Genomic DNA, 230,686 nt, shown 5'->3' with positions numbered 1-230,686 from the left:
TGTTTATGGGGGCGTTCGGCTCCAAAGCGTATTTCGACTTGCTCGTGTACCCGAGGAAACTCGGCAGGAAATCAGTGATTTCGTTCTGGAACGCGAGATCGTTATAGCTTTGCGCATCGTATGTCGCGCTCACAGGAATGGTGACCATGCCGTTGTAGCGATCCATGTGCGAGGAATCACTTCCCAACCCGAGCCGGGTGAGCATGTCAGACTGAAAGTCGCTGGGTTGCATATTGAAGCTCAAGGCCCAGTTTGCAGTCGTGAGACCCGTCTTTGCCGCGAGTGCGCTGAACACAGTCTGTTCAGTTTTGATCACAGCTTGTACATCGCTGGGAAGGGAGCTTGTGTCGGTAGACGGATCCCACACTTTGTAGGGGAGAGAGAGGTATGGCACCAGTGAGGGAGCCCAGTACTGCGCTACATAGAATCTCATCTGACTCACGTAGTCGGGGAGTGTCGAACTGGCCGCAAGAGGATCTGTTGCCACTTTCTTCGAGTACGCAACCGCGCCGTAGGTCGGCACATACCCTTCGCATGACACGTCCCCGGACATATCGCAATTCGTCTTGTAGCTCAGGATCGGCGAATTCAATATGACGCCGGTCAAAGCCGGCCCGCCTTGCCCTGGACTTCCCGCCTGCTCGAGCAGATCCGCGACGATCGGCGTACGGATACCGCCGTACGATTCGCCGTACAGATACTTGGGCGACGTCTGCCGTTTGTTGACCGCGATGTAGCGCGCAATGAAATCGCGGAACGCTTTGGTGTCCTGGTCCACGCCCCAGAAGTCCTTGTTCTTGTGCGGCGCGATGGCTTCCGAAAAACCGGTGCCGGGCGCGTCGACAAAAACCAGATCGGTGTCGTCGAGCATGCTCACGTCGTTGTCGACCAGCGGGAAGCTCGTGGGCTGTGTCTGCAACTGATCCGGCGTAAAGCTGGCCTCGTCCACCTGGAACGTCTTCGGCCCCCACGAGCCCAGATGAAGCCAGATGGTTGACGACCCCGGGCCGCCATTCCAGAAGAACGTCACCGGACGCGTGCCGAGCGGCTGGTTGTCGCGCGTATAGGCCACGTAGAAAAACGAGACCTCGTTGTCGGCTGGCTTGGACTTATCGGCATTGGGCGCGACGGCAGTCAGATGCCCGGCCGTTGCCGTGTAGTTCATCGCCTTGCCGTTGAGCGTGATCGTGTGATGCGTGACGGCGGCCTGATCGAATGCGCTGTTCGATGGAAGCGAGTCATTCGGATTGCTGCTGTACGTATTGGGATCGGCATAGCGCTGATCGGATAGCGCCGCGGGGCTGGAAGCCGGCGATGCAGGCGATGCGCTTTTTTCGGTGGGACTCGAGATCTTGTCGTCACCACCGCATCCGCTCAGCAACGCTACAGCCACGCTGAATATGCATCCGTACCGCGCGCCATAGATAAATCTGTCGACCATTGCAGAACCTCGTATTGATGTTAATTGTTTGTGAACGGCGTTTCCAGCAGCCGTGAGGTAACCCGACATCCGGCTACGACTCATGCCTCGGTTTGCGCAGTCATGGCGTCGTGCTCTAAAGACGAGTGCCGCGAGAGAACGGACCCGTCGCTCCGAAAAAATATTTTCTTCACGCGATGCGTGCGAGTGAACACGTGCGTGTATCGCTGATTTAGCGGCCGCCAAAGAAATATTTCGCCGCTGTCCTGGTCCTTTGTCGATCGCCATACGTCTAACACCATTGCAGGTCTGCTGACGATCCAGCGTGCATTGCGCATACGCCGTCGCTTTGCAGCCGCTACGACAACAAAACCAGAAGCTATCGCAGGAGGACACATGAAGCATCGAGAATGGCTACCGCCGTATCTGACTCGAAAGAGCCTCGCATCGATCTTCGCCGCACTGTTGACGCTCACCGCGTGCGGCGGTGGACACGATCAGCCCGGTGCGGCGAACAATGCATCGAGTAGCAGCGCTGTCACAGCGACACCTCAAACGGTGACGACGACACCCGACCCCGCACCGTTCAAACCGCCTGTGCCGACGCCCGGAGTCGGCGCGCAGTTTGCGAGCTCACCGACGGGCATCGCTTACCCTGCGCTCAGCACGCTGTACCCGGGGCACAACGGCCCTACGGTGGACGACGGCATGGTGCTCCCATGGCTCTCGATGCGCGCGCCGAAGAAATTCAGCGCGACGGTGCAGACGTCGTTCGATACCGACCACGACGGCAAGAAAGATCGCATCGCGCTGCGCATCGTGCAGCCCGCTGAAGTCGACGAGGGGTTGAAGACGCCGGTCATCGTCAGGCCTTCTGTCTATTACGCGGACCCTGACTACGCGACGAAAGAGCGGGAGCCGTTTCTCGGCGAGGAGGAATATGTGCGGATGGGCTTTACCGTCATCTATGCGGATTCGCTCGGTACGAATCTGTCGGATGGCTGCTGGTCGGTAATGGACTCGACCGAGAGTGAGGCAATGGCTGCGGTCGTTCGCTGGCTGACCGGCGACAAGTCGGCACCGGGGTTCGACGATAAAGGTAATCCGTTAAGCGCGAGCTGGTCCACCGACCACGTCGCAATGGAAGGGATCTCATACGGCGGCACGCTGCCTTCGATGGTTGCCGCCACCGGCGTGCCCGGTCTGGAAGCGATTGTTCCCGTCGAGGGGATCAGCAACGGCTACGACTATTTCCGCTACAACGGCGTGACCTCCGATGTGATCGGAACGATTGGTCTGACCGACTATCTTTCCGCGGAAAGCTCGACGCGCACTGCTAAAGCATGTGCACCATTCTATAAAGAACTGTCCACACAATCCGACGACACGACGCTCGCCTACAACGATTTCTGGAAGGCACGCAATACGGTATCGCATGCCGATCGGATCAAGGCCGCTACGCTGGTCACGCAAGGGCAGGACGACAACAACGTCAAGACGAAGAACGGCGTGCAGCTCTATCACGCTTTGTACAATCTGAAGAAGCCTGTGCAGCTATGGCTGCATAGCCGTAACCACGACGATCCGGTCTGGCAGAAGGAATGGGCGAAAGAGGTGCTGCTCTGGTATTCGCGCTATCTGTTCGGCGTGAATAACGGTGTGGAGACGCAGCCCAGCTACGCGCGCGAAACGCCCGCAGGCGACAAACCGACCGGCGGCAGCGATACGAGCAACAATCCGGACAACAGCAACGATACGCTCACCGGCCATTGCAAAGACGGTCATAACCCGAGGGACTGCATTCCGACGGGCGAGCTCATCGTGAAGGAGCAGGCATGGCCCGCAACACAGGCTGTTCCGTACTATCTTCGCGGCGACGGCACGAAGGGAGGGTTGTTCACGCCGGGCACGACGGATGGAGTCGATGGTAAGGCGATCAGCTTTGACAGCACGCATCCCATTTCGTATGAGAGTGCGCCGCTTGCCAATGCAACACGCTATGCCGGCACGATCATGATTACGATGAACGGGAAGTTCTCGCCGGCGGTGACCAATATCAAGGCAACGCTATCGGTCGACGGTACGCCTGTCACGTACGGTTGGGCGAATCCGCGCTTCTACAAAGGCCTCGATCAGATCGCAACGATTACGCCGGGCTCGACCTACAGCTTCTCTCTGGAAATGATGCCGCGCGACTTTACAGTGTTGCCGGGCAGCAAGATCGAACTGAAGCTCGAGGGTTTTCAGGGGACCGCGCAGGTCACGCTCGATCTTGACCGGACAGCGGTGAGCATGCCGGTGGTGCCGGTGGCAAAGGTGATCGAGGTGATGAAGCTGAACTAACGTGAAAGCGGGCCGCGCGAGCGGCCCGCAATGCGACGATCAAGCAACGGCTCGCAACGGCAGCAGGCTACTTCCTCTTCCGAAGCTGCTGCCCCTTCTCGGTAATGATCGAATCGAAATCGTCGATCTGCGAAAACCGCACCGCCTTCAATACGCCGAACTTGCTCGTATCGACGACGAGGTGTCGCTCCACCGCGCTCGCCATCGCCGCCTGCTTCAACGCAACTTCGTGGAAATTCCAGCACGTCACGCCGCGTTCCGTGTCCACGCCGCCCGCCGAGATGAACGCCTTGTTGATCCCCATCCGTCGCAGCGTCTCCAGACTTTCATCGCCCGCGAACGAGTCCGACGACGGCACGTACACGCCGCCGAGCAGGATCATCCGCACATTGGGCTTGCGCCGCAAAATCTCCGCGACGTTCAGCGAATAGCAGACCACCGTCACGTGCCGCTCGGCGGGAATCAGCCGCGCGAGCGTAGCGAGCGTCGTGCCGCAATCGATGAACAGCGTCTCATTGTCGCCGATCAGTTGCGCGGCGAACGCGGACGCGTCGGCCTTCGCCTGCGCGAAGTGGTCCTTTTCCTGCTCGAGTGAATAACCGGCGGTGTTCGGCACATCCGTCGCGCTGACGATGTAGCCGCCGAGATAGGTGAAATGCCCCGGACTCGCGGCAATGTCGCGGCGCACCGTCATTTCCGACACGCCGAGCAGCGTCGCGGCATCGCGCAGACGCATCACGTTCTGTCGGGCGAGAGCATCGGCGAGCGCACGCAGGCGTTCGGATTTCAGCATGGAGGTTCCGTGGAGAATGCGCCGTTACGCGTTAGTTTTCGTTCGGGTTCGTGAAAAGATTATAACAAGCGATTCACACGCGGAACATACGGTTTTCACGGGTTTTCGTGCGGCACGATCCGTGCCGCAGTGCTTCACAGCACGCGGTTTCGCTTGGAAAAGGCACGCAACGCACATATGCTGACGTGAGCGCCCGGGAACTGTGGCCGCGCAGCCCGGTCTTCTGCTTAATTCATTACAGGAGCCCTTTATGACGCGTCCCGTCGATTCCGGCGTGATTCTTATCGCACGCATCGCCCTCGCTGTACTGTTCCTGTGGAGCGGGGTGATGAAAGTCCTCGGTTACGCGGGCTTCGTTGGGTACCTGCAATCGAAGGGCGTGCCCTTCGTGCAGATCGCCGCGCCGATCGCCACGGCGGTCGAAGTGCTCGGCGGCCTGTTTCTCATCCTCGGCTTCAAGATCCGTCCGCTCGGTCTCGTGATGGCGGTCTACACGATCGCGACGGCGGTGCTCGGCCACGACTTCTGGAACATCACGGACCCGGCGCTGCAGCACGACATGCTCATCCATTTCTGGAAGAACGTCGGGATTGCCGGCGGCTTTCTGCTGCTGTGCGTGACGGGCGCGGGACGCATCAGCATCGACGGTGCACGGGCGCCACGCAGCGGGCTTGGGCTGTGATGAATGCGGCGCTGCGGCATCCGCACATAGGGAGGACACGATGATTCAAAACTTCGAACAGACGATCGACGGCCAGGAAGTCACCTTCTGTGCGAGCCTCGGCGAGGGGCCGACGCCGCATCGCGTGATCATCAGCGAGGCCGAATCGGCGAAGACGCTGGTCGTGCTGGATGCGTCCGGTTTTCTCAGTGCGCTGAAGGCGGAGATCGAGGAACCGGAGAAGCTGATCGCCGGTGCGATCGAGAAGGTGCGCAGCGAAGGATTGATCGAAGCGGCGTTGAGGTCCGGCACGATTCAGCAGGCGGCGTTGTAACGCGTTAACGCGCGCGGTACATGCAGGGCAGTAAATAACAGCCACGATGCGAATGCATCGTGGCTGTTCGCGTTTACGGCTTACGGCGGTGGCTCACTCCTGGGCGGCCGCCGCACGCGCTCCCTCTTGCACGCCGTTGCGCGTATGCGGGTGCGGATGCACGAGACTGCCGAGCACCACGCCGACGAGCAGCAATCCAACCGAAATCGCCGTCGCCGATTGCACACCGGACACGATGTGCGCAGCACCCCCGCCGCTCGCGAGCGCGCCGAATGCCGCGACGCCGACCGCACCGCCCGCCTGACGCGCGGTGTTCAGGATCGCCGATGCGGTGCCCGCGCGCTGCGGTTCGACGCTAGCGAGGATGGCTGTCGTCATCGCGGGCACGGCGAGGCCCATGCCCGACGGGATCAGCAGGAACGGTACTAGCAGTCCAATCAGCGGGGTCTGCGCGTCGGCGAAATGCAGCAGTCCGTAGCCGAGCATGCCGGTCAGCGCACCGATGATCATCGGTACGCGCGAACCGTAGCGCGCGACGACCCAGCCACTCGCGACGTTCGACACGAGAAAGCCGCCCGTCAGCGGCAGGAACGCGAGGCCGGCCTGCAACGGCGTGTCGCCGCGCACCTGCTGCAGATAAAGACTCAGTACGAACACGACGCCGTAATACGTGAGATTCACGCAGATACCGAACAGCACGGCCGCGCTGAACGTGCGGTTGCCGAACAGCGGCAGCGGGATCATCGGTGCGCGTACGCGGCGTTCCACTGCGATGAACGCGCAACCGGCAACGAGCGCAAGCAGCAGTCCGCCCGCGACGAGCGGATGGCCGAGACCGAGCGGACGCCATTCGATCACGGCGGCCGTGAACGCGGTCAGTGTGACGATCGCGAGGCCCTGGCCCGGCAGATCGAGGCCCCGGCTCGTGAGTGCAGGGCCGCGTGTTGCGTCGGTGGATGGGTCGGATGCAGGCAGCCACAGGAGGGTCGCGCCGAGGCCGATCGCACACAGCGGCAGGTTGACGAGAAAGATACTGCGCCAGCCGAACGCGGCGATCAGCAGTCCGCCGATTACCGGCCCTGCGGCGATCGCAATCGCGCCGGCCGCGGTCCACAGTCCCACGGCGCGGGCACGCAGCTTCGGGTCGTGTCCGCACGCGCGATTGAGGAGCGCGAGCGAGTTCGGCAGCATCGCGGCGGCACCGACGCCTTGCAGGGCGCGCGCGGCAACGAGCGTCGTCGCATTGGTCGCGAGTCCGCATGCCAGCGACGCGAACGCGAACAGCACAATGCCGGCCGCGAACATCCTGCGCGCGCCGAGCCGGTCGCCGAGCACGCCGGCCGACAGCATCAGCACCGCGAACGACAACGTGTACGCATCGACGATCCATTGCAGGCCCGCGACGTTCGCGTGCAGGTCCGTACCGATACGCGCGAGCGCGATGTTGACGATGGTCACGTCGAGCTGTGTGACGACGAAGCCCACGCTGACCGTCGCGACGATGCGTGCAAGCGCCGGCGTAAGCGAAGCGTGGGAGGACGGGGGAGAGGAGGTCGGGTTCATGGATACAGAGTAGACCCGAACGGGCAGCCGATGTTTCGGTGTCGGTTGAACTATGGCGGCGTGTCTTAGTGGATTGCTTCGCACCATTCTCCACCAGATCGACCGCTGCCGCAGTGTGGCTAACTTTGATAAGAGATTGGCGGCATTCGCAAATGACACTACAAAAGTCGCCATGATAATTTTCTGACTGAACTCGCGTTCTGACGAAAACAAAAAAAGGAATCCTCTTCATTGCGATCGGTAAGCATCGCGATCCCGCGATGCATCCCTGCATGGACACAAGAAGATTCTGCCGACCCGGACATCGTGCGTCGACGATGGACCGCAACCATTCCAATATCAGGAGACAACCCGTGGTCCAGATTTTGCGCGCCGCTACGGCGCTTATTGCTGTTTTGCTCGCGCTGCCTCTGGCTGCGTGTGGCGGCGGTGTCGACGATCATCCTGATCCTCCTCCTGTTACGCAACGCGTCACGAGCTTCGGTGCCGTCAACGGGCTGGACCGTAGTGCAACCACAGGGGTATATGCATGGCTCGGTGTTCCTTATGCGCAGCCGCCGGTAGGCTCTCTACGATGGATGCCGCCTGTCGATCCCGCACCGTGGACAGGCGTGCGCACCGCGCAGCAGTTCGGGCACGCATGCGCGCAAGGCGGCCGATACTTTAGCCCGGCTCCGAACGATGCACCGTATGGCCTAGCAGTACGCGATGGCTTCGGCAAGCCGGTGGGCGATGAAGATTGTCTGACGCTGAATATCTGGAGCCCCTCGACGAAGCAGGGACCGCTACCGGTCATCTTCTTCATTTATGGTGGCAGCAACATCTCCGGTTACTCCGCCGATCCGGTTTACGACGGGCAGGCGCTTGCGAAGAAAGCGAATGCAGTCGTCGTCACGATCAACTACCGCCTGGGCATTCTCGGCTGGCTCGACTTGCCGCAGCTCAAAACCGGTAATGCGCTAGCCGATTCCGGCGATTTCGCGCTGCTTGATCAGTTGCAGGCACTGAAGTTCGTCAAGGCCAACATCGCCGCGTTCGGCGGCGATCCGGCGAACGTCACCGTGATGGGCCAGTCTGCGGGCGCGGTCAATGTGTGGGGGCTGCTGGTTTCGCCGCTGTCGGCGGGACTGTTTCAGAAGGCCGTGCCACTGAGCGGCGGGATCGCGAATGCGTCGAGGACGACGGCGCAAAGCTACTCGAAGGCGTTGCTCGACGCGATCGTCGTCGCCGACGGCAAGGCGACCGACACCACCTCAGCCGAGACCTGGCTCGCCACGCAATCAACTGCGCAGGTGGCAACCTATCTGCGCAGTCTGCCGGCCTCACAACTGCTGACCGTGATGCTTGCGAATCCGCAGCTCGGCAACGCACCTGCTCCGATCGAGGACGGCAACGTGCTGCCGGTCAATTCGATCGCGGCGCTTGCGGCAGGGCAATATCAGAAGGTGCCGGTGCTCGCCGGCAACACGAGAGACGAAGGCACGCTCTTCGCCAGCCTGTTCGGCACGATTACCGGTACTGGTATTTCAGGCTTCAAGCCAAGCGACTATGACCGCTTCAGCCTGCAGTTCAACTTCGATCCGAATGCGCCCACCACGCTTACGCAAGGCGATCTGATCAATGCGGCCTACCTGCCGGTGACGGCGTTGCCCTTCGGCTGGAATGCAATGACGGCGGCTACGACGAACCTGGTTTTCCTTGGGCCGGTGCTACCGCAACTCACGTCGCTGGCCGCGCAGCAGCCGGGCAAGGTCTGGTACTACCGCTTCGACTGGGACGAGGAGCCCGCACCGTTCAACACCGTCTACGGTGCGACGCATGCGATGGACTTGCCCTTCATGTTCGATAACTTCGGCAGCAACGTGTTCTCGTTCGCGTATAGCAACGCGAACAGGCCGGGGCGCGAGGCGTTATCGGATGCGATGATCGCGAGCCTCGCGGCCTTCGCGAAGACCGGCAATCCGAACACGCCGTCGCTGGGCGTCAACTGGGCGAACTTCCCGGCGAAGGTGGTGATGGACGCGTCACCGACGCAGTTGCAGATCACTGCGCAGTAACGGGAAGCGGGTCTGCGAAGCACGGCTTGCGCAGCGCGGACCCGCATGGCGATGTGGATCGCGCACGCGACAAACCGTCGTCCGATGGTCGCCATGTACTCGATGGGCGAACAGTCCTGGTACATAAAAATTCCTCAATCCTGGTCCTTTCTTAAGATTCCGCAGGAAGCGTTCGCCTCCGTGTAGCCGGCATCGCGTACGGCTTTCACATCGGCGTCGCTGACCTGACCGCGTGTCTCGATGACTGGTCATCCGGTCGCGTCGATCTTCTCTGACGGTGAGCGGTTTCATCTGACGAGGGCTTAACATGGAGGCCCGGACGCGCTCCGGATTATCGGGAACGCGTCTGGATTTCCATGCGTCGACCCATCCGGGAGAAGAACATTGATACTCAATCACTCGATTTTTACACGCTGGCCGGCGAAGCACCCGGATCGGCTCCAGCTATTTTCTCTGCCGACGCCTAACGGCGTGAAGGTAGGGATCATGCTCGAGGAGACGGGCCTCGCCTATGAGCCGCATCGGATCGACATCATGGCGAACGAGAACCAGGATCCGGCTTTTCTCGCGCTCAACCCGAACGGCAAGATCCCAGCGATCTACGATCCGGATGGGCCGGGCGGCGTGCCACTGGCGCTATTCGAATCGGGAGCGATTCTGATCTATCTCGCCGACAAGACGGGGCAGTTTCTCTCCGTCGATCCCAACACGCGGTACGAAACGATCCAATGGTTGATGTGGCAGATGGGAGCGGTAGGGCCGATGTTCGGGCAGGTCGGCTTCTTCAATAAGTTCGCTGGCAAAGCGTATGAGGACAAGCGTCCGCTGGAACGCTATGCGACCGAATCGGCGCGGCTGCTCGGTGTTCTCGACAAACGTCTCGAGGGCCGCGACTGGGTGATGGGATCGGACTACAGCATCGCCGATATTTCGTTGCTCGGCTGGGTGCGCAATCTGATCGGTTTTTATGAAGCGCGCGAGCTTGTGGGCTTCGACCGCTTCGTTCATGTGGGGACGTGGCTAAGCCGTGGCCTCGCGCGTCCAGCCGTGGAGCGCGGGCTGCAGGTCACTGCGGCCTGAAACGGAGTCGGGGAGAAAGCAATGGATGTGGTCGTGGATGGCACGTCCAATCGAGAGGCGCGGTTATCGATTCACGGGGCGCGCGTAACGTAAAAAAGCCGGCAGCGCATCGCACCGCCGGCTCGCAGGCCAGTTCAAAAACCCTTAGCCTTTAGCTCTTGCCGCCGATCGTATCGATCGGCGAAAACGCCCCTTGCTGCACCTTGTAGATCGTGACCGGCGCATCCTTAAGATCGCCCTTCGCGTCGTAAGCGATATCGCTCGACGTCACACCCTGAAGCTCTGTCTTGTGCAGGAACGGCGTATAGACCTTCGGATCGGTGGAGTTCGCGTTCTTCATCGCGGTGAGCAGCGCGATCGTGCCGTCGTATGAGTACGGCGAATACGTGACCGGCTGTTCATGGAAACGCGCCTGATAGCGCGCTTCGAAGCCCTTGAAGCCCGGCATCTTCTGGTTAGGCAGGCCGCCCATGTAAACGATCGCGCCTTCCGCTGCCGTGCCGCCCACTTTGAGGAAGGTCGGCGACTTCGACATCTCGCCGGTGATGAACGCCGACTGCATGCCGAGCTGCCGCATCTTGCGGATCATCGGCGACGACTGTGCATCGCCGCCGCCGTAGAACACCGCATCGGGATTCATGCCCTTCAGGTTCGTGAGGATCGCCGCGAAATCAAGTGCCTTGTCGTTCGTGAAGTCGCGCTTGATCACGGTGCCGCCCGCGGTCTTCACCGCCGTCGCGAATTCATCGGCGATGCCCTGGCCGTATGCGGTGCGGTCGTCGATGATCGCAATGCGTTTGTACTTCAGCGTCTTCACGACGTACGTACCCATGATGCTGCCTGCCTGCGAATCGCTGGTGAGCAACCGGAACGTGGTCTTGTAGCCGCGCGCGGTGTATTGCGCGGACGTCGCCATCGAAATCTGCGGCAGGCCCGCGCGGTCGTACAAGTCAGACGCCGGAATGCTGGTGCCCGAATTGAAGTGGCCGATGATGCCGCGCACGTTGTCGTCGATCAGCCGTTGCGCGACCGTCGTGCCGGTGCGCGGATCGGCCTGGTCGTCTTCGGGTTCGAGCACGAAGTGCACCGGCTTGCCGCCGATCGACGGATGCGTTGCGTTGAAATCGTCGATCGCGAGCTGCACGCCTTTCTGCATGTCGACGCCGTAGTTCGATTGCGGCCCGGTGAGCGGCGCGGCAAAGCCGATCTTCACGACGTCCTCCGTTGCCGCTTGCGCGCCGCCCGCTAGCGTGGCCGCTACGGCGGCCGCACAGATCGATGCAAACGCGAATTGCCCTGCACTGAGCTTCACTGGCTTCATTGCGATGTCTCCCGTCTTTGTGGATGCGCGAGCGTGTGCCGACGCTGTGTGCGCCATGTCGTTCGCTTGATGTCGACCTGGGTGGCCTGGACTGCTTGCCGCGTTTCGCCTTTTGCGCGCGGCGTGAACTGCGGCGGCGTGCGCGTGTGGGAGCACACGCCGCCGGGTTCAGATTCAGAGCGTCGATAACGTCGGGAGGGCCGGACGCGTTTCGATCGAATGGCGGATCAGCGCTTCAACCGCCTTGCGTTCATCGCCGACGAGCGGCAGACGCGGCGGACGGACCGGCTCGGTACCGAGACCGACAATCGTTTCCGCGAGCTTGATGTTCTGCACGAGCTTCGACGACACGTCGAGCGCGAGCAGCGGCGCGAACCAGCGATAGATCGCGCGTGCTTCTTCGAGGCGTCCTGCCTTGAGCAGCTTGTAGATAGCAACTGTCTCGCGCGGGAACGCGCAGACGAGACCCGCGACCCAGCCGTGCGCGCCCATCAGGATCGCTTCCATCGCGAGGTTATCGACGCCGCACAGGATCGCGAAGCGGTCGCCGACCACGTTGATCAGATCGGTCACACGCCGCACGTCGCCGCACGATTCCTTGATCGCGACGACGTTCTTCTGGTCGGCGATTTCCGCGAACATGTCGGGCGTCATGTCGACGCCGTACGCGAGCGGGTTGTTGTAGATCATCAGCGGCAGTGTGGTCGCACCGGCGACGCTGCGAAAGTGCTGCAACGTCTCGCGACGGTCCGACAGATAGCGCAGACCCGGCAGCACCATGTAGCCGCTTGCGCCGCGTTTTGCGCCGGATTCAGCCTGGCGGCACGCGTCGAGTGTGCTGTTTTCCGCGATCGTCAGAAGAACCGGCACGCGTCCGCGTGCTGCTTCGACGGCGATGTCGAGTACTTCGAGCTTGTCGTCGAGCGACAGCGTCGACGCTTCGCCCAGCGACCCGCACACGATGATCCCGTCGACGCCCGCGTCGATCTGCGCATCGATGTTCTTCGCGGTCCATTGGCGGTCTATGCTGAAATCCGCGTTGAACTTGGTGGTGACCGCAGGCAATACGCCTTCCCAGATATGCGCCACGACTGCTCTCCCGATGGTGTTGAGTGTGATGCAGTGTAAGTATCGAAAAAGTGCGCGTCTTGCGTGATTCGCGCGTGCCGGATGACGATTTCGGCACAGCCGCCGCGCGTGGACCGCCGCGCGGCGCGGCGCATGGGAAGTGCTTCGATGCGGTATCGCGCGTTGTGCCGAAATCGTCACGATCGACGCGCAACGGCGACAAGACTCGCCAGCCCGCGCTTCCTACCATGGCGGCATGAAAACCCTAGACTTCATCGACTCCCATACGGGCGGCGAACCGACACGCGTTGTCGTGTCGGGCGGCCCGGATCTTGGCAACGGCACACTCGCCGAACGGCTCGAACGTTTTCGCACGCAGTTCGACGCATGGCGCGCGGGCATCGCGATGGAGCCGCGCGGCTCGGACGTGATGGTCGGCGCGCTGCTGTGCGAACCCGACGACCCCGAATGCGCGGCCGGCGTGATCTTCTTCAATAACGTCGGCTATCTGGGCATGTGCGGACACGGCACGATCGGACTCGTCGCGTCGCTTGCGCATCTCGGCCGCATCGGACCGGGGCGCCACAAGATCGATACGCCGGTCGGTGTCGTCGAGGCGACGCTCAACGACGACGGCAGCGTCGCGGTGCGCAACGTGCCCGCGTATCGGCTGCGCAAAGACGTGACCGTCGACGTGCCCGGCTACGGGCCGTTGACTGGCGATATCGGCTGGGGTGGCAACTGGTTCTTCCTCGTCGCCGATCACGGACGCACGCTTGTTCCGTCGAACATTCCTGAGCTGACGACGTTTTGCGACGCGATCCGCGATGCACTCGACGCGCAGCACATCACCGGCGACGACGGCGCGATGATCGATCACATCGAACTGTTCGGTCCGGGCTCGGCGGCGGGTATCGATAGTCGCAGCTTCGTGCTGTGCCCGGGCAGCGCATACGATCGCTCGCCGTGCGGCACGGGCACGAGTGCAAAAGTTGCGTGTCTCGCGGCCGACGGCAAGCTCGTCGAGGGTGCGGTGTGGCGGCAGGAAAGCATCATCGGTAGCGTGTTCGATGCGAGCTATCGTTATTCGAGTGACCAGAGTGACGGCCGCACGGTGATTCCCACGATCACCGGTCACGCGTACATCATGGCCGAAGGGCGTCAATGTTTCGACGAGCGCGACCCGTTTGCGTGGGGCGTGCGTAGCGCATGATCGCGGATGCGGTGGTCGTGGGCGCCGGGATCGTCGGCGCGGCGTGCGCGGCACAGCTTGCCGCGCAGGGGCTGACGGTCGACGTGATCGACGCGCGGCATATCGGTGGCGGCGCGACGGCCGCGGGGATGGGTCATCTGGTCGTGATGAACGATTCGCCGGCCGAACTTGCGTTGACGCGCTATGCGCGTGCGCTGTGGCTCGAGCTTGCGCCTCAGTTGCGTCCACGCGATGCGTTCGCGCGCTGCGGCACGTTGTGGATCGCCGCCGACGAAGAAGAGTGGACCGCCGCGCAGGCGATGCACGCGGCGTTCGCCGCACAGCAAGTGACCGGCGAACTGCTCGACGAACATGCGCTACGTGCATGCGAGCCCGCGCTCGCGCACGGCATGGCAGGTGGCCTGCGCATCGCGGACGACAGCATCGTCTACGCGCCGACCGTCGCACAGTGGCTGCTCGAAGCATCGCCGGGTGTGGCGAAGATTCGCATGCGCTGCAATAGCGAAGCAGTTGCCGTCGATGCACATGGCGTCATGCTCGCAAACGGCGAGCGCGTGCCCGCGAAGCAGGTCGTCGTCGCAAACGGGATGGGCGCGCAGCGATTGATTCCTGCGTTGCCGTTGCAGCCGAAGAAAGGTCATCTGCTGATCACCGATCGTTATCCCGGCTTCATTCGCCATCAGTTACTCGAACTCGGCTATATCAAGAGCGCGCATCACGCGGCGGGGACATCGGTTGCGTTCAATGCGCAGCCACGGCCCACAGGTCAGTTGCTGCTCGGTTCGTCGCGGCAATTCGATACGACCGATCCTGCCGTCGAACTGCCCGTGCTCGCACAGATGCTGAAGCGCGCGGCGCGCTATCTGCCGTCGCTGCCGTCGTTGAACGGCATTCGCGCGTGGACCGGTTTTCGTGCGGCATCGCCCGATGGTCTGCCGCTGATCGGGCCGGCCGGCGACGTCGCACCGGGCGTGTGGCTCGCGGTCGGACACGAAGGGCTCGGCGTGACGACGTCGCTCGCGACCGCGCAACTGCTCGCCGCGCAGATGCTGCACTCCGCCGCGCCGATTCCGTACGAACCTTATCTGCCGCAGCGGTTCGCCGCGTTGGGCGATGCAGCGGAACGCGTGCTATGAACGTATCGAAGGAAAGCAACGTGCCGCTCGTGCAGGTGACGATCGACGGCTACGCGGTTCGCGTACCGGCCGGCACGAGCGTCGCCGCTGTGCTCGCGATGCCGCGCTTGCGCGGAACGCGTACGTCGGTGAGCGGGCAGCCGCGCACGGCCGTGTGCGGGATGGGGATCTGCCAGGAGTGCCGCGTGACGGTCGATGGCCGCGCGCATGTGCTCGCGTGTCAGACCGTTTGCCGCGATGGGCTCGCGATCGAAACCTCGGTTACTTCGGGGCTGCGATGATTCACGACTACGACGTGGTGATAATCGGCGCAGGGCCCGCTGGACTCAGCGCGGCACGTGCGGCTGCGTGTGACGGCGCACGCGTGGCGCTCGTCGACGACAATCCGAGTGCCGGCGGTCAGGTGTGGCGCCAGGGGCCGGCTCATCCGCCGCAGGCACCGTTACGCGAACGGCTCACAGCGCTCGACGGTATGGCGAACGTCGACGTGTGGCCGTCCGCGCGGATCGTCGCACCGCTCGACCCGCATACGCTGCTGATGGAAACCGCCACGCAAGACGGCGTGCAACTGCGCTACGGCCAGCTGATTCTCGCGACCGGCGCACGCGAGCGGCTGCTGCCGTTTGCCGGCTGGACGCTGCCCGGGGTGACCGGAGCGGGCGGTCTGCAGGCGTTGATCAAGGGCGGCACGCCGGTGCGCGGCGAGCGCATCGTGATCGCGGGCAGCGGACCGTTGCTGCTCGCATCGCTTGCTACCGCGCGTGCGGCCGGCGCGCACGTGCTCGCCGTTGTCGAGCAGGCGCCGTGGACCGCGCTCGCGCGCTTCGGCGTATCGCTCGCGGCGACGCCGTCGAAACTATGGCAGGCGGTGCAATTGACGCGCGGCTTCGTGGGTGTGCGCTACTGGTCCGGCAGCACGGTGCGCGAAGCACGCGGAACCGAACGCGTCGAACAGGTCACGATCCGGCGTGCGAACGGTGCAGAGACAACGCTCGAATGCGACCGCATCGCGTGCGGTTATGGGCTCGTGCCGAACGTCGAACTGGCGCAGGCGCTCGGCTGCGCGCTTTCACCGGATGGCACGATTGTCGTCGACGATGCGCAGCGCACGTCGATCGATCACGTGTATGCGGCCGGCGAATGCACGGGCATCGGCGGGATGGAACTGGCTTGCGTCGAAGGGGAGATCGCCGGAAGCATGGCGAGCGCAGGGGTGCCGTCGTTGTCGTTGCGTGCAGAACGCGCACACTGGCAGCGTTTCGCCGAACGGCTCGACACCGCGTTCGCATTGAGCGACGCCGCCCGTGCATTGCCGCCCGACGACACGCTGCTGTGCCGCTGCGAAGACGTTGCGTGCGGCGACGTGCGCGCGCAACCCGACTGGCGTGCGGCACGCTTGCATACGCGCTGCGGAATGGGCGCATGCCAGGGGCGCGTGTGCGGCACGGCCGCTCAAACGCTGTTCGGCTGGGCGATCACGCGGGGCGTGCAGGGCATGCAGACCGCGCAGCAACGCCCTCCATTCGGCACCGCGCGGATCGGCACACTGATGGCCGCCGCCACCGACGATCCATCGACTTCCGACCGCATCGCCACCGCCCCGGCACAGCCCTGATTTTTTCGCGTGCGGCGCGGCCCTATAATCGACCGCATATTCATTTCACATGCCCTCATGCGCAACCCATGCGCCACGCGATGAACATGCTGGATCGCCCGCCCGAAGCGCCGTCGTCGTTTGAACCGTTGCTGTCGTCGCCTCCGACCGACACGACGCTCGCCGGCATGCTCGCGCACTTCACGCTGCTCGCGCCGATCTTCGACGCGATGCCCGACGTCGTGTTCTTCGTGAAGGACGCGCACGCGCGCTACGCGCTGGTGAACCGGACGCTCGCGTCGCGCTGCGGTCACAAGGACAAGAGCGCGCTGCTCGGCAAGACCGCCGAGGACGTGTTCCCGCGCCGCTTCGGCCGCATCTACACCGCGCAGGACAAGGCGGTGATCGAAGCCGGTAATCAACTGGTCGATCAGCTGGAACTGCATCTGTATGCGGGACGTCAGCCGGGCTGGTGCCTCACATGCAAGGAGCCGCTGCGCGATGCGGCGGGGCAGGTCGTCGGACTGGTCGGCATTTCGCGCGATCTGAAAGCGGACGAGGGCGGTCACCCCGCGTACAGCCGGCTTGCAACGGTCGTGCAGTACATCCAGGACAACTACGTGCAGCCGCTGAACCTGAAGCAGCTGGCGGCGATGGCGGACATGTCGGTGGCGCAGCTCGAACGTTATTTTCACAAGGTGTTCCACCTGACGCCGCGACAGGTGCTGCTGAAAACACGGCTCGACGCCGCCACCGCGCTGCTCGTCTCGCACGACAAGGTCACCGACGTCGCCGCGCTGTGCGGCTACACCGATCACAGCGCATTCACGCGGCAGTTCAAGGCGACGGTCGGCGTGACGCCGAGCGAATATCGTGCGCTGCTGCAGGGTCACGCGCGCGGCTGAGCGCGACGTTCATGGCCACTCGCCGCGCGCCGCGTCTGCGTTATTACGTCTATGTGGTGCTGCTCGACGATACGGTCTGGAACGAGGGGCGCTTTCGTCGCGCGAATCCGTCGTACCGGTTCGATAAACCGTGTGTCTACGTGGGGATGACCGGACTCGATCCGGATCTGCGATTCGATCGGCACAAGGCCGGCATCCAGTCGAACCGCTATGTGCAGGAGTATGGGCTGCGGCTGCTGCCCGAACTGTATGAAGTGTTCAATCCGCTGCCGTATGACGGCGCGCGCGACATGGAAGTCGAACTGGGCATCGGACTGCGTGAAACGGGCTACGCGGTGTGGCAGGCGTGAGCCTGGCCGGCTTGCTTGATGCTACTTGATGCCGAGACCACGGAGGATCGCGTTGCCTTCAGGGGTGAGACGCATGTGCGGCGTGCCCGCTTCCGAAGCGACGGCTTCGACGAGGCCGGCTTCCTGCAGCATCGGGATTTCCGGCTTCGCGAACGCGTCGACCGGTGCGTGCAGCAACAGCAGCAGCGTGGCCAGCTCGTGGTGGCTCAGCAGGCGGCGGAGCATCGTGGGCCGCTTCGGGGCGGCGCGTGTGTCGTCGGCGGGGCGGTCAGGGCTGTTCATCGGTACACCTCGTGCAAGTCTGTCGGCCGATGATGCTGATCCAGACTTAAGCCATTCTTAAAACCGCGCCGGCCGCCGGCCCGCCGCGCTTACGGTAGTGACGAAGACGTAACCGGACGTTACGGCCGTGTCTTTCCCGTGTCACGCGGCACTCGATATCACGGCGCGCAGGTCTTGCCCGCGCTTTCCAGCCACAGGTTCGACATGTGACGTTTGCCCGCATAGAAGCGGTACGTCGTGCCGCCGTTGTCGGTGCGGATCTTGATCACGTTCGAATCGCCGAAGTCGAGCATCTTGCCCTGCGGAATATCGCTGGCCTTGAAACTCGCGTCGTGTTTTTGCGCCTGCGCCGTTACGCACTGAATGACTTCGTCGACGGGGCGCTGGGTGAGGGTATCGGTGACGGGATCGCCTGCGTCGGGGTTCTGGAACTGCGCGCATGCACCGAGCCACAGCGGAAAGGCTGCAATCGTCGCGATTGCGGTGAAGGTCTTCAGCGACTTCGTCATGTGTCTCCTCGGTCGTGTCGGTCGAAACAACGATTATATCGGGGTCGGGAAACGTGGCCTGCCGGTGGCGATGCGTCAGGCTGACGCTTCGAGCCCGAGTCCGGTCAGAAACGCGGCGATCTGCTGCTCGAAACCGGGCCGGTCGTAATCAACCAGCGCGACACGCCAGAGCCCTTGCAGGTACGTCACCACCACCGACGCAATCACGCGCGGCTCCAGCGACGCCGGCAGCAAGCCTTTGTCCCGATCCTCGGTCAGCCGCTGCTGCATCAGTGCCCGCACCTTCTCCAGGCCCAGTTCGGCACGTTGCCGTAGATCGGGTTCGGAGAGCACGTCCTCACTGGCCATCGCCGCAATCATGCACAGGCGCGACGGCGTGGCCGGGTGATCGAGACAATCGAGCACGATGCCGAAGAACGCGCGAATTCCTTCGGCTGCCGTCGGCGCTGACGCCAGCGCCTGCATGCGCGCGTGGACCTCTTTGTCCTCGTAGCGCTGCACGCAGGTCAGATAGAGATCCTTCTTGCTCTTGAGCGTGTTGTAGAACGAGCCTTCACCGATCTCCATGACCTTCAGCAGATCGCGCAGCGCTGTTTCGCCGTAGCCGTTCTTCCAGAACAGCGACGTCGCCTTGTCCAGCGCCTGCTCGTAGTCGAATGCAATTTTTCGTCCCATGGCGGCACTTTATCTTATTTGTAGCAGTCGTTAAAGAAAATTATTGACGGTGTGGGGAGAGGTAAGGCAAATTCTGTATCAATCGCTACAACTGTGCTGTCGCCACCGCCGAACCCCTTGTTGCCGGGGCGTTTCCGCCTCCGGCATGTGCCTCCTGGAGATATCCATGTCCGTTTCTTCTTCCCCGCTCGACGGAGGCGACCCCAACGCTCGCCTGGTGCTTGCGTTGCCGCCGCCGGTGGCGCTGGCGATGTGGATGTACGAAAAATTCTGGGAGTGGACCGACAATCGCGGCCAGCCGGAAGATGCGCTCACGCGCGACCAGATGCTCGACGATATTTCGCTGTACTGGTTCACGGGGACCGGGACGTCGAGCGCGCGGCTGTATTGGGAAGGTGTCGGGAGCACGATTCGCGATGCCGGCTTTTTCTCGAATGCGCGTGCGTCATCCGAACGCATCGAGGTTCCGATGGGCGCGAGCCTGTTTCCTCGGGAAACTTTTCGCGCGCCGCGTGCGTGGGCCGAGGCGGCGTGGCCGAACCTGTTCTACTGGAACGAGGTCGACAAGGGCGGGCACTTTGCCGCGTTCGAGCAGCCTGCCATTCTCGCGACGGAAATCTGGCGAGCGTTCAGAACGTTTCGCGAACGACACGCGCCGGAGTGACGTTGCTGTCCTGCCGGCACTGCGAACTTCGACACGCTATCCATGCTTCCGAAGCCGCGCCTGCGCAGCCAGTCGCACAGCAGCATTCGCTGCGCCATAACCGTCATACCCGCCACGCCGCTCGACGATCTCGATGAAAAACCGCTGATCGATCTGCTCGGTGTACACGTGAAAAAACTCGCCGCCGCGTTCGTCGCGGTCGTACAGGATGTGGTGCGCGCGCAGTGCGTCGATGATGTCGTCGGAGAGACCGTGACGCGCGGCGAGGTCGTCGTAGTAGTTGCGCGGGACGGGCAGCAGCGGGAGGCCGTCGGCGGCGAATGCGGCGACGGCCTGGAAGATGTCGTCGGTGCGGAACGCGACGTGATTCAGGCCCGAGCCACGGTATGCGTGCAGCGCTTCGGTGACGGCGGTATGCGGATCGACCGACGCGTTCAACGCAATCCGCACCGACCCGTCGCGGCTGCGCAGCGCGCGACTGCGCACGAGCCCGTACGGATCGGGCACGACGACAGCCGGCTCGGCATCGAAGCCGAACGCGGTCTTCAGGAACAGTACCCATGCGTCCAGCGAATGCGCGGGCAGCGACAGGCACACATGATCGATGCCCGTCAGCGGACCGACTTCATTCGGACCGTCGATGTCGGTGAGTGCGAAGTCGGCTTCGAATAGCGTCGGCTGATCGGGCGTTTCATCGACGAAGTAGTTGAGGCTGCCGTCCGGCGCACGCACGGCCGGAATCACGCGCTCGTTCGGACCGACGTGCCCGGAGAACGGCGCATAGCCGAAGCCCGCCGCACGCTCGAACGCGAGCGCCGCATCGTCGACGCGAAACGCCGACGCGCACAACGACAACCCATGCTGCTGAAAAAATGCATTCGCGAACGAATCGGCTTCGGCGTTCAGCACGATCGATGCTGCGCCATGCCGGTACAGCGTCACGTCCTTCGAGCGATGACGCCCGGCCGCACGAAAACGCAGTTTGCCGAGCCAGTCCGCGAGCTGCGTTTGCGCGGCAGCATCGACGGCGAATTCGAGGAACTGGAAGCCGATGTGTTGGGGCGCATCGGGCGGCGCGTACAGCGGCACGTTGGTGGTTTCCTGCGCAGCGGGTAGCGAATCGCGCGTACACGTCTCGAGATACAGCAGCGAGCGATACCCGTCCGCTGCGGTCGCCTGCGGCGGTGCTGCGCGAAAGCCGTCGTTGAAGATCTCGAGCGACAGCGGTCCGCGATAGCCGGTCTCGACGACGCGCGCAGTGAAGTCCGCCAGATCGAAATCGCCCTGACCAGGAAAGCAGCGGTAATGGCGACTCCATTCGAGCACGTCCATTGCGAGTTTCGGTGCATCGGCGATCTGCACGAACGCGATGCGGTCGCCGGGGATCGACGCGAGGCCGTCGAGCCTGTCGCCGATCGACAGCGTATGAAAACTGTCGAGCACGAGTCCGAGATGCGGATCGCCGACTGCATCGACGAGCTGCCATGCATGGCGATACGAACGCACATGACGTCCCCACGCGAGCGCTTCATAGCCGACCGTCACCCCAGCCTGTCCAGCCGCGCGAGCGAGCGCACCCAGCTGATCGACGATCAGCGCATCGTCGCCGGACGCATCGGGCGCGACGCTGCTGCACGCGAGCATGCGATCGGTGCCCAACGCATGCATCACATCGAACTTGCGTTTCGCGCGATCGAGATTGCGCGCGAGACGTTCCGTGCTGACTCCCTCGAAGTCGCGAAACGGCTGGAACAGCATGATTTCCAGCCCGAGATCGGCGGCGATTTTCCGCACGTCGTCCGGCGAACCGTCGAAATACAACAGATCGTTCTCGAAGATCTCGACACCGTCGAAGCCCGCGGCCTTGATCGCCGTGAGCTTTTCGACGAGCGTGCCGCTCAGGGAAACCGTGGCGATCGAACGCTGCATGGCAAGGTGGGAATGAACCAGTTGGTGACTTCATGGAGGTAGTGCATAGGGACGAAATCCCACGCATACCCGAATACGATGCGATTCTATACAAACTAACTAGATCGTACAAATTATAGAAAACCCCGAAAGACGAACCCGGGTCCGTCGGGCACACTGCATCGCATCGAGTTGCTGGAGGCGTGAAGATGGGCGTTGCATCGGTACTGGTCCTGAATGGACCGAATCTCAATCTGCTTGGCAGACGCGAGCCGGCAATCTACGGGTCGGAGACGCTCGACGACGTCGCGCGGCTGTGTCGCAATGCGGCACAGCGGCTCGATCTGCAGGTGGACTTTCGCCAGTCGAACGCGGAACATCAACTGATCGACTGGCTGCATGAAACGCGCACGACAGTGCAGGGCATCGTGATCAATCCGGCTGCGTACACGCATACGTCGGTTGCGATTGCGGATGCGCTGTCGGCGGTGGCGCTGCCGGTCATCGAGGTACATCTGTCGAACGTGCATCGGCGCGAAGCGTTTCGCCATCACTCGTACGTGTCTGCGGTGGCCGAAGCGGTGATCTGCGGATGCGGCACGCAAGGCTATGTGTTCGCGCTCGAACGGATGGCCACGATCCTGCAACGGAGTCTCTGATCGTGACGCAATCGTTTCTCGTAGGATTGATCGGTAAAGGCATCGGTGGTTCGCTGAGCCCGGCGATGCACGAGCAGGAAGCGCGGCAACTCGGCCTGCAGTACGTGTACCGGCGCATCGATCTCGACACGCTGAAGCTCGATGCCGACGCATTGCCCGATCTGCTCGCGGCCGCAGAGCGCATGGGTTTCGACGGCCTGAACATCACGTATCCCTGCAAGCAGCAGATCCTGCCGCTACTGGATGCTTTATCAGACGACGCGCGCGCACTCGGCGCGGTCAACACCGTATTGCTGAAAGACGGCAAACGCATCGGCCACAACACCGACTGGTCGGGTTTCGCGCATGCGTTCCGTCGCGGCCTGCCCGATGCGTCGCTCGACAACGTCGTGCAACTGGGCGCGGGCGGCGCGGGCGCGGCAGTCGCGCATGCAGTGCTGACGCTCGGCGCTCGCGCGCTGACGCTGTTCGACGTCGATGCCGCGCGTGCTCGCTCGCTCGCGGACGAACTGCAAGCGCGTTTCCCCAAAGCGATCGTCGAGGCAGGCGATTCGCTCGAGCACGCAATGTCGCGTGCACACGGCCTCGTCCACGCAACACCGACCGGCATGGCCAAGCTGCCGGGGTTGCCGTTGCCGGCCGAACTGCTGCATCGCGAGCTATGGGTCGCCGACATCGTCTACTTTCCGCTGCGCACCGCGCTACTACAGGCCGCCGAAGCCGCGGGCTGCCGCACGCTACCAGGCAGCGGAATGGCTGTCTATCAGGCGGTCGATGCGCTGCGCCTCTTCACGGACCACGAACCCGACGCAGAGCGGATGTTCGCGCATCTGCAGACACTGCTGGCTCAGCACACCGGCTGAATAGCTGGTCAAAAAAGCAAAGACAAACTGGAGACAACCCATCATGCCGAATTCGACTTCCGCCGCACGAACGCCAGCGTCAGACACACCCGCTGCATTGACGCAGTCCACCGCAAAGCGCTCGAATGCCCGCTACCGGATTCTCGCGTTGCTGGCCGTCGGCACGATGATCAACTATCTCGACCGCACGGTGCTTGGCATCGCCGCACCAAAGTTGACGAAAGAACTCGGCATCGACGCTGCGTTGATGGGCGTGATCTTCTCCGCGTTCTCGTGGAGCTATGTCGTCGCGCAGATTCCGGGCGGGTTGTTTCTCGACCGTTTCGGCAGCCGCGTCACGTACTTTCTGTCGATGACGCTGTGGTCGCTGTTCACGCTCGCGCAGGGATGCGTGTCGAGTGTCGGCGCGTTGTTCGCTTGCCGCCTCGGGCTCGGCGTCACCGAGGCGCCGTGTTTTCCGACGAATAGCCGCGTCGTCGCGACATGGTTTCCGCAAAGCGAGCGCGCGATGGCGACGGGCACCTACACGGTCGGCGAGTACATCGGCCTCGCGTTCTTCAGTCCGTTTCTGTTCGCGTTGATGGGCGCGTTCGGCTGGCGTGCGTTGTTCTATGTGGTCGGCGGTGTAGGTGTTGTGTTCGGTGTGGTGTGGTGGTTGTGCTATCGCGAGCCGCATGATCATCCGGCCGCGAATGCGGCTGAACTCGATTACATCGAGGCGGGCGGCGGTCTCACGCAGTTGTCCGCGCCCGTCGAAGATGCCGCGAAAAAACGCGGCTTCGAATGGCGCACCATCGGGCAGCTGCTGCGGCACCGTCAGTTGACCGGCATCTGTCTTGGCCAGTTCGCGGGCAACTCGACGCTCGTCTTCTTCCTCACGTGGTTCCCGACCTACCTCGCGACCGAGCGCCACATGGGCTGGCTGAAAATCGGCTTCTTCGCGATCATGCCGTTCATCGCGGCATCGATCGGCGTGATGTTCGGCGGCACGTTCTCGGACTGGCTGCTACGACGCGGCACGTCGGTCAACGTTGCGCGCAAGCTGCCGATCATCGCCGGACTGCTGCTCGCATCGACGATCGTGCTCGCGAACTATGTGCAGAGCAACGTCGCGGTGATTGCGATTCTGTCGGTAGCGTTTTTCGCGCAGGGGATGGCGGCGCTCGGCTGGACGCTGGTGTCGGACATCGCGCCGGAGGGGCTGCTTGGTGTGACCGGAGGCATCTTCAATTTTGCGGCCAATCTGGCCGGGATCGTGACGCCGCTCGTCGTGGGGTTCATCGTTGCCGCGACGGGGTCGTTCGTCGGCGCGCTCGTGTTTATCGGCGCGATTGCGCTAGTGGGGGCGGCGTCGTATGTGTTCGTGGTCGGCGATATTCGCCGGATCGTGTTGTAGGCGTTCAGCGCTTCACGAAGCGCAGCGTCGCATCGACGATCATCTCGCGATGCCGCGCGCGCAGCCGCGGATGCGACGGGTCGCGCCCGAACGCGGCGCCGAACGTATGGCGGCTGCCCACACGATGAAAACACAGCGAGCTGATCAGCAGATGCAGATCGATCGCGTCGATGTCGGCGCGGAACTGGCCGGCTGCAACGCCGCGCGCGAGCAGGTCTTCGATCGTGTCGATCACGCTCGCGTTGCGCGACTTGAACGACTTCAGCTGCTCGATGTATTTCGCGCCGTGGATGTTTTCGATCGTCACGAGGCGCACGAAGTCGCGATGCCGGTCGTGATAGTCGAACGTGAATTCGACTAGCGTACGGAGCCCTTCGGTGGGATCGAGTTCGCTGACGTGCAGATCCTGCTCCAGCGCGCGGATATCGCCGTACACCTTGTCGAGCACGGCCTCGTACAACCCTTCCTTGCTGCCGAAGTAGTAGTACAGCATGCGTTTCGTGGTGTTGGTGCGTTCGGCGATCGCATCGACGCGGGCGCCGGCGAGACCCATCGCGGAGAATTCCTGCGTGGCGACGTCGAGGATATTGCGCTTCGTCTGCTCGGGATCGTACTTGCGCCGACCTTCGGATGGACGGCTGTCCTGATCGGGTGAGGCGGCCTTGTTTCCCTGTTTCATTGAGCATTTTCAGCGGCGATGACCGCGCATTCTAGCATGGCGTTCGCGCGGGTTTTTGTGCCATGACGCGTGCTTTGACGGCTGCTAAAGACACGCTTGAGGAATGCTTACGACCTGCGCTTATGGCCCACGCTCATGGTCCACGCTTGCGACGGGCCGCGAGCGCATCGCGCGTCTGCATCGTGGTGTACGTGAGCTGCGCGGCCGCGAGTCCCACCGCGCCGAACGTGCGCGTCAGACCGAACGTCGCGAACGCGTCGGGCACCGGCCGCTCACCGGAAATCGCAGCAGCCAGCAGTTCGCCGCACACGGTGGTCGGCGCCATCCCGTGACCGCCGAAGCCCACGCCATACCACACACCGTCGCTGTCGCGGCCGATCTGCGGCATCTTGTGTCGCGCGTAGCTCATCAGGCCGCCCCACGCATGGTCGATTCGCACATCGCGAAGTTGCGGATAGACTTTCAGCAGATCGTTCCGCAATAGCCGCGCGATGCTGTCCGGCGACCGTTCGAGTATCGACACGCGACCGCCCCACAGAATGCGCGTGTCGGGCAGCGGCCGGTAGTAGTCGAATGCGAAGCGCGTGTCGTACACGGCCGACGCGCAGTCGATCGCATCTTTCAGGCGTGCGCCGAGCGGTTCGGTTGCCATAACGTAGGTGGCGATCGGCAGCACCGCGCGTTCGACGCGCCGGTAGACGTCGCGCATATAACCGCCGCCGGCCATCACGACGTGCCGTGCTTCGACGCTGCCGCCTGCGGTCTGCACGACAAAACCGCCATTGCGTTGCGGACGTACGCTCATAACCGGCGAATGTTCGTAGATTTTCACGCTCCTCGCGGCAGCCGCAGCAGCAACACCGAGCACGTATTTCAGCGGATGAAAGTGGAAAGCATTGCGCTCGAGAAGACCGCCGTAATAGCGCGTCGTTTTGAGTTGAGTGGCGAGTGCGTCGCGGCTCACCGGTTCCCAGTCGACGTCGAACGCGTCCTTCATCAAGCGGCGTTGCGTGTCGAGACGCGCGGGCTCGTCGAACCAGTTCGCGAGAATCACGCCGGCATTCGTCGCATCGCAGTCGATGCCGTAGCGGGCGATGCGCGCGCGCATCAGATCGACGGCGTCGGTGGTCAGCGTGTAGAGCGCTTTCGCGTGGACGGGGCCGAGCGTGCGCAGCAGGTCCGCGCAATCGAGACTGTAGCCGCCGAACACGAAGCCGCCGTTGCGTCCCGATGCACCGAAGCCGACGCGTTCCGCTTCGAGCACGACGACATCGCGCACGCCGCGTTCAGCGAGTCCGAGTGCAGTCGACAACCCCGCGAGCCCGCCGCCGACGATACATACCTCGGCGCTGTGCACGCCATTCGCGGTGGGGCGCTCGGGTCGTACGACCGTTGCTTCGTAGAAGCTGTGCATGGGAAAAACCGTGATCGATGAGCCGGCAGGCTATCAGGAAATGTCCGCTGCGTAACCAGAACTCATGAGCCGAAGCAAGGCAGGCGGGGTTCGCCGCACAACCCGCCGATTTAACTATTTCGATTTTACTTTTTCTTATATGCGCGACGAATTCCATTTAATTTACGAAATACTTTCTTGTCATTACATTGAATCTTGGTCAATATTCAACAAATCCAAACTCTCATCAAAAAAAGTTTGACAGAGGGTTTTGAGACTTATACCTTTTGACCACCCGAATTCCATCTGCGATCACATTCCTGCCGGTCCGATGCTTGTTCTGCAAGGCATACAGACGACCGATCCATTGGATACCATTACCGGACCAGTTGCGTCCGGAGGGATTTTATCGTCCGCAGGATTAATAAAGTGATATCTGATTAATTTTGATATTGATTATCAGGATATCGGGGTTGTCGAATAAATAATCATATTTATTGCCGTCGTGCCGTTATTCAATTTTCTTATTTCTTTTTCAGGAGCGTGGAAAATGAAGAAGGTCGTACAAGTCAAACGCGTATCCCCGGCCAGGTTTGCGAAAGCGCTATTGCCGATGGCCGTGGCAGCGACGCTGCTGCCGCTGTCCGCACATGCGGCGGACAGCTGGGTCGCGACGAAGACCGCTGCATTCCTGCAGCCCGCGCAGGCGGCTACTGCCGCAGCGCAATCGGAAGCACGCGGCGCGGTGACCGGAACCGCCAGCTATACGCTCGGCACGCACGCGGTTTCCGAACTAGACAATGCACTCGTAACGCCTCTCGAAGTCAGCCAGCCTCTTCACGTGACGGTCGTACTCAAAGGACGCAACCAGGACGAGCTCGCGACGTTCCTGCGCGAAGTCGCGCAGCCGGGCAGCCGGAGTTATCACCAGTATCTGACGCCCGAGCAGTTCAAGGCGCGCTTCGCACCGACCGATGCGCAGGTGCAGGCGGTGGTCGCGCATCTGAAGGCAAGCGGCTTCAGCAACATCGAAGTATCGGAGAACAACAAGCTGATCACGGCGCAAGGCAATGCGAACAACGCGCAGACCGGTTTTCACGCGAGCCTGAAGCGCTTCAACTATCGCGGCAAGCAGGTGTTCGCGAATGATTCGGCGGCGCTCGTGCCGTCGTCGCTTAGCGCAACCGTCGATTCCGTGCTCGGTCTGCAGAACGCGATTGTTCCGCATCGTCTGTCGCACCGTGTCGTCGAGACCAATGTCACGGCCGATGCAGGCAAGAACGCAGCGGCGTCGCAGGTCGGCCATCAACCGACCGACTTCGCGAAGATCTACGGCGCGAGCAGCCTGCCGGCCGCGACGAACACGACCGTCGGCATCATCACGTGGGGCGATCTGACGCAGACCATTGCGGATCTGAAGACCTTCACGAAAAACGCGGGTCTGCCGACGGTCAACACGAAGGTGGTCGCGGGCAGCTCCGGCACGCTCGCCGACGACGGCGATCCGAGCGAATGGGATCTCGACAGCCAGGACATCGTCGGCACGTCCGGCGGCGTGAAGCAACTGATCTTCTACTCGGCAGTCAACGGCGACAGCCAGGATAGCGGCCTGACCGACGGCACGCTGACCTCGGCGTACAACAAGGCCGTGACCGACAACGCGGCGAAGATCATCAACGTGTCGCTCGGTCTCGACGAAGCATCCGCGAACTCGGACGGCTCGCTGTCCGACGACGACGCGATCTTCCAGCAGGCCGCCGCGCAGGGGCAGATTTTCTCGGTGTCGTCGGGTGACGCGGGCGTGTATCAGTGGTCGCCGTCGCCGCAGGGTGCGCCGGGCTATATCGGCACGAACAACGGCAGCGGCGTCAAGACGACGATCAACCTGTCGCACTACAGCGTATCGTCGCCGGCCAGTTCGCCGAACGTCGTCGCGGTGGGCGGCACGACGTTGTCGACGACGGGCACCACCACGTGGGCGGGCGAAACGGTCTGGAACGAAGGGACCGCGTTTGCCGATCTCGACCAGTTCGGCGACCAGCTCGACAACTCGGTCCGGATCTGGGCGACCGGCGGCGGCGTCAGCTCGTACGAAGCCGCGCCGAGCTGGCAGACCGCGGCGCTCGGCAGCTCCGTCACGAAGCGGCAGGTGCCTGACGTCGGGTTCGATGCGGCCGGGACGACGGGCGCGAAGGTCATCGTCAACGGACAGTCGGAACAGTTCGGCGGCACGAGCCTCGCGTCGCCGATCTTCGTCGGCGGTTTTGCACGGATTGAATCCGCGCACAACAACAGCGTTGGCCTGCCGACATCCGGCTTCTACCAGACGTTCCCGACCAACACGTCGTACCTCCACGACGTGACGTCGGGCAACAACGGCTATAGCGGCCACGGCTATTCCGCGAAGGCCGGCTACGACAACGACACTGGTTTCGGCAGCCTCGACTTCGGCAAGCTGAGCGCGCTTTATACGCAGTGATCGCGTAGCAACGCGTTAGTACCAGGCGGCCCGTGCGTTTGACGACGCACGGGCCGTTTGTCTATGGGATGCCCCGGCATCGACGTTTTAGTGTGGTAAGGCCAATGCAAAATAATCAGAAAATTGGCTTGACCAGTTGTGTCGGTTGCCGATAAATTCACGATGTCCTGTCCATCCCCGCAGGACCTCCTGGAATTCCTATGCTGACTGTCATCTGCGAAACCCCCGGCACGCTCGTCGCCACCGAACGAAGCCGTCCCGTGCGCGGCGCGAACGAAGTGCTGCTGCGCGTGAAGCGCGTCGGCGTCTGCGGCACCGATCTGCACATCTTCACCGGCAATCAACCGTACCTCGCCTATCCGCGCGTGATGGGTCACGAGCTGTCCGGCATCGTCGAGGAAGCTGACCCCGCAAGCGGACTCGCCGCCGGCGATCCGGTCTACGTGATGCCGTATCTGTCGTGCGGCACCTGTGTCGCGTGCCGTCAGGGCAAGACCAATTGCTGCGTGAACATCCAGGTGCTCGGCGTGCATCGCGACGGTGCGTTCACCGAATACCTGAGCCTGCCCGCGCAGTTCGTCCACAAGGCCGACGGCATCTCGCTCGACGAAGCGGCGATGATCGAGTTTCTCGCGATCGGCGCGCATGCGGTTAGGCGCGGTGTAGTGCGCGAAGGCGAGCGCGTGCTGGTGGTCGGCGCGGGACCGATCGGCATGGCGGCGGCGATTTTCTCGAAGCTGCGCGGCGCGGTCGTCACGACACTCGACACGCGCGCGGACCGCCTCGCGTTCTGCCAGCGCGAGTTGCAGGTGGATGCGACCGTGCAGATCGGCGAGCACGATCGCGACGAACTGGTGAAGCTGACAAACGGCGAATTCTTCGACGTGGTGTTCGACGCGACCGGGAACGTTCGCGCGATGGAGCGCGGCCTGGAGTTCGTCGCGCATGGCGGACGCTACGTGCTGGTGTCGATCGTGCGCGACACGATCGCGTTTTCGGACCCGGAATTCCACAAGCGCGAAACGACGCTGCTCGCGAGTCGCAACGCGACGGCGGAAGATTTTTCGACGGTGCTGGACGCGATGCGCGCGGGGAAGGTGCCGACCGCCGCGCTGAATACGCATCGGCTGAAACTCGCCGACGTGCCGGCTCAGTTTCCCGCGTTGCTCGATGCATCGGCGGGCGTCGTGAAGGCGATCGTGGAGTGTTGACGAAGGGGAGGGGAAGGGCACTGCGAACTTCACAGTGTAGCCGCGTTTTGCGCGTCTGCAAACGCTCCGAACGAATGTACTGACGGCGCAACGCAACACCCGCGCGGTTTGCGAATCGGCGCTAGACTAGCTGCTGACACGACGTTTTTGTGGCTTGTTACTGCGCAGGAGACGCAGCCATGAATCGGCCGCTGGTTCGCATTCCGCATCGCGCGATCGGCACTACGTCCTTCTGGACGTGGTTCAAGTGGCTTCTTTTCGTCGCGTTTCTGCTGGCCGTCGCGATTACGTACCGCGTGGTGCGCACCGAGATCGAAACCTCGCGGCTGCAGGCTCACTATCTGTCTGAACTGACGCGCGACGTCGGCTTCACGGTGGGCGAGGGCCGCAGCGACAGCATCCGTTTTCCCGCCAAAGGCCCTTACGATACCCGGCTCGGCTACGCGCAGTTGCCGGCGTTCGAAGCACGTCTCGCGTCGCGCGGCTACGTCGTGACCGCACAGGCGCGCGATTCGGTCCGGATGACCGATCTCGCTGACGACGGCCTCTTCCTCCCCTACGAAGAAAAAGACCAGGCCGGGCTGCAACTGTTCGACGCGGCGGGCACACCGCTCTTCGACGCGCGCTATCCGGCGCGCGTGTACGGCAGCTACGACGACGTGCCGCCACTCGTCACGAATTCGCTGCTGTTTATCGAAGACCGCTATCTGCTCGACGCTTCGCAACCGAACCGCAATCCCGCGATCGACTGGGGGCGCTTCAGCCGCGCGCTCGTCGATCAGGGCGCACGGTTTTTCAATGCACATCAGCAGACGCCGGGCGGCAGCACGCTCGCGACGCAGATCGAGAAATTCCGCCATTCCGCGGGCGGCCGCACCGCGACGCCGCCGGAGAAGCTGCGGCAGATCGCGTCCGCGTCGGTGCGCGCGTATCTGAACGGACCGCAGACGATGCCCGCGCGCCGACAGATTGTTGTGCGCTATCTGAACTCGGTGCCGCTTGCCGCGCAGGCGGGCATCGGCGAAATCAACGGGATCGGCGACGGGCTCGCTGCGTGGTACGGTCGCGACTTCGCGGACGTGAATCGCATTCTCAAAGCACCGCTTTCCACCGATCCGGATCAACTCGCCGCGCAAGGTCTCGCGTTCCGGCAGGTGCTGTCGCTGATGATCGCGCAACGCGCGCCGTCGTTCTTTCTGCAACGCGGCTATCCGGAACTCGAGAAGCTAACCGACAGCTATCTGCGACTGCTCGCGGCGAACGGTGTCGTACCGATGCCGCTGCGCGATGCCGCGCTGAATGCGCAGTTGGTGTTGCATCGACAATCGAAGGCGCCGCCCGTGACGTCGTTCGTCACGCGCAAGGCCGTGACGTCGCTGCGTTCGCAGTTGCTCGGCGCGCTGGGTGTCGCGAATCTCTACGATCTCGACCGGCTCGATCTGCGTGCGACCGCGACGCTCGATAACACCGTGCAGCAGGCGGTCAGCGAACGGCTCGCGAGCGCGGCGACGAAAGACGGTGCGCGTGCAGCCGGATTGATCGGCTTCGAGATGCTGCGCGCGCAGGACGATCCGTCGAAGATCGCGTACAGCTTCACGCTGTTCGAGCGACGCGGCGGTGCTAACCTGGTACGCGTGCAGACCGACAGCGTCGACCAGCCGTTCGACATCAACCAGGGCGCGCGACTGAATCTCGGATCGACTGCGAAACTGCGTACCATCGTCACGTATCTGCAGATCGTGTCGGACCTGCACACGCGTTACGGCGGCATGAGCGTCGCGCAATTGCAGGCGGTGCAGCCGGACCGTCAGGACGTGCTGACCCGCTGGGCACTCGACTACCTCGCGAAAACGCCGGACCGTTCGCTGCGCCCGATGCTCGATGCGGCCGTCGAGCGTAAATACTCGGCGAGCGCGGGCGAAACGTTCTACACGGGTGGCGGCGCGCAGACATTCACCAATTTCGAATCGAGCGACAACGATCGCATTCTCACGGTGCATCGCGCGTTCCAGCACTCGGTGAATCTCGTGTTCGTGCGGTTGATGCGCGACATCGTGCGCTATGAAATGATCCAGACGTCGGGGCCATCGTCGCAATGGCTTGACGATCCGGCGACGCGGCAGAAGTATCTGCAAGGCTTCGTCGATCAGGAAAGCCGCGTGTACGTGAACCGCTTCTACACGAAGTATCACGGCAAGAGTGCCGACGATGCACTCGCGACGATGCTGCATTCGGTACGCAAATCGCCGCAGCGTGTCGCGACCGTGCTGCGCAGCGTTGCGCCGAACGAACCGACTGCATGGTTCGACACGCAGATGCGCGCGGCGCTGAAGGGCACGCCGGCCGCGTCGCTGTCCGACGACGACCTCGCCACGCTGTACGCGAAGTACAGCATGGACCGCTTCAATCTGAACGATCGCGGCTACATCGCGAAGGTGCATCCGCTCGAATTGTGGACGGCAGCGTATCTGCGTGCGCATCCGGATGCAAGCGTGAACGACGTGCAGAATGCGAGCCGCGACGCGCGCTTCTCGTCGTACACGTGGCTCTTCAAAACGCGCTATCACGCGACTCAGGATCGCCGTATCCGGCACATGGTCGAGCTGCGCGCATACGATGCAATCGGCAAATCCTGGCAGGCGCTCGGCTATCCGTTCGCGAATCTGACGCCTTCATATGCGGCAGCGATCGGTGCATCCGGCGACCGGCCGGTCGCGCTCGCGCAGCTGATCGGCATCGTCGCCGACGACGGCAACCGCGTCCCGACGCAAAGCGTGACGTCGCTCGATTTCGCGTCGGGCACGCCGTACGAAACGCGCTTCGCACACGTCGCCGCGCCGGCACAACCGTTGATCTCGCCGGAAATCGCGGCGGTCACGCGCGTGCTGCTGCGTGACGTCGTGAACGGCGGCACCGCGAAGCGGCTCGCGCAAGGTATTTCGTTGCCCGATGGCCGCACGCTCGATGTGTACGGCAAAACCGGCACTGGCGATCAGCGGTTCAACGTGTTCGCGCCTGGCGCGCGCTTGATCGAGTCGCGCAAGGTGAATCGCAGCGCGACGTTCGTGTTCGTGATCGGCGATCGTTTCTTCGGCACGTTGACCGCTTATGTCCACGAGCCGTATGCGGCGCGATATGACTTCACGAGCGCGCTGTCGGTGCAGTTGCTGAAGTCATTGACGCCGGTGTTGCAGCCGTTGCTCGATGACGATCGCCGCAACGAGGGCACTACACCACGCGTCGCTGCATCAAGCTGAAGCGTGGGCTCAAAACGGCGCGTCCACCGCTGGCTTCAAAAACAACTCATGCACCGGCGCAAAATGCGCATATAGCGGCAGAATCGCACCGCCCATCGCGCGCGCGTCCGCACCGATCGTCCCTTCGAGCAACTGCGGCCGCACCATCCCTTCCCATTCGAAACGATCGAGCACGCGCTCGGTGCGTCGAATGATTTCGCGGACCAGTTGCCGGTCCAGTTCACCGTCGATCACCACCGCTTCGAGATCGAGCAACGCAGCGGCGTTAGTCAACGCACCGGCGATCGCCGGGCATGCAGCATCGAGCCATTGCTCGGTGTGACGCCATAACTCCGCCGACAACGCGCGGTGATCGTGCGCGGCTGCGGGCGGCGCACCGGATGCGCCGATCGCCTGTTCGAGCACGAAGCCCGACGCGGTGTGCAATAACTGTCGAGCGGGCGTCTTCGAACGCGACGAACCCGCGAGCGGAATCGAACCGACTGCGCCAGCGTTGTCGTGTGGCCCGCTATGCAGCCGCCCATCGATCACCAGACCACCACCGATAAACGTCCCGACGAACAGATACAGAAAGTTGTGAATGCCGCGCCCCTGGCCCATCACGAGTTCAGCGGCGCATGCAGCGGTCGTGTCCTTCGCGAATTCGACGGGCAGGCCGGTCATTGCCTCGATGCGCGCGCGGATGTCGATGTCGTGCCACGCGTCGAGCGCTTCCTGCGGTGCGCCCAGAAAATCCCGCCAGCCGCCGAGCCACAGCGGCGCCGCTACGCCGACACCGACCACCTTGCGCGCACGTGCGCCGAGCGCCGCGTTCACGCGCGCGAGTTTCGTTTCGAGCGCGGGAAACAGCTGACGCGGATCGGGGTACGCATAGTCGACCACCTCGCGACAGTGGACATTGCCGGTGAAGTCCATCGCGAGCACGTCGAGGCTGCGGCGCCCGACCTTGATGCCGATCGTGAATGCGCCATCGGGCCGCAACGCGATCGGCACCGAAGGCTGACCGATGCGCCCGCGCACACGCGGCTGCTTGACGAGCAACCCGTCGTCGATCAGCCGCTCGACGATCATCGATACCGTCTGCATCGACAGCCGCGTCAGACGCCCGACGTCGGCCTTCGGCAACGGACCGTGCAGACGGATCGTCTGCAGCACGATCCGTTCGTTGAACTGCCGCATGCCGACCTGATTCGAGCCGACCGTGCGCTGTTTCGGCGAGCGAGTCCCGGTGTCCATGGTGCGTGCCGGTCAGTCGCGAACGAAGATCATGCGATCGCCTTGACGTCCGCTTCTTTCGCACCGGTCATGATCGCGACCGCTTCGGACATGTGGATGTCCTTCGCGTTGACGAGCGCCGCGCGCCGGCCGAGCCGTTGAATATGGATGCGGTCTGCGACCTCGAACACATGCGGCATGTTGTGGCTGATCAGGATCACGGGCAGACCGCGATCGCGCACGCGACGGATCAGCTCGAGCACCATGTTGCCTTCCTTGACGCCAAGCGCGGCCGTCGGCTCGTCGAGAATCACGACGTGCCGTGCGAACGCCGCGCTGCGTGCAACCGCGACGCCCTGACGCTGACCACCCGATAACGTTTCGACAGCCTGACGCATCGACCGGATGCCGATCTGCAGACCCTTCATATGCGCGGTCGCTTCATCGAGCATGCGGCGTTTGTCGATCATCTTCAGCAACGAGCCGCGCCAGCCAGGCTTCACGAGTTCACGGGCGAGAAACAGGTTTTCTGCGATGCTCATCGCGGGCGCGACCGCGAGTTCCTGGTAGACGGTTTCGATACCCTGTTCGCGCGCGTCGAGTGGGCTACGAAATTTCACCGGCTTGCCGTCGAGCAGGATCTCGCCTTCGTCGGGCACGGTTGCGCCGGACAGCGCCTTGATCAACGACGACTTGCCCGCGCCGTTGTCGCCGATCACGGCGAGAATTTCGCCGGGCAGTACTTCGAAATCGCAGCCGTCGAGCGCGGTGACCTGGCCGTAGCGCTTCACGAGGCCACGTGCCTGCAGCACCGGGGTCGGGGCGGATTGAGGGGTCGACATGACAGTCTCCTGGAATTCCGGGGGCAGGGGCGCGTGCGAACTCACGCGCGGCGATGCGAAAGCCGGTCGGCGGCGACGGCGAGAATCACCAGGATCCCCGTAATCAGCACCTGGTACACCGACGACACACCGATCAGCGTCAACCCGTTGCGAAACACACCGACGATCAACGCGCCGAGCAGCGTGCCGACCACCGAGCCGCGTCCGCCGAACAGACTCGTGCCGCCGAGCACGACCGCCGTGATGCTGTCGAGATTTTCGGTCTGGCCGGCCTGCGGATCGCCGACACCGGTGCGCGACACCGACAGCAGCGCAGCGATGCCGTAGATCGCGCCGGCCAGCGTATAGACGGTGAGCAGAATGCGTTGCGACGACAGCCCCATCAAACGTGCGGCCTCGGGGTTATTGCCGAGCGCGTACAGATGACGTCCCGGCACCGTGTCGCGCAGCACGAACCACGCGACGAGGTACATCAGCAGCGTGAGCACCGTGCCGTACGTGATCTCGGCAGCGCCGAGGTGGAACGTGTTGCCGAGAAACATGATCGCGTCGGGCAGATTCGATACGCTTTCCGCGTTCGAATAGATCTGCGTCAACGCGAACGCGATGTTCAGCGTGCCGAGCGTGACGATGAACGGCGGCAGCTTGATGCGCGTGATCAGCACGCCGTTCAGTGCACCGAACAGCGCACTCGCCGCGATGCCGCAGAAAATCGCGACGATCGGCGGCATGCCGAGCACGACCGCGAACTTGGTCATCACGATCGAGCCGAACGCCATCACCATCCCGCACGACAGATCGATGCCGGCGGTCAGCACGATCAATGTCTGACCGATCGCGATCACGGCGACGACCATCGTCTGCTGCAGGATCAGCGACAGGTTCTGGACCGACAGGAAACGGTTGCTCTGCGAGATGAAAAACGCGCAGGCGAGCAGCAGTGCAATCAGCGGACCGATTTCCGCCAGCGACGGCAGACGATCGGCGAAACGGCGCGACGAAGACGCCGGCGCGGAGGGAGTCGACATGATGGATTCCTCGATGCAGGGGCGCGGTGGGCCCCGTGACTCACGTTGCGGATCGCGCGGCATGCATGCCGTGCGATCCGCACAGCGGCGTTACTTGTTGCCCCAGCAGTTGTCGAGGCCGAACTTCGTGTCCTTGCTGTCGACGCCGGACATCGGCTTGTCGGTAATCAGCGTGACGCCGGTGTCGTGATAGCCGCTGACCTTCTTGCCGGTCTTCGCGTACTCGACGCCTGCTTCGACGCCCAGTGCGGCCATTTTCAGCGGGTACTGCTGCGACGTCGCGGCGATCGCGCCGGCCTTCACGTTGCGCACGCCTTCGCAGCCGCCGTCGATCGACACGATCATCACGCTCTTGTCCTTGCCCGCCGCTTTCAGCGCGCGATACGCGCCCGCTGCGGCCGGTTCGTTGATCGTGTAGACGACGTTGATGTCCGGCGACTTCTGCAGACAGTTTTCCATCGCCGTTTGTCCCTTCGCCTGATCGCCGCGCGTGTCCTGGCTGCAGACGATCGACGGATCGCCTTCCTTCACGCCGAAGCCCTGCAGAAAGCCGTTATGACGCAGCACGCCGACCGAGATGCCGGGCGCGAGATCGAGCGTCGCGATCTTGGCCGGCTTGTTGCCGAGTGCAGCTTTCGCGTATTCGCCGATCAATACGCCGGCCTTGAAGTTGTCGGTGGCGAAGAGCGCATCGGTGGCGTCCTGCGGCTCTGTCGGCGTGTCGAGCGCGATGACCATCGTGCCCGCTGCGCGCGCTTTCTTGATGCTCGGCACGATTGCCTTCGTGTCGCTCGGCGTGATCAGGATTGCTTTCGCGCCAGCGGTCAGCATGTTTTCGATGGCCGTGACCTGACTCGCGTTGTCGCCGTCGAACTTGCCCGCGGCCGTGAGAAGCTTCGCGCCGCTTTTCTGCGCCGCGCCTTCGGCACCCTCTTTCATCTTCACGAAGAACGGGTTCGTGTCGGTCTTCGTGATGAGGCCGACGATCGGTTGATCGGCGGCCTGCGACGCGCTCGCGCACCAGAGCGCGGAAGCAGCGATGCAGAGTGCGGCAACGCGCCGCGCGACAGGGTAGCTACGGGAATGCTGGGTCAGGGCCATGGGTTGCTCCTCCGGGTTGTTGACGACGTCTCGGGACGGGTGATGGGCGATGGGTACGCCTCTCTTTGTGGTGTCCGTGCTGCCTGGGGCTGGTCGCTGGTTTGTCCGCGGCCTGGCAGTTTGGACTAAATCACTTTGGTTTATTTAGTACAGCAGGGTGGAGGAAGGGTGTCAAGGAAGGCCGGGTAGTGCGGCGCAGTAACGGAACGTGGCGACATCGTGGGTGACGCATTGTGCTGCCTGCGAGAGCGCGTGATTTTGCGGTGCAGCGATTGTGCTGGTTGATTCGGGTAAATCGGGAGGTGGGTGACTGCCTGCTGTGACGCGCTGGTAATGCATGAGAATGGCTGCTTTTCGATCGGATGACTGGTAGTCTGCCGACTGATTGAGACGTTCGACATGGGTGCCTGGATCGTTCACCCCATGAAGCTCATGCGGCAGCGACAAGATGGTGGCGAGCGGGGGATATGAGCTCACCGTTTTTCGAATGCGCGCTTGCCGGTGTTGCATGTGTTAGGTCAATAGGTCGCATATCTCTGACAGACCTTACCCTCGACTAGATCATGAATCTTAAACGGCCGCTTTCCGTCACCATAATCTCCTGGATCGCTGTTGGCTTCGGCATAGTGACGCTACTGATGGCCGCGGAAAAACCGCAATTGCTTGCGGCAGATGACAGTGGGGTACTGGCGGCTGTGATCAACATCCTTTCTATCGGTGCAGATATTTTATGCGGACTGTGGATGCTTAAAGGCTCTCGCCTGGCACGCATTCTCTTCGTTGCTAACAGGGCGGTGACGCTCATGATCTCCGGTATCAAGCTCTCAACTCTTGGTTTGCCATCTCTGATTCTTCCAGTATTGGTTATTGACGGAATCATGTTTTATTTTTTGTATGCGCCTGCCGCCGCGCAGTTTTTCGCTGGCTCGGCACGTAAAACATGAGTGAGGCTATTGGGTTTGCGATGCAGTGTCGGGCGCAGCGCGAGATCGAGACATGACTGCAGAGCCGAACGATCGACAATATGATCGGAAGTTCGAAAATAAAATGAAGCGGCTGTCTCCCTCTGAGTTATCCGATCTGCTAGCCGAAAACGGGCAAGAGCCTGATGAGCACTAGGGCAATCAAGGCCAGGTCCGCCTCACGTGAAACCTCCAGCCGGCCCGCTCGCGGTGGGAATCGCAAGCGAGCAGATCGCGATCAATGCCCATGCGTTAGATAAGCCTGTCACACGCGTTGCCCTGCGATTACCAGGCGTCCTGATTGTTGCCGTGCGGACAACACGGTGAGCGCCTTCAGGACGCTACTGGCGTTCGCTTCCGCCGACTAGAATCCGTCGCACGGTCGATCGAAACGCAAGCAAAGCGAAGCGCGCGAAATTCGCGGTCACGATAGTGAACCGCGCCACCCCGCGTCGCTCCCCCAATCAATTGACAGGACCATATTGAAGATGAGCGCAACAACCCGCAATGTGAAGCCGGTCGTCTCTAACCTTGGAAAGGAAGGTTCGGGCGAACTGGTGTCATCCCGCTACGCCGTGCGCGTCGGTGACGTCGACGTCGTGCTGATCAGCGATGGCGTGTTGCCGTTGCCGACCTCCACCATGTCCACCAACGTGAGCGAAGTGGACCGCAACGAATGGTTCGACGGTCGCTTCCTGCAACGCGACACGTTCGACTGGGCGCTGAATATCGCGCTGATGCGCAGCGGCGACCGTGTGATCCTGGTCGACTCGGGCGTGGGCGAAGGCTTCGAGTACTTTACGCGCGCCGGTCGATCGGTGATGCGTCTGGAAACAGCCGGCATCGACCTGGCCGCGATCACCGACATCGTGATTACGCACATGCATATGGACCACGTCGGCGGGTTGAACGTCGATGGCGTGAAGGCCAGGCTGCGCCCGGACGTGCGCGTTCACGTGTCGGCCGCCGAGGTGGAATTCTGGAAAAATCCGGACTTCAGCAAGACGGTGATGCCGGAAGCGGTTCCCCCCGCGCTCCGCAAGGCCGCCGAAAAATTCGTGACGCTCTACAGCGAAAACATCGTGCAGTTCGATCAGACCGTTGAAGTCGCGGCGGGCGTATCGGCACGCGTGACGGGTGGGCACACGCCGGGGCACTGCGTCGTGGACGTCGCCTCGAAAGGCGAGAAACTGACCTTCGTCGGCGACGCGATTTTCGAAGTCAACTTCGATCATCCCGATTGGCAAAACGGCTTCGAGCACGATCCCGAAGCGGCGGTGGATGTGCGTATCGCGCTGTTCAACGAAGCCGCTGAAACGGGCGCTATGCTGGCCGCAGCGCACGTCGCGTTTCCGTCGATTGGTCACATTGCGAAGAATGGAAAGGGCTTCCGCTTCGTGCCGGTGCAGTGGGACTACTGATGTAGATTGCACGGAAGGCTGTTGGAAAAGCGCCGCGGGCTCACAAGGTTTGCGGCGTTTTCTTTGCAGGCGCTCGCTTGCCCAGCGACTAACAGAACTTATCCCCGCCGAACCCGCTGCGCCAGCCACGCCGCCAACCCAGGCCGTGCCGTCTCGATCGGCCCAAGCTGCCCAAACAACCCATCCGCGACGCCCATAAAAATACTTCGCAGCTTCGTGACCTTATCCGCTTCGAACAGCAAAACCTGCAACGCTTGCCATATTGTCCACAGATTCGGACTGAACGCGACCGGAAACCGCATCCCATACTTCATCGCGATGTACATCGCGTTGCGCGCGGTGTAGTACCTGCGTGCAGGCGCATGATTCTCCGACGTCAGCATGAACGGCCCCAACTGATGCCGTCGCTTGTTGCCGATTCTATGCGGCAGCACGAGCTGCGGGATCACATACAGCGGCACGTCATGCGCCAATGCGCGAAAACAGTATTCGGTATCGACGTGATCGATAAAAAGCGATTCGACAAAGGTGCCCAGCGTCTCGAATGCACGCCGCGACACCACACATCCCGACGAAATCAGAAACGAGCAACGCTGTGCGCGAGCACCGGGCTCCAGTCGCAGACGACGTACTAGCAGCCCATCGATAACGATCTCCGGCAGAAAGCGCTTTTCGTTATCGTCGTAGATGCGCGGCCCGAGCATGAACGGTTTGGCACCGAGTTCGTCGCACATGTCGCGCATCACGTCGAAGTATTCGGGCGGCGGGGACGAGTCCTGATCGAACAGCGCGACCGCATCGGCGCCCGCTGCGAAAAGCTGTGCAAGCCCGCGATTCAGCGCACCGGCGATGCCGTTGCGGTTGCCGTCGTGCAGAAGCGGCATGTCGGCTGCGCCGAGTATCGCTGCCGCTTGCGCGTCGGGTTGCGGCGAGTTGTCGATTGCAATCACCGGGCTGCAATGTTTGCGTAGCGACACCGCATGCGCAAGCTCTTCCGCGCTCGGATGAAACAGTACGATCAGTGCGCCCAGTGTCGTCATCGCGTTCTGCTCCCCAGCTGGGGAACCGTCATGCTTCGAAAGAGTTTCATTGTTGCGCACCGTCGATCACCGCACTGACGATCCCGTCTGCCTGCTGCATCGTGTCGTCGTCGGCGACAGGCGTTCTCTTCATGCGCGGCGAAGGCTCCGATGTCGTGATCGTGCCGCTGCGATCATGCGTATCGACCGACACATCCATCGATACACCCAACGGCAGCGGATGCGTCGCAATTTCAGCGGGCACGAGCGAGATCGTCACCGGCAGACGCTGCACGACTTTGATCCAGTTGCCCGCCGCGTTCTGCGGCGGCAGCATCGAGAACACGCTACCCGTACCGGGCGCTAGACCCTCGACACGGCCATGAAACACCACGCCCGAGCCGTACAGGTCCGACACGATCTTCACCGGTTGTCCGATACGTACGTGACGAATCTGCGCTTCCTTGAAATTCGCCTCGATCCACAACTGCGACAGCGGCACGACCGCCATCAACTGCGCGCCCGCAGCAACGGGCTGGCCGATCTGCACCGAGCGCTGCGTGACGCAACCGGCGACCGGCGCGGCGATCGTCGTGTGCGCGAGATTCACGTACGCAAGCCGCACTTGCTGCGCAGCGTCTGCCACCGCAGGACTGTCCTTCGCGTCGGCGGGACCGGTTGCCGCGCGGCCCGCTGCCAGCTGGTTGCGAGCAGCCGCGAGATTCGCACGCGCAAGCGTGACCGACGACTGCGCACGCGCATACTCTTCGCCGGAGACGACTTCCGACGGCGCATTCGAACGCGCTTTCAGCGCCTGTTCCGCGAGCGCGAGATCGGCAGTGCGCGCACGGACCGCATCTTCGTACATCGAATTCGTAAAGCCGGTTTGCCGCGTTTGCCGCACGGATTGAACGAGGCCGGCCTTCGCGCGTTCGAGCGCGATCTGCGCATCGGTCTGATCGAGTCGCACGAGCGGCTGGCCCGCCTTCACGCATTCGGTATCGACGACCGCGACATCGCGTACGACACCCGGCGCGCGCGCGGCGATGCGCACGATGTTGCCCGTCACGTAGGCGTTGTCGGTGCTTTCCGTGTAGCGGCCCCACACGAGCCATTCAATCGCGGCCCCGAGCGCCGCAAGCAGTACGAGCGCGGCCAGTACCGCGAACATCGCGTTGCGCCGACGTACCTTGCGCGGGTCGCGCTGATCCGGTGCGTCCTGCACGTCGATGATCGCTGGCGCCATGTCGGCTTCGGACAGATTGTCTCTATGCATGCCCGTGGTTCTCTTTGATGTCGTAATCGAAGCCGCCGCCGAGCGCGCGGATCAGCGCGATTTTCGCGTCGCGCCGCTGCGCGCGCAGTGTCACGAGGCGAAGCTGTTCGTCGGCGAGCGCAAGACGCGCGGACAGCACCTGTTCCTCCGGCAGCAGGCCGCGCTTATGCCGTTCGTCTGCTATCCACGCAACACGCGAGCGCGCCGCGACGGTCTGTTCCTGCAACGCGATCTGCGCGTCGGCGCTGCGCACGCTCGTGATCGAGCGCGCTACTTCGCCGAGCGCCGTATCGAGCGTCTTGTTGTAGAGGCCGATCATCGCGTCTGCGTTCGCCTGTTCGCCGTGCAGTTGCGCGCGCAGTTGCGGCCGTTCGAAGATCGGTAGCGACAGGGCAGGACCGATCGCGAACAGCGCAGACGAACTGGACAGCAGCGAGCCGACATTCAGCGACGAAAAACCCGCTGCGCCGATCAGATCGATGTTCGGATAGAAGCGTGCGCGTGCTGCGTCGATCCGTCCTTCGGCGGCTGCGACGCGCAGGCGAGCGGCGACGATGTCGGGTCGACGGCCAAGCAGATCGAGCGGCAGGTTCGCAGGCAACGCCAATGCGGTGGCGCTCGATGCGGCGAGCGTGGGGCGTGCGAGCTTCAGACCGCGCTCGGGTCCGTTGCCGGTCAGCACGCCGATCTGCAGACGGATCTGCGTGATTGCGTCGTCGGCCTGTTGCAGTTGCAGCGCGAGATCGGTCTGACGTGCGCGCGCGGTCTGCACGTCGTAACCGGTATCGAGACCGCGTTTCATGCGGTTTTGCAGGATCGCATCGCGACGCTGTTCGTCCTGCTGCTTCTGCACGACCAGATCGCGCGCGGCGTAGTCCGCGTCGAACTGACCGTACAACTTGACGAGCGTCGTCACGAGCGACAGGCGCGCCTGCTGCGCGTCGACACGCGTCGCATCGCGCTCGGCGACCAGCGAACGCGTGATCGCGCGATTGCGGCCCCACAGGTCGAGGTCGTAGTGCGCGGCGCCGATGATGCTCGAAGGCGACGTCCACGGGTCGCTGAACAGATCGATCGGGATGGTGGTGCCCGCGTAGTTCACGTTCGCGGCACCGTCGACCCTCGGCATCCTCGCCTTCAGCGCGTTCGCGGTCACGGTACCGCCGAGTCCGGTCGTCGTGCCGAACGTGTCGAGCTGCGCCTGTGCGGAAGCGATCCGAGCGTTCGCGATGTCGATGTCGGGGCTGTTCGCACAGGTCTCGTCGACGAGCGCGACGAGCTGCGGATCGCCGAACGAGGCGACCCAGTTTGTTGCTGGCCAGTCGGTCGTGTTCGGCGCTGTACTGCTGCGCGTGGTGTTCGCGAGCGCGTCGGCCTTCGGTACGTGCAACGCTAAGGCATGACGTGCGGTGCCGTCGTCGATGCATGCGGTGAGCGTCGACACGAGCAGCATCGAGACGGCGAGCGTGCGAAGGCGGATCATAGACGTATGGTTTAAACAGCGCGTCATGGTCATCAATGCCCCGCACCTGCTGCGGACAAACGGCGCGCGGGCCGCGTCATCCACATCGTTGCCGCGAGCACCAGACACACGATGCAGGCCATATAGAAGAGATCGTTGGTCGCCATCATGTACGACTGCTGCTGCACGACCTCGCGAATCACCGGCAACGGTCCTGCGCCCGCGAGCCCCGCATCGTGCAGCGACTGCGCGAACATACTGGTGCCGTCGGACGCGGCCGTCACTGACTGACGCAGCGTGCCATAGTGAAACGCTGCACGGTTGTCCCACCACGTGACGCTGAGCGCGGTGCCGAACGCGGCCGACAGCGTGCGCAGAAAATTCGACAGCCCCGATGCGGCGGCGAGCTTGTGATCCGGCACGCGCGACACGATCGCGGCTGTCAACGGAATGAAGAAGCAGGGCAGCCCGATGCCCTGGATCAGCATCGGCGTGACGATCTGCTGGAAGGTCATCGTCAGTGTGAAGTGCGCGGTGTCCCACGCGAGCACACCGAAAAACACGAGAAAGCCGAACGACGTGACGACGCGCGCGTCGATCTTCTCGAGATAGATACCGATCAGCAGCGAGAAGACGAGCGCGAGGATACCGAGCGGTGCGGTTGCCATGCCTGCCTGGAATGCGCTGTAGCCCATCACGGTCTGCATCCACAGTGGAAAGATCACGCCGATCACCGAGAACGCGACCATGCCGAACGAAATGATCGCGACGCCGAACGAGAACGTGCGGTCGCGGAACAGCGACAGGTCGATCACCGGATGCGTTTCCGCCGATTCCCAGATCAGCAGCGATGACAGCGCGAGCGCGGCGACGACCGCGAGCGTGACGATCATCGGCGAATCGAACCAGCCGTTTTCGCGGCCGAGATCGAGTACCGCCTGCAGCGAACCGACACCGACCACCAGTAGCACGATGCCGGGGATGTCGATGCGCGCGCGCTTCTCAGGCGCGGGATCGCGACGAAGCAGCAACGTGCACGCCACGAATGCGAACACGCCGATCGGCAGGTTGATGAAGAAGATCCACGGCCACGAGAAACGATCGATGATCCAGCCGCCGAACACCGGTCCGAAGATCGGTGCGAGCAGTACGGTCATCGCCCACAGCGCGAGCGCGAGCACGCGCTGCTGCGGCGGAAACGCGCGCAGCAGGATGGTCTGCGACAACGGCACCATCGGGCCCGAGCTAAGCCCCTGCAGCGATCGAAAAACCACCAGCATTTCGAGGTTCGGCGCGGTTGCGCACATCAACGACGTCAGCGTGAACAGCAGCACGGCGATCACGAAGAGCCGTGCTTCGCCGACACGGTTCGATAGCCACCCGGTCAACGGCACGGCGATGGCCGCCGACACCGAGTACGAACTGATGACCCAGCTCGCCTGCGAGTTCGATACGCCGAGACTGCCGGCGATCGACGGCACTGCGACGTTGGTGACGGTCGAATCGAGGACTTCGATGAAGGTGGCCAGCGATAGCGCGAACGTCAGCAGAGCGAGCTTCGCGCCGTGCAGAAGCGGTGCGGACTGAGGGTGCGGAGGTGCGCCCGTCATGCGCGCGCATCCAGTGCTTCGAGTGCGGGCACCGACGGTGCGAAGCGCTCGATGTACTGTGACGCGGCGACGGTTGCATCGGGGGCTTCGGCGATATGACGGCGCATCTGCGCGCACTGCGCGGCGACGGCGGGATCGCGCGTCAAACGTGTCAGTGCGGCTGCAATTGCGCGTCCGCTAGCCGGTCCGTCGATGCGCAGACCGCAGCCGGTTTTCTCGATGCGCGCGGCGTTGTCGAACTGATCGTGCGCGAACGGCGTGACGACCTGTGGGATGCCGCTTGCGAATGCGGGCGCAGCCGTGCCGATACCGCCGTGATGGACGATCGCCGCACAGCGCGGCAGCAGCGTTTGCATCGGGACGAACGGCCGCAGTTTGACGTGCGGATGCGCGGCGAGCGCAGCAGGCGTGCTGCGCGTGAGCACAATCGCGCGCACGCCGGTCAGGCGGATCGCTTCCTCCACTGCACCGAAGAACGCGCGCTCGTCGATCAGCGTCGAGCCCGCGGTGATGGCGATGGGCGGTGCGCCGGCAGACAGGAAATCGGCGAGGTCGTCGTCGAGCGGTGCGAGACCGGTTTCGCGGGCCATCGGAAAGCCGCACAGAAAGCGATTGGACGGCCAGTCGGGTTGAGGCTTCGCGAACCATTCGGGGAACAGGCACAGCACGCCGTCCGGCGAATGCAGCCATTTGCCGAGGATGCGTCGTGCGGGCGCGAGGCCGATTTCATTACGCACGCCGTTCAATGCGGGGCCGAGCGCCGGGTCGAGTACGGCTTTTTCGATCAGACGCATCGATGCGATGCGAATCTGCAGCGGCAGCCACATCGGCACGGTGAAGCGCTTGTGCGTCGGCGGTGCGTGACTGGACAGGAGCGTCGACGGCGAGACCTGCACCGAGATATACGGCGTGCCCTGAATCTCCTGCACGATGCGCGCGGAGAAGGCCCATAGCGAGCCGACCATGATCGTGTCGTCGGTGACGAGCGCGGTCAGTGCATCGACGTGCGGACGGATGGTCGGCGCGATCACTTTCCACAGCGTGCGAAACGACGTGCGCGGATGCCACAGCGCTGGATTCGCGAGCGCCTCTTCGTATTCCTGCGCGGTGCCGATCGGCACGAAGCGAAAGCCCTGCTGCTCGACGAGCGGTGCAAACGGCGGATGCGTGCAGAAGACGATGTTGTGCCCACGGTCCGCGAGCGTGCGGCCGATCGCGAGAAACGGATGCACGTCGCCGGTCGAACCGATCGCCGTGATGATGATCTGTGCCATACGTGTTGTGCCCCGGGGTGCCTGACGTGCGCGACGGATCAGTACAGTCCCGGTACCAGCGCACGAACTTCACGCTGGTACACGCGGTAGCCTTCGCCGAAACGTTCGGACAACCAGCTCTCCTCGATGCGGACCTTGTACGCGAGCGACGCGAAGATCATCGCGAAACCGATTACGCCCAGCCACTCGCCGCGGATCATCGCCGAGCCGATCACGCCGAGCAGACAGCCCGTATAGATCGGATGCCGCACGAGTCCGTACGGTCCGCTGCGGATCAGTTCGTGCGCATCCTTCAGCGTGACCGATACGCTCCAGTTCGTGCCGAGATGCAGGCGTGCCCATACCGTGAACGCTAGCCCCGCTATCAGTGCAACGAGCCCCGCGGCTTGCAGCGTGCCGAAGTTGTCAGCGCCAGCGGGCAGGCCGAACGCAGCCGGCGGCAGCACGACCAACGCACCGCCGAGAATCAGCAGCAGTGCCTGCGGTGTGCGCGACAACCGGCCTTCGAGACGCACGGTCTGCTTGGTGCCCGACGACGCACGAACCCAGTACGCGAGCCATATCAGCCACGGCACCACGATGACGGCGGAACGCAGGTAGGCCATGCTCAGGCTCCGAATGACGTGTTGAGCCCGATATGGGCAAACGTTTGCTCTTGAGGCGAGGGAATCAGCGACGGCGACGTCGTGTGCGCGGGCGTTGTGGGCGCGCCGTAGAAGCCGAGAATTTCCTCGCGCACTGCAGCCGCCTGCGCACGGCCTTCGAGATCGAGGAAGTGGCCGGCGTCGGGGATCGATGCGAACTGCGCGCCTTTCACGTAAGGCAGGATCTGCCGGATGTCGTGCGCGGTGGTGTGTTCGTCGAGTGCGCCGTTGATGAACTTCACCTGGCAGCGGATATCCGCGAGCCTGGGCAGGTAGGCATCCGGTTCCAGCGCGAGAATCTGGTCGACGTGGAACGCGACCTGATCGACTTCATCCTTTGGCAGCGCAGTCAGGTAGCGGTAGTTCAGCAGCTTCACGATGCGCGGCAGATGCTGCCCGACCGTATCGTTGAGCAGTTGTGCGGCGAGCCGGTTTTCGCTGCGTGAAAGCAGGTCCCGCGCGGAGGTGACGTAGCGGACCATCGCGTCGTTCAGGAACGGCGAGAACGAGCAGATCGTCGCGCGGCGAATGCTGCTCGCGCCGCGCGAGAGCGCAAGCAGCGCGGCCAGTCCACCCCACGACACCGAGCATAGAAAAGCGGGTTTGAAGCGATGGATCAGCTCGAGCAGGATGTCGACCTCGTCGTCCTTGGTCAGCACGGACGAGCTCTTGTTGTGCTGGCGAGACTGCCCCGCATACGGTAGATCGAAGCACACGACGTTGTACCGTTCGCCCATGTACTTGATCGTCTGTCCGAACGACGCGGTCGTCGCCAATGCGCCGTTGATCAGGATGACGCTGTCCGCGTGCGGATGGAACACATGCCGTTCGACATGCACGTTGAACGAATTCGCGAGGCGAACGACTACTTTCTCGACAGGCATGTCATCTCCGCGTTTCGAAAGACAAAACGACCCACCATCGCGCCATGAAGGGCGATCACGGTGAACTACTTCAGCCGAATTCGATGCGAGCCGTGACGGCGGGCCGTCACGGCAAGCCGCACTAAAAAGTACTACTAAGCTCATTACGCGGAACGAATTGTGCGGCGCAATGTCGTGACCGGAATATAGTCCGACGATACGGGTAAACGCAAGAGAAAAAGTTTGAGTAATTAGAATTTCCTTATGTTGCTTTATAAAAATAAACATGCTGCATAAATTTAATCAAAACGACTTGCGTTCGATGCATGAGCACATGCACCGGAACGGCCATGTCACGGTGCGTGAGGCGACCATGTTTAGCTAAGCAGTCCTGGACACGCGGACGACACATCAGCTGTATACGAGGTGGCGCGTTGCCGGATCGATGCGGAAAAAATACAGGCTGAACATAGGTAGGGTGGTTCGAAAGCCGCATGAATCCTCGTTCTTGCTCAAACTGCCAAAATACGTAGGAGAACCGTAAGATCGGGCGAGCCGGTTCGCCATTCGGTACATCTCATGCGATCAGCTACGTTCCGCCTTTCGCGTCGACCGGTTGTTTACCTCGTTCGTCCGTGTCACGCCAGGCGTTGACACTGCTACAAAAAAATCGGACGACAGCGTTTTAATTGATCGAATGAATGGAGGGTGCGTTCTATTGAAAAATGAATAAATATGAACTGAGTAAATAATAAGGATTTGATTAAAGTTCATATCGAAATCTATTCCGGCTAACGAAATTGCAGGCGAAATTCGATCCCCGATGCATCGCGCAGGGGCACGTCGTCGGGCATTTGCACCGGAACCGGGCGCCGTCGTTACCTGCCTGCAAGCGTGACTTTCGCCCTGTGGCTTTGGTGCAAACGAATGCCACATTTCCGTCGCGTCGGCCGGTTTTTACACTGGCTTCCGTACCTCGACCTTACGCGGCGTCGACAGCAACAGCGAAAGGTCACCACGATAACGAAGGCGTACGCACGGCCGGCCGATGATGCGCATGGCCGCGCGCAATGCCGACCACGGTAGCCGTCGATCGTCCAGATGCCGCGGGTAACGGGGAATCCGAACGGGAATTCGACATGTGGCGAACCATGCAGAAACTTCGGCGTCCGCACGTATTGCTGAGTGCGCTGGTGCTCGGTGGCGTCGTGTACGCGACCGTGCACGTGCTGCCGTCGCGGCACATCCGCATCGCGGCCGGACCGGTCGGCGGCAGCTTTTATGAAACCGCGGTGGAGTATCGGAAGATCATCGAGCAGAAGGGCTATCGCGTCGAGATCGTGCCGTTTCAGAACACCGACGAGATCGGCGCAGAGGTTGCTGACGATCGCCGTCATCTCGACATCGGCTTTGTTGCCGGCGATCTTGGCGCCGGGACCCGTGACAAGCTGATGTCGCTCGGCGACATCCAGTTGCAGCCGATCTTCATTTTCGAAAACGGACACACCGCTGCAACACGGCAAGTCCACGCATTCTCCGACCTGCGCGGCATGAGCCTTGTGCTGCCGCCCGAGCGCAGCCTGACGAGCCGCACGCTGCTCGGCATCTTCGCGCTGAACGGGATCGACCCAACCAACACGCACATCGAATTCCTGCCGCTCGATCAGGGCATCGATCGCCTGAAGCGGGGCGAGTTCGATGCGGGGCTGTTCATTCTCGCTGCCGACAGCGACCTGATGGCCGACCTCGCGAAAGATCCCAACCTGACGATGGTGCAGATCGCGCAGCAAACCGCGATCACGAAGAAGCTGACCTATCTGAAGGAAATCACCTTGCCTGCCGGGGTTTTCGATCTCGCGAAGAACCGCCCCGCGCAGAACGTCGGGATGCTCGCTGCGACGATTTCGGTGGCTGCGCGGCGTGACCTGCCGCCGGCGACGACCTATGCGGTGCTTGAAGCGATGCGCGAGGTGCATCGCCGAAGCAGCTACGTCAACCGCTCCGATGAGTTTCCGCGCTATTCGGGCAACGTCGATCTCGCGGAAAGCCGCGTCGACGATTTCTATCGCAACGGCACGCCGTGGACGTATGCGCATTTTCCGGCAGCGCTGGCGAGCGTGATCGACAGCTATCTCGCACCACTGCTCGCGCTGTGGGTAGCGGCCGGTGTCGTGAATGTGATCGCGGAGCTGGAGCGTGTGCGCCTTTTCTTCATGATGCTGTTTGCGCGCGGGGCAGTGTGGTGGATGCGCCGACGCGCGCGAAGAGGCGTTGCGCCATCGCGTACGACGCTCGCAGTGATCCGCAAGATCGAGGCCGGTCTCGCGAAAGAGGATCACGGCGCGCACGACTTGCTGGCGCAGTTGCGCGAAGCGGCACATGGCGAAACTGCTGCAACGCGGAGCGCGTCATGACCCCGGACCGCTTCGTCGACCCCGTCGCCGCAGAAATGCAGCACACGTACGACCGGTATTTCTCGAGCGACGGCTACCGGCAGCGCTATCCGCAGCCCAATGCAACCACGCTTGCGTTCCTGCTCGACAATGGCGCGCGTAGTGCCGCGCGGATTCTCGATTTCGGCTGCGGCAACGGTCGCTATGCACTCGCGCTGCTCGCGGAATCGAACGCCCATGTGACTGCATTCGATATTTCAGCTGCATCGTTGACGGAGTTCGCCGATGCGCTGAAGCGTACGCCTTACGGCGATCGCGTCGCATTCATTCATGACGACCTGAGCGCACTCGGAAAGCCCGCTTCGTATGACCTGATTCTGATGCTCTTCGGCGTGCTGTCGCATCTCGGTGACCGCGCTGCGCGGGTCCGCACGTTGTCGGCGCTGCATCGTCTGTTGCGTAACGACGGTCGATTGATCCTGTCGGTGCCGTCGATTTACCGGCGCCGTCCGTGGGAACTACTGAAGGCGGCACTCGCGCGTCGCCTGGGCCGCGCGCAGCCACCGCAGGACGAAGGCGGCAACATCCATTTCACGCGACAGGTGAACGGCGATTCACTGACGTTCTTCTATCACCTGTACACGCTGCGCGATCTGCGCGCGGACCTCGCGGCTGCGGGCTTCGCTATCGAGCGCTGCGAAGCGGAGAGCGTGCTGCCCGAATGGTGGGTGACGCGATCGGGTGTGCTGCGCGGTCTCGATCGCATCGTGTCGCGTGGCATTACGCCTGCGCTCGGCTACGGCATCCGCGTGCTGGCGTGGCCAGCATGATGCGGCGTGCGCGTTCGCACAGAACACGTTCGCTGTGCGCGGTCGTTATCGCCATAGCTATCGCGGCGACAGCCACCACCGCACACGCGACCAGTCTGCTCGACACGATCCGTCAGCGCGGCGTACTGGTCGTCGCGGTAAAAACCGATTACCCGCCATTCGGCATGCTGTCGCGCGAAGCAGTGCAGGAGGGCTTCGAACACGATCTCGCCGCCGATCTTGCCATGCGTCTCGGCGTGCAACTGCATACCGTCGGCGTGACCGGAACGAACCGGCTACAGGTGCTTGATGAGGGCCGCGCCGACGTGACCATCGCCACGCTCGGCGATACGTCGGAACGTCGGCAGATCGCGACGCTGATCGAACCGGACTACTACTCGTCCGGCGTGACGCTGATGACGCGTCCCGACAGCACGCTGAAAACATGGGCTGCGATTCGCGGCGAAACCGTCTGCGCAACACAGGGCAGCTATTTCAACCGCACGGTGGCGACGCGTTATCTGGCGACTCTGCAGATCTACGCGAACGGCCGCGATGCGAAACTCGGCGTGCGCGACAAACGCTGCGTCGGCTGGCTGTTCGACAACACCGCGATAGCAGGCGATCTGCTGACTCCGGAATGGCGCGGCTATCGCATCGGCTTGCCGCCCGAGCTGATGACGCCGTGGGCGATCGCGATCGCTCGCACCGCGAAGGACGATCCGCTCGGAACCTTCATCGGCGATACGGTCGCGGACTGGCATCGAAGCGGCCTGCTGATCGCGCTCGAACGGAAATGGGGTCTGCCGCCGTCGGCGTTTCTCGCCGACATGCACACGTTGTGGACGCGTCGCGAGCCGAACGGCGCATGGCTGTGCCGTCGTCAAGCAGACGGACAGTGGCCGCCCACATGTCGCAATCCGATCTTCGTCACGTCGACCGACGTGACGGGGCTGCGCAGTTGGGGGCTGCGTGTGTTCGAGAAGACCGGTATCAATCTGACATACATCTACGACGATTACGAGCGAGCCGAATTTCTGCACGGCCTGTGGCTGACGCTTGCGCTGACCGTGTGCTGCGTGTCGGGTAGCCTTATGTGCGGCGTGGTGCTCGCGTTGCTTGCTGCGCGCGAATGGCCGGTCGTCAGCCGGGCGCTGCGCGGCTTCGCGCTGGTCGCGAGAATGACGCCGCCGCTGCTACAGATCTACGTGTTGGTGTTCGGCATCGGCAGTCTGGTCGCGGCACGCTGGGGTCTTCAGTGCAACGCGTTTGTCGCTGTCGTCGCGTCGTTGAGTCTGTACACCGGCGCGGGCGTAATGCAGGCACTCGAAGATGCGGCGCGCCACGAACGCCGCCTGACGCCCGGCTTCTCGCTACGCATCGCGACCATCGGCCCGTTGATCCATCAAGCGTCCGCATCGGTTACCGCGCTGCTCGTCAACGTGACGAAAGCGACGATGATGGCGAGCGCCGTCGCCGTGCCCGAACTGTTGTCGGTGTCGACATCGATTGTCGCGGAACACGGCAACGTCGCAACGATGATGAACACGCTGATGCTGATGTTCCTGCTGCCGGTGTTCGGCGTGCTGGGCCTGCTGCGCTGGATGGAAAAGCGGGGCACACATGGGCGGCATTGACGATCCCGATAGCATGGGCCATATCGTGAGCATGCTGCTCGCGTGGACGCCGTTTCTCGCGGGCGGCTTCGTTTGGAACATCGCGATCTCGGCGATTGCGATGATCGTCGGCAGCGTGTGCGGCTATTTTCTGATGCGGTTGCGCGTGTCGCCGCGCCGAACGTTCGCGAACACGGGCATGACGGTCACCGGGCTCACGCACAACATACCAACGTTCGTGTTTCAGTTCTATCTGGTCTTCATGTTGCCGAATACGTTGCCGCTGCCGTTTATCGCGGCACGCATGCCATTCCCGTCGTGGCTAAAGGCAGCCCTCGCACTGGCGCTCGCGGTGGCGGGCTTCGTGTCGGATCATCTACTGCGCGCGGTGCGTGCATGGCGCGCAGGCAATCGACGCGACGCACATCTATTTATATCAAGCTGGGGCAATTACTTCGTGATCGTCGTGATGGCGTCGTCGACGGCGTCGGTGATCGGCGTGCCGGAGATCGTCAGCCGCTGCAATACCGTGGTCAATGCAGCGGGCAGGACGGACATGATGCTGTGGGTGTATCTGTATGCAATGGTGTGGTTCTTCGTGTTCTGCTGCTCGGCGACGCTACTGATCCGCAAGCTATCGCATCGTCTCGACCGTCGGCTTGCGGAAGACACGTAGCCGCGATCATCCTCTGGTTGGGCGAACTGAAAGCCGCGTGCAGCTAGAATGCAGGCCAGACCCGCATCCGGCCACGCGCGCCGACGGCTAATAGACTAAAGAGAGTCGAAAGAGGAGACGACATGGCATCATCCGACCGACCCGCGAGCGCAGCACACAATATCGACGCCGGCACGATCTCGGCGCGGCTCGACCGGTTACCGGCGACGCGCTCGATCTGGACGCTCGTCGTGCTGCTGAGTCTCGGCTTCTTCTTCGAGCTGTACGACCTGCTATATACGGGCTACGTCGCGCCTGGCCTTGTCAAAAGCGGCCTGCTGACGTCGACCACGCAAGGTCTGTTCGGCACGACCGGTGTCGCGAGTTTTATCGCCGCGCTGTTCGCGGGCCTCTTCATCGGCACGATCGCGTGCGGCTTTCTCGCGGACCGCTTCGGCCGTCGAGCGATCTTCACGTACTCGCTGCTGTGGTACACCGTCGCGAACGTCGTGATGGCGTTCCAGGAGACTGCGACAGGCCTCAACTTCTGGCGCTTCGTCGCGGGGATCGGCATCGGCGTCGAACTCGTGACGATCGGCACGTACATTTCCGAGCTGGTGCCGAAGCACATTCGCGGCCGCGCGTTCGCGTGCGAGCAGGCGGTCGGCTTCACCGCGGTACCGGTGGTCGCATTCCTCGCTTACCTGCTGGTGCCGCGCACGCTGTTCGGGCTCGATGGGTGGCGCTGGGTCGTGCTGATTGGTGCTCATGGGGCGCTGTTCGTCTGGTGGATTCGCCGGCAGTTGCCGGAAAGCCCACGCTGGCTCGCGCAGCAGGGGCGCCTCGACGAAGCGGATCGCGTGATGCGGATGCTCGAAGCGAAAGCGGAGGCCGAGTCGGGCAGGCCGCTACCGCCGCCCGCAGCGGCAACGCCGGTTGTCGCGCAAGGCCGTTTCTCCGACATGTGGGTGCCGCCGTATCGCAGCCGCACGCTGATGCTGGTGATCTTCAACGTGTTCCAGACGGTCGGCTTCTACGGCTTCGCGAACTGGGTGCCGACGCTGCTGATCAAGCAGGGCATCACGGTGACGACGAGCCTGATGTATTCGACGCTGATTGCGCTCGCCGCGCCGGTCGGTCCGTTGATCGGCCTCTGGATTGCCGACCGCCTCGAGCGCAGGACGGTGATCGTCGCGATGGCCGCGGCGAACATCGTCTGCGGGTTGTGGTTCAGCCAGGTCGCGGACGCGGTGCTGCTCGTGACGCTCGGCATCGGCCTGACGCTCGCGAACAACATCATGTCGTACAGCTTCCACGCGTATCAGTCGGAGCTTTTTCCGACCAGCATCCGTGCGCGTGCGGTGGGCTTCGTTTATTCGTGGAGCCGGTTTTCTGCGATCTTTACCGCGTTTCTGATTGCGTGGGTGTTGCGGCTGTTCGGTGCTGTCGGCGTGTTTGTGTTTATCGCGGGGGCGATGGCGGTTGTGATGCTGGCGATTGGGCTGCTTGGTCCTCGAACGCGGGGTATTGCGCTCGAAGACATCTCACACTGACGCAACCGACGACGCTCGCCTAAGCCTCAAGCGCAAGCGTCGCAAACGTAGCAAGCCAATGCTCGCCCATGTAGTCACCCGCAACGTGTGCGAGCGCGCTATCCAGATGACGCTGCGCCGCGTCTTCGAGCCGCGCACGTCGAGCATCGCCAACGGGTAGCGCACGCGCAAGCGAACGCTGGCACCACGCGCGGCTCAGATTCAGCCCGTCCAGATGCGCGATCTTGCCGTCGCTGCGATCGCTGACCGTAACCGGTGCGAACAGCGTCGCGGGCTGGCTCTGCGCGAGATCGGGCAGGAAACGCGCGAACCATTCGGCGAACTCCGACGCAGGCAGCACGCGACGCATCAACTCCGCTTCCATCAACGACGGCGACAGAAACTCATCGCCCGCAGGCTCCCACGCCTGGCATCCAACGTCGTTCAGATACCAGCGCTTTGCTGTCTCGACGATCAACGCAGCGAGCCCATCACGTGACGTCGCACGCGCGAAATCGAGCGTCAACGCAAGCGCGAACGCCATGTTGAAATGCGTGCCGACACGCAGCGGATAAGTCGCCTTCGGCAGAAACTCCTCGAAGCGCTCGACGAATGCATCGGTGAGCGGCGCGAACGTCGCGGCCCAGCGCGCGGCATTGGGATGCTTCAGCGCATCGAGTTGTGCCGACAGCGCAAGCAGCCAAGCCCAGCCATACGGCCGCTCGAAACCGCGATTGCCCGGCAGATCGAGGTATGCGCGTTCGCCGGCCACGTTCGCATCGGTGAAGTGTTCGTCGACCGTTGCGACGATACGCGCGGCCTCGGGCAGATCGGGATAGCGTTCGAGCAGATGCAGCACGAGCCAGTACCCATGCACGCATGAGTGCCAGTCATAGCTGCCGTAGAAGATCGGATGCAGCGCACGCGGCCCCTGCACGTCCTGCGGACCGGCGAGCGAGTGCGTGAGCTTGTTCGGGTATTCGCGCGTCAGGTGATCGAGCGCGAGCGTAGCGAATTTCGATGCAATAGCAGCGGTGAGTTGGGTCATCGATGTCTCTTCGGAAGGGCCGGGACGCGTCCGGCACGGATGCCGGACATTACACGTCGATTTTAAGGCGGTTTTGCGTCGACCATGCGACGGCCTTCGTCGCGAGAGACACCGAATGAACACCGAACCCGCTAGAACAGTTCGAGTATCCGGTGATACAGCATGCCGATTTCGAGCGCCGGCCCGCGCAGCGCAGGGCCGCCCGGAAAGCGCGCATGCTTCAGCTTCGCGAACAGATCGAATGCCGCGCCATCACCTGCAATCGCCTGCGCGACGACACGGCCCGCGATGCCGGTCAGCGCCACGCCATGACCGGAAAACCCCTGCACGTAGAAGTAATTCGGATCGATCCGGCCGAAGTCCGGCGCACGGTTGCGCGTGACGTCGACGAAACCGCCCCATGCGTAGGCTGTTTTCACGTCGGCGAGTTGCGGGAACACGCCGAGCATCCGCTGACGGATCGCGTCTGAGAGCTGCGCAGGCGATGCACCCGACGAACTCGCGCGACCGCCGAACAGCACACGATGATCGGCCGACAGACGAAAGTAGTCGAGCACGAAGTTGTTGTCGCAGATCGCTTCGCGGCCCGCAATCAGCGCGTTCGCACGCGCCTCGCCGAGCGGTTCGGTCGCGACGATGTACGACGCGATCGGCGCGATGCGCGCAGCGATGCCGGCGGGCAGCACGTTACCGATCGTCGCGTTGCCGCAGGCCGCGACGAAACGGCAGCGCACTTCGCCCGCAGCGGTACGTACGACTGGACGTTCGCCGCGCACGACGTCGATCACCGGCGAATGCGCGAACAGTTGCGCACCTTCGCGCCGTGCGGCATCGGCGAGTCCGAGGCAATACTTGAGCGGATGCAGGTGTCCGGACAACGGATCGTAGACGCCCGCCAGATAGCGCGTCGATTGGACGCGCGCGCGTATTGCATCGGTGTCGAGCCACGACAGCTGCGCATAGCCCCAGCGCTGCGTGGCTGCTTCCATCCATGCACGCAGGTCCGGTACGCGCTTCGGCTTGGTCGCGACGGTCAGATAGCCGTGCGTCAGATCGCAGTCGATGCCATAGCGCTCGACCCGTTCGCGCACCAGCTTTACGCCTTCGACGGACAGCGCCCACGCGGCGCGCGCCCCGTCGAGTCCGAGCTGCTGTTCGATCACCGGATCCTTGGCGAAGCCGACGATCATCTGCCCGCCGTTACGGCCCGATGCACCCCAGCCCGGCCGATGCGCATCGACGACGATCACCGACAGCCCGCGCGCACGGCATTCGAGCGCAACCGACAACCCCGCGAAGCCCGCGCCGATCACGCACACGTCGGCTTCGTGTGTGCCTTGCAGCTGCGGGTCGTCATTCGGCGGGCGCGACACGCTCGCTTCGTACCAGGAATCGCGGATCAGGTCATCCGCACGTCGATCGAGACTGTCGGTCATCAAAGCAGATCCTTCAGGCGATACCACGCCATCGCCAGTACGAGTGCAGGGGTGCGCAGTGTAGCGCCACCGGGGAAATCGCGGTGTTCGATCTTGCCGAACAGATCGAAACGCGACGCCTGACCGCTGATCGCCTCGGCGATCAGTTTGCCTGCGAGTCCGGTCGTGTTGACGCCGTGCCCCGAGAACCCCTGCGCGAAATAAACCGTCGGTTCGAGGCGGCCGAAGTGCGGCGCGCGGTTCATCGTGATGTCGACGAAACCGCCCCACGCATAATCGACCGCGACGTCCGCGAGTTGCGGGAACGTCTTCAGCATATCCTCGCGCATCGCCTGCGCGAGATTGCGCGGCGCGAGCGTCGAGTAGCTGACCTTGCCGCCCCACAGCAATCGACTGTCGGGGGAAGGGCGGAAATAGTCGAGCACGAAGCGGCTGTCGCACACGGCGGCCTGTGCGGGCATCAGCGCATGCGCACGCGCTTCGCCGAGGGGCTCGGTCGCAATCACGTACGTACCGACCGGCATGATCTTGCGCGCAACCGACGGCGCGAGCGCGCCGAGGTACGTGTTGCACGCGAGCACGACGAATTGCGCACGCACAGTGCCGCGTTCGGTCTTGACGACGTGCCTCCCGCCTTCGTGACTCAGTGCGGTGACGCAGCTGTCCTCGAAAATTCTCGCGCCTGCGGCGACGGCCGCACGCGCGAGACCGAGCGTGTAGTTGAGCGGATGAAGATGGCCGCTGTCCGGATCGAACAGTCCGCCGACATAGCGCGACGACTGCACGTACTGGCCGAGCGATTCGCGCTCGACGTAGCGCAGCCGGTCGTAACCGAAACGCGTCGCGGCATCGTCGCGCCAGCGGCGTAAGTCGTCGACGTGACTAGATTTGTTTGCAGCGGTCAGATAGCCAGAAGTCAGATCGCAGTCGATCTGATGTTTGTCGACGCGCATCCGCACGATGTCGAGCGTTTCCTGGCCCATCGCCCAGATACGCTTGACGTCGTCGTCGGGCAGATACTTCGCGAACGTATCGATGTCGCACGCGAAGCCGCCGATCAGCTGGCCGCCGTTGCGTCCGCTCGCGGCCCAGCCGACTTTCGATGCTTCGAGCACCGCGACCGAATGGCCGTGCTCCGCGAGATTCAATGCGGTAGAGATGCCGGTGAGGCCGGCGCCGATCACGCACACGTCGACGGCAATATCGGTGTCGAGCGGCGGATGAACGGTCGTGTCGTTGACGGTGGCCGCGTAGTACGACGCGACGTGTGACTGCTGCGAGAAAAGACCTTGCATATAGGCAGAAAAGCAATCAAGTGGCCGGCGCTTTGAAGTACATGCGCCGGCCGGTCCCGTTAGAACGAGTAGATGAACTGCGTCGCGAGCAGGTCGTTGGACTTGCTGTACGAGCCGTCGTTACGCAGGAACACCTGCTTGTTCGACCAGTCGTGACGGTATTCCACCTTCACGGTGATCTGCTGCGTCGGATAGAACAGCAGGTCGAGTGCGACGTCCTGACGCGTCGAGCCCTTGCATTCGAAACCGAGGCCGCCGTTTGCCTGCGAATTCGCGAGGCAGTCCGCGCCGATGCCGAAGCCGTTCGCCGTGTCCATACCATTCGAATTCAGCGCAATGCCGCCACCACCGCCGCCGTTCTTGCTGTCGACGAGCACATCGTAGCGCAGCGTCGCACCCATCCGTCCGACCACCGGCATGTTGAACTTGCGGTGCGCGAGCAGTGACAGGCCGTACCACTGCGCCTGGCCGCCGTTGAACGCCGCATGCTGCTGCTGGCCGTAGTCGACTTCGGCGTTGTACTGCACGTCCGCGAGCGTGTACGTGAGGTCGGCCTCGCCGAAGAGGAACGTGCCGTACGCGTTCGGCGCCTGTCCACCGACGCCATACGCCGCGGTGCCGCTGGTGGCGTTGAACGCGCTCGGCAGCGTTTGCCGGCCGATGTTGAACGACGCGCCGATATCGAGTGCGCTCGACCACGTATAGTCGGTGCGCGCAGTGAAGGTCGGCACCTTGTTGCTCGTCGTGATCGGATCGCCGAGCGAGTTCACGCCCGTCTGCGTGACGGACCCATACGTGCGGTACTGTTCGTTGCCGAGGAAGAACTTCCACGCCCAGTTGCCCGTTGTGTAGTTCGCGCCGATACCGACGTAGCTGCCCGGATCCGAGAAGTCGTACAGCAGGTTGTGCGTGAGCGTCAGCATCTGGTTCGACTGCTGCACTTCGTAGCCGCCGAAGCTCGGAATCAAACCGGCAACGAGTGTTGTCGTGCTGGTCAACGGCACGTTGACGACGGCCGTGTTCAGGATGTTGTTGCCGATCTCGCCGTGCGAGTTCTGCAGCAGCGTGATCCCGTTGCCGCGGTTCGGCATCAGCGTGATTTCGGCGGACGGGGCCATCGGTCCTACGCCGAACGTCTTCTTGATGTCGAGGTACAGATCGCCGAACGTGCTGTTGAAGTAGTTGTAGCTGCTTTCGTGGTTCGCGAACAGGAACGACGAACCGCCCCCTGCACGGTTGTAGATGTAGGTCGGATCGATGTAGCCCGTCACCGACAGGCCCGCGATCGGCCCGGTGTTCGCGGCGTCTTCGAGCGAATCCACCTTCAGCTGCTGGTTCGCGATCTGCTGCTTCATCGACGTGACGTCGTCGTTGGTCAACGACGCCTGCGCCTTGCCGTACTCCGGCGACGACACGTCGACTGGTGCTGCGGCGACTGCCGGCGTGGTTCCCTTACCCGCAGTACCCGGCGTAGCCGCGACAGCAGGCGTGGCCTTCTTGCTGGCGACCTGCGCGCGCAATTCCTTGACCTCTTTCTGCAACGCGTTCAACTGCGTCTGCATCGCCTTCAACTGCGCGCTGGTGGAGTCGGCCAGCGCGACACCCGGAAGGGTCCCCGCGACCAGCAGACAGATCAGTTTCATCTTCATTGACGTTCTCCTTGTAGTCGTATTGCGAGGCACTGCTTATGCGCGCGCCGCGTCGAGCGCTTTTGTCGTGGCGGCAGGTTGAAGAGGGGAGGCGGATGCGTCCGGTGCGGGCGACGCGAACGCGAGTTGCATGTCGCGCATGTGCTTGCGTTCGCGCGACAGCATCCATCGGTTGACTGCGATCACGCCGATCGTCACGATCGTGATGAAGATCGTCGCGAGTGCGTTCATCTCCGGATTCAGGCCGAGCCGCACGCGCGAGAACACGACGAGCGGCAGCGTCGTCGAGCCTGGGCCCGACAGGAACGCGGACAGCACGAGGTCGTCGATCGACAGCGTGAACGACAGCAGCCAGCCGGCCATCAGCGCCTGCGAGATCAGCGGCAGCGTGATCAGGAAGAACACTTTCAGCGGCGTCGCGCCGAGATCGAGCGCGGCTTCTTCGAGCGACTTGTTCAGTTCCTTTACACGCGACTGCACGATGATCGCGACGTAGGACACGCACAGCATCACGTGACCGATCCAGATGGTCAGCACGCCGCGTCCCTTCGGCCAGCCGAGCATCTGTTCGAGCGCGACGAACAGCAGCAGCAGCGAGATGCCCTGGATCACCTCGGGAATCACGAGCGGCGCGTTGACCATCCCCGCGAAAAACGTGAAGCCGCGAAACCGTCCGAAGCGCGCGAGCACGAAGCCGGCCCACGTGCCGATCACGACCGACGCGCACGCGGTCATCAAGCCGATCTTCAGCGACAGCCACGCGGCCGTGAGCAGTTCGTCGTCCTGCAGCAGTGCGCCGTACCACTTCAGCGAGAAACCCGACCATACGGTGACGAGCTTCGACTCGTTGAACGAGAACACCACGAGGCTGATGATCGGGATGTAGAGGAACAGGAAGCCCAGCGTCAGTACGCCGGCAGAAAGTTTCTTGTTTGGCTGGATCATTTCGCGCCCTCCAGTTCCTTGACCTGGTAGTACTGGAACACGGCCATCGGCACGAGCAGCAGCAACACCATCGCGACCGTGACAGCGGACGCCATGGGCCAGTCCATGTCGTTGAAGAATTCATCCCACATGACGCGGCCGATCATCAACGTGTCGGCGCCGCCGAGCAGTTCCGGGATCACGTACTCGCCCACTGCAGGAATGAACACGAGCAGACTGCCGGCGATGATCCCGTTCTTCGACAGCGGCAGCGTGATTCGCGTGAATGCGGTCCACGGTTTTGCGCCGAGGTCGTACGCGGCTTCGAGCAGCGTGAGATCCATCTTCACGAGGTGCGCATAGAGCGGCATCACCATGAACGGCAGGTACGAATACACCATGCCGATATAGACGCCCGCATCCGTGTGATAGAGCCGCAGCGGCGTGTGGATGATGCCGAGTGCGATCAGCGTGTGGTTGAGCAGACCGTCGTCCTTCAGGATGCCGATCCATGCATACACGCGGATCAGGAACGACGTCCAGAACGGCAACATCACGCCCATCATCAGCAGGTTGCGCGTGGCCGGCGCCGAGCGCGCGATGTAGTACGCAATCGGATAGCCGATCAACAGACAGCAGAGCGTCGACACCGCGGCCATCTTCACCGAGCTGAGGTAGGTCGCTGCGTACAGACTGTCCTGCAACAGGAACGCGTAGTGGCCGAACTGCAGCGCGAAATGGACCATGCCGTCTTTCGCGGTCATCAGCTCGGTGTACGGCGGAATGCCGAGCCGCAGATCCGCGAAGCTGATTTTCAGCACCAGCACGAACGGCAACGCGAAGAACAGCGCGAGCCAGATGAACGGCACGCCGATAACCGTGGTGCGGCCGGACGGCACGAAGCGCCAGAAGAAGCCGGTGCGTTGCCCGGCGGTGAGCGCGGTGGGGGAGGTGGGGGCGGTCGTTCTCATTGCGTCAGCACCACGCCGCTTGCCGGCGACCAATGGACGAACACGTCGTCGTTCCACGAGGGCGCGCCCTCGTTCATCAGATGCGAGCTCGACAGATTCGACACGACGACCTTGCCGCTCGGCAGACGCACGTGATACAGCGAATAGCTGCCCATATACGCGACATCGGAGACGATGCCGCGCGCCCAGTTGTGCGGCACGGCCGGGCGTTCGCGCGACACCCGTACGCGTTCCGGGCGCACCGAGATGCCGACCGGCATCCCGAGCGGTCCGGTCACGCCGTGGCTCACGTACATCCGCGCTTCGAGATCCTGGCTCTCGACGAAAATATGATCCGGCTCGTCCTCGACGACGACACCTTCGAACAGGTTCGTCGTACCGATGAACTCGGCGGAGAAGCGGCTGTTCGGAAATTCATAAACGTGGGATGGCGAACCGATCTGCACGATGCGGCCTTCGCTCATCACCGCGAGTCGGCCGGCCATCGTCATCGCTTCTTCCTGATCGTGGGTGACCATCACGCACGTCACGTCCACTTTCTCGATGATGTTGACCAGTTCGAGCTGGGTCTTCTGACGAATCTTTTTGTCGAGCGCGGACATCGGTTCGTCGAGCAGCAGCAGCTTCGGCCGCTTGACGAGCGAACGCGCGAGCGCGACGCGCTGCTGCTGGCCGCCCGACAGTTGATGCGGCTTGCGCTGTCCATACTTGCTCATCTGCACGAGATTCAGCGCATCGGCGACACGCTCCTTGATCTCGTTCTTCGGCACGCCTTCCTGCTTGAGGCCGAACGCGATGTTCGACTCGACCGTCATGTGCGGAAAGAGCGCGTACGACTGGAACATCATGTTCACCGGGCGCTTGTACGGCGGCAGCGAGGCCAGATCTTCGCCTTCGACGAAGATACGCCCCGACGTGACCGTCTCGAGCCCCGCGAGCATCCGCAGCAGCGTGGACTTGCCGCAGCCTGAGCTACCGAGCAGCGCGAACAGTTCGTTCTTCGCGATGTTCAGGCTGACGTTGTCGACAGCGACACTGTCGCCGAATTTCTTCACGACGTTTTCGATGCGGACAAATTCATCCGTGTTCGATTTCGTCGCGACCGTTTGACCTGCCGGATTGGCGGTCTGAGAGGAAGGCGTCGATTTCATGGTGTAACCACTCGTTGCGGATCGCAGGCGTGAGCGTCCCCGTGCGAGGCGCGCGAGCGGCCCGCAAAGAGGTCAAGCGATCGGAAAACATGGGACTGCGCGTGTGACGGCGCAGGCTAACTGCCGTACTGCGTACTTCGGGCGGGCAGGGATCGAGCGACCCCTGCACCGCGGATGTCGTCAGCGTTCAAGCAGAGTCCTGGGTTGAACCAGCAAGCTCAATGACCGGTTTTCAGCTGCGCCCACAGGCGGTTCTGCAGTCGCAGGATGTCCGTCGGCATCGGCCGCATCAGCGTCATCTTGCTCAGCACGTCGTCGCCCGGATACACGGTCGTGTCCTGTGAAACACCCGGAATCACGAACTGGCGCGCGGCCTTGTTCGCAGTCGGGTAGAACACTTCGTTGGTGATCGCGGCGTTGACCTTCGGGTCCTCGATGTAGTTGATCCATTTCATCGCGGCTTCCGGATGCGGCGCGTCCTTCGGTACGACCATCACGTCGAACCACAGCAGGCCGCCTTCCTTCGCGTTCGAGAACTTGATCTCGTACGAGCGCTTCGCTTCCTGCGTGCGGCGGCGTGCGATGCCGACGTCGCCGGACCAGCCGACCGCGACGCACACGTCGTTGTTCGCGAGATCGTTGATGTAGCCCGACGAGTTGAACTGCGTGATGTACGGGCGGACTTTCTTCAGCACTTCGAACGCAGCCTGGTAGTCGGCCGGGTTCGTGCTGTTCGGATCCTTGTGCATGTACTGCAGCGTCGCGGCGAACACGTCGACGGCCTGGTCGAGGAACGATACGCCGCAGCCCTTCAGCTTCGACAGGTTCGCCGGATCGAACACGAGTGCCCAGCTGTCGACCGGCGCGTTTGCACCGAGTGCCTTCTGCACGGCCTGCACGTTATAGCCGATGCCGTCGGTACCGTAGGCCCAGGGCACGCCGTACTGGTTGCCCGGATCGGCGTCGGCGATCATTTTCATCAACACGGGGTCGAGGTTCTTCAGGTTCGGCATCTGCGCCTTGTCGAGCTTCTGGTAGACGCCCGCCTGAATCTGTTTGGCCATGTAGTTCGAGGTGGGCACGACGATGTCGTAGCCCGAACTGCCGGCGAGCAGCTTCGCCTGCAGTGTGTCGTCGCTGTCGTAGTTATCGTATTTGACGTGGATGCCGGACTCTTTCTCGAAGTTCGGAATCGTGTCCTTCGCGATGTAGTCGGACCAGTTATAGACGTTCAGCTCATTGTCGGCCGCGAGTGCCGGCGTAACAGGGAGCGCGGCGAGTCCTGCAACGACGGCTACCGCGGCCCCCGCGACCGCATGACGAAGATGACGAACACTCATGGTTTTTTCCTCTGAAGTTGAAGTCCCGGCATGGCTCGACGGCGTGTGGGGCGCCGTGCCTGCCAGGACGGACGGGCGTTACCAGACACCTACTTGTTGCGCGGTCGCATCGAGTGCTTTCTTCGCCTTCGATACGATCTCGTCGATTTCCTGCTTCGTGATCACGAGCGGCGGCGACAGCAGCATCCGGTCGCCGGTCGCACGCATGACCAGGTTGCCGTTGAAGCAGAAGTCGCGGCAGATCGTGCCGACGTCGCCGCCGTTCGCGAAACGCTTGCGCGCTTTCGGCACTTCGGCGAGTTGCAGACCCGCGACGAGTCCCGCACCGGAGATGTCGCCGACGATCGGATGGCCCGCGAACGTGTCGCGCAACTGCTGCTGAAAGTACGGGCCGGTATCGGTCTTCACGCGCTCGACGATCTTCTCGTCGCGCAGCAGTTTCAGGTTCGCGACCGCGACCGCTGCCGCGACCGGGTGCCCCGAATAGGTCAGGCCATGATTGAATTCGCCGTTCTCGACGATCGCCTTCGCGATGCGATCGTGCAGGCCGACCGCGCCCATCGGCACGTAGCCGCTCGTCAAACCCTTCGCGAGCGTGATGAGATCGGGCTCGAAACCGAAGTGCTGATGCGCGAACCATTCGCCGGTGCGGCCGAAACCGCCGATCACTTCGTCGGCGACGAGCAGGACGTCGTACTTGCGGCAGATGCGCTGGATTTCCGGCCAGTACGTCGACGGCGGGAAGATCACGCCACCGGCGCCCTGGAACGGCTCACCGATAAACGCGGCGACGTTCTCCGCGCCCAGTTCGAGAATCTTCGCTTCGAGCTGCTGCGCTCGGGCGAGGCCGAATGCTTCCGGCGTTTCGTCTGCGGCGGCTTCGCCGAAGAAATACGGCTGGTCGATGTGTACGATGTGCTCGACCTTCGACGGCATCTGCTCATGCATGTAGCCCATGCCGCCGAGCGTGCCGCCTGCGATCGTCGAACCGTGATAGCCGTTCTTGCGCGAGATCACGTACTTCTTCGACGCTTTGCCTTGCGTCGCCCAGTATTGATGGACGAGGCGCAGCACCGTGTCGTTGCCTTCCGAGCCGCTGTTGCAATAGAAGAAGTGATTGAACGGCGCGGGTGCGAGTTCGGCGAGCAGTGCCGACAGTTCGATTACCGGCGGGTGCGTCGTCTTGAAGAACGTGTTGTAGAACGGCAGTTGCTGCATCTGCTGGTAGGCGGCGTCGGCGAGTTCCTTGCGGCCGTAGCCGACGTTCACGCACCACAGGCCTGCCATCCCGTCGATGATCTTGTTGCCGTCCGAGTCCCACAGGTACACGCCTTTCGCTTTCACGATCACGCGGCTACCCGCGCGATTCAGCGCACCCATGTCGGAAAACGGGTGGATGTGATGCGCGGCATCGAGCGCGCGGTATTCGGCGGTGCTGCGCGGTGCCTGGGCCTGCATGCCGGCGCCTGGCGGTGCCGGTTGAATATAAGCCGATTCTTCGGGTCTGAAACTCATGTTGCCTCCAGTTGTTCGGATGTTGCGTATCGAGCGTATCGGTCAATGAAGCGACGGCTCAGACGTGCAACAGCAAATGCCTGCGTTCCCACGAACTGATCACGCGGAAGAACGCGCCGTATTCCGTTTCCTTCAACGCGAGGTAGGCCTTCACGAACGGCTCGCCGAGAATGCTCGACAGCGGTTCGCATGCGCCCATCAACGTGAGACCTTCCTCGAGATTGCGCGGCAGTTGATACGGTTGCTCGTAGCCGTCGCTGGCGAGCGGTTCGGTTGGTTTAAGACCTTGCGTCATGCCGAGGTAGCCGGCCGCGAGCGTCGCGGCGATCGCGAGGTACGGGTTGCAGTCCACGCCGGGAATGCGGTTCTCGATGCGTCGCGCGGCCGGTCCCGAATGCGGAATCCGGAAGCCCACCGTGCGGTTGTCGTAACCCCACTGCACGTTGATCGGTGCAGCCATGAAGCGCGACAGACGACGGTACGAGTTGATGTACGGCGCGAAAATCGGCATCAGCGCGGGCGTGTATTTCTGCAGCCCGGCGATGTAGCCGTGGAACATGTCGGTCGGCTGGTTGTTCTTGTCGGTGAAGAGGTTGAGGCCGGTTTCCTCGTCGACGAGACTCTGGTGTATGTGCATCGCCGAGCCGGGTTCGTTCTCCATCGGCTTCGACATGAACGTCGCGTACATGTGATGACGCAACGCCGCTTCACGCACCGTGCGCTTGAACAGGAACACGCGGTCGGCGAGATTCAACGGATCGCCGTGCAGGAAGTTGATTTCCATCTGCGCGGCGCCGACTTCATGAATCAGCGTGTCGACTTCGAGCTCCTGAATGTCGCAGTACTCGTAGATGTCTTCGAACAGCGGATCGAACTCGTTCACCGCTTCGATCGAATACGCCTGACGTCCGGTTTCCGGTCGACCCGTACGGCCGATCGGCGGTTGCAATGGCAGGTCGGGGTCCTTGTTCATGTCGACCAGATAGAACTCGAGTTCCGGCGCGACCACGGGTTTCCAGCCCTTTGCCTTATACAGTTCGAGCACGCGGCGCAGTACGCGACGCGGCGAGATTTCGACCGGCGTGCCGTCGAAATGCACGCAATCGTGGATCACCTGCGCGGTAGGGTCGACGGCCCATGGAATGATGCGGATCGTTGACGGATCGGGGACGCACACCATGTCGGGATCGGTGACGCCGGTCAGCGTGCCGTCTTCCGGATAGTCGCCGGTAACGGTCTGGATCATCACGGCCTGTGGCAGGCGCATCGATTCTCCGGATTCGAACTTGCTGCGCGGAATGATCTTGCCGCGCGCGATACCGGCCATGTCGGGGATGATCGCTTCGATCTCGGTGATGCGGTGCTTCTTCAGGAATTCGTCGATCTCATGCATGATTTTTCTCTCTAGGTTTGCGTGGGCCGAGGCTGCGGTGCGATTGCCGGCGGTTGCCGGTCAGTTCGCGCACGCGGCGCTGGCCCTGTTCCGCATTCGCGCACGGCATGCGTCGCCGAACGCGCGGAATATCGCGGTGGATAACGGGTCGGCAGCGTGCTTCCATTCCGGATGCCACTGCAACCCGAGCGCGAAGGCCGATGCCCCCGCGACGCTCACCGCTTCGATCAGTCCGTCCGGTGCGACGGCTTCGGTGACGAGGCCTGTGCCGAGCTTCTCGATTCCCTGGCCGTGCAGCGAATTCACGCGCACGTCGAGCGCACCGTTCGCGAGCCGCTGCAGCAGACCGCCTTGCGTCAGCCGCAGCGCATGGGACGGCCCGTACTGCACATCGAGCTCGTCTTCCTTGTTCTCGCGATGGTCGTCGAACCCCGCCACGTCATGCACGCTTTGATGCAGCGTGCCGCCGAATACCACGTTCATTTCCTGGAAGCCTCTGCAGATCGCGAGCACCGGTACGCCGGCATCGATCGCGGCGCGCATCAGCGGCAGCGTCGTCGCGTCGCGGGCCGCGTCGTGCAGCGTGCCGGGTGTGCTCGGATGGCCGCCGTAACGCTGCGGCTCGACGTTCGAATAGCTGCCGGTAAAGAGCAGCCCATCGACCGTCTGCAGGATGTCGGCCGTTGCCTGACGCTCGCCGAGCGCGGGCAACAGCATCGCGAGCGCCTGCGATCCGTCGACGATAGCGGCGATGTACTTCTCGCCGACCGTGTGCGACGGATGCGCTCCCATCATCGTTCTGTCGGCGCTGATGCCGACGAGGGGCTTCGTATGCATAACGAATCGTTGTATCTGGGCTTTGTGTCTGGGTGGATCGGGGTGCAGCTGATGCACCGTACACGCGGCACGATTCCGCTGCCGTGCGCCGATGCGCAGGGCCGCTAAAACGGCGGGCGGACGGTCGTCAGCGGACCGCGCCGCGTGTGACGAACAGACTTGCCGTTCGCTTCGAACCGTGGCGTCGCGCGGCCGGTGCAATGCACCGGAAGGACACGCGAACGCATACCGCTGCCGGTGCAGAAAAATGCACGGCGCGCAGACGCAAACGGACGAAGCGAACGGCGAAAGGAGGGAAGGCGCTACGGCAGCAGCGAAGCGACTTCGTCGGTACGCACGGCGATAAATGCGCGCGCGGAAATGACGTTATGGCGTCTGACTGAACGGCGGGAAAGGATCGTGAAGACGGACAGAAACCGGCGAAACGCAAGCCTGCCGGTGCTGCCGTCGGCGATGGCGCGGTCAGCGCGAAAACAACTCGCCGGCTGACTACGATCCCACCTAACCAAAGGGCCTCGGACTCTCACGATTACACTCGACCTGGTGTTGAAAGTGTTGAACGCCCCACCCGATAAAACGCAAAAAGCGTTTAAAGAAACGGGACGCCGGTCTTGTCATACTTGATCGCTGCCGGCCCTTGCGTTGCACCGCGAACAGCGGGCGAAATACCTTGCATGGGGCGATTACGACGGCATGACGGATGACCTGTAGTTCAGCATATACGAGCCAAAAATGCCGTCAAATGCTTTTTGCGAAACCTCGCTCAGGGCTTACCCGGAGCATTGCAGCGAATTGCAGCCCTTAGGAATGCCGTTTGCGCACGCAATATTTCGATGACCTTTCAGGGTTTTCACGGACAGCGCGCCGATTAAAGTGATTAGAATATTCAACACTCGCAGCCGCGTTTCGCGTGCATGCCCACCTGTTCGACGAGCATATCGATGTCCATAGAAGTAGCGACCCGCCTGCAGTACATCCGCAAAAAAAATGGTCTGTCGCAGCGCGAGCTCGCGAAACGCGCGGGCGTGACGAACGGCACGATTTCATTGATCGAACAGAATCGCGTGAGCCCTTCGGTGGGATCGCTGAAGAAACTGCTCGAATGCATACCGATGAGTCTCGCCGAGTTCTTCACGTTCGAAGTCGAGGCGAGTCGCGGTGTCGTGTCGCGGCGCGCGGAGATGCCGAACCTCGGCAACGAATCGATTGAGTTCTATCTCGCGGGGTCCGGCATGAAGGACCGCAACATGTGCATCATGCGCGAGGTGTATCAACCCCTTTCCGATACCGGCCCGGAGATGCTGCAGCACGCGGGACACGAGGGCGGCGTCGTGGTCAGCGGTCAGATCGAACTGACCGTCGACGGTACGACGTGGCTGCTCGACCCTGGTGACAGCTACTACTTCGAGAGCCGCATTCCACACCGTTTTCGCAATCCCAGCGCGGAGCAGATCTGCGAAGTCGTGTCGGCGAATTCACCGCCTACATTCTGACTTTCCGATGTTCTGACGCCGCGTCAACGCGTTCGTCGCGTACGTCCATGGTTAAAGCGCGCCGGCGAACCAAACAATTGAGGCATCCTGATGGACAAGCGAACGCTCGCATACTGGCAGGACAAGGCCGCTACCCTCTCGATCGAAGGTCGCGCATTTATCGACGGTGCATACCGCGATGCACACGACGGTCGCACGTTCGACTGCGTGAGCCCGATCGACGGCAAGCTGCTCGCGAAGGTCGCCAATAGCGGTGCGGCCGACGTCGATGCAGCAGTCGCCGCCGCGCGCCGCGCATTCGATGCTCGCGTATGGGCCGGACTCAATCCGCGCAAGCGCAAATCTATCCTGCTGCGTTGGGCCGCATCGATGCGCGAGCATCGCGACGAACTGGCGCTGCTCGAAACGCTCGATGCAGGCAAGCCGATCGCCGACACGACCAGCGTCGATGTGCCGGGTGCCGTGTATTGCGTCGAATGGTACGCAGAGGCGATCGATAAGGTCGGCGGCGAAGTGGTGCCGTCGGATCATCACCTGGTCGGCCTCGTCACGCGCGAACCGATCGGTGTTGTCGCTGCCGTCGTGCCGTGGAATTTTCCGATCCTGATGGCCGCGTGGAAATTCGGCCCCGCGCTTGCAGCCGGCAATAGCGTCGTGCTGAAACCGTCGGAGAAATCGCCGCTTACCGCGATCCGCATCGCACAGCTCGCATACGAAGCAGGGATTCCCGCAGGCGTGTTCAACGTCGTGCCGGGCGGCGGCGAGCCGGGCAAGCTGCTTGCACTGCATCGCGATGTCGATTGCCTCGCGTTCACCGGCTCGACCAACGTCGGCAAGCTGATCATGCAATACGCAGGGCAGTCGAACCTGAAACGCGTGTGGCTCGAACTGGGCGGCAAGTCGCCGAACATCGTGCTGCCCGATTGCCCGGATCTCGATCGCGCGGCGAACGCAGCGGCCGGCGCGATTTTCTACAACATGGGCGAGATGTGCACGGCAGGTTCGCGACTGCTCGTGCATCGCGACATCAAGGATGCGTTCCTCGAACGGTTTGCTGTTGCAGCACGCGGTTATACGCCGGGCAATCCGCTCGATCCGCAGACGTCGATGGGTGCGATCGTCGATCAGGTGCAACTCGATCGTGTGCTCGGTTATATCGACGCAGGCCGCACCGAAGCGAAACTGCTGTTCGGCGGCTCGCGCGTCAAACAGGAAACCGGCGGTTTCTATATCGAGCCGACCGCCTTCGACGTGAAGCCCGACGCTAAGATTGCGCGTGAGGAAATCTTCGGACCGGTCCTGTCGGTAATCACGTTCGATACCGTCGACGAAGCGATCAGGATCGCGAACGATAGCGATTATGGTCTCGCCGCCGCCGTATGGACGTCTAACCTCACCACCGCACATGAAGTGTCGCGCGGCCTGCGTGCGGGTACCGTGTGGGTCAACTGCTACGACGAAGGCGGGGATATGAATTTCCCGTTCGGCGGCTACAAGCAATCGGGCAACGGCCGTGACAAGTCGTTGCACGCACTGGAGAAGTACACCGAGCTGAAGTCCACGCTCGTGCGGTTGCGCTAAAGGATTCGCGCACCAGCGCGGCGGGTGCGGCAGCACAGCGCGCCCGCTGCGTTCCCAATGAATCCGTTGCCGGTATGACTCGCGCTTTTCGACAAGGCGCGGGCGCCGGCTTGCTTCTGCAGGTTCATCCCATGACCGAACTGCTCTATGGCGACGGCGCTATTCGCCGTCCGTCCCTTTACGGCTCCTCGATCGAAAACACTTATGCAGGCGTGCTGTCGTTCATGCGGCGACGCTACACACGCGAACTCGAAGGCGCGGATGTCGTCGTGTCGGGCGTACCGCTCGATCTTGCGACCACGTTCCGCTCCGGCGCGCGTCTCGGGCCCGCTGCGGTACGCGCCGCGAGCGTGCAGCTATCGGAATTGCGGCCGTTTCCTTGGGGCTTCAATCCGTTCGACGACCTCGCGGTGACCGACTACGGCGACTGCTGGTTCGACGCGCACAATCCGCTGACCATCAAGCCGTCGATCGTTGAGCATGCGCGCACGATTCTTAAGTCCGACGCAAAGATGCTGACGTTCGGCGGCGATCACTACATTACTTATCCGCTGCTGATTGCGCATGCGGAGAAGTACGGCAAGCCGCTGTCGCTGATTCACTTCGATGCGCACTGCGACACGTGGGCCGACGATAGTCCCGACAGCCTGAATCACGGGTCGATGTTCTACAAGGCGGTGAAGGAAGGGCTGATCGATCCGGCGACGTCGGTGCAGATCGGCATCCGCACGTGGAACGACGACTTCATGGGGATGCAGATTCTTGATGCACCATGGGTGCATGAGCACGGCACGCGCGCGGTGATCGAGCGGATTGAAGCGATCGTCGGCAAGCGGCCTGCTTATCTGACGTTCGATATCGATTGTCTCGATCCGGCGTTTGCGCCGGGTACAGGGACGCCGGTTGCGGGTGGGTTGTCGTCGGCGCAGGCGTTAGCAATCGTGCGCGGGTTGGGGGCGATGAATCTGATCGGCGCGGATGTGGTTGAAGTGTCGCCTGCTTATGATCAGAGTGAGATCACTGCGCTTGCGGCTGCGCATATTGCTTGCGATGTGCTGTGTTTGTGGCGGCAGCAGAAGGTGGGGACGCGGTGAGGTGAGTTGTGCCGGCGCGGCAGTTGTTGTACCGGTCGTCGCGCCGATTCTTGCAAGATCGGATTAGCGCCAATCCGATGGCTTGCGCTCAATCTGCGTGCGATACCATTGATGGGCCAAAGTCGGCGTACCAACGGCGACGCAATCGATACTGGCACCCGCTCAGTGGCGAAGCGACGCGCGATGATTGAATGCCCGTTGTGCTAACCGGGCACTGCGACATCAAGATCAGTGGTTAGCCCACCACTCTGTCGCTTTCTGCTTATCCCAGGCAGGAAGCACGTCGCGATCGATCGACGCATTGCTCAGTGCCGGGAAGTCTTTTTTGAACGCGGTGACGTCGTCATCGAACTGGTCTGACACACTGATGTCCCACGTCCCGCCGCTGAAACCGGTGGCCGCCTGATCGATGAGTGGAATGACCGGCCCGGCACGCAACTCTCCATCTTTGCGTTCGACGACCGTGGCGTCAATGTGACCCAGATATACGATGGAATTCGGCTTGATGTCGACGGTCTCGTGAAGCGGTGCGAAGAACATGCCGTGGAACGGGAATATGCCACTTTGCCCCGTAATTCCACGCATCACATATTTTCCCGGAGCCAGCGGAAGTCGAATGAAATAGTGATTGCCCGAGTCGCTTGTCGTCGTTGCCTGGTCGTCAAACTTGAAATTCAACCGGTCTTCGCGATTGTCAGCCGCCCCGCGTTCCATGTTCACCACGATAGGGCTCGGTTGATAGCTGGTGTGATAAGCATTCTTTAGCGTCACCGTCATCAGCGCATACGAATTCTTCGTCGTATCGACGGAACTCGATGTTGTCGTCGGAGACATTGGGGCAACGGTCGCGCAGCCGGAAGTCAACATCACGCCTACGATGGCGAAAATTGTTATGTAGTTTCTCATTGTAGATCGAATTGGGAGTGGAGGAACGCCTGGGACAACCTTCGAATGGGCCCGGTGAGGGAATCGCTAACACCGTTAAAGCGGCGTAGCGTTGCAACCGGCACATTGCAGGTAAACGACAGGTGAAAGAGAAACTTGAGTGTGGCGGCGACGTAATTGTTTTGGACTACCGTCGTTAATAAAATTGAAAGTTGTATGGCGTCCGCACATGCGTGCCGGAACTCGTCTCAGGTATGTGTGACCCAATACGCATATTGAAAAAAGCTTCGTGTTAGCTCGATTGGTCGCTTCGGATCGATCTGAATTTAGTCCGCCCGACGGAACCTGACCCGGCCCCGTGCCGAACCCAGCGGCATAAACAAAACACAACTTCCATGCGAGAATTCCGCGGACACCGCGAGTGAGAGGCCACTCACATGAACCGCCCAACCAGAATTCTTGCTGCGATCGCACTAACCCTATGCCTCGCGTCCATCGCCGCCGGGTTCTACTTCTTCAGATGGCAAGGATCAAACTACGAGTTTGATCCGAAGCACGTCATCACGCCGGGCTGACCGCGGCAAGCGGCGCGCGTTACGCTTTATCGCGCCGACGACATCTCCCCCGACCGCCGCCGCCCCTCGCTCACCCCAACCGCATACACTGCAAGCGAACCACTCAACAACGCAAGCTGCCACATCAACACATCGCTACCCAGCGCCTGCATCGCATACCCCGCGACGAGTGGCCCAACGATCGCGCCCACCCCGAACGACACCGAAATCAACCGCATGCTGCGCCCCGGAGACGTACCCGCCGCAGACGATCCCGCCGCCGCAACCATCCCGAGCGTCAAAAACGCGCTGTTCGCCCCACCGAGCACAAGCGCGCTCACGGCCATCTGCCACGACGACGCATCGGACAATTCGAACGACAGCGTAGCCGCCGTGTTCAACACGGCCGCGACGATCACCGCCGAAGCAAGCCCCGCACGATCAGCGAACCAGCCGATCGGAAATTGCAACGCGATCGCGCCGATGCCAAGGAAGGTCAGCAGCGTTGCGGCCTGCGTGCTGCCCAGCCCGCGCCCCGCTGCGAACAGCGGCAGCAGACCGTATAGCGCACCATCGCTGAGCCCACCGATTGCCGCGACGACCATCCCAAGACAGACGAGCCCATCGATCGGTTCGAACCTCGGCACGCACAACGACAAAGGCGAGCGAACCCGCGCACGCACATGCATCCGACGATCGTAACGCGTGACGCACAACGGCAACGCCGCAAGGAGTGTGAACGCAGCCCCCGCGCCAAACGTAATACGTCCATCGACACCAGACAGCGCCGCAAGCGCCGGCGCGACGACACCCGCAGTCGCGATCAACGCTTCATGCACACCGACAATCCGTCCGCTCGATTCCGCCGGCACGAGCCCATACAACCAGGTCTCGTTGCCGATCCAGCGCAGCCCGAGCCCGACACCGATCAACACGCCCGGCACGATCCACAACGGCCAGCCGACAAAACCCATCATCGCGAACGCCAACGCCGTCAACGCGAGACCGATCAGCACGGTCTGCTTCGCCCCGATCCGCGCAAGCAACAGAGGCGCGACGAGCAACCCCGCCAGCATGCCGGCGCATTCCGCACCCGAAAATATTCCCGCGCGCGGCGCGTCGAGCCCCTGATACGCGAGCCACACCGGCAACACCATGAAGCCCAGACCGAACTGCGCGATCTGTGCGAACGTCGACACTGCATTCAACGCACCGACCGCGCGCCAATCGATCGGCGTCGTGCCAGGCGTGTTCACGACGCACTCCGCGCCGGCATCGGCAGCCCCTGTTCGCGGCATTCCACCGGACAGCCCGCCTTCAGGCACGGCCCGTCGTCGCAGAAGCGGCACAACTGCATCGCGTGCGCCGGGCTGCGCGTTTCTTCCCACAGGATCTTGATCAGCAGACTTTCGAGCGTGCCGCGTTCATCGTCGTCGAGACGGCCGACGATGCGCTTCAGCATCCGGTCGCGCGCACTGCGCATGCGCTGCATTTCTCGGCGACCCGTGGCCGTCAACGCGAGCTTCACCGCGCGGCGGTCGTCGCCTGCTTTCTTCTGGACGAAGCCTGCATCGACGAGCCCCGCGACCGCGCGCACCGCTGCAGGATGCGACAGATCGACGGCCTCGCGCAGCGTTTCGATCGACGAATCGGGGTACTGTCCGACCGCGTTCAGCATCGCGCGCGTGGTCGCGCCGGCGAGGGCGGGTGGCGCGTCCTGATCGTTCATTTCATCGGTGATCAGCACGGCGAGCACGCCGAGCAGGTTTTCCATCCGCCGTGTCATCGAGTCACCTATTCATGTGCAGTGTGCATATATGCATGTTGCACACAAAAATCGGAAAACGCAAGGACGGTGAAACCCTGGATACGGTGTTAAAGGAGGGGGATAAAGCGCAGGAGGGAGAGCAACAAACAACGCGCGGCGACAGCACAAAGCCAGCCGCCGCGCGGATACTACGATCAGAATCAGAACGAGTGCTGGATACCCGCGTACACACCCGACTGGCTATGACCGACAAGCGGATTGTCGGTTGCGGCGGTATCGCCCGCATTGTTCGCATTCAGCCCAAAGTTTGCCGTCTTGCTGTTCTGCACCGTAGCAATCTGCAGGTCGAGCAGTGTGCGCTTCGACAGGTTGTAGCTGCCGCCGATCGTGTAGATCGTCGCGTTGCCCTGGCCCTTGTTCGCGTTCACGTGATACACGGCTGCGATCAGCGCGGCGGCCGGCGTGGCCTGGTACGTTATGCCGCCCCATTCGTGATCGAGCGTGGTCGGCGAGCCCGTCGCCACGCCGTCGCCCGACGTGCGGATCGCCTGATACGCGCCCTGGATCTTGAACTTGCCGAGGAACACGTTGACGGCCGCCGTGTATTCGCGCGATGCGTTGAACGGGTCGGTCAGCTGGCCGTTTTGCGAATTGCGGATTTCGTCGTAGATGCCGCGTACCTGAAAGAGCGGCGACGTGTAGGTCAGCTGCAGACCGGCCCAGCGACCTTGCGGCGTCGAGCCGTTACCGTTCCAGTTGGTCGCATTCGACAGCGCGTACTGGCCGAACGCATCGAACCCGCCGAACGTCGGCGACTGATACGAAATGTTGTTACTCGAATGCAGCCAGTTGCGGCCGCGCACCAGCGACGCCGACGACCAGTTCGACTGACCGAACGGATCGAAGTCCCACACGCCGTTCGAGATGAACAGTTCGCGACCGAGCAGCAACGTACCGAACTGCTGGCTCGCGATACCGACCGTCGCGTATCGATCGAAGAGACCGTCGGGGCTCATCGTGCCGTTCATCGTATTGAACGAGCCTTCCAGGTGGAACACTGCTGCGAGTCCGTTGCCGAGATCCTCGCGACCCTTCAAGCCCCACAGGCTCGTGCCCCAGTCGCCGCTTTCCGCCCTGAAGCGATGTGAACTTCCAGTGGCCTGGCCGTTGGCGCCGACGCCTGTCGGTACGCCGGTCATGTATTCGAGGCCCGCGTCGACGCGTCCGTACAGCGTGACGCTGGATTGCGCCTGGGCCCCGGCTGCGGCTGTCGTCAACAACGCCGCGACCATGAGTGTCTTCCTCTTTCTCATCCTTTTCTCCGCGTGATGGAGCGGACCGACTGCATCCGCGCCGGCATAGATTTATATGCGTTTATCGAGAGGCTACGTGAGGATCGATGACGGATTGTGCGGACAACGTGGATTGCTTCGCACAGCAAATCTCAATATGTGGACGCCGCTGAGCCGCGCCGGCATTGAACCTCGGCACGTACTATAGGTCAGGTTGAACGGTCGTGCAGGGAAGCCCACAGGCGTTGTGCGGTGGGCTTCGCTGTCAGCTTTTCGACAGCAGCAACTTCACGCCGGCAGCGCCGAAGGCGATCGCGAGCGACGCTTCGAACCAGCGTCGGATCGCGACGTAAATGCGCCGCGCGGATGCGGTCGAGAACAGCACCGCATAGCTGCAGAACACGGCGACGCCGATCGTCAGGCAACTCGCGACGAGCACCGCCGGATGCGCGGGGCCCGCGTGCGATGGTTGGCCCGACACGGTCAGCGACACGATCGACAACCACACGAGTACCGCTTTCGGATTGGTCAGATGCAGCATCAGGCCGCGCAGATAGAGCTGGCGGCCCGAATAAACCTGCGCGGCGGATGCGTTGGCGGCCGGTCCCTGCGTGTCGCGGGTTAGCGCAGCGCGTGCGGACTTCAGCGCGAGCCACAGCAGATAGAGACCGCCCGCGATCTTGATCCCGATCAACAGCGTCGAGCACGCGGCCAGCACGGCGGCGAGGCCGAGCGTCGCCGTGCTGGCCCAGAAGAACGAGCCGGACAGCACACCGCACGCGAACGTCAGCGCGGCGCGGCGGCCACTGCTCATCGCGAGCGACATGATCGCGAGATTGCTTGGGCCGGGGCTCGCGGTGCCGACCAGGTAGACGGTGCAGGCGAGCAGCAGTTGCGCGGAGAAAACGTCGTGCGGCATGGGTGTCCTCGAAGGGGCTCGGCGAAGGAGGGGGGCGACAGTGCGGTGCGTGCGCGTGTTGCCGATGCATTTTGCAACGGTATGAAGCGTCGCGGAAAGGGACAGTCGACGCAGCGGGCAACAGCACAGTTGCACGCGACGACGATGAATGATTGCGGCAGGCGCTGCTATCGCCCGCAGCCCGTCGCTCAGGCGCGAAAAATGCTGAAGCAGCGGCATCACTCACAACGGGTACCGAACCATGCGCTCCATCACGATTGCTTCGCGATTCGCCGCTGCACTGATGCTGCTGTTTGCCGTCACCACGTCGCACGCTGCATCGCGCGACGAGCAGACCAAAGCCTGCAAGGGCGATGCGATACATTTTTGCTCGTCGGAGATTCCGAACAAGGAAAAAATCACAGCCTGCATGAAGACGCACTACCAGGAGCTGAGTCCCGGCTGCAAGACGATGTTCAGAAAACCTGGGCCGGGCGCCGCGAAGGGTTCGAAGGACGGCGCGCAGTCGCAGCAATAAGCTTGTCCCGCGACGCGACCTTACCCAAGCGCCGCAAATCCATCTGCGATCGATGCCGTATCGGTCGGCCGCACGATGCGCGCGACCTCCTTGCCTTCGCGCAGAAAGATCAGCGTGGGCCACAGCTTGACCTTGAACGATCGTCCGAGCGGGCGCCCCGGTCCGTCCTCGATCTTCAGATGGCGCACGCCCGGATGCTGCGCGAAGCCTTCTTCGATCAGCGGCTGTGCGCCCTGGCAATAGCCGCACCAGTCGGTGCCGAAGTCGAGCACGACGGTGCCGGGCAGCGCGTCGACGTCGGCGCGTGACGGCGCGGTGGGCGAGTAGGGTTGATCCGTTGCCATGGGTTCTCCGGTTCTGTGTATTTCCGCAAGCGGCTTCGAGATGAGCTATCGATGCGTCGCCGTTCAATGTAGCGGAAATCGTCGCGCGCGGTTGCGCGCGAGTCGCGCCACGCACAAACGCCGATGCTAATGCGCGCCGCGCAACCGATACTTCTCCAGCACGAATTCGATAAAGCGGCTCGCCGCGCCGTTGCTCGCGCTGCCTAACGTCGCCTGCGCATAACTGATGTGCAACGGCGCGGTCAACGTCGGCGGTTTTTTCAATCGGCAATAGACCACACCCACCTGGCTATAGCGCTGCATCGATGCAGGCACCAGCGTCACGCCAAGTCCGGCCGCGACGAGCTTGATGCCCGACAGCATCCGCGGCACCTCGCGCGCGATGTTCGGCGAGAACCCCGCCTGCCGGCACGCGGTGAGAATGTCCGCGTACATCCCCGGCGCGCCGGGGCGGCGCACGAGGATGAAGTCTTCTTCGGCGAGCGTTTCGAGCGCGACTTCCGGTTGCGCGGTACGGCGCCGCTTCAGCAGTGGATGCCCGTCGGGCAGCACGACGACCATCGGCTCCTCGTCGAGGATTTCGAATGCGAGCCCCGCGGGCCGCTCGACCGGTTTGCGCAGAAACGCAACGTGCACGAGGCCGCTCGCGAGCCGTTCGTTAACCTCGGCCGCATTCAGATCGGGCAGATCGATACCGACGTCGGGATGCAGTCGACGAAACTCGCGGATCGCTTCGGTCGTCAGCGGATGAAAACCCGCCGAGCTCGTGAGGCCGATCGCGATCGTGCCGATCTCGCCGCGCGCGATCCGCTTCGCGCGTTCGGCCGCCTGCTGCAAACCCTCGACAATGCGCTGCGAGTCCAGCGCGAATGCCTTGCCGGCCGGCGTCAGCACGACGCCGCGCGGCAGCCGCATGAACAGATCGAAGCCCAGCTCCTCCTCGAGCATGCGGATCTGCTGCGACAGCGGCGGCTGTTGCATCGAGAGCCGTTCGGCCGCGCGGGTGAACTGGCCTTCTTCGGCGACGGCCAGAAAATAACGCAGGTGACGCAGTTCCATGATGCGGGCTCCTCCGGCAGCAACCTTGTGCCATATTCAAAGTATATGGCAGGTACGGAAAATATGTATTTTACATGTACCAGCATCGTCCCTACGATCATGCCCAGCGCATCCCTCACGAATGCGAACAACAACGATCGACTGGAGACAAGACCATGAAAAAGCACTATCTCGCCGCGGCATTGGCCGGCGTCGCGTGCGTCTCGGCGCATGCACAATCGTCCGTCACCCTGTACGGGGTGCTCGACACCAACATCGAATTCCTGAATCACGCGAGCGCGACCGGCGGCACCCTCGTGCGCGAAAACTCCGGTGGCCTGAGCAATTCGCGCTTCGGGATGCGCGGCACCGAAGACCTCGGCGGCGGCAATTCGGCGTTCTTCGTGCTGGAAGCGGGGATCAACAGCAACGACGGCACTAACGCGACCGCAGGCGTCCTGTTCAACCGGACGGCGGCGGTCGGGCTGTCGAATGCATTCGGTTCGCTGTCCGCCGGTTTGCAGTACACCGCCATGTACGACATCCTCGAACACTACGACCCGATGGGGTACGCCCCGCAGTACACGTGGTTTCCGACCACCGGTACGTCGGACAGCTTCTCGTACAAGGCCCGTCTGAACAATTCGGTCAAGTACGTGGGCCACTTCGGCGGCCTGACGGCGATCGGCGACTACAGCTTCGGCGGCGACGCTGACTCGTTCCAGAGCAGCGCCGCGTACGGCGCGGGCCTCGAGTACGACATGGGCACGTTTTCCGCGGCGCTCGCGTACGACTACCGCAACGGCGCGATCAACACGGCCGGCAACTGGTCGAAGACGCGCAACTGGAGCGCGTCGGTCCGCCAGGACGTCGGCGGCTCGCTGACGCTGATGGGCGGCTACGAGCACTTTCTGAGCAACCCGACGAAGGGTGCAACGGTATCGTCGGCGATGTGGTTCGGCGGCGCGCGTTATCGGGTCACGCCGTTTCTGCGCGTGACGTGGGGGACGTACTATCAGGCGAACAAGGCCGCGAACGTATCGAACGCGTGGATGAACGTGCTGAGCACCGACTACTCGCTGTCGAAGCGTACCGACGTGTACGCGACGGTCGCGTACGCCGCCGCGACGCGCTACGCGAACGGCACCTTCACACCGGTCGGCACGACCGACGAAACCGCGTTCGGCGCGAACCAGACCGGTGTGACGGTGGGGATCCGACATCGGTTCTGATGGTGCGATGCAAAGGCAGACGCAGACGCAGGCGCAATGACGCAAGGAGCAACGACATGAAAGCGATGGGACAGCGAACGATGCGGCAGCTCGCAGCAGCGTTCGCGCTTGCGGCAACGGTGTCGGTATTCGCGCACGCGGCACAGCACGAATACCAGCCGAACCTGCATCCGGTCGGCACGATCTCGGACACGCGTTTTACGATCGACACGCCGCAAGGGCACGCGCAGTTTCCGCTGTACCTGTCCGCCGACTGGAACGTGCCGCAGCCGAAGGTCGAACGCGCGGTGATCGTGATTCACGGCAAGCTGCGCAACGCGGACACGTACTTCAAGACCGCGGAGAAAGCACGCGACAGCGCCGGCGCGAGTACTGGTGCAAGTGCCGACACCACGCTGCTGATCGCGCCGCAGTTTCTCGCGACTGTCGATACGCAGGTCCGCTCCGAGCCCGCCGATTTACTGCGCTGGAAAGACAACGCATGGATGGGCGGCGAGGCCGCCGAAGGCAGCGTACCGATCAGCTCGTATGCGGTGCTCGATGCGATCGTCGAGCGGCTTGCCGACCGGAAGCTGTTTCCGAACCTGAAGCACGTCGCGTTCGCGGGACACTCGGGCGGCGCCCAGGTCGTGCAGCGTTACGCGATCGCCGCGCACGACCTGAAAGTGCTCACCGACGAAGGCATCGACGTTCGCTACGTCGTGTCGAGCCCGTCGTCGTACGCGTATTTCAACGACGAACGGCCGACCGCGCAGAACGTGCTGAAGCCGTTCGACGCGTCGACGTGTCCGTCATTCGACGCATGGAAGTACGGCATGGGCGAGCGCCCCGCATACATCGCCGACCGCACGCCCGCGCAACTCGAAGCTGCGTATGCGAAGCGTCGTGTCGATTATCTGGTCGGCGGCGCGGACGACGATCCGCAGCATCCGGCGCTCGATAAAAGCTGCGCGGCCGAAGCGCAGGGACCGCAGCGGGTCGCCCGTGCGACTGCGTATTTCGCGTACCTGCAGGGTCGTCATCCCGACGGCCTGAACCAGAGTTTCCATGTCGTGCCGGGAGTGGGCCACAACGGCGCGCGGATGCTGCGCTCGCCGTGCGCGCTCGCGGCCATGTTCGGGGCGGGGCAATGCACACCATGAACGATCTGACTGCCAATACCGGGACGCCCGAAGCGTTACCCGTGCAACCCGCGCTGAGCCGCGCGATGGTCCGGCGCGCGATCTTCGCGTCGGTGCTCGGCAACGGGCTCGAATGGTTCGACTTCCTGATCTACGGCTATTTCTCGAAGATCATCGCGCAGGTGTTTTTCCCGGGTGACAACGCGTTCCTGTCGATCGCGCTGACGCTCGCGACCTTCGCGATCGGCTTCTTCGTGCGGCCGCTCGGCGGGATTCTGCTTGGCGTGTACGCGGATCGTGTCGGCCGGCGTCGCGCGCTGGCATTGCTGATTGTGTCGATGGCGGCGAGCACGCTGCTGATGGGGCTGACGCCTTCGTACGCGACGATCGGCATCGCCGCGCCGCTGTTGATCGTGCTTGCGCGGCTGTTGCAGGGGCTGTCGGTCGGTGGGCAGTTCGCGACCGCGTCCGCGATGCTGGTCGAGTACGCGCCGCCCGGCAAGAAGATGTTCTACGGCAGCTTCAACATGTCGTCGCAGGCGTTTGCGCTGCTGCTGTCGTCGGGTGTCGGCTGGCTGCTGACGACGCAGCTGTCGCACGCGCAACTCGTCTCGTGGGGCTGGCGGTTGCCGTTCCTGATGGGCTCGCTCGCGGGGCCGATGGGTTTCTACATCCGCCATCGCGTCGCCGAATCGCCGGAGTTCGAAGCGCTGCGCGAGCACGACAGCCATGGTGGTGTCGTGCCTCCGCGTCAGACGGTGCGCGAATTTTTCCGCACGAATCACGATGCGGTGATCTGCGCGATGGGCGTGATCATCGTCGGCGCGGCGACCAACTATGTGTGGCACTCGTACCTGTCGCTGTATGTCGAGCGGCAACTGCATCTGCCGCTGTCGACCGCGCTGCTCGGCGCGTTCGCATCCGGTGCGCTGAACCTGTTCCTGTTCCCGGTATCGGGCAAGCTCGCCGATCGCTTCGGTCCGTATCGCCTGTTCTATCCGATCGTGATCGCGTGGGTGATCTGCGCGTACCCGCTGTTCCACTTCGTGATCTCGCACCCGACGCCGCTGCGTCTGTTCATCGCGCAAATGATCGCGACGGTGTTCCTCGCGGCGATGTCGGGACCGCATCCGGGCATGCTCGCGACGCTGTTCCCGGTGCGTAACCGGTCGACCGGCGTGGCGCTGTCGTACAACATCGCGGTCACGCTGTTCGGCGGCCTCGCGCCGTTGACGATCACGTGGCTCACGCATCTGTCCGGCAGCAGTTTCACGCCGGCGTTCTATCTGATCTTCGCGGGCGTTCTTTCGCTGGCGATGGTGTTCTTCACGAAGGCCGGGCGCACGCCTGCATACGACGCAGCGGACGCGTCCACTCATGCGTCCACCCACCCGGCCGTTCATACGAGTCCTGACGCATGACCGAGATTTTTCATCGCGACGACGAACGCGCGCCGAACGAGCGCCCCGTTCCGGTCGTCGCGCCGCAACGCATTGCTGTAGGAACGGAGACGGGCACCGGGACGGTGCCGGTGTTCTCGAGTAATCAGGCGGGTGCGTGGGACGCGCCGCAGCCCGACGTGCGCCGTGTCGTGATCCTGATGCACGGCCGGTTGCGCAACGCCGACGCGTATTTCCGTCTCGCGGAACAGGCGCGCACGGCAGCCGGCGACGATGCGCGCGACACGCTGCTCGTCGTCCCGCAGTTTCTCGCGACGGCCGACGTCGACGCGCATCGCCTCGACGCGACGACGCTGCACTGGGACTGGACCGGCTGGATGGGTGGCGATCCGTCGCTCGGTCCCGCGCCGATCAGTTCGTTCGATGTGCTCGACGCGATCCTGCGGCGTCTCGCGCAGCGCGAGCGTTTTCCTGCGCTGTCGACGGTCGTGATCGCAGGTCACTCGGGCGGCGGCCAGGTCGCGCAGCGCTATGCGGTCGTCACGCGCGGCGAAGCGCAGCTTGCGACGCACGGCATCGCGGTGCGTTACGTGATCGCGAATCCGTCGTCGTATGTGTATTTCGATGCGCTGCGTCCAACCGCGGACGGCGCGTTCATCACGTTCGACGATGCGCGCTGCCCCGGCTTCGACGACTGGAAATACGGCCTGAAACGCTTGCCCGCGTATGCACTCGAAGCGATGCGCGGCGGGTCTGCTGCCGGGCTCGAAGCGGCCTATGCGCAACGCGACGTCGTGCTGCTGCTCGGCGGCGACGACTGCGATCCGCGGCATCCCGCACTCGACACATCGTGTGCCGCGCAGGCGCAGGGCGCGCATCGTCTGGAGCGGGGCCGCGCCTACGCGCGCTACATGCGGATGCGTCACGGCGACAACCTGAATCATCGCGTGTTCGAGGTGCCCGGCATGGGCCACGACGGCGCGGGGATTTTCACGTCGGAGGCGGGGCTCGCCGCGCTGTTCGACCAGCACCCCATTCACGATATGCACAGAGGCGATCCGATGCCGATCCGCTGATCGCAACCCTACGGGGTATCGCGGCGCAAGAATCGCAAGAATCGCACAAGCGACGCCGCGTCGATAACAATGCAAGGAGACACGTTTTGACTACCCGATCCTCACGGGCGGACGGCCCTCGTCTGTCCACGTCCAGCGCGTGCACGACGCACACCACGTCCGCTGCGTCGTCGCGCTACCGCACGCTGTCGAAACCTGCCGCAATGCTCGCGGCCGTGCTGCCGTTCGCCGGTGCGCACGTTCAGGCGCTCGCGCAATCCTGCGACAACCAGACGCTGCCCGGCGGTCCCACTTGCGCGACGACGGTCGGCGCGGGCGCGACCGTCACCGGCACGATCGTCAACAGCGGCGCGACGCAGCGTGTGCGTGGCACCGCGAACGCGACCGTCATTAACGCGAGCGGCAGTCAGGCGGTGTCGAGCGGTGGCCTTGCGACGACGACCGTGATTGCCGGCGGTGGCGTGCAGTCGGTACTGTCGGGCGGTTCGGCGATCGGCGCGGTCGTGTCGGGCGGCACGCAGTATGTGTCGTCGGGTGGTGTTGCGACGAACACGCAGGTGTTGTCGGGCGGCAGCATGGGTGTGTCGCGCGGGGGCGTCGCGAATGGTGCGAGTGTCGCGTCGGGCGGTTTGCAGCGCGTGTATTCGGGCGGCCTTGCAAACGGCACGGTGATTTCGGGCGGCACGCAATACATCTCGGCAGGAGGCAGCGCGGTGTCCGCGAGCGTCACCGCCGACGGCACACAGACTGTTTTCTCCGGCGGCTCGGCGAACGCGACGGTGGTGTCGGGCGGCACGCAGTATGTGTCGTCGGGTGGCGTCGCGTCGGGGACGCAGGTGTTGTCGGGCGGCAGCATGGGCGTGTCGCGCGGTGGTGTCGCGAACGGCGCGAGCGTCGCATCGGGTGGTTTGCAACGCGTGTATTCGGGCGGCCTCACGTCGGGCACGCAGGTACAGGGCGGCAAGCAGTATGTGTCGGGCGGCGGGCTCGCGGTCGATACCACCGTCGCAGCCGGCTCGTTGACCGTGTTCGCACGCGGTAGCGCGAGCGGCGCGACGATCGCAGGCGGCGCGATGACGGTGTCGAGCGGCGGCGACGCGACCGGCACGACCGTCGGCGGCGGCGCGCAGCAGGCCGTGCTGCTCGGCGGCAGCATCGAACAGACGACGGTGGCCGCAGGCGGCACGCTGACCGTCGACGTCGGTGGCACGACTGCGCAGGGCACGACGGCTGCCGCACCGGTGCAAGGACTCGCGCTTACGGGCACGTTGAACATCGCCGAAGCCTCGACCGATGCCTTGACCGGCGGCGCCGCGATCGCACTGAGCGGACTCGCGATGAGCGGCGGCACCGTCGTGCTCGGCGCACCGGGCAGCGGCGGTTACAAGACCGTGTCGATCGACGGGCTGTCGGGTAGCGGTCAGTTCGTGATGAACACGAACGTCGGTGCGCAGCAGGCGGATCGACTGGTCGTGTCGCAGGGCAGCGGCACCTTCACGCTGAGCGTGCACGACGCGAGCACCGCGCCGCCGACCAGTGCGACCGAACGTCTGCTGCTCGTCGATGCGACCGGTAGTACAGCGACCTTTTCGCTACCGGTCAGCGCGATGGACGTCGGCGCGTACAAGTTCGGTCTGCAGGACGTGAGCGGCCAGTACTACCTGTACAACACCGGCCAGCGCAGCGATATCGCGTCGGTCGCGCAGGCTGCCGCGTCGTTGCCCGCGCTGCTGTGGTACGCGCAGGTTCAGCAGACGGTCTCGCATCTGGACGACTATCGCGGCGGTGTGTCGGAGGGCGGTTTGTGGGTGCGTGCATTCGACCAGCAGTTGCGCACGGACCCCGCAGGCACATCGGCGTCGACCGAGTTCTATGGCGCGCAGATCGGTCGCGACTGGCGCGTCGCGACGCGCGGCGGTAGCTGGTACGTCGGCGTGACGGGCGGCTTCGGACAGGCGCACGAATCGTTCGATGACATCGGCGGCGGCACCGCGCGGCCGTGGAATCTCGGCGTGTACGGCAGCTACGACAATCCGTCCGGTGTGTTCGCCGATGCGATCGTCCGCTACACCGGCCTGCGCGAAAACCTTAGCGTCACGACGGCGGCGAACGCGGCGTCGGCAAGTTATAGCCAGAACGGATACGCGCTGTCGCTCGACGGCGGACGACGGCTCGCGCTCGCGGGCCGCTGGTGGGCCGAACCGCGCGTGTCGGTCACGTATCAGCACAGCGGCGCAGTGGACTACGGCACGACGCTCGGCACGCCGATCGCGCTCGCCGCGTCGAACCTCGTGTTCAGCGACGCGGGCGTGTCGTTCGGCGGATCGTTCGCGGTCGGCGACATGAAACTCGAGCCGTTCGTGCGGCTCGGTGCGACGCATGTGTTCGGCGGTGACTTGACTGACACCGTCGGCGGCACTGCGTTGCAGGGCTCGATGCCGCGCACCTGGTTCTCTGCGAGCGCGGGACTGTCGGCAGCGCTGTCCGCACACGTGCGCGCGTACGGCGCGTTCACCGCGGGCAAGGGACACGACTATACGCAGCCGTGGGCGGTCACGGTCGGGTTGAGTTACGCCGAGTGAGGTTGGCCAGTAAGGTTGGCCACCGCGGCCACGGGGAGCGATGCGATGTCGACGATTGAAGCTACTTTGGAAGCGCCCACGCAGCAGGCGGACGATGCAATCCCCATTGCAGTCACAGCCCCTGCGCCCTTCATCGACGCAGGCGAGCCGACGATCGAAGGCCCGTCGGGCATCCGCTACGACTTCAACTACGGATGCCGCGTGCAAGTCCAGGGCGACGGCTGGCGCGTGCGACTCACCGATATCGAAGCCGACGTCGTGCTCTTTGACGAGGAAGTTGCCGATGCGATGGTGACCAGCACGAAGAAGTATTTCGTGCGCTTTCGCATCGAGGTGTTCCGTCACGGCGAGCCGGTGTTCGAGCACGAGTACGACGCCGCCGGTCAGCGCGTGTATGCGCGGCTGCCGGTCGGCACGCTCGGCGACATCATCGCGTGGTTTCCGTATGTCGACGAATTCCGGCGGCGGCACGGCTGTGAAATGGTTGTGTCGATGGGACGCGATATCTGGACGCTGTTCGAACGCGCATACCCAGAGCTGCACTACATCGAACCCGATGAAGAAGCCGCGTTACGTCCGCAGCTTTACGCGAGCTACTTTCTCGGCATCTTCTTCCCGTGCACGGACCGCAGCCATCAGCCGACCGATTTTCGCGTGAGCGGTCTGCAAAAGACGATGCCGTATCTGCTCGGCTTGCCGCCGGTCGAACGCCGTCCGCGTATCGAAGTCACGGACACCGAACGACGCATCGCGGAGCCGTACGTCGTGATCGGCGCGCAGTCGTCGGCGCAGTGCAAGTACTGGAATCATCCGACCGGCTGGTACGAACTCGTCAAGCATCTGAAGGGCCTCGGCTATCGCGTGCTGTGCATCGATCGCGAGCCTGCGCATGGCGAGAAGCTGCTGTGGAATCTGATCCCGTACGGCAGCGAGGATTTCACCGGTGCGCTGCCGCTACAGGAACGCGCGAGTCTGTTGCATCACGCGGATTTTTTCGTGGGACTTTCCAGCGGACTGTCGTGGCTCGCGTGGGCGCTCGGGCGTCCCGTCGTGATGATCAGCGGCTTCACGCATCCGCATAACGAGTTCGAGACGCCGTATCGCGTGATCAATTTTCATGCGTGCAACAGCTGCTGGAACGATACGGGCATCGAGTTCGATCACGCGAATTTCGCGTGGTGCCCGCGACATGCAGGCACCGACCGGCAATTCGAGTGCTCGCGTCTGATTACGCCGCGTCAGGTGATTCGCACGGTGGATCAGCTGATAGCGGATCGTGGGCTGGACCCGCGTGCTGCAGGGAGACCTTCATGATCCTTTCGACGTCCGAGACGCTCGCGCTCGTTGCGATGCTGCCGGGGCTCATCGCGCTGTTTGCGTTCGCGCGACATATCGATCCGTTGACGGGGCACTGGCGGCGCACGTCCGCCGTGTCTGACGACGTGCACTGAACGCGTAGAGCAGGATCAAGCCTGCTGCCTTTCCCGCTGCTTCAGTTCGTCGCGAATCTCGCGCAACAGCAGCACGTCTTCGGGCGGTGCGGGCGGCGGGGCGGCCGGGTCGGTGGGTTGCTTCGCTTCGAGTTCGCGCAGCTTGTTGATCCCCTTCACGATCAGAAACACGATGAACGCGAGGATCATGAAGTTGATCACGATCGTGATGAACGAACCGTAGCCGAACACGGCGACGCCGGCGGTCTGCAGGTCCTTGTACGAATCCGGGTTGCCCTTGAATGTCGCCGGAATCTGCCCGATGCGCAGAAACCGGTTCGAGAAATCGAAGCCGCCGCTCACGACGCCGACCACCGGCATGATCAGATCCTTCACGATCGAATTGACGATCGTCGAGAACGCGCCGCCGATGATCACGCCGACCGCGAGGTCCATCACGTTGCCCTTGATCGCGAACTGCTTGAACTCCTGGACGATGCCTGCCATCTGCGTTTCCTCTGCGAAAAAGTGGTTCAGACCGGAGTCGCGCAAGTTGCGTTCCCCGGTTTTGCAATTGCGAGTTGTGTTTGCCTGTTCGCGCTAATCGTTCGAAACGGTGAGCGTGGGTGATGAAGATGCGGCGAGACGAGCCGACACACTGCGATGTAAAAGGGCGGGCGCGATTGCAACTATTGCCGCGTTGCACGAACGTCGAGTGTGCGTCGTTCATGCGGGCGAGCGTAGATGTGCATAGATGTGGTCATGCATGCCGACGCGCATCGAGATCGGCATCGCAACACTCGCATGCGTGTCGGCGATGACTCAACATTCACGCATGCGACCCACCGGGGCATACCCCTTGCTGTTTGAACCGTCGAGCGACGTTCCTGTCCTCGCGGCGATACGAGCCGCTTCGATACAACACCATCCCGACGGAGGAAACATCATGAAGACACCTATCCACGCAGCGCTCGTCTCGATCCTGCTCGTGAGTTCCGCTGCCGCATTTGCACAGGGCACAGCCGGTGGCTCGGGCGGAGGCACAGCCGGGCAAGGTGGTAACTCGAACGGTCCAGGTGCCGCGACCGCGCCGGCACCGATGGCTTCCGCGCCGGGCACTCACAAGAAGGCGATGAAGCATCACAAGATGTCGAACAAGAAGTCCGCCACCGACACGACCGACATGCCGGGCGCCGACGCAAGCAGCGGTACGAAGGGACAGTGAGCGAAGGGAAGTGAGACGCCGCGCTGCGCAGGAAGCGCAGCGCGGCCTGGGTGAGTCGGCAACCTGAGCCAGCAACCTGAGCCGGCGACCGCGATGAAGAACTACCTTCCGACGCTCTTCAGCAGGACGCCGGACGGCCATGCGAGATGCGGTTGTCCAGGCTGAACCGGCTGCATCGATGACGGGGGCGGCACTTTGCGTCCCCCACGTTCTTCGCGTGACGAGGTCGACGGCGGAGCGGTGCGATCGACGGCCTGCAGACGCCACGTGCCGTCAATCGGCATGTGACGGGTCTGCGAAACCCATACCGCGCCGCCTTGTGTGGACCATGCGCGCTGCCGCGCATCGCCGACGAGACCGCGCAGCGTGACGCGCGCCATGTCGTGATCGTCGCGCGCGTGCAGCGCGGCGACGTCCGCCTCGATACGCAGCAGTCCTTCATCGGGAAGATCGATTCCCACGCCCGCCTGCCGCACCCATATCCGCTGCCCCGTATCGAGCCACACGACCGCATAGTCGTGACAGAACGTCGGGTCAGCGCAGTTGATCAGCAACGAAAGCCGCATTGTTTTCTCCATACGTGTGTGTTTGCCTCGCAGCGGGGGCCCTGTGTTTTATTCGCGCAAACGGGAGCAGGGGGCTGCGCGATGTTTCGCGATTGCCCGGACGCGCTGCGGTGTCGGGCACCTGACTAGATGCGCAACGATCGTTCCCGACCGGCCACGCGTACGGGGTGCCTGCTGCTGCGATTGAACCGGACCGGAAGACACGCCCGCCGTAGCGACGTTCCGCGGCTTCGCGCGCGCCGGGCGCAACGCTTGCTCAAGCACTGCAACATCCTTGCGAGAGCTTCATGCCGGTCGATACCATTGAAACGTTGCAATCGTTTTTGCACGACAGCACTTCGTCGTTGGACGCGCCGTCGTTCGACACCGCGGATCACACCTCTGCAGTCGCGCGCACGTTCGCGGCGCTCGTCGAGCGGGGGCTCGACCGTTTGCCGCTGCCCGCGCACGGCGACACGCGCAGTCGCTGGCGCGCGCTGGCGACGGTCGCAGCCTGCGATCTCGCGCTCGTCAAACTCTACGAGGGCCACACCGACGCGCTGGCGATTCTCGCGGAACTCGAATCGGACGCGATCGTGCGTGGCGCGCGCTGGGGCGTGTGGGCCGCCGAGCCGCCCGACGCGCGGCTCGTCGCGACGCGTGTCGCAACAACCGGTGCACTGCGTATCGACGGGAAGAAGGCATGGTGTTCCGGCGCGCAGGCCGTGACGCATGCGCTCGCGACCGCCTGGCTCGACGACGGACCAATCCTCGTCGCCGTGGCGCTCGACGCCCCCGGCGTGACGATCGATCCGGACGGCTGGCGCGCGGTCGGCATGGCGGCGAGCGCGACCTGCGACGTGCGCTTCGACGGCGTGCGTGCCGCGATGGTCGGTGGACCGCAAGCGTATCTGCGACGGCCCGGTTTCTGGCACGGCGGTGCGGGCATTGCCGCGTGCTGGTACGGCGCGGCCGCGATGCTGCGCGATACCTTGACGGGCGCACTCGCGCGCCGCTCGCCCACCCATGTCGATCCTCATGCGCTCGCCCATCTCGGTGCCGCCGACGTCGCGCTCGCGGGGGCCGTGTGCGTGCTGCGCGAGACCGCTGCGTGGATCGACGCGCACCCGCACGCGGATGCGCAGTTGCCGGCGCTGCGCGCGCGTCTCGTGGTCGAGCAGGCGGCTACCGCGACGATTTCGCATGTCGCGCGTGCGCTCGGTCCTGCGCCGTTCTGCCGCGACCGGCGCTTCGCGCGGCTGATGGCCGATCTGCCGGTGTTCCTGCGACAGAGTCACGCGGAGCGCGATCTCGCCGCACTGGGCGAAGCCACGTTGAGCGAAGGCGGAACGACATGGACGCTGTGAAAGAGGTCTCGCCCGACCGCGCGCAGTTCGATGCGCTGTTTGCCCGCGACGCGGACCCATGGCGTTTTCGCGAACGCTGGTATGAACGGCGCAAGCGCATGCTGACGCTCGCGGTATTGCCGCGCGAACGCTATCGCCACGCATTCGAGGCAGGCTGCGCGAACGGCGAACTGGCCGCCGCGCTCGCGACGCGCTGCGATGCATTGCTCGCCGTCGATATCAGCGCGCACGCCGTCGAACATGCACGCGAGCGGCTCGCTTCGACGGCGCAGGTTCGCGTCGAACGCCGCACGTTGCCGGACGAATGGCCCGACGGCACGTTCGATCTGCTGGTGCTGAGCGAACTCGTCTACTACCTGACACCGTCTGCAACGGATACGCTGATCGAGCGCATTGGCGGCGCGTTATCCGACGACGCGACCGTACTCGCGTGCCACTGGCTGCATCCGTTCGACGGCGCGACGCAGCGGCCCGAACCGGTGCATGCGGCGCTCGGCGAACGTCTTGGCCTTGCGCACGTCGTGCATCACGTGGAGCCGGATCTGCTGCTCGATGTGTGGTCGAAGGATCCGCGTTCGGTCGCGCAGCGCGAGGGGTTCGCATGATCGGCATCGCGATTCCCGTTCACAACGAGGCGGCGCTGCTCGCCGCGTGTCTCGCATCGGTGCGCGCGGCGGCCGCGCATCCGCAACTTCGCGGCGAAGCGGTGTACACGGTGGTCGTGCTCGACGCATGTACCGACGATTCGCACGCGATCGCGCTCGAATACGGCGTCGCGCTGCTGCACGTGGACGCGCGCAACGTGGGTCATGCGCGCGCGACGGGTGCGGCTGCGCTGCTCGCGGCCGGCGCGCGCTGGCTCGCGTTCACCGATGCGGACACGCGCGTGTGCGCGGACTGGCTTGTCGCTCAGTTGCTGCTGGGTGCTGACGCGGTGTGCGGCCCTGTGTCGGTCGACGACTGGAGCGATCATCCGCCGCACGTGCGCGAGACGTTCTATCGCATGTATGTCGATGCGGATGGGCATCGTCATGTGCACGGTGCGAATCTCGGGGTGACGGCGAATGCTTATCGGCGGGCAGGTGGTTTTCCGCCGCTTGCTTGTAGCGAGGATGCGGCGCTGGTTGATCTGTTGATTGCGACCGGGGCCAGTATTGCGTGGAGTGCTGCGCCACGGGTTGTGACGAGCGCGCGGAAGGAGAGTCGTGCGCGGGGTGGGTTTGGGGATACGTTGGCTTCGTGGGTGGTGGAGTAGGGGCCGCACGCATTTTTACCTGGGACGAAGACGCAAGCCGCCTCTATCGATAAACGGCCATCGACATCCTCCCCGCGCTAAAGCGGAAGCGGTCGATCCGCGAGAACGCTTTTCATCACGAGCGTCGACGTCAGTCGCAACATGCGACAGGTATCGACCTGATCCGGCGGATTCGGATGCCGCTGGATCAGGTTCATCAACGCGGATACTCGCGCACTGATCGTAGCCGCAGGCTGTTATCTGCGGCTACGTCCGATGCTATTGCCCGTTCTGCATCGCCCCACCCGGTTGCGAGTAAGTACCGTTATTGTTCGACCGGTTCATCGACGAGTTAGGCGTCGCACCCGTACCTGTGCCGACGCCACCCCCTGTACCGGTTACACCCGGCGAGCCAGAGTTGCTCCCCGGGTTGCCCGGATGCATCGTCGGGCTACCCGACCCGGTGCCCGGCGAGCCCACGCCGCCTACACCACCGGCGCCGCCCATGTTGCCGCCACCCGCACCGACACCCGAGTTGCCGCCGGACGAACCGCCTCCGCCTCCCATGCCGCCGGCACCGACGCCTGCTGATCCATTGCCGCCCGCCGCGCCTGCGCTACCGCCCGCACTACCTCCACCGCCTGCGGCACCTGCCGCCCAGGCTCCAGTCGAAACCGCGCCCGCCAGTCCCATCAGCAATGCCGAAATCGCCATGCTCTTCGTTGTGCGTTTCATCGTCGAGTCCTCCATAAACCGTTGATCGATCACGGACGGGATGCGTCCGCACTCGTCGTTTATCGCGCAAGGGCCGTGCCGCAGTGACGACGTCGCGGCGGTCGCGAGGATGGGTACAGCGTTTGCGCGCGTGTCCGTCGATAGGGACACAGATAGGGACACACAGGGAGCACACGATGACCACATCGATCGACACACAACAACGGCTCGTCGAAATCGAGCACGCGTTGTCGCGGCGTTTTCCGTCGCCGTCGACCGCAGTGGCGCACGTCGCCGATTCATCGAACCGGATGACGGTCCAGGTGAAGTGGGTCGCGGCCGCTGCGGAGACGAGCGTGTTCGATGCACGCTGCGCGCTCGATCTGGTGTTCGCGCCGGGTGCGGTCGAACCCTACGCGTCGATGGACGGTGCAGCACGCGTCCGGGTCAGAGAGGCGTTGTGCGAGCAGGCCGGCGAGACGATGAACGCGCGGTTCGCACATCCGGACGACGTCGACAGCGAATGCCATGCATCGATGAACGTCGATCAGGCGTTGCTCGATCGCGCGGCGGGCTTGCCGCATTGAAGCACCCGAAGCGAGCCCACGAAGCGACGAAGACGAGGCCACGTAGAGCACCCGGCAAGCGATGCGTAAACGAGGCTCGGTAGCAATCCGCGGACCCGCCCAGGAAATCCCGCCCGTCGCAGTTTTCATCAGACTTTGGCGGAGCCCGGATACCCGATCAACGCTGGACGCTGGAACGATCGCACGCCATCATGGCGGGATCGCCACGCTGTGCGCCCGACCCGGCGCTCACCCTCTCTGCATGAAGAAAGACCCCGAACCGGTTCTGCCGAGTCAGATCGCTCATCCCATCGTCGGAATCGGCGCGTCGGCAGGCGGCTTGCGCGCCATGCTCGAATTCTTCGGCCAGTTGCCGGAGCACAGCGGCATGTCGTTCGTCGTCGTCCAGCATCTCGCGCCCGATCACGAGAGCAATCTGCGCGCGCTGCTGCAAAAGGTCACGCCGATGCGCGTCGTCGCGGTGACCGACACCGTGGCGATCGAGAAAGACTCCGTCTACCTGATCTCGCCCGCGCTCGACCTCACGATGTTCGACGACCATCTGCGCGTTCACTCCACCACGACGCGCACGCCGGCCCGCACCACGATCGATCTGTTTTTTCGCACGCTCGCGGATGCGCATCGCGAGCGTTCGGTCGGCGTCGTGCTGTCGGGCGGCGGCGCCGATGGGTCGCTCGGCCTCGCGCGTCTGAAGGAGCGGGGCGGCATGACGTTCGCGCAGGATCCGTTGGAGGCCGAACACGACAGCATGCCGCGCAGCGCAATCGGCACGGGCATGGTCGACTTCGTGCTGCCGGTTGCGCAGATCGCGCGCAAGCTCGTCGAGCTGCGCGAGAACGCCACCGAAATCAAGCTGCCGCCGCCCGACGAAGATGACGACGACAGCGAACTCGCACTTGATAACGCACGCGCATTGCACGAGATCATGGTCGCGCTGCGCACGCGCACCGCGCACGATTTCCGGCACTACAAACGCGCGACGGTGCTGCGGCGGCTCGAGCGCCGGATGCAGGTGAACGGTATCGCCGACGTGCAGGGCTATCGCGACTTCCTGCAGCAGCATCCCGACGAAACCTTCGCGCTGCTCCAGGACATGCTGATCAGCGTGACCAATTTTTTCCGCGACACCGATGCGTTCGATCTGCTCGCGCGCGACATCCTGCCGGCTGTCTGCCAGGGGCGCGCGGCGCAGGAGCGCGTGCGAGTGTGGTCCGCGGGCTGCGCGACCGGCGAGGAAGCCTATTCGCTCGCGATGCTGCTGCAGGAAGCGTCTGCGAGAACGCCCGAAGGCGTGCCGTTCCAGGTGTTCGCCACCGACATCGACGAACGCGCAATCTCGACGGCCCGTAACGGGCTCTATCCCGAAGGCGTCGCGCAGGACGTGTCCGCATCGCGGCTGCGGCAGTTCTTCGCGAAGGAGCCAGGTTACTACCGGATCCGCAAGGAACTGCGCGAGAACATGCTGTTCGCGGTGCACAACGTGCTGAGCGATCCACCGTTCTCGCGGCTCGACGTGATCTGTTGCCGCAATCTGCTGATCTATCTGGACCGCGAGGCGCAGATCGAACTGCTGCGGATGTTCCACTTCGCGTTGCGGCCGGGCGGCTATCTGTTTCTCGGCAGCTCGGAATCGGCGGACAGCGTCAGCACGCTGTTCACGCCGGTCGACAAGCGCAGCCGCATCTACCGCGCGAACATGGCGGTGCGCAGCGATACGACGCTGCCGGTCGTCGTCGCGGGGGCGCTCGGCACGCGGCGCGTGGTCAACGAATCGGTGCCGGCCGTGCGCCGCAAGTATTCGTACGGCGAGCTGCATCAGGCGCTGATCGAGCAGTTCGCGCCGCCCAGCGTGCTCGTGAATCGCGATTCGGCGATCCTGCATGTGTCCGATCGCGCGGGCCGCTTTCTGCAGTACGCGGCCGGCGAGCCGTCGCACAACGTCGTCAACGCGGTGTGGCCGGAACTGCGGCTCGAACTGCGCACGCTGATCTATCAGGTGTTCCAGACCAACCGCAGCGTCGAGGCGCGGCGCGTGCCGGTCGAGCGCGGCGGCCGGCGTTTCTTCGTCAACATGACGGCGCGGCCGGTGCACGATGCGGACGCGGGCGCGGACTACATTCTTGTGCTGTTCGACGAAGTCGAAAACCTCAGCGTCGTGCCGACCGCCGCGAACAGCGCCGATGCGGGCGCGGGCGACTCCGCCGTCGACGAACTCGAACGCGAACTGCAGCGTACGAAAGAGCAGTTGCAGGCCACGATCGAGCAGTCGGAGACATCGACCGAAGAACTGAAAGCCTCGAACGAGGAATTGCAGGCGATCAACGAGGAACTGCGCTCGGCGAGCGAAGAACTCGAAACCAGCAAGGAAGAACTGCAGTCGATCAACGAAGAGTTGACCACCGTCAACGCGGAACTGAAGGCGAAGGTCGAGGAAACCGGCAAGATCAACGACGACTTGCAGAACCTGATCGCCGCGAACGACGTCGCGACGATCTTCGTCGACCGCAACATGTGCATCAAGCGCTATACGCCGCGCGCGACCGAGGTGTTCAGCATCATCGCGTCCGATATCGGGCGCTCGCTGCTCGACATCACGCACCGTCTCGAATACGACCGGCTCGCGGACGACGCGGCCGAAGCATTCGATTCACTACGGATGATCGAGCGCGAACTGCGTTCGACGGGCGGCCGCTGGTATCTCGCGCGCTTCGTGCCGTACCGCACGACCGAGGACGTGATCGACGGCGCGGTGCTGTCGTTCATCGACATCAGCGCGCGGCGCAACGCCGAAGAGCGTCTACGCGAAGGCGAGAAGCGCATGCGCATCGCGGCGGCGAGTATCCGCGACTACGCGATCATCACGTTCGACGACGATGCGCTCGTGACCAGCTGGAACGCGGGCGCGGAACGCATCTTCGGCTACCGGGAAGCGGAGATGCTCGGCCGGTCAGCCGAGATTCTGTTCACCGATGAGGATCGTGCATCGGGCGCGGCTGCGACCGAGTTTCGCGTCGCGCGCGAACGCGGCCGCAGCGAGGACAATCGCTGGCATCTGCGCAAGGACGGTCAGAAGTTTCGCGCGAGCGGCGTGCTGACGCGCATCGACGACGGTGGCGTGCGCGGCTTCGCGAAGATCGCGCGCAATCTCGACGAGGAACAGGGCGCGAGCGCGGACGTCACCGCACGCCGTGGCCAGCGCGATGCGGAGCGCCGCCGCGACGAATTTCTCGCCGTTGTGTCGCATGAATTGAAGCATCCGCTCAACCTGATCTCCGGCAACATCGAACTGATCGCGCGCTCGAACGAAGCGATCCAGAATCCACGCCTCGCGCGCGCCGCGGATACGATTCGCCGCACGGTGGTCGGCCAGGCGCAGATCATCGACGATCTGCTCGACATGTCGCGTGTGCGCACCGGCAAGCTGTCGATCATGCGTTCGGCGGTGGACTGGCGCGACGCCGTGGAACGGATCTGCGGCGCGGCGCGCGACGAGGCTGCGCAGCGGCAGCTCACGCTGTCGTGCGTGCTGCCCGACGAGCCGGTGATCGTGCATGCGGACCTGACGCGCGTCGAGCAGATCGTCTGGAACCTCGTCAGCAATGCGCTGAAATTTACCGACAGCGGTGGGCGTATCGACGTGTCGCTGCGCACCACCGGCCCGCGCGACGCGACGCTGATCGTCAAGGACACGGGCAGCGGCATCGGCCCCGACGTGTTGCCGCATATCTTCGACATGTTCGAGCAGACGCGCGTGTCGAAGCAGCGGCGCGGCGGGCTCGGCATCGGTCTCGCGCTGGTTCGCGAACTGGTGACGATGCACGGCGGCCAGGTGCGCGCGAAGTCGGCGGGACCGGGGGAGGGCTCGACGTTCGAAGTGTCGCTGCCGCTGCGGCGCACGCTCGTCGATGCGCGGGCCGAAACGGAACAGGAACACGTGTCGTTGGCGGGGATGAAAATCCTGCTGGTCGACGACGACGCGGCGACTGTCGAAACCTTCAAGCTGCTGCTCGAAGCGGAAGGGGCGCGCGTCGATATCGCGACCGGTGCGCGCGCCGCGCTCGACCGGCTGAACAGCGACAAGCCGGACGTGATCCTGTCGGATCTCGGCATGCCGGGGATGGACGGCTTCGAGTTCATGGCCGAAGTGCGGCGCCGGCCGGGTTTCGAAACGGTGCGGTCAATTGCGCTGAGCGGTTTCGGTCAGGCGATGGATGTCGAGAAGGCGCAGGCGGCGGGTTTTACGAGCCACCTGACCAAGCCGGTGATGCTCGACGATCTGCTTACCGCGCTGACAAAGAGCGGTTGATCGCGCGATTCGGTTTCATTCAGGTGCTGCGCGCGGGTGCAGTGCTTTTGGTGGTTTTCCGGTTGCGCGGCGCGGTGGTGGGCGCCGTCTGACCTGCTGCGTCTTTCGCCGTGGTCACTGCGGGTCGCGCAAGTGCCGCTTCCGCCTGTTCGAGCCGGCCCATCGCTTCGCCTACCTCATGGCGGAACTGCCGCAACGCCGCGTGCGGCGCGTCGGGCGGCTGCAACGCGGACCACAGCACGTCGATCAACTGATCGGCGGTCGCGTCGATATCGGTGCGGCGCTGACCGAGCGTCGCGTCCCACAGCACGTGCTCCATCGGGCCGAACACCATCGAGCGCAGCAGCCGCAGCGGCACGTCCGCGCGTACCTGGCCATCCTGCTGGCCGCGCGCGAGTACCGCCATCAACGGCGCGGTGTAACGGCGCTGCAGATCGACCAATGCGTCGCTCAGTTCGTGATGCTGCGCGCGCCCTTCGGACAGCACGAGTGCGCACAGCCCGGTGCCGTTCACCAGCATCAGCCGCAGATGCGTCCTCACGATAAACGCGAACTGTTGCCGCACCGTGCCGTCGCGCGGCAGTCCGGTTTCGATCGCCCCGATGATTTCGTCGTACCAGTCGCCGATCACGCGCGCACACAGTTCGCGCTTGCCGCGGAAATAGCTGAACACCGTCGCCTCGGACACGCCGAGCCGCTGCGCGATCTCCGCTGTGGTCGCGCGCTCGTAGCCTTTTTCCGAAAACACGTCGCGGCCTGCCTGAAGGATGTCCTTCACGCGCTGCTGCGAGCGGGCGCCCGCCGGCTGGCGGCGTATTGCGCCGGGATCGGCCTTCGGTGCAGTACGCGGGGACGTTTTTGCTACGCTCATCGTCGGATATGAGTAATATTCAGATTGGGTTGCGGTGCGGCCAGCGTGTTGCGTGGCAAGGCTGCGCTACAGCACGCAGATTACCGCGCTTTCTGCGTTTCCGCGATATTTGAGTGTTACTCAAAATTCCTATTGACGTATACGTAAATGTAGCGTGAAATTCGCGTTGGACGGGAGAGTGCCGCCCGACGTGAATAACCCCCGAACAGGAATCGGCGCTGGAGTAGGCGCTAAAGCGCCAACTCCAGCATGGGACCGCAGTAAGCGCTGAAGCGCTAACTGCGGTCGACAGGAGACGCAACATGACCAACCTACCTGGTTTGCAATTTCCCCTTGGCGAAGAAATCCAGATGCTGCGCGACAGCATCGCGTCGTTCGCGGCGAAGGAAATCGCGCCGCGTGCCGGCGAGATCGACCGTACCGATCAGTTTCCGATGGACCTGTGGCGCAAGTTCGGCGACCTCGGCGTGCTCGGGATGACGGTCTCTGAGGAATACGGCGGCGCGAACATGGGCTACACCGCGCACATGATCGCGATGGAAGAAATCTCGCGGGCGTCGGCGTCGGTTGGGTTGTCGTACGGCGCACATTCGAACCTGTGTGTGAACCAGATCCACCGCAACGGCACCGATTCGCAAAAGCAGAAGTACCTGCCGAAGCTGGTGTCCGGCGAACACGTCGGCGCACTCGCGATGAGCGAGCCGAACGCGGGCTCCGACGTCGTCAGCATGAAACTGCGCGCCGATAAAAAGGGCGACCACTACGTGCTGAACGGCACGAAGATGTGGATCACCAACGGCCCCGACTGCGACACGCTGGTTGTCTATGCGAAGACCGATCTCGAAGCGGGTTCGCGCGGCATCACCGCGTTTATCGTCGAGAACGGGATGAAGGGCTTTTCGGTCGCGCAGAAGCTCGACAAGCTCGGCATGCGCGGCTCGCACACCGGCGAACTCGTATTCGTGGACGTCGAAGTGCCGGAAGAAAACATCCTCGGCCAGTTGAACGGCGGCGTGAAGGTGCTGATGAGCGGCCTCGATTACGAGCGCGCCGTGCTCGCGGGCGGTCCGACCGGCATCATGGTCGCGGTGATGGACGCGGTTGTGCCGTATATCCACGACCGCAAGCAGTTCGGTCAGGCCATCGGCGAATTCCAGCTGATCCAGGGCAAGGTCGCCGACCTGTACACGACGCTGCAGGCGTGCCGCGCGTACCTGTATGCGGTCGGCCGGCAACTCGACACGCTCGGCACTGCGCACGTGCGCCAGGTCCGCAAGGACTGCGCAGGCGTGATTCTCTACACCGCCGAAAAAGCGACGTGGATGGCCGGCGAGGCGATCCAGATTCTCGGCGGCAACGGCTATATCAACGAATACCCGGTCGGTCGGCTGTGGCGCGACGCGAAGCTCTATGAGATCGGCGCGGGGACGAGCGAAATCCGCCGGATGCTGATCGGTCGCGAACTGTTCGCCGAGACGATGTAAGCGCGTCTGCGAATCCAGCACGTACATAAACAAACCCGAGGCGAACAGGAGAGCCCCGCCATGCCGATCATCGAAACCAGGCTGAATCCGCGCTCGGACGACTTTCGCGCGAACGCAGCCGCGCTCGAAGCGCTGGTCGCGGATCTGCGCGAGAAAGTGTCGAAGCTCGCCCTCGGCGGTGGCGAGGCGGCGCGCGACAAGCACGTGTCGCGTGGCAAGCTGCTGCCACGTGACCGCATCGCGCAACTGCTCGATCCGGGCACGCCGTTTCTCGAACTGTCGCAACTCGCCGCGTACGGGATGTACAACGACGACGCGCCGGGTGCGGGCGTGATCACCGGCATTGGCCGCATTGCGGGGCAGGAATGCGTGATCGTCTGCAACGATGCGACGGTCAAAGGTGGCACCTACTATCCGGTGACAGTAAAGAAGCACGTACGCGCGCAGGAAATCGCTTCGGAAAACCGTCTGCCCTGCGTGTACCTCGTCGATTCCGGCGGCGCGAACTTGCCGAACCAGGACGACGTGTTTCCCGATCGCGATCACTTCGGCCGCATCTTCTACAACCAGGCGAATCTGTCGGCGGTGGGCATTCCGCAGATCGCCGTCGTGATGGGCTCGTGCACGGCCGGCGGCGCGTATGTGCCTGCGATGAGCGACGAGTCGATCATCGTGAAGAATCAGGGGACGATTTTTCTGGGTGGCCCGCCGCTGGTGAAGGCCGCGACCGGCGAGGAAGTCAGCGCGGAAGACCTCGGCGGCGGCGACGTGCATACGCGTCTCTCCGGTGTCGCCGATCATCTCGCGCAGAACGATGCGCATGCGCTCTCGATTGCGCGCAGCATCGTCGGCAATCTGAATCGTCGCAAGGACGTGCCGGTTGCGCTGCAGGAATCGAAGCCGCCGCGCTACGACGTGAAGAGCCTGTACGGCGTGATCCCCGCCGACACGCGCAAGCCGTTCGACATCCGCGAAGTGATCGCGCGCATCGTCGACGACTCCGCATTCGACGAATTCAAGGCACGCTACGGCACGACGCTCGTCACCGGTTTCGCGCATATCTGGGGGCACCCGGTCGGCATCATCGCGAACAACGGCATCCTGTTTTCCGAATCGGCGCTGAAGGGCGCGCATTTCATCGAGTTGTGCTGCCAGCGCAAGATTCCGCTCGTGTTTCTGCAGAACATCACCGGCTTCATGGTGGGCCGCAAGTACGAGAACGAGGGCATCGCGCGCAACGGTGCGAAGATGGTCACGGCGGTTGCGACGGCGAAGGTGCCGAAGTTCACGGTGATCATCGGCGGGTCGTTCGGCGCGGGTAACTACGGGATGTGCGGTCGTGCGTATTCGCCGCGCTTCCTGTGGATGTGGCCGAACGCGCGCATCTCGGTGATGGGCGGCGAGCAGGCGGCATCGGTGCTCGCGACGGTGAAGCGCGACGGCATCGAAGGAAAAGGCGGCGCGTGGAGCGCGGAGGAAGAAGAAGCGTTCAAGCAGCCGATCCGCGAGCAGTACGAACACCAGGGGCATCCGTATTACGCGAGCGCACGGTTGTGGGACGACGGCGTGATCGATCCGGCGCAGACGCGCGACGTGCTCGGGCTTGGTCTGTCCGCATCGATGAACGCGCCGATCGAGGACACGCGTTTCGGCGTGTTCCGGATGTGACGCGCGGCATCGAAAAGAACGAAGGAGCGAACGGTCATGTCCACTCAATATGAAACGCTGAACGTCGATATCGCGCACGCCGTCGCGACGGTGACGCTGAACCGCCCCGACGTGCGCAACGCGTTCAACGAAACGATGATTGCCGAACTGACCGACGCGTTCGGCTCGCTCGGTATGTGCGACGACGTGCGCGCAATCGTGCTCGCCGCGAACGGCAAGGCGTTCTGCGCCGGCGCTGACCTGAACTGGATGAAGAAGATGGCCGGCTTCTCGGATGACGAGAACCGTGCGGACGCGCGGCGGCTTGCGTCGATGTTGGCAGCCGTCTATCGGTGCCCGAAGCCGGTGATCGCGCGTGTGAGCGGCGACGTATACGCAGGCGGCATGGGTCTGATTTCAGCGTGCGACATAGTAGTCGCAGTCGACACAGCACGCTTCTGTCTATCGGAAGCAAAGCTAGGCCTGATCCCCGCGACGATCGCACCGTACGTGATCCGCGCACTCGGCGAACAGGCCGCGCGCCGCTACTTCACTACGGCCGAAGCATTCGACTGCACGACCGCACACCGGCTCGGCCTCGTCGCGGAAGCAGTCGACATCGCGCTGCTCGATGTAACTGTCCGACAGATCGCGTCCGCACTGTGCGCGAACGGGCCGTCGGCGGTGCGCGAATGCAAGGCGCTCGTGCAGGACATCGCGGGGCGCGAGCTGAATGCCGCACTGATCGAAGACACCGCGTTGCGCATCGCTCGTGTGCGGGCAAGTGCCGAAGCGCGCGAAGGTGTCGCGTCGTTTCTCGAGAAGCGTGCGCCCGCGTGGCGCGGCGATCCTGCATAACATCACCGGCGAGACACTCTCATGTTCAACAAGATCCTGATCGCGAACCGCGGTGAAATTGCGTGCCGCGTCGCGGCCACCTGCCGACGACTCGGTATCGCGAGCGTCGCCGTGTATTCGGATGCGGACGCCGGCGCGAAGCATGTCGCCGCGTGCGACGAAGCGGTGCATATCGGCGGTGCGAGCGCAGCGGAAAGCTATCTGCGCGCCGAACGCATCGTCGCAGCCGCGCGCGCGACCGGTGCGCAAGCGGTGCATCCGGGCTATGGATTCCTGTCGGAGAACGAGGACTTCGCACGAGCCTGCGAAGCAGCGGGCATCGCCTTCATCGGACCGCCGGTCGAAGCGATCGCGGCGATGGGATCGAAGGCCGCTGCGAAGGCACTGATGCATGCGGCTGCGGTGCCGCTCGTGCCCGGCTATCACGGCGACGATCAGGACGCGGCGCTGTTGCAGCGCGAAGCCGACGCGATCGGCTACCCGGTGCTGCTGAAAGCGAGCGCGGGCGGTGGCGGTAAGGGGATGCGCGTCGTCGAGCGCAGCGCCGACTTCGCAGCGGCGCTTGCGTCATGCAAGCGTGAGGCGGCGAGCAGCTTCGGCAACGATCGCGTGCTGATCGAGAAGTATCTGACGCGGCCGAGGCACGTCGAAGTGCAGGTGTTCGCCGATCGTCTCGGCGGTACGGTGTATCTGTTCGATCGTGATTGCTCGGTGCAGCGTCGTCATCAGAAGGTGCTGGAGGAAGCGCCCGCGCCGGGACTGCCCGCCGAACTGCGGCGCGCGATGGGCGAGGCAGCGGTCGCGGCAGCGCGCGCGGTGAACTACGTCGGTGCGGGCACCGTCGAGTTCATCATGACCGGTGACGACTTCTACTTCATGGAGATGAATACGCGACTGCAGGTCGAGCATCCGGTGACCGAAATGGTGACGGGCCTCGATCTGGTCGAGTGGCAGTTGCGCGTCGCGTCGGGCGAACCGCTGCCGTTGCAGCAGGACCAGCTGACGCTGACCGGCCATGCGATCGAAGCGCGGATTTACGCCGAACATCCGGCGCGCGGTTTTCTGCCGTCGACGGGCACGCTAAAGCATCTGCGGATGCCGGACGGCGTTCAGTTCACGGTCGGCGCGCACACAGGAGACGGCAGCCGCGCGGCGGTGCGCATCGATAGCGGTGTGCGCGAAGGCGACACGATCACGCCGTTCTACGATCCGATGATCGCGAAGCTGATCGTCTACGGCGCGACGCGCGACGAAGCGCTGACGCGTTTGCATCGCGCGTTGCAGGGTTGCGAGGTGGTTGGGCCGCATACGAACGTCGAGTTTCTGCAGCGGATCGTGACGAGCAAGCCGTTTGCATCGGCCGATCTCGACACCGGATTGATCGAGCGGCATCACGATGCGCTGTTCGCGCCGGGACGCAAGCCGTTCCGCGAAGGACTCGCGCTGGCATGCGCGGCGTTGCTCGCGCGCGAAGGCGGCGTCGAGCACGGCACGTCGCCGTGGGATGCGTTGTCGCACTGGCGTCTGAACGGCGGGTACACGCAGGCGCTCGCATGGCAGGACACCGACGACGAAGCCGCATTCACGGCGACGTTCGCTCGCGATGAAGCCGGTGCGCAGACGCTCCATTACCACGGCGCGCGTGAGGCCTTCACGTGGTGGCGTGGCGACGATGCGCACGAATACGGCGCGACGATCGGCACGACGCGTGTGAAAGGGCGCGTATTCATCGACGGCGATACGTTCCATGTGTTCTGTCTCGGCGCGACGCTGTCGTTCGAATGGCAGAACCTGCTCGCGCATGCGGCCGATACCGAACACGGCGAAGGCAGGCTCACCGCGCCGATGCCGGGCAAGGTGATCGCGGTGCTGGTCGAGGCGGGTGCGACGGTCGAGAAGGGCGCGCCGCTGATCGTGATGGAAGCGATGAAGATGGAGCACACGATCGGTGCGCCGGCTGCGGGTGTAGTAGAAGAGGTGTTGTATGCGGTCGGCGATCAGGTGGCCGATGGGGCGCAGTTGCTTGTTCTTAAACCTGCTTGAGATCGCTCAGGCGATACGCGGGTAACCCGCCGCGATCGCCTCGTCTTCGAGTTGCACGATGCGTGCGTAGTCGGCGAACGATACTTCGGTGAAGCGCTTGAGCCGTAATTGCGCGGCTCGTTCGGGCTGTGTGTTGTTTGCTGTGTTCAATGCGTCGCGTAGCGACTGAGCGAGTGCTGTCGGCACCGGGCGCGCCGCGATCAGCGGTAGTCCAGGCGATGTCGCGCTCCAGCCGATCTGTCGCACCGCTTGAGCAAGTTCGGGCAGCGCGTCGCGCACATAAGCCATCGTCACGCAATCGATCGCTGCAACGTCCGCGCGATTTTCCGCGAGCGCCTGTAGCGATCCCACATGCGAACCGGTTCGAATCGCCGCACCAAAGAAGCGTCCATCGCGCGCAAGCGGCGCGACCGCATGACGCAAAACATTCATGCCACTGTTCGAATCGTCCTGGTTATACGCGGCTCGCATGCCACGGCAGGCTTCGAGCGAATCCAGATTTGCGCTCGCACGTGTGACCAGTGCGCTCGAATACTCGATACCCGCACAGCCGGGCACGTCGAATTCAGGTGCCGCGATCAGCTGCACGCGATCCTGCAAGCCATGCATCAACGGATAGCCGCAGGTCTGCGCGAGCAGCAGATCGTCGCGGCGCCAGAGCGCGTGCAGGTCGTCCGGTGCGTCGATCACAGAGGCATCCGGCGTGACCGCGCGCACTGCTTCGTCGAGCAGCGAACGCCACAGCGCGCCGAGCGCGGGCGTCACGTTGTACATCGGGAGCGAGGCGATCCAGGTCATGCGGGGGATTGTGGCACAGGACGCTGCTTGAGCGATGCACGCAGCATTGTCTTTCCCGGCAGTCGTAGCGCGGTTTCCGTCGTCATTGCGCGGGCATGCAACGCATCCTCTTCCTGTATGCTAGCCACTACGCCAGCCCACGCGAAGACGAAGTCACGGGCGGTTCACGCAGACAATCAAATAGATCGACCGAATTCGGGGAGTCGTAATGAAACGAGGCTTCAGTGTGGTGTGTGCCGGCGCAATCCTCCTGACAGGATGTGCAACCCAGCAGCAGAAATACGACAGCATGGGCCCTGCGCTGTCGCTGATGTCGCAGCAGCAAAAATGCTACCTCGTCGCGCAGACCGAATCGGCTGCCGCGCAATGGCGCGACGACGGCGTGCCGGTCAAGGACGCTCACGCGCGGCTCGACGCGGTCATCATGCCGATGCGCGCCCCCGACGACTACAAGCAGAGCCTGCATCAGAGCATCGATACAACCTACCAGAGCCAGGTCACCTCGCAGCAGCTTTATCTGCGGATGAAGAGCGCATGTCGCGGTGAAAACGCGAGAGTGCCTGCGGTGAATTGAGTGTCGCGGGGGCCGCCTCTGCCGGAGCCGGCCCCGTTCCATCTACGCGTGATCGCACCATCAGGTTAGCGAATCAGTTCGACCCATCGTAAGTCACGATCTCCACCCAGTTCGCCCCCTTGCCAACCGGATACTTGCCGATTGCTTCGAGGTGACCGCTCTTCGGTTCGATCCGGTAGACGCTCATCGTCGGCGACAGCTGACCGACCGCGAGCAGATAGCGTCCCGACGGATCGATATTGAAACCGCGCGGCTGTTTCTCCGTCGGATACGTACCGATGCGCGTGAGCTTGCCCGACGCAGGATCGACGCGATAGACGGCCAGCGTGCTCGACGTGCGTTCCGACGCGTACAGGAAGCGTCCATCCGGCGTCAGATGAACATCGGCGCCCCACGGCTTGTCGCCCGAGAAATGCTCCGGAAGGATCGAGATGACCTGGATCGGCTTGACCGTATCGTCCGAGTGCGTAAGTGACAGCACGTGCAGCTTGCCGTCGAGTTCGTCGATCAGATACGCGAAACGTCCGTTCGCGGAGAACACGAAGTGACGCGGCCCGGATTTTTCCGGCAACCGGTACGCGGGATCGGCGTTTTCGGTGAGCTTGCCGGTCGATGCGTCGAACGGCAGACGCAGCCACGCGTCCGCGCCCAGCACCGATGCGAACGCATAGCGGCCGCTCGGCGACAGGCGGATCGCGTGCGCCATCGGTCCTGTCTTGATCGTCTGCAGCACGTCGCCCGCGACGCCGTTGCTGCCGATCGCGTTCACCGCCAGCAGGTTGCCGCCATACGATGCGGAGAACAGATAGCGGCCCGTCGCATCGGTCGACACGTACGCCATGCTTTCGGCGAGCGGTGCGCGGCCCAGTTCGATCAGCTTGCCGTTCAGCGGATCGATCGCAAAGCTCACGACGCGGTACGGCGTCGAGCGCAGCGCGGCGTACAGGCGATGATGATCCGGCGACAGCGCCATCGGCATCACGGTGCCGTCGACCGGCACGGTCTCGACGTTCGTCAGTTTTCCATCGGACGTATCGACGCTGAACACCGAGATGTCGCGGCTGTCGGCGTTCGACACATACGCATACGTCGCGGCGTGCGCGATCATCGACGCCATCATGCCGGCTGCGGCGGTGGCGATGATCCGGAGAGTTGCATTCATGTTCTTTGATGCCCTGGGTTGATCAATCGGTCAGAAAGAGTGCGTTAAAAAAATCATGCAGTGGCCGCGACACGGAACACCGACATCGCGGCCTTCATCAAATGCGCCTGATGCTCGAGCGCGCTGGCCGCCGCGCCCGCCTGCTCGACGAGTGCCGCGTTGTGCTGCGTCATCTGTTCCATCTGGCTGACGGCCTCGCCGACCTGCACGATGCCCGCGCTTTGCTCGACGGTGGCCGTCGTGATCTCGGTCATGATCGTCGCGACGCGCCGTATCGCGGCAACGATCTCGTTCATCGATTGCCCCGCCTGCGTGACGAGCTGATTGCCGTTGTTCACGTCGTCGATCGACGCGCCGATCAACTGGCGAATCTCGCGCGCCGCGCCTGCGCTGCGTTGCGCGAGCGTGCGCACTTCACCCGCGACGACCGCGAAGCCGCGTCCCTGTTCGCCGGCACGCGCCGATTCGACCGCTGCGTTCAGCGCGAGGATGTTGGTCTGGAACGCGATGCTGTCGATCATCCCGGTGATCTCCGCGATCTTCTGCGAGCTCGCGCGCACGACTCCCATCATTTCGACGGATCGCGCGACCATCTCGCCGCCGCTCTGCGCGAGCGTCGCGGCGCCGGAGGCGAGTTCGCTCGCCTGCTGCGCGTGATCGGCGTTGCGCTTCACCGTCGACATCAGTTCGCCCATGCTCGCGACGGTTTCTTCGAGCGACGCGGATTGCTCCTCCGTGCGGCTCGACAGATCCAGGTTGCCCGCGGCGATTTCGCGTGCGGCTGTATGAATCGATTCGCTGCTGTTGCGTACGCCGACCACGGTTTGCGCGAGACCCGACTGCATTCGTCGCATCGCCGAAAACAGTCGCCCGATTTCATTGTTGCCCGCAGGCGGCACTTCGTGCGTGAGTTCGTTCGATGCGATCTGGTCGAGCAGCAACGCGGCCTCGGCAAGCGGTCGCGCAACGAGACTGCGCAGCGCGAAATGCGTCGCGACGGTCAGCGCCAGCGCGAGCGCAATGCCGATACCGACCATCGCGACGATCCGCTCGTAGTGCGCGTTGTCTTCGTCGATCGTGTCTTCCGACAGCTGGTTCGCGAGGCGCTGGAATTTCTCGACGTTGGCGGAATAGACCTGTCCCGCCACGGTGATGTCCTTGTCGTTGATCGCCGCGTAGGCGGCGGTGTCGCCATTGCGCAGCGCGTCGGTCGCACGGGCCAGCAGGTTCGCGAGGCTTGTCGACGAGTCGACCAGTTGCTGCTTGAGACTTCCGTCGACACCGGAGATCTCCAGTGCGGTCTGGAACAGCTGTGTTTCTTTCGCCGATAGATCGAAGGTCCGCTTCGCGCTCTGCAGCGCCGAGTCGCGCACAACCAGGTCGTTGTGTTCTTTCAGCGCAACGTACGCGCGCACCAGCGCGGAGCGGGTGCGCGTGCTGTCCTTGTAGCTGTCGTTGACGAGCACCGTCTGGCGTGCGAGTTCGTGTAGTCGTTTAGCGTTCGTGTTCGCGTTTTTCAGCGCGACGATTCCGGTGACGCCGCCGATCGTGATCATCGTCGCGAAGACCGCGAGCACGATGAGGAGGCTGCTTCCTACCTTGAAGTTGCGCATGTCGCGGCTATTCCTGAGTTTTTTCGACACTTCTTCTAACGGCCCGTCGTGCGGTAACCTGAGTTCGGAGCCCGTACTGTTTTTCTGACGTACGGGCTCGCACCACGATTAACCCGTCAGCGAGGTGTTGTACGTCGTGCCGCCGATCGCCACGTTCTTCAGCACGATCGCATTCACGTTCATCAGATAGATCGGACCCGGCGTCGTCGATGTGGCCGTGCCGTTGTTCACGGGCGTGCCGAGATCGCAGTCGGAGATCGTCACGTTGCTGATCGGCGGGACTGTCGGTGTTGGCGCAGGGCCGTTGTAGTCGGCGGCTACCGGACCTTGCGCGACGATCGCCTGGAAGCAGGAGCCGGTGAGGCCGCCCGTCGTCACGTTGCCCGCTTTCACGTTCGAGATGTTGATGTTGGTAACCACCGGCGGACTTTCCCGCACGGCGTCGCCTGCCGGCGAATAGTCGCAATCGAACGTGATGAGCCCGCCTTGCGATGCGGCCGGGTTCGAGCCTGCCGGTGACGTAACGCCCACCGGCGCCGATGCGGTGATCGGACTGCCGGCGATCATGTTGCTCGCACCGTAGCCCTTGCCGACCAGCGTCACGCCGTTCGGCAGCGTGACGCCGGTGATCCACACGTTCTGCACCGAGCCGCCGCGATTCATGTTCGTCTTGATGCGGATCGCGATGTTCAGCGGGTTGGTCTGCCAGTTCTCGTTCAGCATGTTCAGATCGCGTGCGTAGATGTTCTGCACGCCTGCGCTCATTTCGCTGCCGAGCGTGAGGCCGCCGTGGCCGCTGTTCATCGTGCAGTTCTGGATCACGTGATTCTGTGCCGGGCCGTATTCGATATCGAGTGCCTTGCCCGACTTGATCGCGATGCAGTCGTCGCCGGTGTTGAACGTGACGGTGTCGGCGAGCACGTTGTTGCAGGCGTCGGGGTCGAAGCCGTCGTTGTTCGGGCCGATGCTGTCGGCGAACACGCCACGGATCACGACGTTCTTGCAATCGGTCGGGTGGTGTTGCCAGAACGGAGTGTTCTGCGTGTGATAGTCCTCCATCAGCACGTTGGTGCAGCCGATGAATTCCACCATGCACGGCCGCAGAAAGTGGCCGTTGCCGAAGATGCGATCGGTGACGGGGACGCCGAGTTCGGACAACGCCGGCAGATAGTTCTGGTCCTGCGCCCACGACGTGCCGGTGTCGAGCAGCGGGAGGAGGGCGGCGGCATTCGGATTCGTCGTGACCGATGCACTGAGGCTCGTGAGCGCCGTGTTGTTCGGATTGACGTAGGCCTGCGACGGCGTCGACGATCCGGCGCAACCGTACGCGCCCGTCGTGCCCTTGTAGGTCCACCAGCACGACGTCGGGGTCGTGCCGTTGGCCTGCACGGGCGTCATCGCCTGGCCGTTGAGGATCGAGCTCGGTCCTTCGCCGGTCACGGCGATGTTGTTCTGCTGGAACGCGTAGACCGGCGAGCCGAAGTTGAGGCAGTCGTTGGCCTGCCAGCGGGTCCAGTACAGATTGCCGTTCGCAGTCGTGTGTGAGCCGCCCTTCGCATAGTCGGCCGGGTTGGGGCTGAAGTAGATCGTGCAGCCGGCGCTCAGATGGAAATTCACATTGGAGAGCAGAACGATCGGGCCGCCGCAGTACCAGTTCCCCGCAGGCACGACGACGCGTCCGCCGCCGGCCGAATTCGCCGCAGCGATCGCATCGTTGAATGCCGTGTATGAATCGAACGACGTGCCGGTCAGCGACGACGACACCATCAGCTCCGCGCCCGGACTCTCCGGCGATGCGCTCTGGCCGAGCCATGGGATCGCGGGACTCCACGCGGTCGCCTGTACGACCTGCGACGTGATGGGTTGCGCACCGAAACTCGTCACCTGGAAGTCGACGCTCGGGAACATCGATTGAGTGATCGCCGACAGCGACGAAATGATCTGGGTCGCTGCACCGCCAGTGCCCCAGATGGGATCGACGACCGGGGGCGTGGTCGATGCGGTGGACGTCGCCGTTCCGCTGATGCCGTTGCCGCCGCCGCATCCGGGCAACGTGCCCAGCAGCGCCGTTCCGGCCGACGCCCCGGCGAACATCATGAAGCTTCGCCGGGCCGGTGAACGAGGGGCATTATCACGAAAATAACTTATACGACAACCGATCTTTTTTCTGTTTTCGTTTGACATCCACGCGTCTCCAATTTATGCATCAAGTGATTGTTTTGTAATTGAATGCTGAGTTTTCGCTGATTTCCATGAATCCTGAGAAGTCATGTGTGTTAACGGTTGTCATACAACATAATGGACCGGATTGTTGGTTGTCAACCGGTCGTTGTCAATGGTGGTTGATGCGGAGGAGCAGGCGGCGGGGTGTCGGGAGAAGGGGGGAAGCGTCGGGGGCCAGGGAGGCCCCCGACGCGAAACGGCTAACGTCGCGTCACGATTCAGACCGACGACGTGCCTTGTGCAAGCGCTTCGACCTGGCTCGCCGACAACGCGCCGCGATAGATCCGGAAGTCATCGACGAGTCCGTTGAAAAACGGGTCCGCCGAAAACTGCGAACGTCCGATCCAGTTCTGCGCGGTCGGGCCGACGCGCCACGGAGCAAACGGAACATTGGCGACGCTGTTCGCTGCGACGCCGTTGATGTAGAGCGTCAGCGTCGTGCCCTGCAGCGTCACCGCGATGTGCGTCCATTGACCGGTCGGCAACGCAGCGGTGCCGTCGATGCGGTACTCGCCATACGATCCGTTGGTCGTGATCGCGAAGCGCACGCGATTGTTCGGACCACCCTTCGGCGACAGGTACATGTAGCGTCCCGTGCCCGAGCCGAAATCGAAAATGCGCTGCCATGCCGCGCCGCCGTTCCAGTTCACCCAGCTCGCGATAGTGAAGTCCGCCACGTCGACGATGAGATCGTCGGGCAGGTTCACATAGCCGGTCGAACCGTCGAGTGAAATCGCGTTGTTCGACTTGCCCGCCACGTGCGTGACGCCGCCGATGAGCGCACCTGTATGAGTGTTGCCGCTCGAATCGGCGGCTACGGTGCCGGTCGTTTCGTCGAACGTCAGCCACGTGTGCAACTGCACCGCAGTGACGGCGACCACTTCTGCCGAGTTCGCGCTTTCACCCGACGACGTCTGCGCGCTCACGACGTAGTACCAGGTGCCTGCCGATGGGCTGTCGGTGTACGTCAGCAGATCGGTGATGTTTTGCGCGATCGTCGTATAGGGGCCGCCTGACTTCGCCGCGCGCTTCACGTTGTAGCTCGTGCCGCTGGCCACGCCCCACCACGACAGCGCGACCTGTCCGGCTTCCGGCCACGCGGTCAGTCCGCTGGGCGCGGTGGCCGGTGTCGCGGGATCGCGCGTGAAGGTCAGCGTGCCGTAGCCCAGCTGATCGAATGGCCCGCTCGTGTTGCCGGTCGGGCCGCCTTCGGGCGCGACGTTTAGCGCCATCTTTTCTGTCCACGGCGCGGCCAGTCCCTTGCGATTCACGTAGTGGTTGTAGACGAGTGCCCAGCACGGACGCAGCGTCGGTTGCGAGGCGGTCGAAAGCTGTGTCTGCGTGACGTCGCGGTTCGAGTAGGTCAGATAGGGCACCGTGTAGATCGTCGTGCCGTCCGGTTCGTACAGATTGGACTTCGCGACATATTCCGCGCCGGCGAGAAAGCGGTTGTTGTCGTAGCCGTACAGATCGACGCCCTGATTCCACGCCATTTCGCAGATCGCGCCGGCGAGTGCGATGCCGAGCGTCGTGTGTCCCTGATCGCGGCCGGTCTCCTGCCATTGTCCGAGATAGCCGGGATGCAGATAGTAGACAGCCTGGCGGATCGCGCCGTTGCCGGTGCCGTAGAGGAAGTAGTTCACGGCCTGGTCGAACAGCGAATGATCGTCGCACAGCACGCCGATCGCCATCATCGATGCGATGTTGCACAGATCCCAGTTGGCCCAGTAATGCGTGATGTCCGTACCGTTGTGGCGATTCAGGAAGTCGAGGTTGGTCGGATAGAACACGTTCTTCATCATCGACTGGAAGGCGGCCAGGTTCGCCGCCGACAGACCCGGATAGGTCCGCATGATCTCGCCGACGATCGCGAACTCGTAGCCGTAGATGCCGGCAGCGAGATCGGCGTTCGTGTCGCCGGTGACCTGCGTCAGCGTCGACGACCAGTTGTTCATGATTTTCACTGCTGTGTCGGCGTGCGTCGTGTTGCCGGTGACCTTCCAGTACACCGCGTTCGCGTACGCGGCCGCGATGTTCTGCATCAGATGCGGATAGCTGCCGCCGGTCGCGGTCCGCGTGATGACCGACTGCGCGAGGAGCGTCTGGTTCGCGTTCGAGTGTCCGTTTCCGGTCAATGCCTGCCAGCCCTCGTACCACGGCGAAGTCTGCGCGCCGACTTTAGCTGCCATCCGGTCGAAGTCTGACTGCAGATGCAGCAGGCCTGGGTGCACGAAGGCCGCGCTCGTCGAGACATCGGCCTCGCCGGTCACTACTCGTGCCAACGCATCGTTCGCTGCGATAACCGCAGCCGATGCCGCGCTACGGCTTCCTGCCGCCGACGCGACCGGGCTCTCGCCGCCGCCGCATGCTGAGAGTGCAAGCGCGCCGAGGCTGTAGAGGAAGGTGCGGCGGGAAAGGGTGGTGGTGCTTGCGTCGTTGAGTTCGAGGCTTTGAGTGCTCTTCCGGGCGTGGGTCAATATGCTCTCCTGAGTTTGAACGATCGAGGCTGCGCAAACGTTTGCTCTTCGGTCGGCGCGATGGCCAGAGTAGACGTCAAGCCGCATTAACGGCTGAGGTCGAGAAGGGCTTGAGGAGAAAAATAAATCGCGCTGACATGTGTGTGACATGGAGGCCGTGGTCGGCGTCTCGACGCGGCTGGATGGGGCACTGACAATCAAAAGCGCGACCCTTCAAGTTCAACCGATATGGACAACCCAGGATTTGGGTTTTTGCCAATGAGCGATGGGCGGGACGCCTGCCTGCATTTCCCGCATGCGTTCCTGTCGGGAGAGTAGCTGATCGTATGAGCGCAACCGGCGCAACTCCCCGCGTCATTTTTTGAAGAACGGGAAGCGACGACCGGATGGAGCCCGACCGTCTATCGCGACAGGAAGGTCGTGCTTGTCAGTCTGCGGAAGGTTCACTTGCTGGTGCGTTACTCGCGAAATCGCGCGGACGATTGGGTCGTCGTGCTGCACGACAACCTTTGCGTCGTGACTCAGGATGCGGGCCGCGGGGGGATCAAAGAGCGCTCATATCGGGCCGTCGGAAAACGCAGTGAAGCGCCGCCTGTCACATCTCTCTCGTCGTGTTGCCTTCAGCATGCACGCGTACGCGAGCCTCGCGAAGGTCACCGCGCCGAACGATCGCCAGCAGTTCCTCCCGCGACTTCCCCACGAAGCTGCCGGAAGTCACACCCGACGGACCGCCATGCATCGGATGCGCGACCTGCGCAAACGCATGGCGCTTCATCCATTCGCCGTAACCCTTCACGACAAATCCCCCCGAGCGCGCGACGTACTCCTCGCGCGACGCTTCATAGACACGTCGCAGCGCAAACCACGGCACATGCGGCAAATCGTGATGCACCAGATGGTAGTTGTTGTTCAGGAACAGCAGCCGCCACAGCACACCCGCTTCGTTGATGACGGTCCGATGCTCGCGCGTATCCGCGAGGCGATGCTCATGAAACGATCGCACCGATGCAATCGACAGCGACGGATAACCGACACCGATCACAAACAGCCACGCAGAAATCCCGCAGAAGCGATCGAGCCACACGATCAACGCAGCAAGCGCTACGCCATGCGCGAGCCACGCGGGCACGTCGCGCAGATCGCCGGCGGCGATCTTGCGCAACGCATGCGTCGCGGTCGCGGCAATCGAGAACGCCGGTCCGAACAGTAGACGTCCCACGAACGTATTGCGTACGAGCAGCAGCGCACGCAACGGTGCACCTGCGTTGCGCCACGTGTCGTCGGCGACGAAATAGCTTTCGGGATCGAGTTCGGGATGCGTCAGATGCGTATCGTCGTGATGCCGCAGATGCGCATCGCGATAGATGCCGTACGGAAACCACACGGCGAGCGGTGCAAAACCGAGCAGCGCGTTGATCGTCCGCGAGCGGGTAGGGTGACCGTGCAGCAGTTCATGCTGCAACGACAGATACCACGCGCTGAACACCGCGAGCAATGCAATCGCAAAGGGCAGGCCGAGCATGCGCGCATGCGTCGCGATGCCGAACCATCCGCCGTAGATCGCGACGATCAGCAGCCACGTGGGCCACTCGGTGCGCCAGGTCCATGTCGAACGGAGACGGTCGAGTGCGCTGCGCTGGTTGTCGTCGAGATAGCGTGCCATCGGCTGGATCGGTCGGGCCCGGATGCCGGCGGCGTAGCGGCAGATCGTGCAGGTTCGGAGGAACACACGGGCAAAGCCCGGACGCGCAGTACGACCGATCCTATCGGCTCACTGCGCGGTGCAGAACCAATTTGTTGAGCAATGCTTGTGCGGCCCGATGGAAAGCCGCAGCGGCCCGCGTGGTGCGGGCTTTCGCGCGGGCTTTGCTAAGAAGCGGCGCCGGGACGTGCGACCCGGCACGCATGATCGAGCAGACCTTCGGCGGTGCCCGTGCCGTGGTCGAGATCGAGGTCGCTATTGAGGATCAGCCAGCCGTCCTTCTGAACCGACGCGCCCGCGCCGGTCACGAGAATGGTTTGAGTCGCCATCGCCTGAGTGGTCGCGTGATCGCGCGCGACGATCCGGAACGGGTCGTCTGCGCCGTCGATCGACGTCACGCGCATGATCCGGTAGCGCTTGCCGTCGACGGTGTCCCAGCGCCAGGTGCCGGGCGTATCGTCGTGATGTTTTGCGAGCGCATCGGTGACGTCGGTGCGCATGCAGTCGATGTGAATGTGCAGTTGATCCTGCGAGCGTCGAAACTGCGAGTTGATCTCGAGGCCGAGCTGGTTGTCGGCGAGCGTCTGTTTGACGGACGTCTCGACGAAGTGCCGCGAGGTCCACGCATCGCTCCAGTACGGCAGCAGATCCGGTGCGAGAATCGCAGGGCTTTCGATACCTGTAACGCGATCCGTCGGAATCAGCAGATGTTGTCCCTTGCCGGAGATGTCCTTCAGGATCGCATAGTGACGCGGCAGATCGACCTGCGCGCACTGGCTGCCGGTGCCGGCCTGCGCGGCGGGCACGCATTGCAGATAGACGATCTTCCACAGCGCGTCGTGATCGACGCCGGCGAGCTTCGCGCAGCCGGCCGCTGCTGCGGCGATCGCGAGGGCGCAGCCGAGTGTCGCGGCCCATGCGGGACCACGACGACGATTCGAGCGCGGAAAACGCAGCGCATTAAAGAGCCGAGTCATAAAACGTGTGAGCGTCATTCAAAGTACCGGTGCAGGCAGCGAGCCGAGCACCTGCTCGAACGCGATGCCGATGGCGAGCAGGCGGCGGTCGCTGCCCGTGGGTCCGTCGATTTCGATGCCGACCGGCAGACGCTCGCGCGTCATCCCCGCAGGCAGCGACAGGCCGGGAATACCAGCGTTGCTGCCGGGATCGGTGTTGCGCAGGTACGCGTTCATTTCGTCGACGGGCGGGCCGCCGTCGATCGATACCGTCGACGAGCCGTTGATCTCATCGAGCGGTACGGCCGCGAGACACGTCGTCGGAAACAGCAGCGCGTCGATCCGATGCGTGGCGAACGTCTGTGCATAGTGCTGTTGAAGCAGCGGTCGCGTGACGGTCAGCGCGTGGTGATATAGCGGGCCGAAGCGGTCGGAGACGATCAGGTCGTACGCACCGCGCACGTCGGGGCTCGCGATCTGCGCGGCGACTTCCTCGACGGTCTGTACCGGCGCGCGATTCGCGACGAGCCACGCCTTCAGATCCTCGCGCGGTTCGTGCAGCGCGATTGCCGCGCCGATCTGCGAGTTGAGCGGCAGCAACTGCGGCATGTCGACTGGAACGAACGTGACGCCTGCCGCTTCGAGTCGTTTGATCGCGGCCTGCGCGACCGCGTCGACGGACTTCGCGAGACCTTCCCACAGCTGTGCCGGCAGGCCGATCCGCACCTGCGCGAGATCGATCGCGGGTAATGTCGTGTCGCCGGTGATCACGCCGTCGAGCAGCGCGACGTCTTCGACGGTGCGTGCCATCGGGCCGACGGTATCGCGTGTGTGCGCGATCGGCACGACCGCGTTCGGGTCGTGATAGCGGCGCTCGTCGCCACCGTCGCCAACCGATGGACGAAAACCTGCGATGCCGGTCAGCGCAGCAGGAATCCGCGTCGAACCGCCGGTGTCGGTGCCGAGTCCGGCGGGCACGATGCGCGCGGCCACCGCCGCCGCCGTGCCACCCGATGAACCGCCGGGAATCAGGCTCGGGTCGTACGGGTTGCGTACGGGGCCGGCATGCTTCGCAAAATTCGTGCTGGTGATGCCGAGCGCGAGTTCGTGCATGTTGGCTTTGCCGAGAATGATCGCGCCCGCGTCGAGCAGCCGCTGCACAGAAGGCGCGTCATGCTCGGGAACAAACCCTTCGAGTGCAGGCGTGCCGGCCGAAGTCGGCAGGCCTCGCGTATTGATGTTGTCCTTGATGACGACGGGCAAGCCCGCGAGCGGCAGACGCGTGCGTTCGTCGGAGGTCAGTGCGTCGATGCGTCGGGCCTTGTCGAGCGCGCCTTCCATCGCGAGTGCGGTCAGCGCATTCAACTGTTCGAGTGCGGCTGCGCGTGCGAGCAATGTCGCGACATAGTCGATGGCCTTCAGACGGCCCGCGTGAATGGCCGCGACTGCTTCGGTTGCGGTGAGGGCGAGCTGTTCGTCGACGGTCAGGGCCATGGGCAGCGTTCCGGTTATTGCTTCATGTGATGAAGTGCCGCGCGACACGGATCGCGTCGGGCGGCAAGGTCGGCCAGAGGGACGTTCGGTACGGGGAAAGTGTCGTGACACGACACGCGATCTTCCGCGACGTCTGTCGATGTGTCGGGCATGGCGGACAAAAAAGCGCTCTGGATACGTGCGCCTATTCTGTCATAACCCTGTGACCGTAGCAGTAGCGGACCCGGCAATCCGCGGAGGCGTGCTTATTGCCGGTTGTCGATCCACATGCGTCCCCAGCGGAACGCATACGCGAGTGCGTGTTCTTCGTCGAAGAAGTAGTCGAGCGCGTCGAACGAATACGCGCGGGCGTGGCTGGCCGTGGCCTTCTCGATGGTCAGGTTGGCGGCGAAGAGACCGTTCGGCAGCCGCTGTGCGGCCGGGGCAACTTCATAGCCCTTGTAGGTGATGTGTCGATTCATGGTCGTCGCGATGATCGTGCCCGCGTCGCGTAGGAACACGCATGTCGACGATCGGAAAGTGAGCAGGCAGACACCAGCGTAGAAGGTGCCGTGTGCCGGGTGAACCAATCTTTCGTCGCAAGCAAATCATCTGCGGCCGGGAACGGTCTTCACGTCTTCACAGATTTGCAGTGGTGCTGCGCGATGCACTGGATTCGACTATCCGTCGCAGACCGAGGGCGGTCTGTTGGCTGGCGCACGCGACTCGAGGGATGCGTCGGGAGACGCACCGCTGCCGGCGGCAGGCTGGCGGGAGGGTGTTGCGATGGAGCGGCGCGGGCCGCTCCTTGTTCGTGCTGCTTAAACCGCGAGAGAAAGCAGACGCGCGGGGCGCGAATCGGCCTCGGCATGACCCGTCGCAGCGTGAGCAGCGACATCCGCCGCCTGCCGATGCGCGCCGAACGCTAGCGAGAACTCGGCGGCCTGGCGGCCCACTGTCGCGAGCTGGTCGACGACCTTCGGATCGGAGCAGGTGTCCACGCTGTCGAAGCGGGTTTCGAGTGTATTGATGCCGGCACCGAACGGCGTGGGCCAGCCGCGCAGCGCATGCACGATCGAGCGCAGCGACGTGAGCACCGAGCCGGCAGCCTGCCACCCATATGCAGTGACGATGCAACCGACCGCGCGCCCGTCGAGATACGGACGGTCGTCGGCGCGCAGTTCTTCGAGCGTGTCGAGCGCGTTTTTCACGAGACCGGAGACGCCGCCGTGATAGCCGGGCGTCGCGATGACGAGCGCGTCCGCCTCGCGGACCGCTTCGATCAGCTCGAGCTGTTCGGCGGTGCGTTGTGTGCTTTCGGGCGCGTAGTGCGGCAGCCGGTGCAAAAATTCGCCGCCGAACAGACGCGTGCGCGCGCCGGCTTCTTCGGCGCCGCGCAGCGCGAAACCGAGGGCACGCTCGGTCGACGATGCGGCGCGCGTCGTGCCGCCGATACCGACGACAAGAGGCCGGCGATGATGATCGAAACTGGTCAACTGAATGCTCCTTCTGAAGCGGCAGCCGGCGGCGCGCAGGGCTGTGCGCGGGGCCGCCATCGAACTGCCATCTTAGTGACCGATGGTAGCAGCGCGAACCGACATATTCTGATAACGATATACGCGAGCAGGGTTATCGGTCCGCGCAACTACGCTGCGAGATGCTGCGCATGAACGCATCGATTTGCTTATCGGAAAGCATTCGTTGGAGCGAAGCAGCGCGCGCCGCTATGATCGAATCGTCTCCTCCATGACAACTCCTTGACATGGGATTGAGCCCCGGCATCGGCGATACCGGGGCTCTTTTTTTTGTGCGCGTTTGTCGTGTGCGATAAGTCGGCATGCCAGGTATCATCGTCGTGTCGATACCCATCCGATGCGCGGGAGTCATGCGAATGCAAACGAAGCAGCTGGAGAACGAATACGAAATCTCGACCGACCGTGATCGTCTGAACGTCGAGGTCATTCACCGCTTTCTCGCCGAGGAGAGTTACTGGTCGATAGGGATACCGAGAGCGACCGTCGAAAGAGCGATCGAGCATTCGCTTTGCTTCGGTGTGTACCATCGCGACGATCAGGTCGGATTCGCGCGCGTCGTGACGGACCAGTCGACATTCGCGTTGCTCGCCGATCTGTTCATCCTCGAGCCGCATCGAGGCAAAGGGCTGTCGAAGCAACTGATGCAATGCGTGATCGACCACGAAGATCTGCAAGGCCTGAGACGCTGGCTGCTGTTGACCTCGGATGCACACGAGCTGTATCGCCAGTATGGTTTCGCGGAACTCGGCAATCCGTCTCGCTTCATGGAGATCCTCAAGCAGGACATCTATCGCGCGCGGTAACCGCCGATCTGCATCCCCCGATAGCGGGGTAATCCCTCGCCCCGCACACCCGATCCGCCGAATCCGCCGCCGATCTTTCAAAACGCGACATCGCCATCGCGTCGCAGTGCACTGCACCATCCTCTTCGAGCCTTATGCCACAAGGCTCTATGCGTCCCGCAAACGTCCGTGCTTTTCCCGCTGTGTCGCATTTTCGCAAGCGTCTGTCGGAATTAGTCGGCTAGTCGAGGTTTTTTCTGGCAACTATGTATGCATATTGTGCGGGCCGGCGCCTGCACCACGAGGAGATGGAGTCGATGAATTCCCCTAAGGTCGTGGTCGAAGGTTTATGTAAGGTGTTTGGAGCCAATCCCCGGCTCGCGCTCGATATGCTCGCGAGTGGCTCAACCAAGGACGAAGTGTTCGCGAAGACCGGTCATGTGGTCGGCGTGCACGACGTGTCCTTCGATGTGCAGGAGGGCGAGATCTTCGTGCTGATGGGCCTGTCGGGCTCCGGCAAATCGACGCTGATCCGCCTGATCAACCGGCTCGTCGAACCGACCGCAGGCAAGGTGCTGATCGACGGTCGCGACGTTGCCGCCGTGCGTCGCTCCGAACTGACCGCGCTGCGTCGCACCGACATGAGCATGGTGTTCCAGTCGTTTGCGCTGATGCCGCAACGCACGGTGCTGTCGAACGCGGCGTTCGGTCTCGAAGTGGCCGGCATGGGCCGCAAGGTGCGCGAGAAACGTGCGCTCGACGTGCTCGAACAGGTCGGCCTCGCGCCGTTCGCGAACAAGCTGCCGGCGGAACTGTCGGGCGGCATGCAGCAGCGCGTCGGTCTCGCACGCGCACTCGCGGTGAACCCGTCGCTGATGATCATGGACGAGGCGTTCTCCGCACTCGATCCGCTCAAGCGCAAGGAAATGCAGAACGTGCTGCTGGAACTGCAGAAGAGCCAGCGCCGCACGATCATGTTCGTGTCGCACGATCTCGAGGAAGCGCTGCGTATCGGCAACCGCATCGCGATCATGGAAGGCGGCCGCGTCGTGCAGATCGGCACGCCGCAGGACATCATCGCGAACCCCGCCGACGATTACGTGCGCGCGTTCTTCGAAGGTGTCGATACGAGCCGCTATCTGACGGCCGCCGACATGATGCAGACCAACGAGGTGCCGCTCGTGCGTAACCTCGATGCATCGAGCGTCGCCGAGTCGCTGAACGGCAGCGCCGAGTATGCGTTCGTGCTCGATGCTGAGCGACGCATTCGCGGCTTCGTCACGCGCGATACGCTCGGCAATGCGACGCCGGATCTGCGCAAGATCGAATGCATCTCGCACGGCGCGTCGCTCGATCATGTTGTGTCGCGTGTCTGCGAGAGCACGACCGCATTGCCGGTCGTCGACGACGAGGGCTGCTACTGCGGCTCGGTCGATCGCGCCATCGTCCTCAAGGTTCTCACCCGCAGTCGAGGTTCCCATGTCTGAGATCATTCCGCTCGGCCGTTGGGTCGACGACGGCGTCCACTATCTGCTCGATCACGACGCGAACACGTTCGATGCGATCGGCAGGACGATCGAGAGCTTCGCCGCAGCGATCGAGCATGGCCTGCAGGCCGTCCCGATGTGGGCGCTGATGGCGTTCTTCATCGGCATCGGGCTGTGGCGTGTTGGCTGGCGCTTCGCGATCTTCACGACGCTGTCGCTGCTACTGATCTACGCGACCGGGTTCTGGGACGAGACGGTCATCACGCTCGGCCTGACGTTATCGTCCACCTTGATCAGCCTCTTGTTCGGCATTCCGCTCGGCATCTGGACCGCGAAGAACAAACATGTGTCGATGATCGTGCGGCCGATTCTCGACCTGATGCAGACGATGCCCGCATTCGTCTACCTGATTCCGGCGGCGATGCTGTTCGGCCTCGGCCGCGTGCCGGGGATTCTGTCGACGGTGATCTTCGCGATGCCGCCGGCCGTGCGTCTGACGAGCCTCGGCATTCGCCATGTGAACCGCGAGATCGTCGAAGCAGGGCAGGCATTCGGCTGCACGCCGTGGCAGCTGCTGTACAAGGTGCAGTTTCCGAACGCGCTGCCGTCGATCATGCAGGGCGTGAACCAGACCATCATGATGGCGCTGTCGATGGTGATCATCGCGTCGATGGTCGGCGCCGGTGGTCTCGGCAACGACGTGCTTGCGAGTATTCAGCGTCTCGACATCGGGCTTGGTTTTGAGAGCGGCTTGTCGGTGGTGCTGCTCGCGATCATTCTGGACCGCATCACCGAGAGCTTCGGCCGTACGCCGGGCACCGCGATCGCGCCGCGTTTTGCAGGCCTGCGCAATGTGATGCGCGTGCGCCGCGCGGAGCCGGCTACGCAAAGCTGATTTTGTCTTGCCGCTGCACGTGTTGCGCTGAATGCGCGACACGTGCAGCAAAGCCGCCGTTTCAGGTTGTGCGAAAGGGCTTCCACCTTCGCGCCAAAAACATACCGTGTGCATCATGGAGAGCGACGTGACGTCCGCCACGACTGAATCGCCGTTGTCGGGTCTTGCGCATTTCGGGTTTCTCACGCTGCCGAGTTTTTCGATGATCGCGTTCACGAGCGCGATTGAAGTGCTGCGCATGGCGAACTACGTCGGCCGCGAGCAACACTACCGGTGGTCTGTCCTCACGCCCGACGGCGCTCCTGTGCGGGCGAGCAACGGTATGGCAGTACGACCGACGCGCACGCTCGAAGAAGCGGGCATGCCGGACGTGTTGATCGTTTGCGGCGGCACGCAGATCCGCAGCGCAGTCGATGCGAACATCAAGACACTGCTCGGCGACGTCGCGCAGCAGGGCGTGCCGCTCGGCGGCATCTGCACCGGCGCGTACGCGTTGATGTCGGCGGGACTGCTCGACGATTATCGCTGCACCGTGCATTGGGAAGATCTGTCCGTGCTGCACAAGGAATTTCCGCGCGTGCAGTTTGCCGACGAACTGTTCGTGATCGATCGCGATCGGTTGACCTGCACCGGTGGCACCGCGCCGCTCGATCTGATGCTCCATGTGGTCGGCAACCGGCTCGGACAGAATCTTGCCGCGCAGGTGTCCGAACAGTTCATCCTCGAACGCATTCGCAGCGCAAGCGACCCGCAACCGATTCCCGTCGATGCGCGGGTCGGATTCTCGCGTGCCGAGCTGATCGAAGTCGTTCGTTTGATGGAAGCGAACATCGAAGAACCGCTGTCGCTCGAAGAACTCGCGCGACTCGTGCAACTGTCGCAGCGGCATCTGCAGCGGATGTTCAAGATTTATCTGAGCGTGTCGCCGACGCATTACTACCTGTCGTTGCGACTGCGTCGCGCGCGCGATCTGCTGCGCACGACCGATGCGTCGATTGCGCGGGTGACAGCGGTTTGCGGTTTTCATTCGCCGTGCCATTTCAGCAAGGCGTATCGCGCGCAGTTTGGGCATGCGCCGAGCGTCGAGCGGCGGCAACCCCATTAAGCAACTTTCACACACCACGCACTACTAGCAATAAAAACCTGAGGAGAAGTCATGAAACAGAAATTGCTGGCGGCTGCCTGCGTGCTTGGCGTTGCCGCCATGTCCGCTCACGCGGCCGATCCTGCTGTATGCCGTAACGTGCGCTTCGCGGACGTCGGATGGACCGACATCGCTGCGACGACCGGGCTTGCGTCGACGGTGTTCGAAGGGCTGGGGTATCACCCGACGAAGACCATCGCATCGGTGCCGATCACGTTCGCGGGGATCAAGAGCAAGCAGATCGACGTGTTTCTCGGCTACTGGGCGCCGACGATGGACCCGATCATCGCGCCGTTCGTGAAGGCCGGCACGATCAAGGTGCTGAATCCGGCGAACCTGACCGGCGCGAAGTACACGCTCGCAGTGCCTGATTACGTGTACAACGGCGGCCTGAAAACCTTCGCCGACATCCAGAAGTACGCGGACAAGCTGGATGGCAAGATCTACGGGATCGAGCCGGGCAACGACGGCAACGCGCTGATCAAGAAGATGATCGACGGCAACCAGTTCGGACTCGGCAAGTTCAAGATGGTCGAATCGAGCGAGGCGGGCATGCTGGTCGAAGTGAACCGCTCGATCCGTGAAAAGAAGTGGATCGTGTTCCTCGGCTGGGAACCGCATCCGATGAACGTGCAGATGAAGATCGATTATCTGAGCGGTGGGGATGATGTTTTTGGGCCTAATTATGGTGAGGCGAAGGTGTTTACCGCGACGCCGCCGGATTATGCGGCGCGTTGTCCTAACGCGGCCAAGCTCGTTTCGAATCTGCACTTCACTACCGCGATCGAGAATAACGTGATGGTGCCGATCATGAATAAGGTCGATCCGAATAAGGCTGCGCTGGACTGGTTGAAGGCTAATCCGCAGGTTCTTAGTCAGTGGTTGGCGGGGGTGACTACCGTTGATGGGAAGGATGGGTTGCCGGCGGTTAAGGCTTATATTGCGGCGCATTGAGTTGAGGATTGCACCGCGCAGTTGAGCGGTGCGGTGGTTGGATGGGCGTGAAGCGGGCCGAGAGGCTGGGCTTCACGCCCTTTGTTTTTTTGGATGCGTCGCAGTGATATTCTCGCTGCTTGCCGTCGGCCTGCGATACGAGATTCTCCCGGTTTCGAAATCATTGTGCCTGGCTGACGCGTCCTTGACGGCAATAACCTGGTTATGCTCGGCGTCAGTCGATTTGAATGGCTGCGCATCGTGGATGTGATGCGATTTTCTTGAACGATTTGTTAGAGCTTTGACTATGCTTACCCGCTCGAAGACTGCGGACACACTCCGTTTCGTTATCGTCGAAGGCGTGATCAAATTCGGGATTCCGAGTGCGCTGGTCTACATGCCACTACAGTATGTGTTGAAGCACAAACTCGGCCGCGAAGAACTGCTCGCCGCTGCCATATTTTCTTTGACCAGCGGCGTCTTGTATGGCATTGCGCAGTGTATTGTGCCGAAGATGCGACGAGGAAAGCCGCCGGGCACCAAGGAGATCATTTTGTGGGCAGGGCTTGCGATCGGTCTGGCGACTTTCTTTGTCGTGAAGTCCATGTAAGGGCTCTGCAGAAGACTGTGTGGTGTGTCTAACGATGTACCCGATTGAGAAGGGCATAAAGCGGGTTGGGAGACTGCGCTTCATGCCCTTTGTTTTTTGTGGAAACGCACGCGTGGATCAACCTGTTGTGCCGCGGTTCTTGGCCAGGATGAGACAGTCGACCACAGGACCAATATCGTCGACAATCGAACTGCTAGCACGCATCGCGAGAGCGGATTGGCTCGGCACGAGGGCTTAACTCATACAGGACGCGACAGAATGAAAATGGATGCATTTGCGTTTGGCACGACCAACTGGTCGGAAGTCGAAAAGGCAGAGCACCGAGGGGAAGTCGGCATAGCTTACTGGCGGACGCGTTTTTTTGGTGATATGCCGAATCAAATCCGCGTGAGGATGGTGGAATATACGCCTGGCTATCTGGCAGATCATTGGTGCCAAAAAGGACATATTCTCTTTTGCATGGAAGGCGAACTGGAAACTACGCTCGAAGACGGGCGGAAGTTCATTTTGACAGCGGGGATGAGCTACCAGGTCGGCGACAATGCGGAGCCACATCAGTCCTATACCAGGACAGGCGCCAAGCTTTTCATTGTTGACTGAACTGCGCGTTCAAGTGAATGGGTACGTCCGCTTTCAGGCAGCGCGGACGTCCCTAACGGGTCGGCTACGGGCGGTCACAATAACTTTGACGCACTGCTTGGGCACTCGCGGCGCGGTTACGCGAAAACGCTTGATTTTTGACGTGCGCAGTCGCGATAACCATGGCGCCACGTTAGCCATCACGGCACATGGATTGCTCACTTGCTGCAACGGCCGAACATTTCGCTCGGCATTTTTTCGCAGAATAACTCCATGAAACAGGCGCTCAATCATCTCAACATCGAGACTCCCGGCTGCGGGCTGTTCGACATAACGTCGGACATTCAAAGCTGGGTAGGCCGCCAGTCGATCCAGACCGGTCTGCTGACCGTCTTCTGCCGTCACACGTCAGCATCGTTACTAATCCAGGAAAACGCCGACCCCTCGGTACGACGCGATCTAGAAGCGTACTTCGAGGCAATCGCGCCGGAAGACCCTGACCGCTACGAGCACGACACCGAAGGCGCGGACGACATGCCCGCGCATCTACGCGCAGCGCTCACACAGGTGCAGTTGACGATCCCAGTCGAACGCGGGCGGCTAGTGCTCGGAACGTGGCAAGGGATCTACCTGTTCGAGCATCGCCGCGCCGCGCATCGGCGGGATGTAGTCGTGCATTTGCTAGGAGAGTGACGACGGAGTACGCCCCATCAAAACCGATGCTGAATCCCCGCAGTAACCCCCGTCTGCGAATCCGAAGCCCCAGTCAAATCACGCGACAGACTCACCTTCTGATCATGCCGGGCCATCGCATACCCACCAGCCACATACAACACCGTCCGCTTCGACAACGCATACTGCGCACGCAGCGAGAACAACGTCGGATCGGCATCGTTACCGTCCTTGATGTCCTGATGATAGACCGCGCCATACAGCGTGAAATACGGCGTGAATTCGTACAGCCCGCCGATCCAGTACATATCGCTGCGTAACGTCGCCGCTGTCGTATTGAACGTGCGTCGGTAATTACGATAACCGGCCATCGCCTTAGCCGGACCAAAGTCGTAGCTCAGACCCGCGTGAATGCCCTGAATGTAGTTCGTCGTATCGGCAGGCGTCACGCTATCGTTCGCGCCGTTCTGCCGGTCGAACGTAACGACGGCAGCAAACGGACCATTACCGTAGCCAATCGCGAAGTCGTACTTCGAACTCGACTTCATACTGCCCGGCACATTGCCGAAGCCGTACATCGCGCCAAACTTGAACCCAGAGAATTCGCCGTCATAGCGCACCGCATTCGCCGAGCGCGAGAACAGTCCGTCCTTGCGGCCGCCGCTCGCGGTCGACGACGTCGCCCACGAATAGTTCGGCGCGTAACCCATCGGGTCGAACGGCAGCATGTAGTCGTAGGTGGTCGTGAACGTGCGACCGAGCGTCACCTGACCGAAGCGGTTCTTTAGTCCGATCGTCGCGCGACGGTCGAAGAGGGCACCGGGGCCGTCATCGAGCGAGCCGTTCGCGACGTTGATCCCGCTCTCCAGATTGAAGACCGCCTTGAGGCCGCCACCCAGATCCTCAACACCCCGCAATCCCCAGCGCGATGTGTTCTTGCCGCCGGACACGAGCCGCGCAGCACCACCGTCCTTGCCCGCGTGATTCACATACTCGACACCCGCGTCGACAATCCCGTACAGCGTCACGCTCGACTGCGCGTGTGCCGTGCCCCCGATGCATGCAACCCCCGCGCACGACACGCCGAATGCGACCTTACTCAAACTCCGTTTCATTGCGATCTCCAATTGTTGTGTTGAAACTGCCCACCTTTTTTTACCTTCGACAAACCCACCTAACTCGCCTGCGCAAACGCCCAGCAATCGTTAGCCGGAAACTCGAGCCAGTGCTCGCCCGCCGCGCGCGGCACATGGCCGAACGCGCGCAATCGCAGCGCGCCGCAATGAAACAGGTATTCCCAGCGATCGCCGAGATACATCGACGTGACGAGTTCCGCACGCAGTCGATTCGCGCCCGGTGCATCGGCGACCTGCACGCGTTCGAGCCGGATCACCGCCTGCGCGGGTTGGCCCGCGCTGAGCGTTTCGCGCGCGCGGGCTTCGAGTTGCCAGCCGTCGCCGGCGAGCGTCACGCGTTCGCCATCGACCGATGCAACCCGCGCATCGATCCGGTTATTGCTGCCCATGAATTCGGCGGTGTAGAGCGAACGCGGCGCGCCGTAGAGTTCGGCCGGCGTCCCTTCCTGTTCGATGCGGCCGTTGCGCAGCAGCAGGATGCGATCGGACATCGCCATCGCTTCGGTCTGGTCGTGCGTCACGCACAACGCAGACAGTCCAAGCGACACGATCAGCTCGCGCAACCACGCGCGCGCTTCCTCGCGCAGCTTCGCGTCGAGGTTCGACAGCGGTTCGTCGAGCAGGATGACGGGCGGGTTGTAGACCAGCGCGCGTGCAATCGCGACGCGCTGCTGTTGTCCGCCGGACAGTTGATACGGATAGCGTGCAGCCAGATGACCGAGGCCAAGCTGATCGAGTGCGTGCTGCACGCGCTGTTTCGTTTCGGCGGCGGAGACGCGGCGCAGCTTCAATCCATAGCCGACGTTCTCGGCGACGGTCCGATGCGGCCACAGCGCATACGACTGGAACACGAGTCCGAGCGAGCGTTGTTCGACCGGCAGATCGATCTGTGCGTCACCATCGCCGTCGAAGAACACCTGCGAATCGAGCTGGATGCGGCCCGCCGACGGCTGTTCGAGTCCGGCGACCGCGCGCAGCAGCGTGGTCTTGCCACTGCCCGATGCGCCGAGCAGGCACACCACTTCGCCTGCCTTCAGTTCGAACGACACGCCCTTGAGAATCGGATTCGCGCCGTAGCTAAGAACGAGATTGTCGACCGTGAGCTTATCCATGCAGTTTCACTCCGAAGCGCAACGCGACGCCGAGTCCGGCGCCGACCATCGCGATGTTGATGACAGAAAGCGCCGCGACCTGATCGACTGCACCGGCCGCCCACAGCGACACGAGTAGCGAGCCGATCACTTCGGTGCCCGGCGACAGCAGATAAACCGCAGTCGAGTACTCGCGCTCGAAGATCATGAAAATCAGCAGCCATGCCGCGAGCAGGCCGAAGCGCACGAGTGGCAGCGTCACGTCGAGGCTCACGCGCGCCCGCGTGCCGCCGACGCTGCGGCCCGCTTCCTCGAGTTCGGGACCGACCTGCATCAGCGCGCTCTGGATCAGCCGCATTCCGTACGCGAGCCACACGACCGTGTACGCGATCCAGATGCTCCACATCGAGTTCTTCAGCTCCTTGAGGCCGGGGATGAACAGGAAGATCCACAGGAACGCGAGGCCGGCGAGCAGGCCGGGCACTGCGCGCGGCAGCAGCACGAGGTAGTCGAGTACGCGCGTCGCCCAGTCGTGATGTCGGTGACCGGCGAACGCGACCAGCGTGTAGAAGCCGACCGCAAGCGCACCGCCGATCACGCCGATGCCGAGCGTGTTGAAAATCGCGCGTACGAGGTTGTCCTGTTCGAACAGTTCGGTGAAGTGCGCGAGCGTCAGTACTTCGAGCAGGTTTACGCCTTCGCCCCACGTCGTGACGAACGAGCGCAGCACGATGCCGGAGAGCGGTACGAACACGGTCAGCAGCAGCCACAGCGCGACGATCGCGAGCGCGATCCAGCGCCACGCGCCGAGCGGCAACACGGTCTGACGGCCTGCCTTGCCCTTGACGGTGACGAAGCGGTTCGCGCTTTTCAGGAGGCGCCGCTGCAACAGCACGAGCGGGAACGTGATCGCGACGATGCACACGGCGACTGCCGCCATCAGGTGATACGACGGCACGCCGAGCTTGTTGGTCAGTTTGTACAGATACGTCGCGAGTACGAGGTGGCCTTCGGGGTCGCCGAGCACGAGCGGCAGGCCGAACACTTCGAACCCGAGAAAGAACACCAGCACGCCGGCGAACAGCAGTGCGGGCATCGTCATCGGCAGGCTGACGTCGAGTGCAACGCGCAGCGGTCGCGCGCCGGCAATGCGCGCGGCTTCCTCGACGTCGGAGCCGAGATTGCGCAGTGCCGCCGACGAATACAGGTACACGTGCGGCACATGCGTGAGGCCGACGATCACGGTGATCGCGAGAATCGAGTAGACGTTCCACGGTACGTCGGATACGCCGAACAGCGTCTTCCACCACACCGAATAGAAACCGACCGGACCGGCCGCGACCACGTAGCCGAACGCGAGCACCATCGGCGACACGAACACCGGCGTCAGCAGCAGCGGTTCAAGCCAGCGTCGGCCGGGCAGGTTGGTGCGCACCATCAGGAACGCGAGTATGCCGCCGAGCGGGATCGAGATGAACAGCATGCCGCCCGCGATCGTGAACGAGTTCGTCAGCGCGGACCAGAAATCAGGATCGCTGAAAATGAATTCGAAACCGGCGATGCCGAGGCTGCGTTTCGCGTCGAAGAACGGCGCGTTCAGCAGACTCTGGAACACGATGAAGCCGAGCGGCAACGCGACCGCGACCGTCAGCACCGAGAGCACGAGCCAGCGCAGCAGCCCGACGAACGGCCGCAGACCGCCGCGCGGCAACGCGCCGATGGTGCCCGTCGTACCGGTACGCGTGCGCTCCAGGACGTCGCGCTGCACGCTTGCGCCAGATGAAGGCATGAGTGTTCCCCTGCGGCGCGCGAGCCGCATGTCGATCGAATGGAATGGAGGGTTGAGGCGTTCGCGTGGGTGACGACAGGCGCGAACGCGGCGACGGCTTTTAGGCGTTGCTCAAACGCTTAACGCTTGATCGACTGTTGCCATTGCTTGAGAAATTCGAGCCGCTTCGACTGGTCGAGATAGACCAGCAGACCCGCGCCGATCGGGATCGGTTTCAGCGAATCGCCGAGCTGCTTCGTGATGCCCGCCATCGACGTTTCGCCGTCGACGTCCGCGCGGATCGAGAACAGGTTCGACTGATTCGCGAGCAACGTCTGGCCGCGCCGCGACAGCAGATAGTCGACCCACAGCTTCGCCGCGTTCGGGTTCTCGGCTTTCTTCGAGATCGTCACGAGGCGGCTCACGACCTGCGTGTAGTCCTTCGGGTACACGTAGCCGATCGACGGGTCTTTCTTCGCCTTCGCGAACGCATACGAGCCGAGGATGTTGTAGCCAAGCAGGTTCTCGCCCGACGAGATGCGCTCCATCATCGCGCCGGTGCTCGACTGCAGTTTCGGCCCGGTCGCGCCGATCGCCTTCACCAGATCCCACGTGACCTGCGGATTCACGCGCGCATCCTGCGTCAGATAGTTGAAGCCGACGCCGGACTTCTCGATGTCGTAGGTCGTGACCTTGCCCTTGAAGCGCTCGCCTTGCGTCTGCAGCAAGCGGATCAGATCGGCGCGTGTTTGCGGGACGTCCGCGGCGGCCACCAGGCGCTTGTTGTAGACGATCGCAAGCGGCTCGTACGTGGTGCCGTACGCCTGCTTCTGGTACTGCGCCCACGCGGGCAGATTCTTCGTTTCCGGCGAGTCGTACGAGGCCATCAGGCTGTCGTTGACGAGTTTTACCTGCAGGTCCATCGCCGAACTCCACAACACGTCGGCGCTCGTGCTGCTCGCCGCGTTTTCGCTGATGAAGCGGTTGTACAGCTCGGTGCTGTTCATGTCGTGGTACTCGACCTTTACGCCGTACAGGCTTTCAAAGTCCTTGATGACCGGACGCACGACCGACGTATCGGTCGCCGAGTAAACGATCAGCTTGCCTTCCTTCTGGGCGGCGTCGACGATGCCCTGATAATTATTGGGATAGCCCGTAGGAAGCTGTACCGGTGAGGCATACGCGGAAATCGCGGTGAGCGACAAGGCGACGGCAAGGGACTTCGGGAAGGTCGGCACATCTGTCTCCAAAAAGGACGTTGTCGGTTTTGTGTAGGCAGATGGTAAGAGATGCATACTTTCTGAATGCTTTCAGTTTTTGGTCGAATTGAAGGGAAATGACTTTTTTTCGTTATGGATTTCCCTAGGGGGCGGTGATGGGTGTGCTGCTCGTCATGCGCGCACGCCGCATGACGACAGCGTCGATTGCGGGTTTCATCTGGATGGCAAACCGATTGCGTAAACGCCGCGCGAGCGCGCGGTGTTCGAAGTGCTGAACCTGTGCAACGATGGGCCGCGCGGCGGCTTGATCGTCAGCGTGTTCTTTCTGACTGCGAAGGAGGAGGCGAACTAAAGCTGAACGAAGCCGCGTCGCTGATCGCGATACCCACGCGTGCCGCCGCGTCGAGATAAAGCTGCGTCTGGTTGACGCGAGAGGCGATCTCGATGCCGTCGTTGCGCGCGTCGATCATTCCCCAGCGCGCGTATTGCGTAATGAACCACGCACCTTCGTCCGCACGCGGATAGTTGACGCGGCCGTTGTCGAAGAAGCGCATCGGCAAGCGGTTCGGGACGAGCGCGAGCGTATCGGCCGCATCGTTGCCGAGGCGCGCGGCGATCAACGCCGTTTCGATGCCGATGTATTCCGGCCGCGCGAGCCAGTCCGCGATTTCATGGCGGTGCCCGGCATCGTCGAGCCAGCGACACGCTTCGAGCATCGTCTGCACGAGCGCACGCGCGGTATTCGGGCAACGCTGCACAAAATCGCGCCGGCTTGCGAGCACCTTTTCCGGATGATCCGGCCAGATCTCGCTCGTGTACGCGATCGTGCGGCCGAGGCCGCGCGCTTCCGCGAGACTGTTCCACGGTTCGCCGACGCAGAAGCCGTCGAGCCGGTCCTCCGCGAGCGCCGCGACCATCTGCGGCGGCGGAATCGCGACACTGTCTACGTCGCGCAGCGGATGCACGTGCTGCTCCGCGAGCCAGTGATACAGCCACATCGCGTGCGTGCCGGTCGGGAAGGTCTGCGCGAACACGGCGTTGCGACCAAGCGAATCGAGCGCGCGCGGCAGCGAGCCGTGTGTGGCGAGCGCATCGGCGAGTCGGTTCGACAGCGTGATCGCCTGGCCGTTGCGGTTCAGCACCGTCAGCACGGCCATGTCCGTCTGCGGTCCACCGATACCCAGTTCGACGCCGTACACGAGCCCATACAACGCATGCGCCGCATCGAGATCGCCTGCGATCAGCTTGTCGCGCACGGCGGCCCACGATGGTTGCCGCTGCAGTTCCAGCGTGAGGCCGTGCGCGTGACCGAACTCGAGCAGCTTCGCCGCGACGAGCGGTGCCGCGTCGGACAGCGCGACGAAGCCGAGCCGCAGATGCGTCTTCTCGAGCCGGCCGGCGCCGGACGAGGGAGAAAGGGAGGAGAGTGGATTCATGGGCGGTACGTCGTTAGGGCGCCCCCGACGCGGCGACGAGTTGCCGCGCGACTTCGGCGAGCTTCATGCCTCGGTCCATCGCGAGCTTGCGCAGCGCCGCGTACGCGGCAGGTTCGGTCAGTTTCTGGCGATCCATCAGCAGACGTTTCGCGCGATCGATCACCTTGCGCTCCGCGAGTTCGCCTTCGGCCTCGGCCAGCCGCTTGCGCAGTTGTGCTTCCTGCGCGAAGCGCGCGAGCGCGACTTCGAGGATCGGCGCGAGCCGTTCGGTCGCGAGACCTTCGACGAGATAAGCAGTGACGCCCGCGCTCACCGCATCGCGAATCAATTGCTGGTTCGCGTCGTTGCTGAACATCAGCACCGGACGCGGCGCGGTTTCGTTCATCACCGCGAGCTGTTCGAGCGTGTCGCGCGACGGCGATTCGGTATCGATGATGATCACGTCTGGCCGCTCGCTTTCCACGGTGCGGTGCAGCGCCTGCGGAGTCGCGGTGCCGGCGAGCATGTCGTAGCCGAGCCGCGCGAGCGTGTCGCGCAGATCGCCAATCGGCTTGTCGGTATCGGTGACGAGAAGAACACGCAGCATCGAATGCGGAGCAGTGGGCGATAAGGTCAATGGGCGACGGCCGTGCTTTCGCAAAGCCGCCGGAGTTCGGGCACGCACGATCCGCAGACAGTACCGCAACCGAGCGTCGCCTTGAGACCGTCGACGTTCGCGCCGCGCATGATCGCCGCGACGATCTGCGTTTCGCCGACTTGCTTGCAACTGCAGACCGTGCGGTCGCGCTTGACGGTCTCGCCGCGTGCGGCAGAAAACACCGTGAAGCGCGGGCCGACCCACGGCGTGCGTTCGCGCAGATCGGCAAGCAGCGCATCGGCGGGTGCGCAGGCGGCGGCCTGGCCGGCGAACACGAAGCCGTCGATCGTGTTGTCGCGCCACACGACGCGTTTGTCAATACCGCGTCGCGCGTCGCGGTATTCGAGCGTGTCGTTGCCGGGCGCGAGATCGAGTGCTGCATAGACGCGTTCGAGCCAGCCTGCCGGTGCAGTGCGATCGGCGGCGCGCAGCACGATCACGTCGTCGGCTTCGATCGTCAGCGCGGCGTACGCGCATTCCGCGAGCAGCGGTTGCAGCGCAGACTGCATCGCGAGCGCTTCGCCGCGCCGCGCGGCGACTGCGCGCCACGGCAGATCGACCGCTTCGACGCGCACCGCCGAGTGCTTCAGTTCGGGTTGCGACGAGTGCGGATCGACGGCGCCGATCGTTGTTTCGTTGATGCCGCCGCTTGCGAGGAACTGTGCGCTCCAGTGCATCGGCGCGTACACGGTGCCCGATTGCAGATCGTCGGACAGTTGCAGCGGCAGGATCAGTTCGCCGCGGCGGCTCGCGACGCGCACGAGATCGCCGTCGCGCAAGCTGCGTCGCGTGGCGTCTGTGCGCGGCATTTCGAGCGCGGGGGCAGGCGCATGTGTGAACAGCTTCGCGATGCGGCCGGTGCGGCTCATTCCGTGCCATTGATCGCGCAGACGTCCGGTCAGCAGACGGAACGGATAGCGCGCATTGATCGCATCGGCGACCGGCTGATAGTGGACGGCGTGGAAACGCGCGCGGCCGTCGGCGGTGGCGAAGACGGCGTCGGTGTAGCGGCGCGCGAAGCCTTCTTTGCGTCCCGACGGAAACGGCCATTGCTGCGGACCGCGCGCTTCGAGCGTCGCATAGTCGAGACCGCCGATGTCCAGATCGCGACCCTTCGTCAGTTCGCGATGCTCGTCGAACACCGCTTCCGGCGACGCATGCGCGAACATGTCGGTCGGGCTGTCGAGGTAACGTTCGATCCGTTGCGCGACCTGCGCGGCGATCCACCAGTCGGGCCGTGCATCGCCGGCAGCAGGTACGGCGGCGCGCACGCGCGAGATGCGCCGCTCGGAGTTCGTCACGGTGCCGGACTTTTCGCCCCACGTCGCGGCGGGCAGCACGACGTCCGCGTACGGCATCGTGTCGGTCTGCATGAACGCTTCCTGGACGACGACGAACTCGGCGGTGTCGAGCGCTTCGCGTACGCGCGCGATGTCGGGCATCGAATGGACCGGGTTCGTGCATGCGATCCACACGGCCTTGACCTTGCCGCTGCGCAACGCGTCGAACAGCGCAACGGCCGGCAAGCCCGGACGATCCGATAGCGTACGGATGCCCGTCAGGCCCCACAGGTTTTCGACTTCGGCGCGATGCGCTGCGTTGCCGATGTCGCGATGCGCGGCGAGCATCGTCGCCATGCCGCCGACTTCACGCCCACCCATCGCGTTCGGCTGACCGGTCAATGAAAACGGACCCGCGCCAGGGCGGCCGATCTGCCGCGTCGCGAGGTGCAGGTTGATCAGCGCGAGGTTCTTGTCGGTGCCGTGGCTCGACTGGTTGAGACCCATGCAGTACAGCGACAGCGCGGCGTCGCTCGCGCCGAACCATTCGGCGGCCTGCATCAGATCGCGCTCGGCGATGCCGCACAGTTCCGCCGCGACGCGCGGCGTGAATTCGCGCACGAGCGATTTCAATGCATCGAAACCGGCCGTGTGCTCGTCGACGAACGCACGATCGACCCGTCCTTCCCAGATCAGGTGATGCAGCATGCCGTTGAACAGCGCGACGTCGGTGCCAGGCTGGATCGCGAGATGCAGATCGGCCATCGCGGCGGTATCGGTGCGGCGCGGATCGACGACGATCCAGCGGATGTCGGGGTTCGCGGCCTTCGCTTCTTCGAGTCGCCGGTACAGCACCGGATGCGCCCACGCCATGTTGCTGCCCGCGAACAGCATGGTCTGCGCGCGTTCGAGATCGTCGTAGCAGGTCGGCGGACCGTCGGCACCGAGCGCCATCTTGTACGCGGTGACCGCGCTCGACATGCAGAGTCGCGAGTTGGTGTCGATGTTGTTGGTGCCGATCAGGCCTTTCGCGAGCTTGTTGAAGACGTAATAGTCCTCGGTCAGTAACTGGCCGGACACGTAGAACGCGACCGCATCCGGACCATGCTGCTCGACGATCTGCGCGAACCGCCCGGCGACTGCATCGAGCGCGGTGTCCCACGAGACCGGCACGCGCGGTGCATCGCGATGCGTGCGCAGTTCCGGTTGCAGCGCGCGGCCCGTATCGCTCTGCGCGGTCGCGGCGAGCGTCAGTCCTTTGCTGCACAGCTTGCCGAAATTCGCCGGATGCTCGGGGTCGCCGCTCACGCCGGTGATACGCCCATGCTCCGCCTCGATCAGCACGCCGCAACCGACGCCGCAGTAGCAGCAGGTGGAACGGGTCACCGTCTTCATTGCATCTCCGTCGCGTGGGATCACGCAGGTCACGCGGTCACGTAGAAGCGAAGTGGACGAACACCGAGCCGTCCGCATCGACGCGCACCGGGAAGCGTCGCGCGCAGCCTTCGTCGGGTGCTTTCGCGGTGCCTGAGGCGAGGTCGATGTTCCATGCGTGCAGCGGGCAGGTCACGCTTTCGCCGTGCACGATGCCTTGCGACAACGCGCCGCCTTTGTGCGGGCAGTGGTCGAGCAGCGCGAACACCGTGTCCTTCGCGGTGCGGAACAGCGCGACGTTGCCGCTGTCGCGCTCCAGCACGCGGCTACCGAGCGGAGGAATGTCGTCGACGGTGCAGACGCGCGTCCACGACAGCGCAACCGGGGGAGGGGCAATTTCCATTTCAGCGGTTCTCATGCGACGACCTTCAGCGGAATGTATTCGCGTTTTTGCGTACCGGCGATGCGTGCTTCCCACGGATCGCGCAGCCCTTCGAGCGAGTACAGCAGGCGTTCGTACAGCGCCTTGCGGCTCGCCGCATCGGCGACCACTTTCTGCTTCACGTACTCGAGGCCGACACGCGCGATGTAATGCACGGAGCGGTCGAGGTAATACGCTTCCTCGCGATAAAGCTGCAGGAATGCGCCGGTGTATTCCTTGACCTCTTCGGCGGTTTTGACCTTGACGAGGAACTGCGCAACCTCGGTCTTGATGCCGCCGTTCCCGCCGACATACAGTTCCCAGCCGCTGTCCACCGCGATCACGCCGACGTCCTTGATGCCCGCCTCCGCGCAATTGCGCGGGCAGCCGGACACCGCGAGCTTCACCTTGTGCGGCGACCACATGTTCGCGAGCATCGTCTCCAGATCGATGCCCATCTGCGTGCTGTTCTGCGTGCCGAAGCGGCAGAACTCGCTACCCACGCAGGTCTTCACGGTACGGATCGATTTGCCGTACGCGTGACCCGACTTCATGCCGAGGTCCTTCCACACGTTCGGCAGGTCTTCCTTCTTCACGCCGAGCAGGTCGATACGCTGACCACCCGTCACCTTGACCATCGGCACGTGGTATTTGTCCGCGACGTCAGCGATGCGACGCAGTTCCGCTGCGGTCGTGACGCCGCCCTTCATCTGCGGAATCACCGAGAACGTGTTGTCCTTCTGGATATTCGCGTGCACGCGCTCGTTGACGAAGCGGCTTTGCGGATCGTCGACGGCTTCGCGCGGCCATGTGGACAGCAGGTAGTAGTTGATCGCCGGACGGCAGGTCGCGCAACCGTTCGGCGTGTGCCATTCGAGAAAATCGTAGACCGCGCGGTGCGTGAACAGCTTGTGCTCGCGGATCGCCTTGCGCACTTCGCCGTGATTGCGATCGGTGCAGCCGCAGATCGCTTTGGTCGTCGGCGTCTCCTGGAAACTGGAGCCGACCGTGCTCATCAGGATCTGTTCGACGAGGCCCGTGCACGAGCCGCACGAACTCGATGCCTTGGTGTGCTTCTTCACGTCGTCGAGCGTGAAGAGGCCTTTCTCGGTGATCGCCTTGACGATGGTGCCCTTGCACACGCCGTTACAGCCGCAGACCTCGTCGGTGTCGGCCATCGCGGCGGCGCGGCTCTGGCCTTGCACGCCCGCATCGCCGACGCTCGATTCGCCGAACATGATGTGATCGCGCAGCTCGCCGAGCTTGCGGCCTTCGCGCAGCAGCTTGAAGTACCACGCGCCGTCGGCGGTGTCGCCGTACAGGCACGCGCCGACCAGTTGATCGTCCTTGATGACGAGCTTCTTGTAGACGCCGCCCGCGGGATCGGACAGCACGATTTCCTCGGTGTTGTCGCCGCCGTTGAAGTCGCCGGCGGAGAAGAGGTCGATGCCGGTCACTTTCAGTTTGGTCGACAGCACGGAGCCCTTGTAGCTGCCGATGCCCATCAACGCGAGGTGGTTCGCGCAGACCTTGGCCTGCTCGAACAGCGGCGCGACGAGACCGTACGCGACGCCGCGATGGCTCACGCATTCGCCGACCGCGTAGATGCGCGGGTCGTAGGTTTGCAGCGCGTCGCTGACGACGATGCCGCGATTGCAGTACAGGCCCGCCGATTCGGCGAGCGCGGTGTTCGGGCGGATGCCGGCGGCCATCACGACGAGATCGGCGGGAATGCGCGTGCCGTCCTTGAACAGCACGCCGGAGACTGCGCCGGCTTCGTTGCCCTCGATCGCCGCAGTCTGCGTGCCGAGCATGAAGCTCAAGCCGCGTTCCTCTAGCGAGCGTTGCAGCAGCTTGCCCGCTGCGGCGTCGAGCTGGCGTTCGAGTAGCGTGTCCGCGAGGTGCACGACGGTGACGTCCATCCCGCGCAGCTTCAAACCGTTCGCCGCTTCGAGACCGAGCAGACCGCCGCCGATCACGACCGCGTGTTTCTGCACGGTGGCGGCATCGATCATCGACTGCGTGTCGTGGATGTCGCGATATGTGATCACGCCTTTGAGCGTGTTGCCGGGCACGGGCAGGATGAACGGCGTCGAGCCGGTCGCGATCAGCAGACGGTCGTACGGCGCTTCGGTGCCGTCGCTCGCGACGACAATGCGACGCACGCGGTCGATCCGCTCGACTGTCTTGCCGACGTGCAACCGGATGCCGTTTTCTTCGTACCACGCGAGCGGATTGAGGACGATGTCCGCGAAGCTCTGCTCGCCGGCAAGCACCGGCGACAGCAGGATGCGGTTGTAGTTCGGATGCGGTTCGGCACCGAAGACGGTGATGTCGTAGTGGCCGGGGGCGATCGCCAGCAGCTCTTCGAGCGTGCGGATGCCGGCCATGCCGTTGCCGATGACGACGAGTCGGGGAGAGTTCATGGATGATCCGTCGCTGGATCGCATGCCGCCTTGTGGGAGGACGGATGCGATGCACGTCGAACGTCATTGCCCGACTAAAGCAGCCGACCGCCGCAGTGCATTGCGCGATCAGGCCAGGTTCATGCGCTCCCGCGTCGTTGCAGGGCAGCACATGGCTCTAAGCAACGTGTGTGCCATCGATGTTTTCAGGGCGTGGAGCGGGTGTGGGAGCGTGATGCAGCGGATCGCGGCGGCGCATGACGCACCGCAGCAGTGCGACGCGCGAGGGGAGTGCACTGATGTGGCGCGGCGGCAGGGCGCCGCCGCGCGAGGGATGTCGTTAATGAGATGCCGTAGGTGCGCTGACACCGTCGATGTCAGGTGCCCAGCCTGACGGGTTCGAGAAGATCAGCGCATTCGTGCTGCCCGCCTTGAACGTGCCGGTGACCGCGAGCGTCGAGATCGTGTTCCATCCGCCGGTCGGCGGGAACGCGACGGTCACGGGCGTCGATCCGTTGAAGCTGATGTCCGCGGAACGCGGCGCCGAATCGCCGTTCGCGTAGCCGACCTGCACGGTGTAGGTGCCGTCGGCGGCGACCGTAATGCCGTTGATCGTCAGCGTGCCGCCGTTGCCGACGTAGCCCACGTCCTGACCACCCGAACACGCGCTGCACGACGAGATCCGTGCGCCGCCCGCGAGCACGCTGGTCGATGCTTCGGCTTCATACGCGGCTTTGAACGGCGGCAGACGCAGCGGCCCGGAGACCACGGCGAGCGACGCGATTTCCGGCGTCGGCGCGGTGCTGTCCGCACTCGACAGCGTCAGCGAGTTCTGGCCCGCCTGCAGCGCGACGTACACCGTGACGGTTGCGATGCTGCGGTCGCGGCCGGTCGGCGGGAACGCGACGGTGGTCGGTTCGCCGCCGTTCGTCACGAGTTGCGCGGTCAGCGTGTCGCGTGTGCGGTTTGCGTACGCGATCTCGACGAAGCCGCCGGCCGTCGTCGACGTCACGTTGCCGAACGTCACCGTGCCGAGGCCTCGAACGATCTTGCTGCCGCCCACGCATTCCGGGCAGCGCGTGTACGATGCGCCGCCGCCGAGCGATGTGGGTTGATAGGTCTTCGACGCGACGTCGGTTCCGCTCACCGTCAGCAGCACCACGCCACCCGCCGGGACCGTCGGCGACGTATAGGACGTCGCGAACGAACCGAGGTTCTTGCCGGCCCACACGTCGCGCACCGACGCACGCGTGTTCGGCGCGAGGCCGAGCTGCTGCCAGGTGACGGTCATCGGTGCGTCGGTTGCGCCATTGTTGAACAGCGCGACCGCGCGCTGGCCGCTTCCTGCAAGCAGCTTCGCCCACACCTGCTGCGCGCCGGACTGCGCGACCATCAGACCTTGTGTGCCGAGCGGGTCCTGGTTGATGGCGATGACTTCGGGGTTCGTCATCAGTTTCGTCGTGTCGTCGGCGATCGGTTTCGACAGATCGTCGCCGAGGATCAGCGGTGCACCGGCGATTGTCCACAGACTCATGTGCGCCTGGTCGTGAACCGCAGTCATGCCCATGCCGGCGACCATCATGTCGGGGTCGTTGTAGTAGCCGGTGTGCTGTCCTTCGGGATGGTAGTTGCCGAGGAAGTTGCCGACCACGCTGCCGAAGTTCGGCGCGCCGCTATTCGGCCCGTAGATGTCGCCCGTCGTTCTCCACATCCGGCCGACGCCTGCACCCCAGTCCCACGGTCCTTCGTTGTAGTCGGGATATGCGGGGTTGCTGCCGATGGTGCCCCAGTCGCAGATGCTGAACGTGATGCGCTGGCCGGTCTGCACGTAGGCCTTGTCGATCGCATCGGCAATGGCCATGTAGGCCTGCTGCGGATCGTAGCCGGCTACACGGCCGCCGCAGAAGTCGACCTTCACGAAGTCGAAGCCCCATTGCGCGAACTGCAGGAAGTCGTGATCGTAGTGCGCGAAGTCGCTGCCGACGAAGTGCGTGCCGTTGGTTCGCGTACCGCAGCCTTGCGGGCCTGCGTCGATGTAGATGCCCGCTTTCAGGCCCTTGCTGTGGATGTATTGCGCGATGGCCGCCATGCCGCCGGGCCATTGCGTGTTGTCGATGATGAAGTTGCCGTCGGCATCGCGTGTGCCGGAAGTCCACCAGCCTTCATCGGTATTCACGTACTGATACTTCGCGCCGGACTTGATCTTCGCGTTCAGCGCGACCATGCCGTCGGCCACCGCCTTGATCGTGTTGTAGTTCACGTTCTCCGCGAGGCTGTTCCATGACGACCAGCCCATCGGTGGCGGCACTACGGCGATCTGCCGGTAGGCGCGGCGATTCTGTTTCGCGTCGGCTTGTTGGTCGTTCGCAGCCGATGCTGCAGCATTCGCTTCGCTCTTGAGCGAAGCCACGCCGCTGCTGCCGGGCGCATCGCCGCCGCAACCCGATAAACCCAACGACACACTCACGGCCAGGCCGGTTATCAGCGCGACCGCACAGCGTTTGTACATGAGCAGGTTCATGTCTGTCTCCTCGTTGAACTTCTGGCTCTGCAGAAAAGCAAGACGAGTTTCGGAGGTGACTATATTCAGCACGACGACGGGATTCCAGATTTTTTTAGCGATCCCAGCAGATGGGAATGTTTACCGGAAATGAAATAAACGTTAAATCGATGAATTGCAATGGTTGGGATGCGTATCGATTCAATGTCATTCAAATGTCGCAATGGCGCGAATTCCGATATTGAGGTGTAAGGATTTTGATATTCATTTGAGGCTCAACGTGAGTTGAGTTTTATTGAGAATTGAGGTGCTGACGGGTAAACGGTGGGTATCTCTAAAACCCGCATGCTGTCTCGCTCTCGGGCGCACGTCCATACAAACCCTGATTGATATAGTGGGATGCAGTGAGTAAGTTGAAGGCGATTAAGTGGAAGCGCTTCCATTTCGTGCGATGCAGCAATTCTTGTATGGATGGGTGTGATACGAAAGGGGTGCTAAATCGAGATGAAAGTGAAAGTAGACTGCTCACTTACCAGCTATTTCTATTTTCATTATTTGCGAATTTGACTTTGTCGATTGAAGTCGTCGTATTGGAATAGACCTGCGCGTCGATAATCGCAATCCAGGGATTCAGGTATCCGGACTTTCGCCCGCAGCAAGGGCTCACGCAGTGAACCAGGCATGAACAACCGAGGAATGACATGACATCGCGCTATCCATTATGCATAGGGATGCTAATCGTTTCGGGCATGGTTGCCGGCTGTGGCGGCGACTCGGGAGGAAGCGGGTCGTCCGCGCAGTTTTCGGCGAATGCGCAAGCTGCGGCGGTTGCAGCAGCGGCTTCGTCAGCATCGGGCGCTGAGGATTTCAACGGCAAGTCCGTGAAGACAGCGGTGTCGTCGCTGTTCGCGAACCTGCGTGCCAGCGCGTTGCTCGCAATGCTCACGCAGAGCGAGAAGCTGCAGATGATTCACTCGCAGTATCAGATGAGCGACGTGCCGCTCGGCGGGGCCGGGTATATCCAGGGCGTGCCGCGCCTCGGCATTCCCGATCTGAACATGGTCGACTCGTCGACGGGCGGCGGCAGCACGTCGCAACCCAGCACGACGTTCCCTGCAACGATCGCGATCGCCGCGAGCTGGGACAGAAAACTCTCGTACGACTATGGCGCGCAGATTGCGACGCAGATCCGCGCGCAGGGCTTTTCGATGGGCCTTGGCGGCGGCACGAATCTCGCGCGCGAACCACGCGGCGGACGTCTGTTCGAGTATCTCGGCGAAGATCCGCTGCTCGCAGGCGAAATGCTCGCCGAGCGCACCAACGGCACGCAGAGCCGCAAGGTCATCGCGACGATCAAGCATTTCGACGGTAACGAGCAGGAAACCGGCCGCAGCGGCGGCAACACGCAGATCGACGAACGCACGCTGCGCGAACTCTATCTGCGGCCGTTCGAGATCGCGGTGAAAGAGGCCGATCCCGGCAGCGTGATGTGCAGCTACAACAAGCTGAACGGTTTCTACGCGTGCGAGAACCAGCATCTGCTCAACGACGTGTTGAAGAACGACTGGCATTTCAAGGGGCAGGTGCAATCCGACTGGGGCGCGGCGCATAGCACCGCGAACTCGATCAATGCGGGTCTCGACGAGGAAGAGGACGTCGGCCCGACCGTCTTCCTGACGCCGACACTCGTCACGCAGGCGCTGCAAAGCCACACGATCACGCAGGCGCGTCTCGACGACATGGTGCGCCGCAAGCTCTACACGATGATCCGTATCGGCGTGATGGACGATCCTGCGAAACCCAGCACCGTGAATTTCGACGAGGCGAACGCGTTTGCGCAGCACGCCGAGGAACGCAGCATCGTGCTGCTGAAAAACAGCCAGAACCAGCTGCCGCTCGTCGCCGCGAATCTGAAGAGCGTCGCGGTGATCGGCGGGCATGCGGATGCGGGGCTGCTCGCGGGCGGCGGGTCCGGCAATACGCGCGACCCGGTGAACGGCTCGTTTGCCGGCTGCGGCGGGTTGACGTTCCCGTCGGGCCCCGGCTGCCACTGGTGGAGCAACCCGTGGCTGAAAGCGAACACGACGATCGTGCAAGCGATCCAGCAACTTGCGCCGGCCGCGCAGGTGACGTTCGCGGGGAACAGCGACCAGAACAATCCGTTCGTCGCGTACACGCAGCAGCAGATCGACGCGGCGGTCGCACTCGCGAGCAAGTCGGACGTCGCGATCGTCGTCGTCGCGCAGCCAGCCGGCGAGGATTTTGCCGATCTCGTCAGCCTGAATCTCGCGAATCCGTCGAACCAGAACGACCTGGTGAACGCGGTGGCCGCAGTCAACCCGCACACGATCGTCGTCGTCGAGAACGGTAACCCGGTGCTGATGCCGTGGCTCGACAATGTGTCCGCTGTCGTCGATGCGTGGTACCCGGGGCAGGCCGGCGCACCGGCGATCGCGAACGTGCTGTTCGGCAAGGTCAATCCATCGGGCCGGTTGCCGGTGACGTTCCCGGTCCGCGACCAGGACACGCCGACGTGGGGGCAAAACGGCACCTTCGTGACGAGTCCGGTGTACGGCGAAAAGTTGGAGATGGGTTATCGCTGGTACGACAGCCAGAACATCAAGCCGCTGTTCGAATTCGGCTACGGTCTGTCGTACACGCACTTCACGTATTCGCGTCTGTCGGTGCGCAATACGCCGTGGCATGACCTGATCGTCACCTTCACGGTGAAGAACGACGGGCAGGTGGCGGGTACCGACGTGCCGCAGGTGTACCTCGGCATCAAGGACCCGAACGAACCACCGAAGCGTCTCGCGGGGTGGAGCCGGTTGACGCTGCAGCCGGGCGAGTCGCGTACCGTCAGCGTGGTTGTATCGCCGGACGATCAGAGCATCTGGGACGTCACGCACAACCGGTGGAAGTATGTGCGCGGTAGCTCGGTGTATGTCGGTGCGTCGTCGCGCGATATACGGTTGTCGAAGAGCTAGGCGTCGAAGTGGTTATGTGCGGCACCTGAGGCGGTTTGCGTTGACCTCAGGTGCCGTGCGTCATTGGGGCAGACCGCCATGCTACGCAGCAAGCGCCCGCAATCTGTCGATCAACACATCGATTTCAGCGTCAGTAGTGAGGTAGCTCACCGATGCGCGCGCGACCTTGACGAGTCCTCGCGCGTTCATGTCGAGCGGCGTGTAGCCGATGCCGTTGCTGCTGATCGACACACCCTGCGCAGCGAGGCTTTGTTGTACCGACGCCGGATCGTGTCCCGCGACGTCGAACGATACAAGTCCGGATCGCTCCAGTCCCTGATCCAGTACCGTGACGTTCGGAATCGCCGCGAGCTGCACGCGCAGCGTTTGCGCGACGTGATCGATCTGCGCGCGGATCGTGTCGATGCCGACGTCGAGCGCTTCGTGCAATGCATTCGCAAGACCGCAGCGCAATGCCATCGATGCCTCCGACGATTCGAGGCGTGATGCGTCGTTACGCAACACAGGCTCGCCGTCGATACCGAGCGGCGCGGACCATGTGTCGCAGAACGCAGGCGTCAACTGCTGCAGGAACGCGTCGCGCACATAGAGCAACCCTGTGCCGCGCGGTCCGCGCAGCGCCTTGCGGCCGACACCGGCCAGCACATCGCAGCCTGTCTTGACCACGTCGATGGGCAACTGGCCGATCGCCTGCGCGGCATCGATGAAGTAGGGGATGTTATGACGTCGCGCGATCTGCCCGATCGCTGCGGCGGGATTGATGAGGCCGCCGTTAGCCGGCATCCATGTCAATGCGATCAGGCGGACGCGTTCGTCGAGCAGCGTTTCGAGCGCGCGCGGATCGACCGCGCCGGTGTCGTCCGACGGAATGGTTTCGATCGATGCGCCCGCGCGTTGTGCGGTCAGTCGCATCGTCGCGAGATTGCCGCCCCATTCATGGCGCGCGACCAGGATGCGGTCACCCGGTCGCCAGGGGCCGAGTGCCGCGAAGGCCGCGCCCCATCCCGACGAATTGCCGGTGGTCAATGCGATCTCGCTGGGTTGCGCGTTGAGCAGCCGGGCGGCAAGCGTGCGGGCCTCTCCGGTCTGTTCGCGTGCAGCGACGCCGGCCTCCATCTGTCCCGACGCCGCTTCGCGCAGGAGATGCGCGTGAATCGCGTCGATCGTCGCGGACGACGGCAGCGACGCGCCTGCATGGTTGAAATGAACGGTGCTGTGCGTGCCCGGCGTGCGGGCGCGCAACGCGTTCACGGCAGCGGGAGTGAGCGGAGCGGGCATCGTGGTCCTGGTCAGGCGGGTTGGCTTATTGCGTTATTGCGGCTTGAGCGAAACGATAGCATCGACTTCGACAGCGACGCCCGAAGGCAGCGACGCGACACCGACCGCCGCGCGCGCATGCCGGCCCGCATCGCCGAATACCTGCACCATCAAATCCGATGCGCCGTTCGCAATCGCGCTTTGCCGGTCGAACTCGGGTGTGCTCGCGACGAATACGCCGACGCGCATCACGCGACCGACGCGATCCAACCGGTCGCCAGTGGCCGCCGCGATCTGCGACAGCACGCCGAGTGCCGCGAGACGCGCGGCTGCGACGCCGTCGTCGTCGGAGATCGTGTCGCCGAGTCGACCAACGTAAGCGGCTTTGCCGCCCTCGCGTGAAATCTGTCCGGAGATGAACAGCAGGTTGCCGTCCTGCACGAACGGCACATAGTTCGCTGCGGGAGCGGATGCGGGTTCGAGCGTGAAGCCAAGCTCGGCGACGCGAGCGGAAATCGAATGTGGCATGACGTAGGCGCTAAAAGAGTGAAGACTGGTTCATCGTAGGGAATCGGCAATCCGCTGACCAATCAATTTTCACCGCGCATGCGTGAGCTGGATTCATGCGTATCGACGAGCCAGTCGCGGAACGCGCGCGCCGCGTCGCCGAGCTTGCCGCGCGGAGTCACGAGCCACCATCCGATGCGCGGGTCGTCCAGCGTCGTGCCGGGCAATGCCTCCACCAGCGCACCGCTCGCCAGTTGCGGCCGGATCAGGCTGTGACGGCCCATCGCGATGCCCTGTCCCGCGAGTGCCGCTTCGACGACGATGTTGTAGTCGTGCAGGCGCACGGTCTGCGCGGCACTCAGATCCGCGTCGAAGCGACGGCACCACGCGTCCCACTCGAATGGCTGCCCTGCATGCGACACCAGCATCGGGTAGCGCGTCAGATCCTGCGGTACCCGCGGCGGATTCGAACCCGCGATCAACGCGGGCGCGCACACCACCGACAACCTCTCTGAGATCAACTGCTGCGCACGTATGCCTGGCCATGCGCCGCGACCGTAACGGATCGAGACGTCGACTTCGCCGGCAGCCACATCCGCAAGCGCGATGTCGGGCCGCAGCTGCAGATCGATGTCCGGATGCGCGAGCGAGAAAGCCGGCAGGCGCGGCGCAAGCCAGCGCGTCGCGAACGACGCGAGGAGTCCGACGGTCAGTGTCGTCCGGGCAGTGTCCGTCGACACGCGCATCGCTTCGGTGCCGTTGCGCAGCAGTTCGAACGCCGCGTGGACCTGCTCGTAATAGCACTGGCCCGCCGACGTCAGCGCGACCGCGCGCGTGAGCCGCTCGAACAGCGCGACGCCGAGATCGTTTTCCAGCTTCTGGATGTGATGACTGACCGCGCTTTGCGTCACGAACAGTTCCTGCGCCGCCAGGCTGAAGCTGAGATGCCTTGCGGCTGCTTCGAAAGCACGCAAAGACGCGAGCGGCGGCAACGGACGTCGGGAACGCATCGGACTCGAACGGAGGGGTGAGTAGTGCGACATGCTACGTCAGATCAGCGTGGCTTGAGGAATTGCACTGCGGTTGACTTCAATAGGCGACTATGTTTTTATATAGCTGCCTATGTTTATTCGAGTATGGACAGACACCGATGAATGAGATGAAAACCACGCGGCACGTTGCGATCGTCGGTGGAGGGCCGGGTGGTCTGACGCTGGCTCGTCTTCTTGTGATGCACGGCATCGACGTAGCGGTGTTCGAGCGCGACACGCATTCTCTCGAGCGGCCGCAAGGCGGAACGCTGGATCTTCACGAAGACTCGGGCATCGCGGCGCTGGAACGCGCGGGTCTTCAACGGGCGTTCCGCGAGATTGCCCGTTATGAGGACCAGGGCACGCGCATGCTCGACAAGACGGGGCACGTGCTGTTCGAGCAGGCGGATGCGGCAGCGGGCAATCGACCGGAAGTCGACCGTACCGCGCTGCGCGAGATATTGCTGGCGTCGCTGCCTGCCGAAACCGTTCGCTGGGGCAGTGCGGTGCGCGACGTATCGGCCGCGAGCGATGGCCGCTGGTGCGTGACCACCGATTCCGGCATCGAAGGTCCGTTCGATCTCGTGGTCGGTGCGGACGGTGCATGGTCGCGCGTGCGTCCGTTGTTGTCGCCGTACAAGCCACAGTACAGCGGCCTTGTCTTCATCGAATTCGGTATCGACGATATCGATGCGCAGCATCCGGCGCTGTCGCGCATGGTCGGGCGCGGCAAGATGAGCGTGGAAGCCGATGGAAAATGCATCATCGCGCAGCGCAACGACCATGCGCACGTGCGCGTCTATGCGATTTTTCGTGTCCCCGTCGACTGGGCCGCGAAGCGCTTCGATTTCGCGGCGCCGGTTGCGGTTCGCGAAGCACTGATCCGCGAATTTGACGGCTTCGACGACGCGATTCTCGATCTCTTCCGTGCGGGCAACGACGCTTTCGCTGTGCGACCGATTCATGCGTTGCCCGTGGGTCACTGCTGGGCGCATCGGCCGGGGCTCACGTTGCTCGGCGATGCCGCACACGTGATGTCGCCGTTCGGCGGCGACGGCGTGAACAACGCGATGTTCGATGCCGCCGAACTCGCGCGCTTGCTTGTCGCAAGCGATCGCTGGACGGACGCCGTGCAAACGTACGAGATGCAGATGTTCGCGCGGGTTGTCGAATCGGCGGAGGGCGCCGCGGAAGGCGCGGCCACGTTCCTGTCGCATGACGGCGCAGCGTTGACGCTTGCGCTGTATCGGAGCCATGAAGCCGAGGTGACGTCGGCGTCTGCGTCGGCATAATCCGCCGCATTCGCCCGATACAATAGGCGCCTATGCAATAACGACAGGCTCGCTCACCACCCGCCCGCGAACTCATGGCTAAAAAAGATCTCCCCCTCAATCCGATGCCGCTGATCGGGCTGATCAATCGCGGGTTCACGCGTATTTTCGACAAGCGTCTGCGCGAACTGGGCTTTGCCGTCGCGCACACGCCTGTGCTGAACGCGCTCAAAGGCGGCCGGGCCCTGCCTCAATCGGAGCTGGCCCGGCTCGCACGCGTCGAGCAGCCGACGATGGCGCAACTGCTGAGCCGGATGGAACGCGACGGCATCATCGATCGCGTGCCGGCTCCGGACGATAAGCGCAGCCGGCTCATTTCGCTGACACCCGACGCGGCAAAGCGGTTGTCGCGTGCCCGCGCGGTCCTGATGGCGGGCAGTTCGGCGGCGCTGGAGGGGTTGAGCACGGACGAGATCGCGCAACTGGCGGAGATGCTGCAGAAGATCAGCGCGAACCTGGACAGGATTGCACAGGAAGAGGACGAACAGGGCTCGTAGCGTTCCCTCGCATCCCCGGACGATCGAACGGGCCGATCAAACTCCCCCAACACTTCGCATCCCACGCCGTAATTTCGTACTGCACGCTACCCACCCGAAGCGCACGTCATACATTCAGGCTACTGTCGCTTCCGATGAAACTCATCCCCCAGCCAGATGGCGTCCGGATGCATCGGGACGCAGGAAAGGGAGCGCAAGGCAGATAGCGCAAAGCGGAGCACATCGACATCTTCTATTGCAGGCGAGGGCGATCATGTCAGGCATCACGCTTCAAGGCGGCTACGGCGTCACGCCGTACGATCCGGGGACGAGTCCCGCAGGCGGCATCAACGCGCAGCAGATCGCGCAGATCATTCAGGAATTGCTCGCGATGCTGCAGAACGCAATGCCTGGCCAGAACAACGACGATCTTTCGTCGCCGCCGGTCGGTGGAGCGTCGGGCTCCGGTGCGCCCAGTTTTCCGCAGGCTGCTTTCAATGCAGCGCCTCCGCCGGCCAATACGATGCCGCAGGTCGCGTCGGTCAATCCGCCGAGCGGCGCACCATCAGGTGCACCGGGTGCGCCAACCGGGGCTCCCGGCGCAACAGGTCTGTCGAACAACGCAGGCGGCGTTGCGCAGGCGGCCGCGATCAGCGGCGTCAATCCCGCGTCGACGCAGACGGTCAACACCGGCACCGGCAGCGACAAGACCTTCAACGTCACCAACGATACGAATCGCACCGAGTCGTTCACGTACTCCGTGCAGGGCGCGAACAAGGCGACCATCACGCTCGCGCCGGGCCAGACCGGCGCGTTCACCGCGGGCTCGGGCGATATCGGCGTGCGGATCTCGCCGTCCGATGCGAGCGGCAACACGCATCCGAACGAGGTGCTGTACGAGGACGGCGGTGCCGACAACGGCCAGGCCAGCGGCGCCGGCAACCCCGACATCAGCAAGGTCGACGGCAACAAGGATTTCGGCGGCAATGCCGAGAACATGACGGTCACGCTGTCCGACGGCCGCACGGCGGGCGACGGCGACGCGATCCGCGCGTACATGAACCCGACCGACGACGCGGCCGCGATGGGCCTCGCCGGCGACGCGAGCAAGACCGCGAACATCGTGCTGTCCGACGCCGCGTAAAGCCGCTCGCTCTTACACTCTCCCCGAAAAGCGGCGTACCGGTTCCCGGTCGCCGCGTCTACAATGCGCTGAATCGCAGCCGCAGACCCACGCCCGCCTGATGCGTTGCGAGGTACACAGAACCCAGCGAAACCGTCCGGGAATAAAACCGGCACACGGGCAGTCTGCTCAGTGTCGGTCACGGATCGCGGTTACTTCAGGGATATCAATATGGCCGATCCATTTATCGCAAAGCGATTCGAAGCACTCGTTTTGCCGCATATGAATTCGGCCTTCAATGTTGCTCGATGGCTGACGCATAACGATCAGGACGCCCAGGACGTGGTCCAGGAGGCGTATCTGCGCGCGTTCCGCTTTTTCGGCGGATTTCGCGGCGACGACGCACGTGCATGGCTGCTGAGCATCGTGCGCAATACGTTTTACACGTGGTATCAGCAGAACCGAGGCCATGCGCCGGACACGCAGGAGTTCGAGGAAGACCTGCACAGCCTCGAGACCGCGGACACCGCGCGCGACGACAGTCCCGAAGCGACGCTGATCCGCAGCCAGAGCCGCAAGCGGGTGCACGTCGCGTTGCGCGGTCTGCGGCTGGAGTATCGGGAGGTGATCGTGCTACGGGAGCTCGAGGAATTGTCGTACAAGGAAATCGCCGCCATCGTGGGCATCCCGATGGGCACGGTGATGTCGCGCCTCGGGCGTGGCCGCCAGCAGCTCGCCGTGCTGCTCGCACCGACGGATCAGGAGGCGTGATGGATCACGAACAGGCATTCGAGCTGTTGCCCGGCTATCTCGACCAGGAGTTGAGCCTGTCGGAGTCGCTCGAATTCGAGCGCCATCTCGCGGATTGCGAACTGTGTCAGCAGGCGTACGCGCAGCATCAGCAGGTCAGCGCGAAACTGAGGCAGGCGGATCTGCGTGTCGATGCGCCCGCCGATCTTGCGCGTCGGATCAGGGCGGCGCTGCCCCGGCAGAAGTCGTGGTGGCAACGGCTGATCGAGCGTTTCGAATGGCGTAGCGGTGGCGGCTCGTGGAACTGGGCGCCGGTCGGCGCGATGGCGATGAGCTTCGTCGCGTTGACGTGGAGCGTCGGGTTGTACCTGTCGGTGCCGTCGGGCGAAACGCGGCTCACCGACGAACTCGTCAACAGCCATATCCGCTCGCTGCAGTTCGATCACCTGTCGGACGTGATCTCGACCGACAAGCACACGGTCAAGCCGTGGTTCGACGGCAAGCTCGACTATGCGCCGCCGGTCGTCGATCTTGCGCAGCAGGGCTATCCGTTGATCGGCGGGCGGCTCGACTATCTCGACGGACGACCGGTCGCGGTGATGGTCTACCGCTACAAGCTGCATCCGATCAATCTGTATGTGTGGCCCGGCCACGATGGCGGCCCGACGCCGAGCATCGGCGAAAAGCAGGGTTATCACCTCGCGCACTGGAGCGCGGGCGGCATGAACTACTGGGCGATCACCGATGCCGGCGACACCGAGTTGAACGGCTTCATCGCCGATCTGCGCGCGCATCCGGCTTCCTGATTGCCGGCTGTTCGCGCGATCGATACCGACGCGCACCCACACGCGGAATAAACCGCCGCCCCCGCCAGTCTCCTCTCGAAACCGCAGGACGCTTCATCGGATCATCCGGTGCCCGGTGTCCTGCTTTCAACCCGAGAGGACACCATGTCGTCAGATCATCCTTCCCATCCGTCGCGACGGGCCGCGTTGAAGTGTCTCGCCTTCGGCAGCGCGGGCACGCTGTTCATGCTGGCCGGCGGCGTGCTCACGCCGGTCGAACTCGCGCTTGCCGCTAGCTCTGCCGATGATGGCACCACGCAGGCAGGCAGCGGTGTGCCGCTGTTCCTGCAGATCAGCGATTCGCACATCGGCTTCAACAAGGAAGCGAATCCGGACGTCGCGGGTACGCTCAAACAGACGATCGATCTCGTCAACGCGATGCCGGTCAAGCCCGCGCTCACGATCCACACCGGCGACATCACGCATCTGTCGCGCGCATCGGAATTCGATCTCGCTTCGCAACTGCTGTCGGGTCTGAACATCACCGAGCTGCATACCGTGCCCGGCGAACACGACGTCACCGACGGTCCCGGCACCGAGTACTTCAAGCGCTTCGGCGCGGCGTCGGACAATCGCGGCTACTACAGCTTCGATCACGACGGCGTGCATTTCATCGGCCTCGTCAATGTGATGCACTTCAAGGCGAACGGGTTGGGCGCCCTTGGCGCGGATCAGCTCGCGTGGCTGGAAAACGATCTGAAGGGGCGCTCGTCGAGCACGCCGATCGTCGTCTTCGCGCACATGCCGATGTGGACGATCTACGAGCCGTGGGGATGGGGGACCGGCGATGCGGGCGAAGCGATGAGCTATCTGAAGCGCTTCGGTTCGGTGACGGTGCTGAACGGGCACATTCACCAGATCGTGTCGAAGGTGGAGGGGAACATCACGTTCCATACCGCGCGTTCGACGGCCTATCCGCAGCCGACGGCGGGCAACGGTCCCGGTCCGATGCCGCTGACGGTTGCAGGCGATCAGTTGCCGAAGATGCTCGGCGTCACGCGCATCCGCATCGAGCAGCATCCGCTGAAGGCGACGCTCGCCGATACGACGCTCGTCTGATTACCGCTCACTCCCCACAAGGATTTCACTCATGAACATCATTCTCTTTGGCCGCGGATTGCAGCGGTCCGCGGCGGCGGTCGCACTGATCGCGGCAACGACCCTGTTTTCCGGAGTCGCGCGAGCCGACGACGCGCACGCGAACGCGGTCGTCATCAAGAATTTCATGTTTTCGCCGATGGCGTTGACGGTCAAGGCGGGATCGACCGTCACGTGGAAGAACCTCGATGGGGAACCGCATACGGTCGTCGATGACGCGGGCACGTTTCGCTCGGCGGCGCTCGATCAGAACGACACGTTTCAGTTCAAATTCGACAAGCCGGGGGTGTACCGGATTTTCTGCGGGATCCACCCGAACATGAAGGCAACAGTCACGGTTCAGTAGGCAGAGGCGCAGACGGGAACCCGCGCGTTCGAGAGGTCAGCTGTTGTCCGGATCCTCGACTTCCTTGCGTTCGCGGCGCTCCTCATTGCCGCGGCGCGCGCGAAGACGCTGACGCGACAGCACCGTGATGACTTCACGGGTGGTCGCGTCGGCGGGAATCTCGTTGCGGATGATTTTCGGCACCATCGGCAGTCCGGCGCGCTGGCGTCGCAGCGCCGTGGCGATCGACCGCCGGCACTCGTCCCCGTGGCAATCCCATTCGTCGCGTATCTTGTCGCAATAACGGCACTTTTCCATGCAAATAGTCTAACCGGAATCGCGGGTCGACTGCTGCGGGTGGCGTTGAAGCGATGGTGCGGGTGTCCAGCGACGCAGGCTGCGGGCCGGATTCGAGAGAAGGGGGATGAGGTGAAAGCCGGTCGCTGTGACGTGTGACCGTACAGCGCGCGACGGGCGCGGACGGCGTGTTCGCCGGCCCCACGCCCACGACGCTACGTCAAGCCGACCTGCGCCGCATCCGCTTCACGAGAAACGGAGACGGCGCGCGTGCCGGTTAGCGGCGCCGGAATGCGGCGTTACGCGTACCCGTGCCGCCGCCGCTGGCGCGCTCGTCCTTGTGGCGGAAGTTGATCCGGCCTTTGGTCAGATCGTAGACCGACAGTTCGAGCGTGACGCGGTCGCCCGCGAGAATACGGATGTGGTTCTTGCGCATGCGACCCGACGCATACGCGCCGACCACGACGCCGTTATCGAGCGTGACGCGGTAGCGGCTGTCCGGAAGCACTTCGTCGACGATACCGTCCAGTTCAAGCAGTTCTTCTTTTGCCATATATCGCTCCTCGTCGATGAATCAAAGATCGGCGACCGACTGGCCGTCTACACGGCCATCGATCAGTTGTTCCGCGTGCGCCATGCACGCGAGCCGGGCCTTGCCCGAGCCTTCGAAAGGCCACAGGTAGGGCAGGCGGAATACGCGACCGTCTGCAACCGGGTTGGCACCGACGCGGCAGATGCGCACCGACGCTTCGTAGCCAGCGTCCGGCCGGCGGCTGGGCTGTCCGTCCGACGGGCGGCGCGGATAGATCAGCGGATGAATTTCGTAACCCTTGTAGGTCTTGACAGCTTGAATCATGAATATGTCCTGTTCGTACATCGCCGTTTCGCGCAGCGCGCGGCCACGGCGTGTCAGCGGCGCCGCGCACGAGGGCGCGCCGCAATGGAAAAAGTTGGTTCACGCCTTGGCCCAGGCATCGAACGCAGCCGCAAAAGCGCGGATTGGGTGGAGAAGAAACACGCTGGCATCGCAGGGATGCCGGGCGCATGACAAGCAGTGCAACTCGCGACGACGAATGCACATGGGCGCATTGTCGAAATGACGAGACTGCCGGCAAGCGGCGGTCGAGCAGTCGGGGGTGTTGCGGAATGCCGATGAAACGACGGTGCTGCAGGAAACCACTATCCCAACATAATGCCCTAAATGGGCCATATTGGATAGTGAAAAGTTCCGGCGGACGGCATCGTGCCCGCACGGCGTGCATTGACGCGGCGGGCGGATGCCTTGACAGATGGGGACGTGACGCCTTTTTTTCAACCCGCCTCGACGACCCGCTTTTTCAGCTCGCGGGACGCGGCCAGCGGAATGCGTGCGTCATCCCACTCGGCGAGCCACTCGACTTCCTTCGACGTGAAAATCTGTCCGTGATTGCGCAGCGTGTACTGCAGCGAATCGATGATGTGGTTGCGGATGATCTCGGGCGTGCGTTCATCGTCGAGCGCGGCGCGGAACGCTTCGAGCGTGGCCATCGGGTGTGCTCCGTCAAGGGGATACCCGGTTATCGCATGTCAAAAAGACCGGCGCCACGTGGACAAAATTCGCGCACGGCTGCGCACATCGACGTGATGTCAGCGCGTGCGCGTTTCAATCGAAGCGCGCGGGACGATACGGCCGCGGATCGGTGAACGGTTCGGCGTTCGTCATCATCTCCGCGAGCAACCTTCCGGTGACGGGTCCGAGCGTGAGTCCGTGATGGTTGTGGCCGAACGCGAACCACAGCCCGCGATGCCGGGGCGCAGGCCCGATCACGGGACGCATGTCCGGCGTGCAGGGCCGCATGCCGAGCCACGGCGCCGCGTCGACGCGCTCGCCCAGACCGAACAGCGGTTTCGCAGCGCGCTCGGCGCGTTCGAGCTGGATGGTGGTCGGCGGCGCGCCGCGAAGGGCGATCTCGACGCCTGTCGTGAGCCGCAGCCGATCGCCGTCCATCGGCGCGATCACATAACCCTGTTCGCTATCGAGGATGGGCTGCGACAGCAGCGTATGCGTCGGCCGATAGTGCATGTGATAACCGCGTTTCGCGCGCAGCGGAATGCGATAGCCGAGCGGCGCGAACACCGTGTCGGACCACGGCCCGAGCGTGACCACGACCTCGCGCGCAGCGATACGACCAGTTGAAGTCTCGACGCTCCAGCCGTCGCGTTCCTCGCGCACCGTCGTCGCGTCGCCGGTGAGCAGCGTGCCGCCGGCTCGCTCGAACAGGCGTGCATAGCCTTTCGTCAACGCGCCGGGATTCGACACGCTCTGCGGATCGTGCCAGTGCAATGCACCGACGAAGCCTTCGCCTAACCCCGGCTCGCTTGCGCGCAGCGCGGCAGCGTCGAGCGGTGTCACGTGCAGGCCGTATTCGCGTGCGGCGTGTTCGGCATCGGTGGCTTCGCGTTCGAAAGCCGCGTGCGTACGAAAGCCTTCGATCCAGCCGCGCGCGTGCACGAGCGATGCGACGTCCGCGCGCGCGATCAGCGCTTCGTGTTCGGTGCCGCTCTGACGGATCAGCGGCAGCATGTCGCGCGCGGCGCCGGCGAGCCGCTGCGGCGACGATTCCCACCAGAAGCGCGCGAGCCACGTCGCGAACGAGGGCAGCGCGCGGTAGTCCCAATAGAGATCGGTCGACTGGTTGCGCGCATAGCGCAGCAGCGTGCCGAGCTTGCGCGGAAACGCGTACGGCACGATCGACGAGCGTTCGATCAACCCTGCGTTGCCGAAGCTCGTTTCCTCGCCGGGAGCGCGCCGGTCGACCAGCGCGACGCGCCGTCCGCGGTCCTGCAGGTGCAGGGCCGACGAAACGCCGACGATGCCGGCTCCCAGTACGATCACGTCGAAATCCATGGTGCTGCCGTCTCCGCGTTTTGTGCGTGCTGAAAAGAAATCGGGCCGCGCGAGCGCGCGACCCGAAGCGTCCGACTCTAAATCAGATTCCGTCTGCGCTGCAATGCTTCACTTCGCGACGATGTCGCGCCCGAAGTACTTCTGCGACAGCGTCGACAGCGTGCCGTCTTTCTTCAGTGAATCGAGCGCGGCGACGACCTTCGTCTTCAGCGCCGCGTCGCCCTTGCGCAGACCGAAGCCGGTGCCTTCGCCGAGCGTTGCCGGGTCGCGCAGCGGGTCGCCGATGATCGTGTAGTCGTGTCCTTCGGGCTTCTTCAGGAAGCCGTCCGATGCGGTCTGCGCTTCCTGAACCGCCGCGTCGAGCCGGCCCGCCGCGAGATCCGCGTAGACCTGATCCTGGTCCTGATACGACACGATCGTTACGCCCGCATTCGCCCAGTGTTTCTTCAGGAAATCTTCCTGCGCCGAGCCCTGCAGCACGCCGACGCGCTTGCCGTGCAGGCTGGTCGTGTTCGGCAGCAGGTTCGAATCACGCCGCGCGATCGCGACGATCGGGACGATGTAGATAGGCGGCGTGAAATCGATGCTCTGCTGACGCTTCGCGGTGATGTTCATCGCCGAGTTGATCACGTCGAACTTGCGGGCCTGCAGCGCGGGGATCAGACCGTCGAACGCGTTCTCGACCCACACGCATTTCATCTTCAGCTTCGCGCACACCGCGTTGCCGACGTCCACGTCGAAGCCTTGCAGCTGCCCCGTCGGCGATTTGCTTTCGAACGGCGGGTAGGCGGCTTCGATGCCGAAGCGCAACGTGCCGGGTTGCGCCGATTGCGCGTGAGCGGCGCCCGCGAGGCAGACGGCGGCGCAGAAGAAAAGCTTCAGGTTCATGGGAGTTCCTCTCGTGGTCGGGATCGCGACAACGGACGCGGTGGGACGCAGCGCGGTCGGTGTGCGAGTCAAATATAGACTAAATGTCTACAATAGACTATAGGGATTGCGCTAACAGGAGCCCCGATTGCAGCTCGAAGCACCGGCGTGTCGCGCTTTTTCCACCATGAAAATGAGGACTGGATGGAATTTTTTTGAAACGTTAGGCGCCCAATTCGGGCGGCTCGGCGTGCATTCATGTAAAGTCTAATGTAGACATAAATTCCACGATAGACGCATAGTGCGACTTCGGACGCTTTGGAGAGAACCGCGATGAACCTTCCCGAAAACGCCGCACCGCTGACGGTCGACGAAGCCGCCGTCCTGCGGGCGCTGCCGGCACTCGACATCCGCGGCACGCTGGCAGCGATGTTTCGCGCGCTGGGCAGCGGACAGGCGGTGCAACCGCCGCAGACGTTGACGCTGTTTCCCGGCAATGCGGGCGACTTCATCACGTACCTCGGCGCGATGGCCGATGCGAAAGTGTTCGGCGCGAAGCTGTCGCCGTATCTGGTGACTGGCGCGAAGCCGATCGTCACCGCATGGACCGTGCTGATGTCGATGGAGACTGGCCGACCGCTGATGTGGTGCGATGCCGGTCTGCTGACCGTCGAGCGCACCGCCGCGACGACCGCGCTGGCAGTCGATCGTCTCGCGCGCCGCGATGCGAGCCGTCTCGCGTTGATCGGCGCGGGCGCGGTGGGGCTCGCGCATCTGCGTCATGTGGCGTCGCTGCGTGAGTGGCAATCGATCCGCGTCTATTCTCCGGAGCTCGTGCAAGACCCGGCGAAGCAGCGCGCGCTCGCCGCTACCGATGCACGCGCGGTCGCTGCGACGACCATCGACGATTGCGTGCGCGACGCGGACGTGGTGATGCTGTGCACGTCGTCGGGCGAGCCGGTTCTCGCGGACGGCATGCTGACGCGCCCGGCGCTCGTCACGTCGATCAGCACGAACGCGGCGAACGCGCACGAGATCCCGCCCGCATGGCTGCCGACGATGGACGTGTACTGCGACTATCGCGCGACCACGCCGACGAGCGCCGGCGAGATGAAACTGGCTGCGCAGCGTCACGGCTGGTCAGTGGATGACGTCGTCGGCGATCTGCCCGCACTGCTGCTCGGCGAATGCGCGTTGCCGACCTACACACAGCACGCGTTTTTCCGTTCGATCGGGCTCGGACTCGAAGACGTTGCGATCGCGAGCGCGCTGTTCGCGCATCTGACACGCTAGCAAGGTCGAAGGGCGCCCCGCGACGGCTACAATGCGAAGCGGGCGGATCGGGGCGCGTGTCCCACGCGGATCCGTCCACCATGACGACTGGAAACCCGCCGGCTGTTCGCACACCGCTCGCGACGCCGGCTCACAAGAAGGTAGCGATTTCGATGCGCAAGAAAAAAGCCTCTCCGGTGAAAGACCTGCTGCTTGCGCGCTATGCGCCGATTGCGGATGGGATCGCCGCGCTTTTTTTCCCGTATGCGGAGGTCGTGATTCACGACCTGCACGACCAGACGGTGCTGTACCTTGCGAACAATCTGTCGAAGCGCGAGATCGGCGACGATTCCGCGCTCGAGGAAATCGATCATTCCGCGCGCGAACGCGTGATCGGCCCGTATGAGAAGCTGAACTGGGACGGTCGACGGATGCGCTGCGTGAGCAACGTGCTGTTCGACGATCGCGGGCAGCCTGCCGGCATGATGTGCATCAACTTCAACATCGCAGTGTTCGAGGACGTCCGCTCGACGCTCGATCTGTTCATCAAGGGTGCGGGCGTGGTCGCGCAGCCGGACGAACTGTTCCGCGACGACTGGCAGGAGCGCATCAACACGTTCCTGCACGGCTGGCTGCGCGAGCGGCAGATCGGCCTGAACGGCCTGACGCGCGAGCATCGCCGCGAACTGGTCGAGGCGCTGCACGCGGAGGGCGCATTCCGCGGCCGGAGCTCGGCGAACTACGTCGCGGCCGTGCTGGGGATGGGACGCGCGACCGTCTACAAGCATCTGAAGCAGATGAAGGAAGGGGCGGGCTGAGGCTCGCCTGATTCAGCGGCTGGACTGTTGAATGACGGCATGCCGTCCCGGCACGAAGATTGCGCTTGCGTCGTACCACACACGCAGCACTCTTCGTCACTCGTGACGCCTGGACGACGCCATGCATTCCGAACCCATTCAACCGACAGATTTCCCGAGCGCGACACCGGACCTTTCCGGTCCCGCGCCGCAGGATGCTCAGATAGACGAGCGCGCTGCGACAACGCCGCATCCACCGACGTCGGTCGGGTTGTTCAATCTGGGCGTCGCGTGGTTGTTTGGGCTCGAGGCGTTGCTGACGGACCGCGACCAGCGGTAAGCGGGCCGAAAGTTGGGAACAGGTGAGGGGGCTCGGCGCCTGTATGAACTACCACGGGGCTGCTGTAAATCCTGCAAAGAAAGCTTCAAACCCCCTCCGCATCCGGTACATCGATCACCAGATCGCTCTCCGCCACCGCCACGCACGGCAGGATAAAACCCTCCGCCTTTTCTTCACGCGACACGCCGGGCCATTCGATCAGATAGCGCACGCTGCCGCTCGTCAGCCGGCACAGACACGTCCGGCATGTACCGTTGCGGCACATGCGCGGCAGACGCAGATTCGCGAAGCCGGCGGCCTCGAGGATCGTCAGCGAATCGGGGGCTTCGAACGTCTGTCCGAGCGGTTCGACGCGAACCTGAAAGACACGGTCGCTCATGAAATCGATACACCCAGCACATGTCCCGCGCCGAACGTGAACGCGGCGGCAATCAGCCCGATCACGATCTGGCGGAACGCGGAGAACGCGGCGCCGCGTCCGTTGAACAGCGACGTGAACACGCCGACGGCGGCAAGTCCGAACGCGCTCAACCCGATGCACTGCGCGATCGCCGGCGTGCCGTGCGCCCACAGGAACGGCATCACGGGAAAGATCGCGCCGAGCGAAAACAGGCAGAACGACACGCCCGCCGCCGACCACGGATTGCCGCCCAGTTCCGCCGGATCGATGCCGAGTTCTTCGCGCGTGAGCGTGTCGAGCGCTTTCTGGCGGTCGCGCATGATCTGCGCGGCGACGCGTTTCGCTTCGTCCGCGTCGATGCCCTTCGCCTGGTAGATCAGCGCGAGCTCGTGCTGCTCTGCTTCGGGTGAGTGGTCGATCTCGTCGGCTTCTTTCGCGATCTGCGTGCGTGCGAGTTCGCGCGCATTGGTGACCGACAGCCACTCGCCGAGCGCCATCGAGCACGCACCGGCGATCAATCCGGCGAGCCCTGTCAGCAGGATCGCCTTGTTGCCGGTGCCCGCACCCGCGACGCCCATGATCAGGCAGAAGTTCGACACGAGGCCGTCGTTCGCGCCGAGCACGGCGGCGCGCAGGTTGTTGCCGGACGTGACGCCCCTGTGCCACGACTCCGCGTTCGCAATCTGCGCGCCTTTCGACGTGCGGCCCTGTGCGTCTGCAGTGGCGACGGCCTGGACCACGTCCGCGTGACGTTGCTCCTCTGCTGAGAGATCGGCGGCGTCGGGCTGGTTCGCGTATTTGTCGCGGTCGGCGTACTCGGCAGCGGCCAGCGACGGCAGCACGAACGATGGGCCGAACGTGTGGATCAGCGTGCGCATCAGATGGGTTTTCAGGCTGTGCCGGTGCGTGCGCACGCGCACGCCGTTCGTCGTCAGCCGGTTGCGCCAGACCTGCGCGTGTTCGCGTTCCGATGCGGCCAGCTGGGCGAACACCTTTGCACGGTCGGGGTTCTTTTCGATGCGCGCGAGCGTTTCGTACAGCGCGGCGCTGTCGAGTTCGTCGGCGAGGTTGGTGCGGAAGCGTTTGAGATCGTGCCTGGAAGCCATAGCGAGCCTGCTCGGTAGGCTCGCAGCTTAACCTGTCGCCACGTGACGCGCGAGATGCGCCTCAGGGTTCGCGGGTATCGCTTCCTTGCCTGCGCAGATAGCGATACACCGTGTTGCGCGCGAGCCCAAGTTCGCGCGCGGTCGCCGACACGTTGCCGAGATGCCGCGCAAGCGTTTGTTCGATCAGCGTCGCCTGCCAGTCTTCCATCCGGGGCGGGGTCGTTGCGTGGACCGTTGCGGCGGGTGCAGGCGCCGGCTGCTGCACGTCTTCCGCGCAGCAGTCGTGCAGAAAATCGTCGGGCAGATGTTCGACGTCGATCTCGTCGGCGCCTTCGGCCATGATGCCGGCCGTCCGCAGCACGTTCGCGAGTTGCCGCAAGTTTCCGGGCCAACGGCAGCGCGCGAACTGCTCAAGCACGGCAGCAGATACACGCGACGGCATCCGTTCGCCGTTATGCTGCCGCGCGAGCATGCGAGCAATCAGCGCCTGCAGATCGCTACGTTCGGCGAGCGCGGGCAACGTAACCACAAGCCCATTGATCCGGTAATAGAGATCCTCGCGGAACGTGCCCGCCTCGATCATCGCGCGCAGATCGCGATGCGTCGCGCAGACGATCCGCAGATCGACCGGCACCGCCCGCGTGCCGCCGAGCGGGACGACCGTGCGCTCCTGCAGCACGCGCATCAGCCGGACCTGTTGCGCGAGCGGCATGTCGCCGATCTCGTCGAGAAACAGCGTGCCGCCGTCGGCCTGCACGATCTTGCCGACGCTGCCGCGTTTTTTCGCGCCGGTGAATGCACCGTCTTCGTAGCCGAACAGTTCCGCTTCGATCAGCGTGTCGGGCAGCGACGCGCAGTTCACCGCGACGAACGGCGCGTCGTGTCGCGGCGAATCGTGATGGATCGCGCGTGCCAGCCATTCCTTGCCGGTGCCGGTCTTGCCGAGCACGAGGATCGGGATGTCGCGTCCACGGATCTTGCCGACGCGCCGCAGGACGTCGGCGATCCGCGCATCGCCGGTGTCGAGTGCGGCGAGCGTGACCGGCGCGACAGCCGGAGTGTCATGCGGACGGCGCGTACGGCGGCGGCTGGCGTTGAGGTCGGCGTCGATGTCAGCGGCAGCAAGCGGCGCACGACGTTCGCGCGGCGCATGGAATTCGCCGCGCGCGATCACCCGCACGCCGCTCGGCAGCGTCAATGTCATGCATTCGCCGGGCGCATGCGACGTCTGTCGCAGGAACGCGGAGAATCCGCAGCCGAACAATGCTTCGAACGCCTGACGTTGCAGTTGATCGAGCGGATGGCCGAACTGGAACAGCGCGCTGCGGTTCGCGGACAGCAGCAGGCCATCCGGCGTGAACGCAGCGAGTCCTTCGTACAGCGTACCGACGAATTCCGCACGCGCATGGAAATGCACCCGCACCGCATCGGCGAACTGGTTCGAGAACAGATGGTTTTCGATCATCTGCGCGGACATCCGTACGAGCGCGAGCGTGTGCTTGTGAAAGCCGCGCGTATCGCCGCTGACGTCGAGCGCGCCGATGACGTGGCCGTACGGGTCCGCGATCGGCGCGCACGAGCAGGTGAGGATGCGGTTCGCGTGCAGGAAATGTTCGCCGGCGTGCACGACGGTCGGCTGTCGATCGACCAGCGCGGTGCCGATCGCATTGGTGCCGCGATCGCTCTCGGCCCACGACACGCCCGGGCACAACGCGACGCGGTTCGCTTTCTCGATGAAGTCGCTGTCGCCGAGGCTGTGCAGGATCACGCCGTCGTTGTCGGTGAGCAGCACCATGCTCTGCGTATCGACGATCTGTGCGTGCAGCGTTTCCATCACCGGCAGCGCGTGTGCATACAGTGATTGGTTGCGTTCGATCAGCCCATGCAGCATCGGCCGCGCGAGCGGCTGGAAATCGGGCATTTCCGACGCGCGCAGCCCGACCTGCAGCGAGCGCGCATGCGCCTGCGCGAGGACGTCGGGCCGGCCGGCCGTCGAGGGCGTGGCGGGACGATGGGTCACGGCTTGTCTCCGGTCGTATCGGTGATGCGGCGAGGTGCGTTGCCTCGCGCGGCGGGATTCGTGCATCGCAGCAATCGCGGCCGGCGGCGCGGCGCCCGCGGCGAAGTGCGATCGGATCGACGAAGCTCATGGTACAGGATCGCGGCGTGCCGGTCGCCCGTCGGCAGGCGAGGTTTTGACCGCGCGTTTTCCCGCTGGTTTGCCGAGGTTTACCCGTACTGTCGATGCGCAATCGCCGCTCGCCGAAACGCGTCCACGTGCCGCACTCAGTAAAACTTGCGGCGCGCCGGAAGTCGTCTAAAGTGAATGGGATCAGCTAGATGCGGTGTAGGTGGTGCGCGTCCGGCTCGATAGCCCGCGCGCGATACCCCAGGGAGGCAGGCTCGAAAGAAGCACGCGCGGCCCGAAGGCGACGGTCAACCGAAGGCGAATCCCATGCAGATCATTTTCCCGTGTGAAACCCCGGCATACTCGGGGCCCGAGCTGACGCTGGCTTTTCCGGCGATGGTCGATGGCGAGAGGGTGGAATGCATGATTACCGCCGAGGCGCTCGAAGACCACTTCGGTGCGGCGTCGCTCCGGCCTGAAGACATGATCGGTGCGTTCGATACTCACCGCGAACGGATCGAGGCGGCGACACGCCGCCTGTTGTCGGAAACCCGTGCGCAATGTCTGGTGCTGCGCAGCGGCTACGTCCGCTTTTACGAAGCGAACTGGCGTAACTAGGCGTCTTTCTCCGATCCTTGCCGCGCGCAGGCGATGCCTGTGCGCGGTTTTCTGTTTGTTCGCGCGGCTCGAGCGGCTGCTACATCCCACCCGTCAAAGCATCCGCTGCAACGTCCGGTCGCGGAAAATCACCGCGTGTCCGATTGCCGCGAGCGCATGCAGTCCGATCACGAAATAGAACGCGTTGCCGATCAGCACGTGCAGGCTCTTGATCACCGGACGCGCGACCGGATCGGCACCGACCAGCACGATATTCAGATTCAACCCCGCGAGCGTCACAGGATGTCCGCCGGTGTTGAGCATCAGCATGCCGAGCAGCGGTTGGACGAAGATGAACATGTAGAGCGCCAGATGGACGAGCCGCGCGAGAAACCCGAGTATGGCGTTCGTTTCGATCTCGGGCGGCGCGGGGCGCCATAGACGCCACAGCACGCGCAGCACCGCGAGCGTCAGCACCAGCGAGCCGGCCCACAGATGCACTGCTGTCCACAGCACGCGGCTCTCGCTGCCTTTGGGGCCACGGATCTCGATCGCGAGATACGCGAGCGCGATCAGCAAAAAGATCGCCCAGTGGAAGAAAATCGCGGGCCGCGAGTAGCGGTCGGCGGACGGACGCGAGGACATGGACACTCCGGTGCGTTGATGGATCACTCCGAACCCAGGTAGAAGAAGCGGAACAGGAAGATCGCCGCGATGATCCACACGACCAGCTTCACCTTGCGCGCCTGGCCCGTCAGCAGTTTCAGACCCGCGTAGGAAATGAAGCCGAACGCGACGCCGTTTGCGATCGAATACGTGAACGGCATCAGCAACGCGGTGAGCGCGGCGGGCACGACCTCGGTTGCGTCGTCCCACGGCAGGTCGGCCATTTCGCGCAGCATCAGGCACGACACGTACAGCAGCGCAGGCGCGGTCGCGTAGGCGGGCACGACGCCCGCGAGCGGCGCGAAGAACAGACACGCGAGGAACAGCACGGCGACGGTGATCGCCGTCACGCCGGTCCGGCCGCCGGCCTGCACGCCCGATGCGCTCTCGATGTACGCGGTCGTCGACGACGTGCCGAGCAGCGAGCCCGCGAGAATCGCGGTGCTGTCCGCGAGCAGCGCCTTGTTCAGCCGATGCATCTTGCCTTCGACCAGCAGCCCCGCGCGGTTCGCGACGCCCATCAGCGTGCCGGTCGCATCGAACAGCTCGACGAGGAAGAACACGAGGATCACGTTCAGCACGCCGGTCGACAGCGCCGCGCGGATGTCGAGATGGAACAGCGTCGGATCGATCGACGGCGGTGCCGACACGATGCCGTGAAACTCGTTGCCGCCGAAGAAAAAGCTGAGCACCGTCACGCCGACGATGCCGATCAGGATCGCGCCGCGCACGCGCAGAAAATCGAGCGTGACGATTGCGAAGAAGCCGATGATCGCGAGCACGACGTGCGGGTTATGCAGGTCGCCGAGCGTGACGAGCGTCGCCGGGCTGCCCACTACGACGCCAGCCGATTTCAGCGAGATGATTGCGAGGAAGAGGCCGATGCCGCCGGTGATCGCGATGCGGATCGAGTGCGGAATGCCGTTGACGATTACCTCGCGCACGCGGAACAGCGTGACGATCAGGAACAGGCAGCCGGAGATGAACACCGCGCCGAGCGCCGCCTGCCACGTAAAGCCCATTCCCTTGACGACCGTGTACGCGAAGTACGCGTTCAGTCCCATTCCCGGCGCGCATGCGATCGGGTAATTCGCGTACAGCCCCATGATCATCGACGCGAGCGCCGCGACGATACAGGTGGCGACGAACACGGCCTCTTTGGGCATGCCCGCATCGCCGAGAATCGACGGATTGACGAACACGATGTAGGCCATCGTCAGGAAGGTGGTCAGACCCGCGAGTATCTCGGTGCGCAGGTTCGTGCCCGCTTCGTCGAAGCCGAAGTATCGCTTTACGGAATCCATGGGCGGAATCTCTTTTTAATGTGTAGGAAGGGAACGTCGTGACATCGACCGTGCCGGCCCGCGACCACGCACGCGAGCATGCGTCACGGCCGGATTGTAATCAGGTTCCGCGCGAAAGTGCCGGTTTGCGATGGCCGTCGTGGAGCGGATGCAACGCTGCTACTTGTGCGCGGTCATGCCGAAGCGGTCGAGCACCGCGTTCAGCAGATCGATCGGCAGCGGAAAGACGATGGTCGAGTTCTTGTCGGCAGCGATCGTCGTGAGCGTCTGCAGATAACGCAGCTGCATCGCCTGCGGCTGCTGCGCGAGCATTCGTGCAGCTTGCAGCAGCTTCTCCGAAGCTTGCAGTTCGCCTTCCGCGTGGATCACCTTCGCGCGGCGTTCGCGTTCGGCCTCGGCCTGCCGGGCGATCGCGCGGATCATCGTTTCGTTGATGTCGACGTGCTTGATCTCGACGTTCGACACCTTGATCCCCCAGGCGTCGGTTTGTGAGTCGAGCGTCTTCTGGATGTCGGCGTTCAGTTGTTCGCGTTCGGCCAGCAGCTCGTCGAGTTCGTGTTTGCCGAGCACCGCGCGCAGAATCGTCTGCGACAGCTGGCTCGTCGCTTCGAAGTAGCGGGCCACCTGGATCACCGCGCGCTCCGGATCGACGACGCGAAAATAAATCACGGCGTTGACTTTCACCGACACGTTGTCGCGCGTGATCACGTCCTGCGGCGGCACGTCGAACACGACCGTGCGCAGGTCCATCCGCACGGCCTGCTGGACGACCGGCAGGATCAGCACGAGCCCCGGCCCCTTGACCTTCCAGAAACGCCCGAGCATGAACACGACACCGCGTTCGTACTCGCGAAAAATCCGCACCGACGACACGATGAGCAGCGCGATCAGCACGATCACGATACTGCCGAAGCCGAAACTGAAACCGATCATGAGGATTCTCCAGGGGTAGCGCGGGACGGCACGGCGGCATCTGCCGCGGGTACGACGGTCAGCAACAGGCCGCGTCGGCCGGTGACGCGCACGGTGCGGCCTGCATCAAGAGGCGTGGAGCATGCGACGCGCCAGCGTTCGCCGTGCACGCGAGCCCAGCCTTCCAGCGATGCATCGTTACGCGTCGCGACGCCGTCATCGAGCAGCACGCCGAGGCTGCCGATGAGCGCTTCCGAACCGGTCACGACCGGCCGCCGCCGCGCGCGCAGCGCAACGTTCGACACGCCGAACACGAACAGCGCGCCGCAGACCGCAAGCGCGGCGATCAGCGACAGCGGGATGCCGTAGCCGGGCACATCGGTATCGATCAGCATCAATGCGCCGACCGCGAACGCGACGATGCCGCCGAAGCCTAGCGTGCCGAACGTCGGCAGGAACGCTTCGGCGATCAGGAACGCGAGGCCGAGCAGGATCAATCCGAGGCCGACGTAGTTGATCGGCAGCAGTTGCAGCGCGAACAGCCCGACCAGCAGACTGATCGCGCCCGCGACGCCCGGCAGCACGAAGCCGGGGTTCGCGAACTCGAAGAACAGCCCATACATGCCGATCGTCATCAGGATCAGCGCGACGTTCGGATCGGTGACGACCGCGAGGAAACGGCTGCGCCAGTCGGGTTCGAACGTGACGACCGGTGCGTCGGCGGTCGCGAGTCGCTGTGTGCCGGACGCGGTTTCGACGGTGCGTCCGTCGATCTGGCGCAGCAGATCGGGGATGTCGCGCGCAATCACATCGACGACGTGCAGATCGAGCGCATCGTGTGCCGACAGGCTCACCGCTTCGCGTACCGCGCGCTCGGCCCAGTCGGCGTTGCGGCCGCGCAATTGCGCGAGACCGCGAATGTAGGCCGACGCGTCCTGCACCTGCTTGCGGGTTTCGGTCGACGGTGTATCGAGCGCGAGCGGGGCGCTGGCCTGTGAAGCAGCCGAAGGCGGCTTGGGCAGATCGCCGCCGCCGATCTGCACTGGCGTCGCCGCACCGAGATTGGTGCCCGGCGCCATCGCGGCGATGTGGCTCGCGTAGACGATGTAGGTGCCCGCGCTCGCGGCACGCGCGCCGCCCGGGGCGATGAACGCGGCGACCGGCACCGGCGACGCGAGGATCGCCTTGATGATCTGCCGCATCGATGTATCGAGTCCGCCGGGCGTGTCGAGTTGCAGGATCGCGAGCTGCGCATGACGCTGCTCGGCCTGCGCGAGGCCGCGCACGATGAAGTCGGCGCTTGCCGGGCCGATCGCGCCGTTGACGGGAATCGTCACGACGGGGGCAGGGTTGTCGGATGGCGTCGCGGCGAATGCCGGGACGAACATGATCGCGCAAGCCACGACGACAAAACCGAGCGCAGCTGCTCGATGCAGCAAGCGAGACGCGCGTCGCGCGCCGTGATGCCGAAACGGGAGAAGCGGTGGCGTTCTCATCGTCGACGGCCGGCTGCGCGATGATGCATCGCGGCATGCCGGCAGAAAGGGCGAACCCCGGTGCTTACAGCTTAGTCCGATTCCGCACGCTGCGCCGGACGGTAGTCGCCTGGGCGCATCCCGGTCCATTTGCGGAACGCGCGATGAAACGCGCTCGGTTCCGCGAAGCCGACGGCGAGCGCGATGTCGGCGATCGTGCGGTCGGTGTCCTGCAGCTCGGCGATCGCGACGTCGCGCCGCAGATCGTCCTTCAGCGACTGATACGTATGGCCCTCCTGCTTCAACCGACGGCGCATCGTCGCTTCGGCGACGTTCAGACGCGCAGCCATGTCGTCGGCGGCGGGCCATGTGGCGGCCGGCAGTGCACGCAGCGCCTTGCGCACGCGCGCAGCGAGTGAACCGGGATTGCGATACTTGACGACGAAGCTGCCCGGCGCGTCGCGCAGGAACGGCTTGACCGACTGCGTGCTCTGCACGACCGGCAGCGTCATGAATTCCGGCGCGAGGTCGACATAGGACGCATCCTGATCGAACGCCATGTCGTCGCAGAACATCAACTGGTACTCGTGCGCGGCAGGCGGCTTCGCGCAGCGAAAACACGCGCGCTGCAGCGGAATGCGCCGCCCGACCAGCCAGCAGACCAGCCCGTAGACGAGGATGAAGTATGTCGCGTACGCGAACATCGTCGGCGGCGGCTTGCGTTCGCGATGCACGAACACGAGCCGCACGCGCGTCGCGTCGGCGTCGATTTCCGCGTGCAGGTCATCGAGTATCAGCCGCATGAAGCCGACCGCCCGCGCGAGCGCATGCGCGCCGTCGCGTGCGGTGAGCGCGGTCTGGGTCATCGCGATGAAGCTGCCGTAGCGCATCGGATGCGAGTCCTGGCCGAAGAACTCGTCGTCGAGCGCGCGGGCGATGCCGGCCCACAGCGCGCCGTACTGCGTCTGCGACACCCGGCCTTTCGACGACGCGAGCATCGGCCGCGCGATGCCCGCCGCATCGACGAGCGGCCCGACGTCGAGCCCACGCCCCCGTGCGAGCGCGAGCGTTTCTTCGACCAGACTGATGGAGATCGTGCCTCTGTCGTTTTTCATCGGAAGGCGGTGGCGGGAGATGGAACCGGATTGTCCGGGATGTGCCGCTCGCTGGCAAATGCGCTCACGCAACTCATGTGCCATCCGGCGATCCCGCTAGACGGCACGCGGCTCGTGCGGGCAGTATGGCAAATACGCTCACTGCGATTGATCGCGTGAGGCATCGAACGCGGCCTGCGGGTTGCCTACACTTGACCGATACAGGCGCCCGTCCATGTTGCGGCGCAACCCGATGCACCTCACGTACCGACGGTGGACACGATGAACGATTTCTATACCGACGACCAGCGGATGATCCGCGATGCAGCACGCGACTTCGCGGTCGGACAACTGGTGCCCCATGCCGCGCAGTGGGACCGCGAGAGCCGGCTGCCGCCGGAAGTCGTGACGCAGATGGGCGAGCTGGGCTTGCTCGGGATGATCGTGCCGCAGGAATGGGGCGGCTCGTACACCGACTACGTCGCGTATGCGCTCGCGATCGAAGAGATCGCCGCCGGCTGCGCGTCCTGCGCGACGCTGATGAGCGTGCACAACTCGGTCGGCTGCGGACCGATCCTCAATTACGGCACCGACGCGCAGAAGGAACGCTATCTGCGCGACCTCGCGAGCGGCCGCCTGCTCGGCGCGTTCTGTCTGACCGAGCCGCAGGCCGGCTCGGAGGCGAACAACCTGCGCACGCGTGCGGTGCTGCGCGACGGCCAATGGGTGCTCAACGGCAGCAAGCAGTTCGTCACCAACGGCTCGCGCGCGAACATCGCGATCGTGTTCGCGGTGACCGATCCGGAACTCGGCAAGCGCGGGCTGTCCGCGTTCATCGTGCCGACCGATACGCCGGGCTTCAACGTCGGACGTCCCGAGCACAAGCTCGGCATCCGCGCATCCGACACCTGTCCGATCTCGTTCGACGACTGCGCGATTCCCGAAGCGAACCTGCTCGGCGAACCGGGCAACGGGCTGCGTATTGCGCTGTCGAATCTCGAGGGCGGCCGCATCGGGATCGCCGCGCAGGCGGTCGGCATCGCGCGCGCGGCCTTCGATGCGGCACGCGAGTATGCGAGCCAGCGTGTCCAGTTCGGCAAGCCGCTGAAGGACCATCAATCGATCGCAAACATGCTCGCCGATATGACCACGCGCCTCAACGCTGCGCGGTTGCTCGTGCATCACGCGGCGCGGCTGCGCAGCGCGGGGTTGCCGTGTTTGTCGGAAGCGTCGCAGGCGAAGCTGTTTGCGTCGGAGCTGGCCGAAGAGGTCTGTTCGAACGCGATCCAGATTCATGGCGGCTATGGGTATCTCGAAGACTATGCGGTCGAACGCCACTATCGCGACGCGCGCATTACGCAGATTTATGAAGGCACGAGCGAGGTGCAAAGAATGGTGATTGCACGGAGTGTTTGAGCGCAGAATGAAGCAGGTGTTTTACGAAGAGCCCTGAAGGGGCCGACTTTAAGGCTAGGAGACAGGAATGACCCAAAGCACCGCAGCGAAAGCCTTCGTCGATGCACGCGACCTGTTGTTGCGTCATCGCACGGACTACGACCGTGCGTATCGCGAGTTCGCGTGGCCCGCGCTCGGCGAGTTCAACTGGGCGCTCGACTACTTCGACGTGATGGCGCGCGGTAACGACACTCCCGCGCTGTGGATCGTCGACGATCTCACCGGCCCCGGTCTCAAGCTGTCGTTTGCGCAGATGTCGGAGCGCTCGTCGCGGATGGCGAATTTTCTGCGTGGGCTCGGCGTGCGGCGCGGCGATCATCTGTTGCTGATGCTGCCGAATCGCGTCGAACTGTGGGACGTGATGCTCGCCGCGATGAAGCTCGGCGCGATCGTGTTGCCCGCGACGACGCAACTGTCCGCCGATGACGTGCGCGATCGCGTGCAGATCGGCGGCGCGCAGCACGTCGTGGTCGATAGCGCGGAGACCGGCAAATTCGCTGCGCTCGATGCGAGCATCACGCGTCTCGTCGCCGGTGCGCCGCGCGATGGATGGACCAGTCTCTCAGCAGCGTACGATGCGCCGGCCACATTCGAACCCGATGCGCCGACGCGCGCCTCCGATCCGATGCTGCTGTACTTCACGTCGGGCACGACGTCGAAACCGAAGCTCGTCGAACACACGCACGAGAGCTACCCCGTCGGCCATCTGTCGACGATGTACTGGATCGGTCTGCAGCCCGGCGACATTCACTGGAACATCAGCTCACCCGGCTGGGCGAAGCACGCGTGGAGCTGCTTCTACGCGCCGTGGAATGCGCAGGCGTGCGTGTTCGTCTTCAACTATGCGCGCTTCGTGCCGAAGGAAACGCTCGAGGCGCTGGTCAACTTCAACGTGACGACGCTGTGCGCGCCGCCTACCGTGTGGCGCATGCTCGTGCAGGAACCGCTTGCATCGCATGCAGTGAAACTGCGCGAGATAGTCGGTGCGGGCGAGCCGTTGAATCCCGAGGTCATCGAGCGCGTCCGTCATGCGTGGGGCGTGACGATCCGCGACGGCTACGGTCAGACCGAAACCACCTGCCAGATCGGCAATTCGCCGGGACAGCCGGTCGTGCCCGGATCGATGGGAAGAGCGCTGCCGGGCTACACGATCGAACTCGTCGATGCGGACGATTGTCCGGCGACCGAAGGCGAGATCGCGTTGCCGATCGCGCAACGTCCGCTCGGCCTGATGACGGGTTACGCGAACAACGCGAAGGCGACCGCCGAGTCGATGCGCAACGGCTTCTATCACACGTCCGATGTCGCGCTGCGTCGCGACGACGGTTATTACGTCTACGTGGGCCGCGCCGACGACGTGTTCAAGTCGTCCGACTATCGGCTGAGCCCGTTCGAACTCGAGAGCGTGCTGATCGAACACGAAGCGATCGCCGAGGCCGCCGTGGTGCCGAGCGCGGACGCGTTGCGGTTGTCGGTGCCGAAGGCATTCGTCACCGTGCGTCATGGTTTCGAAGCGGGTCCCGAACTTGCACGCAGCGTGTTCGCGTTTTCACGCGAGAAGCTTGCGTCGTATAAGCGGATCCGTCGATTGCAATTCAGCGAGCTGCCGAAAACCATCTCGGGCAAGATCCGCCGCGTCGAATTGCGGCGTCGCGAACTGGAACGCGAGGCGGAGCCGGCGCGTCTTCCGGGGGAGTACTGGGAAGAGGATTTTCCGGAGCTGTCGGGTGCGAATAGCAAATGAGCGTCGCGCTGTCTGGTGGTTCAGCGCGCGTCGTGCAACGAACGTAGCACATGGGGCCGGCGTGTTCGTCGGTCGTTTATTTCCGTCGCGTCGTCGGGCGTGACATGGGGTTGCAGTAAGCGTGGATGCGCTGACTACGACCAACATTGGAGAGACAGCATGAACGCAAACCCATCCACGGTAACGAGCACTGCACCGTCGGTAAAACTGCTGATCGACGGCGAATTCGTCGAATCGCAAACCACGGAGTGGCGCGACATCGTGAATCCCGCGACGCAGCAGGTGCTCGCGCGCGTGCCGTTCGCGACTGCCGGCGAAGTCGACGCGGCCGTGCGCGCCGCGCACGCCGCATTCGCGACGTGGAAGCACACACCGCTCGGCGCGCGGATGCGCGTGATGTTGAGGTACCAGGCGCTGATTCGCGAGCACATGCCGCGCATCGCGAAGATTCTCACCGCCGAGCAGGGCAAGACGCTGCCCGATGCGGAAGGCGACATATTTCGCGGCCTCGAAGTCGTCGAGCACGCATGCTCGATCGGCACGCTGCAGCAAGGCGATTTCGCGGAGAACGTCGCGGGCGGCGTCGATACCTACACGCTGCAGCAGCCGCTCGGCGTGTGCGCCGGCATCACGCCGTTCAACTTCCCCGCGATGATTCCGCTGTGGATGTTCCCGATGGCGATCGTCTGCGGCAACACGTTCGTGCTGAAGCCGTCCGAGCAGGATCCGATGTCGACGATGGCGCTCGTCGAACTCGCGCTCGAAGCGGGGGTGCCGAAGGGTGTGCTCAATGTCGTGCATGGCGGTAAAGAAGTCGTCGACGGGTTGTGCACGCATGAGCTCGTTAAAGCAATTTCGTTCGTCGGTTCGACTGCTGTCGGCACGCATGTGTACCGGCTCGGAAGCGAACACGGCAAGCGTGTGCAGTCGATGATGGGCGCGAAGAATCACGCAGTCGTTTTGCCCGACGCGAACCGCGAGCAGACGTTGAATGCGCTGGCCGGTGCGTCGTTCGGTGCGGCGGGGCAGCGTTGCATGGCGACGTCGGCGGTCGTGCTGGTCGGTGCTGCTCAACAGTGGCTGCCCGACCTCGTCGCGAAGGCGAAGACGCTTAAGGTGAACGCAGGCCACGAGACAGGCACCGATGTCGGGCCGCTCGTGTCGCGTGCGGCGAAAGCGCGTGTGATGAAGCTGATCGGCGTGGGCGTGGACGAGGGCGCGACGCTCGCGCTCGACGGTCGCGACGCGAAAGTGCACGGTTACGAAGACGGCAATTTCATCGGCCCGACGGTTTTCACCGATGTGACGACCGACATGGAAATCTATCGCACCGAGATCTTCGGCCCGGTGCTGCTCGTGCTGCACGCGGCGACGCTCGATGAAGCGATTGCGCTCGTCAACCGCAATCCGTTCGGTAACGGCGTCGGCCTGTTCACGCAGAGCGGTGCGGCGGCGCGGCGCTTCCAGGCGGAGATCGATATCGGCCAGGTCGGCATCAACATTCCGATTCCGGTGCCGGTGCCGTTCTTCAGCTTCACGGGGTCGCGCGGTTCGAAGCTTGGCGATCTCGGTCCGTACGGCAAGCAGGTCGTGCAGTTCTATACGCAGACGAAGACCGTCACCGCGCGCTGGTTCGATGACGCGACGACGAACGATGGCGTGAATACGACGATCAGCCTGCGCTAACGACAAAGGACGTCTCATGAAAATCGGTTTCATCGGACTAGGCAACATGGGCGCACCGATGGCGCTCAATCTGCTGAAAGCGGGCCACGCACTGAGCGTGTTCGATCTCAGCCAGGACGCGGTGCGCACGCTCGTCGATGCCGGCGCGCAGTCGGCCGCATCGCCGAAAGCGGCGGTGCAGGGCGCCGAATGCGTAATCACGATGCTGCCGGCAGCCGCGCACGTGCGCAGCGTGCTCACGTCAGAAGACGGTGTACTCGCAGGCATCGCGCGCGGCGTGACGATCATCGATTCGAGCACCATCGATCCCGCCAGCGTGCACGCGTTCGCGGCGCTCGCCGCGGAGCACGGCAACACGTTCGTCGATGCGCCCGTGTCGGGTGGCACCGGCGGTGCGGCGGCCGGCACGCTGACCTTCATGGTCGGCGGGAGCAAGGACGCGTACGAACACGTGAAGCCGGTGCTGTCGGGGATGGGCAAGAACATCGTCCATTGCGGCGACACCGGCACCGGACAGGTCGCGAAAATCTGCAACAACCTCGTGCTAGGCATCACGATGGCGGGCGTCGCTGAAGCGATGTCGCTCGGCGAAGCACTCGGCATCGATCCGCAGGTGCTCGGCGGGATCATCAACACGTCGACGGGGCGCTGCTGGAGTTCGGACACGTACAACCCGTTCCCTGGCGTGGTCGCGACGGCGCCGTCTTCGCGTGGCTACACCGGTGGCTTCGGCACCGATCTGATGCTGAAGGATCTCGGCCTCGCGACCGACGCTGCGAAGCTCGCGCGTCGGCCGGTCTATCTCGGCGCGCTCGCGCAACAGCTGTATCAGACGATGAGCACGAAAGGCGCGGGGCGCCTCGACTTCTCTGCGGTGATCAAGCTGTATCGCGACGACGGGGGCAAGCAATGATCGACGTCGATTACGTGAACGACGGTGCCACTGCGCTGCTGACGCTGCATCGTCCGCCGGCGAACGCATTTACACCGGACGGGCTCGAACAACTGCGCCAGACGATCGGCACGCTCGATCGAGACGCACGCGTGCGCGCCATCGTCATCACCGGCGACGGTCCGAAGTTTTTCAGTGCGGGCGCCGATCTGAATACGTTCGCCGACGGCAACCGCGAAGTTGCGCGCGAAGCTTCGGTGCGTTTCGGTGCCGCGTTCGAAGCGCTACAGAATGCGCGTGCAGTCGTGATCGCGGCGATCAACGGCTATGCGATGGGCGGCGGACTCGAATGCGCGTTGTCGTGTGACGTACGTATCGCCGAGGAACATGCGCTACTCGCGCTGCCCGAAACTGCGGTTGGTTTGCTGCCGTGCGGCTGCGGTACGCAGACGCTGCCGTGGCTCGTCGGCGAAGGCTGGGCGAAGCGGATGATCCTGACCGGCGAGCGCGTCGATGCACCGACTGCGTTGCGTATCGGGCTCGTCGAAGAAGTGGTCGCGCGTGGCGGTGCGCGCGCTGCCGCGCTCGAGATGGCCGCGCGCGTTTCCACGCTGAGCCCGCAGGCGGTTGCGTTCAGCAAGCATCTTATCCATCAGGCGCGCAACGGGGTGCCGCGTGGCGCAGCGCTTGCGGTTGAGCGCGAACGGTTCGTCGATCTGTTCGACGGCGCCGATCAACGCGAAGGCGTTGCCGCGTTTCTCGAGAAGCGCGCACCGCGCTGGCAAGGGGCCGACGCAACTCCGAATTCAAAAGCGGAGGGCGCCGCGCGATGAACGCAGCCCCGCAGTCCACCGAAACCCAGGACGAAGTACTGTTTCGCGTCGTCAACCGCGTCGCGATCGTCACGCTGAACCGGCCAGCCGCACTCAACGCGCTGTCGCACGGCATGGTGCGCACGCTCGCCGATCTGCTCGAACGCTGCCGCCACGACGATTCGATCGTCGCGCTCGTGCTGCGCGGCGCGGGCGACAAAGGCTTCTGCGCGGGTGGCGACGTGCGTGCGCTGTATCAGCTGGCGCGCGCGGGAAACTCCGCGTGGCAGGACTTCTTCATCGACGAATACCGGCTCGACTACGCGCTGCATACGTTCGGCAAACCGATCGTCGCGCTGCTCGACGGCATTACGATGGGCGGCGGCATGGGGCTCGGCCAGGCCGCATCGTTGCGCGTCGTCACCGAGCGCACGAAGATCGCGATGCCCGAGACGCGCATCGGTTTTCTGCCGGACGTCGGCGCGACGCATTTCCTCGCGTCGATGCCGGTGGAAGCCGCGTTGTACATGGGATTGACCGGCGTCACGCTGACCGGCGCGGACGCGCTGATGTGCCAGCTCGCCGACGTCTGCGTGCCGTCCGAGTGGCTCGCTTCGTTCGAGATGCGGCTCGAGCGCATGCCCACCGATGCGACGACGTCGGCCAGTTTGCTGTATGCGTTGCGCGGTGTGTTCGAACCGCCGTCGAATCTCGTGCCGCATGCGCCGCTCGGGCCGTTCACGCAACTGATCATGCGGTATTTCGATCGTCGGTCGGGGATCGACCGGATCGTCGCGTCGTTGCGTCACGATCTCGATCGCGAGGCACCGCGCGAAGTGCGTCAATGGCAGCAGGCGACGTATGACGCGCTGACCGCGCACTCGCCGACGATGCTGCACGTGACGCGCGAAGCGCTATTGCGCGGCCGGCAGATGCCGCTCGCCGACTGCTTCCGGATGGAGTTGGGGATCGGTGCCCGCGCGGTGGCGGACGGTGATTTCTGTGAGGGAGTGCGCGCGCATCTGGTCGACAAGGATCGTCGGCCGCGCTGGGCACCGGCGACGCTCGCCGAAGTACGGCCCGAACGTGTGCGCCATTTTCTGAGTTCGCCGTGGCGGCGCGATGCGCATCCGCTGGCGGATCTCGGTGCCGCTGCAGCGACAGGAGTTGCCGCGTAGACGCAGACTTCGCGTCCACGCGGCTTTTTGGCAAGACCTTTTTGGCAAGACTTAAGCTTCGCCCATCGATTCACCGCCGAGCGGCGGGCGGGCGGCCGGATGGTCGCCTGCCGCCGTCACGCGGCCTACCCACAGCACCGCGCACAGCGCGACCGCTACCGCGATCCAGCCGACCGCGCCGTAGCCGAGAATCTGACCGCCGCTACCCGACGACAGCATCAATCCGCCGAACCACGCACCGCAGCCGGTGCCGAGCGCCTGCAGCGCGCTGTTCGCGCTGAGGAACGCGCCGCGTTGCGACGGTTGCGGCACCGTCGTCAGCAGAGCCTGCATCGGCACGATCCGCCCGGACATCACGATCATGAAGATCGGGAAGAACGCCAGCATCACGAGGAACGACACTTCGGGCAGATGCGTGACGAACAGCACCGGCACCATCGACAGCACGACGAAGACGCGGAACACGCGATGCTTGCCGTAGCGATCCGCGAGCCGGCCGATCACGCGCGACGTGAAGAACGTCGCCGCACCACCCGCCATGTACAGCCACGACAGTTGCGCGGGTGCGATACCGTGATTCGCGACGAGCGTCGGCGAGATGAACGGGATCACCAGCATGTGCGAGATCATCACCAGGAAGGTCAGCGCGAACGCGTTCAGGTGCCGCGCATTGGCGAACAGCTTGTACAGGTTCGGCAGCACTTCCGACAGCGGCGGTGGTCGCTTCGCCAGATGCTGGTTGAGCGTCGGCACGATGGTCGACCCGGCAATCCAGATGATCACCGACAGCACCACCAGCAACACGAACGGCGCAGCCCAGCTGAAATGCGCGCCGAGCATCACGCCGGCCGGCACGCCGGCAATCGCTGCAATCGAAAACGCGGTCATGATCGTGCCCGTTGCAGCGCCGCGGCGTGCGACCGGAATCACGTCGCTGACGATCGCCATGATGATCGAGCCCAGCACGCCGCCGGTGAGGCCGGCAAACGCGCGGGCCGCGAGCAGCAGCGGGTAGCTGTCGGCGAACGCGCACGCGAGGTTCGATACGGCGAACAGCGCATACACGATGAGCAGCAGCTTGCGCCGGTCGAAGCGGTCGATATACGTCGCGGCGAGCAGGCCTGACAGCCCCGAGCACCACGAGTACGCCGACACGGCCGCGGCGAACGCGGACGGTGAGATGTTGAACGCGTGCATGATCTGCGGACCGAGCGGCATCATCACCATGAAGTCCATGATGATGGTGAACTGCGTCAGCGCGAGCAGCCATAGCAGACGGCGTTCGTGCGTTGCACTCAATGAGTACATAGATGAAGTTCCTTGCGGCCGGTGCGGCCGCGATGAGAGTGAAGGGCGCGTGGCATCAGTCGTCGAGGTTTTCGTGGACGGCCTGCGAGCCCTGTTTCCAGTAAGCGGCGGCGCGGATGCGCGACTTGTCGATGCCGCGCTCCGTGCAGAGGTGGTAACGCACGGCACGCATCGTCGCCGATTCGCCGGCGGCCCAGACGTAGCCCTCGCCGTCCGGCAGATAGGTGTCGCGTACCGCCTGCAGCAATGCGTCGCCGCGATACGGCGAATCCTCGCGATAACGCCATACCGTGTGTACGTCTGCCGCCGTGTCGAACTCGATGCGCGCGGACGGATCCGCCACTTCGAGCACGGCTGCGACGCGCGTGCCGGCCGGCAATTCCTCGAGCCGCCGCGCGATCGCGGGCAGTGCGGTGTCGTCGCCGATCAGCAGATGCCAGTCGAACCCGGTCGGGATCACCAGCGAACCACGCGGCCCGCCGATGCCGAGACACTGGCCGACCTTCGCCTGCAATGCCCACTCGGTAGCGGGACCGGCTTCGTGCAGTGCGAACTCGAGATCGAGTTCGCGTGCTGCGCGGTCGAACCGGCGCGGTGTGAAATCGCGTGCAACCGGACGAGGCACGTCGTCGCGAAACACCGGACCATTCGGGCCGGCTTCGGGTACGACGGGCTGGTCTTCGCCCGGTGCGGGGAAGAAGACCTTCACGTGATCGTCGAACGACGCGGACGCGAAGTCGTCCAGATCGTCGCCGGTCAGCGTGACGCGCAGCAGATGCGGCGTCACCCCACGGATACGCGCCACGCGCAGCAGACGGAATTTCAGCGGATGGCGAACGCGAGAGACCGCCAGATCGATGTGTTCCTGCATGGGAATGCTCCTTGTTCTTTGATGCTTCTGTGTGTGGCGGCGGCCGCGCTGAGTCTGCTGGGCAGGCGACGTGAAGCGGGCGGGCGATCAGCGGCCGTCGCGGCTTCCCGTTCTTTCCGTTGCCGGCGCGGGACCACCGCCTTCGATTTCCTGCGTCGCGCGATCGAGGATCTCCGCGATGCGTCGCTGCTCGTCCAGCGGCGCGTTCGTGCGCATCATCAGCGCATGCTTTAGCGAGTGACGGGCCCGCAGCAGTTCCGGCAGCCAGCCGCCTTCGTTCGGGTCGAGTGCTTCTTCGCCGGCAAACGCGCGTCGCACCGAATCCATCTTGCGAGCGATGTGCGTGAGCTTCGCGAGCATCAGATCGACGCGCTCGCGGTTCGACGCGAGATACGCGCGGCCGGGTTCGTCGAGCGCATAGCGCTTGCGGTTGCCTTCGAGCTCGACGGTGACGTAGTTCAGTTCTTCGAGATACGTCAGCGCCGGGTAGACCATGCCGGGGCTCGGCGCGTAGAAACCGTTCGAGCGCGTTTCGAGCGCCTTGATCAGTTCGTAGCCGTGGCTGGGCTGGTTTTCGAGTAGCGCGAGCAGCAGCAGTTGCAGATCGTCGGACGTGAATTTGCGGCCGCGCGGAAAACCGTCGCCGTCGCCCATTCCGCCGCCGAACCCGCCCCGGCCGCCACCGCCGCCACCGAAACCCTGGCCGCCGAAGCCGCCCGGGTCACCGAAGAAACCGCCGCGGCCGCCACCGCCGCGCGGGCCGCCCATCGCGTGCCAGAGGGCGTGAAGCGAAAAGCGGTCGGGGAACGAAAAGCCGTCGTGGGCGTGGGTGTGGTGGTGGCGATGATGAAAGTGTCTTTGCATGACGATGCTCCTTGTGTGTCATAAGATGCATCGTAAGATATATATCTAAAGATAGTTTGTCAAAGGGATTTTTGGGGGGAAGGGGGATTTTTTGTGGGTGTCGAGGCGCGCGCCTGACGCGACAGGGCGGCAGGCGAAACGAAAGAAATGGCGGAGGGAACGGCGCACTGGGGAGGGTGCGCGCCGACAGATCGGCAGGCGCGTGGGCGCTATGCCACGCGGCTCAAGCTCCGCGCCAATCAGCCTCTCGACACCAGCAACTGATGCGAGATTAGACGCTCACTTATCGCATCGCGTCTTTAACCAGGCAAGCACTTCAGCCGCATTTTGATCGGGCGGAAACACCGGATAGAAAACATGTTCGATCACGCCGTCGTTAATGACCATCGTCAAGCGCCTCAACAACGTCATGCCCGCAGTAGTGAAGGTCGGAAGGGAAAGAGCCGTCGTCAGCAAGAGATGCTCGTCTGATAACAGCGGATAGGGGAGATGCAGACGCTCGACGGCGCCTCTTTGATACGGCGTATCTTGCGTTGAGAGTCCGAAGATACAGCTTGCGCCTGCTGCCTTGATTTCCGCAGCATGATTGCGGAAGGCACACGACTGCGGCGTACATCCCGGTGCGCCGGGAATCGAAAACCATCCGTCGGGCGGCAGCTCGTCCGGAAGCTTTTTCCGTGGGTAGGCGTAAACAACGGTGCGGCCCGCTAGACGACTCAGGTCGACGGTGTCTCCGTCTGTCGAGTTCAACACAATGCTCGGCACGCACTGCCCGGTCAGGTGACTTGCCCTGCCGTCGTCTATAGGGACCGGCAGGGTTGACCAGTCGATGTCCATCGGATCTTTCATGTTTAGCTCTCTCAGTGAGCCGACGACGGATGGGGCGCCCAGAAAACAAAAAGCCCCGTCGTGGCCGGCGGGGCTTCGTGGCGCATGTTGCGTCAAATTGCTAGCGTATGCACGTCCCCAGCGGCAGTCCCCAGTGGGTATGCGCATGGTGACGAATCGCAATCGTAAAGGACGTGAGGGCGTGCATAGGTAACGACTGTGCCTTCAGTGGCTCAACTCGTCAACGGATGTCTTATGCGGTGCCCTTGCTTCCGTTTCTACCAGTTTTCACCCGGTTCGCCACGGCCGCTTTCGGATGCAACGACTGGTGGGTTTGCGTCGACTGCGGCCGGAGCAAAATGGGACGTCCGGATCGACAACAATCGCTGGCATATGCGTCCAGCCAGGCGCTAGCTCAAGCCATCGATTGCTATTGCCGCGTGAGCATCAGGTTCAGATTCTGAACTGCAGCACCGGAGGCGCCTTTGCCGAGATTGTCGAAAACTGCGGACAGCAGGACTTGCCCGTGTTCGATGTTAGGAAACACGCTCAAGCGCATGTCGTTCGTGCCGTTCAGTATCTGCGGATCCAGATGCTTCAAGGCACGCGATTCGCTCAGCGGCAAGACATGTACGTGGGCGGTCTCTGCGTAGTGGCGTGTGAGGCATGCGTGTAACGCGGCGCCATCTACATCAGGTGCCAGCAGCCGTAACTCCAGGGCCACTGTCAACACGATACCCTGGCGGAATGCCCCATACGCAGGGACGAAGATCGGACGCTGCGCGAGCCCGGCGTGCAGCTGGATCTCCGGCGTGTGCTTGTGCGCGAGTTCCAGGCCGTACACCTGGTATGCAGGCGCGCTGACGGCACCCTGTCCCTCGTGTTCCTCTACGCCGGCACGCCCGCGACCGGAGTAGCCGGATACCGCGTAAATGCCGATCGGGTAGTTGCCCGATATCAGCCCAGCCGCCAGCAGGGGGCGCAACAAGCCGATTGCGCCCGTCGGATAGCAACCGGGGTTGGTGACGCGGCGTGCGTCCGCGATGCGCTCAGGCTGTCCCGGCGTCATTTCCGGAAAACCGTATGTCCAGTCCGGTTGTGTGCGGTGAGCCGAACTTGCGTCGATGACTCTGACTGCGGGATTAACAATCGCGTCCACCGCCTCGCGCGCAGCGGCATCAGGCAGGCAGAGGATGGCGACATCGCAGGCGTTGATGGCTTCGGCGCGACGTCTGGAATCCTTGCGTTCCGCTGCGGGAAGCGTGACCAGTGTCAGATCGGTCCGGTTGCGAAGCCGTTCGTGAATTTGCAACCCCGTGGTGCCTTGGTCGCCGTCGATGAAAACAAGGGGAGGGCTCATACGTGGAGTGCTCCGGTGGCCAGTCAATAACAGTAGAACGAGGCTGTTATCTTCCGTGCACCGCTAGAATAGAGAAAGTTGAATTTCATAACCTGAACATTCAGTTTCTCTGAATCTGGACAACGATATGCGAGAGATCAGTCTGGACCGCTTGCGCACGCTGGTCGCTATTGCAGACCGAGGCTCATTCGCCGACGCAGCGCGTGCGTTGAATCTGGCACCACCCACGGTCAGCCTCCACATCGCTGATCTGGAGGATCGCATCGGGGCTCCGCTCCTGTTGCGGAAGCGGGGCCATGTTCGACCGTCGGCAACAGGCGAGTTGCTGGTCGAACGCGCGCGTCGACTGCTGGCCGATGCGGAGCAGGCGCTAGACGATGTTCAACGACAGGTTCAGGGGCTTGCCGGGCGCGTTCGGCTTGCAGCCTCGACCGGTGCGATTGCGCACCTGCTGCCCCAGGCACTTGAAGTGCTGCGCAAACACCATCCCGCCATCGACATTCAGGTCGCGGTACTGACTTCGCAAGAAACGCTAACCCGACTGGCGGAAGGGACGCTGGATGTTGGGCTGGTCGCGCTCCCTCAGCCTCCAATAGCTGGACTCGTGATAAAGCCCTGGCGCCGTGACCCTGTGATGGCCTTTGTGCCGGCGCACTGGCGGTGTCCGGCGCGCGTCACGCCTGAATGGCTCGCTGCTCAGCCTCTCATTCTCAATGACGCGACCACGCGTCTTTCGCGCCTGACTGCGGAGTGGTTTGCAATCGGAGGACATCATCCTGTGCCGCGCATTCAACTCAACTACAACGACGCTATCAAGAGTCTGGTAGCGGCAGGTTACGGCGCAGCGCTGCTGCCTCATGAAGCCACCACCCCATTACCCGACCGGCGCATCGTCATGCGTCCGCTGCGCCCGGCTTTATGGCGTCGGTTGGGCATCGCACATCGTGCCGGGAACGTCGAGCGTTCAACGCAACACGTACTCGATGTGTTGTGGGCTCTGCGATTGGCATAGGCGTTGCCGTTTGTCGCGTCGTGAACCTTCAGGACATCTACCCAGAACGTATCAAAAGATCGAATGCCCGGTCAGTGTGGTCAACGCCTCAAGCGCAAGCACCCCCGCAAGCGAATTCCCATGCGCATCGAGCCCCGGCGACCACACGCAGACCGCCATCTCTCCAGGCAGCACCGCAACGATGCCGCCGCCCACGCCGCTTTTCGCCGGCAGACCGACGCGGTAGACGAAGTCGCCGGCCGCATCGTAGGTGCCGCACGTGAGCATCAGCGCCGACAGTCGTTTAGCCGAACTGACGTCGAGAATCCGTTCGCCGGTCGACGGCACGACGCCGCCATTCGCGAGGAACAGCGCCGCGCGCGCGAGTTCGACGCAGCTCATCGAGATCGCGCATTGCCGGCAGTACGCGTCGATGACCGTTTCCGGCGGCATCGTGAGGTTGCCGAAGCTCGCGATGAAATGCGCCATCGCGCGGTTGCGATGCGCGTGCTCCAGTTCGGACTGCGCGACGCGCATGTCGTAGTCGATGCTGCGCTCGCCGGTGAGCCGTCGCATGAATTCGACGAGCGCGGTTTCGGCGCTTACGAAGCGCCGGCTCAGCACGTCGGTTACGACCAGTGCGCCCGCATTGATGAACGGATTGCGCGGCTTACCCTGTTCGGCTTCGAGCTGCACCAGCGAATTGAACGCGGTGCCCGACGGCTCGCGGCCGACGCGCGTCCACAACTCGTCGCCGAGTAGCTGGAACGCGATCGTGCACGCGAACAGCTTCGAGATGCTCTGGATCGAGAAGCGCTCGTCCGCATCGCCGATCCGGTAGACGTCGCCCGCGACGGTGACGATCGCCATGCCGAAGCGGTCGGCTGGCACGTTCGCCAGTTCGGGGATGTAGTTGGCCACGCGGCCGGTGCCCAGATGCGGGCGCAGGTCACGCAGGATCGTTTCGAGAATCGCGGAATAGTCCATGGAACAGGTCGGTTCGACGGTGGGACATGACGGTGTGCGGCTCAGCCGATGCCGCGCGCAGCCGCGATTGTAATGGGCGGCCCACACGCCACGCGCCGATTTGCACGATCGTCGTGACGGATCACTACTGCGCTGCGCCGTGCAGCCTGCAAGCACATCATGCTAATCTGGCTTGTTTCGAGTTCTGGCAGGGCAAAACAGACAGCTATATGGAAGAAATCGACCCAGACAGCATCGACTGCGCGGCGTTCGTCGTCGCGCGGCCGGCCGAGGCGCCGGACGACGCATGGCGCGCGTCGTCGCGCCTGCAACTGTTGCACGCCAGCGAAGGCGTGCTGACGGTGCGCGCCGAAAACGGACTCTGGGTGGTGCCGCCGCAGCACGCGTTGTGGATTGCGCCCGGGCTGCTGCATCGGGTGTCGTCGGCGCGGCCGGTCGCGCGATATACGTTGTATGTGAACGCGGACGCATTGCCGTCGGCACAGGGTGTCGTCGCGCTCGACCGCCTCGCCGTCGAGCTGCTGCACGAGGCGGCGCGTTTCGGTGCGGGTTATGTGGCCGACGGTCCCGGCGCGCGCCTGATCGGCGTGCTGCTCGACCGGCTGCCGCCACTCGCGACCGTGCCGCTCGCGCTGCCGTATCCGCGCGACCAGCGCATCCAGCGGATCGCCGATGCGCTCCTCGCGCGTCCCGCCGATCCGGCTGTGCTCGACGAGCACGCGCTGATCGCGGGCGTTACGTCGCGCACGGCCGCGCGTCTGTTCGTCAAGGAAACCGGCCAGACCTTTGGGCAGTGGCGTCAGCAGTTGCGGCTGCTGGTCGCGCTCGAGCGGCTCGATGCCGGCGCGAGCGTCACCCAGGTCGCGCTCGAGGTGGGCTACAGCGACGTGTCGTCGTTCATCGCGGTGTTCAAGGATCTGCTCGGCGAAACACCGGCGCGCTATTTCAGGCAGGACAGCCGCTGACGGTGCCCTGCCTGAACAGCGATCGCTTCAGTGCGCACCCGCCGCGTCGGCACCGCCGCCGCCCTTCGAGGGTCGCGTGATCCAGATCAGCGGAATGATCAGCAGGAAGATGATCGCTGACACGTAGAAGATGTCGTCGAGTCCCATCATCGCTGCCTGCGTGTTGACGTTGAAGTCGAACAGCGCGTGCGCGGACTGCGTGCTCAGATGCAGCTGGGACTGGCTTGCATCGATCTGCTGGTTGAAGAGCGGGTTGTTGACGCTCGCCTGTTCGGTGAGCCGCACGTGATGCAGCACCGTGCGGTTGTTCCATGCATTGCCGAACAGCGACGTGCCGACCGCGCCGCAAAACACCCGCACGAAATTCGACAGCCCCGCCGCAGCCGGAATGCGATGCGGCGGCTGGCCCGCCAGGATGATCGCGGTGAGCGGCACGAAGAACATCGCCATCGGAATGCCCTGCAGCAGCGTCGGCAGCACGAGGTGCCACGTGTCGATTTCGATCAGGTACTTCGAGCGCATGTAGAACACCACCGCGAAGCCGACGAACGCGAGCGTCGCGATGATCCGCGCGTCGGAGCGCGGCAGCACGCGGCCCATCACCGGCGCAAGAATCACCGCGAACACGCCGAGCGGCGCGGTGACGATCCCGGCATCGACGGACCGATAGTTCAGGTACTCCTGCATCCACTGCGGCAGCAGCACGAAGTTGCCGAAGAACACGCCGTAGGCCACCGAAATCGCGATCGTGCCGCCAAGAAAATTGCGCTGCCCGAACAGCCGCAGATCGATCACCGGGTTTTCCGCGGTCAGCTCCCAGACGAGGAAGAACGCGAAGCTGATGATCGCCGCGATGGCGAGCGCGACGATCGTCGGCGAATTGAACCAGTCGAGGTCCCTGCCCTTGTCGAGCATGACCTGCAGCGACGCGACCCACGCGACCAGCAGCCCGAGGCCGACGACGTCGATCGGCAGACGTTTGGTCTGCGTTTCGCGCTGGCGATAGATGCTCCACGTGACGCTTGCCGCGAACAGGCCCACCGGAATGTTGACGTAGAAGATCCACGACCAGCTGTAGCTGTCGGTGATCCAGCCGCCGAGCAGCGGCCCCGCGATCGGACCGACGGTCGCGGTCATCGCCCATAACGAAAGCGCAGTCGACGACTTGGACTTCGGATACGAGCTGAGCAGAATGGCCTGCGACAGCGGAATCAGCGGACCGGCCACCGCGCCTTGCAGCACGCGCGCGAGCAGCAGCATCGGCAGCGTCGGCGCGATGCCGCACAGCCACGACGCGATCACGAACGCGAGGATCGCGCCGACGAACAGCTTGATCTGGCCGACGCGCTGCGTGAGCCAGCCGGTGAGCGGAATCGAGACGGCGTTCGAGGCCGCGAACACGGTGATGACCCACGTGCCCTGGTCGACCGATGCGCCGAGGTTGCCTGAGATGGTTGGAATCGCGACGTTCGCGATCGACGAGTCGAGCACGGTCATGAACGTTGCGAGCGCGACCGCGATGGTCGCGAGGACGAGTTGCCCCCCTTGAAGCGGTGGTGGAGCGGCGGGGGCGGCTGCGGGTTGACTCAAGCGAAACTCCGGTTCTAAAAGGCTGGAAAAGGATACCTGCATTCGTGCGGCGGCGTTGAACAGGAGGGCTATGTGAAAGACGCGCGAAGGGCGCGGGCCGGTCGATGCGGGTGCCTCGCAGGTACGCAGATCAGGACGCCAGTGCGTGTACCAATTGTTTCTCGCCATGCGAGCGGCGTATGCTCGCGGCTGTGTGCCGACTTCGCGTTGCGCGAAGCACGCGGCAGGACTCACAGACAATCGATCGATCAATAGAGACAGGGATATAGATAAGGATGGCCTGGGAGCAATTCGAACATGGCTGGCGGTCTGCGCCGGCCAATCAGCAACCCGACAGGCCGGCGACGTCGCTGGTCGTGCTGCTGCACGGCGTGGGCAGCAACGCGCGCGACCTGATGCCGCTCGCGGACGCGTGGCGCGGTGCATTGCCGACGACCGCGTTCGTGTCGCTCGACGGCACCGAGCCATTCGACGGCGGCTTCGGCGGACGTCAATGGTTCAGCCTGCGTGACATCGACGCGACCCGTCGCGCGCAGCGTGTCGCGGCCGCTTACCCGGCACTGCTCGCGCGGCTCGACGATGAACTCGCGCACTGGCGGCTGACTTACGCGCAGCTTGCGCTGATCGGCTTTTCGCAAGGCTCGATGATGGCGCTGCATCACGTGGTGTCGAATCCGGACGGCGCCGCGGCAATCGTTGCGTACTCGGGGCGCCTCGCATCGGCGATCGCGACGCACAGCCGCACGCCGGTCACGCTGATTCACGGCACCGCCGACGAGGTCATCCCGGTCCGCGAACTGGAACAGGCCGCGGACGCATTGACGGTCGCCGGCTTCGCGGTCGACGCGTACGCGCTGCCCGACGTCGGCCATACGATTTCCGCGGAAGGGGCCGCGCTGGGTCGCGACGCACTCGTACAGGCGTTCGACTCGACAGATTGAGCTGATTGACTCGACAACGCCACGTTCCGCTGGCAGCATCCGGATGCTGTGCATCCCTAAAGTTTTGTCGTGGTATGCCGTTATTGGTTTTAATCGGGGTTTATCGACTGGTTTTACCGACTGAATTTACCGAGTAGTCAGCACCAGAAACGCACCCGACGCGCGGGCCCTGACCAGGCAGGACATCCGTCTTTCACGCGCAGCCGGGGCCGATTATTCGAGCCGTCGCAGGCAACGGGCGGCCCATACACGCAGAGCCACATCATGGCCCGACCGATTCCGCAGTCCCCGCTGTTCAGCCGCCTGTTCCGCCACAACGTGGCGGTCGATCTCGGGACGGCCAACACGCTCATCTATACCGACGACGGCGGCATCGTGCTGAACCAGCCGTCGGTCGTGTGCTTCCAGAAGCAGCCCGCAGCCGGACGCGAGCGCGTCGCGGCGGTCGGCAGCGAGGCGAAGCAGATGCTCGGTCGCGCACCCGGCAACCTCGAAGCGGTGCGGCCGATGCGGCACGGCGTGATCGCGAACTTCCCCGCAGCCGAGCACATGATCCGCCAGTTCGTCGCGATGGCCGGCACACGTGGCATGTTCGGCCGACGGGCGGCGTTCACGATCTGCGTGCCGGCCGGCGCGACCCAGGTCGAGCGTCGCGCGATCAAGGAAGCGGCGGTGTCGGCGGGCGCGTGGAAGGTCAGCCTGATCGGCGAATCGCTCGCGTCGGCGCTCGGCGCGGGTCTGCCGGTTACGTCGTCGACGGGTTCGATGGTCGTCGACATCGGCGGCGGCACCACCGAGGTCGGCGTGATCGCGCTCGGTGGCACGGTGTACAGCGGGTCGGTGCGGGTCGGCGGCGACCAGTTCGACCAGGCGATCGTCAATTACGTACGTAGCCTGTACGGCGTGCTGCTCGGCGAACAGACGGCCGAGCACGTGAAGAAAACCATCGGCTCCGCACTGCGCGACGTGCCGCTCGAGCGGATGAACGCGACCGGTCGCAGTGTCGACGACGGTCTGCCGCGCACGGTCCAACTCAGCAATCACGACGTCGCCGATGCGATCGTCGCGCCGCTGCGGCAGGTGATCGGCGCGGTGAAGACCGCGCTCGAATGCGCGCCCGCCGAACTGGTGACCGACATCGCGAACGGCGGCATCGTGCTGACGGGCGGCGGCGCGCTGCTCGGTCAGCTGGATCGCTGCCTGTCGGAGCAACTGGGTGTGACGGTACGGGTCGCCGACGAACCGCTGACCTGCGCGGTGCGTGGCGCGGGCGCGGCGCACGGGATGGTCGATTCGTACGCATTCGACTGATCATTGCGGTCGCATTCGCATTGACCTTCGCGACCTCTAGACGGCAGGACGATTTCAGAGCTGTGGGACAATCAGCGCTTTACGCCGTCGGTGCTCACCGACTCAGTCCGTGAATCAGTCCGTTCCTGCGTCCCCGCCTTCGTTCATTTCATTGCACAACGGTTTGCAGATGCCCTACGTCGAAGCGGGCGAAGGCGAACTGCTGCTGTTCGTGCACGGCTCGCTGTGCGATTACCGCTACTGGCAGCCGCAACTGGCCGGACTCTCGACGCGCTACCGCTGCGTCGCAGTGAGCCTCACCCACTACTGGCCCGCCACCGATACCCCCGACGACATTCCGTTTAGCTGGAGCAATCACGCGGACGAGCTCGCCGAATTTCTCGAGCGTTTTGGTGCGGGGCCCGCGCATGTAGTCGGGCATTCGCGCGGTGGCTGCGTCGCGTTTCATTTCGCGCGCCGGCATCCGCAATGGCTGCGCACGCTGACGCTTGCCGATCCCGGCGGACCGTTGCAGATCGCCGGGCGTCCGCTTGCGAAGCTGCCGGAAACGGCCAACGCATTGCGAGCGCGTGCGGCGCAGCTGATTGAAACGGGGGATGACGCATCGGTGCAGGCAGGCCTGCAACTGTTCGTCGATTCGGTGAGCCGGCCTGGATTCTGGGCGAAGAGCACACCCGCGTTTCGTTTGATGGCAACCGACAATGCACGCACGCTCGTGCGGCAGTTTCGCGATCCGCTACCGCCGTACACGCCGGAGGAGGCCGCTGAAGTGCGCTGTCCGCTGCTGCTGATCGACGGCGAGAAAAGTCCGGAGATGTTTCGCCGCACAGCGACTGCGCTCGCGCAATGGTGTCCGGACGCGCGGCGCGAAACCGTACGCGGCGCGTCGCACGGAATGAACCTCGCGCATCCGGCCGCGTTCAATCGCTACGTCGACGAATTCATTCGTAGCGTCGACGTTCGATGAACGGCTGCGTTTAAACCGAAGCTATCTACCAAAGCGGCCTGCTGTCACGCGTTCTTTTTGTAACGCAGGCACAATGGCGACTGCCGGTTCGGTATTGATACCGGCCAAACCAGCAACCGCTCACGCAGTTTTACGCGGCACGCGCTTTCGGATGTGCGTCGATGTCGAGTGCCAGTTCCGCCGCTTCGCCGACGAGCCCGTTGTAGTACAGGTGCACGCCGATCGCGAGCGAATCGTTGCGGATTTCCTGGAAGGCTCTCCACGCTTTCTTCGGATCCTTGAACAGCAGGTAGTGCGCTTCCTGCGAGACGAGGCGCGCAACGTGATGCAGTCCATGTCCATGCAGCACCGCGACCAGCGAATCGAGGCTGTGATGCGTGCGCGCATCGGTACGCGGATACAGCATGTGCAGCACGGCAACCTTCTGCGACGCAAGCGCGGCCGACAACGCGACGACGATGTCCTGATGGCTGAGCGCCGTGACGACGCTTTCTTCCTGCTCGTTTTCCGGGAACAACGTTTCGACGGTGAGGTTCATCGGGTCCATCCTGATGTTTCGACTGGATAAAAAAGCCCGCCGCTGAACGGCGGGCCAAAAACGACAATGTGCTTGCGAGGGGAAGCAAAACACGGATTCAGTATGTCAGACGGAATGCGCATGCGCAGCGCGAACAGGGGCAAAACACTGTTGCATCCGTCGTTCAGTTGAAGGGAGATTTCATTTCGCCGACGACCTGCAACGAGTGTTGCGTTCGACGAGATGGATTGTTGTGCGCGATCGACGCAATGATGTGCCGCTCGCACCGTAGAATGCATTGCCAACGCCGGACTGCCCCGGCAACTACGCACCGCGGCCGTCGATGTGGCTATCGATGCAGCGATCGGTGCGATCTAACAAGGAACGCAGATGAACGATTCGACGACACACGCCACGCTACGCTTTTCCGACAGCGACACCACCATCGATCTGCCGATCTACAAGGGTTCGCTCGGTCCGGACGTGATCGACATCCGCAAGCTGTATGCGCAGACCGGCAAGTTCACGTACGACCCCGGTTTCATGTCGACGGCCGCGTGCAATTCGGCCATCACGTACATCGACGGCGACAAGGGCGAGCTGCTGTACCGCGGCTATCCGATCGATAACCTCGCGCAGAACGCGGACTTTCTCGAAAGCTGCTATCTGCTGCTGAAGGGCGAACTGCCGAACGCGAAGCAGAAAGCCGAGTTCGTCGACACCGTCACGAAGCACACGATGGTGCACGAGCAGATGCACATCTTCTTCCGTGGCTTCCGCCGCGATGCGCACCCGATGGCGATTCTTGTCGCGGCAGTAGGCGCATTGTCGGCGTTCTATCACGACTCGCTCGACATCAATAACCCGCAGCATCGTGACGTCTCCGCGATCCGCATGATCGCGAAGCTGCCGACGCTGGTCGCGATGGCGTACAAGTACAGCATCGGCCAGCCGTTCGTGTACCCGCGCAACGAGCTGTCGTACAGCGCGAACTTCATGCAGATGATGTTCTCGACGCCCGCCGAAGACTACAAGGTCAACGACGTGCTGGTGCGCGCACTCGATCGCATCCTGATCCTGCACGCAGACCACGAACAGAATGCGTCGACGTCGACGGTGCGGTTGGCCGGTTCGTCGGGGGCGAATCCGTTTGCGTGTATCGCAGCAGGCATTGCCTGCTTGTGGGGCCCGGCGCATGGCGGCGCGAACGAAGCCGCGCTGAACATGCTCGAAGAAATCGGCTCGGTCGACAACATTCCGGCGTTCATCGAGCAGGTGAAGGACAAGAACTCGGGCGTGAAGCTGATGGGCTTCGGCCATCGCGTGTACAAGAACTACGACCCGCGCGCGAAGCTGATGCGCGAGACGTGCTACGAAGTGCTCGAAGAACTGGGCCTGCATGACGACCCGTTGTTCAAGCTCGCGATGGCGCTCGAAAAGATCGCGCTCGAAGACGAATACTTCGTGTCGCGCAAGCTGTACCCGAACGTCGATTTCTACTCGGGCATCGTGCAGCGCGCACTGGGCATCCCGACATCGATGTTCACGTGCATCTTCGCGATGGCGCGTACGGTCGGCTGGATCGCGCAGTGGAACGAGATGATTGCCGATCCGGAACAGAAGATCGGTCGTCCGCGTCAGCTGTTCGTCGGCGCGACGCCGCGCGAAGCGAAGCCGCTCGCGCAACGCTAGGCCACCGGGTTCAACACCCGCCTGCCATGTCCGCATGACCACTGCCGCGCATTTGCGCGGCAGTTTTGTTTTGGGCGGCGCGCGCTGCATCCACCCGCTGCATCCGATGTAAAAAACCGGGAACGAAACGCCGGCGTTGCCTTCATAACCTTCTACAATCCCGACAAGGCCAACAGCACAGGAGCAAGCTGATGCAGGATCCAGAAGCACTCAGTGGACTGACTCATTCGGGCGGCGAGCCCGCGCACGACCCGGACGCGTTTATCGCACCGGAAAGCCAGAGCGTCGCGAGCCCGGCGCAATATGTGCTCAAGTCGGGCGATGCATTCATCGTCAATGATGCGCTCGGCGACATCACCGGCCACGACGATGGCCTGTTCGTCAACGACACGCGCGTGCTGTCGCAACTGCGCCTGACGTTCGGCGGGCGCGCACCGTCGCTGCTGTCGGGCGCCGTCAGCAGCGACAACGCGGCGTTCACCGCGCACATGACGAACCGTCCGTTGCCGCCGCTCGGTGGCGACAGCACGCCGGAAGGCGTGATTCACGTCGAGCGCGTGCGCGTGCTGTCGGGCACCGTGCTCAACGAAGCAATCGAGTTGACGAACTACGGCACGAGCGATGCAGTCGTGCCGCTGTCGATTTCGTTCGCGAGCGACTTCCGCGACATGTTCGAAGTGCGCGGCCTGAAACGAGCCAAACAGGGCACCGTCGAACCGGCGCGTATCGACAACGGCGAGGTCCATCTCGACTACATCGGCCTCGACGACGTCGCGCGACGTGTGCGGATCGCGTTCTCGCCGGAGCCGGACAATCTGCTCGCGGGTCGTGCCGACTATTCGGTGAGCCTGCCTGCGCAGGCGTGCGTGTCGATCTATCTGTCGGTGTCGGTGCAGGTCGAAGCATTGCCGCAGGCGCCCGGCGATTCGCCGAGCGCGGGTGTCGTGCAGCCGCCGCACATGCTGAGCGGCGCGCATCTGTCGCAGATCGACGCGGCGCGTCCGCGCGTGGGGCGTGCGGCCGTGCGTGCGGGGCTCGTCGACGCGCACCTGGTGATGCGCGAACGGCGCCGTGCGTCGGCGCGCGTGCGTTCGAGCAATCCGCTGTTCAACGCGTGGATCGACCGCTCGCTCGCGGACATCGGTCTGCTGACTACCGATCTCCCGTCCGGCCCCTATCCGTACGCGGGCATTCCGTGGTTCTCGACGCCGTTCGGCCGCGATGCGGTGATCACGTCGCTGCAGACGCTATGGCTGCAGCCGTCGCTTGCACGCGGCGTGCTGCGTTTCCAGGCGGAGCATCAGGCGCGTGAAAACTCGGCGTTCCGCGACGCGGCGGTCGGCAAGATCATTCACGAGATGCGCAAGAGCGAGATGGCCGCCACCGGCGAGGTGCCGTTCGCGCAGTACTACGGCGGCGTCGACACGACACCGCTGTTCATTGTGCTGGCCGGCGCCTATGCGGCACGTACCGGCGACTACGCATTGATCGACGAACTGTGGCCCGCGCTCGACCGCGCCGCGAAGTGGGTCACCGGCGTGTGCGACAAGAACCGCTACGGGCTGCTTGACTATCAGCGTGAATCGGATGGCGGTCTCGCGAATCAGGGCTGGAAAGACAGCCACGATTCCGTGTTCCATGCGGACGGCCGCTTCCCCGATGGGCCGATCGCGCTGGTCGAAGTGCAGGCGTACGCAAGCGCCGCGTTCGACACGATGGCGAATTTCTCGCAGCGCCGCGGGCTGACCGAAGACGCCGCGCACTACACGCAGCGCGCGAAGGCGATCCGCGCGTGCGTCGAGGAAAAGTACTGGATGGAGGAGGCCGGCTTCTACGGCATCGCGCTCGACGGGCACGGTGAGCTGTGCCGTGTGCTCGCATCGAATGCGGGGCACCTGCTGGCGTTCGGTTTGCCCGAGCGCTCGCGCGGCGAATCGGTTGCGCGTGCGTTGGAGTCGACGCTGTTCCACACGGGCTGGGGCGTGCGCACGCTTGCAGCCGGTCAGCCGCGCTTCAATCCGATGGCGTATCACAACGGTTCCGTGTGGCCGCACGACAATGCGCTTTGCGCACGCGGTGCTGCGCGCTACGGCAGCAAGGCGTCGTCGGTGCGGCTGCTGCAGGCGCTGTTCCAGGCTGCGGTGAATTTCGACATGCGTTTGCCGGAGCTGTTCTGCGGCTTTCCGCGTCGACGCGGCGAACCGCCGACTGCTTATCCGGTCGCGTGTCTGCCGCAAGCGTGGGCGGCGGGCTCGCCGTTCATGATGCTCGAAGCGTGTCTCGGCGTGACGATCGATGCGACCGCGCGCGAGGTGCGCATCGAGCAACCGATGCTGCCCGAGGGTATCGACTGGCTCGAGGTCCGCGATCTGCGGGTCGGCGATTCGTCGGTGTCGATCACGTTCCGGCGTGTCGATGGCAAGGTCGTCGCGTCGGCGGAACAGGGTGACGTGCGCGTCGTTGCATTGCTGTGAGCGAGTCGATGAGCGTGAGTTTTCCGGTGGTAACATTTGTTGTCGTCTACTTCGCCGGAACACCGCATGCCCGATAGTTTCGATCAGCTAACCGCACTGATCCGTTCGCGTTTCGCGGAACTGAGTCCGCAGTTCCAGATGGGCGCCGCGTTCCTGCTCGATCATCCGGACGAGGTCGCGGTGTCGTCGATGCGCAAGGTCGCCGAGCGCGCACAAGTGCAACCCGCGTCGCTCGTGCGGCTGTCGCAGCAACTGGGTTTTCCGGGCTGGAACGAGTTGCGCGAATTGTTTGTTGCGCGGGTGCGGACGCGGCCAGAGCGTCTGACGAGCCGCGCACGTTCGCTCGTCAAGACCAATGCGAAAGATGCACTGGCGCACGATCTGCTCGTCGCCCATCAGCACAATCTCGAACTGACGGCCGTACACAACGCACGCGCGATGGTCGAAGCGGCGCGGTTGTTGAAGCGCGCATCGCACGTGCATGTGGCCGGTTTTCGTTCGTGTTATCCGGTCGCGTTCGGGTTGCTCTATGGGTATCGGCTGTTTCGCCCATCGGTATCGCTGCTCAACGGCGAAGCCGGCACGCTCGAAATGCAGCTGCAGGGTATCCAGCGTGACAGCGCGACGGTGGTGATCAGCTTCGCGCCGTACTCGGCCGAAGCGGCGCGCGTCGCGGACGCAGCACGGGAGAAGGGCAGCAAGCTGATCGCGATCACCGACAGCGCGGTGTCGCCGATCGCACTGCATGCCGACAAGGTGCTGATCTTTTCGCACGAAAGTCCGTCGTTTTTCCCGTCACTGGTCGCGGCCACTGCGATTGCCGAATCGCTTGTTGCTCATCTGCTCGCGCTCGAAGGCGCGAGTGCGGTGGAGCAGATCGAAAAGGCCGAACACGCGCTGCATTCGAAGGGCGCGTACCTTCCCTGAAGTTTTCTGACGCCGTACGCATGGATTTCATCCATTGCGTATGGGCTCGTTCGATTTGACAACAAATGTTGTTTAGAGATATAAATACGCATCGTGTGGTGATCGATGTCGCGCGAAAAATCGGAGAGCAGGTACGTGAATCAGGTGGAGCTTTTCCGCGTCGGCGGCGAGCCGTATCAGATCGGCTACGAGCTGGGTAAGCTGGCGCAACCGGTGATGAACGCGTACGCGCGGCAGAGCGCGGCATGGTGGGCGGTCAGCCGCTGGCGCGAACACCCGTTCGTCGCGGCGCTGCGTGAGGCCGCGATTGCGCACTGTCCTGAGCAGATCGAAGAACTCGATGGCCTCGCTGCGGGGCTGGGCTGGCCTGTCGAAGACGTCTTTCTGTGGAATTGCCGGGGCGAACTCGTGCATCGCACGCCCGACGGTTGCACGACACTTGCCGTGCACAGCGGCGAGCGGCGGCTCATTGCCCACAATGAAGACGGTGATCCATGGCTGATCGATCGTTGCTGGCTGGTCGACGTGCAGCCGGCAGGCAAGCCGGGTTTCATCAGCTTCTATTACCCGGGCTCGCTGCCGGGCCACACGTTTGCCGCGAATCGCGCGGGCCTCGTGCAGACCATCAACAATCTCCGCTTGCTGCAACCGGCTGTCGGCGTTCCGCGCATGGTGCTCGCGCGCGCGTTGCTCGATGTGTCGTCGCTCGACGACGCTGTGCATCTGCTGACCACATTGCCGCGCGCGAGCGGTTTTCATCACACGCTGGGATGTGCGGGCGATGCGCGCGTGCTGAGCATCGAAGCGACGGTTGCGCGCTGCTCGATCGTCGAGATCGACGGCATCAGCGGACACGCGAATCACATGATTCACGAAGGCTGTGAACAAAGCCCGCAGATCGTCACCGCTTCATCGAACGATCGCCAGACGCGGCTCGATCATCTGCTCGCCGCATCCGACACTTTCGATCCGGACGCCTCCGCGCTTCTGCGCCTGCTACGCGACAAGGCACCCTCCGGTCTGCCGATCTATCGCGACGATCCGCACGACCCCGATGACGAAAACACCCTCGCCACCGCGCTGTTCGACATCGCGGACAACGGCGTGACGATGCAGATGCACCGGCACGCGCACTGCGTGTTCGATATATTCATTCCACGGACGGCCACCACGCCGTCCGTCACCCGACAGAAATAAGGAACGCCATGTCCGCCGTATTCCACAGAATGCCGAAGAAGACGATGCCGGTCGCGGTGGCCGGCGACGGTATCGAGATCGTCGACGCCGACGGTAAGCGCTACATCGATGCATGCGGCGGCGCTGCCGTGTCGTGCCTCGGGCACAGCAATGCACGCGTGATCGATGCGGTACGTCGTCAGGTGGAGCAACTGCCCTACGCACACACGTCGTTCTTCACGACCGCGCCGGCCGAAGCGCTCGCGGACCGTTTGATTGCGAGTGCGCCGCAGGGGCTCGAGCACGTGTACTTCGTGTCGGGCGGATCGGAGGCGATCGAGGCGGCGCTCAAGCTCGCACGGCAGTATTTCGTCGAAACCGGCGAGCCGCAGCGGCGCCATTTCATCGCGCGCCGGCAGAGTTATCACGGCAACACGCTGGGTGCGCTCGCGATCGGCGGCAACGCATGGCGGCGCGAACCGTTCCTGCCGCTGCTGATCGACGCGCATCACGTCAGTCCCTGTTTCGCGTATCGCGAACGCGCGGCCGAAGAAACCGATGATGCCTACGCACAGCGCCTGGCCGACGAACTCGAACAGAAAATCCTCTCGCTCGGCCCGGACACGGTCGCGGCCTTCGTCGCGGAGACGGTGGTGGGCGCGACGGCTGGTGCGGTGCCGCCGGTACGCGACTATTTCCGCAAGATCCGCGCGGTGTGCGACCGCTACGGCGTGCTGCTGATCCTCGACGAGATCATGTCGGGCATGGGCCGAACGGGTTACCTGTACGCATGCGAAGAAGACGGCGTTGCCCCCGATCTACTGACCATCGCGAAGGGGCTCGGCGCGGGTTATCAGCCGATCGGCGCGACGCTCGTGTCGGGGAAGATCTACGACGCGATCGTCGGCGGTAGCGGGTTCTTTCAGCACGGCCACACGTATATCGGCCACGCGACCGCGTGCGCAGCAGCGCTCGAAGTGCAGCGCGTGATCGACGAAGACAACCTGCTCGCGAACGTGCGCGAGCGCGGCGAACAACTGCGCGCGCGTTTGCGTGAACACTATGCGCAGCATCCGCATATCGGCGACGTGCGCGGGCGCGGGCTGTTCGTCGGCGTGGAGTTCGTGCGCGATCGCGCGACGAAAACGCCATTCGATCCTGCGCTGAAGCTGCACGCGGCGATGCGCCGCGAAGCGTTCGAACGTGGATTGATGGTGTACCCGATGGGCGGCACCGTCGACGGCCGGATCGGCGATCATGTGCTGATCGCGCCGCCGTTCATCTGCACCGCGCGCGATATCGACGCGATCGTCGAGCGCTTTGTCGATGCGGCCGACGCCGCGCTCGCGTCATCCTGACCGACGCTGCTTTCCGAACTGGAGCCCATGAGATGGCCGACCGCCTGCCGCGCTTCGACGCGACACATGCCACGCCCGAGCAGAAAGCCGTGCTCGACGAAATCCTGTCGGGACCGCGCGGCAATCTGAATGGCCCGTTTCTCGGCTGGATTCATAGCCCTGAACTCGCGCAACACGCGCAGCGTCTCGGCGCATTCTGCCGGTATCGCACCGGCTTGCCGCTACGGTTGTCGGAACTGGCGATTCTCGTCACGGCTTCGCGCTGGCAGGCGCAGGCCGAGTGGTACATCCACTATCCGATCGCATTGCAGGCAGGCGTGCGCGAAGAAGATGCGCAGGCGATTCGCGCGGGCGAGCGCCCCGCGTTCGCCGATGCCGACGATGCGCTGATCTACGCGTTCGCCACCGAACTGTACGATGCGAAGCGCGTGTCCGGGCCAACGTATGCACGAACCGTCGAGCGGTTCGGCCACGAAACGACGATCAATCTGGTGAGCCTGCTGGGCTATTACGCGCTGGTCGCGATGACGCTGAACGTATTCGACATGCGCGCGGACGGCCAGACATCGCTACCGTTCGACGAACCGCCTGCGTAATAACAGCACCAGCGGCAAACGCAGCGGCGAGCACGCAAACATGCAAAACGCCCCGGCCGATTCAACCCGGCCGGGGCGTTTTTACACGTCCGTGAAGGACGTGGCGGCTTATTGACCGCGATACGTCGAGAAGATGCCGTTGTCGGGCGTGACGCGCGAGCCCGATTCCGACTTGCCCATCATCGCGCCGCCGACAGCGGGCGACGTCTGTTGCGCGACTTCGATGGCTGCGCCTTGATCGGCGCTCTTCGGATAGACCGGATCGGCTTGAGTCAGCAGGCCCGCCTTTTGCGCGGCTACGAGTTCGGCACGAACCTGGGCGCGCGTGACCGGCGCGTTCGATTGTTGTGCGAACGAAATGGCCGGGACAGCGAGAGCGGCGACGAGAACAGCGGAAACGAGTGACTTCATGATGAACCTCCGATTATCGATGTGTAGTCAGACCGGTTTGAATGACGTTGCCGATCTGTTGAGGCGAGTCTATTTCGGAGTGCGTGCGGTAAAAAGCGGGAATCCAGATATAGATTCTTGCGAGATGTGAAGTAATTGCCGGTGCGTTGGCGCGATCGCACTGTCACGTTGTCGTACCGTCAAACGCCTATGATGAAGTTCGATCTACGCCCAGATTGGGATGCGCGGCAGTGTTTGATCGATGCCGCTCTGTGGAAAGGGCGTGGCGGAGTCGGGGGTGTCGGGATTGGTGCGCATTTTTGCAACACAGTTATCCACGTTAACCACCTTCAATGGGACTGCGGTAGGTGAGTCAGCGCTGCACGAACTGGGGTCGACGCCTGAGTAAGCGCTAAAGCGCTAACTCAGGCATGGGACCGCAGTAAGCGCTCTGCGTGGGACCAGAGTAGCGCGCTAAAGCGCGAACTCTGGATCGACAGCTGAAGCACCAACTGCGGTCGACAAAGCAAAGGAGAGAACGAAATGAAACGCAAAGCATCAGCAGTCTGGCAAGGCGGCCTGCAGGACGGCAAAGGCGCGATCTCCACGGACAGCGGCGTCCTCAAGGACACGCAGTACTCGTTTGCGACACGCTTCGAGGACGGCATCGGCACGAATCCCGAAGAGCTGATCGCGGCAGCGCACGCGGGCTGCTTTTCGATGGCGCTGTCGGCGGAACTGGGGAAGGCCGGGATCAAACCGGAGCGCATTGGTACGACCGCGACCGTCACACTCGACAAAGCGGACGGCGGATTTGCAATCACCGCCGTGCATCTCGACGTCGCCGTGAAAATCCCCGGCGGCGACAAGGCCGCGTTCGACAAGGCAACCGCCGATGCGAAGGCCGGTTGTCCCGTGTCGAAAGTGCTGAACGCGACGATCACGATGGACGCGAAGCTCGAAACGTAAGCGGAGTACGCAGGATGAGAACGCAGCGCGCCGCGGCCTGCGCCGCCACGCGCTGATCCGTCGCGACGATTCTCCACGCAGGCCCATCAACAAGGCGGACCGCATTAACACCTGTCGTCAGCAGGGTTGACCTTGAATTCTTGAACAACGAGTCATAAACTTCGGCCCATGACTCAAGTCCTCCTAGCGAAAAAGCCGTCCGAAGCCTGCGTGCGCGGGCGGCCACGTGAATTCGACACCGACGCGGTACTCGCGGAGGCGGGTCGCGTGTTCTGGAGCTACGGCTATCACGCGACGTCGATCGACGATCTGTGCAAGGCGACCGGCGTGTTGCGCGGCAGCCTGTACGGGGTGTTCGGCGACAAGCGCGGCATCATGATCGCAGCGCTCGACCGTTACGCGGACGGTGCGATCGCACGCCTCGTCGAGCGCCTGAGTGCCGACTTGCCGCCCGAAGAAGCGTTGCGCAATGCGCTGATGCACCACACACGGGTAGCGTCTTCGCTGTCGGGGCAACGCAGTTGCTTCATCACCAACGCGACGCTGGAAATGTCGATCGACGACGATGAAGTGCGCGAACGGATCGAATCGATCCAGCGCCGCGTCGCGACACTGCTCGCCGCTGCCGTGATTCGCGGGCAGGCGAGCGGCGTATTCGATACACGGCTCGACGAGAAATCCGTCGCCGATTTTTTGCTGTGCGTGACCCAGGGCTTGCGCGTACTCGGCAAGATCAAACATCGCGAGCACGAGCTCGAAGCGATCGTCGACATCGCGATGCGCGCGCTCGTGTGATTTTTTTTCATAAATTCTTGAACGGTCAGTCATGAATAAAGAAGGCGTCAAGCCGGCCGAGGCCGGTCTTGTAGCAACCGCTGCGACGGCGAGCGAACATGCCGCGCACTCAGCACACGCGCCCCTCAGCAAGACCGCGCTCGGTGTGCTGCTGATCGGCGCCTTTCTCGCGCCGCTCGACTACTTCATCGTCAACCTCGCATTGCCGGCCATTCACACGGGCCTCGGTGCGACCGACGCGCAGCTGCAACTGATCGTCTCCGCGTACGCGTCCGCGTATGCGGTGCTGCTGATTACCGGCGGCCGGCTCGGCGATCTGTTCGGCCGTCGACGGATGTTTCTGACGGGCATGGCGGGCTTCGTGATCTCATCGGCGATGTGCGGCCTCGCGACGAGCGGTCACATACTCGTGCTCGCGCGGATCGTGCAAGGCATCGCCGCATCGGTGATGGCGCCGCAGGTACTCGCGACGATCCGCGCGGTCGTGCCCGTGCATCGTCAAACCAAAGTGATGAGCATCTACGGCTTCGTGTTCGGGTTGTCGTCGATCGTCGGGCAGCTCGGCGGCGGCGCGCTGATTACGTATCACCCGTTCGGGCTCGACTGGCGAATCATCTTCCTGCTCAACGTGCCGGTCGGCATGCTCGCGTTCATCGGCACGTGGAAGTTCGTGCCGGAGAACCGTCCGCAGACGAGCACCGGCGTCGACCTGAAAGGCGTCGCGCTGCTGTCGCTGCTGCTGATTCTCGTGATCTATCCGATGACGCATGGCCGCGAAGCCGGCTGGCCCGCATGGACCTTCGTGATGTTCGCGCTCGCAGTGCCGGCGTTCGCGTGGTTCGTCGCGACGGAGCGACGCGTCGAACGCGCGGGTGGTCATCCGCTCGTCGATCTGCAGCTGTTCCGTAATCCCGCGTTTTCGCTCGGGCTGGTGCTCGCGTTCCTGTTCTATTGCAACAGCGCGTTCTTCCTCACGTACGGCATCTATCTGCAGACGGGTCTGCACTGGACACCGCTCGCGTCTGGCATCGCGATCATGCCGTTCGCGGTCGGTTTCGTGATCGGACCGTTGACGTCGCCGGCCGTCGTGAAGCGCATCGGCAGTCACGTGTTGACGCTCGGCTTCGCGATGCTCGCTGCCGGGTTTTCGCTCACCGGATGGGCATCGACCCGTGCGCCGTCGCCCGACCTGCTGTTCTATATCGGTCTCGTGTTCGCGGGCCTGGGACAAGGACTGCTGCTGCCGTCTATCGTGCGGATCGTGCTCGCCGAAGTCGAACCTGCGAAGGCCGGTCTCGCATCCGGGGTCGTCTCGTCGACATTGCAGATCGGCTCCGCGTTCGGCACGGCGGCGATCAGCGGCGCGTTCTTCGGCGTGCTGGGCGGCCGCTCGAATCCCGAGAGCTACGCGCATGCATTCCAGTCGAGCCTCGCGATCAACGCGACATTGATGGCCGTGTGTATCGGTTTGAGCGTGCTGCTCGTCCGGCATCAGCGTGTCGCGCTCGGGCGTCGCGTGCCGGCGGCGGCGTAACGCGGTCGTCGGGCAGGGTCGCAAGCGCTCAGGGTAGGTGCCGAATAATGCTATTAATCAGATACGAAAAGATTCAATTGCGATTTACGAAATATTCGAACATACGAGGAATAAGAGGCGGCAGCTTTTACGCTGGAAAAGACAAGGGGAAAGTAAATTGTGCTGTGATGCAGTGCCGCGCAGGCGGCCTGCAAATGCCCAATGGGTAAGGGTTTTGTCGGGGATGGGAAAACGCGGAAGGGGTTTTTACGGACGGCCTGCTATTGAAGATCCGCTGAAAACGGTATCAATAAAAAGCACTTGCAGAACGTAAATCCAATTTGCTAATCTTGCTCAAGATTTAAAAAATATCGTCGGTCGGGCGTCTTCGGCATTGGGTGAATTAACCGGTTCAACGATCTGGCATCGGGGCTTCCATGCTTACTGCTACTTTCAACGTGTTCGATGCATCGCCGCCCGCGTTCAACGTCGGCGACGTGGTCACGCTCAAGACGGGCGGTCCGCGGATGACGGTGACCTACGCGGGCGAAGTCGGGCAGATGCCGGGCGAGCGCCTGGTGTGCCAGTGGTTCGACGAGCACGGCGAGCTGCGTCAACAGGCTTTCGAGTGCGATGAAGTGCGGCGCGAGCCGCGTTCGATCCCGGCCGCGTCGGTGCGCTGGGGCGACGTCGCGAACTTCAGCCGGGCCGCGCGCGAAGCGTGAGGCCGTCGTAGGCAGTTACCGGCCACTGCGGCCGGCACGTCGTCACAGCACTTCTCTCCCGTCTTTATCTAGCGCCGCGCTTCGGTCGCCATCCTCACGGCGAGTCCGGCGAGCACCGTTCCCATCAGCCAGCGCTGAATCACGAGCCACACGGGACGTCCCGCGAGAAACGCGGCGAGCGAACCCGCCGTCATCGCGACCGTTGCGTTCACCGAGATGCTCAGCGCGATCTGCATTAACCCCAGCACCAGCGATTGTCCGAGCACGCTACCGTGACTCGGGTCGATGAACTGCGGCAGCAGCGACAGATACAGCACCGCGATTTTCGGATTCAGCAGGTTCGTGACGAAGCCCATTGCGAACAGCTTGCGCGGACTGTCGACGGGCAGCTCGCGCACCTGAAACGGCGAACGGCCGCCCGGCTTCACCGCCTGCCACGCGAGATACAGCATGTACAGCGCGCCACCGAAGCGCAGCGCGTCGTACGCGAACGGCACCGCGAGCAGCAGCGCGGTAATGCCGAACGCGGCGCACAGCATGTAGAACACGAAGCCGAGCGCGACACCGCCGAGCGAGATGAGCCCGGCCTGACGGCCTTGCGAAATGGAGCGGGAGATCAGATAGATCATGTTGGGCCCCGGCGTCAGCGACATGCCCAACGCGACGAGGCCGAAGGTGAACAGCGAACCGTAGTGCGGCATTGCACGACTCCTTGAGAAAAAGGAAACGACAGCAATGCCCAGGCGCGCGGCGATCCGGAAGTGGAGTGCGGTCCGCGTTCCCCGATGGTGATCCATCTCGAAGCGCCAGTTGCGCGGACGCCTCGATTATTCCATGGCTCATCGCATCGCGCAGCAAAAAGCACGACGTCAGCCGTCGATCAGCTTGAGCCCCGCCACCGACACGACGATCAGCGCGAGACACGCCAGCCTCGGCGCGGAAACCGGATCGCCGAACAGCACGATGCCGAGCACCGTGATGCCGAACGAGCCGATGCCGGTCCAGATCACGTACGCGGTGCCGGCGGGCAGATGCTTCATCGCGAGTGTCAGCAGGAACACGCTGCAGAGTGCCGCGACGATTCCACCGACACTCGGCCACAGCCGCGTCCATCCGTTTGCGTATTTCAATGAGAGCGCCATCAGGATTTCGACCGCACTCGCGCCCAGCAGGATCAGCCATGCCATTGTTTTCTCCAGGGTTTAGCGTGAGGCCAGCTTAGAGGTATAGTGATCCGCTCACCATTACGCACCTTCTGGTAACCATGGCATTGCCCGAACGCGCATCCGCCACGCCCGAGTCTCCCGCATCAAGCGACGCTGTCGCGAACCCGCAGCCCTACGTCGGCGACGTATTCGACGAGGCGTGCTCGTCGCGTCGCGCGCTCGAACTGATCGCGAGCAAATGGACGCTGCTGATCCTGCCCGCGCTGCAGGAAGGGCCGATGCGCAACAACGCGTTGCTGCGGCGGATCGGTGGGATTTCGCAGAAGGTGCTGTCGCAGACGCTGCGCGATCTCGAGCGCAACGGCCTCGTCATCCGCGAGGCGCATGACGGCAAGGTGCCGCACGTCGAGTATCGGCTGAGCGAACTGGGTCGTTCGTTGAGCGATGCGCTGATCGCGCTCGACCGCTGGGCAGAGACGAACGTCACCGCGCTCGATGCTGCACGCGCGAACTACGACGAGCAGCAGCAGACGCGCCGCTAGCCGCACATCACGAGCTTCATCCCCGCAAAGGCCTGAAAAACCGCCGGATATCGTCAGCCATCAGCGCCGGCTGTTCCAGCGCGGCGAAGTGACCGCCGCTCGGCATGTCGGTCCACTGCGCGATATCGAAAACGCGACCGATCCACGATTGCGGCGGCCGGCTGATCTCTTTCGGAAAGCGCGCGAACGCGAGCGGCGGCGTCACGCGTTCTCCGCTTGCGAAGCGCAGCGGCAGCAACCGATGCTCCCAGTAGTAGCGCATCGCCGAGCCAATGGTCTGCGTGTGCCAGTACAGCGAGAGATTGGTCAGCAGATCGTCCTTCGAAAACACGTGCTCGATATCGCCGCCGCAATCGCTCCACGCGCGGAATTTCTCGAAGACCCACGCGGCGAGACCGGCCGGCGAATCGTTCAGTGCATACGACGCGGTCTGCGGCCGCGTGCTGTGCACGTGTGCGTAGCCGCCTTCGAGCGCGGCCCATTGCGCTTTCTCGTCGAGAAACGCACGCTCGGCCTCGGTGAGTGGCGCGGCTGCATCGGGCGACGGATCGTACGAACTCGGCAGAAAATTCAGATGAATCCCGTCGACGTGTTGCGGATGCCGCCGCGCGAGTTCCACCGACACGTACGCGCCAAGATCGCCGCCCTGCGCGCCGAAATGCTCGTAACCGAGGCCGCGCATCAGCTCGGCCCACATATCCGCGGTCTGACGTGCCGACGTCCCCGGCCGCGACGGCCGCTCGGAAAAACCGAAGCCGGGTAGCGACGGCACGACGACGTCGAATGCATCGGCGGGGTCGCCGCCGACCGAGGCCGGGTCGCACAGCTGTTCGAGCAGCGGCAGAAACTCGATGAACGAGCCCGGCCAGCCGTGCGTGACGACGAGCGGATAGGGCTTCGGACCTTTGCCGCGACGATGTAGATAGTGGATGCGCAGATTGCCGACACGCGTGACGAACTGCGGCTCGGCATTCAGCCGGCGTTCGGCCGCGCGCCAGTCATAGCCGGTTGCCCAGTAATGAACCAGTTCACGCAGCCACGCGATGTCCGTGCCGAGCGCCCACGACTCGCCCTCATACTGGTCGGGCCAGCGGGTATGGCGCAGCCGCTGCGCGAGCGCGGCGAGTTCGGAATCGGGAACGGCAATCTGGAACGGCGTGGCGTGCATCGATGGGTCTCCGCGGTCGGGCGCGCGTCGCCGACGCGCAGTCATTCGGGCGGCCGCGATCGCTTGACGCGTGCGTTCACGTGATCGAGCAGCGACTTCGAGAAATTCCGCATGCGCACAATGCGCCGCTTCTCGACGATGTCGCCTGCCAGATTGCGCGGCGGATTCGGCAGCCATGCCCAGTAAAGGGCGAGCAACCAGCCTAGCACGGTCCATCCGACACACGCATTGAAGAGCGCAATCATCAGCACGTCGTGGCGCTTGCGTCGATCGGCGATGATCGACGGCAGGAAATACACCGCGATCGCCGCGATTGCCGCAACGGTCTGAACGACGAGACTGCTCCCCATGACTGCGCTCCCGCAGGATCCGTAAGCTTCGATTGTCGCGCGATGGGGGCGGGGTTGTCGATCTGCTGTCGGTCGGATTCGTTTCGCTTTCGGTGCATGCAGCGGTCGCGGTCGCGCTCAGTGGCCTTACCAGTTAACGCGGCGATTCAACGGGTCTATCATGTTCGTTTTGAACGCCCCGGACCGCCAGCATGAGCACCCACGACACAGCTGAACCCACCCGCCAGATCGACCACGACGCATTGCGCGCATTCGTCGACCGTAAATGGAACGACGAAATCGTGCCGGCGCTGACCGACTACATCGCGGTCCCGGCCAAGAGTCCCGCCTTCGATCCCGACTGGGCTAAACACGGTTTTCTCGAGCGCGTCGTCGCGGACGCAGCCGCATGGGCCGAGCAGCAGCCGGTGCGCGGGCTGAAGCTCGAAGTGGTGCGTCTACCGGGCCGCACGCCGGTGATTTTCTTCGAGTCGCCGGCCACGCGTTCGGGCAGCACCGAAACGATCGTGCTGTACGGCCACCTCGACAAGCAGCCGGAGTTTTCCGGCTGGCGTAACGACCTCGGCCCCTGGACGCCGAAGATCGAGGACGGCAAGCTCTACGGACGTGGCGGTGCCGACGACGGCTACGCGATCTACGCAAGCATCACCGCGCTGGCCGCGCTCGACGCGCAAGGCATCGAGCGTCCGCGCTGCGTCGGGCTGATCGAAACCTGCGAGGAATCCGGCAGCTACGATCTGCTGCCCTATGTCGACGTGCTGCGCGAACGGCTCGGCAAGGTGTCGCTGGTCGTGTGCCTCGATTCGGGCGCGGGCAACTACGATCAACTGTGGCTCACGACATCGCTGCGCGGCCTCGTATCCGGCGACCTCGAAGTCCAGGTACTCGACGAAGGCATTCACTCGGGCGGCTACGGTGGCATCGCGCCGTCGAGCTTCCGCATCATGCGGCAACTGTTCGAGCGTCTCGAAGATGCCGCCGACGGCAATCTGCTGCCGAAGGGTTTTCATTGTCCGGTGCCGCTGCAACGTCTGCGCGAGGCCGAAGCGACCGCGCAGATTCTCGGCGACAGCGTATGGAAGAGTCTGCCGTGGGCGTGCGGGCAGGATGGTCGTCCGGTGCTGCCGACCACGACCGATCCGCAGGAAGCGCTGATCAATTCGACATGGCGGCCGTCGCTGTCGGTGACGGGCGCGGCCGGTTTGCCCGCGCTCGCCGATGCGGGCAACGTGCTGCGGCCGCGCACCGCGTTCAAGCTGTCGCTGCGTCTGCCGCCGCTGATCGACGCAGCGAAGGCCGTCGCCGAGCTGAAGGCGCTGCTCGAGTTCGATCCGCCGTACAACGCGAAGGTCACGTTCAAGCCGGATGCCGGCGCCGCAACCGGCTGGAGCGCGCCTGACGTCGCGCCGTGGCTCGCGACCGCGTTGAACGACGCGTCGCGCACGCACTACGGCGCGGACGTCGCGTACATCGGCCAGGGCGGCACGATTCCGCTGATGAACGTGCTGAAGGAAGGCTTCCCGCAATCGCAGTTCATGGTGTGCGGCGTGCTTGGTCCGAAGTCGAACGCGCACGGGCCGAACGAATTCCTGCATATACCGTACGGTCGCAAGCTGACCGCCGCGGTTGCCGAAGTGATCGCCGCCGCGCAGTAAGCGTCGCGCGATTTCCGGCCGGTCATGCGACGCGCGTTCCGCGCAGTCGCATGACGGCAAGGGGCTGCGCTGCATCGTCGATGCACGCCGCCCCGAACGCCGAGTTTCTTTCCCGAACCTTCTCACCGATCCCATCGAATGAACGCTAACGCCACGTCCTTTGCCGCTTCCGCGCCGCGGATTTCCGTCGACCGTCTGCACACGTTCGTTCGTGCGATCTGGGAGCAGGCCGGCAGCTCGCCGCGCGAAGCGGAACTCGTCGCCGATCACCTGCTGGCCGCGAATCTGGCCGGTCACGATTCGCACGGCGTCGGGATGATTCCGCGTTACGTCGAGTCGTTGCGCGAGGGCGAGCTGAAGCTGAACCTGCACGCGCGGGTCGTGCGCGACGCGGGCGCGGTGCTGACGCTCGACGGCGTGATGGGCTTCGGCCAGGTCGTCGCGTACGAGGCGATGGAGCGCGGCATCGAGCGCGCGAAGCAACTGGGCGTGTGCGCGGTCGCGTTGCGCGGCGCGCATCACATCGGCCGCATCGGACACTGGGCCGAGCAGTGCGCCCGCGCGGGCCTCGTGTCGTTCCACTTCGTCAACGTCGCCGGCGATCCGCTCGTCGCGCCGTTCGGCGGCGCCGACCGGCGCATCGGCACGAACCCGTTCTGCGCGGCGTTTCCGCGCACCGGCCGGCCGCCACTCGTGCTCGACTTCGCGACCAGCACGATCGCGTACGGCAAGACGCGCGTCGCGTACAACATGGGCAAGGAGACGCCGGTCGGCGCGCTGATCGACCACGAAGGCCGGCCCACCATTCAGCCGAAGGTGATGCACGAAGCGCCGTTCGGCTCGCTGACGCCGTTCGGCGGCCACAAGGGTTTCGGCCTCGCGGCGATGTGCGAGATTTTCGGCGGCGCGCTGTCGGGCGGCTTCACGACGCACGCGGACACCGTGCTGCACAGCCGCGCGATCATCAACTGCATGCTGTCGGTGATCGTGAATCCCGCCGCGTTCGATGCACCGAACGCCGAAGCGGAAGCCGACGCGTTCGTCGAATGGGTAAAGGCGTCGCCGCTCGCCGAAGGCAACGAGCGCATCTACGAACCGGGCGAACCGGAACGCGCGATGCGCGCGCAGCGCGAAGCGCACGGCGTGCCGGTCGATCCGGCCAGCTGGCGGCAGATCTGCGACGCGGCGCTGGCGGTGGGTATGCCGACCGCGCAGGTCGAAGCGTGGGCGAAGGAAATGAAAGCCGCGTAGTGACGTTGTTGTGAAGCTGAGCGGAGCCGGACGGCGCTGCAGGAGCCGCGCCATCGACGGTCTCGCTGCAGGTCAGGCATGCCGGCGAAGTCCGGGAAATCAGGCTGATGCTCAAAGACCTGATTCCGTCATGGACGCAGCACGTTCCCCGTTCCATCCCCACCGTCCGTACGCCGCCCCGCGCTGCACTGCGCAATTCCCCGATCGTTGCGCCGCTGTGTTCGCCATCCCCCCACGTTGCGTTCTTGTCTGATCTAGGCTCCAGATGCAGTCACTCGTTAACCCATAGAGGAACGATCAAAATGAATCTGGATAGTCATCACGCCTGCCGTCTGTTTCACGAGGCCGGAAATCTGTCGCAGATTTCCGCGTACTACGAAGAAGGACGGAACATCATGTGGATGATGCTGCGCGCGCAGCCCCGTCCATGTTTCAACCTCGAACTTGTTCACGACATCCTTGCGCTCGCGCACGCAGCGAGGGCGAGCCACTTGCCGATCGACTTCTGGGTCACCGGCTCGCTGATCCCGACGATGTTCAACGTCGGCGGCGATCTCGATTTCTTCGCCGAGACGATCCGCTCGGGCAGACGTCAGACGCTGATGGCGTATGCGCGTGCGTGCGTCGACTGCGTGCACGCGGCGTCGCGCGGTTTCGACACCGGCGCGATCTCGATTGCCATGGTCGAAGGCACCGCGCTCGGCGGCGGCTTCGAGGCGGCGCTCGCGCATCACTTCCTGCTCGCGCAGAACGACGCGCGAATGGGTTTTCCCGAGATCGCGTTCAACCTGTTTCCGGGGATGGGCGGCTACTCGCTCGTCGCGCGCAAATCGGGGATGCGCCTTGCCGAAGAGCTGATCGCCGCCGGCGAATCGCACACCGCCGAATGGCACGCGGGCAGGGGGCTCGTCGATCATCTGTTCGAGCCGGGCGACGGCTACGTCGCGACGCGCACGTTCATCGACTCGCTGCGGCCGAAGCTGAACGGCATCCGCGCGATGGTGCGCGCGCGGCAGCGCGTGCTGCGGGTCACGCGCGCGGAGCTGATGGAGATCACCGAGGACTGGGTGGAATCCGCGTTCGCGATCGAAGAGAAAGATCTCGCGTTCATGGAGCGGCTCGTCGTGCTACAGAACCGGCGAACGTCGAGCCTGCGCGAAAGCCCGAGCGCGAGTTTCGCTTGACCCAGCGTGACTCAGGGTGCGTGCCACATGCTGCGGCGTGAGCCGCAGCGAACTCACGCGATCAACCGAAGCTTGTAGTGTTCGCGCAGCCACTGCTCGAACACCGCGGCCGGCATCGGCTGTGCATATAGAAAGCCCTGCAGATATTCGACGCCGACGCTCTTCATGTAAGCCTCGTCGGCTTCGTTCTCGATGCCCTCCGCGACCACTTCGAAATCGAGTTCGTGCGCGACCGCGACCATCGAGCGCACGAGCGCCTGCGCCTTGCGGTTCCGGTCGATCGAATGGACGAAGCTGCGGTCGAGCTTGATCGCGTCGAGCGGAATGCGGCCGAGTTGCGACAGCGACGAATAGCCGGTGCCGAAATCGTCGAGATGCACCTGCGCGCCGAGCGCACGGAACCGTTCGATCACCGCGATCGCGGCTGCTTCGTCTTCGATGAGGCAGCTTTCGGTCAGTTCGATATCGAGCAGGCAGGTGTCGAGCGCGGCTAGCCGCAGCGCCTCGGTGAAATGCCGAACGATGGCTGTATCGGCCAACTGACGCGGCGACACGTTGATCGCGACGCGCAGGTTGAGCCCGCGCGCGTGCCACTGTGCGGCCTGCACGGCGGCCGTTTCCATCACCCAGCGGCCGAGCGGTCCGATCAGTCCTGACTCCTCTGCATAACGGATGAATTCGGCGGGCATGATGAGTCCGCGTTCCGGCGAGTTCCAGCGCACCAGCGCCTCGACCCCTTCGACGACGCCGCTCGCGAGCGACACCTTCGGCTGATAGTGCAGCGTCAGCTGGCCTTCGTCGAGGCCGCGCCGCAGGTTCGTGTCGAGCCACATGTACTCGGCGACCTTGCGGTTCATCTCCGGCGAGAACACGCGATACGTGCGCTTGCCTTCGTCCTTCGCGACGTACATCGCGGTATCGGCCGAGCGGATCAGCGATTCGAGCGACGCGCCGTGCTCGGGGTACAGCGCGATGCCGATCGAGCAGCCCGTGTACACCTCGACGAGCCCGAGGCCGAACGGTGTGCGCAGCCGCTCCAGGATGCGCTGCGCGGTCGCTTCCAGCGCCGCCGCGCTCGCGTTTTCCACGAGCACGATGAACTCGTCGCCGCCGAGCCGCGCGAGCACGTCGTCGTCGTTCAGGCACAGACGCACTGCCGTCGACACGTCCTGAATCAGCCGGTCGCCGAATACGTGGCCGTAGTGATCGTTGACCTTCTTGAAGTTGTCGAGATCGAGAAACAGGATGCCGACCGACGTACCCTCTGCCGCATTCGCGATCGCCGCGCGGATGCGATCCTGGATCGCGTTGCGGTTCGCGAGGCCGGTCAGCGAATCGGTGTTCGCGAGTTCGATCAGGCGGTCTTGCGCGCGGCGTTCCTCGGTGATGTCGGTGCCCGAGCAGATCAGGAACTGCTCGTCGACGCCGCTGCCGCTTTGCACGAACTTGTTGCGAAACAGGAAGAGCCGTTCGCCGTGCACGGTATTGACGAGCCGTTCGACTTCTGACGACACGCCGCGGCTGTAGAAGTCCGCGATGTTCTGGCTCGACGCGGCGCCCGCCGCCGACGACATGAACAGCGCCCACACGTTGCGCCCGATCACGTCTTCCTCGCGCATGCCGGTGAGTTCTTCGGCGAGCCGGTTGAAGCGCTGGATGCGGCCGTTGCGATCGACGATCACGACGACCGAGTTCACCTCGGACACCACCTGTTCCGCGAACGCGAGCCCGTGCACGAGATCGCGCGCCACCGATTCGGTGTCGTCGTAGGCGGACGCGGTGCCGGCCCAGTGGCTCGCGCCGAGCTTCCTGCCGACCAGATGCAGCCGCAGCGCCACACCGGACAACCGCACGTCGAGCAGCAGATGCGAGGTGACGCCGGCGAGCGCGCGGATCTGCGCGGCCTGATACGCGGACAGGACGAGCGCGGCATCCGCTGGCCCAGGTCCGCTCACATGGGTCAGCTCGAGCGCATTGCTGTCGCCGGCGAGGCGCCAGCAGGGGCTGGCGGTGCCGAAACGCGTGTAAAGCACCTGATCGCGTGAGTCTTCGTTCATGAGATTCACCGGAGCCAAGGGTGCAACGGACCGCCGCGACGGGCGGTCGCGCGGCAAGGCGTTTTCGAGCGGGAAAACGTGCCCATTGTAGCGAAGCGCAATGGCTGCGCCTGCACGCCGTATCGTGGCGGTGCAACGATGAACCGTGTGTGCGCGGGCGCACATTCGCGGCTGCTCGTTGGCGCATTTCATGCAGGGTACCTGCAGCACGATTACGGGCGATTTCCCGATTCCCGTAGTCGTACGACCCATTGAGCATAGTGCGTGCGGAGCAAGATTGCACCGTCTGGTGGGGCTGTGCGATGCTCGGTGGTCCCTGCCATGAGAGGCGCGTGAAGTGCACTGTGGGGATGTGGCGTTTGCGTGACGAGACCAGCCAGGCCGCAGGCCAGCACTTCTTGGGAGAAGACATGAGCGCCCCGTCACGTATCGACCGTATCGCCGTAGTTCGAAACGATTCCACAACCGTTCCCCCGATCCACTGGCTCCCCATGCGACGCGCCGTCGCATTCGCCACACTCGCATGGTGCGCAGGCTACGCAAGCGTGTGCGCGGCCGACACGCAGGTCGGCGGCACGCTGCCGCCCGCGCCCGACCTGTTATACGGCGACCTGTTCGTCGCCGTGCAGACCGCGCAGATCTATCCGGACCAGAAGACCTTCGTCGACGCGACGCCGAAAACCGATCCCACGACGATCCTGCAAGCCTACGAGGCAGCGAAGAATCAGCCGGGCTTCTCGCTGCTGGCATTCGTCAACCAGTACTTCACACCGCCGCCCGATCAGAGCGTGACGCCGCCTGCGGGCCAGACGCTGCGCGAACACATCGACTGGCTGTGGCCCGCGCTCACGCGCACCACGACGAGCGCGCCCGACTACAGCTCGCTGATTCCTCTGCCGAAACCGTACGTGGTGCCGGGCGGCCGGTTCCGCGAGGGCTACTACTGGGATACGTATTTCACGATGCTCGGTCTGCAGGAGTCCGGTCACGAAGATCTCGTCGACGACATGCTCGACAACTTCGCGTACATGATCGACACGTACGGCCACATCCCGAACGGCAATCGCACGTATTACCTGAGCCGTTCGCAGCCGCCGTTCTTCTCGTTCATGGTGGAGCTTGCGGCGCAGCAGGAGGGCGGCCGCGTCTATCAGAAGTACCTGCCGCAACTGCGCAAGGAGTACGCGTACTGGATGCAGGGCGCGTCGTCGACGCAGGCCGGCCAGGCGACGCGCAACGTCGTCGTGCTGCCGGATCACACTGTGTTGAACCGCTACTGGGACGCACTCGACACGCCGCGCGACGAGTCGTACCTGGAAGACGTGCAGACCGCGCAGGCGAGCGGCCGTCCGCCGGCGGACGTATACCGCGATCTGCGCGCGACCGCCGAAAGCGGCTGGGACTTCAGCTCGCGCTGGTTCGGCGACAACCAGAACCTGACGACGGTGCGCACCACGTCGATCGTGCCGGTCGATCTGAATAGTCTGATGTTCCATCTCGAGACGACGATCGCGCGCGGCTGCGGCGAGGCGCGCGATTTCCTGTGCGTCGCGCAGTTCATCGGCAAGGCGGCGAAGCGCGCCGAGGGGATCAACCGCTATCTGTGGAACAGCCACGGCTACTACGGCGATTACGACTGGAAGCTCGGCAGGCAGCGCGACAACCAGACGCCGGCGATGCTGTATCCGCTGTTCGTCGGCGTCGCGTGGCCGGATCGCGCGCAGAAAACGGCTCGCGTAGTGCAGTCGGTGCTGCTGCAACCCGGCGGCCTCGCGACGTCGGTCTATAACACCGGCCAGCAATGGGATGCGCCGAACGGCTGGGCGCCGCTGCACTGGATTGCAGTGAAGGGTCTCAAGCGCTATGGCCGCGCGGATCTCGCGCAGCAGATCGGTACGCGCTTTCTCGCCGACGTGAAAAACGTGTACGGCTCGCAGCAGAAGCTCGTCGAGAAATATGTCGTCGAAGGGGCGGGTACGGGGGGCGGAGGCGGTGGCGAATATCCGCTGCAGGATGGGTTCGGCTGGACCAACGGCGTGACGTTGAAGCTGCTCGACGCGTATAGCCCGGGCGATTGATTCTCGGTTGTCTGCCGAAAGCGGGGTAACGCTCACGCGTCAGGCACGTGAGCTTTACCTCGCGAATCAACTGGCCTGTTCGACGTGGCCGCCTGACGCGGTGGTGGTGTTAGTCGTAGCCGCAGCCGCACGATCGAGATCGCGTACGCCCGCGAAGCACGCGATCAATCCGGCCAGCGCATGCTGACGGTACGTGCTGTCCGCGCACGCGTTCGCGAGATCGTAGGCCTCCTGCCATGCGGCGATGATCTCGTCGAGCGGCGCATGCGCGAACGGCAACGCGCGGGCGAGCGTGATCTGCAGCCGCATTTCATCGCGCATCCGGCGCGGCACGCTCGCATCCACACGCGCAAGCGACGCGCGGATCGCGCGCAGATATTCGTGCGCGAGCGCCAGCGAACGCCATAGCCGCTGCGATCCGTCGAGTAGCGAGATCGCGACGTCGATGCGATCGCTTTGCATCGCCCAGTCCAGTGCCGCGCGCAGATCGTCGAGCAACGTGCGGTCGGTCGTGTCCTTTGCGGTGCGTCCCGCGCGCTGGCCGTTCATCGCGAGTCGAGGCGCCAGCGACAGCGCATGCGCGGCCGCCGTGCGCTCGAACTCGCCGTGATGCCACAGCAGATAGCGGGCAAAGAGACGCACCTCGCCATGCAGACGCAGCGTCGCATCGCCGCCGCCTTCGATGCGTTCGACGAGACCCGCGTCGAGCAGGAGATCGAGTTGCGCGTTGTAGTCGGTGTCCTTCTCGTTTATGTCGTGCGTCTCGTTCGGACGCGGTACAGCAGCGCATTCCGCGAGCAACTGAACGGCCGCGCCACGCGTGAACTCGCCCGGAAAAATACCGAGGCGTTCGAACATCGTGCGGGCGGCATCTTCGAGCGTGTTCATCTGCAGACCGAGCACCGCGGCGACCGGCGTGACGTCGCGGTATCGCATGGATGGTGCGTCGATTTCGCGGGCGAACACGCGGATCGCGGCATCGAGCGGACGGTCTACCGACGTCTGGCGCACGATCGCGGCTGCCGCGAGTTCGAGCGCGAGCGGTACGCCGTCGAGCCGGCACGCGATCAGCGCGGCGGCGGCGAGCGTGTTCGGCGCGATGCACGCGGTATCGAACGCGGCGACGAGTTCGGCTTCCGCGCGATTGCGTCGCGACAACGTATGACCCGGCGCATCGAACAGCACTGCGAAGCGCGCGAACAGCAGACGCAGCGCATCGAACTGCCGTGCCTCGGCGGCGTCGATGAGCATCCGCGCGGGCGTGCGCAACGGTGCGAGCGGGACGACGCCTTCGTGTTCGATGCCGAGCGGGTTGGCCGCCGTGACGATCACCCTCAGGTTCGGCGATACGTCGACGAGCGTGCCGAGCAGAAATGCAGCGGCAGAGCAGAGTTGCTCGCAGCAATCGACGATCAGCAGCAGACGTCGCGTACCGATCGCGGTCGTCAATCGTTCGAGCGTCGTCGCGCCGGGTTCGGCCGGCACATGCAGTGCGAGCGCGAGCGTATCGACGAGGCTGTCCGGTTGCAATTGCGACGAGAAGGAGACCGCGCAGATGCCGTCGGGCACGTGCGCCGCGAGCCGTCGCGCGACCTCGTGTGCGAGACGGCGTTTGCCGACGCCGGGCGCGCCGGTCAGCGTCACGACACGCGTCGTCGTGACGAGTCCGAGCAGTTCCGACAGCTCCGCGTGCCGCCCGATAAACGGCGTCATGCGGGCCGGCATCCGCGGCGTGGGCATCGGCTGCGGCTGTCCGTTCGCGGGAACGGGATGCGCTGCGGCGATAGGTTCGGTGCCGGGTGTGTCGTGGTCGAGTGTATGGGCGGGAGCGGCGAAACGATAGCCGAAGCCGGGCACGGTGACGATCAGATCGCGATCCGCGCCGAGCGCACGGCGTAGCGCGGAGACCTGCGACTGCACGGTGTTCGCGTCGACCGCGCTGCCGGGCCATGCGCGCTCGGCGAGCGCGGCGTGCGGCACCGGACGGCCTTGCGCTTCGATGAGCGTGGCCAGGACTTCAAGCGCACGGGTACCGATGTCGACGGGCACATCATCGGCGACGAGGCGAACAGGGGCCTGCAATAGCCGGTAGCGGCCGAACGCGATTACCGGCCCCGTCGGTCGCGGTAACGACATCGAGGGTCTCCACTCTGGTTGGGCGGGCCGGGATGTCGGCCCTCGCGGCGCACGACGGGTGCGCGGGCGCCACGTGTCATTGCGTGCGCACGGAGCTTGCGCGAACGCTCCGTGAACAGCGGAATGCCGCAAGCTTAGGGGGTGTTGCGTCGATGAGCAAGGACGCCGTACTCGAATGGCGTTGCATGAATGCGTGCTGCAGCGCGGTATGCGCGATAGTTCCTGTCGATTCGCGAGGTGCGATGTCGCTGCGGTCGGAGAACCCGTGCAGCAGCAGCCGTCGACGCTAATGGACCCTCATGCAGCATCGAGACGAAAAAAATCGCGCGGCGGTGAACGGGTCGTACCACATGCGACCGGTCCATCGCCGCGCGAACCGCTCCGCGTTCATCGCAGCAGAGGGTGAATGTCCTCTTCGTCGGAGCGGTCGAGCAGGTTGCGCATCGCGCTGCGAACGTGCGGGTCGGGATGATCGACGCACGCTTCCGCGTAGCCGTACCAGCTCGGGTCTTTCAGCAGCCGCAGGCACAGCGCCTTCAACTCGGGACTCTCGTCGTCGGGCAGACCATTGACGAGCTGCCAGGCTTCGGTGGCGAGCCCTCGCTGAATCGCGATCATCACCGGGAAGACCAGCAGGTTCTTCGATGCGGGATGGGCTTCGTGGAGTTCCTGAAGCAGTGTTTCGGCTTCGTCCAGCCGGTTGTCGCGGATGGCCGTGACGACCGCGTTGCCCATCGTGGCCGCATCGGTTGCGTGGAGCGTGTCGGCGATTTCCATGACGTCGCTCAGGCGTTGCTGTTGCCGGTCAACGTGCTCACCGCGCCTTCGAGCAGATTGTTCGCCGCGCTGGACTCGAGTCCTTCGGGCGTCAGTTCAAGCGCGCCCTTGCCGGCCTGGAATGCGCCGCCGCCGACTTCCTTCGCGCCGCTGAACATTTCTTTCGGGTTCAGCGTCAATGCGCCCTTCGCGAGGTCACCCACGCCTTTGGCTACCTTGCCGACTCCGTCGACGACGCCTTCGACTGCGTGGCCGATGTCTTTGGTGATTCCACCCAGTACCTTTCCGATTGCGCTCATTTTCGTTTCCCTATTGGTCGATTGAGATGCCCCCTTCGAAGAAGGAGGGGGAAGCGTTCGTGGCACTCGCCCAGCGTCGATCCCGAATTCAATGTAGCAGTGGCGTTTGCGTCGAATGGTTCGCGCTGCGAATCGTTGGAATGAAATGCGAAGTGTGAGGGGTGTCGATGCGACGCGCTGCATCGTGTGCGTATGCGTATGCCTTGAGACGGAGTTCGCGTCGTGCAACAAAACTTCCCGTCGTCGTTTCGCGGCAGCCTACGTCACGCTTACGCTTGCTAAGGCAACCCTTCGCGGCCGGCTTCCGGCGTGCGGGTGCATCACGGAGAAAATCATGTCAGGACTGGCTATTCAAGGTAATTACTCGACGAGTCCGCTCGACTATCTGAACGGCGCGGGCGCGAGCAGCAATCAGAATCTTCAGCAACTGATGATGGAGTTGCTTCAGGAGATCCTGCAGATACTCAATCAGGCACAAGGTGGCGATGGATCGGGCGGCGGTTCGCCACCGGTCGGCGGTGTCGGTGGAGGAGGTGGGGGCGGCGGCGGTTCGCCGTTCAGCAATCTCGGCGTGAGCAATCCGGCGGGCGGTGCTGGTGGTGGTGGCGGTGGTGGTGCGCCTGCGGTGACGACACCTGGTGGTGCGCCTTCGACGGGTGTGCCTTCGAGCGGAGCGGTCAGCACGACTGGCTCGGCTTCGTTCAATGCAGGTTCGAATTCGGCGATCGGACAATGGACGCCGGACATCGACAAGGCCGCGAGCCTCACCGGTCTCGATCCGAATCTGATCGGCGGACAGATGTGGGCCGAGTCGCGTGGCAACGCAGGGTCGAAGAGCACCAACATCGACGGCACGAGCGATCTGAGTCTGATGCAGATCGGCCAGAAGCGTTGGGAAAACGATGTGCTGCCCACGCTGAGCGCGCAGGACAAGCAGAACATCAAGAACGCGACCGGCAAGGATCCGTCGCAGCTGGACATGTCCGATCCGCACGACAACGTGATCGGCGGTGCGTACGAGCTGCGGATGCACATTCACGATGCCGGCGGCGACGTGAACAATCCGATGGCGAACCCGGCGGCGGTGACCGGTGGTTTGAAGGCGTATGTCGGTGTCGGCAACGAAGATCAGTACGCGAACAACGTGCTGACCAACGCGAACGTGTTGCGCAACGGCGGGAAGCTGGACGACAGTCAGTAATGCGTTGTGGTGCTGCGCGTAGCGCCGCTTCGCGTAGTGCGTGAAATGCCGGAGAGCTGGTCCTGGGTTGCCGGGATCGGCTCTTCGTTATTGCAGTGGTGGGTGCATGTGTTTCATGCTTCGCTCGCCAGGTGCTCGATGCCGCGCGATCGACGCGATGCCTGAGCGAAGTGAAACGACAAAAGGCCGCGTATCGCGTGCACGTTGAAGTGCGAGCGATACGCGGCCTTTCATGCCGGCATGCGTACAGCCGCGCTGCACGTTCAATGCAGCGCGGCCTCCCTTGTTTCAATCAATGCGTGTGCGAGATATTGAGGCCATAGGCCGTCACGGCGCTGCCGCCTGCCGGGTCCTGGCAATAGTTGCCCGCCTTGAAGTACATGTTGCTGTCGTTGAAGCTCGAGTCCATCTTGATCGACTTGCTTTGACCGGCCGCCGAAATATTCAGCTGTCCGTTCGATTGCATCTGCATGCTGTACGAGAACTTCTCGCCGGGCTTCACGCCGGTTGCGATCGTCACGTTGTGGCGTCCCGCGTTCGGCGAGTTCGAGTCCATCACGCTCGCGACGATATTGCCCTTGTCGTAGTGCAGTTCGACTGGAGGCCGCGGCTTTCCGCTCGACACCTTCTGATGAATCTGACCGATCACGACGTCGCCGTCGGGCGGCAGTTTATCGACGGACATCGTCGCGCTGAGCGTCGACGTGCCGCTCGACATTTTCCACGAGCCGCTTTCCTCGAGTTCCGAACGCGGGAAGTTCGAGTGCGCGGTATGCGCGCCGCCGCCGGGCGGCACACTCATCGTGATCGAGCCGTCGCCGTTGTGCTTGAAGTACTGGCTGTTGTAGCTGCCGAGTTGTCCCGCGCCGACCGTGTCCACGTGACCGTTGCTGCCGGACGGCAACTGCAGGCTGCCGAAGCCCGACAGATTCACCGAACTGGGCCCGTTGCCCGGCGCACTCGTGCCCGGTACGGACGACACACCACCAGGTGCAGAACCGCCACCACCGCTGCTACCACTGCCGACCGTCGGCGCACCGCCGAAACTACCACCGCCACCGCCCCCACCACCGCCGCCAGCAGCAGGCGAAGGCATCGACGGAAAACCACCGCCGCCTCCACCGCCTCCGCCACCACCGATGGCAGGCGTACCGCCACCCGAGCCCGATTGATTCTGATTCAGGATCTGCAGGATTTCCTGGATCAGTTCCATCATCAGTTGCTGCATGTTGACGCTGCTATTGCCGACTCCGCTCGAACCATTCAGGTAATCCGTCGGATTCACTGAATAGTTGTTCTGGATTCCAAGACCTGACATGACCCCTCTCCGAGAGTTGACGCTGATATGCGTAGCCGCGCGACGCGACGAACGTCGGCGGTACGTAAGCCACTGTAAGAGTCGCGGCACGCACGGTGTCAGGGGCACAGGAAATTTTGTCGCGCGATGCGAAGCAGACACATGCACGACCTACGCGTGCGTCACCGTTTGCGTTACTGTGCAGTCGCGTGTGTTCGAACGCGGCCGGTCGTCGTTCCACGACAGGTGCAAGTCGCGATCGAGGCGAGCAGAAAATTGTTTCGGGTTACTAAAAAAATAAAACCGTTTCACGACACTGTCACTTGCCTGGGGGTCTTCGCAAATGAAGGCAATGCGATCTCCCATTTTCCGCTGCCGATGCGCAGCGACACGCCAATACCGATATTGCTGCCGCACGCGAATTTTTCGCTTGCGTCATCGCTTGCGTCATCATTTGGCATTACGCTTTTGAGAACATATTGACTGTGTGCGTTTGAGTTGGGTCCGCGATTCGTGAGTGCTGCGTTTGAGCTAATACGCATACGCTTCGGAATTGACTTACTCTCCGACTTATCAGTGATTACTTTTCTCTTTTTTCTGCATTATTGTCCGTCGGGAGTTCGGTTCCGGCGGTGAGCGTACGGCGCATATAGCGCGTAAAAAAGCGGGATGATCCGCGCAACGATCATGCAGTGGTCGCAGCACGATTTGCTCGGCTCGTGCATGATCGCGATCTCGACGCAGCGTGGTCGATGAGTGTGCTGTCGTGGTGGTGACGAACGGTTGTGCATGCGAGTTGCATTGCGCCTATCACACTCTTGCTGACAGCGTATTTCTATCGGATATTTTTTGGAGCAACCACACGTCGATCTTTATCGCTTCTATTAAAGGTATGGCGTGTGCTGCCGTAAACGCGACCAAGAGGCCGTTTTGACCTCTGAGAATTTACTTTCAATTTGCCAACAAGCGGAATCCTTTGTCATGGGGAATATTGTTCGCGAGCCAGGTGTTCTCGGTAATAGAAGCAGTGTTGTGCCGAAACATGGGTCTCTTGAATTCCGCGAATCCGGGTGGGGTATCGATCGCCTGAATTCGTATCGTCGAACATGTCTGCACGGTAGATAGGATTTCATCAAGCTGCATCCCACGAGTGGGCTTGTTCGCGTGATGCATTCGGCGCAGTTCCGCCAGACGGGGCGCGTCAAGAATAAACCTGAGAGAGCAGCATGGCGTGGGGGCGGCCAGGTCTTCCTGCGCGCGCCATAAGCGCTCGCCCGGGGCACGACGAAAACAAGGCAAGAGAGAAGAGAAGGCGAAGACGGTATGCGAAAGCTAACGGCGGGAGTATGGGTGGCGCTGTCCCTATGCTGTGCGTGGACAGCGAACGCTCGGGCCGCGGCACCGGGGCCACAGGTGGTCGTGGACGGCAGCCGGCATGCAGGCGATAAAGTGAGGGCGGCCGGTCACGCCGTACCGTTGCTGCGCGCGCTCGAACAGATCGTGCCGCCGAGCTATAGCGTCAACGTGCCGAACGCGGGTACGTGGGCCGATATCCCCGTGAGCTGGCGCGGCAATCAATCGTTCGTCGATGCGCTCGGCGAAATCCTCTCGGGCAATCGCGCGTTGCAGGCGCGCGTGAACACGGATCTGCATCTCGTCACCGTGAGCGCGGTTGCACCGCTGTCGACGCGACCGGCTTCACCCGCATGGCAGCCGACGACACCGCCGGTTGCGCCGCAGATCACATCGCCGCGTCCCGATGCATCGAGTATCGCGCGCACGAGTGCCCCCGCAGTTGCACCGACTGCTGTGTCCACCGCGGCACCCGCGATGATGTCCACGGGCTACACCGTTGCATCGAAAGCGCAGATTGCCGATACATCGTCTACGTCGACGAAGCCGCAACCCTATGCGGTCCAGGCGCAAATGCAGACTCAAGCGCAGGCTCAAGCGCAGACGCAGGCGCAAACCCAGAATCAAACGCAAACGCAGGCGCAAACTCCTGCGCAGCAAACGCTTGCGCAATCCCGTCAAACGAGTCCACAACCGCAACCGATGCCGCTCACCGTCGACGTCTCGACGCCGTCATCGGGCCTCGCACCGACACCCATTCCCGCAACCGCTGCTGCACTCCCCGCATCGACCGACACCAATACCGACTCCGGCATCGCAGTCTGGGATCTGCGCCAGTCCGACGGCTCCGTGCGCAATGCGCTTGCGCGCTGGTCGAAGGAAGCGGGCTGGCAATTCATCTGGGCAGTGCCGACCGATTTCTCGATCGACGCGTCCGCGACGATCCACGGCACGTTCGAACAGGCGCTGCATTCGGTCGTCGATGCATTGAGCCATTCGGAAGTGCCGATCCAGGCACTCATGTACAAAGGCAACCACGTGTTGCGGATCACCGCAAAGGGAGCAAGCTGATGCGCGCACTCAAGCATGTCGCCGCATTCGGCGTTTCGCTCTGTCTGCTGACCGGTTGTACCGGCCTGCTGCAAGGCATTCATCACGACAGCCAGGCCGATCTTTCGCGCTCGCAGAATCTGCTCGACGCGAGTCATCACGGCGACAATCGCGAGCACGATACCGATGCGGTCATCGTCAGCGATCAGCTGTGGCTCTCGGGCAATACGCTGAAGATCGCCAAAACGACGACGTTGCCCGGCGTGTTCAACGAACCGGCGAGCTTCGACGGCACGGTCGATTCGCTGCGCGCGTTCGCCGATCGCATCACGCGTCTCACGCATATGCTGGTGAAAGTTGCGCCGGGTGCCGACGATGCAGCAGCGAATGCGACGCAAGGCGGTGGCCTCATGACCAGCGCGAGCCCGAGCGCCGCGCCGTACCCGGGCCTGCCGCCATTGCCGACCGGGCTGTTGCAGAGCCCGCTGCCGGGAGGCTCGCGCGGCGGGTCGTCATCGGGCGAAGGACGGGCGGTGCATATCGTGTATGCGCACGGCGACCTCCGCGGTCTGCTCGATGCGGCGGCCGCGCGCTTCGGTGTCTACTGGAAGTACCAGGACGGCGCGATCGTTCTCTACTACACCGATACGCGTGTGTATCAGGTGTCCGCGCTGCCCGGCGATTCGAAGCTGGAAACGCTTGTGAACAGCGGTGCGACCAATAGCGGCGGGACGAGCGGTGGCAGTGGCGGCGGCGGTGGTGGTGGCGGCGGGGCGGGCGGCGGCGGAGGGGGCTCCGGCTCGGGGCCGGCGGTCTCATCCGACAACACCGCGAACACGTCGATGAACGCCACGCTGTCGGTGTACACCAGTCTGCAGGCCGGCATCAAGGCGATGCTGTCGCCGGTCGGCTCAGTCGTACCTTCACCGGCGACCGGTTCGATCACCGTGACCGATACGCCGGACGTGCTCGAACGCGTCGGCTCGTTCATGGACCAGGAAAACCGCGTGTTGTCCCGGCAGATTCTGATCAACGTCACGGTGTTGTCGGTGACGCTGTCGGCCGACGACAGCTACGGCATCAACTGGACTGCTGTGTATCAGGCGCTCGGCACCCGATTCACGTTTGGCAACAGCGTGTTCTCGGGGTTGACCGGTACGCCGACCGGCCCGAACGGTACCGTCTCGGCGACCGTGCTGTCGCCGAACAGTCGCGCGAACGCGACCAGCGCGGTGATCAGCGCGCTGTCCGATCAGGGCACGGTACGGCGCAAGACGTCCGCCTCGGTGACGACGTTGAACGACCAGCCGGTACCGGTGCAGGTCGCGACGCAGACGGGTTATCTCGCGCAGATCTCGACGACGGCCACGCTCAACGTCGGCACGCAGACGTCGCTGACGGCGGGCACGGTCACGACCGGCTTCAACCTGACGTTGCTGCCGCACATCCTCGACGACGGTACGGTGATGATGCAGTTCTATACGAACATCTCGTCGTTGACCGATCTAAAGTCGTTCCCGCCGAATCCCACCGCGACCAACGGCGAACAGATCCAGTTGCCGACCGTCGACACGCGCAATTTCCTGCAGCGCATTTCGATGAAGTCGGGGCAGACGCTGATGATCGGCGGCTACGAAGGCGTCGTCGACAACGGCAATCAGAGCGGCATCGGTTCGCCCGCGAACTACGCATTGGGCGGCGGCTTCACCGCACAGCGTTCGAGGGAGGTGATCGTGATCCTGATCTCGCCCGTGACGATGAACGGCGCCTGATTCCGCACGGACCGACCCGCTCATGGCAACGCAAATCATCCAGATCGACCGCTACCGTTTCGTGTGCGGTCTGTTCTGGCAATCGTTGTCGCGCCGTCACGAACTGCGCGCCGAAGCGATCGAGCTCGCGACCCGCCTCAACTTCGATGCGATGGTCCTGCGCATCGATCGCAGTTTCGCGGGCGCCGGTTTCGCGAGCACGCGCGAGGGCGCGCAATTCGGATTGCCGTCGCTCGGCGCGCTGGTGTCGAAAACCATCGCGACCGAAGGCGCGTTCTACGACGGCCGTCAACAACCCGCGCCGAACTGGCTCGGCGCATTCAGTCTGCCCGACGGACGCTGGGCGTATTTCGCGGTGCGCGACGGCGCGTTCCTGCCGAACGGCGACTGGATCGGCACCAGCGACGAAGTGTTCGAACGCCTGCACGGCGACTACAGCCTCGGTGGCTGGAACGTCGTGATCGGCGACCCGAGCATCGAGTCGCAGGGCTTCCACAATTTCTATCCGCGCCGAATCGAGGACATGATTCCGCGGCGCGGCGGCCGGCTGCGTCTGCCGGGCTGGCTGAACCTCGTACCGGTTTCGCGCAAGTCGCAGCAACGCCGGCTCGCGATCATCGCGGGTGCCGTGGTGCTGGCCGGCGCCGCCGTGTACGGCGGGCTGTGGTACCGCTCGTACCGGCAGAACCTCGAACGCGAACGCGCTTTCGAAAGCGCGCGTCAGCAGATGCTGCTGCATCCGGTTCAGGCGCTCAGCAAACCGCCGGCTCCGCATCCGTGGGCGAGCGTCGCGAAACCGTCGACGCTCGTGCGCTACTGCCTCGATCACTTCGAGATGGTCGGCCCCGGAGGCTGGCAGCTCGACGAATACGTGTGCCGTCCGACCAATGCGTCGTACAGCTGGTCGCGCAACGACTCGAACATCGCGATCCTGCTTGCCGCCGAGCCGCACGCGGTCGCCGATCCATCGGGCGATCACGCGTCGCTCGTGGCGCCGTTCCAGCTGGCACCCAGCGGCGACGAATCGATCGACGGCGTGCACGGCGTGCGCATCCGTCTGCTGTCCGCGTTCCAGCTGCTCGGCATTCCGCTGCACTTCACGTTGCAGCGGCCGCCGGGGCAGTCCGCATCCGATGCGCCGCCGTGGCAGGTCTGGCATTTTTCGGCGGAGCTCGGCGAGCTGTCGCCGCGCAACCTGATGAATTATCTGGACGAGCCCGGTGTGCGTCTGGACAAGATGTCGTATAAGCCGGGGCAGTGGTCCATTGAAGGAGAGGTATATGAAAAGTGACCGTTTGCTATGCATGCTGGCGTTCGTCTGTTGCGTCGCGTGGCCTGTGCTGGCCAGCGCGCAGGCAGCGTCCACGCCGCTCACGGTGAGACCGGACAGCACCCCGGCATCCGGCGCTGCGCCCGTGAAAGCGCCGGCGAATGCATCGGCCGATACGACGCCGTCGCCGGCCGCGCTCGCCGCGTCGCGCGAACTGATGGGACTGCAGGAAGACACGGTCATTCTGAAAGCGCAGTTGAAGAAGCTCGAAGCGCAGGCCGAAGTGGCCGCGCGCCAGGACGCGCTTGGCAAGATGGGACGCGCGGTCACCAACGACGAAATCGCCGTCGTCGCCACGCAGAGTCTCGGCAGTGCGATGTCCGCGACGCTCAACGTGAACGACAGCAGCGAAGTCGATGTGCATGCCGGCGACACATTGCCGAACGGCATGCGTGTCGTGTCGATCCGCCCGGGCGCGGTGGTGATCGACAGCCACGGGATGCGCACGACGCTCACCGTGTCCGCGACGCGCGTGCGCGATGCACGCATGGTCGCGACCGGCGGACCGACCGGCATGTCGATGGGCACGCCGCCGATCCCGACGATTCCGATGCCAGGGAGGTAAGCAACCATGGCTTCCCCGCTTCATTCCGGCGGCCTGCTCAGGAAGAGCCTCGCGTCGCTGAAGACTCAGGCGTTGCCGTCCTCGTCGGCTGCGGTATCGACGAGCCTACCCGTCGTGACGCCGCTGCTGTCGCCAGCCGTCGCGCTCGCGCAGAAGTCCGACGGCGGCAAGACTGACCCTGCCACTAGCACCGCCGCCGCTACCGCAGCCGTGCAGCCCGCACCGCCCGCTGCGGAAGTGCCGGTTCTGTCGTCGAGCGAGCCGCCCGTCGTGCCGGCGATCCTGCCGGTCATCGTCCCCGCGCGCGCGGAAACGCCGCGCGCGACCGCGCGGCCGCTGTCCGATGCAGGCGAATACGCGGCGAGCGCCGAGGAGCGCAAGTTCCTGTGTCTGCTCGACGACGGCACGCTGCTCGTCGCCGAAGGGCACGACATGAACCCGTTCGTGCTGTCGTACTGCGCGCGGCTCGAGCGGCTCAACTATCGCTACTCGACGCGGCTCGTCGGTCTCGATGCGGTACGCCGCTCGTATCAGGGGCAGCGTCGCGACGGCACTGGCGAACGCGTCGATCACACGCAGATGCAGGTGGTCGCGAAGAACCTGATCGCGCGTGCGACAGCGGAGCGCGCATCGGACATCCACATCCGCGTGAACCGCTTCAGCACCGACATTCTGTTCAGGATTCACAACGAACTGGTGCGCATCAGCGAGCAGACGCGCGAATACGGCGAACGCTTGCTCGCGACGCTGTATTCGGCGATGGCGAGCGTGTCGGACAACACGTACAAGCCTACCGAGCGTCAGGACGCGAGCATCGGCGATCGCGACAAGCTGCCGGAGCGGCTGTTCGGCGTGCGGATCGCGACGGCACCGACGAGCGTCGGCAGCGTGATGGTGATGCGTCTGCTGTACAACGACGCGGGCGAAGCGGCCGCGCTCGAAGACCTCGGCTTCACCGCGCGGCAGTCGGAGATGATCGAGCTGCTCAAGCAGCAGCCGCACGGGATGAACATCATCAGCGGGCCGACCGGTTCCGGTAAATCGACGACGCTGCAACGCGTGCTCGCAGGCCAGATCCGCGACATGGCTGGCTCGATTCACGTGATCACCGTCGAAGATCCGGTCGAGTATCCGATCACCGGCGCCGTGCAGACGCCGGTCGTCAATGCGAACAGCGAAGAGGCGCGCTCGCTTGCATTCGCGGCTGCAATCGCGAACGCGATGCGGCTCGACCCGGACACGATCATGATCGGCGAAATGCGCGATCGCGCGTCGGCGCAGAGCGCGCTGCGCGCATCGATGACAGGCCACCAGGTGTGGACGACGGTGCACGCGAACAGCGCGATCGCAATCGCCGACCGTCTGACCGATCTCGGCCTGCCGCTGTCGATGGTCACCGACGAAACGCTGATCACCGGCCTCATCAGTCAACGTCTCGTGAAGCTGCTGTGCCGCCATTGCGCGCTGCCGTTCTCCGACGTGATGCATACGCTCGACCCCGCATTGGTCGGTCGCGTGATGCGCGCGGTCGGCACGCGCTTCAGCCAGGTGCGCTGCGCGGGCGCGGGCTGCAAGCATTGTTCGAGCGGCACGATCGGCCGCACGGTGGTCGCCGAAGTGATCCGCACCGATCAGGTGTTCAGCGAACTGATGCGCGAAGGGCGCAAGAGCGCTGCGCACGAATACTGGCTGCGCGAGATGGGCGGCCAGACGGTCGCGCAGCACGCGGTCGATAAGGTCGCGGCAGGGCTCGTCGATCCGCGGATGGCCGAGCGCATCGTCGGACCGTTGCCGCCGGCGCCGGACGCCGAGCGGAGTCTGTTCGTCGCGGGCGGGGAAGGTCATGGCCATTGACGTTCATCGCACCTGGGCGCGCCTGCAGTTCACGACGCAGGCGCGGCTGCGGCTGTATCGCAAGATCGCGAAGATGATCAGCAACGGCTTGCCGCTGCTGAAGGTGCTCGAAGAACTCGAACTGCGCGCGTCGCACGAAGGCCGCAAGCCGAACGAACCGGAAGCGTTGACGCTGTCCGACTGGCGCCGCGTCGTGCAGAACGGCGGCATGTTGTCCGAAGCGATGCAATGGTGGGTGCCGCACACCGAGCAGATGATCGTGATGGCCGGCGAGCAGTCGGGCCGTCTCGAAGTCGCGCTGGGCATGGTGAGCAATGTCGTGACGTCGCAGCGGCGCATTCGTTTTGCGATCGTCGGCGGGCTCACGTACCCGGTTGTGATCTTCGCGATGACGATCGGCTATCTGTATCTGTTCGGCAAGCTGGTGATTCCGCGCTTCGAGACGATCGTCAGCGCGGACCGTTGGCACGGCGTCGCACATTCGCTGTACACGATGTCGCGCTTCGTGCAGGGCGGGATGATCTGGTGCGTGATCGCGCTGGTGCTGGCGGTCATCGGGCTGTTCTACTCGATGCCGCGCTGGTCCGGCAACACGCGCGTGATATTCGATCGCTTTCCGCCGTTCTCGGTGTATCGGCTGATCGTGGGCTGCGGTTTTCTGGT

At 63.6% G+C, this 230,686-nt stretch carries 201 protein-coding genes, 1 pseudogene and 1 riboswitch (2 of these 203 only partly in view); of the genes and pseudogenes, 100 read left to right on the top strand and 102 right to left on the bottom strand.

What is annotated here, in order from left to right; translation table 11 throughout:
* Positions 1-1,393, bottom strand: the 5' portion of a protein-coding gene (locus tag E1748_RS04800) for a S10 family serine carboxypeptidase-like protein (RefSeq protein ID WP_166653503.1). It extends 305 nt beyond the left edge of the window; 1,393 of the gene's 1,698 nt are visible here — the first part of the coding sequence; it begins with the start codon at positions 1,391-1,393; the stop codon falls past the left edge of the window.
* A gap of 423 nt (positions 1,394-1,816) precedes the next feature.
* Between E1748_RS04800 and E1748_RS04795 the strand changes: the two genes are divergently transcribed.
* Complete coding sequence (locus E1748_RS04795) at positions 1,817-3,763, top strand: CocE/NonD family hydrolase (protein WP_133645992.1); 1,947 nt, start codon at positions 1,817-1,819, stop codon at positions 3,761-3,763.
* Positions 3,764-3,830: 67 nt separating this feature from the next.
* On the opposite strand, the gene E1748_RS04790 is transcribed toward E1748_RS04795, so the two are convergent.
* Positions 3,831-4,556, bottom strand: a complete 726-nt coding sequence (locus E1748_RS04790; protein ID WP_133645991.1) for a DeoR/GlpR family DNA-binding transcription regulator — start codon at positions 4,554-4,556, stop codon at positions 3,831-3,833.
* Positions 4,557-4,806: 250 nt separating this feature from the next.
* Between E1748_RS04790 and E1748_RS04785 the strand changes: the two genes are divergently transcribed.
* Both E1748_RS04785 and E1748_RS04780 read left to right on the top strand, forming a co-directional pair.
* Positions 4,807-5,238 carry a DoxX family protein gene (locus E1748_RS04785; RefSeq protein ID WP_133645990.1) on the top strand — a complete coding sequence of 144 codons (432 nt, stop codon included), beginning with the start codon at positions 4,807-4,809 and terminating at the stop codon, positions 5,236-5,238.
* 40 nt (positions 5,239-5,278) lie between these two features.
* Positions 5,279-5,551 carry a hypothetical protein gene (locus E1748_RS04780; protein WP_133645989.1) on the top strand — a complete coding sequence of 91 codons (273 nt, stop codon included), beginning with the start codon at positions 5,279-5,281 and terminating at the stop codon, positions 5,549-5,551.
* A gap of 93 nt (positions 5,552-5,644) precedes the next feature.
* Here the strand turns inward: E1748_RS04780 and E1748_RS04775 are convergent, their stop codons facing one another.
* Together E1748_RS04775 and E1748_RS31415 are read right to left on the bottom strand one after the other, a co-directional pair.
* Complete coding sequence (locus tag E1748_RS04775; protein WP_133645988.1) at positions 5,645-7,114, bottom strand: MFS transporter; 1,470 nt, start codon at positions 7,112-7,114, stop codon at positions 5,645-5,647.
* A 158-nt stretch (positions 7,115-7,272) separates the two neighbouring features.
* On the bottom strand, positions 7,273-7,557 hold the full coding sequence (locus tag E1748_RS31415) for a hypothetical protein (protein ID WP_166653482.1): 285 nt from the start codon (positions 7,555-7,557) through the stop codon (positions 7,273-7,275).
* Between E1748_RS31415 and E1748_RS04770 the strand changes: the two genes are divergently transcribed.
* Complete coding sequence (locus tag E1748_RS04770) at positions 7,468-9,171, top strand: carboxylesterase/lipase family protein (RefSeq protein WP_133645987.1); 1,704 nt, start codon at positions 7,468-7,470, stop codon at positions 9,169-9,171. The genes E1748_RS31415 and E1748_RS04770 overlap by 90 nt on opposite strands.
* Positions 9,172-9,341: 170 nt before the next feature.
* Here the strand turns inward: E1748_RS04770 and E1748_RS04765 are convergent.
* A pseudogene (locus E1748_RS04765) lies at positions 9,342-9,416 on the bottom strand (carboxymuconolactone decarboxylase family protein); the annotation flags it as partial.
* Between the two features lie 139 nt (positions 9,417-9,555).
* Here E1748_RS04765 and E1748_RS04760 point away from each other — a divergent pair.
* Complete coding sequence (locus tag E1748_RS04760; RefSeq protein WP_133645986.1) at positions 9,556-10,251, top strand: glutathione S-transferase N-terminal domain-containing protein; 696 nt, start codon at positions 9,556-9,558, stop codon at positions 10,249-10,251.
* Positions 10,252-10,402: 151 nt separating this feature from the next.
* Here the strand turns inward: E1748_RS04760 and E1748_RS04755 are convergent, their stop codons facing one another.
* On the bottom strand, positions 10,403-11,563 hold the full coding sequence (locus E1748_RS04755; RefSeq protein ID WP_420819315.1) for a branched-chain amino acid ABC transporter substrate-binding protein: 1,161 nt from the start codon (positions 11,561-11,563) through the stop codon (positions 10,403-10,405).
* Positions 11,564-11,746: 183 nt separating this feature from the next.
* Complete coding sequence (locus E1748_RS04750; protein WP_133645984.1) at positions 11,747-12,661, bottom strand: dihydrodipicolinate synthase family protein; 915 nt, start codon at positions 12,659-12,661, stop codon at positions 11,747-11,749.
* A gap of 235 nt (positions 12,662-12,896) precedes the next feature.
* Here E1748_RS04750 and E1748_RS04745 point away from each other — a divergent pair, with 235 nt between their 5' ends.
* The 6 genes from E1748_RS04745 (at position 12,897) to E1748_RS04720 (ending at position 17,838) form a co-directional block, all read left to right on the top strand.
* On the top strand, positions 12,897-13,853 hold the full coding sequence (locus E1748_RS04745) for a 4-hydroxyproline epimerase (protein ID WP_133645983.1): 957 nt from the start codon (positions 12,897-12,899) through the stop codon (positions 13,851-13,853).
* Entirely contained in the window at positions 13,850-14,989 is a 1,140-nt protein-coding gene (locus tag E1748_RS04740) for an NAD(P)/FAD-dependent oxidoreductase (RefSeq protein ID WP_133645982.1), read from the top strand. Before E1748_RS04745 ends, E1748_RS04740 begins: the two co-directional genes overlap by 4 nt.
* Positions 14,986-15,270, top strand: coding sequence for a (2Fe-2S)-binding protein (locus tag E1748_RS04735; RefSeq protein WP_133645981.1), 285 nt, complete (start codon positions 14,986-14,988; stop codon positions 15,268-15,270). Before E1748_RS04740 ends, E1748_RS04735 begins: the two co-directional genes overlap by 4 nt.
* Positions 15,267-16,604 (top strand): FAD-dependent oxidoreductase, encoded by a 1,338-nt coding sequence (locus E1748_RS04730; protein ID WP_133645980.1) that lies wholly within the window; start codon positions 15,267-15,269, stop codon positions 16,602-16,604. Before E1748_RS04735 ends, E1748_RS04730 begins: the two co-directional genes overlap by 4 nt.
* An 86-nt stretch (positions 16,605-16,690) precedes the next feature.
* A complete protein-coding gene (locus E1748_RS04725; protein WP_133645979.1) occupies positions 16,691-17,488 on the top strand; it encodes an AraC family transcriptional regulator in 798 nt (265 codons plus the stop codon).
* 11 nt (positions 17,489-17,499) lie between these two features.
* Complete coding sequence (locus tag E1748_RS04720) at positions 17,500-17,838, top strand: hypothetical protein (protein ID WP_133645978.1); 339 nt, start codon at positions 17,500-17,502, stop codon at positions 17,836-17,838.
* 21 nt (positions 17,839-17,859) lie between these two features.
* Here the strand turns inward: E1748_RS04720 and E1748_RS04715 are convergent, their stop codons facing one another.
* The 3 genes from E1748_RS04715 to E1748_RS04705 form a co-directional block, all read right to left on the bottom strand.
* Positions 17,860-18,120 (bottom strand): hypothetical protein, encoded by a 261-nt coding sequence (locus E1748_RS04715; protein WP_133645977.1) that lies wholly within the window; start codon positions 18,118-18,120, stop codon positions 17,860-17,862.
* A 158-nt stretch (positions 18,121-18,278) separates the two neighbouring features.
* Positions 18,279-18,629 carry a hypothetical protein gene (locus E1748_RS04710; protein WP_240766319.1) on the bottom strand — a complete coding sequence of 117 codons (351 nt, stop codon included), beginning with the start codon at positions 18,627-18,629 and terminating at the stop codon, positions 18,279-18,281.
* A 75-nt stretch (positions 18,630-18,704) separates the two neighbouring features.
* Positions 18,705-19,304, bottom strand: coding sequence for a TetR/AcrR family transcriptional regulator (locus E1748_RS04705; RefSeq protein ID WP_133645976.1), 600 nt, complete (start codon positions 19,302-19,304; stop codon positions 18,705-18,707).
* Positions 19,305-19,470: 166 nt separating this feature from the next.
* Here E1748_RS04705 and E1748_RS04700 point away from each other — a divergent pair, with 166 nt between their 5' ends.
* Entirely contained in the window at positions 19,471-19,968 is a 498-nt protein-coding gene (locus E1748_RS04700; RefSeq protein WP_205965192.1) for a hypothetical protein, read from the top strand.
* A 36-nt stretch (positions 19,969-20,004) separates the two neighbouring features.
* Here E1748_RS04700 and E1748_RS04695 read toward each other — a convergent pair whose 3' ends face one another.
* A complete protein-coding gene (locus E1748_RS04695) occupies positions 20,005-21,897 on the bottom strand; it encodes a bifunctional sugar phosphate isomerase/epimerase/4-hydroxyphenylpyruvate dioxygenase family protein (protein WP_133645975.1) in 1,893 nt (630 codons plus the stop codon).
* Positions 21,898-22,085: 188 nt separating this feature from the next.
* Here E1748_RS04695 and aroQ point away from each other — a divergent pair, with 188 nt between their 5' ends.
* Genes aroQ through E1748_RS04680 form a run of 3 tightly spaced genes read left to right on the top strand, consistent with a single transcriptional unit; the run spans position 22,086 to position 24,794 of the window.
* Entirely contained in the window at positions 22,086-22,535 is a 450-nt protein-coding gene (gene aroQ / locus E1748_RS04690; protein ID WP_133645974.1) for a type II 3-dehydroquinate dehydratase, read from the top strand.
* Complete coding sequence (locus E1748_RS04685) at positions 22,535-23,398, top strand: shikimate dehydrogenase (RefSeq protein WP_240766494.1); 864 nt, start codon at positions 22,535-22,537, stop codon at positions 23,396-23,398. Before aroQ ends, E1748_RS04685 begins: the two co-directional genes overlap by 1 nt.
* Before the next feature lie 43 nt (positions 23,399-23,441).
* On the top strand, positions 23,442-24,794 hold the full coding sequence (locus E1748_RS04680) for an MFS transporter (protein WP_133645972.1): 1,353 nt from the start codon (positions 23,442-23,444) through the stop codon (positions 24,792-24,794).
* 4 nt (positions 24,795-24,798) lie between these two features.
* Here the strand turns inward: E1748_RS04680 and E1748_RS04675 are convergent, their stop codons facing one another.
* A complete protein-coding gene (locus E1748_RS04675; RefSeq protein WP_133645971.1) occupies positions 24,799-25,473 on the bottom strand; it encodes a TetR/AcrR family transcriptional regulator in 675 nt (224 codons plus the stop codon).
* A 133-nt stretch (positions 25,474-25,606) separates the two neighbouring features.
* Positions 25,607-26,887 (bottom strand): NAD(P)/FAD-dependent oxidoreductase, encoded by a 1,281-nt coding sequence (locus E1748_RS04670; RefSeq protein ID WP_133645970.1) that lies wholly within the window; start codon positions 26,885-26,887, stop codon positions 25,607-25,609.
* A 529-nt stretch (positions 26,888-27,416) separates the two neighbouring features.
* Between E1748_RS04670 and E1748_RS04665 the strand changes: the two genes are divergently transcribed.
* From E1748_RS04665 to E1748_RS04655, 3 genes are all read left to right on the top strand, one after another.
* Complete coding sequence (locus E1748_RS04665; protein WP_133645969.1) at positions 27,417-29,345, top strand: S53 family peptidase; 1,929 nt, start codon at positions 27,417-27,419, stop codon at positions 29,343-29,345.
* A gap of 200 nt (positions 29,346-29,545) precedes the next feature.
* Positions 29,546-30,556, top strand: coding sequence for a zinc-binding alcohol dehydrogenase family protein (locus E1748_RS04660; RefSeq protein ID WP_133645968.1), 1,011 nt, complete (start codon positions 29,546-29,548; stop codon positions 30,554-30,556).
* Between the two features lie 179 nt (positions 30,557-30,735).
* Complete coding sequence (locus tag E1748_RS04655) at positions 30,736-33,813, top strand: transglycosylase domain-containing protein (RefSeq protein ID WP_133645967.1); 3,078 nt, start codon at positions 30,736-30,738, stop codon at positions 33,811-33,813.
* Between the two features lie 9 nt (positions 33,814-33,822).
* On the opposite strand, the gene E1748_RS04650 is transcribed toward E1748_RS04655, so the two are convergent.
* The 4 genes from E1748_RS04650 to E1748_RS04635 form a co-directional block, all read right to left on the bottom strand.
* On the bottom strand, positions 33,823-35,049 hold the full coding sequence (locus tag E1748_RS04650; RefSeq protein ID WP_133645966.1) for an ROK family transcriptional regulator: 1,227 nt from the start codon (positions 35,047-35,049) through the stop codon (positions 33,823-33,825).
* Between the two features lie 29 nt (positions 35,050-35,078).
* Complete coding sequence (locus tag E1748_RS04645; protein WP_133645965.1) at positions 35,079-35,870, bottom strand: ATP-binding cassette domain-containing protein; 792 nt, start codon at positions 35,868-35,870, stop codon at positions 35,079-35,081.
* A 41-nt stretch (positions 35,871-35,911) separates the two neighbouring features.
* Positions 35,912-36,898 carry an ABC transporter permease gene (locus tag E1748_RS04640; protein WP_133645964.1) on the bottom strand — a complete coding sequence of 329 codons (987 nt, stop codon included), beginning with the start codon at positions 36,896-36,898 and terminating at the stop codon, positions 35,912-35,914.
* Between the two features lie 90 nt (positions 36,899-36,988).
* Positions 36,989-37,999, bottom strand: coding sequence for a sugar ABC transporter substrate-binding protein (locus E1748_RS04635; RefSeq protein ID WP_133645963.1), 1,011 nt, complete (start codon positions 37,997-37,999; stop codon positions 36,989-36,991).
* A gap of 563 nt (positions 38,000-38,562) precedes the next feature.
* Between E1748_RS04635 and E1748_RS04630 the strand changes: the two genes are divergently transcribed.
* Both E1748_RS04630 and E1748_RS04625 read left to right on the top strand, forming a co-directional pair.
* A complete protein-coding gene (locus E1748_RS04630) occupies positions 38,563-38,943 on the top strand; it encodes a hypothetical protein (protein WP_133645962.1) in 381 nt (126 codons plus the stop codon).
* 506 nt (positions 38,944-39,449) lie between these two features.
* Positions 39,450-40,382 carry an MBL fold metallo-hydrolase gene (locus E1748_RS04625; protein ID WP_133645961.1) on the top strand — a complete coding sequence of 311 codons (933 nt, stop codon included), beginning with the start codon at positions 39,450-39,452 and terminating at the stop codon, positions 40,380-40,382.
* Between the two features lie 98 nt (positions 40,383-40,480).
* Here the strand turns inward: E1748_RS04625 and E1748_RS04620 are convergent, their stop codons facing one another.
* From E1748_RS04620 to E1748_RS04590, 7 genes are read right to left on the bottom strand one after another with little or no spacing between them, the layout of a single operon-like run.
* Positions 40,481-41,422 carry a glycosyltransferase family 2 protein gene (locus E1748_RS04620; RefSeq protein WP_133645960.1) on the bottom strand — a complete coding sequence of 314 codons (942 nt, stop codon included), beginning with the start codon at positions 41,420-41,422 and terminating at the stop codon, positions 40,481-40,483.
* Positions 41,423-41,468: 46 nt separating this feature from the next.
* Positions 41,469-42,677: an HlyD/EmrA/EmrK family protein gene (locus E1748_RS04615; protein WP_133645959.1), complete on the bottom strand. Its 1,209-nt coding sequence runs from the start codon at positions 42,675-42,677 to the stop codon at positions 41,469-41,471.
* Positions 42,670-44,160 carry an efflux transporter outer membrane subunit gene (locus E1748_RS04610; protein WP_166653502.1) on the bottom strand — a complete coding sequence of 497 codons (1,491 nt, stop codon included), beginning with the start codon at positions 44,158-44,160 and terminating at the stop codon, positions 42,670-42,672. The genes E1748_RS04615 and E1748_RS04610 overlap by 8 nt, the downstream gene beginning before the upstream one ends.
* Positions 44,161-44,192: 32 nt before the next feature.
* Entirely contained in the window at positions 44,193-45,749 is a 1,557-nt protein-coding gene (locus tag E1748_RS04605) for a DHA2 family efflux MFS transporter permease subunit (protein WP_133645957.1), read from the bottom strand.
* The gene (locus E1748_RS04600; protein WP_133645956.1) at positions 45,746-47,023 is read right to left on the bottom strand and encodes a glycosyltransferase; all 1,278 of its coding nucleotides are present in this window, start codon (positions 47,021-47,023) and stop codon (positions 45,746-45,748) included. The genes E1748_RS04605 and E1748_RS04600 overlap by 4 nt, the downstream gene beginning before the upstream one ends.
* A 38-nt stretch (positions 47,024-47,061) precedes the next feature.
* Positions 47,062-47,628 carry a methyltransferase family protein gene (locus E1748_RS04595; RefSeq protein ID WP_133645955.1) on the bottom strand — a complete coding sequence of 189 codons (567 nt, stop codon included), beginning with the start codon at positions 47,626-47,628 and terminating at the stop codon, positions 47,062-47,064.
* Positions 47,629-47,630: 2 nt separating this feature from the next.
* Positions 47,631-48,551 (bottom strand): alpha/beta fold hydrolase, encoded by a 921-nt coding sequence (locus E1748_RS04590; RefSeq protein WP_133645954.1) that lies wholly within the window; start codon positions 48,549-48,551, stop codon positions 47,631-47,633.
* A gap of 1,130 nt (positions 48,552-49,681) precedes the next feature.
* Here E1748_RS04590 and E1748_RS04585 point away from each other — a divergent pair.
* The 5 genes from E1748_RS04585 to E1748_RS04565 all read left to right on the top strand — a co-directional run bounded on the left by E1748_RS04585 (position 49,682) and on the right by E1748_RS04565 (position 55,556).
* Positions 49,682-50,944 (top strand): TAXI family TRAP transporter solute-binding subunit, encoded by a 1,263-nt coding sequence (locus E1748_RS04585; RefSeq protein WP_166653501.1) that lies wholly within the window; start codon positions 49,682-49,684, stop codon positions 50,942-50,944.
* A complete protein-coding gene (locus E1748_RS04580) occupies positions 50,941-51,753 on the top strand; it encodes a class I SAM-dependent methyltransferase (RefSeq protein ID WP_133645952.1) in 813 nt (270 codons plus the stop codon). Before E1748_RS04585 ends, E1748_RS04580 begins: the two co-directional genes overlap by 4 nt.
* Complete coding sequence (locus E1748_RS04575; RefSeq protein WP_166653500.1) at positions 51,750-53,369, top strand: ABC transporter permease subunit; 1,620 nt, start codon at positions 51,750-51,752, stop codon at positions 53,367-53,369. Before E1748_RS04580 ends, E1748_RS04575 begins: the two co-directional genes overlap by 4 nt.
* The gene (locus tag E1748_RS04570) at positions 53,356-54,024 is read left to right on the top strand and encodes a polar amino acid ABC transporter permease (RefSeq protein ID WP_133645950.1); all 669 of its coding nucleotides are present in this window, start codon (positions 53,356-53,358) and stop codon (positions 54,022-54,024) included. Before E1748_RS04575 ends, E1748_RS04570 begins: the two co-directional genes overlap by 14 nt.
* A gap of 122 nt (positions 54,025-54,146) precedes the next feature.
* Positions 54,147-55,556, top strand: a complete 1,410-nt coding sequence (locus E1748_RS04565; RefSeq protein ID WP_133645949.1) for an MFS transporter — start codon at positions 54,147-54,149, stop codon at positions 55,554-55,556.
* Between the two features lie 19 nt (positions 55,557-55,575).
* On the opposite strand, the gene E1748_RS04560 is transcribed toward E1748_RS04565, so the two are convergent.
* The 12 genes from E1748_RS04560 to E1748_RS31690 form a co-directional block, all read right to left on the bottom strand.
* Positions 55,576-56,583 carry a DUF2891 domain-containing protein gene (locus tag E1748_RS04560; protein ID WP_133645948.1) on the bottom strand — a complete coding sequence of 336 codons (1,008 nt, stop codon included), beginning with the start codon at positions 56,581-56,583 and terminating at the stop codon, positions 55,576-55,578.
* Positions 56,584-56,714: 131 nt separating this feature from the next.
* On the bottom strand, positions 56,715-58,019 hold the full coding sequence (locus tag E1748_RS04555) for an NAD(P)/FAD-dependent oxidoreductase (RefSeq protein ID WP_133645947.1): 1,305 nt from the start codon (positions 58,017-58,019) through the stop codon (positions 56,715-56,717).
* Positions 58,019-59,314, bottom strand: a complete 1,296-nt coding sequence (locus tag E1748_RS04550; RefSeq protein WP_133645946.1) for an NAD(P)/FAD-dependent oxidoreductase — start codon at positions 59,312-59,314, stop codon at positions 58,019-58,021. The genes E1748_RS04555 and E1748_RS04550 overlap by 1 nt, the downstream gene beginning before the upstream one ends.
* Before the next feature lie 59 nt (positions 59,315-59,373).
* A complete protein-coding gene (locus E1748_RS04545) occupies positions 59,374-60,963 on the bottom strand; it encodes a DUF3138 family protein (RefSeq protein WP_133645945.1) in 1,590 nt (529 codons plus the stop codon).
* A 36-nt stretch (positions 60,964-60,999) separates the two neighbouring features.
* Positions 61,000-61,908, bottom strand: a complete 909-nt coding sequence (locus E1748_RS04540; protein WP_133645944.1) for an ABC transporter permease subunit — start codon at positions 61,906-61,908, stop codon at positions 61,000-61,002.
* Positions 61,905-62,858: an ABC transporter permease subunit gene (locus E1748_RS04535; protein ID WP_133645943.1), complete on the bottom strand. Its 954-nt coding sequence runs from the start codon at positions 62,856-62,858 to the stop codon at positions 61,905-61,907. The genes E1748_RS04540 and E1748_RS04535 overlap by 4 nt, the downstream gene beginning before the upstream one ends.
* A complete protein-coding gene (locus E1748_RS04530) occupies positions 62,855-64,009 on the bottom strand; it encodes an ABC transporter ATP-binding protein (protein WP_133645942.1) in 1,155 nt (384 codons plus the stop codon). Before E1748_RS04530 ends, E1748_RS04535 begins: the two co-directional genes overlap by 4 nt.
* A gap of 218 nt (positions 64,010-64,227) precedes the next feature.
* Positions 64,228-65,349 (bottom strand): polyamine ABC transporter substrate-binding protein, encoded by a 1,122-nt coding sequence (locus tag E1748_RS04525; protein ID WP_133645941.1) that lies wholly within the window; start codon positions 65,347-65,349, stop codon positions 64,228-64,230.
* A 78-nt stretch (positions 65,350-65,427) separates the two neighbouring features.
* The gene (locus E1748_RS04520; protein WP_133645940.1) at positions 65,428-66,864 is read right to left on the bottom strand and encodes an aspartate aminotransferase family protein; all 1,437 of its coding nucleotides are present in this window, start codon (positions 66,862-66,864) and stop codon (positions 65,428-65,430) included.
* Between the two features lie 58 nt (positions 66,865-66,922).
* Positions 66,923-68,257, bottom strand: coding sequence for a glutamine synthetase family protein (locus E1748_RS04515; protein ID WP_133645939.1), 1,335 nt, complete (start codon positions 68,255-68,257; stop codon positions 66,923-66,925).
* A gap of 60 nt (positions 68,258-68,317) precedes the next feature.
* Positions 68,318-69,094, bottom strand: coding sequence for a gamma-glutamyl-gamma-aminobutyrate hydrolase family protein (locus E1748_RS04510; protein WP_133645938.1), 777 nt, complete (start codon positions 69,092-69,094; stop codon positions 68,318-68,320).
* A 302-nt stretch (positions 69,095-69,396) separates the two neighbouring features.
* Complete coding sequence (locus E1748_RS31690) at positions 69,397-69,603, bottom strand: hypothetical protein (protein WP_133645937.1); 207 nt, start codon at positions 69,601-69,603, stop codon at positions 69,397-69,399.
* A gap of 432 nt (positions 69,604-70,035) precedes the next feature.
* Here E1748_RS31690 and E1748_RS04500 point away from each other — a divergent pair, with 432 nt between their 5' ends.
* From E1748_RS04500 to speB, 3 genes are all read left to right on the top strand, one after another.
* Positions 70,036-70,587, top strand: a complete 552-nt coding sequence (locus tag E1748_RS04500; protein ID WP_133645936.1) for a cupin domain-containing protein — start codon at positions 70,036-70,038, stop codon at positions 70,585-70,587.
* Between the two features lie 90 nt (positions 70,588-70,677).
* Complete coding sequence (locus tag E1748_RS04495) at positions 70,678-72,168, top strand: aldehyde dehydrogenase (protein ID WP_133645935.1); 1,491 nt, start codon at positions 70,678-70,680, stop codon at positions 72,166-72,168.
* Positions 72,169-72,299: 131 nt separating this feature from the next.
* Positions 72,300-73,262, top strand: a complete 963-nt coding sequence (speB, locus tag E1748_RS04490) for an agmatinase (protein ID WP_133645934.1) — start codon at positions 72,300-72,302, stop codon at positions 73,260-73,262.
* Positions 73,263-73,490: 228 nt separating this feature from the next.
* Here speB and E1748_RS04485 read toward each other — a convergent pair whose 3' ends face one another.
* The 5 genes from E1748_RS04485 to E1748_RS04465 all read right to left on the bottom strand — a co-directional run bounded on the left by E1748_RS04485 (position 73,491) and on the right by E1748_RS04465 (position 78,680).
* Complete coding sequence (locus E1748_RS04485; RefSeq protein WP_133645933.1) at positions 73,491-74,168, bottom strand: hypothetical protein; 678 nt, start codon at positions 74,166-74,168, stop codon at positions 73,491-73,493.
* A gap of 580 nt (positions 74,169-74,748) precedes the next feature.
* Positions 74,749-75,957 (bottom strand): MFS transporter, encoded by a 1,209-nt coding sequence (locus tag E1748_RS04480; protein ID WP_240766317.1) that lies wholly within the window; start codon positions 75,955-75,957, stop codon positions 74,749-74,751.
* Positions 75,954-76,487, bottom strand: coding sequence for a MarR family winged helix-turn-helix transcriptional regulator (locus tag E1748_RS04475; RefSeq protein WP_133645931.1), 534 nt, complete (start codon positions 76,485-76,487; stop codon positions 75,954-75,956). Before E1748_RS04475 ends, E1748_RS04480 begins: the two co-directional genes overlap by 4 nt.
* 182 nt (positions 76,488-76,669) lie before the next feature.
* Positions 76,670-77,782 (bottom strand): porin, encoded by a 1,113-nt coding sequence (locus E1748_RS04470; RefSeq protein WP_133645930.1) that lies wholly within the window; start codon positions 77,780-77,782, stop codon positions 76,670-76,672.
* Between the two features lie 244 nt (positions 77,783-78,026).
* Complete coding sequence (locus tag E1748_RS04465) at positions 78,027-78,680, bottom strand: LysE family translocator (protein ID WP_133645929.1); 654 nt, start codon at positions 78,678-78,680, stop codon at positions 78,027-78,029.
* A 241-nt stretch (positions 78,681-78,921) separates the two neighbouring features.
* Here E1748_RS04465 and E1748_RS04460 point away from each other — a divergent pair, with 241 nt between their 5' ends.
* Positions 78,922-79,197: a hypothetical protein gene (locus tag E1748_RS04460; protein WP_133645928.1), complete on the top strand. Its 276-nt coding sequence runs from the start codon at positions 78,922-78,924 to the stop codon at positions 79,195-79,197.
* Positions 79,198-79,217: 20 nt separating this feature from the next.
* Here E1748_RS04460 and E1748_RS04455 read toward each other — a convergent pair whose 3' ends face one another.
* Both E1748_RS04455 and E1748_RS04450 read right to left on the bottom strand, forming a co-directional pair.
* Complete coding sequence (locus E1748_RS04455) at positions 79,218-79,541, bottom strand: thioredoxin family protein (protein ID WP_133645927.1); 324 nt, start codon at positions 79,539-79,541, stop codon at positions 79,218-79,220.
* Positions 79,542-79,667: 126 nt separating this feature from the next.
* Positions 79,668-80,600 (bottom strand): LysR family transcriptional regulator, encoded by a 933-nt coding sequence (locus tag E1748_RS04450; RefSeq protein ID WP_133645926.1) that lies wholly within the window; start codon positions 80,598-80,600, stop codon positions 79,668-79,670.
* Positions 80,601-80,755: 155 nt separating this feature from the next.
* Between E1748_RS04450 and E1748_RS04445 the strand changes: the two genes are divergently transcribed.
* The 7 genes from E1748_RS04445 (at position 80,756) to E1748_RS31410 (ending at position 89,441) form a co-directional block, all read left to right on the top strand.
* Positions 80,756-81,811, top strand: a complete 1,056-nt coding sequence (locus E1748_RS04445) for a porin (protein WP_133645925.1) — start codon at positions 80,756-80,758, stop codon at positions 81,809-81,811.
* A 65-nt stretch (positions 81,812-81,876) separates the two neighbouring features.
* Positions 81,877-82,953, top strand: coding sequence for an alpha/beta hydrolase (locus E1748_RS04440; RefSeq protein ID WP_420819314.1), 1,077 nt, complete (start codon positions 81,877-81,879; stop codon positions 82,951-82,953).
* Positions 82,950-84,353, top strand: coding sequence for an MFS transporter (locus E1748_RS04435; protein WP_133645924.1), 1,404 nt, complete (start codon positions 82,950-82,952; stop codon positions 84,351-84,353). The genes E1748_RS04440 and E1748_RS04435 overlap by 4 nt, the downstream gene beginning before the upstream one ends.
* Positions 84,350-85,408 carry an alpha/beta fold hydrolase gene (locus E1748_RS04430; protein WP_133645923.1) on the top strand — a complete coding sequence of 353 codons (1,059 nt, stop codon included), beginning with the start codon at positions 84,350-84,352 and terminating at the stop codon, positions 85,406-85,408. The genes E1748_RS04435 and E1748_RS04430 overlap by 4 nt, the downstream gene beginning before the upstream one ends.
* Before the next feature lie 86 nt (positions 85,409-85,494).
* Positions 85,495-87,990 carry an autotransporter outer membrane beta-barrel domain-containing protein gene (locus E1748_RS04425; protein ID WP_133645922.1) on the top strand — a complete coding sequence of 832 codons (2,496 nt, stop codon included), beginning with the start codon at positions 85,495-85,497 and terminating at the stop codon, positions 87,988-87,990.
* 45 nt (positions 87,991-88,035) lie between these two features.
* Complete coding sequence (locus E1748_RS04420) at positions 88,036-89,304, top strand: autotransporter strand-loop-strand O-heptosyltransferase (protein ID WP_133645921.1); 1,269 nt, start codon at positions 88,036-88,038, stop codon at positions 89,302-89,304.
* On the top strand, positions 89,301-89,441 hold the full coding sequence (locus E1748_RS31410; protein WP_166653499.1) for a hypothetical protein: 141 nt from the start codon (positions 89,301-89,303) through the stop codon (positions 89,439-89,441). The genes E1748_RS04420 and E1748_RS31410 overlap by 4 nt, the downstream gene beginning before the upstream one ends.
* A gap of 15 nt (positions 89,442-89,456) precedes the next feature.
* Here E1748_RS31410 and mscL read toward each other — a convergent pair whose 3' ends face one another.
* The gene (gene mscL / locus E1748_RS04415) at positions 89,457-89,927 is read right to left on the bottom strand and encodes a large conductance mechanosensitive channel protein MscL (RefSeq protein ID WP_133645920.1); all 471 of its coding nucleotides are present in this window, start codon (positions 89,925-89,927) and stop codon (positions 89,457-89,459) included.
* A 439-nt stretch (positions 89,928-90,366) separates the two neighbouring features.
* On the opposite strand from mscL, the gene E1748_RS04410 reads away from it, so the two are divergent.
* Positions 90,367-90,645, top strand: a complete 279-nt coding sequence (locus E1748_RS04410) for a hypothetical protein (protein WP_133645919.1) — start codon at positions 90,367-90,369, stop codon at positions 90,643-90,645.
* Positions 90,646-90,746: 101 nt separating this feature from the next.
* Here E1748_RS04410 and E1748_RS04405 read toward each other — a convergent pair whose 3' ends face one another.
* Positions 90,747-91,211 (bottom strand): DUF3564 family protein, encoded by a 465-nt coding sequence (locus E1748_RS04405; protein ID WP_133645918.1) that lies wholly within the window; start codon positions 91,209-91,211, stop codon positions 90,747-90,749.
* A 287-nt stretch (positions 91,212-91,498) separates the two neighbouring features.
* Here E1748_RS04405 and E1748_RS04400 point away from each other — a divergent pair, with 287 nt between their 5' ends.
* Genes E1748_RS04400 through E1748_RS04390 form a run of 3 tightly spaced genes read left to right on the top strand, consistent with a single transcriptional unit; the run spans position 91,499 to position 93,812 of the window.
* Positions 91,499-92,557: an acyl-CoA dehydrogenase family protein gene (locus E1748_RS04400; RefSeq protein ID WP_133645917.1), complete on the top strand. Its 1,059-nt coding sequence runs from the start codon at positions 91,499-91,501 to the stop codon at positions 92,555-92,557.
* Positions 92,545-93,162, top strand: coding sequence for an SAM-dependent methyltransferase (locus E1748_RS04395; RefSeq protein WP_133645916.1), 618 nt, complete (start codon positions 92,545-92,547; stop codon positions 93,160-93,162). Before E1748_RS04400 ends, E1748_RS04395 begins: the two co-directional genes overlap by 13 nt.
* Positions 93,159-93,812: a glycosyltransferase gene (locus E1748_RS04390; protein ID WP_133645915.1), complete on the top strand. Its 654-nt coding sequence runs from the start codon at positions 93,159-93,161 to the stop codon at positions 93,810-93,812. Before E1748_RS04395 ends, E1748_RS04390 begins: the two co-directional genes overlap by 4 nt.
* 258 nt (positions 93,813-94,070) lie before the next feature.
* Here E1748_RS04390 and E1748_RS04385 read toward each other — a convergent pair whose 3' ends face one another.
* Positions 94,071-94,526, bottom strand: a complete 456-nt coding sequence (locus E1748_RS04385) for a hypothetical protein (RefSeq protein WP_133645914.1) — start codon at positions 94,524-94,526, stop codon at positions 94,071-94,073.
* Positions 94,527-94,702: 176 nt separating this feature from the next.
* Between E1748_RS04385 and E1748_RS04380 the strand changes: the two genes are divergently transcribed.
* On the top strand, positions 94,703-95,092 hold the full coding sequence (locus E1748_RS04380; RefSeq protein ID WP_133645913.1) for a DUF3022 domain-containing protein: 390 nt from the start codon (positions 94,703-94,705) through the stop codon (positions 95,090-95,092).
* Positions 95,093-95,333: 241 nt separating this feature from the next.
* Positions 95,334-99,398 (top strand): CheR family methyltransferase, encoded by a 4,065-nt coding sequence (locus tag E1748_RS04375; RefSeq protein ID WP_133645912.1) that lies wholly within the window; start codon positions 95,334-95,336, stop codon positions 99,396-99,398.
* Between the two features lie 19 nt (positions 99,399-99,417).
* Here E1748_RS04375 and E1748_RS04370 read toward each other — a convergent pair whose 3' ends face one another.
* A complete protein-coding gene (locus E1748_RS04370; protein ID WP_133645911.1) occupies positions 99,418-100,269 on the bottom strand; it encodes a TetR/AcrR family transcriptional regulator in 852 nt (283 codons plus the stop codon).
* Between the two features lie 302 nt (positions 100,270-100,571).
* Between E1748_RS04370 and E1748_RS04365 the strand changes: the two genes are divergently transcribed.
* From E1748_RS04365 to E1748_RS04350, 4 genes are read left to right on the top strand one after another with little or no spacing between them, the layout of a single operon-like run.
* Complete coding sequence (locus tag E1748_RS04365) at positions 100,572-101,753, top strand: isovaleryl-CoA dehydrogenase (RefSeq protein ID WP_133645910.1); 1,182 nt, start codon at positions 100,572-100,574, stop codon at positions 101,751-101,753.
* 60 nt (positions 101,754-101,813) lie between these two features.
* Positions 101,814-103,421 (top strand): carboxyl transferase domain-containing protein, encoded by a 1,608-nt coding sequence (locus tag E1748_RS04360; protein WP_133645909.1) that lies wholly within the window; start codon positions 101,814-101,816, stop codon positions 103,419-103,421.
* A gap of 36 nt (positions 103,422-103,457) precedes the next feature.
* On the top strand, positions 103,458-104,258 hold the full coding sequence (locus tag E1748_RS04355; protein ID WP_133645908.1) for an enoyl-CoA hydratase/isomerase family protein: 801 nt from the start codon (positions 103,458-103,460) through the stop codon (positions 104,256-104,258).
* A gap of 21 nt (positions 104,259-104,279) precedes the next feature.
* Positions 104,280-106,301, top strand: a complete 2,022-nt coding sequence (locus E1748_RS04350; protein WP_133645907.1) for an acetyl/propionyl/methylcrotonyl-CoA carboxylase subunit alpha — start codon at positions 104,280-104,282, stop codon at positions 106,299-106,301.
* Between the two features lie 6 nt (positions 106,302-106,307).
* Here the strand turns inward: E1748_RS04350 and E1748_RS04345 are convergent, their stop codons facing one another.
* The gene (locus E1748_RS04345; protein WP_133645906.1) at positions 106,308-107,099 is read right to left on the bottom strand and encodes a phosphate/phosphite/phosphonate ABC transporter substrate-binding protein; all 792 of its coding nucleotides are present in this window, start codon (positions 107,097-107,099) and stop codon (positions 106,308-106,310) included.
* A 208-nt stretch (positions 107,100-107,307) separates the two neighbouring features.
* Between E1748_RS04345 and E1748_RS04340 the strand changes: the two genes are divergently transcribed.
* The gene (locus tag E1748_RS04340; RefSeq protein WP_133645905.1) at positions 107,308-107,673 is read left to right on the top strand and encodes a hypothetical protein; all 366 of its coding nucleotides are present in this window, start codon (positions 107,308-107,310) and stop codon (positions 107,671-107,673) included.
* Positions 107,674-107,746: 73 nt separating this feature from the next.
* On the opposite strand, the gene E1748_RS04335 is transcribed toward E1748_RS04340, so the two are convergent.
* The 9 genes from E1748_RS04335 to E1748_RS04295 form a co-directional block, all read right to left on the bottom strand.
* Positions 107,747-108,835, bottom strand: a complete 1,089-nt coding sequence (locus E1748_RS04335) for a lactonase family protein (protein WP_133645904.1) — start codon at positions 108,833-108,835, stop codon at positions 107,747-107,749.
* A gap of 53 nt (positions 108,836-108,888) precedes the next feature.
* Positions 108,889-110,448: a methyl-accepting chemotaxis protein gene (locus E1748_RS04330; RefSeq protein ID WP_133645903.1), complete on the bottom strand. Its 1,560-nt coding sequence runs from the start codon at positions 110,446-110,448 to the stop codon at positions 108,889-108,891.
* Positions 110,449-110,556: 108 nt separating this feature from the next.
* Entirely contained in the window at positions 110,557-112,632 is a 2,076-nt protein-coding gene (locus E1748_RS04325; RefSeq protein WP_240766314.1) for a glycoside hydrolase family 28 protein, read from the bottom strand.
* 257 nt (positions 112,633-112,889) lie between these two features.
* Complete coding sequence (locus E1748_RS04320) at positions 112,890-115,148, bottom strand: LamG-like jellyroll fold domain-containing protein (protein ID WP_240766312.1); 2,259 nt, start codon at positions 115,146-115,148, stop codon at positions 112,890-112,892.
* A gap of 595 nt (positions 115,149-115,743) precedes the next feature.
* On the bottom strand, positions 115,744-116,811 hold the full coding sequence (locus E1748_RS04315) for a fatty acid desaturase (RefSeq protein WP_133645900.1): 1,068 nt from the start codon (positions 116,809-116,811) through the stop codon (positions 115,744-115,746).
* A 206-nt stretch (positions 116,812-117,017) separates the two neighbouring features.
* Positions 117,018-117,827: a CDP-diacylglycerol diphosphatase gene (locus tag E1748_RS04310; protein ID WP_133645899.1), complete on the bottom strand. Its 810-nt coding sequence runs from the start codon at positions 117,825-117,827 to the stop codon at positions 117,018-117,020.
* A gap of 18 nt (positions 117,828-117,845) precedes the next feature.
* A complete protein-coding gene (gene iaaH, locus E1748_RS04305; RefSeq protein WP_133645898.1) occupies positions 117,846-119,300 on the bottom strand; it encodes an indoleacetamide hydrolase in 1,455 nt (484 codons plus the stop codon).
* 245 nt (positions 119,301-119,545) lie between these two features.
* Positions 119,546-119,761 carry a transcriptional regulator gene (locus E1748_RS04300; RefSeq protein ID WP_133645897.1) on the bottom strand — a complete coding sequence of 72 codons (216 nt, stop codon included), beginning with the start codon at positions 119,759-119,761 and terminating at the stop codon, positions 119,546-119,548.
* A gap of 339 nt (positions 119,762-120,100) precedes the next feature.
* Positions 120,101-120,775, bottom strand: coding sequence for an NADPH-dependent FMN reductase (locus tag E1748_RS04295; protein WP_133645896.1), 675 nt, complete (start codon positions 120,773-120,775; stop codon positions 120,101-120,103).
* 395 nt (positions 120,776-121,170) lie between these two features.
* On the opposite strand from E1748_RS04295, the gene E1748_RS04290 reads away from it, so the two are divergent.
* From E1748_RS04290 to E1748_RS04255, 8 genes are all read left to right on the top strand, one after another.
* Complete coding sequence (locus E1748_RS04290; protein ID WP_133645895.1) at positions 121,171-121,617, top strand: GNAT family N-acetyltransferase; 447 nt, start codon at positions 121,171-121,173, stop codon at positions 121,615-121,617.
* 296 nt (positions 121,618-121,913) lie between these two features.
* The gene (locus E1748_RS04285) at positions 121,914-123,083 is read left to right on the top strand and encodes a quaternary amine ABC transporter ATP-binding protein (protein ID WP_133645894.1); all 1,170 of its coding nucleotides are present in this window, start codon (positions 121,914-121,916) and stop codon (positions 123,081-123,083) included.
* A complete protein-coding gene (choW, locus tag E1748_RS04280; protein WP_133645893.1) occupies positions 123,076-123,978 on the top strand; it encodes a choline ABC transporter permease subunit in 903 nt (300 codons plus the stop codon). The genes E1748_RS04285 and choW overlap by 8 nt, the downstream gene beginning before the upstream one ends.
* A gap of 115 nt (positions 123,979-124,093) precedes the next feature.
* A complete protein-coding gene (locus E1748_RS04275; protein WP_133645892.1) occupies positions 124,094-125,083 on the top strand; it encodes a GlxA family transcriptional regulator in 990 nt (329 codons plus the stop codon).
* A gap of 51 nt (positions 125,084-125,134) precedes the next feature.
* Positions 125,135-126,076 carry a choline ABC transporter substrate-binding protein gene (locus E1748_RS04270; protein ID WP_133645891.1) on the top strand — a complete coding sequence of 314 codons (942 nt, stop codon included), beginning with the start codon at positions 125,135-125,137 and terminating at the stop codon, positions 126,074-126,076.
* 286 nt (positions 126,077-126,362) lie between these two features.
* Entirely contained in the window at positions 126,363-126,665 is a 303-nt protein-coding gene (locus E1748_RS04265) for a hypothetical protein (protein ID WP_133645890.1), read from the top strand.
* 258 nt (positions 126,666-126,923) lie between these two features.
* Positions 126,924-127,265, top strand: coding sequence for a DHCW motif cupin fold protein (locus E1748_RS04260; protein ID WP_133645889.1), 342 nt, complete (start codon positions 126,924-126,926; stop codon positions 127,263-127,265).
* Between the two features lie 252 nt (positions 127,266-127,517).
* A complete protein-coding gene (locus E1748_RS04255) occupies positions 127,518-127,937 on the top strand; it encodes a secondary thiamine-phosphate synthase enzyme YjbQ (RefSeq protein ID WP_133645888.1) in 420 nt (139 codons plus the stop codon).
* Positions 127,938-127,954: 17 nt separating this feature from the next.
* Here E1748_RS04255 and E1748_RS04250 read toward each other — a convergent pair whose 3' ends face one another.
* The 10 genes from E1748_RS04250 to E1748_RS04205 form a co-directional block, all read right to left on the bottom strand.
* Positions 127,955-129,031 (bottom strand): porin, encoded by a 1,077-nt coding sequence (locus tag E1748_RS04250; RefSeq protein WP_133645887.1) that lies wholly within the window; start codon positions 129,029-129,031, stop codon positions 127,955-127,957.
* A 59-nt stretch (positions 129,032-129,090) separates the two neighbouring features.
* Complete coding sequence (locus E1748_RS04245; RefSeq protein WP_133645886.1) at positions 129,091-130,164, bottom strand: ABC transporter ATP-binding protein; 1,074 nt, start codon at positions 130,162-130,164, stop codon at positions 129,091-129,093.
* Entirely contained in the window at positions 130,157-131,932 is a 1,776-nt protein-coding gene (locus tag E1748_RS04240) for an ABC transporter permease (RefSeq protein WP_133645885.1), read from the bottom strand. Before E1748_RS04240 ends, E1748_RS04245 begins: the two co-directional genes overlap by 8 nt.
* Before the next feature lie 119 nt (positions 131,933-132,051).
* Complete coding sequence (locus E1748_RS04235) at positions 132,052-133,149, bottom strand: ABC transporter substrate-binding protein (protein ID WP_133645884.1); 1,098 nt, start codon at positions 133,147-133,149, stop codon at positions 132,052-132,054.
* Positions 133,150-133,442: 293 nt separating this feature from the next.
* Positions 133,443-134,567, bottom strand: a complete 1,125-nt coding sequence (locus E1748_RS04230) for a CmpA/NrtA family ABC transporter substrate-binding protein (protein WP_133645883.1) — start codon at positions 134,565-134,567, stop codon at positions 133,443-133,445.
* 13 nt (positions 134,568-134,580) lie between these two features.
* Positions 134,581-135,153: an ANTAR domain-containing response regulator gene (locus E1748_RS04225; RefSeq protein ID WP_133645882.1), complete on the bottom strand. Its 573-nt coding sequence runs from the start codon at positions 135,151-135,153 to the stop codon at positions 134,581-134,583.
* A gap of 26 nt (positions 135,154-135,179) precedes the next feature.
* Entirely contained in the window at positions 135,180-137,879 is a 2,700-nt protein-coding gene (locus tag E1748_RS04220) for a nitrate reductase (RefSeq protein ID WP_133645881.1), read from the bottom strand.
* Between the two features lie 37 nt (positions 137,880-137,916).
* Positions 137,917-138,276 carry a nitrite reductase small subunit NirD gene (nirD, locus tag E1748_RS04215; protein ID WP_205965191.1) on the bottom strand — a complete coding sequence of 120 codons (360 nt, stop codon included), beginning with the start codon at positions 138,274-138,276 and terminating at the stop codon, positions 137,917-137,919.
* The gene (nirB, locus tag E1748_RS04210; protein WP_133645880.1) at positions 138,273-140,705 is read right to left on the bottom strand and encodes a nitrite reductase large subunit NirB; all 2,433 of its coding nucleotides are present in this window, start codon (positions 140,703-140,705) and stop codon (positions 138,273-138,275) included. Before nirB ends, nirD begins: the two co-directional genes overlap by 4 nt.
* 319 nt (positions 140,706-141,024) lie before the next feature.
* On the bottom strand, positions 141,025-143,205 hold the full coding sequence (locus E1748_RS04205) for an alpha-galactosidase D (protein ID WP_240766310.1): 2,181 nt from the start codon (positions 143,203-143,205) through the stop codon (positions 141,025-141,027).
* Positions 143,206-143,915: 710 nt separating this feature from the next.
* Between E1748_RS04205 and E1748_RS04200 the strand changes: the two genes are divergently transcribed.
* Entirely contained in the window at positions 143,916-146,171 is a 2,256-nt protein-coding gene (locus E1748_RS04200; RefSeq protein ID WP_240766308.1) for a beta-glucosidase, read from the top strand.
* An 81-nt stretch (positions 146,172-146,252) separates the two neighbouring features.
* On the opposite strand, the gene E1748_RS04195 is transcribed toward E1748_RS04200, so the two are convergent.
* From E1748_RS04195 to gcvA, 3 genes are all read right to left on the bottom strand, one after another.
* Entirely contained in the window at positions 146,253-147,449 is a 1,197-nt protein-coding gene (locus E1748_RS04195; RefSeq protein WP_133645879.1) for an aminotransferase class V-fold PLP-dependent enzyme, read from the bottom strand.
* Positions 147,450-147,482: 33 nt separating this feature from the next.
* On the bottom strand, positions 147,483-147,956 hold the full coding sequence (locus E1748_RS04190) for a RidA family protein (RefSeq protein ID WP_133645878.1): 474 nt from the start codon (positions 147,954-147,956) through the stop codon (positions 147,483-147,485).
* 62 nt (positions 147,957-148,018) lie between these two features.
* Positions 148,019-148,945 carry a transcriptional regulator GcvA gene (gcvA, locus tag E1748_RS04185; protein WP_133645877.1) on the bottom strand — a complete coding sequence of 309 codons (927 nt, stop codon included), beginning with the start codon at positions 148,943-148,945 and terminating at the stop codon, positions 148,019-148,021.
* Between the two features lie 140 nt (positions 148,946-149,085).
* On the opposite strand from gcvA, the gene E1748_RS04180 reads away from it, so the two are divergent.
* The 7 genes from E1748_RS04180 to E1748_RS04150 all read left to right on the top strand — a co-directional run bounded on the left by E1748_RS04180 (position 149,086) and on the right by E1748_RS04150 (position 154,935).
* Positions 149,086-150,258 carry an FAD-dependent oxidoreductase gene (locus E1748_RS04180; RefSeq protein ID WP_240766306.1) on the top strand — a complete coding sequence of 391 codons (1,173 nt, stop codon included), beginning with the start codon at positions 149,086-149,088 and terminating at the stop codon, positions 150,256-150,258.
* A 74-nt stretch (positions 150,259-150,332) separates the two neighbouring features.
* Entirely contained in the window at positions 150,333-150,794 is a 462-nt protein-coding gene (locus E1748_RS04175; protein ID WP_166653498.1) for a MarR family winged helix-turn-helix transcriptional regulator, read from the top strand.
* 253 nt (positions 150,795-151,047) lie between these two features.
* Positions 151,048-151,917, top strand: a complete 870-nt coding sequence (locus E1748_RS04170) for a hypothetical protein (RefSeq protein WP_133645876.1) — start codon at positions 151,048-151,050, stop codon at positions 151,915-151,917.
* 210 nt (positions 151,918-152,127) lie between these two features.
* Entirely contained in the window at positions 152,128-152,667 is a 540-nt protein-coding gene (locus E1748_RS04165) for a sigma-70 family RNA polymerase sigma factor (RefSeq protein WP_133645875.1), read from the top strand.
* Positions 152,667-153,452: an anti-sigma factor family protein gene (locus E1748_RS04160; protein ID WP_133645874.1), complete on the top strand. Its 786-nt coding sequence runs from the start codon at positions 152,667-152,669 to the stop codon at positions 153,450-153,452. Before E1748_RS04165 ends, E1748_RS04160 begins: the two co-directional genes overlap by 1 nt.
* 144 nt (positions 153,453-153,596) lie before the next feature.
* Complete coding sequence (locus E1748_RS04155; protein WP_133645873.1) at positions 153,597-154,550, top strand: metallophosphoesterase family protein; 954 nt, start codon at positions 153,597-153,599, stop codon at positions 154,548-154,550.
* Between the two features lie 31 nt (positions 154,551-154,581).
* Positions 154,582-154,935 carry a cupredoxin domain-containing protein gene (locus E1748_RS04150; protein WP_133645872.1) on the top strand — a complete coding sequence of 118 codons (354 nt, stop codon included), beginning with the start codon at positions 154,582-154,584 and terminating at the stop codon, positions 154,933-154,935.
* 36 nt (positions 154,936-154,971) lie between these two features.
* On the opposite strand, the gene E1748_RS04145 is transcribed toward E1748_RS04150, so the two are convergent.
* The 6 genes from E1748_RS04145 to E1748_RS04120 all read right to left on the bottom strand — a co-directional run bounded on the left by E1748_RS04145 (position 154,972) and on the right by E1748_RS04120 (position 158,986).
* Positions 154,972-155,232, bottom strand: a complete 261-nt coding sequence (locus E1748_RS04145; protein WP_133645871.1) for a hypothetical protein — start codon at positions 155,230-155,232, stop codon at positions 154,972-154,974.
* Between the two features lie 256 nt (positions 155,233-155,488).
* Positions 155,489-155,764, bottom strand: a complete 276-nt coding sequence (gene infA / locus E1748_RS04140; protein ID WP_133645870.1) for a translation initiation factor IF-1 — start codon at positions 155,762-155,764, stop codon at positions 155,489-155,491.
* A gap of 21 nt (positions 155,765-155,785) precedes the next feature.
* On the bottom strand, positions 155,786-156,067 hold the full coding sequence (locus E1748_RS04135; RefSeq protein WP_133645869.1) for a hypothetical protein: 282 nt from the start codon (positions 156,065-156,067) through the stop codon (positions 155,786-155,788).
* A gap of 455 nt (positions 156,068-156,522) precedes the next feature.
* Entirely contained in the window at positions 156,523-156,738 is a 216-nt protein-coding gene (locus E1748_RS04130) for a hypothetical protein (RefSeq protein WP_133645868.1), read from the bottom strand.
* A 115-nt stretch (positions 156,739-156,853) separates the two neighbouring features.
* Positions 156,854-158,098, bottom strand: coding sequence for an NAD(P)/FAD-dependent oxidoreductase (locus E1748_RS04125; RefSeq protein WP_133645867.1), 1,245 nt, complete (start codon positions 158,096-158,098; stop codon positions 156,854-156,856).
* A gap of 108 nt (positions 158,099-158,206) precedes the next feature.
* Positions 158,207-158,986, bottom strand: a complete 780-nt coding sequence (locus E1748_RS04120) for an ABC transporter substrate-binding protein (RefSeq protein ID WP_133645866.1) — start codon at positions 158,984-158,986, stop codon at positions 158,207-158,209.
* A 312-nt stretch (positions 158,987-159,298) separates the two neighbouring features.
* Between E1748_RS04120 and E1748_RS04115 the strand changes: the two genes are divergently transcribed.
* The 3 genes from E1748_RS04115 (at position 159,299) to E1748_RS04105 (ending at position 161,374) form a co-directional block, all read left to right on the top strand.
* Positions 159,299-160,258, top strand: a complete 960-nt coding sequence (locus tag E1748_RS04115) for an ornithine cyclodeaminase family protein (RefSeq protein WP_133645865.1) — start codon at positions 159,299-159,301, stop codon at positions 160,256-160,258.
* Positions 160,259-160,338: 80 nt separating this feature from the next.
* Positions 160,339-161,055 (top strand): helix-turn-helix transcriptional regulator, encoded by a 717-nt coding sequence (locus tag E1748_RS04110; protein WP_276324020.1) that lies wholly within the window; start codon positions 160,339-160,341, stop codon positions 161,053-161,055.
* Positions 161,056-161,176: 121 nt separating this feature from the next.
* On the top strand, positions 161,177-161,374 hold the full coding sequence (locus tag E1748_RS04105; protein WP_133645864.1) for a hypothetical protein: 198 nt from the start codon (positions 161,177-161,179) through the stop codon (positions 161,372-161,374).
* A gap of 85 nt (positions 161,375-161,459) precedes the next feature.
* Here E1748_RS04105 and E1748_RS04100 read toward each other — a convergent pair whose 3' ends face one another.
* From E1748_RS04100 to E1748_RS04090, 3 genes are all read right to left on the bottom strand, one after another.
* Positions 161,460-161,753, bottom strand: coding sequence for a 2Fe-2S iron-sulfur cluster-binding protein (locus E1748_RS04100; protein ID WP_133645863.1), 294 nt, complete (start codon positions 161,751-161,753; stop codon positions 161,460-161,462).
* Positions 161,750-162,880 (bottom strand): VIT1/CCC1 transporter family protein, encoded by a 1,131-nt coding sequence (locus tag E1748_RS04095; protein WP_133645862.1) that lies wholly within the window; start codon positions 162,878-162,880, stop codon positions 161,750-161,752. Before E1748_RS04095 ends, E1748_RS04100 begins: the two co-directional genes overlap by 4 nt.
* A gap of 61 nt (positions 162,881-162,941) precedes the next feature.
* Positions 162,942-164,900 carry a sigma-54-dependent Fis family transcriptional regulator gene (locus tag E1748_RS04090; RefSeq protein ID WP_133645861.1) on the bottom strand — a complete coding sequence of 653 codons (1,959 nt, stop codon included), beginning with the start codon at positions 164,898-164,900 and terminating at the stop codon, positions 162,942-162,944.
* Positions 164,901-165,335: 435 nt separating this feature from the next.
* On the opposite strand from E1748_RS04090, the gene E1748_RS04085 reads away from it, so the two are divergent.
* Positions 165,336-165,626, top strand: coding sequence for a DUF1488 family protein (locus tag E1748_RS04085; protein WP_133645860.1), 291 nt, complete (start codon positions 165,336-165,338; stop codon positions 165,624-165,626).
* Between the two features lie 93 nt (positions 165,627-165,719).
* Here the strand turns inward: E1748_RS04085 and E1748_RS04080 are convergent, their stop codons facing one another.
* The 5 genes from E1748_RS04080 to E1748_RS04060 all read right to left on the bottom strand — a co-directional run bounded on the left by E1748_RS04080 (position 165,720) and on the right by E1748_RS04060 (position 171,077).
* Positions 165,720-166,250, bottom strand: a complete 531-nt coding sequence (locus E1748_RS04080) for a cytochrome b (RefSeq protein WP_133645859.1) — start codon at positions 166,248-166,250, stop codon at positions 165,720-165,722.
* A gap of 23 nt (positions 166,251-166,273) precedes the next feature.
* The gene (locus tag E1748_RS04075) at positions 166,274-167,575 is read right to left on the bottom strand and encodes an NCS2 family permease (RefSeq protein WP_133645858.1); all 1,302 of its coding nucleotides are present in this window, start codon (positions 167,573-167,575) and stop codon (positions 166,274-166,276) included.
* 159 nt (positions 167,576-167,734) lie between these two features.
* On the bottom strand, positions 167,735-168,508 hold the full coding sequence (locus E1748_RS04070) for a slipin family protein (RefSeq protein WP_133645857.1): 774 nt from the start codon (positions 168,506-168,508) through the stop codon (positions 167,735-167,737).
* Positions 168,505-169,983, bottom strand: coding sequence for an NfeD family protein (locus E1748_RS04065; RefSeq protein WP_133645856.1), 1,479 nt, complete (start codon positions 169,981-169,983; stop codon positions 168,505-168,507). The genes E1748_RS04070 and E1748_RS04065 overlap by 4 nt, the downstream gene beginning before the upstream one ends.
* Before the next feature lie 71 nt (positions 169,984-170,054).
* Positions 170,055-171,077: an AraC family transcriptional regulator gene (locus E1748_RS04060; RefSeq protein ID WP_133645855.1), complete on the bottom strand. Its 1,023-nt coding sequence runs from the start codon at positions 171,075-171,077 to the stop codon at positions 170,055-170,057.
* A gap of 261 nt (positions 171,078-171,338) precedes the next feature.
* Between E1748_RS04060 and E1748_RS04055 the strand changes: the two genes are divergently transcribed.
* The 6 genes from E1748_RS04055 to E1748_RS04030 all read left to right on the top strand — a co-directional run bounded on the left by E1748_RS04055 (position 171,339) and on the right by E1748_RS04030 (position 178,823).
* Positions 171,339-172,472 (top strand): acyl-CoA dehydrogenase, encoded by a 1,134-nt coding sequence (locus E1748_RS04055; protein ID WP_133645854.1) that lies wholly within the window; start codon positions 171,339-171,341, stop codon positions 172,470-172,472.
* Between the two features lie 67 nt (positions 172,473-172,539).
* Positions 172,540-174,255 (top strand): AMP-binding protein, encoded by a 1,716-nt coding sequence (locus E1748_RS04050; protein ID WP_133645853.1) that lies wholly within the window; start codon positions 172,540-172,542, stop codon positions 174,253-174,255.
* A 159-nt stretch (positions 174,256-174,414) separates the two neighbouring features.
* The gene (locus E1748_RS04045) at positions 174,415-175,941 is read left to right on the top strand and encodes a CoA-acylating methylmalonate-semialdehyde dehydrogenase (RefSeq protein ID WP_133645852.1); all 1,527 of its coding nucleotides are present in this window, start codon (positions 174,415-174,417) and stop codon (positions 175,939-175,941) included.
* Between the two features lie 16 nt (positions 175,942-175,957).
* Complete coding sequence (mmsB, locus tag E1748_RS04040; RefSeq protein ID WP_133645851.1) at positions 175,958-176,854, top strand: 3-hydroxyisobutyrate dehydrogenase; 897 nt, start codon at positions 175,958-175,960, stop codon at positions 176,852-176,854.
* Entirely contained in the window at positions 176,851-177,666 is an 816-nt protein-coding gene (locus tag E1748_RS04035; protein ID WP_133645850.1) for an enoyl-CoA hydratase, read from the top strand. Before mmsB ends, E1748_RS04035 begins: the two co-directional genes overlap by 4 nt.
* A complete protein-coding gene (locus E1748_RS04030; RefSeq protein ID WP_133645849.1) occupies positions 177,663-178,823 on the top strand; it encodes an enoyl-CoA hydratase/isomerase family protein in 1,161 nt (386 codons plus the stop codon). Before E1748_RS04035 ends, E1748_RS04030 begins: the two co-directional genes overlap by 4 nt.
* Positions 178,824-178,874: 51 nt before the next feature.
* Here E1748_RS04030 and E1748_RS04025 read toward each other — a convergent pair whose 3' ends face one another.
* The 5 genes from E1748_RS04025 to argC all read right to left on the bottom strand — a co-directional run bounded on the left by E1748_RS04025 (position 178,875) and on the right by argC (position 184,054).
* Positions 178,875-180,131 (bottom strand): MFS transporter, encoded by a 1,257-nt coding sequence (locus E1748_RS04025; RefSeq protein ID WP_133645848.1) that lies wholly within the window; start codon positions 180,129-180,131, stop codon positions 178,875-178,877.
* A 55-nt stretch (positions 180,132-180,186) separates the two neighbouring features.
* Entirely contained in the window at positions 180,187-181,002 is an 816-nt protein-coding gene (locus tag E1748_RS04020) for a siderophore-interacting protein (RefSeq protein WP_133645847.1), read from the bottom strand.
* Positions 181,003-181,089: 87 nt separating this feature from the next.
* Positions 181,090-181,866 carry a PadR family transcriptional regulator gene (locus tag E1748_RS04015; RefSeq protein WP_133645846.1) on the bottom strand — a complete coding sequence of 259 codons (777 nt, stop codon included), beginning with the start codon at positions 181,864-181,866 and terminating at the stop codon, positions 181,090-181,092.
* A 279-nt stretch (positions 181,867-182,145) separates the two neighbouring features.
* A complete protein-coding gene (locus E1748_RS04010) occupies positions 182,146-182,715 on the bottom strand; it encodes a peroxiredoxin (RefSeq protein ID WP_133645845.1) in 570 nt (189 codons plus the stop codon).
* A 409-nt stretch (positions 182,716-183,124) separates the two neighbouring features.
* Positions 183,125-184,054: an N-acetyl-gamma-glutamyl-phosphate reductase gene (gene argC / locus E1748_RS04005; RefSeq protein ID WP_133645844.1), complete on the bottom strand. Its 930-nt coding sequence runs from the start codon at positions 184,052-184,054 to the stop codon at positions 183,125-183,127.
* Positions 184,055-184,181: 127 nt separating this feature from the next.
* Between argC and E1748_RS04000 the strand changes: the two genes are divergently transcribed.
* Positions 184,182-185,066 (top strand): LysR family transcriptional regulator, encoded by an 885-nt coding sequence (locus E1748_RS04000; protein WP_133645843.1) that lies wholly within the window; start codon positions 184,182-184,184, stop codon positions 185,064-185,066.
* 51 nt (positions 185,067-185,117) lie between these two features.
* On the opposite strand, the gene E1748_RS03995 is transcribed toward E1748_RS04000, so the two are convergent.
* Complete coding sequence (locus tag E1748_RS03995; protein WP_133645842.1) at positions 185,118-186,032, bottom strand: glutaminase; 915 nt, start codon at positions 186,030-186,032, stop codon at positions 185,118-185,120.
* 209 nt (positions 186,033-186,241) lie between these two features.
* Between E1748_RS03995 and E1748_RS03990 the strand changes: the two genes are divergently transcribed.
* Positions 186,242-186,997 carry an AraC family transcriptional regulator gene (locus tag E1748_RS03990; RefSeq protein ID WP_133645841.1) on the top strand — a complete coding sequence of 252 codons (756 nt, stop codon included), beginning with the start codon at positions 186,242-186,244 and terminating at the stop codon, positions 186,995-186,997.
* A 27-nt stretch (positions 186,998-187,024) separates the two neighbouring features.
* On the opposite strand, the gene E1748_RS03985 is transcribed toward E1748_RS03990, so the two are convergent.
* Positions 187,025-188,629, bottom strand: a complete 1,605-nt coding sequence (locus E1748_RS03985; protein WP_133645840.1) for a DHA2 family efflux MFS transporter permease subunit — start codon at positions 188,627-188,629, stop codon at positions 187,025-187,027.
* A gap of 233 nt (positions 188,630-188,862) precedes the next feature.
* Between E1748_RS03985 and E1748_RS03980 the strand changes: the two genes are divergently transcribed.
* The 3 genes from E1748_RS03980 (at position 188,863) to E1748_RS03970 (ending at position 191,806) form a co-directional block, all read left to right on the top strand.
* The gene (locus tag E1748_RS03980; protein WP_133645839.1) at positions 188,863-189,528 is read left to right on the top strand and encodes an alpha/beta hydrolase; all 666 of its coding nucleotides are present in this window, start codon (positions 188,863-188,865) and stop codon (positions 189,526-189,528) included.
* A 264-nt stretch (positions 189,529-189,792) separates the two neighbouring features.
* Complete coding sequence (mreB, locus tag E1748_RS03975) at positions 189,793-190,839, top strand: rod shape-determining protein (protein WP_133645838.1); 1,047 nt, start codon at positions 189,793-189,795, stop codon at positions 190,837-190,839.
* Between the two features lie 169 nt (positions 190,840-191,008).
* Positions 191,009-191,806: an alpha/beta fold hydrolase gene (locus E1748_RS03970; RefSeq protein ID WP_133647224.1), complete on the top strand. Its 798-nt coding sequence runs from the start codon at positions 191,009-191,011 to the stop codon at positions 191,804-191,806.
* A gap of 130 nt (positions 191,807-191,936) precedes the next feature.
* Here the strand turns inward: E1748_RS03970 and E1748_RS03965 are convergent, their stop codons facing one another.
* Positions 191,937-192,344, bottom strand: a complete 408-nt coding sequence (locus tag E1748_RS03965) for a hypothetical protein (RefSeq protein WP_133645837.1) — start codon at positions 192,342-192,344, stop codon at positions 191,937-191,939.
* 369 nt (positions 192,345-192,713) lie between these two features.
* Between E1748_RS03965 and gltA the strand changes: the two genes are divergently transcribed.
* The 6 genes from gltA to E1748_RS03935 all read left to right on the top strand — a co-directional run bounded on the left by gltA (position 192,714) and on the right by E1748_RS03935 (position 200,546).
* Positions 192,714-194,015, top strand: a complete 1,302-nt coding sequence (gene gltA, locus E1748_RS03960; protein ID WP_133645836.1) for a citrate synthase — start codon at positions 192,714-192,716, stop codon at positions 194,013-194,015.
* Positions 194,016-194,206: 191 nt separating this feature from the next.
* On the top strand, positions 194,207-196,489 hold the full coding sequence (locus E1748_RS03955) for an amylo-alpha-1,6-glucosidase (protein ID WP_133645835.1): 2,283 nt from the start codon (positions 194,207-194,209) through the stop codon (positions 196,487-196,489).
* Positions 196,490-196,555: 66 nt separating this feature from the next.
* A complete protein-coding gene (locus tag E1748_RS03950) occupies positions 196,556-197,416 on the top strand; it encodes a MurR/RpiR family transcriptional regulator (protein WP_133645834.1) in 861 nt (286 codons plus the stop codon).
* Between the two features lie 135 nt (positions 197,417-197,551).
* Positions 197,552-198,613, top strand: coding sequence for a C45 family autoproteolytic acyltransferase/hydrolase (locus tag E1748_RS03945; protein ID WP_240766304.1), 1,062 nt, complete (start codon positions 197,552-197,554; stop codon positions 198,611-198,613).
* A gap of 8 nt (positions 198,614-198,621) precedes the next feature.
* Positions 198,622-199,950: an aspartate aminotransferase family protein gene (locus E1748_RS03940; protein WP_133645832.1), complete on the top strand. Its 1,329-nt coding sequence runs from the start codon at positions 198,622-198,624 to the stop codon at positions 199,948-199,950.
* A gap of 32 nt (positions 199,951-199,982) precedes the next feature.
* Positions 199,983-200,546, top strand: a complete 564-nt coding sequence (locus tag E1748_RS03935; RefSeq protein ID WP_133645831.1) for a carboxymuconolactone decarboxylase family protein — start codon at positions 199,983-199,985, stop codon at positions 200,544-200,546.
* 108 nt (positions 200,547-200,654) lie between these two features.
* Here E1748_RS03935 and E1748_RS03930 read toward each other — a convergent pair whose 3' ends face one another.
* On the bottom strand, positions 200,655-200,957 hold the full coding sequence (locus E1748_RS03930) for a DUF4148 domain-containing protein (RefSeq protein ID WP_133645830.1): 303 nt from the start codon (positions 200,955-200,957) through the stop codon (positions 200,655-200,657).
* A 522-nt stretch (positions 200,958-201,479) separates the two neighbouring features.
* On the opposite strand from E1748_RS03930, the gene E1748_RS03925 reads away from it, so the two are divergent.
* The 4 genes from E1748_RS03925 to E1748_RS03910 all read left to right on the top strand — a co-directional run bounded on the left by E1748_RS03925 (position 201,480) and on the right by E1748_RS03910 (position 204,938).
* Entirely contained in the window at positions 201,480-201,905 is a 426-nt protein-coding gene (locus tag E1748_RS03925) for an OsmC family protein (RefSeq protein ID WP_133645829.1), read from the top strand.
* A 168-nt stretch (positions 201,906-202,073) separates the two neighbouring features.
* The gene (locus E1748_RS03920) at positions 202,074-202,700 is read left to right on the top strand and encodes a TetR/AcrR family transcriptional regulator (RefSeq protein ID WP_133645828.1); all 627 of its coding nucleotides are present in this window, start codon (positions 202,074-202,076) and stop codon (positions 202,698-202,700) included.
* A 31-nt stretch (positions 202,701-202,731) separates the two neighbouring features.
* The gene (locus tag E1748_RS03915) at positions 202,732-204,234 is read left to right on the top strand and encodes an MFS transporter (protein WP_133645827.1); all 1,503 of its coding nucleotides are present in this window, start codon (positions 202,732-202,734) and stop codon (positions 204,232-204,234) included.
* A 416-nt stretch (positions 204,235-204,650) separates the two neighbouring features.
* The gene (locus E1748_RS03910) at positions 204,651-204,938 is read left to right on the top strand and encodes a YodC family protein (protein ID WP_133645826.1); all 288 of its coding nucleotides are present in this window, start codon (positions 204,651-204,653) and stop codon (positions 204,936-204,938) included.
* Positions 204,939-205,006: 68 nt separating this feature from the next.
* On the opposite strand, the gene E1748_RS03905 is transcribed toward E1748_RS03910, so the two are convergent.
* Complete coding sequence (locus E1748_RS03905) at positions 205,007-205,639, bottom strand: LysE family translocator (RefSeq protein ID WP_133645825.1); 633 nt, start codon at positions 205,637-205,639, stop codon at positions 205,007-205,009.
* A gap of 29 nt (positions 205,640-205,668) precedes the next feature.
* A riboswitch (ZMP/ZTP riboswitch) is annotated at positions 205,669-205,762 on the bottom strand.
* Between the two features lie 45 nt (positions 205,763-205,807).
* A complete protein-coding gene (locus tag E1748_RS03900; protein WP_133645824.1) occupies positions 205,808-206,125 on the bottom strand; it encodes a DMT family transporter in 318 nt (105 codons plus the stop codon).
* A gap of 77 nt (positions 206,126-206,202) precedes the next feature.
* On the opposite strand from E1748_RS03900, the gene E1748_RS03895 reads away from it, so the two are divergent.
* Entirely contained in the window at positions 206,203-206,646 is a 444-nt protein-coding gene (locus E1748_RS03895; RefSeq protein WP_133645823.1) for a winged helix-turn-helix transcriptional regulator, read from the top strand.
* Between the two features lie 16 nt (positions 206,647-206,662).
* On the opposite strand, the gene E1748_RS03890 is transcribed toward E1748_RS03895, so the two are convergent.
* Both E1748_RS03890 and E1748_RS03885 read right to left on the bottom strand, forming a co-directional pair.
* The gene (locus tag E1748_RS03890) at positions 206,663-207,814 is read right to left on the bottom strand and encodes an epoxide hydrolase family protein (protein ID WP_133645822.1); all 1,152 of its coding nucleotides are present in this window, start codon (positions 207,812-207,814) and stop codon (positions 206,663-206,665) included.
* A 41-nt stretch (positions 207,815-207,855) separates the two neighbouring features.
* Positions 207,856-208,164, bottom strand: a complete 309-nt coding sequence (locus tag E1748_RS03885) for a superinfection immunity protein (RefSeq protein ID WP_133645821.1) — start codon at positions 208,162-208,164, stop codon at positions 207,856-207,858.
* Between the two features lie 191 nt (positions 208,165-208,355).
* Here E1748_RS03885 and E1748_RS03880 point away from each other — a divergent pair, with 191 nt between their 5' ends.
* The 3 genes from E1748_RS03880 (at position 208,356) to E1748_RS03870 (ending at position 212,254) form a co-directional block, all read left to right on the top strand.
* Positions 208,356-209,819, top strand: a complete 1,464-nt coding sequence (locus E1748_RS03880; RefSeq protein ID WP_133645820.1) for a M20 family metallopeptidase — start codon at positions 208,356-208,358, stop codon at positions 209,817-209,819.
* 138 nt (positions 209,820-209,957) lie between these two features.
* A complete protein-coding gene (locus tag E1748_RS03875; RefSeq protein WP_133645819.1) occupies positions 209,958-211,070 on the top strand; it encodes a malate/lactate/ureidoglycolate dehydrogenase in 1,113 nt (370 codons plus the stop codon).
* A 302-nt stretch (positions 211,071-211,372) separates the two neighbouring features.
* Positions 211,373-212,254: a crotonase/enoyl-CoA hydratase family protein gene (locus E1748_RS03870; protein WP_133645818.1), complete on the top strand. Its 882-nt coding sequence runs from the start codon at positions 211,373-211,375 to the stop codon at positions 212,252-212,254.
* 53 nt (positions 212,255-212,307) lie between these two features.
* On the opposite strand, the gene pdeR is transcribed toward E1748_RS03870, so the two are convergent.
* The gene (gene pdeR, locus E1748_RS03865; RefSeq protein ID WP_133645817.1) at positions 212,308-214,311 is read right to left on the bottom strand and encodes a cyclic di-GMP phosphodiesterase; all 2,004 of its coding nucleotides are present in this window, start codon (positions 214,309-214,311) and stop codon (positions 212,308-212,310) included.
* A gap of 491 nt (positions 214,312-214,802) precedes the next feature.
* Here pdeR and treA point away from each other — a divergent pair, with 491 nt between their 5' ends.
* On the top strand, positions 214,803-216,389 hold the full coding sequence (treA, locus tag E1748_RS03860; protein ID WP_240766302.1) for an alpha,alpha-trehalase TreA: 1,587 nt from the start codon (positions 214,803-214,805) through the stop codon (positions 216,387-216,389).
* A 66-nt stretch (positions 216,390-216,455) separates the two neighbouring features.
* Here the strand turns inward: treA and E1748_RS03855 are convergent, their stop codons facing one another.
* The 3 genes from E1748_RS03855 to E1748_RS03845 form a co-directional block, all read right to left on the bottom strand.
* Positions 216,456-218,525 (bottom strand): winged helix-turn-helix domain-containing protein, encoded by a 2,070-nt coding sequence (locus E1748_RS03855; RefSeq protein WP_133645815.1) that lies wholly within the window; start codon positions 218,523-218,525, stop codon positions 216,456-216,458.
* A 387-nt stretch (positions 218,526-218,912) separates the two neighbouring features.
* The gene (locus E1748_RS03850; protein WP_205965190.1) at positions 218,913-219,302 is read right to left on the bottom strand and encodes an HrpB1 family type III secretion system apparatus protein; all 390 of its coding nucleotides are present in this window, start codon (positions 219,300-219,302) and stop codon (positions 218,913-218,915) included.
* 8 nt (positions 219,303-219,310) lie between these two features.
* Entirely contained in the window at positions 219,311-219,601 is a 291-nt protein-coding gene (locus E1748_RS03845) for a hypothetical protein (protein ID WP_133645814.1), read from the bottom strand.
* A gap of 334 nt (positions 219,602-219,935) precedes the next feature.
* On the opposite strand from E1748_RS03845, the gene E1748_RS03840 reads away from it, so the two are divergent.
* On the top strand, positions 219,936-220,802 hold the full coding sequence (locus tag E1748_RS03840; RefSeq protein ID WP_133645813.1) for a lysozyme family protein: 867 nt from the start codon (positions 219,936-219,938) through the stop codon (positions 220,800-220,802).
* Between the two features lie 292 nt (positions 220,803-221,094).
* Here the strand turns inward: E1748_RS03840 and E1748_RS03835 are convergent, their stop codons facing one another.
* A complete protein-coding gene (locus E1748_RS03835) occupies positions 221,095-222,120 on the bottom strand; it encodes a polysaccharide lyase family 7 protein (protein WP_166653497.1) in 1,026 nt (341 codons plus the stop codon).
* A 1,398-nt stretch (positions 222,121-223,518) separates the two neighbouring features.
* On the opposite strand from E1748_RS03835, the gene E1748_RS03825 reads away from it, so the two are divergent.
* The 6 genes in view from E1748_RS03825 to E1748_RS03800 are tightly spaced (at most 22 nt apart) and all read left to right on the top strand, a layout consistent with a single transcriptional unit that may run on beyond the window.
* Positions 223,519-224,523: a toxin co-regulated pilus biosynthesis Q family protein gene (locus tag E1748_RS03825; RefSeq protein WP_133645810.1), complete on the top strand. Its 1,005-nt coding sequence runs from the start codon at positions 223,519-223,521 to the stop codon at positions 224,521-224,523.
* Positions 224,523-226,274 (top strand): PilN family type IVB pilus formation outer membrane protein, encoded by a 1,752-nt coding sequence (gene pilN / locus E1748_RS03820; protein WP_133645809.1) that lies wholly within the window; start codon positions 224,523-224,525, stop codon positions 226,272-226,274. Before E1748_RS03825 ends, pilN begins: the two co-directional genes overlap by 1 nt.
* Positions 226,275-226,296: 22 nt before the next feature.
* Positions 226,297-227,565, top strand: coding sequence for a type 4b pilus protein PilO2 (pilO2, locus tag E1748_RS03815; protein WP_133645808.1), 1,269 nt, complete (start codon positions 226,297-226,299; stop codon positions 227,563-227,565).
* On the top strand, positions 227,555-228,169 hold the full coding sequence (gene pilP / locus E1748_RS03810) for a type IV pilus biogenesis protein PilP (protein ID WP_133645807.1): 615 nt from the start codon (positions 227,555-227,557) through the stop codon (positions 228,167-228,169). The genes pilO2 and pilP overlap by 11 nt, the downstream gene beginning before the upstream one ends.
* Positions 228,170-228,175: 6 nt before the next feature.
* Positions 228,176-230,023 (top strand): GspE/PulE family protein, encoded by a 1,848-nt coding sequence (locus tag E1748_RS03805; RefSeq protein ID WP_240766300.1) that lies wholly within the window; start codon positions 228,176-228,178, stop codon positions 230,021-230,023.
* Positions 230,013-230,686: the 5' portion of a type II secretion system F family protein gene (locus E1748_RS03800; RefSeq protein WP_133645806.1), read on the top strand. 403 nt of this gene lie beyond the right edge of the window; only the first 674 of its 1,077 coding nucleotides appear in the window; its start codon is at positions 230,013-230,015; its stop codon lies beyond the right edge, outside the window. Before E1748_RS03805 ends, E1748_RS03800 begins: the two co-directional genes overlap by 11 nt.

The organism is Paraburkholderia flava, from assembly GCF_004359985.1.
In the GTDB taxonomy this organism is placed as follows: Bacteria; Pseudomonadota; Gammaproteobacteria; order Burkholderiales; family Burkholderiaceae; genus Paraburkholderia; species Paraburkholderia flava.
The sequence above is the reverse complement of the archived record's forward strand: the minus strand, read 5'-3'. Positions and strand labels throughout refer to the sequence as shown.

Excerpts from the sequence above, each read along its gene's own strand:
- E1748_RS04795 (WP_133645992.1), top strand. The coding sequence starts at position 1,817 with ATGAAGCATCGAGAATGGCTACCGCCGTATCTGACTCGAAAGAGCCTC.
- E1748_RS04790 (WP_133645991.1), bottom strand. The coding sequence starts at position 4,556 with ATGCTGAAATCCGAACGCCTGCGTGCGCTCGCCGATGCTCTCGCCCGA.
- E1748_RS04785 (WP_133645990.1), top strand. The coding sequence starts at position 4,807 with ATGACGCGTCCCGTCGATTCCGGCGTGATTCTTATCGCACGCATCGCC.
- E1748_RS04780 (WP_133645989.1), top strand. The coding sequence starts at position 5,279 with ATGATTCAAAACTTCGAACAGACGATCGACGGCCAGGAAGTCACCTTC.
- E1748_RS04775 (WP_133645988.1), bottom strand. The coding sequence starts at position 7,114 with ATGAACCCGACCTCCTCTCCCCCGTCCTCCCACGCTTCGCTTACGCCG.
- E1748_RS31415 (WP_166653482.1), bottom strand. The coding sequence starts at position 7,557 with ATGATCGTCGACACCGCCGCCACACGCAGCCAGAGGCAGCGCGAGCAA.
- E1748_RS04745 (WP_133645983.1), top strand. The coding sequence starts at position 12,897 with ATGAAAACCCTAGACTTCATCGACTCCCATACGGGCGGCGAACCGACA.
- E1748_RS04740 (WP_133645982.1), top strand. The coding sequence starts at position 13,850 with ATGATCGCGGATGCGGTGGTCGTGGGCGCCGGGATCGTCGGCGCGGCG.
- E1748_RS04735 (WP_133645981.1), top strand. The coding sequence starts at position 14,986 with ATGAACGTATCGAAGGAAAGCAACGTGCCGCTCGTGCAGGTGACGATC.
- E1748_RS04730 (WP_133645980.1), top strand. The coding sequence starts at position 15,267 with ATGATTCACGACTACGACGTGGTGATAATCGGCGCAGGGCCCGCTGGA.
- E1748_RS04725 (WP_133645979.1), top strand. The coding sequence starts at position 16,691 with ATGCTGGATCGCCCGCCCGAAGCGCCGTCGTCGTTTGAACCGTTGCTG.
- E1748_RS04720 (WP_133645978.1), top strand. The coding sequence starts at position 17,500 with ATGGCCACTCGCCGCGCGCCGCGTCTGCGTTATTACGTCTATGTGGTG.
- E1748_RS04715 (WP_133645977.1), bottom strand. The coding sequence starts at position 18,120 with ATGAACAGCCCTGACCGCCCCGCCGACGACACACGCGCCGCCCCGAAG.
- E1748_RS04710 (WP_240766319.1), bottom strand. The coding sequence starts at position 18,629 with ATGACGAAGTCGCTGAAGACCTTCACCGCAATCGCGACGATTGCAGCC.
- E1748_RS04705 (WP_133645976.1), bottom strand. The coding sequence starts at position 19,304 with ATGGGACGAAAAATTGCATTCGACTACGAGCAGGCGCTGGACAAGGCG.
- E1748_RS04700 (WP_205965192.1), top strand. The coding sequence starts at position 19,471 with ATGTCCGTTTCTTCTTCCCCGCTCGACGGAGGCGACCCCAACGCTCGC.
- E1748_RS04695 (WP_133645975.1), bottom strand. The coding sequence starts at position 21,897 with ATGCAGCGTTCGATCGCCACGGTTTCCCTGAGCGGCACGCTCGTCGAA.
- aroQ (WP_133645974.1), top strand. The coding sequence starts at position 22,086 with ATGGGCGTTGCATCGGTACTGGTCCTGAATGGACCGAATCTCAATCTG.
- E1748_RS04680 (WP_133645972.1), top strand. The coding sequence starts at position 23,442 with ATGCCGAATTCGACTTCCGCCGCACGAACGCCAGCGTCAGACACACCC.
- E1748_RS04675 (WP_133645971.1), bottom strand. The coding sequence starts at position 25,473 with ATGAAACAGGGAAACAAGGCCGCCTCACCCGATCAGGACAGCCGTCCA.
- E1748_RS04670 (WP_133645970.1), bottom strand. The coding sequence starts at position 26,887 with ATGCACAGCTTCTACGAAGCAACGGTCGTACGACCCGAGCGCCCCACC.
- E1748_RS04665 (WP_133645969.1), top strand. The coding sequence starts at position 27,417 with ATGAAGAAGGTCGTACAAGTCAAACGCGTATCCCCGGCCAGGTTTGCG.
- E1748_RS04660 (WP_133645968.1), top strand. The coding sequence starts at position 29,546 with ATGCTGACTGTCATCTGCGAAACCCCCGGCACGCTCGTCGCCACCGAA.
- E1748_RS04655 (WP_133645967.1), top strand. The coding sequence starts at position 30,736 with ATGAATCGGCCGCTGGTTCGCATTCCGCATCGCGCGATCGGCACTACG.
- E1748_RS04650 (WP_133645966.1), bottom strand. The coding sequence starts at position 35,049 with ATGGACACCGGGACTCGCTCGCCGAAACAGCGCACGGTCGGCTCGAAT.
- E1748_RS04645 (WP_133645965.1), bottom strand. The coding sequence starts at position 35,870 with ATGTCGACCCCTCAATCCGCCCCGACCCCGGTGCTGCAGGCACGTGGC.
- E1748_RS04640 (WP_133645964.1), bottom strand. The coding sequence starts at position 36,898 with ATGTCGACTCCCTCCGCGCCGGCGTCTTCGTCGCGCCGTTTCGCCGAT.
- E1748_RS04635 (WP_133645963.1), bottom strand. The coding sequence starts at position 37,999 with ATGGCCCTGACCCAGCATTCCCGTAGCTACCCTGTCGCGCGGCGCGTT.
- E1748_RS04630 (WP_133645962.1), top strand. The coding sequence starts at position 38,563 with ATGAATCTTAAACGGCCGCTTTCCGTCACCATAATCTCCTGGATCGCT.
- E1748_RS04625 (WP_133645961.1), top strand. The coding sequence starts at position 39,450 with ATGAGCGCAACAACCCGCAATGTGAAGCCGGTCGTCTCTAACCTTGGA.
- E1748_RS04620 (WP_133645960.1), bottom strand. The coding sequence starts at position 41,422 with ATGACGACACTGGGCGCACTGATCGTACTGTTTCATCCGAGCGCGGAA.
- E1748_RS04615 (WP_133645959.1), bottom strand. The coding sequence starts at position 42,677 with ATGCATAGAGACAATCTGTCCGAAGCCGACATGGCGCCAGCGATCATC.
- E1748_RS04610 (WP_166653502.1), bottom strand. The coding sequence starts at position 44,160 with ATGATCCGCCTTCGCACGCTCGCCGTCTCGATGCTGCTCGTGTCGACG.
- E1748_RS04605 (WP_133645957.1), bottom strand. The coding sequence starts at position 45,749 with ATGACGGGCGCACCTCCGCACCCTCAGTCCGCACCGCTTCTGCACGGC.
- E1748_RS04600 (WP_133645956.1), bottom strand. The coding sequence starts at position 47,023 with ATGGCACAGATCATCATCACGGCGATCGGTTCGACCGGCGACGTGCAT.
- E1748_RS04595 (WP_133645955.1), bottom strand. The coding sequence starts at position 47,628 with ATGGCCTACCTGCGTTCCGCCGTCATCGTGGTGCCGTGGCTGATATGG.
- E1748_RS04590 (WP_133645954.1), bottom strand. The coding sequence starts at position 48,551 with ATGCCTGTCGAGAAAGTAGTCGTTCGCCTCGCGAATTCGTTCAACGTG.
- E1748_RS04585 (WP_166653501.1), top strand. The coding sequence starts at position 49,682 with ATGCAGAAACTTCGGCGTCCGCACGTATTGCTGAGTGCGCTGGTGCTC.
- E1748_RS04580 (WP_133645952.1), top strand. The coding sequence starts at position 50,941 with ATGACCCCGGACCGCTTCGTCGACCCCGTCGCCGCAGAAATGCAGCAC.
- E1748_RS04575 (WP_166653500.1), top strand. The coding sequence starts at position 51,750 with ATGATGCGGCGTGCGCGTTCGCACAGAACACGTTCGCTGTGCGCGGTC.
- E1748_RS04570 (WP_133645950.1), top strand. The coding sequence starts at position 53,356 with ATGGGCGGCATTGACGATCCCGATAGCATGGGCCATATCGTGAGCATG.
- E1748_RS04565 (WP_133645949.1), top strand. The coding sequence starts at position 54,147 with ATGGCATCATCCGACCGACCCGCGAGCGCAGCACACAATATCGACGCC.
- E1748_RS04560 (WP_133645948.1), bottom strand. The coding sequence starts at position 56,583 with ATGACCCAACTCACCGCTGCTATTGCATCGAAATTCGCTACGCTCGCG.
- E1748_RS04555 (WP_133645947.1), bottom strand. The coding sequence starts at position 58,019 with ATGACCGACAGTCTCGATCGACGTGCGGATGACCTGATCCGCGATTCC.
- E1748_RS04550 (WP_133645946.1), bottom strand. The coding sequence starts at position 59,314 with ATGCAAGGTCTTTTCTCGCAGCAGTCACACGTCGCGTCGTACTACGCG.
- E1748_RS04545 (WP_133645945.1), bottom strand. The coding sequence starts at position 60,963 with ATGAAGATGAAACTGATCTGTCTGCTGGTCGCGGGGACCCTTCCGGGT.
- E1748_RS04540 (WP_133645944.1), bottom strand. The coding sequence starts at position 61,908 with ATGATCCAGCCAAACAAGAAACTTTCTGCCGGCGTACTGACGCTGGGC.
- E1748_RS04535 (WP_133645943.1), bottom strand. The coding sequence starts at position 62,858 with ATGAGAACGACCGCCCCCACCTCCCCCACCGCGCTCACCGCCGGGCAA.
- E1748_RS04530 (WP_133645942.1), bottom strand. The coding sequence starts at position 64,009 with ATGAAATCGACGCCTTCCTCTCAGACCGCCAATCCGGCAGGTCAAACG.
- E1748_RS04525 (WP_133645941.1), bottom strand. The coding sequence starts at position 65,349 with ATGAGTGTTCGTCATCTTCGTCATGCGGTCGCGGGGGCCGCGGTAGCC.
- E1748_RS04520 (WP_133645940.1), bottom strand. The coding sequence starts at position 66,864 with ATGAGTTTCAGACCCGAAGAATCGGCTTATATTCAACCGGCACCGCCA.
- E1748_RS04515 (WP_133645939.1), bottom strand. The coding sequence starts at position 68,257 with ATGCATGAGATCGACGAATTCCTGAAGAAGCACCGCATCACCGAGATC.
- E1748_RS04510 (WP_133645938.1), bottom strand. The coding sequence starts at position 69,094 with ATGCATACGAAGCCCCTCGTCGGCATCAGCGCCGACAGAACGATGATG.
- E1748_RS04500 (WP_133645936.1), top strand. The coding sequence starts at position 70,036 with ATGTCCATAGAAGTAGCGACCCGCCTGCAGTACATCCGCAAAAAAAAT.
- E1748_RS04495 (WP_133645935.1), top strand. The coding sequence starts at position 70,678 with ATGGACAAGCGAACGCTCGCATACTGGCAGGACAAGGCCGCTACCCTC.
- speB (WP_133645934.1), top strand. The coding sequence starts at position 72,300 with ATGACCGAACTGCTCTATGGCGACGGCGCTATTCGCCGTCCGTCCCTT.
- E1748_RS04485 (WP_133645933.1), bottom strand. The coding sequence starts at position 74,168 with ATGAGAAACTACATAACAATTTTCGCCATCGTAGGCGTGATGTTGACT.
- E1748_RS04475 (WP_133645931.1), bottom strand. The coding sequence starts at position 76,487 with ATGACACGGCGGATGGAAAACCTGCTCGGCGTGCTCGCCGTGCTGATC.
- E1748_RS04470 (WP_133645930.1), bottom strand. The coding sequence starts at position 77,782 with ATGAGAAAGAGGAAGACACTCATGGTCGCGGCGTTGTTGACGACAGCC.
- E1748_RS04465 (WP_133645929.1), bottom strand. The coding sequence starts at position 78,680 with ATGCCGCACGACGTTTTCTCCGCGCAACTGCTGCTCGCCTGCACCGTC.
- E1748_RS04460 (WP_133645928.1), top strand. The coding sequence starts at position 78,922 with ATGCGCTCCATCACGATTGCTTCGCGATTCGCCGCTGCACTGATGCTG.
- E1748_RS04455 (WP_133645927.1), bottom strand. The coding sequence starts at position 79,541 with ATGGCAACGGATCAACCCTACTCGCCCACCGCGCCGTCACGCGCCGAC.
- E1748_RS04450 (WP_133645926.1), bottom strand. The coding sequence starts at position 80,600 with ATGGAACTGCGTCACCTGCGTTATTTTCTGGCCGTCGCCGAAGAAGGC.
- E1748_RS04445 (WP_133645925.1), top strand. The coding sequence starts at position 80,756 with ATGAAAAAGCACTATCTCGCCGCGGCATTGGCCGGCGTCGCGTGCGTC.
- E1748_RS04440 (WP_420819314.1), top strand. The coding sequence starts at position 81,877 with ATGGGACAGCGAACGATGCGGCAGCTCGCAGCAGCGTTCGCGCTTGCG.
- E1748_RS04435 (WP_133645924.1), top strand. The coding sequence starts at position 82,950 with ATGAACGATCTGACTGCCAATACCGGGACGCCCGAAGCGTTACCCGTG.
- E1748_RS04430 (WP_133645923.1), top strand. The coding sequence starts at position 84,350 with ATGACCGAGATTTTTCATCGCGACGACGAACGCGCGCCGAACGAGCGC.
- E1748_RS04420 (WP_133645921.1), top strand. The coding sequence starts at position 88,036 with ATGTCGACGATTGAAGCTACTTTGGAAGCGCCCACGCAGCAGGCGGAC.
- E1748_RS31410 (WP_166653499.1), top strand. The coding sequence starts at position 89,301 with ATGATCCTTTCGACGTCCGAGACGCTCGCGCTCGTTGCGATGCTGCCG.
- mscL (WP_133645920.1), bottom strand. The coding sequence starts at position 89,927 with ATGGCAGGCATCGTCCAGGAGTTCAAGCAGTTCGCGATCAAGGGCAAC.
- E1748_RS04410 (WP_133645919.1), top strand. The coding sequence starts at position 90,367 with ATGAAGACACCTATCCACGCAGCGCTCGTCTCGATCCTGCTCGTGAGT.
- E1748_RS04405 (WP_133645918.1), bottom strand. The coding sequence starts at position 91,211 with ATGCGGCTTTCGTTGCTGATCAACTGCGCTGACCCGACGTTCTGTCAC.
- E1748_RS04400 (WP_133645917.1), top strand. The coding sequence starts at position 91,499 with ATGCCGGTCGATACCATTGAAACGTTGCAATCGTTTTTGCACGACAGC.
- E1748_RS04395 (WP_133645916.1), top strand. The coding sequence starts at position 92,545 with ATGGACGCTGTGAAAGAGGTCTCGCCCGACCGCGCGCAGTTCGATGCG.
- E1748_RS04390 (WP_133645915.1), top strand. The coding sequence starts at position 93,159 with ATGATCGGCATCGCGATTCCCGTTCACAACGAGGCGGCGCTGCTCGCC.
- E1748_RS04385 (WP_133645914.1), bottom strand. The coding sequence starts at position 94,526 with ATGAAACGCACAACGAAGAGCATGGCGATTTCGGCATTGCTGATGGGA.
- E1748_RS04380 (WP_133645913.1), top strand. The coding sequence starts at position 94,703 with ATGACCACATCGATCGACACACAACAACGGCTCGTCGAAATCGAGCAC.
- E1748_RS04375 (WP_133645912.1), top strand. The coding sequence starts at position 95,334 with ATGAAGAAAGACCCCGAACCGGTTCTGCCGAGTCAGATCGCTCATCCC.
- E1748_RS04370 (WP_133645911.1), bottom strand. The coding sequence starts at position 100,269 with ATGAGCGTAGCAAAAACGTCCCCGCGTACTGCACCGAAGGCCGATCCC.
- E1748_RS04365 (WP_133645910.1), top strand. The coding sequence starts at position 100,572 with ATGACCAACCTACCTGGTTTGCAATTTCCCCTTGGCGAAGAAATCCAG.
- E1748_RS04360 (WP_133645909.1), top strand. The coding sequence starts at position 101,814 with ATGCCGATCATCGAAACCAGGCTGAATCCGCGCTCGGACGACTTTCGC.
- E1748_RS04355 (WP_133645908.1), top strand. The coding sequence starts at position 103,458 with ATGTCCACTCAATATGAAACGCTGAACGTCGATATCGCGCACGCCGTC.
- E1748_RS04350 (WP_133645907.1), top strand. The coding sequence starts at position 104,280 with ATGTTCAACAAGATCCTGATCGCGAACCGCGGTGAAATTGCGTGCCGC.
- E1748_RS04345 (WP_133645906.1), bottom strand. The coding sequence starts at position 107,099 with ATGACCTGGATCGCCTCGCTCCCGATGTACAACGTGACGCCCGCGCTC.
- E1748_RS04340 (WP_133645905.1), top strand. The coding sequence starts at position 107,308 with ATGAAACGAGGCTTCAGTGTGGTGTGTGCCGGCGCAATCCTCCTGACA.
- E1748_RS04335 (WP_133645904.1), bottom strand. The coding sequence starts at position 108,835 with ATGAATGCAACTCTCCGGATCATCGCCACCGCCGCAGCCGGCATGATG.
- E1748_RS04330 (WP_133645903.1), bottom strand. The coding sequence starts at position 110,448 with ATGCGCAACTTCAAGGTAGGAAGCAGCCTCCTCATCGTGCTCGCGGTC.
- E1748_RS04325 (WP_240766314.1), bottom strand. The coding sequence starts at position 112,632 with ATGTCAAACGAAAACAGAAAAAAGATCGGTTGTCGTATAAGTTATTTT.
- E1748_RS04315 (WP_133645900.1), bottom strand. The coding sequence starts at position 116,811 with ATGGCACGCTATCTCGACGACAACCAGCGCAGCGCACTCGACCGTCTC.
- E1748_RS04310 (WP_133645899.1), bottom strand. The coding sequence starts at position 117,827 with ATGACTCGGCTCTTTAATGCGCTGCGTTTTCCGCGCTCGAATCGTCGT.
- iaaH (WP_133645898.1), bottom strand. The coding sequence starts at position 119,300 with ATGGCCCTGACCGTCGACGAACAGCTCGCCCTCACCGCAACCGAAGCA.
- E1748_RS04300 (WP_133645897.1), bottom strand. The coding sequence starts at position 119,761 with ATGAATCGACACATCACCTACAAGGGCTATGAAGTTGCCCCGGCCGCA.
- E1748_RS04290 (WP_133645895.1), top strand. The coding sequence starts at position 121,171 with ATGCAAACGAAGCAGCTGGAGAACGAATACGAAATCTCGACCGACCGT.
- E1748_RS04285 (WP_133645894.1), top strand. The coding sequence starts at position 121,914 with ATGAATTCCCCTAAGGTCGTGGTCGAAGGTTTATGTAAGGTGTTTGGA.
- choW (WP_133645893.1), top strand. The coding sequence starts at position 123,076 with ATGTCTGAGATCATTCCGCTCGGCCGTTGGGTCGACGACGGCGTCCAC.
- E1748_RS04275 (WP_133645892.1), top strand. The coding sequence starts at position 124,094 with ATGGAGAGCGACGTGACGTCCGCCACGACTGAATCGCCGTTGTCGGGT.
- E1748_RS04270 (WP_133645891.1), top strand. The coding sequence starts at position 125,135 with ATGAAACAGAAATTGCTGGCGGCTGCCTGCGTGCTTGGCGTTGCCGCC.
- E1748_RS04265 (WP_133645890.1), top strand. The coding sequence starts at position 126,363 with ATGCTTACCCGCTCGAAGACTGCGGACACACTCCGTTTCGTTATCGTC.
- E1748_RS04260 (WP_133645889.1), top strand. The coding sequence starts at position 126,924 with ATGAAAATGGATGCATTTGCGTTTGGCACGACCAACTGGTCGGAAGTC.
- E1748_RS04255 (WP_133645888.1), top strand. The coding sequence starts at position 127,518 with ATGAAACAGGCGCTCAATCATCTCAACATCGAGACTCCCGGCTGCGGG.
- E1748_RS04250 (WP_133645887.1), bottom strand. The coding sequence starts at position 129,031 with ATGAAACGGAGTTTGAGTAAGGTCGCATTCGGCGTGTCGTGCGCGGGG.
- E1748_RS04245 (WP_133645886.1), bottom strand. The coding sequence starts at position 130,164 with ATGGATAAGCTCACGGTCGACAATCTCGTTCTTAGCTACGGCGCGAAT.
- E1748_RS04240 (WP_133645885.1), bottom strand. The coding sequence starts at position 131,932 with ATGCCTTCATCTGGCGCAAGCGTGCAGCGCGACGTCCTGGAGCGCACG.
- E1748_RS04230 (WP_133645883.1), bottom strand. The coding sequence starts at position 134,567 with ATGAATCCACTCTCCTCCCTTTCTCCCTCGTCCGGCGCCGGCCGGCTC.
- E1748_RS04225 (WP_133645882.1), bottom strand. The coding sequence starts at position 135,153 with ATGCTGCGTGTTCTTCTCGTCACCGATACCGACAAGCCGATTGGCGAT.
- E1748_RS04220 (WP_133645881.1), bottom strand. The coding sequence starts at position 137,879 with ATGAAGACGGTGACCCGTTCCACCTGCTGCTACTGCGGCGTCGGTTGC.
- nirD (WP_205965191.1), bottom strand. The coding sequence starts at position 138,276 with ATGAGAACCGCTGAAATGGAAATTGCCCCTCCCCCGGTTGCGCTGTCG.
- nirB (WP_133645880.1), bottom strand. The coding sequence starts at position 140,705 with ATGAACTCTCCCCGACTCGTCGTCATCGGCAACGGCATGGCCGGCATC.
- E1748_RS04205 (WP_240766310.1), bottom strand. The coding sequence starts at position 143,205 with ATGAACCTGCTCATGTACAAACGCTGTGCGGTCGCGCTGATAACCGGC.
- E1748_RS04200 (WP_240766308.1), top strand. The coding sequence starts at position 143,916 with ATGCTAATCGTTTCGGGCATGGTTGCCGGCTGTGGCGGCGACTCGGGA.
- E1748_RS04195 (WP_133645879.1), bottom strand. The coding sequence starts at position 147,449 with ATGCCCGCTCCGCTCACTCCCGCTGCCGTGAACGCGTTGCGCGCCCGC.
- E1748_RS04190 (WP_133645878.1), bottom strand. The coding sequence starts at position 147,956 with ATGCCACATTCGATTTCCGCTCGCGTCGCCGAGCTTGGCTTCACGCTC.
- gcvA (WP_133645877.1), bottom strand. The coding sequence starts at position 148,945 with ATGCGTTCCCGACGTCCGTTGCCGCCGCTCGCGTCTTTGCGTGCTTTC.
- E1748_RS04180 (WP_240766306.1), top strand. The coding sequence starts at position 149,086 with ATGAATGAGATGAAAACCACGCGGCACGTTGCGATCGTCGGTGGAGGG.
- E1748_RS04175 (WP_166653498.1), top strand. The coding sequence starts at position 150,333 with ATGGCTAAAAAAGATCTCCCCCTCAATCCGATGCCGCTGATCGGGCTG.
- E1748_RS04170 (WP_133645876.1), top strand. The coding sequence starts at position 151,048 with ATGTCAGGCATCACGCTTCAAGGCGGCTACGGCGTCACGCCGTACGAT.
- E1748_RS04165 (WP_133645875.1), top strand. The coding sequence starts at position 152,128 with ATGGCCGATCCATTTATCGCAAAGCGATTCGAAGCACTCGTTTTGCCG.
- E1748_RS04160 (WP_133645874.1), top strand. The coding sequence starts at position 152,667 with ATGGATCACGAACAGGCATTCGAGCTGTTGCCCGGCTATCTCGACCAG.
- E1748_RS04155 (WP_133645873.1), top strand. The coding sequence starts at position 153,597 with ATGTCGTCAGATCATCCTTCCCATCCGTCGCGACGGGCCGCGTTGAAG.
- E1748_RS04150 (WP_133645872.1), top strand. The coding sequence starts at position 154,582 with ATGAACATCATTCTCTTTGGCCGCGGATTGCAGCGGTCCGCGGCGGCG.
- E1748_RS04145 (WP_133645871.1), bottom strand. The coding sequence starts at position 155,232 with ATGGAAAAGTGCCGTTATTGCGACAAGATACGCGACGAATGGGATTGC.
- infA (WP_133645870.1), bottom strand. The coding sequence starts at position 155,764 with ATGGCAAAAGAAGAACTGCTTGAACTGGACGGTATCGTCGACGAAGTG.
- E1748_RS04135 (WP_133645869.1), bottom strand. The coding sequence starts at position 156,067 with ATGATTCAAGCTGTCAAGACCTACAAGGGTTACGAAATTCATCCGCTG.
- E1748_RS04130 (WP_133645868.1), bottom strand. The coding sequence starts at position 156,738 with ATGGCCACGCTCGAAGCGTTCCGCGCCGCGCTCGACGATGAACGCACG.
- E1748_RS04125 (WP_133645867.1), bottom strand. The coding sequence starts at position 158,098 with ATGGATTTCGACGTGATCGTACTGGGAGCCGGCATCGTCGGCGTTTCG.
- E1748_RS04120 (WP_133645866.1), bottom strand. The coding sequence starts at position 158,986 with ATGAACCTGAAGCTTTTCTTCTGCGCCGCCGTCTGCCTCGCGGGCGCC.
- E1748_RS04115 (WP_133645865.1), top strand. The coding sequence starts at position 159,299 with ATGAACCTTCCCGAAAACGCCGCACCGCTGACGGTCGACGAAGCCGCC.
- E1748_RS04110 (WP_276324020.1), top strand. The coding sequence starts at position 160,339 with ATGACGACTGGAAACCCGCCGGCTGTTCGCACACCGCTCGCGACGCCG.
- E1748_RS04105 (WP_133645864.1), top strand. The coding sequence starts at position 161,177 with ATGCATTCCGAACCCATTCAACCGACAGATTTCCCGAGCGCGACACCG.
- E1748_RS04100 (WP_133645863.1), bottom strand. The coding sequence starts at position 161,753 with ATGAGCGACCGTGTCTTTCAGGTTCGCGTCGAACCGCTCGGACAGACG.
- E1748_RS04095 (WP_133645862.1), bottom strand. The coding sequence starts at position 162,880 with ATGGCTTCCAGGCACGATCTCAAACGCTTCCGCACCAACCTCGCCGAC.
- E1748_RS04085 (WP_133645860.1), top strand. The coding sequence starts at position 165,336 with ATGCAGATCATTTTCCCGTGTGAAACCCCGGCATACTCGGGGCCCGAG.
- E1748_RS04080 (WP_133645859.1), bottom strand. The coding sequence starts at position 166,250 with ATGTCCTCGCGTCCGTCCGCCGACCGCTACTCGCGGCCCGCGATTTTC.
- E1748_RS04075 (WP_133645858.1), bottom strand. The coding sequence starts at position 167,575 with ATGGATTCCGTAAAGCGATACTTCGGCTTCGACGAAGCGGGCACGAAC.
- E1748_RS04070 (WP_133645857.1), bottom strand. The coding sequence starts at position 168,508 with ATGATCGGTTTCAGTTTCGGCTTCGGCAGTATCGTGATCGTGCTGATC.
- E1748_RS04065 (WP_133645856.1), bottom strand. The coding sequence starts at position 169,983 with ATGAGAACGCCACCGCTTCTCCCGTTTCGGCATCACGGCGCGCGACGC.
- E1748_RS04060 (WP_133645855.1), bottom strand. The coding sequence starts at position 171,077 with ATGAAAAACGACAGAGGCACGATCTCCATCAGTCTGGTCGAAGAAACG.
- E1748_RS04055 (WP_133645854.1), top strand. The coding sequence starts at position 171,339 with ATGAACGATTTCTATACCGACGACCAGCGGATGATCCGCGATGCAGCA.
- E1748_RS04050 (WP_133645853.1), top strand. The coding sequence starts at position 172,540 with ATGACCCAAAGCACCGCAGCGAAAGCCTTCGTCGATGCACGCGACCTG.
- E1748_RS04045 (WP_133645852.1), top strand. The coding sequence starts at position 174,415 with ATGAACGCAAACCCATCCACGGTAACGAGCACTGCACCGTCGGTAAAA.
- mmsB (WP_133645851.1), top strand. The coding sequence starts at position 175,958 with ATGAAAATCGGTTTCATCGGACTAGGCAACATGGGCGCACCGATGGCG.
- E1748_RS04035 (WP_133645850.1), top strand. The coding sequence starts at position 176,851 with ATGATCGACGTCGATTACGTGAACGACGGTGCCACTGCGCTGCTGACG.
- E1748_RS04030 (WP_133645849.1), top strand. The coding sequence starts at position 177,663 with ATGAACGCAGCCCCGCAGTCCACCGAAACCCAGGACGAAGTACTGTTT.
- E1748_RS04025 (WP_133645848.1), bottom strand. The coding sequence starts at position 180,131 with ATGTACTCATTGAGTGCAACGCACGAACGCCGTCTGCTATGGCTGCTC.
- E1748_RS04020 (WP_133645847.1), bottom strand. The coding sequence starts at position 181,002 with ATGCAGGAACACATCGATCTGGCGGTCTCTCGCGTTCGCCATCCGCTG.
- E1748_RS04015 (WP_133645846.1), bottom strand. The coding sequence starts at position 181,866 with ATGCAAAGACACTTTCATCATCGCCACCACCACACCCACGCCCACGAC.
- E1748_RS04010 (WP_133645845.1), bottom strand. The coding sequence starts at position 182,715 with ATGAAAGATCCGATGGACATCGACTGGTCAACCCTGCCGGTCCCTATA.
- argC (WP_133645844.1), bottom strand. The coding sequence starts at position 184,054 with ATGAGCCCTCCCCTTGTTTTCATCGACGGCGACCAAGGCACCACGGGG.
- E1748_RS04000 (WP_133645843.1), top strand. The coding sequence starts at position 184,182 with ATGCGAGAGATCAGTCTGGACCGCTTGCGCACGCTGGTCGCTATTGCA.
- E1748_RS03995 (WP_133645842.1), bottom strand. The coding sequence starts at position 186,032 with ATGGACTATTCCGCGATTCTCGAAACGATCCTGCGTGACCTGCGCCCG.
- E1748_RS03990 (WP_133645841.1), top strand. The coding sequence starts at position 186,242 with ATGGAAGAAATCGACCCAGACAGCATCGACTGCGCGGCGTTCGTCGTC.
- E1748_RS03985 (WP_133645840.1), bottom strand. The coding sequence starts at position 188,629 with ATGCAGGTATCCTTTTCCAGCCTTTTAGAACCGGAGTTTCGCTTGAGT.
- E1748_RS03980 (WP_133645839.1), top strand. The coding sequence starts at position 188,863 with ATGGCCTGGGAGCAATTCGAACATGGCTGGCGGTCTGCGCCGGCCAAT.
- mreB (WP_133645838.1), top strand. The coding sequence starts at position 189,793 with ATGGCCCGACCGATTCCGCAGTCCCCGCTGTTCAGCCGCCTGTTCCGC.
- E1748_RS03970 (WP_133647224.1), top strand. The coding sequence starts at position 191,009 with ATGCCCTACGTCGAAGCGGGCGAAGGCGAACTGCTGCTGTTCGTGCAC.
- E1748_RS03965 (WP_133645837.1), bottom strand. The coding sequence starts at position 192,344 with ATGAACCTCACCGTCGAAACGTTGTTCCCGGAAAACGAGCAGGAAGAA.
- gltA (WP_133645836.1), top strand. The coding sequence starts at position 192,714 with ATGAACGATTCGACGACACACGCCACGCTACGCTTTTCCGACAGCGAC.
- E1748_RS03955 (WP_133645835.1), top strand. The coding sequence starts at position 194,207 with ATGCAGGATCCAGAAGCACTCAGTGGACTGACTCATTCGGGCGGCGAG.
- E1748_RS03950 (WP_133645834.1), top strand. The coding sequence starts at position 196,556 with ATGCCCGATAGTTTCGATCAGCTAACCGCACTGATCCGTTCGCGTTTC.
- E1748_RS03940 (WP_133645832.1), top strand. The coding sequence starts at position 198,622 with ATGTCCGCCGTATTCCACAGAATGCCGAAGAAGACGATGCCGGTCGCG.
- E1748_RS03935 (WP_133645831.1), top strand. The coding sequence starts at position 199,983 with ATGGCCGACCGCCTGCCGCGCTTCGACGCGACACATGCCACGCCCGAG.
- E1748_RS03930 (WP_133645830.1), bottom strand. The coding sequence starts at position 200,957 with ATGAAGTCACTCGTTTCCGCTGTTCTCGTCGCCGCTCTCGCTGTCCCG.
- E1748_RS03925 (WP_133645829.1), top strand. The coding sequence starts at position 201,480 with ATGAAACGCAAAGCATCAGCAGTCTGGCAAGGCGGCCTGCAGGACGGC.
- E1748_RS03920 (WP_133645828.1), top strand. The coding sequence starts at position 202,074 with ATGACTCAAGTCCTCCTAGCGAAAAAGCCGTCCGAAGCCTGCGTGCGC.
- E1748_RS03915 (WP_133645827.1), top strand. The coding sequence starts at position 202,732 with ATGAATAAAGAAGGCGTCAAGCCGGCCGAGGCCGGTCTTGTAGCAACC.
- E1748_RS03910 (WP_133645826.1), top strand. The coding sequence starts at position 204,651 with ATGCTTACTGCTACTTTCAACGTGTTCGATGCATCGCCGCCCGCGTTC.
- E1748_RS03905 (WP_133645825.1), bottom strand. The coding sequence starts at position 205,639 with ATGCCGCACTACGGTTCGCTGTTCACCTTCGGCCTCGTCGCGTTGGGC.
- E1748_RS03900 (WP_133645824.1), bottom strand. The coding sequence starts at position 206,125 with ATGGCATGGCTGATCCTGCTGGGCGCGAGTGCGGTCGAAATCCTGATG.
- E1748_RS03895 (WP_133645823.1), top strand. The coding sequence starts at position 206,203 with ATGGCATTGCCCGAACGCGCATCCGCCACGCCCGAGTCTCCCGCATCA.
- E1748_RS03890 (WP_133645822.1), bottom strand. The coding sequence starts at position 207,814 with ATGCACGCCACGCCGTTCCAGATTGCCGTTCCCGATTCCGAACTCGCC.
- E1748_RS03885 (WP_133645821.1), bottom strand. The coding sequence starts at position 208,164 with ATGGGGAGCAGTCTCGTCGTTCAGACCGTTGCGGCAATCGCGGCGATC.
- E1748_RS03880 (WP_133645820.1), top strand. The coding sequence starts at position 208,356 with ATGAGCACCCACGACACAGCTGAACCCACCCGCCAGATCGACCACGAC.
- E1748_RS03875 (WP_133645819.1), top strand. The coding sequence starts at position 209,958 with ATGAACGCTAACGCCACGTCCTTTGCCGCTTCCGCGCCGCGGATTTCC.
- E1748_RS03870 (WP_133645818.1), top strand. The coding sequence starts at position 211,373 with ATGAATCTGGATAGTCATCACGCCTGCCGTCTGTTTCACGAGGCCGGA.
- pdeR (WP_133645817.1), bottom strand. The coding sequence starts at position 214,311 with ATGAACGAAGACTCACGCGATCAGGTGCTTTACACGCGTTTCGGCACC.
- treA (WP_240766302.1), top strand. The coding sequence starts at position 214,803 with ATGCGACGCGCCGTCGCATTCGCCACACTCGCATGGTGCGCAGGCTAC.
- E1748_RS03855 (WP_133645815.1), bottom strand. The coding sequence starts at position 218,525 with ATGTCGTTACCGCGACCGACGGGGCCGGTAATCGCGTTCGGCCGCTAC.
- E1748_RS03850 (WP_205965190.1), bottom strand. The coding sequence starts at position 219,302 with ATGGAAATCGCCGACACGCTCCACGCAACCGATGCGGCCACGATGGGC.
- E1748_RS03845 (WP_133645814.1), bottom strand. The coding sequence starts at position 219,601 with ATGAGCGCAATCGGAAAGGTACTGGGTGGAATCACCAAAGACATCGGC.
- E1748_RS03840 (WP_133645813.1), top strand. The coding sequence starts at position 219,936 with ATGTCAGGACTGGCTATTCAAGGTAATTACTCGACGAGTCCGCTCGAC.
- E1748_RS03835 (WP_166653497.1), bottom strand. The coding sequence starts at position 222,120 with ATGTCAGGTCTTGGAATCCAGAACAACTATTCAGTGAATCCGACGGAT.
- pilN (WP_133645809.1), top strand. The coding sequence starts at position 224,523 with ATGCGCGCACTCAAGCATGTCGCCGCATTCGGCGTTTCGCTCTGTCTG.
- pilO2 (WP_133645808.1), top strand. The coding sequence starts at position 226,297 with ATGGCAACGCAAATCATCCAGATCGACCGCTACCGTTTCGTGTGCGGT.
- pilP (WP_133645807.1), top strand. The coding sequence starts at position 227,555 with ATGAAAAGTGACCGTTTGCTATGCATGCTGGCGTTCGTCTGTTGCGTC.
- E1748_RS03805 (WP_240766300.1), top strand. The coding sequence starts at position 228,176 with ATGGCTTCCCCGCTTCATTCCGGCGGCCTGCTCAGGAAGAGCCTCGCG.